We start from the raw sequence: 224,472 nt of genomic DNA, 5'->3' as shown, positions 1-224,472 counted from the left end.
GAGCGGGCGGCACCAGGACGGTCTCGGCGAACTCACCCCGGTGCCAGTCGTAGCGACGGTAGGAGCCGGCCGCGCCCTCGACCAGAGGAGTCAGGATCGTCTCGAACTGGGCGATGCCCTCGGCGATGCCGTCCCAGCCCGCGTAGAGGTCGTCCATGTGGATCACCGGCGAGCCGGAGAGGCCGGCGACGGCATCGGCCACAGTGGTCTTGCCCGACCCGGCGGGGCCGTCGACGCAGATCACCCGCCCCGGGCCGAGGCTCGCGGGTCGGCTCATCGTGATGGTCAGCAGGTCCGCGGCGGCGTTGCCGATGCGGTCGGGCCGATCAGCGCGGGGTTGATCAGGCTGGGGCACGTCAGGAGATGCCGTACTTCTTCAAGATGTCGTTGACGTCGGCCATGTCGTCATCGTCCTCCTCGACCGCAGCGCCCTTGGACTTCTTCGAGGCACCGACCGAGGCCGGACCAGCGGCGCCGGTCACGCCGGCCTGGCCGCCACTCTCGACGCCGGGTTCCTTCCGGGCCGCTGCCCTGCTCGCCCGGGTCGACCTCTCCTTGGAAGGCAGCACGCGGGAGAGGAAGATCAGCACGATCGCGAGCGCGGCGACCGCGAAGCCGATCCAGACCGTCGGGCTGAAGACCAGACGGCCGGCCCAGTCGGCGATCGCATCGACGATCCGTCCGCCGGCGCGCAGCAGGCCGGTCAGGTAGGCGGCCGGCGCCAGCAGCGTCCACCCCAGAGCCCGTACGCCGAAGCCCAGGCCGCGCCGTCGGAACGCGACCCATGTCCAGATCGCGCCCAGCACGGTGAGCGCGGCGGCTAGTGCGAGGTAGGCGCCTTGGTCCATGCCTCCAGACTCCCACAGTGGCGGTGAGCCGCCACCCGGATATCCCCTGAGACCACCCCGAGATCAGGCTCGGGCGCGGTTCTGGCCGGGCCGGGGGCGCCGACGTGGAGTTCGGCGGTGGCGCCGCGGTGAGGTTGAATGTCCGAGATGAACGACAAGCGACTCCTCGGCACCGCGTTTCCCGGCGACACCGGCGAGACCAGTCCTGAGGTTGCGGCCGTGCTGCAGTCCTACGCAGCGGGCGAGTCCACGCACGGCGACGTGCTCAGCGCGCTGGCCGCGGCACGGGTGCTCGTGCCGGTGGTCGCGGTGCTGGGCGAGGTCGAGGTCGACGAGGCCGGTCTGGCTCACGACAAGACCTCCGACATGGCCACCGTGCTGCTCACCGGCGCCGACGGTCGTCAGGCGCTGCTGGGGTTCACCGGCACCGCTGCGCTGCGGGCCTGGCAGGCCGATGCCCGTCCGGTGCCGGTCTCGCTGCTCGACGCCGCCCAGGCCGCGGTGCACGACGGCGCCGACGCGCTCGTGCTCGACCTCGCCGGGCCGGTGCCGTTCGCGATCGAGGGTGACGACCTGCGCAAGGTGGCCGAGGGCTGGCAGCTGGCGACGGTCGGGCAGCGTACGGCGTGGGTGCGGCCCTGAAAGTCGGGGCCCTGGATTGAGACCGCAGGACTGAGGCCCAGGATTGGGCACAGCGCGGAATGTTGCAGTAACGTTCCGTGTTGACCGATCAGCCGGCGTACTTCGTCGGTTCGATCTGACAAGCGGAGATCACGAAAGCGTTCTCCCACCCGCATCGACCGCCCTGAAACACAGGTCGTCGGGTCCGGTCCCGAAGACAACGCCCTCGGGCGATGGAATCGGTGGTGCGAGCCCTGCTCGGGTGAGCGTCCTGACTGGCTTCCGCTTGGTAACTATCAGCGGAAGCCCTTTTTCATTTCCCGGACCGCCCGTGCACGCGGCCCGGGTCGCAAGGACCAAGAGCCTCCGCATCCACGACAACTGGAGGACACATCAGCACTGAGCTTCGTATCAACGACCGGATCCGGGTTCCCGAGGTCCGCCTCGTTGGTCCCAACGGAGAGACGGTCGGCATCGTGCCGACCCCTGACGCGCTGCGCCTGGCGCAGGAGGCCGACCTCGACCTCGTCGAGATCGCCCCGCAGGGCAAGCCGCCGGTCTGCAAGCTCATGGACTACGGGAAGTTCAAGTACGAGAACGCCCAGAAGGCCCGTGAAGCCCGTCGAAACCAGACGAACGTGATCATCAAGGAGATGAAGCTTCGTCCGAAGATCGACAAGCACGACTACGAGACCAAGAAGGGTCACGTCGTGCGGTTCCTCAACGCGGGGGACAAGGTCAAGATCACGATCATGTTCCGCGGTCGTGAGCAGCACCGCCCCGAGCTCGGCTTCCGCCTGCTGCAGCAGCTGGCCGACGATGTCCAGGAGCTGGGCTTCGTCGAGTCCTCGCCGAAGCAGGACGGCCGCAACATGATCATGGTGCTCGGCCCGCACAAGAAGAAGGCCGAGGCCAAGGTCGAGGCGAAGAACGCCAAGGAGGAGAAGGCCGCCGAGCGCGAGGCCGACGAGGCCGCCGAGAAGGCGGAGCGCACCGCGGCCAACGCGGGGCGTACGGCCACCAAGAAGGTCAAGCGCCGCTCGGAGAACCTCGACCCCGACATCGACGTCTGAGCGTCGACCCACTGACTTCCGCCGCCGCGGCGCCCCGTGACCGGCCGGACGACGAGAGAGAGAAGAACAATGCCGAAGAACAAGACCCACTCCGGTTCCAAGAAGCGCTTCAAGGTGACCGGTTCCGGGAAGATCCAGCGCCTGCAGGCCGGCCGTAAGTCCGGGGCTGCGTTCGCCTCCGCCCCGACCACCGGCTCGCGCAAGAAGCACCGTCGCAACGCTGGTCTGGTGGAGCTCGCCCCCGCCGACGTCAAGCGCGCGAAGAAGCTGCTCGGTCGCTGAGCGCTCGATCACCCGAACTTTCCCTAGCATTCAAGGAGCACTGAAATGGCACGCGTCAAGCGCGCAGTGAACGCTGCGAAGAAGCGTCGCACCACCCTCGAGCGGGCCTCCGGTTACCGTGGCCAGCGCTCGCGCCTCTACCGCAAGGCGAAGGAGCAGGTCACCCACTCGCTGGTCTACTCCTACAACGACCGCCGCAAGAACAAGGGCAACTTCCGCAAGCTGTGGATCCAGCGGATCAACGCCGCGGCGCGCGCCGAGGGCATGACCTACAACCGCTTCATCCAGGGGCTCAACCTGGCCGGCATCGAGGTCGACCGCAAGATCCTCGCCGACCTCGCCGTCAACGACGTGGCCGCGTTCAACGCGATCGTCGCCCAGGCCAAGGCCGCCCTCCCGGAGGACGTCAACGCCCCGGCGAGCGCCTGAGCCTGACTCTGATCGTGGGAGTCTTGGTGTCACCTGGTGGCACCGGGACTCCCACGTTTCATTTGTCCACCGACTCGATCATGGGGTGAGTGTGCTTCTCTCTGCTGCCAACGCGCGTCTCAAGGAGATCCGTAAGCTCGCCCGCCGCTCCGTGCGCGCGGAGCGAGGTCTCTTCCTGGCCGACGGCCCGAAAGCGGTCGAAGGCGCCCTCGGGGTCGATGGCTGCGTGCAGGAGATCTTCGCCACCGAGGCGGGAGCCGAGACGTACGCCTCGCTGCTCGCCGATCAGCGGGTGACCCTCGTCGAGGACCGAGCGATGGCCGGGCTCTCCGACTCGGTCACCCCGGCGGGCGTGGTCGCGCTGTGCCGGTTCCTCGACGTGCGACTGAACGACATCGCAGGGCCGCTCGTGGTGATCTGTGCGGACGTACGCGATCCCGGCAACGCCGGCACCGTCATCCGCTGCGCCGACGCGGCCGGCGCGAGCGGGGTGATCCTCGCCGGTGACTCGGTCGACCTCTACAACCCCAAGACCATCCGCGCCTCCGTCGGCTCCGCGTTCCACCTCCCGGTCGCCGTCGAGCGCGACCCGCTGGTCGCGGTCAAGGCCGCCAAGGCCGCCGGGCTCACCGTCCTGGCCGCCGACATGCACGGCACTGCCGACCTGTTCACCGCCGACGCCCTCCTGGCCCGGCCCACGGCCTGGCTCATGGGCAACGAGGCCTGGGGGCTCCCGCCCGAGCTCGCCGCCGAGGCCGACGAGATCGTGAGCATCCCGATCTTCGGTAGGGCCGAGTCGCTCAACCTGTCCACCGCGGCCGCGCTCTGCGTCTACGCCAGTGCGAAGGCCCACCACGCCGAATAGTCACTCCTGCAGGTTGAGAGGTCACCATGGAGACCTCTCAACCTGCAGGAGTGACTTCTCGACTGCGTCTTGACCTTCATCTGACCTGAAGGACGATGGTTGCGGGCATGGACGAGCCACTGTTGACGATCGGGGCGTTCGCGCGGGCCGTGGGCCTGACCGCGAGCGCACTGCGTCACTACGACGAGTGCGGGTTGCTGGTGCCGGCGGAGGTCGATTCCGGCACCGGATATCGGTATTACACCCCTGAGCTGGCCGAGCGGGCCCGACTGATCGTGGGCATGCGCGAGGCCGGGGTGCCGATCGAGACGATGCGGGTCGTGCTCGACTCGCCCGCCGGGGAGGCCCGCGATGCGTTGGCAGGCTTCCTCGAGGTCCAGAGCGCCCGCTCGGCGCGGGCCGAGGAGGCCGTACGCGGGGTGCTGGCCGCCGTCGACGCCGGCCCGGCCGCCCGGCCGGCGCTCGTCGAGCTGGCCGGTCCCGTGCTGGCCGCGGCGATCCGGCAGGTGCGGCACGCGGCCGAGTCCGACCCGGCCTCCGAGCTCGCCTCTGTGCTCATCGACGTCGGCGGCGATGCTGCCGGGGTGGACGTGGTGGCGACCAACCGCTACTGGATGGCGGTGCGGACCCTGGCGGCAGCCGCCGAGGGCGACGGCGGCCGGGCTGTGCTGTCGTTGCCCGACGCGGCCGCGCTGGCCGACCGGCTCGACGCGATCACCACCGCCGAGCTGCGGATCGCCGACGGCACCCTGACACTCGCCGGCCAGGACCTCGGCCGCGACACAACCTACCCGGCCCACCGGCTGGTGCTGGCGGGTCTCGAGCCGACCGTCACCCACGCGGTCCTGGCGAGGGCCGACCTGATCGCCGGCCTCGACGCGGCCGGCTACGCCGAGGTCGATCTCTTCCTCGGTGACCAGACGCGGCTGCGCTCACCGCACACCGCCGAGCAGAGCGACGTACGCGGCGTGGTGACCGGCCCGCCGATGCGGCTGCGCCTCGGCACCGCTCTGTTCGGTCGCGCGCTGGCGACGTGCCTGGGCGGCGAGGTGCAGCTGGCGGTGACCGCGCCCGACCGACCGGTCGTGGTCACCTCGCCCTACCAGCCCGGGTTCACCGCGCTGGTCATGCCGGTTCGCCACGACCCGGCGAGCTGAGGATGAGCCTGATCGAAGGCCAGGGGTTCCGCCCCTGGCTGGCAGCGTCGACCGCATCGGTCTTCGGTGACTCGGTGACCTTCTTCGCGCTCGGCTGGGCGGCGGCCGGCTTCGGGGCCGACGCGGCCAGCCTGGTGCTGACCGTCGAGAGCATCCCGCTCGCGGTGCTCGTGCTCGCCGGGGGAGTGCTCGCCGACCGGATCGGGATCCGTCGCACCATGGCGGCCTGCGATGCCGCGATGGTGCTGGTCATGGCCGCGTTCGCGGTCGGCGCGATCGGTGGCGCCGGCCTGTGGATGCTGATCGTGGTCGGCGCCCTCTCGGGCACCATCCAGGCGTTGCGCAGACCGGCCGAGGGCGTCTTCCCGCGGCTGTTCGGCGTGGACGACCTCGACCGACGGATGGCGCTGGTCGGCTCGGCCCACCAGATCGCGCGCACCGCCGGCCCCGCGGCCGGCGGATTCCTGCTCGGCCAGGGTGGGTTGCCGCTGACCGCGGGGCTCGACGCGGCGACCTACGTCCTCGTGCTCGCCGCGCTCCTCCTGGTGCGACCACCGCACGAGCCGGCTCCCGAGCCCGGCCACGTCTCGGTCTGGCGCAGCCTGGTCGACGGCGCGCGGGCCGCGCGCCGCACCCCGGGGGTCGTGCCGGTGCTCGTGGCCATCACCGGTCTCGCCGCGTCGGTGCTGCCGCTGGTCATGCTCGCGCTGCCGCTCGCCGGCCGCGAACGCGGCTGGAGCGCGGCGGAGACCGGCCTCGTCTCCGGCGCCTGGGTGGCCGGGGGACTGGTGATGACGCTCGTCGTCGCCCGGCGCGGCGCACCGTCCGGGCGGGTCGCGGTCGCCGGCCCCCTGGTCGCCGTCGCCGGCGTGGTGCTGCTGGGGGTGCGTACGGAGATCTGGGCGGGAGTGTTCGCGATCGGCCTCGTCGGCGTCGGCGCCACCACGCTGACCACCTACCTCTTCCCGGCCTACGTCGCGCGCACCCCGCCGGAGATGCTCGCCCGGTTCTCGAGCCTGACCCAGCTCGCGCAGACCGGCCCGGTGCTGGTCGCGACCCCGCTGCTCGGTCTCGCCGCCGGAGTCGACGTGCGTCTCGCTCTCGTCATCGTCGGCGCACTCCTCCTGGTCACCGTCCCGCCGGCCGTCCGCGTCGTCCGACTACCTGAACCGATACCCCGGGGGGTCTGATACAAGGGAAGCAAATCTGTTTCACTCGAGTGGGAGGAGTTCTCGACGGCGAAGCAGAGGAGCACGGCATGACGAACCTGAGCAGACGACGGTTGCTGGCCTCGGGAGGAGCGGCGGCCGCGGCCGGCGCGACCTTTCCGCTGTGGACGTGGGCGCCCAGCGCGTCGATCGCCGGCGTGGGAGACGGGCTCGATCCCGACTACGTCTGGGACGTGCGCGCCGACCCCGTCATCGAGCGGCTCTACGGCGAAGGCATCGACAAGGTCGCCGAGATCAACGAGATCCTCGAACCCTGGACGACCAACGACCAGCCGGTGCCCGACGGCCTGCCGGGCTATCTCGCAGACTTCATCGAGGAGGCGCGCCAGCTCCCGACCTGGGCCGACCAGGGCAAGCTGAAGCTGGCCGGCACGTTCAACGAGGAGAGGTACGGCTTCTTCCTCGCTCTCCTCTACACCCTCGGCAGCGGCCTGATCAGCTGCGCGATCAAACGAGAGGCATGGTCGGTCTACTACTCCTACGGCGGCTCCGACATGCGTGACCGGATCGCGAAGACCACAGCGCTGGGCTACGACGTGATGGACGCCCAGGGCTGGACCGCCTCGGGTCGGCTGATGGTCGACTCGGTCAAGACCCGGATGGTCCACGCCGCCGTGCGCCACCTGCTGCCGCAGTCACCGCACTGGAGAGGAGTCGGCGCGGGCCAGGAGATCCCGATCAGCCAGGCCGACATCCTGGTCACCTTCCACAGCCTCGGCACCTGGGTGATGAAGAAGTTCACCGAGTGGGACATCGCGCCGAGCCAGGAGCTGGCCGACGCGTTCCTGCACGCGTGGAACGTCGACCTCTACCTGCTGGGCGTGCAGGAGCAGTATCTGCCGAAGGACTGGGATGCGGCGTACGCGCAGTACGACCAGGTGATGGGTCCGGCCACCGGGGCGACCCGCGAAGGCGCCGAGCTGGCCCAGTCGCTGCTCGACGCGGTGATCGGCGAGGGCAACCCGGTGCTGCGCCACGAGCTGGAGTCGTTGGGCCGCTACGTGATCGGCGATGCGTACGCAGACATGATCGACTTCGACGACGACCCGGTGCTCGCTCCGATCTGGGCCTCCGCGGTGCCGCTGGTGGTGACCTCCTACAACAGCAGCGTGCCGCACATCCCGATCGTCTCCAACCTCCTTCCCGAGGCTGTGCACACGTTCATCAAGATCTACTTCTCGCCGGGCAGGTCCGCGCCGATCACGCTGCCGCTGAGCAACCGGCCCGAGTAAGGCTGAGTCAGGGCTGGGCCGGGTAGGTCGGGCTAGGGTGTCGGCGTGGACGCCCGTGATCTCGTCGATGCCCTTCCCGACGGTGTGGTCGTCGCTGACGGCGCAGGCAGCGTCGTGCTCGTCTCCGCGGTGGCCGGGCGCATGCTCGGCGTCGACCCGTGCGCGAGCCTGGGCCGGCCGCTGGGTGAGGTGCTCGCGCTGCGCAACACGGAGGGCCAGACCTGGATCGAGGCCAACCGGCCCTACACGAGCCTGCGCACGGTCATCGGCACCCCGGAGCAGACCTGGCTGCTGCCCGACGGCACCGAGGCGCTCGTCGTCTCGACCATCCGGCGACCGAGCCTCGCCGAGGATGTCGACCAGGTCTCCATCTCGCTGCGCTCCGGCCGTGGTCGCGAACGTCTCGACCGGGAGCGGTCCGATCTGGTCGCCACCGTCGCCCACGAGCTCCGTTCGCCGCTGACCGGGGTCAAGGGCTTCGTGCAGGCGCTCCTGAACCGGTGGGACAAGCTCAACGACGACCAGAAGAAGCTGATGCTCACGACGGTCGCCTCCGACTCCGACCGGCTCTCCCGGCTGATCGCCGAGCTCCTCGACGTCGCCCGGATCGACACCGGACGGCTCCAGCTCTACCCGCGCGCCAGCGACGCGCCCGTGCTGGTCACGCGCGTGGTCGAGTCGGTGCGGTCGGCGACCGCGCGCCCGGTGGCGCTCGACATCGAGGCCGGCGGCGACGACGATCTGGAGATCCACGCCGACCCCGACAAGTTCACCCAGGTCGTCACCAACCTCGTCGAGAATGCCGTACGCCACGGCGACGGCGTCGTCACCGTGAGGCTCGGCGTCTCCGCGGACGACCCCGCCCAGGTGCAGCTCGTCGTCGAGGACGAGGGCGAGGGCATCCCGAACGAGCTGCGGCAGCGGGTGTTCACGAAGTTCTGGAAGCACGGCGCCCGCGGCGGCTCGGGGCTGGGCCTCTACATCGTCGGCGGCCTGACCGGCGCCCACGGCGGCTCGGTCACGATCGCCGACGCCGACGGCGGCGGTGCCCGCATCGTGGTCGGCTGGCCCCGCACCCCGCCGTCGGCCTGACGCTCGCAGCCGATTCGGGAGGTGGGCCGTCAGGGGCGGGAGCGGGCGAGGAGGAAGATGAAGTACGGCGCGCCGATGAGGGCCACGACGAGGCCGGCGGGGACCTGGGCGGGACTGATGGCGGTGCGGCCGATGGCGTCGGCGACGACGAGGAGGACGGCGCCGACCAGTATGGCGACCGGTACGACGCGGATGGCGCGTCCGCCGACCAGCGCCCGCGCGATGTGCGGGGCGACCAGACCGACGAAGCCGACGACACCGACCGCCGAGACCGCCATCGCGGTGAGGACGGCGGCGGTCAGCAGGATCAGCATCCGGACCCGCTCCTTGGAGACCCCGACCAGTCGCGGCGTGTCCTCGTCGAGGGTGAGCAGGTCGAGCTCGCGGCGCACCATGAACGCGACCGGGACGGCGACGGCCAGGGCGACGGCGACCGGGACGACCTGCTCCCAGCTGCGACCGTAGGTCGATCCGGACAGCCAGGTGTAGATCCGCGGCGTGTCCCACGGGTTGGAGCGCACCAGCAGGAAGGTGCTGAGGGAGACCGAGCCGTACCAGACACCGATGCCGATGAGCACGAGCCGGTCGGTGTCGATCCCGTGCCGCCAGGCCAGGCCGTAGACGAGACCGAAGGCGACCAGCGATCCGATCGTCGCGGCGACGAGCATGCTGGGCGTCGAAGCCGCGGCCGAGGTGCCGCCGCTCCAGCCGGAGGACAGCCCGGTCACCACGACGACCGCTCCGACGCCGGCTCCGCCGGTGATGCCGAGGATCCCGGGCTCGGCCAGCGGGTTGCGACAGGTGGCCTGGACGAAGGTGCCCGCCAGGGCGAGCGCACCACCGGCAAGGACGGCGGCGCCGACCCGCGGCGCGCGTTCGTCGAGGGCGAACCGCACGAGCGGGATGCCCTCGCCCTGCAGCCAGGCGAGGATGTCGCCGGTGTAGAGCCATTGGTGACCGGCGAGCAGACCGACGACGGTCGACCCGACGGTGAGGGCGAGCAGCACCACGAGCACCACCAGGAACCGGACCCGGCTACGGATGGTGACGGTGGCGCCGGGTGGGCGCCGGGTCGGGCCGGAGTCACGTCCGCCGCGGGCGAGGATCACCATCACGACCGCACCGGCGATCGTCGTCGTGACGCCGGTGGGCACCGACATGGCCTCGTCCGCACCGATCACGCCTCGCACCACGACGTCGGCGACGACCACGACCAGGGCACCCACGAGACCGGCGGCCGGCAGCAGCGCGGCGTGCCGGTTCAGCGTCGGGACGACCCGGCCGAGCAGCCGGACGAGGACCGGGGCGCAGAGCCCGACGAAGCCGATCGGCCCCGCCAGCGTCACCGATGCCGAGGTGAGCAGCACCGCGAGGACGGTGCCGACCGCCCGGGTGGAGCGGACCGGGACGCCGAGCACCGAGGCGGCGTCGTCGCCGGCGGAGAGCAGGTCGAGGCGGCGGGCGAGCAGCAGACCGCAGACGGTCGCCACCACGACGACCGGTGCCACCTGCCAGAAGGCCTGCAGCCCGAGCTGGCTCAGCGACCCGCTGCCCCAGGCGAACAGGCTCGTGGTCTCCTCGGCGTAGAGGATGAGCAGCGTCGAGGTGCCGGCCTGGAGCGCGAGCGCCACAGCCGAGCCGGCCAGGATCAGCCGGGTCGTCGAGGTGCCCGCGCCGCCGGCGAGCGCGAGGACGATGCCGGCGGCCACCAGGCCGCCGAGGAATGCCGTGATGCCGGAGGCCCACAACGGGACCGACAGGCCGAAGGCGGCGACCAGGGTGACGGCGAAGTAGGCCCCGCCGGTCACCGCGAGGGTGTCGGGAGCCGCCATCGCGTTGCGCGCGAGCGACTGCAGGAGCGCCCCGGCGACGCCGAGGGCGAAACCGACCGCGATGCCCGCGGCGAGCCGGGGGATCCGCGAGCCGGTGATGATCTCCATCGTCGACGCGGTCGCGCCGTGGGACTGGTCACGACCGAGCAGCGCGTCGAGGACATCGGCGGGCCCTACGCCCGATGTGCCCTGGGTGAGATGCCAGGAGGCGGTGAGCAGCAGCCCGGCGAGCAGGCACAGGAGAACGATGGAAGCGCCTCCGGCACCTGCTCGCGAGACCTTGACGACATCGGTCACTTGAGCAGGTCGACGTACGCGTCCAGGACCTGCTCGGCCGACCTGGGACCACCGAAGGTCCAGATGCGCTCGGGGAAGGCGTGGGTGCGGTCCTCGCTGACGGCGGGGATCGACTTCCAGGCCTTGTTCTTGGCCAGCTCGGCGTTGATGTCGCCGGCGGGGTCGACGGTGCCGGTGTGGAAGAAGGTGGCGTCGCCGACGGTGGTCATGCCCTCGATGTCGGTCTGGCCGAGGCCGTACGCCGGGTCGACCTCGCCGGTCCAGGCGTTCTTCAGGCCGATCTCCTCGCCGAGCTCACCGATCAGCGAGCCCTGGCCGAAGGGCCGGATCGCCACGTTGGCGCCGTCGATCGAGCCGTCGTAGTAGACGAACTCGGTGCCGGCGGCGTCGGCGTCGGCGACCGCCTTCTTGGACGCGGCGAGCTTGTCCTCGAAGTCGCCGACGACGTCCTCGGCCCGCGCCTCCCGGCCGGTGGCCTCGGCGATCATCTCGAAGGTGGTGACCATGTTGCCGACCGGGTCCTTGGCATCGGCGCCCTTGGTCGCGAGCACCGGGACGTCGTACTTGGCGAGCTGCTTGAGGATCTCGTCGTCGGGGGTGTAGGCCTCGACGATGATCAGGTCGGGGTCGGTGCCGAAGAGCGTCTCCAGGTTGGGCTCACCCCGGAGGCCGACGTCGGTGGCGTCCTTGCCGAGCTCCTCGGCGGAGTCCCATGTGCGGTAGCCCTTCGCGTCGGCGACGGCCACCGGGTCCATGCACAGGCTGAGCAGGTCCTCGGTCTGCTGCCACTCGAGCACCGCGACCCGGGAGGCGGGCTTGTCGAGCTCGACCTTGTTGCCGTAGGCGTCGGTCAGGCTGACCGGGCCGGTCGAGGTCTTGACCCCCTCGCAGCCGGCGGAGGCCGACTTCGGGGACTTGTCGGTCTCGGTGGCGGTGGTCGTCTGGCCGCAGGCGGTGAGCAGCAGGGCCGCACACGCCGTCGTCAGGGCAGCAGTGGTCGTACGTCGAATCATGTCTTCCTCTTCGTGTCCGCCGGCGTCAGCGCCGGACGTGATGCCTGCCGCGTGGCTCGACCCGGACGCGCCCGGTCTCCAGATCGGAGGTCACCTCGATCGGGAGTCTGTACACCTGCGAGAGGTGTTCGGCGGTGAGCACGTCAGCGGGTTCGCCGGCGGCGTGCACAACGCCGTGGTGCAGCAGTACGACCTGGTCCGCCACGGCGGCGGTCTGGTTCAGGTCGTGCAGGACGACGCCGATGGCCGTCCCGTGGTGGTCCGCAAGGTCGCGGACCAGGTCCAAGATCTCGACCTGGTAGCGCAGGTCGAGGTGGTTGGTTGGCTCGTCGAGCAGCAGTACGCCGGTGTCCTGGGCCAGGCAGCTGGCCAGCCACACGCGTTGCAGCTCGCCACCGGAGAGCTGGTCGACCGGCCGGTCCGCCATCCGCGCGGTGCCGGTCAGGTCCAGCGCCCGGTCGATGCTCGCCAGGTCATCCTCGGTGAGGGCGGCGAAGCGCCGGCGGTGGGGATGACGGCCGAAGCCGACGATGTCGCGCACGGTCAGGCCCGAGGGGTGCGGGCGCGACTGGGACAGCAGGGTCACCCTGCGCGCGAACTCGCGCGCGCCCAGCGGGGCGCTGTCGTCGCCGTCCAGCGAGACCGATCCGGAGGTCATCCGGTGCAGCCGGGCGAGGGAGCGGAGCACCGTGGACTTTCCCGACCCGTTCGGCCCGATGAGTGCGGTGACCCGCCCCGACTCGAGACCGATGGAGACCCCATGGACGACGGTGGCACGGGCATAGCCGAGCACCAGGTCGTCACCGGAGAGCGCAGGAAGCATGAGGTGAGGCTATCCTAAGTAGATCCCGCGTGTTCAGGGGGTCCACGGGACGTGCAGGAGGCGTTCTGCGCGAGCCTCGACCCCGGGACCGACCGCGTGTCGGCAACCGGTTCGCCCGGGGGCGTACCGGCTTCCTAGACTGTCGTCCCAACGTCTTGTTCAGCGACGTCATATCCAGCGACGAAAGCCAGTGATGTCCGGTCCCAACACCGACTACGACCCGGTAGAGGTCACCCCCTTGAAGGCTGAGGAAGTCGAGGCCGCGCGCGACGCCGCGCTGAAGGCCATCGACGCCGCCAGCAGCCTCGAGGAGCTCAAGCAGACACGGCTCGACCATGCCGGCGACCGCTCGCCGCTGGCTCTGGCCAACCGTGAGATCGGCGCGCTGCCGCCGGCGGCGCGCAAGGAGGCCGGCCAGCGGGTCGGCAAGGCGCGAGGCGCGGTCAACCAGGCCTTCGCCAAGCGGCAGGCGGTGCTCGAGGAGGAGCACGAGGCGCGGATGCTGGTCGAGGAGACCGTCGACGTGACGCTCCCGACCGACCGCTTCCCGGTCGGTGGACGGCACCCGCTGACCACCGGTGCCGAGATGATCGCCGACATCTTCGTCGCGATGGGGTGGGAGGTCGCCGAGGGTCCGCTCATCGAGGCCGAGTGGCTCAACTTCGACGCGCTCAACCTGGGCCCGGACCACCCGGCGCGCACCACGCAGGACACGATCTGGACCGATCCCGTCGAGAACCACCTGGTGCTGCGCACCCAGACCTCGCCGGTCCAGGCCCGCACGATGCTCACCCAGGAGCCGCCGATCTACGTGGTGGCGCCGGGGCGGGTCTTCCGTGCCGACGAGTACGACGCGACCCACTCGCCGATGTTCCACCAGGTCGAGGGCCTCGCCATCGACGAGGGCATCTCGATGGCCCACCTCAAGGGCACGCTGGACCACTTCGCCACCCAGATGTTCGGCGAGGGCATCGTGACCCGGTTCCGGCCGTCCTACTTCCCCTTCACCGAGCCGTCGGCCGAGGTCGACCTGACCTGCTTCGTCTGCCGTGGCGCGCAGGTGATCGACGGGGTCGTCTGCCGCACCTGCAAGGGCGAGGGCTGGATCGAGTGGGGCGGCTGCGGGATCGTGAACCCGCGCGTCCTGGTCGCCTGCGGCGTCGACCCGGAGCGCTACTCCGGCTTCGCCTTCGGGATGGGCATCGACCGCACGCTGATGTTCCGCACCGGCCTGTCCGACCTGCGCACCCTCTTCGAGGGTGACGTCCGGCTCACCACTGCATTCGGGAGTGAACTGTGAAAGCCCCCCTCTCCTGGATCAAGGAGTACGTCTCGCTGCCCGAGGATCTCGGCATCGAGGAGATCACCGACCGGCTGACCGCGCTCGGCCTCAAGCTGGAGGCGATCGAGACCTCCGGCGCCGGCATCGAGGGCCCGCTCGTGGTGGGCAAGGTGCTCACCCAGGAGCCCGAGCCGCAGAAGAACGGCAAGGTCATCAACTGGTGCTCGGTCGACGTCGGCGACGCCAACGGCACCGGTGAGCCGCAGGGCATCGTCTGCGGCGCGCGCAACTTCAAGCCCGGCGACAACGTCGTGGTGATCCTGCCCGGCGGTGTGCTGCCCGGCAACTTCGAGATCTCGGCGCGCAAGACCTACGGCCACATGAGCGCCGGCATGATCTGCTCCGCCCGCGAGCTCGGGCTGGGGGAGGAGGCCGACGGCATCATCGTGCTCCCGGCCGATGCTCCGGCTCCTGGCACCGACGCCCGCGAGGTGCTCGGTCTCGGTGAGGAGATCATCGAGTTCGAGATCAACCCCGACCGGGCCTACGCCCTCTCGCTGCGCGGGATCGCGCGCGAGGCCGCGCTCGGGTTCGACGTGCCCTTCGCCGACCCGGCTCAGGTCGAGGCACCGATCGCCGACGGCTCGGGCTACCCGGTGCGTCTGGCCGACGATGCCTGCGACTACTTCGTCACCCGGGGGATCACCGGGTTCGACCCGGCCGCGCCGACGCCCGACTTCATCAAGAAGCGGCTCGAGGCCACCGGCGTACGTTCGATCTCGCTGGCCGTCGACGTCTCCAACTACGTGATGATGGAGCTCGGCCAGCCGACGCACTGCTACGACCGGGCCAAGCTGTCCGGCGACATCGTGGTGCGACGGGCGAGCGAGGGCGAGAAGATCACCACGCTCGACGACGTCGCCCGGGTGCTCTCGGCCGAAGACCTGCTGATCACCGACGACTCCGGCCCGATCGGTATCGCCGGTGTGATGGGCGGTGCGTCGACGGAGATCTCCGAGACGACGACCGACATCGTGGTCGAGGCGGCTCACTTCGACCCGACCACCGTCTTCCGCTCGCAGAAGCGCCACAAGCTGCCCTCGGAGGCGTCCAAGCGCTTCGAGCGCGGTGTCGACCCGTTGCTGCCGCCGGCCGCCGCCCAGCGTGTGGTCGAGCTGCTGCTCGAGCACGGCGGCGGCACCGCCGACGGCGTCTCCGAGGTGGGCCCGATGTCGTCGCCGGAGACACGGGCGCCGCTGAAGACGATCACGATCCCGGTCTCGCTCCCGAAGCGGATCACCGGGCTCGACGTCGACGAGGCGACCGTCGTGAAGTCTCTCGAGCTGATCGGCGCGAGGGTCGTCGCCGCCGGTGACTCCCTGACCGTCACCGTGCCGACCTACCGTGTCGACCTCAACGACCCCTACGACCTGGTCGAGGAGGTCGCCAGGATCGTCGGCTACGACAAGGTGCCCTCGGTGCTGCCGCGCCGCGCGACCGGTGGCGGGCTGACCCGTGCCCAGCAGCTGCGCCGTCGCATCGGGCGTGTCCTGGCCGGGGCCGGGCTCGTCGAGGTCGTCGACTTCCCGTTCGTCGGCGACGCCGACTTCGACCGGCTCGGGCTGCCGGCTGACGACGCGCTGCGTCACACCGTGAAGCTGGCCAACCCGTTGAGCAACGAGGAGCCGGCCTACACCACGACGCTCCTGCCGGGGCTCCTGAAGGTCGCGGCCCGTAACATCTCCCGAGGTCAGGACGGGGTCTCTCTCTTCGAGACCGCGACCGTCGCCTTCCCGGCCGACCAGGCCGCGCCGATCTACGGCGTCGACCGACGCCCGTCGGAGGAGGAGCTCGAGAAGCTCCTCGCTGCGATCCCGCACCAGCCGCTGCACCTCGCCACGGTGCTCGCCGGGGAGCGTACGCGGGGTGGCTGGTGGGGTTCGGCCGAGACAGCGGGCTGGGCCGACGCCATCGAGGTCGTACGCCGCCTGGGCGCCGATCTCGGTCTCGCGGTCGAGGTGGCCTCGGCGTCGCGGGCGCCCTGGCACCCGGGTCGCTGCGCGGTGATCCGCGTCGACGGTGTCGAGCTCGGCCACGCCGGCGAGCTGCACCCCAAGGTGTGCAAGGCGTTCGGGCTGCCCGCTCGCGCGGCGGCGGTCGAGATCGACCTCGACCTGCTGACCTCGAAGGTGTCCGGCACCGCGGCCGGCCCGAGCTTCTCGACCATGCCGGTGGCGAAGGAGGACGTCGCGCTGATCGTCTCCTCCGACGTCACCGTCGCGGCCGTCGAGGCGGCGCTGCGTGAGGGGGCCGGCGAGCTGCTCGAGACGGTGCGGCTCTTCGACGTCTACGAAGGCGACCAGGTCGGTGAGGGCAAGAAGTCGCTCACGTTCGCCCTGCGCTTCCGTGCCGTCGACCGCACCCTGAAGGCGGAGGAGACCGCAGCCGCACGTGAGGCAGCCGTGGCTCGGGCCGCCGAGGTCACCGGAGCCAGCCAGCGCTCCTGACCCGTTCGGCCGACATCGACGACGCCCTCCTGCTGCGGCAGGAGGGCGTCGTTGCGTACGGGTCTGGATGGGGGTGTGCGGGGCGGTGGGCTCCACTATCCCGCCATGGCGGGAAGTCTCCTCAGCCCAGCGCCGACCGCACCGCCGCCAGCGCAGTCGCGATGTCGTCTGCCGAGGTCTGCCACGAGGTGACGAACCGGGCCAGACCATCGAGGCGGTAGAAGAGCACGCCCGCAGCCTCGAGGGCATCGGCGAGGAGTGGGTCGAGGCGTACGAAGACCATGTTGACCGCCGGCCGCGCCACGAGCTCGATGCCGAGCGACTCCAGCCCTGCGGCGAGCTCGCCCATCCGCTCGTTGGCGTTGCGGGCGTTGCGCAGCCAGAGGTCGTCGGTGAGGTAGGCGATCAGCTGGGCCGACTGGTAGCGCATCTTCGAGGTGACGTGGCCGCTGCGCTTGGTGCGGTAGACGAGCTCGTCGGCGGGCCCGTCGGTGAAACAGACGATCGCCTCGGCCGAGAGCGCACCGTTCTTGGTCGCGCCCAGGGAGAGCACGTCGACGCCGGCCCGCCAGGTGAGGTCGGCCGGCGCCGACCCCGTGGCCACGACGGCGTTGGCGAAGCGGGCGCCGTCCAGGTGCACCCGCAACCCACGCTCCCGCGCGATCGCGGCGAGCTCGGAGATCTCCGCGGCCGAGTAGACGGTGCCGTGGTCCGACGGGGAGGTCAGCGACAGGACGGACGGCTGGGAGTGGTGCGGGTCGCCCCAGCGTACGCCGTCCAGGTGGGTGCGAAGCGCCGGCGCGGCCACCTTGTAGCCCTCGCCGGCGACCCCGGTCATGACCGCTCCGGCGCTGAGCAGGGAGGTCGCGCCGCCCTCGCTGGTCAGGATGTGTGCGCTCTCGTGGCATACGACCGCGCCCCACGGCGGCGTCAGTGCGGAGAGCGAGAGGGCGTTGGCAGCAGTGCCGCTCAGCACGGGGAAGACCCGGGCCGTCGGATGCTCGAAGACCTCCCGCACATGCTCCTCGAGCCTCGCGGTCACCTCGTCGCCGCCGTAGGCGAGCGCGGACCCGGAGTTGGCGGCGGCCATCGCCTCCAGGATCGAGGGGGAGACGGAGGCGGCGTTGTCAGAGCGAAGTTCGATGGTCACGGGCCCATTCTGGCGTGCCGTCGTGCGCGCGCCTCGGCGGCCAGCGGTGGAGTAACACGTTGTTCGGAGCACTACCCGCCCTATCTAATGGGGCGAGTAGCCCTACGAACGACGTGTTACTCGCCGTGAGCGGGCTATCTCGAACGTACGCGATATATCGCTATGACAGAATGGTGGCTGTGACGACGCTGAGTGTGCTCGACGAGGTCACCTGGGGCGGTGCGCCGGTAGCCGGCGAACGCACCCGGGCACTGCTGCGCGCGCTGGTCGAGGCCGGTCCGCGAGGTGCGTCGGAGGCCGCTCTGGTCGAGGATGTCTGGGGCGTCGACGCGGTGCCGGCGCATCCGTCGAAGGCGCTCCAGGTCGTGGTCTCGCGCGCGCGGACGGCGACCGACGCGGCAGCGATCGAGCGTACGCCGCGGGGCTATCGGCTCAGCCTGGCCGCCGCCGAGGTCGACGCCTGGTCGCTGCGCCCGGAGGCGCTCCGGCTCGCCGCGGAGAAGCGGTATGCCGAGGCGCTTCCGCTGCTCGAACGGCTCGAGCGCACCGACTCCGACGAGGAGGTCACCGAAGCGGTGCTGCGAGCGGTCGCCGCGGTGCACGGTGCGCCGGCGGCGCTCGAGCGGTTCGAGGCCTACCGCACCGCGCTGGCCGACGGCCTGGGCGTCGACCCGAGCCCGCGGCTGCGCGCACTCCATGCCGAGCTGCTCGCGCGCGACCGACCGGTGCGCTCGGGGCTGCGCCATGACGCCGACGTGCTGATCGGCCGCGAACAGGACAGCGCCGAGATCGCCGCGCTGCTCAAGAGCTCGCGGGTCGTCACGATCCTCGGGCCCGGCGGGCTGGGCAAGACCAGCCTGGCACAGGTGCTCGCGCACCGCGCCGAGCAGCCGGTCGTGCACTTCGTCGAGCTGGTCGGCGTGACCTCGCCCGACGACCTCACCGGCGAGGTGGGCTCCGCCCTCGGCGTACGTGACTCCGTGGCCGGACGCGACCGGCTCACGCCCGAGCAGCGTGCCGACGTACGCTCGCGGATCGCCCAGCAGCTCGACGGACCACCCACGCTGCTCGTGCTCGACAACTGCGAGCACATCGTGGCCGCCGTCGCCGACCTGGTCGCCTTCCTGGTCGCGACGATGCGTGACCTGACCGTGCTGACCACCTCCCGCAGCCCGCTCGCCGTTGGGGCGGAGCGGGTCTACCCGCTCGGCCGGCTCGGGACGTACGACGGCAGCGAGCTGTTCCGGCGTCGCGCCGTCGCCGCGCGGCCCGGGGTGCATCTGGCCGAGCCGCGGGTCGATGAGATCGTGACCCGGCTCGACGGCCTGCCCCTGGCGATCGAGCTGGCCGCGGTCAAGGTGCGCGCGATGTCGGTCGACGACATCGCCCGGCGGCTCTCCGACCGGTTCGTCCTGCTGCGCGGAGGCGACCGCAACGCGCCCGACCGCCACCAGACGCTCGTGGCCGTCATCGACTGGTCCTGGAACCTCCTCACCGAGCGGGAGCGGCGCGCGATGCGCTGGCTCTCGCTCTTCCACGACGGGTTCACGCTCGAAGCCGCCGAGGCGATGCTCGGCAGCGACGCGCTGGAGGCGATCGAGGAGCTCGTCGACCAGTCGCTGCTGACCGTCGTCGACGCGCAGCTCGGCGTCCGCTACCGCATGCTCGAGACCGTGCGCGAGTTCGGCCGGATGCGTCTGGCCGACGCGGACGAAGACGTGGCCGCCCGCGCGGCACAGCGGTCCTGGGCGCGGGGCTTCGCAGACATCAACGTGGCGCGGATCTACTCCCCGGATCAGTTCGAGGCGATGGACGCGCTGCGGGCCGAGGAGAGCAACCTGGCCGACGTCCTGCGCCAGGTGCTGGTCGAGGACGAGCCCGAGTCGGTGGTGCGCCTCTTCTGTGCGCTGGGCGTGTTCTGGACCGTCGCCGGCGAGCACCACCGGGTGATCATGCTGGCGGGGCCGGTCGCCGACCTGGTCGACGAGTGGGAACCACCGGCCGAGCTGCTGGAGAAGACCCGGCTCGTCCTGGCGCTGCTCCTCTTCGGCGCTGCGGTCACCGGCGGGTCGGGACTGGCGCGGCTGGTGGGCATCCTCGACCGGATCGGCTCCGACTCCGGCGACCGTCAGCTCGAGACCATGCTCACGGTCATGCGGGCGATGGCGGAGAGCGTCGTGCACTCTGGCCCCGGCGGCCAGCTGGAGGAAGCGCTGGCCGGGGTCATCGCCGACCCCGACCCCGAGGTGCGCGCACGCGCGTTCACCTTCCTCAGCCACGAGCGGGAGAACCTCGGTGACCCCGAGGGCGCGATCGCCGCGGGCAAGGAGGCACTGCGCCTGACCGGCACCGCGGGCGGGCCCTGGTCGCGGGCGATGCTCCACGCCCAGCTCAGCGGTCTCTACGCCCAGCTCGGTCGTCTCGATGAGGCGGCCGCTCATGCCGGCGAGGCCATCCCGGTCCTGCGCCGGCTCGGCGCCGACGACGACCTAGTCCAGACCCACACGATCTTGGTGACGTACGCCGTGGAGCAGGGCCGGCTCGACGAGGCCGCCGAGATCCTGGAGGCCATCATCGCCGAGCAGCCCCGCAGCGGCCTCGGGTCCCGAGGATCGGTCCACGCCGCCCGGGCTCAGCTGCTGCTGGCCGAGGGCCGGGTCGCCGAGGGCCTGGCGTTGACCCGCGAGGTGGCGGTGACGATGAGCGAGATGCCGTTCCCAGGATTCGAGGACGACGCCGACCTGCTGCCGTGGCGGATCGCGTCCGAGGCGGTCGCCGTCGCCAGCCATGCCCGCCACGACGAGGGGCTGCAGGCCACCGACCTGTTCGAGGATCTCGTCGCGAAGGCACCACGGATCATGGCCCAGGACCGCAGGTCGCAGGACTGCCCGGTGACCGGCATGCTGCTCCTCGCCGTCGGGCTGTGGGGGCTGCTGCGCGATGCGCTGGCGCGGGAGGACGCGGTGCGACTGCTCGTGCTCGCCGACCGGTTCGGCTACTCCCGATCCTCGCTCGAGATGCGCTGGGAGCTCGCGACCGCCGATGCCGAGCGGCTCGCGCCCGGCATGCTCGAAAAGGTGTCGCAGGAGTACGGAGAACGCCGCGGCCTCGCCCTCATGGACGAGGCCCGCGGCGTCATCTCGCGGCTGAGCTGAGGCGGTCAGAGCTTCTTGCTGTAGCTCCACACCGAGATCGGCGCGAAGATCGCGACGACGACCGCGCAGCCGACCACGGCCCACACGACGCTCAGGGTGAGGTCGCCGGCGTTCATCAGGTCGCGGGTCGCGTTGATGACCAAGGTGACCGGGTTGACGTCGACGAAGTGCTGCAGCCAGGTCGGCATCGTCTCCTTCGGCACGAACGCGGGGGAGAGGAAGGTCAACGGGAACATGATCATCATGCCCAGGCCCTGCACCCCGCCCGCGGTCTTCAGCACCGTGCCGAGCCAGGTGAAGATCCAGCTCAGCGACCAGCCCGCGAAGATGGTCAGCGCCCAGCCGGCGAGCACGCCGCCGACGCCGCCACCGGGGCGGTAGCCCATCAGCAGCCCGGTCAGGATCGTGAGGGTCGCGGCGATCCCGTAGCGCAGCAGGTCGGCGACCGCGGGGCCGGCCAGCGGCGCGATCCGGGCGATCGGGAGCGCCTTGAAGCGGTCGAAGACGCCCTTGTCCATGTCCTCGCGTAGCTGGGTGCCGCGGGCCATCGACGCGGTCAGTGCGGTCTGGGCCAGGATGCCGGTGATGATGGTCGGCAGGTAGGCCTTCACGTCGCCGGAGATCGCCCCGCCGAAGATGTAGGCGAACATCGCGGTGAACAGCAACGGCTGGATCGTGACGTCGAAGAACTGCTCGGGGTTGCGCATCATCTTGATCAGCGCGCGCCGGGCCATGGTGAAGGTCTGGGCGACCGTCTCGCCCACGCCGGGGTGGGTCTTGAGCGGGCGGTCGGCGACGGCGTACGTGGAGATCAGTGCAGCCATCTCAGGCCACCTCCTCGGTGTGGATGTCGGTGTGGATCTCGGTGTGGTCGCCGGTCGGCTCCTCGGAACTCTCGGTGCCGTGACCGGTCAGGGCGAGGAAGACCTCGTCGAGTGTCGGCTGCTGCACGTTGGCGGTGGTGATGGAGATGTCGGCATGACGCAGACCGATGAGTACGTCGGCGGCCCGGTCGGCATCGGCGAGCGGCACATTGACGCCGCCGGCCTCGGGGGTGAGCACCGGCACGTCGCCGGTGACCTTCTCGACGACCGCGGCGGCGGTGGCCACCTGCGTCTTCTCGCTCAGCCGAAGGTGCAGGGTGGAGCTGCCGACGGAGGTTTTGAGCTGCTCCGAGGTGCCCTCGGCGACCTTGACGCCGCGGTCGATGACCGCGATCCGGTCGGCGAGCTGGTCGGCCTCGTCGAGGTACTGCGTGGTCAGCAGCACGGTGGATCCGCCGGCGACCAAGGTGCGGATCGTGTCCCACATCTGGCCGCGGGTGCGCGGGTCCAGGCCGGTTGTCGGCTCGTCGAGGAAGATCAGCGGGGGACGGGACAGGAGCGAGGCGGCCAGGTCGAGACGGCGGCGCATGCCGCCGGAGAATTTCGAGATCTGACGCTTGGCTGCCTCCTGGAGACCGAAGGACTCCAACAGCTCCTCCGAGGCCGCTCGGGCGGCCTTGCCGGACATGCCCAGCAGGCGGCCGAAGAGCACGAGGTTCTCGGTGGCGGTGAGGTTCTCGTCGACCGAGGCGTACTGCCCCGTGACGCCGACGAGCTGACGGATCTGATGCGGGTTGGCCTTCACGTCGACCCCGAAGATCTCCGCCTCGCCGGCGTCGATCGGAAGCAGGGTGGCGAGCATCTTGAGGGTCGTGGTCTTGCCGGCGCCGTTGGGGCCGAGCACGCCGAAGACCTCGCCGCGGCGGATCTCGAGGTCGATCCCGTCGACAGCGGTGAAGTCTCCGAAGGTCTTGACCAGACCTGAGGCCGATACGGCCAGTTCGGTGGTGGTTGTCATGCTCCCACGGTGAGGGGCAGCGGTTTCAGACCGCCTTCACCGCGGTTTCATCGCTCCGGGCCCGGTTTCAGCGGGCCGCGTCGAGACGGGCGAGCACGTCGTCGAGCTCGTCGCCGATCACGACGTTGTCCTTCGCCGCACCGTGCATGAAGCCGGCCTCGCCGATGCGGTCCATCATCTCGACGAGCGGATCCCAGAAGCCGTCGATGTTGAAGAGGCCGACCGGTTTGCCGTGGAGCGAGAGGGTCTGCCAGGTCCAGACCTCGAAGAGCTCCTCGAGGGTGCCGATGCCGCCGGGGAGCGCGAGAAATGCGTCGGCACGCTCGGCCATCATCGCCTTGCGCTCGTGCATGGAGTCGACCACGATCGTCTGCATCCCCGGCGCGCCTTCGAGGCGGCCCCACTCCCGCTCGACCATGAACCTCGGGATCACTCCGAAGATCTTGCCGCCGCCGTCGATGGCGCCCTGGGAGATCTGCCCCATCAGGCCGCCACCGCCCGCCCCGTAGACCAGCTCGACCCCGCGCTCGGCCAGCCCCTTGCCCACCTCGTAGGCCTGTCGGGAGAGCGCGGGATCGTTGCCGTCGCGGGACCCGAGAAATACCGCTAGGTGCTTGATCATGGGCCGAGGCTAGTCGTCGTTGATCGGCTGGTTGGTCAACGCGCGGAAGCGGTCGTAGATGTCCTTCTCGCCGGTGACCTGGATGTCCTTGTCGTCGCGCCGGCGCCACAGCCACGCGTCGAGGTCTGCGGCGGTGCCTTCGATGACGACGTCGGGCTCGGTGCCGGGCTTGATCTGGTCGTGCGGCACCACATCGATGTCGGGCTCGTTCTCGACGCGCTCGCCCTCGGGGCGGGTGCCGGAGACGACGCCGAGCTGCACCCAGGTTTGGGTGTCGGTGTCGACGGCGTCCACGCGCACGAAGTGGTCGCCGCCGGTGAAGCTCGCCCAGGAGGGCTTGCCGCCGATGAAGATGTCGAGGAACTCCTCGATGCCGTCGGCGGCGAGTGCCGGGTCGACCGGCGTCAGGGCGCCAGCGGTGAGCTCGGCGTCGAGGCGGTGGATGAGGATCTCCTGCGCCTGGCGACGATAGGTGAAACCGGCGGTCTGGTCGGCGGACCACGACCAGGCGGGCTCCTCAGGGGCGGCCTGCTCGAGGGTGGTGACGAACTTCGCGTTGATCTCGTCGAAGTGGCCGAGCAGCTGCTGGTAGGTCGCCTCGGCGGGCCGCTCAGGCTCGTCGTAGGTCTCCTCGGTCGGCGCGGCGGGGCGGGTCTCCAAGACGTACGTCCAGAAGTGCTGCACCTCGCCGGCGACGTGCCACAGCAGGTCGGCGGCGGTCCAGCCCGGGGCGGTCGGGACGGGCGTGGCGGGATCGGTGTCGGCGAGCGCGGCGCGGAAGAGAGCCGACTCCGACCTGATGTGGTCGAGGTATGCGGCAGGGGAGAGGCGGGTCATGAACCGAAGACTAGAGGCGAGCGCCGACAGTCTCCTCCGGTTTATCCCGACCCCGCTTGCGGGTGGCATGCAGAGCACCGTATGATCATGCATATGACGAAGAAGCGTGTCGCCGTCGCCGGCGCCAGTGGATATGCCGGAGGTGAGCTGCTCAGGCTGCTGCTGGCCCACCCCGAGGTGGAGATCGGCGCCCTGACCGCGGCCTCCAGCGCGGGCAAGACCCTGGGGAGCCTGCAGCCCCACCTGCTTCCGCTGGCCGACCGAGTGGTCGAGCCGACCACCACGGAGACCCTGTCCGGCCACGACGTGGTCTTCCTGGCTCTCCCGCACGGTGAGTCCGGTCCGATCGCGGCCGCTCTTCCCGACGACGTGGTCGTGATCGACTGCGGCGCCGACTACCGGCTCGCCGACCCGGAGGTGTGGGCCAAGTTCTACGGCACCGACCATGCCGGCACCTGGCCCTACGGTCTGCCCGAGCTGCCCGAGCAGCGCGCGAAGCTGGCCGCCGCCAGCAGGATCGCGGTGCCGGGCTGCTTCCCGACGGTCTCCACGCTCGCCCTGGCTCCTGCCGTCGCGGCCGGCATCGTCGAGCCCGAGGTCGTCGTGGTCGCCGCGACGGGCAGCAGCGGCGCGGGCAAGTCGTCCAAGCCGCACCTGATCGGCGCGGAGATCATGGGCAACGTCAGCGCCTACGGCGTCGGCGGTGTGCACCGGCACGCCCCGGAGATCGTCCAGAACCTCTCCGGCCTGGTCGACGGCGAGGTGTCGGTCTCCTTCACCCCGGTGCTGGTTCCGATGCCGCGCGGCATCCTGGCCACCTGCTCGGCCAAGCTGGCCGACGGCGTGAGCGCGGCCGACGCCCGAGCGGTCTACGAGAAGGCCTACGGCGAGGAGCCGTTCGTCCACCTGCTCCCCGAGGGGCAGTGGCCCCAGACCCAGGCGGTGCTGGGCTCCAACGCGGTCCACCTCCAGGTGACCATCGACGAGGCCGCCGGCCGTCTGGTGGCCGTCGGCGCGGAGGACAACCTCGCCAAGGGCACCGCCGGGGGAGCGATCCAGTGCATGAACCTCGCGCTCGGCCTCGACGAGACCGCCGGGTTGTCTACCGTGGGGATGGCCCCGTGAGCGAGCGCCAGCGAGTGAACATCGAGATCATCATGTCGCCGCGTCCGTACATTGGCGCTTGCGCTACGGAGGCGGCGGCGTGAACCTGGATCTCGAGACCGTGGCGCACGAGCCCGGCAGACCCGACCCCGCCAAGGCCCGCACGCTCGCCGGTGCGCTGCCGTGGCTGAAGGAATACCACGGCAAGATCGTCGTGGTGAAGTACGGCGGCAACGCCATGACCGACGACAAGCTCAAGCGTGCCTTCGCCGAAGACATCGCGTTCATGCGGTTCGCCGGCTTCAAGCCGGTGGTCGTGCACGGCGGTGGCCCGCAGATCTCGAGCATGCTCGACCGGCTCGGCATCGAGTCGGAGTTCCGGGGTGGCCTGCGGGTGACCACGCCCGAGGCGATGGAGGTCGTCCGCATGGTGCTGGTCGGCCAGGTGCAGCGCGAGCTCGTCGGCCTGATCAACGAGCACGGACCGCTGGCCGTGGGTTGCTCCGGCGAGGATGCCGGACTCTTCACCGCCGAGCCGGCGAGCACGATCGTCGATGGTGAGGAGGTCGACCTCGGGCAGGTCGGCGAGGTCGTCGACGTGCGGCCCTCCTCGGTCCTCGACCTGATCGAGGCCGGCCGGATCCCGGTCGTCTCCAGCATCGCCCCCGATGCCGACGGTGCGATCTACAACGTCAATGCCGACATGGCCGCCTCATCGCTCGCGGTCGCGCTGAAGGCCGAGAAGCTGCTGGTGCTCACCGATGTCGAGGGGCTCTACCTCGACTGGCCCGACCCGGAGGAGGTCATCGGCGAGATCAGCCCGGAGGCCCTCGAGAGCATCCTGCCCGAGCTGGCCAGCGGCATGATCCCGAAGATGGGCTCCTGCCTGGCTGCGGTCAAGGGCGGGGTGCCCCGCGCGACCGTCGTCGACGGGCGCAACCCGCACGCTGTGCTGCTCGAGCTGTTCACCGCCGAGGGAGTCGGCACCCAGGTGCTCCCCGGCGTCACCACCAAGACCCGCAAAGCAAGGGAGCTGGGCCAATGACCACCGTCGCAGCGCGCTACGCCGCCTCGCTGATGAACACCTTCGGCGCCCCCAAGCTGGTGCTCACCCGAGGCGAAGGCGCCCACGTATGGGACGAGAACGGCAAGGAGTACGTCGACCTCCTCGCCGGGATCGCCGTCAACTCTCTCGGCCACGCCCACCCGGCGCTGGTCTCGGCGGTGACCTCCCAGCTGGAGTCGCTGGGCCACATCTCCAACTTCTTCACCTCCCAGCCGCAGGTCGAGCTCGCCGAGGCGCTGCTCGCCCGGGTGCCCGGCGGTGAGACCGGCAAGGTCTTCTTCGCCAACTCCGGCACCGAGGCCAACGAGGCCGCGATCAAGCTCACCCGCCGCACCGGGCGCACGCAGATCGTCGCCGTCGAGGGCGCCTTCCACGGCCGCTCGATGGGCGCGCTGGCGCTGACCGCCAAGGAGGCCTACCGGGCGCCCTTCGAACCGCTCCCGGGAGACGTCACCTGGGTGCCCTACGGTGACGCGGACGCGCTGGCGGCCGCGGTGAGCGACCAGACGGCCGCCATCGTGATGGAGCCGATCCAAGGTGAGGCCGGCGTCATCGTCCCGCCGGCCGGCTACCTGGCCGCCGCGCGCGGCATCGCCGACGAGCACGGCGCGCTGTTGTGGCTCGACGAGGTGCAGTCCGGCATCGGGCGGACCGGTCGTTGGTTCGCCCACGAGACCGCCGGGATCACCGCCGACATCGTCACCCTCGCCAAGGGGCTGGGCGGCGGCTTCCCGATCGGCGCCTGCATCGGCATCGGGCGGGCGGCGACGCTCTTCGAGCCCGGCAACCACGGCACCACCTTCGGTGGCAACCCGGTGGCCTGTGCCGCCGGTCTCGCGGTGGTCGACACCATCGAGTCCGAGGGGCTCCTCGAGCACGCGACCGTGCTCGGCCAGAAGCTGCGCGACGGCCTCGCCGCCGACCCGCGAGTGACCGGTGTCGACGGCGAAGGCTTCTTCCTCGGCGTCGTCCTCGACGGCATCGACTCCGCCAAGGTCGCCGCCGCGGCGCTCGAGGCGGGCTTCATCCTCAACAACCCGACCCCCGAGAGGATCCGGATCGTGCCGCCGCTCGTGCTCACCGAGGCCGACGCCGAGCAGCTCCTGGCTGCCTGGCCGGCCATTCTCGACGCAGCAGAGGAGGCGACGACGTGACCCGGCACTTCCTCCGCGACGACGACCTCACCCCGGCCGAGCAGGCCGAGGTGCTCGCCCTCGCGGCATCGATGAAGCAGGACCCGTTCGCAGCCAAGCCGCTGGCCGGCCCGGTGACCGTCGCGACGATCTACGACAAGCCGACGCTGCGCACGCAGTCGTCGTTCTCCTCCGGCATCGCCGAGCTCGGCGGGCACTCGATGCTCGTCGACGGGCGCCTGGCCGGGATCGGCGAGCGCGAGTCCGTCGCCGATGTCGCGCGGGTGCTCGGTCGCCAGGCGGGCGAGATCGTGTGGCGTACGTTCGCGCACGCCGACATCGAAGAGATGGCCGCCCACTCCGGGGTCCCGGTCGTCAACGCGCTCACCGACGACTTCCACCCCTGCCAGCTGCTCGCCGACCTGCAGACCCTGCGTGAGCACAAGGGATCGCTGGGCGGGCTGACGGCGACCTTCCTGGGCGATGCCGCGTGCAACATGGGCAACTCCTGGGCCCTTGCCGGCGCCACTGCCGGGATGCACGTCCGGTTCGGTGCTCCGGAGGGCTATGCGCCCGACGCGGAGGTGCTGGTGCGGGCCAAGGAGATCGCTCAAGACACCGGCGGCTCGGTCTCGGTCACCCCTGACCCGATCAAGGCGGCCGACGGGGCCGACGTGCTCATCACCGACACCTGGGTCTCGATGGGCAAGGAGAGCGAGGCGGCGGCGCGCGCCGCGGTGTTCTCTCCCTACGCGCTGACCACCGACCTGCTCGGTCACGCCGACGCCGACGCCGTCGTGCTGCACTGCCTGCCCGCCTACCGGGGCAAGGAGATCTCCGCCGAGGTGCTCGACGGACCCAGGAGCCTGGTGTGGGACGAAGCGGAGAACCGGCGTCACGCCCAGAAGGCGATCCTGGCGTTCTTGTGGGAGCGGCGATGAGCGAGCGTCAGCGAGTGACCATCAGATTCAGCGCGCGGCGTCCGTATTCTGGCGCTTGCGCTACGGAGGCGGCGCGATGACGACACATGAGGCCCAGCGGCCGGCGACCAAGGGCTCGCGCCAGTCGTTGATCATGGACATCGTCTGGGGCACGGAGATCCACTCCCAGACCGAGCTGTCCGAGGCGCTGCTCTCCCACGGGGTCAACGTCACCCAGGCCACGCTCTCGCGCGACCTCGACGAGCTCGACGCGGTGAAGGTGCGGGCGGCCTCCGGGGCGCTGGTCTACGCGGTCCCCGGCGAAGGCGGCGACCGTACGGCGGTGGCCCCGGCCGAGTCGGCCAGCGGACGCAGCAAGCTCGGCCGGCTCGCCCGCGAGCTGTTGGTCAGCGCTGACGGCAGCGCCAACCTGGTGGTGCTGCGTACGCCTGCTGGAGGGGCTCAATACTTCGCCTCCGCGATCGACCGGGCCGAATATCCCGACATCCTCGGCACTATCGCCGGCGACGACACCGTGCTCGTCATCAGCCGAGAACCACGGGGAAGCGCGGCTCTCGTCAACCGCTTCCTCGACCTCGCCGGCAAGACCACCGACATTCAGCAGTAGTCCCAGAAACAAGGAGCATCATCTCGTGAGCAAGGTCCTGACCTCCCTTCCCAAGGGCGAGCGCGTTGGCATCGCCTTCTCCGGAGGCCTCGACACCTCCGTGGCTGTCGCCTGGATGCGCGACAAGGGCGCGGTGCCGTGCACGTATACCGCCGACATCGGGCAGTACGACGAGCCCGACATCTCCGGGGTACCGGACCGCGCGATGTCCTACGGGGCCGAGATCGCGCGCGCCATCGACATCAAGCCGCAGCTGGTCGAGGAGGGCCTCGCGGCCCTGGCCTGCGGTGCCTTCCACATCCGTTCGGGCGGCCGCGCCTACTTCAACACCACGCCGCTGGGCCGCGCCGTCACCGGCACGATGCTGGTGCGCGCGATGCACGCCGACGACGTCAACATCTGGGGTGACGGGTCGACCTTCAAGGGCAACGACATCGAGCGGTTCTACCGCTACGGCCTGATGGCCAACCCCGAGCTGCGCATCTACAAGCCGTGGCTCGACGCCGACTTCGTCCACGAGCTCGGCGGACGTCACGAGATGTCGGAGTGGCTGGTGGCGCACCAGCTGCCCTACCGCGACTCGACCGAGAAGGCCTACTCCACCGACGCCAACATCTGGGGCGCCACCCACGAGGCCAAGACCCTCGAGCATCTCGATGTCTCCCTGGAGACCGTCGAACCGATCATGGGCGTGAAGTTCTGGGACCCCTCGGTCGCCATCGAGACCGAGGACGTCTCGATCTCCTTCGACGAGGGTCGCCCGGTGGCGATCAACGGCAAGCGCTACACCGACGCCGTCGAGCTGGTCTACGAGGCCAACGCGATCGGCGGCCGCCACGGTCTGGGCATGTCCGACCAGATCGAGAACCGGATCATCGAGGCCAAGTCGCGCGGCATCTACGAGGCGCCGGGCATGGCGCTGCTGTGGATCGCCTACGAGCGCCTGCTCAACGCGGTGCACAACGAGGACACCATGGCCAACTACTACACCGAGGGTCGCAAGCTCGGCCGGCTGATGTACGAGGGTCGCTGGCTCGACCCGCAGGCGCTGATGGTGCGCGAGTCGATCCAGCGCTGGATCGCCTCCCTCGTCTCCGGCACCGTCACCCTGCGCCTGCGTCGCGGTGAGGACTACACGATCCTCAACACCGAGGGATCGCACTTCTCCTACCACCCCGAGAAGCTGTCGATGGAGCGCGTCGAGAACGCCGCCTTCGGCCCCGTCGACCGCATCGGCCAGCTCACCATGCGCAACCTCGACATCGCCGACTCCCGCTCCAAGCTCGAGGTCTACGCGGGCCACCCCCTCGACCAGGGCACCGTCCTCGTCGAGCACGGCACCCTCTTCGGCGAGCTCCCCGCCGGCGGCTTCGACCGCATCGCCGCCACCGAGGGCAAGCCCGCCTCCGACCTGGACGACACGGTCCTCGACGAGGCCGCCTTCGAGGCCGGGAACGACTGATGTCGAACACGCCCGCCCACACCACCAACGAAGGCAAGCTCTGGGGTGGCCGGTTCGCCGGCGGCCCGTCGCCGGAGCTCGAGGCGATCTCGCGCTCGACGCAGTTCGACTGGCGCCTGGCGCTCTACGACATCGCCGGGTCGCATGCCCATGCCAAGGCGCTGGGGGCGGCCGGTCTGCTCACGGGTGAGGAGGAGAACGAGATCCACCAGGGCCTCGACGTCCTCGCCGACAGGTTCACCAGCGGGCGGCTGCTGCCGGCGGCCTCCGACGAAGACGTGCACGGCGCGATGGAGCGTCTCCTGATCGAGGAGATCGGGCCCGAGGTCGGCGGCAAGCTGCGGGCTGGTCGTTCGCGCAACGACCAGATCGCGACGTTGTTCCGCAACTATCTGCTCGACCACGAGCGGGTGCTGCGCGGGCAGGTGCTCGACCTGATCGAGGCGCTCGGCACGCAGGCGGAGACTCATCTGGGCGCGATCATGCCGGGGCGTACGCACCTCCAGCATGCGCAGCCTGTGCTGCTCTCGCATCACCTGATGGCCCACGCCTGGTCGCTGCTGCGTGACGTCGACCGGCTCGACGACTGGCGCGAGCGGGTCGTGTGCGACTCGCCCTACGGGTCGGGTGCGCTGGCGGGTCAGTCTCTCGGACTCGACCCCGAGCTGGTCGCCGCCGAGCTCGGTTTCACCGGCTCGAGCGCCAACTCGATCGACGGCACCGCCTCGCGCGACTTCGTCGCCGAGTTCGCCTACGTGTGCGCTCAGATCGGTGTCGACATCAGCCGGATCGCCGAGGAGATCATCCTGTGGGCGACCAGGGAGTTCGACTTCATCACGCTGCACGACTCCTGGTCGACGGGGTCGAGCATCATGCCGCAGAAGAAGAACCCCGACATCTCCGAGCTCGCCCGAGGTAAGGCCGGACGCCTGGTCGGCAACCTGACCGGGCTGCTGACGACGCTGAAGGCGCTGCCGCTGGCCTACAACCGCGACCTCCAGGAGGACAAGGAGCCGGTCTTCGACTCACTCGACACCCTCGAGGTGCTGCTGCCGGCCTTTACCGGCCAGGTGGCGACGCTGGTCTACAACACCGAGCGGATGGCCGAGCTCGCCCCTCAGGGCTTCTCGCTGGCCACCGACATCGCGGAGTGGCTGGTGCGACAGGGCACCCCGTTCCGGATCGCCCACGAGGTCGCCGGAGCCTGCGTCCAGGCGGCGGAGAAGCGCGGCGTCGAGCTCGACGAGCTCACCGACGAGGAGTTCGCGTCGATCTCGTCGGCGCTGACCCCCGACGTACGCCTCGTGCTGACCGCCGAGGGGTCGGTCGCCTCGCGCAACGGCCGCGGTGGCACGGCGCCCGAGCGGGTCGCCGAGCAGCTCGACGAGCTGCGGTCGAAGGTTGCGGGGTTCCGTCCCGCCTAGTCTGGGCGACATGAGTCTCGGCCTTCCTGACCTCACGTGTCCCGTCACCGAGGTGGCTCCTGGCCTGTTGGGATGCCTCCTCGGTGTGCGGGCGGAGGACGGTTGGGCGGTGCTGCGGATCACCGAGGTCGAGGCCTACGGCGGCGACGGCGACCCCGCCTCGCACGCCTACAAGGGAGTCACCCCGCGCAACCAGGTGATGTTCGGGCCGGCCGGGCACCTCTACGTCTACCGATCGCACGGCATCCACTGGTGCGCCAACGTCGTGACCGGGCGTGAGGGCGAGGCTTCCGCGGTGCTGCTGCGCGCGGGCGAGGTGGTCGAGGGCTCCGATGTCGCCAGGCAGCGGAGAGGGGAGCGGCCGAAGCCTCGCGACCTCGCGCGTGGTCCTGGCAACCTCGCCCGGGCGCTCGGGATCAACGCCGATCATGACGGCGCCGACCTGCTCGGACAGGGTGCCGTACGTCTCGAGCCGCCGGCGACCGCTGTCGGTGGCATCGAGCGTGGTCCGCGGGTGGGCATCAGTCGCGCCGCGGACCGACCCTGGCGATGGTGGCTCGGCGGTGAGCCGTCGGTCTCCGCCTATCGCAAGGCCGTGCGACGCGTACGGACCGCGACATGAATCGGCTCGGTCTCGCTTCTCCGCGGCGGGCTTCGTCTCTGGCGCGAACAGGAAAGGGATCCGCTCCGCACCGGGAGTAGCGGGCCATCTGCTCTCCACAGGCCCGGTTCGGACAGGGGTTGTCCACAGGCTCTGCTGCGCCGGGCTGAACTGTCGGTGCGCCCGACCAAGATGTTGGGCGGAGGTGATCGAGATGACGGTCGCAAGAGTGGAGAAGGACCCATCACCAGACGATGGCGAGCGGGCAGGGCAGGCGACAGGGCTTGCCACGGTCAACGAGGTTCGGCTGATCGGGCGGCTCTCGTTGGCCGCGGAGGAGAAGGAGCTGCCGAGCGGTGACCAGCTCACCGCGTTCAGGGTCGTGGTCAACCGTCCGCGCGACAAGCGCCGGGGGAGCAGGGTGCAGATCGACGCGCTGGAGTGCCACACCTGGGTCGCCCGGGTCCGGCGCGCGGCGATGACCTGGCAGGTCGGCGACGTGGTCGAGGTCAACGGCTCGCTGCGCCGCCGGTTCTTCAAGACGGGCGGGCGGCTGCAGTCGATGACCGAGGTGGAGGTGATCTCGGCCAGACGCGTGAGCAGAGCTGCGGCGGCTGCCAGGCAGGCGAGCTAGTGGCGCGACTTCTCCAGCTGCGCGGCATCGAGAAGCCGGATGAGCACGCCGGGATGAGGCTTCGGCTGGAAGGAGGTCGCCTTCTCCGGGAGCAGCCGGCCGACCGAGGCTGAGGAGAGGATCGAGTCGAAGGCCGGTGCGGCGAGCAGCACGGCGACGTCGCGGCCCGGGCGGGCGCGCTTGAGCGCGGCATCGACCTGGTGCGCGTGCAGGACCCTCGACGGCTCTCGACGCAGCGCCGGAAGCACCCGGTCGTGGAGATAGCCGACGTCGCCGGTGACGGTGTCGGCCGAGGTGTCGACGCCGAGCGTGGCCCAGCCGCGCCCGTCGCTGACCGCCATCGCGCCCGGACCGAGCTGCCCCAGGGCAGCGTCGCGACTGCTCGGGGACCATGTTGCGCCCACCGACTCCGCGGCCGCCCGCAGGTCGCGCAGGCTCACCCCGGCCAGCACCCGGTGGATCGCGCCGAGCTGCAGGGGCGTGTCGTCCTGGTCGATGAGCATCGCCAGACCGAAGTCCGTCGCGGGCGCGCCGCCGGCTCCGGGGTCGCTCAGGCCTTGGATCTGCGCATAGGCCGCGTAGCGATGGTGGCCGTCGGCGATCAGTGCCTGCTGGTCCGCCCATGCCTCTCGGAGCTGCTCGATCATCGACTCCTCGGTGATCGTCCAGACACGGTGGTGCTGGCCGCCGTGATCGTCGTACTGCTCCTCCGGCCTGCCGGACTGCACACGATCGAGCAGCGCGGAGACGCCCTCAGGGGCGCGGTAGGTGAGCAGGATCGGAGCCGGGTGCACCCGCATCTGCCGCATCCGAGAAGCGAGCTGCTCGGCCTGCGCGGTGCGTACGCCCTCATGAGGAAGCACGGCCGACTCGCCGGGGTCGTCGGTGCGATGTGAGACATCGAGGATCCCGACGACGCCGCGCACGGTGATCCCGGCGGCGGTGTACTCGTGCAGATACAGCGCGAGCTCACGGTGCTCGCGGAGGTCTCCGCGCGCCAGCCACGAGCTGATCCGAGAGGCGACGCCGCGGTAGGGCCGTGAGTAGAGACGCGCGGAAGTGGGGTCCCCGATCCGTGAAGGGGTCAGCGAGAGCGCCCGAAATGGCTCCAGCCGAAGCGGACGCCCCAGATAAGGCGCCCTGACCACACCCGTATCGTCCATCCGCACATCGTAGGGTCACACTGGTGCTATTCGCCGAACCCCCGAGCCAGACGAGGAACTCGATGTGATGACCGGCCGCTTGTTGAAGGGTTCACCTCAGGAGCTCACCGACGGCTACGACGTGGCGATGCTCGACCTCGACGGCGTGGTCTACGTCGGGGGAGAGGCGGTGCCGCGCGCCCCCGAGTCGCTCGCCGCGGCCCGGGAGAAGGGCATGCGGTTGGCGTTCATCACCAACAACGCATCGCGTACGGCGACGAAGGTCGCCGCCAACATTCGCAAGCTGGGGATCGAGGCGGAGGCCGACGACGTCGTCACCTCCGCTCAGGCCGCGGCGCGCGTCCTCGCCGAGCGTCTCGATCCGGGTGCGAAGGTGGTCAACCTCGGCGCCGGCGGGCTGAGCGAGCCGCTCGAGGCGGCAGGCCTCGTTCCGGTCGACGTCGCCGAGGACGCCGACGCGATCGTCACCGGCTACAACCCCGATCTGCTGTGGAAGGACATCCTGCGTGCCGCCGTACGCATCAAGGAAGGCCTCCTCTGGGTCGCCAGCAACACCGACATGACCTTCCCCGCGGCCTACGGCCTGGCCCCCGGCCATGGCGTGCTGGTCGACACGCTGCGCCGCTTCGCCGAGGTCGAGCCGGTCGTGGCGGGCAAGCCGTCGCGACCGCTGCTCGAGGAGACGATCCGCCGCACCGGGGCGTCGACCCCGTTGATGGTCGGCGACCGGCTCGACACCGACATCGAGGGCGGCCACAACGTCGGCATCGACACGCTCTTGGTGCTCACCGGCGTGACCGGCCTCGCGGAGCTGGTCGCGGCCGAGCCACAGCTGCGTCCGACCTACATCTCCACCGACCTGCGTGGGTTGCTCGAGCCTCATCCCGTGCCCGACGTCGACGGAACCACCGCTCGGCTGGAGGGATGGACGGCACAGGTGCGCGACGGCGAGCTCAGCGTCGAGGGCGAAGGAAGCGCGGACGACTGGTGGCGGGTTGCCGCGACCAGCGCGTGGTCCCACCTGGACGCCACGGACACAGCAGCCGCTGTCGGAGCACAGGCCGTGCCACCTCGACCGGATGAGGACTCCGGGGCGGTAGTCTCGCCCACATGAGCGAGCAGCACTTCGACGAGGTCCCGGCACCGGCCGCAACCTCGTCGCACACCGGCGTCGCCCGCGTGGATGCGGTCCTGGAGACGCTCGACCGCCTCGACGAGCTGCCGCTGGAGGAGCACGTCGGCGTCTTCGAGACGGCCCACACCGAGCTCCGCCGGGCCCTCGACCCCGAGACCCAGGCCCACGATGCGATGGCTCGGGTCGCCGGTGCGGCGTCCCAGCAGGCACCGTCCCAGCACGCGCAGCCCCAGCAGGCGCAGTCCCAGCCCACCGACCAGTCCTGAGAGACGAGCAGATGCCTCCTCGCCGCCTGCGACTCGACGCCGAGCTGGTCCGACGCAAGCTGGCCCGATCCCGTGAGCACGCCAGCGAGCTGATCGCCGCCGGGCGGGTCACGGTCTCGGGCAACCGCGCGACCAAACCGGCCACCGGGGTCACCACCGACGTAGCCATCGTCGTGACCGACGATCCCGACCGACCCGACTTCGTCTCCCGCGGAGGCCACAAGCTCGCCGGGGCTCTGGCGGCCTTCGCGCCGCTGGGCCTTTCCGTCGACGGCCGCCGCTGCCTCGACGCGGGCGCGTCCACGGGCGGGTTCACCGACGTGCTTCTGCGCAACGGCGCCGACCAGGTGGTCGCCGTCGACGTCGGCTACGGCCAGCTCGCCTGGCGCCTGCAGCAGCACGAACGCGTCACCGTCCACGACCGCACCAACATCCGCGACCTGTCCCTCGACCTGGTCGGCGAGCCGGTCGAGGTCGTGGTCGGCGACCTCTCCTTCATCTCCCTCGAGCTCGTCCTCGACGCGCTGATCTCGGTCACCAGGCCCGACGGCGACCTCGCGCTGATGGTCAAGCCGCAGTTCGAGGTCGGCAAGGACCGCGTCGGCAAGGGCGGCGTCGTACGCGACCATGCGCTGCGCGCCGAGGCGGTCAATGCCGTCGCCGAGGCCGCTGCCAGGCGCGGGTGGGGTGCACGTGCCGTGACCACGAGCCCGCTTCCGGGGCCGTCGGGCAACGTCGAGTTCTTCCTGTGGCTGCGCCGCGGCGAGGCCACGATCGACGACGCCGAGATCGAGCAGGCCGTGCGTGAGCAGCGTGGCCTGGAGAACCCCGCCACCGATGAAGTGTCGGTGGCGTCTGGGAAGGTTGATCCGTGATCGACCGTCAGCGAGTGAACCGTCTGAACAACACGCGAGCGCCTTCGTACTCCGGCGCTTGCGCTACGGAGGTGCTCGCGTGAGCGAAGCCGACGCCCCCGTGGACCCGGCCGAGGTTCGGCGTGTCCTCATGCTCATCCACACGGGTCGCGAAGAGGCCCGTGAGGTGGCGTTCGCGTGCGCGAAGTCGCTCGCGGTCCACGGCATCGTGGTCAGGATGCTGGCTCCCGAGGCCGAGGATCTGGGCATCGACCCGGGTGCGTACCAGCCGGCGATCGAGCTCGTGGCCGACGAGGACGGCGCCAGCCACGACTGCGAGCTGGCGCTGGTCATCGGCGGTGACGGCACCATCCTGCGTGCCGCCGAGATCGTCCAGCCCGATCGCACTCCGGTGCTCGGGGTCAACCTCGGACATGTCGGCTTTCTCGCGGAGGCAGAGCACGACGACGTCGAGTCGACGATCGAGGCGATCGTGCACCGCCGCTACACCTCCGAGGACAGGCTGGCGCTCGAGGTCAGCGTCTTCGAGGACGGAAAGAAGGTCTTCCGCACCTTCGCGGTCAACGAGGCCAGCGTCGAGAAGGCAGCGCGCGAGCGGATGCTCGAGGTGGTCGTCGAGATCGATGGCCGTCCGCTGTCGCGATGGGGCTGCGACGGTGTTGTCTGCGCGACGCCGACCGGCTCGACCGCCTACAACTTCTCCGCCGGTGGCCCGGTCGTGTGGCCCGGCGTCGAGGCCCTGCTGCTGACCCCGATCAGCGCCCACGCCCTGTTCGCGCGGCCGATGGTGGTCGCGCCGACCTCGGTGCTCGCCGTCGAGGTCATCTCCAGGGCCGACGGTGTCGGCGTGCTCTGGTGTGACGGCCGCCGCTCCCACGAGCTCGGCCCGGGCGCCCGGATCGAGGTCACCAGGGGGGTGGAGCCAGTCAGACTCGTCCGCCTGCACCAGGCACCCTTCACGGATCGTCTGGTGCGGAAGTTCGGACTGTCGGTGGAGGGATGGCGAGGCGCCGCGGAACGGCGTCCGTTCAGGATGAACGGAGGCGAGAATGCTTGAGGAGATCAGGATCTCCGGGCTCGGGATCATCGAGTCCTCGACCTTGGAGCTCGGCCCAGGACTGACCGTGGTGACCGGTGAGACCGGTGCCGGAAAGACGATGATCGTGACCGCGCTCGGGCTGCTTCTGGGCGGCCGCGGCGACGCCGGATCGGTCCGCACAGGCAAGAAGTCGGCCCGGGTCGAGGGCGTCATCGACGCTCGTACGCTGCCCGGCGTCGTCGATGCGACCGAGGAGGCTGGTGGCGAGGTCGAGGAGGGCCGCGTCCTGGTGGCCCGCACCGTCGCCGCCGAGGGCCGTGCTCGGGCCTACGTCGGCGGGGCGACGGTGCCGGTGGCCACCCTCGGATCGGTGACCTCACCTCTGGTGGCCGTCCACGGCCAGTCCGACCAGCACCGCCTGCTGCAGCCGCGCGCGCAGCGCGACTCGCTCGACCGTTTCGGAGGCGACGCGGTCGCGAAGCTGCTCGCTGCGTACACCGACCTCCACGCCGAGCTCGGCAAGGTCGAGCGCGAGCTCGACGACGTCACCACCCACGCCCGCGAACGGGCGCAGGAGGCTGACCTGCTGCGCTTCGGGCTCGGCGAGATCGAGGCGGTCTCCCCGGAGCCCGGTGAAGACGCGACGCTTGCTCAGGAGGAGGGCAGGCTCGGCTACGCCGACACGCTGCGCACCGCCGCGGAGCAGGCCCGCGAGGCGCTCTCCACCGAAGACCCCGACGCTCCTGACGCCCTCGGTGCGGTCTCGGCCGCGCGCCGTGCGCTCGACAGCGTGCGCGACCACGATCCCGACGCCGCCGCGCTCGCCGAGCGTCTCGCCGAGGTCAACTACCTGCTCTCCGACGCAGCCACCGACGTCGCCTCCTACGCGGCCGCGGTCGAGACCGATCCCGCCCGGCTGGCCGTCGTCTCCGAGCGCCGCGCGGCCCTGACCGCGCTGACCCGGAAGTACGGCGAGACCATCGACGAGGTGCTCGCCTGGTCCGAGACCAGCGCCAAGCGCCTCCTCGAGCTCGACTCCGACGACTCCCGGATCGAAGAGCTCAAGGCAGAACGTACGCGCCTTCGAGCCGAGCTCGCCGACGCCGGCGTGGCGCTCTCGACCGCGCGCACCGACGCCGCGGGCGCGCTGGCCGAGGCTGTCAGCGACGAGCTGACCGGGCTGGCGATGCCCCACGCCCGACTCGTGGTCGACGTACGCCAGAAGGAGACCGACGCCCCCGGCTCGGAGGACGAGCCGCACGCTCCGCTGCTGGTCGGATCGGGGAAGAGCAAGCGCTGGCTGCGCTACGGGTCCAACGGTCTCGACGAGGTCGAGCTGCTGCTGGCCGCCAACACCGGCTCGGAACCGCGCCCGCTCCACAAGGGCGCCTCCGGCGGTGAGCTCTCCCGGGTGATGCTGGCCATCGAGGTGGTGCTCGCCGCCACCAGCCCGGTCCCGACCTTCGTCTTCGACGAGGTCGACGCCGGCGTCGGCGGCACCGCCGCGGTCGAGATCGGCCGCCGCCTCGCTCAGCTGGCCCGCACCGCCCAGGTGCTCGTCGTCACCCACCTGCCCCAGGTCGCCGCCTTCGCCGACCATCACGTCGCGGTCGAGAAGACCAGCGACGGGGTGGTCACCAGCTCCGGCCTGAGCGTCCTCGACGACGACTCCCGCGAACGTGAGCTCTCCCGGATGCTCGCCGGCCTCACCGCCTCCGACACCGCCATCGCCCACGCCCGAGAGCTCCTCGACGTCGCCCGCTCCGCCAAACCCTGACCCGCCCAGAAGTCACTCCTGCAGGTCGAAGGGTCACTCGTACGGGGCGAGACGTCACTTGTGCAGGTCGATTGGGCACCTCGGTGACTTCTCGGTCTGCGGGAGCGACTCTTCGCCCTGCAGGGGTGACTCATCGGCGTACGGGGGTGACGACTCGGTCTGCAGGGGTGACTCCTGGACCTGCAGGAGTGACTTCTCGCCGGGAGGAGGACTCGCCGGGATGAGTTCCAGGGACATCGAGCGGCGGCAGGGGAGGATTGGCGGGCCATGAGACTGCCTACTCGCCAGATTCCTTCCGTACTTCCAGGGATCCGCGGCACGCTCCGAAGCGGGCGGCCGACGCGCACCCTGATCCCGAGGCTCAAAGAGGGCGACATCGCGGTCATCGACCATGTCGATCTCGACCGGGCGACCGCGCTGGCGATCGTGGCCAAGGGGGTCGTGGCGGTCGTCAACGCCCAGCCGATGGTCTCGGGGCGCTATCCCAACCGGGGCCCGGAGACGTTGGCCGAGGCCGGCATCGAGCTCATCGACAAGGTGGGCGAGTCCGGGCTCGAGACGCTGGTCGACGGCCGCAAGGCGCGCATCCTCGAGGGCGAGATCTTCGACGGCGAGCAGCGGCTGACGTCGGGTCGTGCGCTCGACGCCGAGACGCTCGAGAGTGATCTCGAAGACGCCAAACAGGGCCTCGGCTCCCACCTGGAGCTCTTCACCCACAACAGCAGCCAGCTGCTGCGGCGCGAGGAGGACGTGCTGCTGCACGGCACCGGCGTGCCTCTTCTGGATACGCCGATGGAGGGCCGTCCGGTCGTGGTCGTCGCCGACCATCCCGATCTCGACAGGCTTCTGCACGGCCTGAAGACCTTCCTGCACGAGCAGCAGCCCGTCATCATCGCCGTCGGGGCGGCAGCGACGAGGCTGACCAGGAAGCAGCTGCGCGGCGCCGTGGTCCTGCTCGGTGCCGATCCCGATGTCTACCCCGACTCGAAGGTGCTCACCGGCGCGGCCGAGGTCGTGCTCGCACCCGGAGGCGCTGCGAGCGACCAGGCCGGCGAGCACCTCGACCGGGTCGGTGTCGAGGCGAAGCGCTTCGTGTCGTCGCTGGCGCCGGAAGACGCGAGCCTGTTGGTCGCCTACGCGCAGCATCCTTCGCTGATCGTCGGCGCAGGGCTCAGCACGACGCTGACCGACTTCCTCGAAGACCAGCGCCCTGGGCTCGCCGGCACCTACCTGACCCGACTGGCGCTCGGGCCGAGCCTGGTCGACGCCTCTGCGGTGCCGGCCCTCAGTGATCGCCGGCCGCGCTCCGGCAGGTTCTTCGCGCCGGTCGTGGCCGCGGCCGCCGCGCTGCTCGTCGGCATCCCGGCTGGCATCTGGGTCGCCGACCACGACCTCACCCCCGAGGGCACGGGCTCCGCCTCCGGCGCCACCCGGGCCGGCAGCGCGGAGGAGAAGTCGTCGGACCGAGACGACGCCGAGGCCCAGTTCGTCGCCGACTCGGGGGAGACCCTGCTCGCCGGCAAGCTCGAGGGCAGCAAGGTCGCCGTCATCACGATGCCGGGGGCCGACCCGAAGAGCGTCGACGCGCTCACCGGCAACATCAAGGCAGCCGGCGGCACGACCACAGGGGTGCTCAACGTACGTCCCAAGCTCCTCGACCCCGACCGCAAGCAGTACGTCGACACGCTGGGCACCCAGCTGGTCAAGCAGCTCGGTCGCGGTGACGCCGACCAGGCCACCTACCAGCGGATGGGGCAGGTGATCGGGGAGACCTACGCCGGCGCCCGCCCGGCGTCCTCGTTCGACCAGCCGGCCAAGACCGCGGCTGTGGCATTGCTCACCGGTGACCTGGTCACGGCCAAGGGGCGGCCTTCGGGTCCTGCCGATCTCGTGCTGGTCGTCCTCGGCAAGGACCACGACGACACCACGGCGGTCGAAGGGCTCACCGAAGGCCTCGGCGCGAGTGCGAAAGGCCTGCTCGTGGCGGCGAAGAGCGACTCGAAGGATCTCCAGAGCCTGCGCGACCACGACTGGCCCGGCTGGTTCGGGTCGGTCGACGGGATCGAGACCACGACCGGACAGATCGCAGCGCCGCTCGCCTTGGCGCGCCAGAAGAGCCAGCAAGGTGGCGACTTCGGTGCGTCAGGTTTCGGCGGCCTGCTCAAGGATTGATAGGATCGAGGCCCATGAAGTCGGCGAGCTTGACCAAGCACATTTTTGTCACCGGGGGCGTCGCCTCCTCCTTGGGAAAGGGTCTGAGCGCCTCGAGCCTCGGCCGCCTTCTCCGCTCGCGTGGTCTGAGCGTGACCATGCAGAAGCTGGATCCGTATCTCAACGTGGATCCCGGCACGATGAATCCGTTCCAGCACGGTGAGGTCTTCGTGACCAACGACGGTGCCGAGACCGATCTCGACATCGGCCACTACGAACGGTTCCTCGACACCAACCTCGTCGGCCACGCCAACGTGACCACCGGTCAGGTCTACTCCAACGTCATCGCCAAGGAGCGCCGCGGCGACTACCTCGGCGAGACCGTCCAGGTGATCCCGCACATCACCGACGAGATCTCCGAGCGCATCCTGGCCATGCACGGCCCCGACATCGACGTGGTGATCACCGAGATCGGTGGCACCGTCGGCGACATCGAGTCGCAGCCGTTCCTCGAGGCCGCGCGCCAGGTGCGTCAGCGGCTGGGCCGCGACAACGTGTTCTTCGTGCACGTCTCCCTGGTGCCCTACATCGGCCCCTCCAAGGAACTGAAGACCAAGCCGACCCAGCACTCGGTGATGGCGCTGCGCCAGATCGGCATCCAGCCCGACGCGATCGTGTGCCGCGCAGACCGCGAGCTTCCGGAGGGCATCAAGCGCAAGATCGCGCTCATGTGCGACGTCGACGAGGACGCGGTCGTGACCGCCGCCGACGCGCCGAGCATCTACGACATCCCGAAGGTGCTCCACCGTGAGGGCCTCGACGCCTACGTCGTACGCAAGCTCAACCTGCCCTTCCGCGACGTCGACTGGTCGCTGTGGGACGACCTGCTCCGCCGGGTGCACCACCCCAAGGAGGAGCTCACGATCGGTCTGGTCGGCAAGTACATCGATCTCCCCGACGCCTACCTGAGCGTCGGCGAGGCCCTGCGCGCCGGTGGGTTCGGCAACGAGGCCAAGGTCAATATCCGCTGGATCCCCTCCGACGAGTGCGAGACCCCCGAGGGCGCGGCCAAGAACCTCCACGACCTCGACGCCGTCTGCGTGCCCGGCGGCTTCGGCATCCGCGGACTGGAGGGCAAGCTCGGCGCGCTGACCTACACCCGCACCCACCAGATCCCCACGCTCGGCCTGTGCCTGGGGCTGCAGTGCATGGTCATCGAGTACGCCCGCAACGTGCTCGGCCTGGAGAAGGCCGACTCCACCGAGTTCGACGCCGAGACCCCCGAGCCCGTCATCGCCACGATGGAGGAGCAGAAGGCGTACGTCGAGGGCGCGGGCGACCTGGGCGGCACCATGCGTCTGGGCCTCTACCCGGCCGAGCTCAAGAAGGGCTCGATCGCCGCAGAGGTCTACGGCGAGGCCTCCATCGAGGAGCGCCACCGGCACCGCTACGAGGTCAACAACTCCTACCGTGACCAGCTCGAGGAGGCCGGTCTGGTGTTCTCCGGCCTCTCGCCCGACAACCAGCTCGTCGAGTTTGTCGAGCTGCCCCGAGACGTCCACCCCTACTACGTCTCCACCCAGGCCCACCCCGAGCTGCGCTCGCGGCCGACTCGCCCGCACCCGCTCTTCGTCGGGCTCGTGAAGGCGGCCCTCGACCGGCAGAAGGAGCAGCGGTTCCCGATCGACGAGTCCAAGCTGCGCCGCGACGTCGACGACGTCGAGCTGCCGGAGCCGGCCGAGGCCTGAGCCCGGTCCGGCCGTGCGGCCCGGCCGCCCGGGCTCATCGAGCCCGGGCGGCCAGCTGGCGTCTGTGGGTGTCGAGCCGGGCGACGAGGCTGCGGTGCACGAACGGCACCAGCGCCCCACCTGCCAGCGACGCCTCGACGGCCCCGATCACCTCCTCGCCTGCGGTGGCGGGGTAGAAGCGGGTCTGCAGACCGTAGTTGAGCAGGCCGCCGCCCTGGATGGCCGCGATCGACTCCAGATAACGCCCGGCGTACGGGGCAAGAACGTCCTGCTGGCCCGGACGCCAGAACGCGTTGGGCAGCTGATAGCCGGCATCGCTGTGCGGCAGCCGGCGCTCGACCATGGCGACCTGCCAGGCCTCCTCCTTCGCGGCGGGCTCGGGGCCCGCGGCCCGCGCCAGGAGTGCCCACACCCACGCCTCCGGGTCGGGGTCACGCTCCATCAGCGCCTCGGCGGCGGCCGCGTCGTAGCTGCCCAGCTCGGCGCCACGAGCCAGCAGCAGCCAGTCGAGCACGATGTCGTCGGCCGCGGCCTCACGTACGAGCGCGAACTGGTCCTCGCTGGTCGCATGGCGGGCGAGCACGCGCAGCGCCTCGGCGCGGTTGTCGGTGTCGCTGGTGAAGCCGACCGCCGCGGCGGCGACCGCAGAGCGCATCAGCTCGACGTGCTCGGGCGCGGTCCACAGCTCGGCAGCCCGCTCGGCCAACGTCAGGAACGGCGCGACCACCTGGGGGCTGCGCTCGCGCACCAGGATCTGCAGCACGTGACCGACCAGGTCGGGGCCGCCGATCTCACCACGGAGCAGCGAGAGCCAGGCGTTGTCGACCGAGACCGCGCGCGCCGTCGTGGTCGGCAGGAGCCCGGAACGGTCGCGCAGCCACGCCTCGCTGGCCGCGTCGGACCGGGTCGCGGCGAACGTGACGTCGGTGGCGTTGACCAGGTGTGCCGCGGCGTCGGGGAGGTCGACCTTCGCCGAGCCGCCTTCGATCGTGACCGGGGTCGAGGCGAGCAACGCGCCGTCGGCGGCGTACGAGGCGATCTCGAGCTGGTGGGGCCGCACGGTGCCGTCGGGGCTGGTCACGGTGAGGGTGTCGCCGACGAGCGTGATCAGGTCGGTGCCCTCGTGGTCGAGCCAGGCGGTGGTCCAACCGGAGAGGTCCTTGCCGGCGGCCGCGCCGAAGGCACCCATCAGGTCGGAGAGCGTGGTGTTGCCGTAGGCGTGCTCGGCGAAGTAGGCCTGCAGCCCGGCGAGATAGGCGTCCTCACCGATGTAGGCGCACAGCTGCTGCAGCACGCTCTGGCCCTTGGCGTAGGTGATCGCGTCGAAGTTGGCCATCGCGACGTCGACGCTGGGCACCACGCCGCGGATCGGGTGGGTGGCGGGGGAGATGTCGGTGTTGTACGCCGCGATCTTCTCGGTCACCGCGATGCCGGCCCACGCCTCGGAATACTCCTCCAGCGCCGCGCTGGACCACACCGCCGCCCACGAGGCGAACGCCTCGTTGAGCCACAGATCGTCCCACCAGCGCATCGTGACCAGGTCGCCGAACCACATGTGGGCCATCTCGTGGAGCACCACGTTGGCGCGCTCGGCCCGCTCGGGGTGGGTCGGGGCGGTGCGGTAGAGGAAGGCGTCGGAGTGCGTCACCGCGCCCCAGTTCTCCATCGCCCCGCCCATGTCGGGCACGAAGATCTGGTCGTAGCGCCGCTGGGGAAACGGCAGCCCGAACCTGGTGCCGTACCAGGCCAGCCCGTGCTCGGTCACCCGCAGGATGTCGTCGGTGTCGCGCTCGAGCTGCGTGCGCAGCGACTGGCGGGCGTAAAGCCCGAGGTCGTAGCCACCCCGCTCGGCGCGGACCTCGACGAACGGTCCGGCATTGACCACCACGACGTACGTCGAGAGCGGGGGAGTGTCCTCGAAGGCCCAGACCCGGGCGCCTTTCGCCGCGTCGGTGACTCCCGCGGGTGCGGAGTTGGAGAGCACGGTCCACTGCTCCGGCGCCGTCACGGTGAAGGCGTGGACCGCCTTGAGGTCGGGCTGGTCGAAGCAGGCCCAGAGCCGCCGGGCGTCGTCGGGCTCGAAGGAGGTCCAGACATAGACGTTGTCGTCGGTCGGGTCGACGGTGCGGAGCACCCCCTCGGAGGAGGAGGTGTCGGACTGCGACGCGGTCACGACGAGCGTGTTGGTCGCGGCCAGGTCCGGGAGCGGGATGCGGTCGGCGTCGAGGGTGCTCAGATCGAGGGCGGTGCCGTTGAGGGTGGCCGCCGAGACCTCGGCGACGCAGTCCACGAACGTGCTCGTGCCGGGAGCCGCGGAGAAGGTGATCGTCGAGATGCTGGTCAGCGTCTCCCCGCCCAGCAGACCGGTCAGATCGAGGGCGATGTCGTAGCGGTCGACGGAGATCGCGGCGGCCCTGGCGGCCGCCTCCTCCTGGGTGAGCGAGGCGGGGGCGGCGGGGGAAGTCTCTGACATGAGCCGAGAGTAGCCTCGGCCCATGACTTCGGACGCAGGTTTTTCCGACTCGATCCCGCACGACGACGAGCACGCCTCCGCGGAGCACGACCACGGTCCGCTGACCGAGTGGGACACGCCTGAGAGCTGGCCGGTCGTCTCGAGCGAGGACATCCACCGCGACGGCTGGGTGGTCGCGTTGCGGTCGGACCGGATCAACCGCCCCGGGCACGAGGAGGAGGAGCCGTTTCGCCGTCTCGTGGTCGAGCACCCCGGTGCTGCGGTGGTGCTGGCGCTCGACGACGACGAGCGGGCGCTGGTCATCACCCAGTACCGTCACCCCGCCAAGCGCCGCTTCGTCGAGCTCCCGGCCGGGCTGATCGACTACCCCGGCGAGGACCCGCTCGACGTGGCCGTGCGTGAGCTGCGCGAAGAGGTCGCCCACGAGGCAGCCGAGTGGACGCCCCTGCTCTCCACCTACACCTCCCCAGGCCTGAGCGAGGAGATCCATCACTTCTTCCTCGCGCGCGGACTCACCGCGAGCGACCGCGACGGGTTCGAGCTCGAGCACGAGGAGGCGGAGATGAGCATCCACTGGGTGCCCTTCGAGGAGCTCCTCGACGCCGTGCTCGACGGCCGCGCGACCGACTCGCCCGTGGTGCAGGCCGTTTTGGCGTACGCCGCGCTCAGGTCTCGTGGCAAAGTCTGATCAGGGCCTGCGAGAGACCACATTCATGGGAAGACCAACGCTCAGGGGATGACAATGAAGATCGGCGTACCCAAGGAAGTCAAGAACCACGAGTACCGGGTGGCGATCACCCCCTCAGGCGTCCATGAGCTGGTGGCCAACGGCCATGAGGTCTTCGTGGAGGCCGGCGCCGGTGCCGGCTCCTCGATCTCCGACGACGACTACGCCGCGGTCGGTGCCAAGCTCGTCGGCGATGCCGACGAGACCTGGGGCAACGCCGACCTGGTGCTCAAGGTCAAGGAGCCGGTGGCGGAGGAGTACCACCGCCTGCGCGAGGGCCTGACCCTGTTCACCTACCTCCACCTGGCCGCCGACAAGCCGCTGACCCAGGAGCTGCTGGCCAAGAAGGTCACCGCGATCGCGTACGAGACCGTCGAGCTGCCCAACCGCGCCCTGCCGCTCCTCTACCCGATGAGCGAGGTCGCCGGCTGTCTGGCGCCGCAGGTCGGGGCCTACAACCTGCTCAAGGCCCAAGGTGGCCGCGGCACGCTGATGGGCGGCGTCGGTGGCGTCGCCAACGCGAAGGTCGTGATCATCGGGGCCGGCGTCTCGGGTCAGAACGCCGCCAACATTGCGCTCGGGATGGGCGCCGACGTGACCCTGCTCGACACCGACCTGGAGAAGCTGCGGATGTCGTTCTGGCGCTACTCCAACCAGGTGCACGGCCTGGCCTCCAACAAGCTCGCGCTCGAGGAGCAGGTGCTCGCGGCCGACCTGGTCATCGGTGCCGTGCTGATCCCCGGCGCCGCCGCTCCGAAGCTCGTCACCAACGAGCTGGTCTCGCGGATGAAGCCCGGCTCGGTGCTCGTCGACATCGCCATCGACCAGGGCGGCTGCTTCGAGGACTCCCACGCCACCACCCACGACGACCCGACCTATCAGGTGCACGGCTCGACGTTCTACTGCGTGGCCAACATGCCCGGTGCGGTGCCCAACACCTCCACCTACGCCCTCACCAACGCGACGCTTCCCTACGTCGTCGCCCTGGCCAGCCACGGCTGGCAGCAGGCCATGCGCAGCGACGCCGCCCTGGCCAAGGGCCTCAACACCCACGCCGGCGCCCTGACCAACGCCCCCGTCGGCGCCGCCGTCGGCATCGACGCGGTCGACCTCGACACCGTTCTCGCATGAGCCCCCGCCGAGTCGGCTCGTCCTGACAGAGATCGGCGTCGAGTCGGCTCGTCAGAACGAGCCGACTCGACCTGGAAATTGGTCAGAACGAGCCGACTCGGCGGGGGATTTGGTCAGGACGGGCCGACTGGGCTGCTTGGATGGACATGTGACAGCGGCATCGAGTGCTCCGGGCACCGCTTCGGCGGTGGAGCGCGCGATGCGCACCTATCTCGATCACCTGAGCGTCGAGCGCGGGCTCGCGGCCAACACGCTCTCGTCCTACCGGCGCGATCTGCGCAGGTACGCCGAGTTCCTCGCCGGCCGCGATGTCGGTGACCTCACCGGCGTCTCGGAGGCGACGGTCTCGGCCTTCCTGGCCCATCTGCGTGAGGGTAGCGAGGAGCATCCGGCGCTGAGCGCCACCTCGGCGGCGCGGACGGTGGTCGCGGTGCGCGGGTTCCACAAGTTCGCGGTCGCCGACGGGATGGCCGAAGCCAACCCGGCCGGCCACGTGAAGCCGCCGCGTGCGGAGAAGCGGCTGCCGAAGGCGCTCCCGCTCTCCGACATCGAGGCGATCCTGGAGACCGCCGGTGCTCCGGGCACGACTCTCGCGCTGCGCGACCGCGCCCTCCTCGAGGTGCTCTACGGCACCGGCGCGCGCATCTCGGAGGCGGTCGGTCTCGACGTCGACGACCTCGACCGTGTCGACAACGTCGCCCTGCTGCGCGGCAAGGGTGGCAAGGAGCGCCTCGTGCCGGTCGGCTCCTACGCGGTCGAGGCCGTCGAGGCCTATCTGACCCGGGCCCGCCCCGACCTCGCCGCCGCCGGATCGAGCGGCAACGGGGGAGCGCTCTTCCTCAACGCCCGCGGTGGTCGCCTCTCGCGACAGTCGGCCTGGACGGTGCTGACCCGAGCAGCCGAGCGCGCCGGGATCGACAAGGACGTATCGCCCCACACCCTGCGTCACTCCTTCGCCACCCATCTGCTCGACGGGGGTGCCGACGTACGCGTCGTGCAGGAGCTGCTGGGCCATGCGTCGGTGACCACGACGCAGATCTACACTCTTGTCACCGTGGACAATCTTCGAGAGGTCTTCGCGACCGCGCACCCGAGGGCCCTGTGACCCAACCCGTGACCCAATCTGTGACCCAACCTGTGACACAGCCCGTGAAGCCAGCCGACTGGATCCCCAAGGTCGGCACCAGTCCGGACGACGTCTACGAGGCGGTCGTGGGCTGGGTCGAGGCCGGCGGCCGCACCCTCTACCCCCACCAGGACGAGGCGATCATGTCGGTGCTGGCCGGTGACAACGTCATCCTGGCCACGCCGACGGGCTCGGGCAAGTCGCTGGTGGCCGCCGCAGCCCATGCCGGCGCGCTGGCCGAAGACAAGGTCTCCTTCTACACCGCGCCGATCAAGGCCCTGGTCAGCGAGAAGTTCTTCGACCTCGTCGAGACCTTCGGCGCCGACAACGTCGGCATGCTCACCGGCGATGCCAGCGTGAACGCCGACGCCCCGATCATCTGCTGCACCGCAGAGGTGCTCGCCAACCTCGCGCTGCGCGAGGGCAAGCACGCCGACGTCGGCCTCGTCATCATGGACGAGTTCCACTACTACGGCGAGCCCGACCGTGGCTGGGCCTGGCAGGTGCCGCTGCTCGAGCTGCCGCAGGCCCAGTTCCTGCTGCTCTCCGCGACCCTCGGCGACACGACCGCGCTCGGCGACGACCTGACCAGGCGAAACGGCCGCGACACGGTGCTGGTCGACCAGGCGGAGCGACCGGTGCCGCTCAGCTTCGACTGGCGGTTGACGCCGCTGCAGGAGACCCTCGAGGAGCTCGTCACCACCGGCCAGGCGCCCGCCTACGTGGTGCACTTCACCCAGAAGGACGCCGTCACCCACGGCACCTCGCTGCTCAACGCCGGCTGGCTGAAGCTGACCAAGGAGGAGTCGGCGGCCATCGCCGAGCGTCTCGAGCCCGTACGCTTCGCCGCGGGCTTCGGCAAGACCCTCTCCAAGCTGCTGCGCAAGGGCATCGGCGTCCACCACGCGGGCATGCTGCCGCGCTACCGCAGACTGGTCGAGCAGCTGGCTCAGGCGGGCCTGCTCAAGGTGATCGCCGGCACCGACACCCTCGGGGTCGGTATCAACGTCCCGATCCGCACGGTGCTCTTCACCGGCCTGGCGAAGTTCGATGGCCGCCGTCAGCGCATCCTGCGCACCCGCGAGTTCCTCCAGATCGCCGGGCGCGCCGGCCGCGCCGGCTTCGACACCCAGGGCTACGTCGTGGTGCAGGCGCCCGAGCACATCATCGAGAACGAGAAGGCGAAGGCGAAGGCCGAGGAGCGTCGCAAGTCGGGCAAGAAGAACTCCAAGGCCCAGCTCAAGAAGCCGCCCGAGGGCACGGTCGTGTGGACCGAGGCGACCTTCACCAAGCTCGTCGACGGCGCCCCGGAGCCGCTGCAGAGCCGGATGAAGGTCGACAACTCGATGATCCTCAACGTCGTCGCCCGCGACGAGGACGCCTTCGCGGTGATGCGACGCATCACGATGGACAACCACGAGGAGCGGCGTACGCAGCTCAAGCTCGCCCGGCGAGCGCTGCGGCTGACGCGCTCGCTGGTGCACAGCGGGGTGCTCACCAGGCTCCAGGCGCCCGATGCGTACGGGCGCCGCTATGTGCTCACCGAGGATCTTCCGGCCGACTTCGCGCTCAACCAGCCGCTGGCCCACTTCGCGCTCGCCGCCCTCGACACCCTCGACCCCGAGTCGCCTGAGCACACCCTCGAGATCGTCTCGGTGATCGAGGCCGTGCTGGAGCCGCCGCGGCAGATCCTCTTCGCCCAGCAGCACGAGGCGCGCGGGAAGGCGATCGAGGAGATGAAGGCCGACGGCGTCGACTACGACGAGCGGATGGCGCTCATCGAGGAGATCACCTGGCCCAAGCCGATGGCCGACCTGCTCGAGGCGCTCTTCGAGGTCTATCGCGGCACCCACCCGTGGCTGCCCGAGGATGCGCTCGACCCGAAGTCGATCCTGCGCGAGATGTACGAGCAGGGGATGACCTTCACCGATGTCGTGGGGCGCTATCAGCTGGCGCGCTCGGAGGGCTTGGTGCTGCGCTACCTCACCGACGCCTACCGCACCTTCCGGCACACGGTGCCCGAGACCTACAAGACGCCCGAGGTCGAGGACCTGATCGAGTGGCTGGGGGAGACGATCCGCCAGACCGACTCGAGCCTGCTCGACGAGTGGGAGGCGCTCTCCGACCCCGACCACATCCCCTCGGCGGTCGCCCACCACGAGGCCCCGCCGCCTCCGCGCTCGCTGTCGCAGCAGACCCGTGCCTTCGAGATCATGGTGCGCAACGCGATGTGGGCTCGCGTGGACGCGGTCTCGCGCGACGACCTCGACACGCTGATGCGCCTCGAGCGCGCCGCCGCCGACCGGTTCGAGCCGGCCCGCGACGTCGTGATGACGAGATCGCGCTGGGACGACGCCCTGGAGGCCTACTTCGGCGAGCACGACGACGTGGGCATCTCCGCCGACTCGCGCTCGCCCAAGCTCCTCACCTGGACCGCCGAGGCCGGCGCGCCGGCGGGGGTGGACGAAGACGACGAGTCCTTCGACTCCACCCGCATCTGGCGCATCACCCAGACCATCGACGACCCGGCCGGCGACCACGACTGGGTCATCGAGGCGATCGCCGATCTCGACGCGAGCGACGAGGCGGGCGAGCTCGTCCTGGCGAGCGTTGCGATGCGCCGACTGTGAGGCTTCGGCACCGGTCCGATAGCGTTGCGGTGTGGGAAAGCTACTGAAGTCGACCGTGGTCGCCTCGATCGTCTCCAAGATCGCTGCCGAGGCGCGCAAGCCGGAGAACCAGCGCAAGGCCAAAGAGGCCGCGAGCAAGGCCTACGACCAGTTCCAGAAGCGCCGCCGTACGCGCTGACCTCTCCACAGATCTGTCCACAGCGCCGACGGTGGCTGTGGAGGTTACGGGCGGCGAAGTGCACAGGCGGTCAACAGATTCGCACCGCCTAGCAGAAACAGTCGGATTTGCCTTGTGACACGCCCGGCGCGGCTCCTACAGTCGCGCAGATCCGGGTCTTAGAGTCGCCGTGTCGACATATAGACCCGCTAGCCGTGTTCGCCCAGGGCCGCGGCAACTGAACCGGGGGTGGAGGAATGGAAGACAGCTATTTCGGAGCAGGTGGCGCGACAGCGCCCCAGATGCCTCCGCAGGCCACGGCGAACCCGCCGGCCTACCCGCCCTCGGCCCGTCAGCGCGCCAATGCGCCGGAGCCGGACGCCTCGCCGTTCGAGGCCGCGGGCTCCAACAAGATCGGGCCCACCGGACGTCCCTGGCCCAAGCTTCCCGAGCCCGGGCCCGCCACCGGCGGCCCGGCCAGGACCGTCGCGATGGTCAACCAGAAGGGCGGCGTCGGCAAGACCACGACGACGATCAACCTCGGTGCCGCGCTGGCCGAGCACGGCCGCAAGGTGCTCATGGTCGACTTCGACCCGCAGGGGTCGCTCTCGGTCGGTCTCGGGCTGCAACCCAACGAGATCGAGCTGACGATCTACAACCTGTTGATGGAGCGTGAGATCACGCTCGAGGACGTCGTCGTCCCCTCGGGCATCGACGGTGTCGACCTGCTGCCGGCCAACATCGACCTCTCCGCCGCCGAGGTGCAGCTCGTCCAGGAGGTCGCCCGCGAGCAGACCCTCGCCCGGGCCCTGGAGCCCGCGGTCGCCAACTACGACGTCATCCTCATCGACTGCCAGCCCTCGCTCGGTCTGCTGACCGTCAACGCGCTGACCGCCGCCGACTCGGTGGTCGTGCCGCTGGAGTGTGAATACTTCGCCCTGCGCGGCGTCGCCCTGCTCAAGGACACCATCGACAAGGTTCAGGAGCGGCTCAACCCGCGCCTGAAGATCGACGGAATACTGGGCACGATGTACGACAGCCGCACCATGCACAGCCGGGAGGTCATGGAGACCCTCGTCAACGGCTGGGGCGACCGTGTCTTCCACAGCGTCATCCGGCGCACCGTGAAGTTCGCCGACTCCACCGTGGTCGGCGAGCCCATCACCGAGTACGCCTCCACCTCCACCGGGGCCGACTCCTACCGCAAGCTCGCCAAGGAGGTGCTGGCCCGATGGCAACTCGGCGTGTGAGGGTGCCTGCCGCCGACGACCTCTTCCGGCGTACGTCCGACGGGGCTGCGCCTGCGGCGTCCGCCGGCGAGGCGAAGGCTCGCCCGGTCCATGCCGTGCCCGAGCCCGACGACGCGCAGACCGGCAAGAAGCGGTCCAGCGGCCGCGTACGTCACGACGAGAAGATGACGGTCTACATCACCTCCGGTGAGCTCCTCGACCTCGAGCACGCGCGACTGAGCCTGCGGGCCAAGCACGGCATCGCGGTCGATCGCGGCCGACTGGTGCGCGAGGCGCTCGCGATCGTGCTGGCCGACCTCGAGGAGTACGAAGGCGACAGCGCCCTCGTGCACCGGCTCGGCGAATGACGGCGACGGTCACCGAGATGACGCAGACCTCCGCCGAGGCGGGGGAGCAGGAGCCCAGCGGCACCGGCGCGTTCGCGGTGCGGCTGGAGAACTTCGAGGGTCCTTTCGACCTGCTGCTGAGCCTGATCGCCAAGCACAAGCTCGACATCACCGAGGTCTCGCTGGCCACGGTCACCGACGAGTTCATCGCCTACGTCAAGAAGGGCGCCGCCGACAGCGGTGAAGGCGCCTGGGACCTCGAGCAGACCTCCAACTTCCTGCTCGTGGCCAGCACGCTGCTCGACCTGAAGGCCGCGCGCCTGCTGCCGCAGGGCGACGTCGAGGACGAAGAGGATCTCGCGCTGCTCGAGGCGCGTGACCTGCTCTTCGCCCGGCTGCTGCAGTACAAGGCGTTCAAGCAGGTGGCTGCGGTGTTCGGCGAGCGGCTCGCCAAGGAGTCCAAGCGCCACCCGCGCTCGGTGCAGCTCGAACCGCGCTACGCCGGCCTGTTGCCCGAGGTGCTCATCGGCATCGGGCTCGAGCAGTTCGCGCAGTTGGCCGCGACGGCGATGGCGCCGAAGCCCGCCCCGCCCGAGATCGGGCTCGCCCACATCCACGGCTCCAAGGTCTCGGTCAAGGAGCAGGCGGCGCTGGTCATCGAGCGGCTGCGCTCGGGTGGTCAGGTGACGTTCCGGGGGCTGTGCGCCGACTCGCCCGACACCCTGACGACCGTCGCTCGGTTCCTCTCGCTCCTGGAGCTCTTCCGTGAGGGGGCCGTCGCCTTCGACCAGGTCACCGCGCTCGGCGAGCTGACCGTACGGTGGACCGGCGAGGAGGCTCTCGATGTCGACGACCTGATCCAGGACGAGTTCGAGGGGCAGCCGCCGGCGCAGGACGCCGCCGCGCCCGAGGTTGCTGACGACGCTGACGACGCTGACGACGAGGAGAAGAGCGAAGATGACTGAGGTCTCGACGGATTCGACCACCGCCGAGGAGACCCTGGCGATCCCGTTCACCGACCTGCGCCCGGCGCTCGAAGCGGTGCTGATGGTCGCCGACGAGCCCCTGGCGGCGGAGTCGCTGGCTTCGGCCGTCGGCTACCCCACCGCCGAGGTGATCGCGGCGCTCGAGGGCCTGGCAGCCGACTACACCGAGCAGGGCCGCGGCTTCGACCTGCGCAACGTCGCCGGCGGTTGGCGCTTCTACACCCGTGAGGAGTACGCCAGCGTGGTCGAGGGCTTCGTGCTCGAGGGCCAGCAGGCCAGGCTGACCCAGGCCGCGCTGGAGACCCTCGCGGTGGTCGCCTACAAGCAGCCCGTCTCGCGGGCGCGCGTCTCCGCGATCCGCGGCGTCAACGTCGACGGCGTGATGCGCACCCTGCTGACCCGCGGACTGGTCGAGGAGGCGGGCCAAGACCACGAGACCGGCGCCAACCTCTACCGCACCACCGGCTACTTCCTCGAGCGGATCGGCATCACCGACCTGGGAGAGCTGCCCGACCTGGCGCCCTACCTCCCCGATCTGGCCGACATGGAGGAAGAGCTGACCGAGCAGGTCAGCGAGAAGGCTCTGGCCGCCCAGCCGGAGGAGCCTGCCTCGAATGGGGATGCCTCCGCGGATGGGGGAGAATCGCTGTCGTGAGCGAGGTTCCCGAAGAAGACGCACAGCGTGCCGACCTGCCGTTGGACGACGAGGGCCTGATCCGGCTGCAGAAGCTGCTGGCCCTGGCCGGCCTCGCCTCCCGACGGGGGAGCGAGGTGCTGATGCTCAACGGGCAGGTCGAGGTCAACGGCGAGGTCATCACCCGCTTGGGCACCAAGGTCGACCCCACCAAGGATGTCGTACGCGTCGAGGGCAAGCGGCTCCCGCCGATCTCGGGCAAGGTCTACCTGGCCCTCAACAAGCCGCGCGGCGTCGTCTCCACGATGAGCGACCCCGAGGGTCGCCGCAACCTCTCCGACCTGGTCGCCGACCGGCCGGAGCGCCTCTTCCACGTCGGCCGGCTCGACACCGACACCGAGGGCCTGATCATCCTCACCAACGACGGCGACTTCGCACACCGTCTGGCTCATCCCAGCTACGAGGTCGACAAGACCTACGTCGCCGAGGTCGAGGGCCAGGTCTTCCCCAACGTGCGCAAGCGGCTCCTCGCCGGGGTCACCCTCGAAGACGGTCCGGTCACGGTCACGAAGGCCAAGATCATGGAGACTCGCAAGGACAAGTCGATCGTCGAGCTGGTCATCCACGAAGGACGCAACCGCATCGTGCGCCGTCTGCTGGATCACGTCGGTCACCCTGTCACTCGCCTGACTCGCACGCGGATCGGGCCGGTGCGCCTCGGCGCCATGCGGCCCGGGGACATCCGCGACCTCTCGCGCGTCGAGCTCGGCGAGCTGTTGGACAACACCGAGCTCTGAGACTGCGCTCGGTCAGGACTCAGCCGGCGTGTACGGCTGCTCAGGGTCGCCGTAGGCGGGATCGGCGATGAGCTGCCAGCGATGCCCGTCGGGGTCGGCGACGACTGCTCGGAATCCCCACGAGGCCTCCTCGGCCGCGACGATGATCGTGCCACCTGCCTGGGCGGCGCGCTCGGCCTTGGACCGGACCGCGTCGGGGTCGGGCAGCGTGATGCTCAGCAGACACTCGCCACGGCCCTGGTCGGCCTCGTCGACCCCGGAGACCCAGCCGAAACCGCCTGCCGGGATGAACATGACCTCCGCGCCGCCCGGAGCGGTGACGACGAGCGGCTCTGGCACGCCGTCGTGGTAGGGCTCTCCCGGGGTCGGTAAGTCGAGTCCGTCGCGGTAGAACGCGTGGGCGCGTTTTCGGTCCGCGGTCGGAAGGGCGATCGAGATGGTGGTCATGGGGGAAGGGTAGTTGCGGGGCTGGTGGGCGGGTTGGCTTCTGTTGCTTCGTTGGGGGTGTGGGGCCGCCGACCCTTTCCTGAAGGGTCTTCTCGATCTGGCCCGGCGTCAAGGACGGCCTGCGGCCGCCGGCTTCGCCGGCCACCTTCGGTGGTCCTGGACTCCGGGCCAGATCGAGAAAAGATTTGGCTGATTATCGGGGCGGCGGCCAGGGTGTGGCCGGGAGGAGCGAGTGCTGCTTCGCTGCCGCAAAAAAGCAGTTTGACCTGCGGAAATTGGTGGATCTACTGGTCGGTAAAGAGTAAAATCAGGGTATACGACGGGCACCTTGAGAGGGGGTCAGCGATGAGCGTCGAGAACCACGTCGACCACTGGGGCACCAGCCCTCGTGAGCCTGTTGCGGCTGCTCTTGCTGGCATCGAAACTGCTCTGGGCGAGCTGCTTGCGATGGACCCCGCGTACTGGCGAACCAGCCAGAAGAAAGACGTCCTCGCACGGCTCGAGACCCTCAAGGCACAGCAGGCTGCGCTCGAGCTTCGGGTGCTCGCCACCGCTGGTGACATCGCCGAGGAGACCGGTGCGAAGGATGCCTCGGGTTGGATCCGTACCGAGCTTCTGGTTGATCGGGGTGTGGGTCGGGCGCGGGTGAAGCTGGCCGGCGCGGTCGCGAAGTACGACCTCGTGGCCGCCGGGCTGGCCGATGGCGTGGTGTCCCAGGACAAAGCCCGGGTGATCACCAATGCGCTCGATGCGATCGAGACCGACCCTGCCGCGAGCGCCGAAGATCTGGTGCTCGCGGAGAAGTTGTTGGTCGATCACGCGTCCCGGTTGACTGCGAACGAGCTGCGGATCGTCGGGAAGCGGATCCTGGCTGAGATCGACCCGGAACGTTTCGAGGCCGCCGAGGCGAAGGCGTTGCAGCGGGAGGAGGAGCACGCTCAGCGGCGTACGTTCTACTCCTCACGAGACAACGGCGACGGCACTGTCGACATCCATGCCCGTGTCTCGCGTGCGGTCGGGGTGCGTCTACGCACGATGCTGGACTCGTTGGCGCAGCCGAGGAAGTGGTCGGCCGAGGACAAGGGCCGCAAGGTCTCCTACGAGCGGCTGCTAGGCCAGGCTTTCGCCCGCGTGGTCGAGACCTACGACGTCGACCTGCTTCCCAGGCACGGCGGGCACGCGACCACGGTGTTCGTCACGATGAGCCTTGAGGACCTCCGTAAGGACCTCGGCACCGCTGCACTCGGTTTCGATGGTAACCAGGTCAGCGCTGCGGAGGCTCGTCGGATGGCGTGCAATGCGGACCTGGTTCCGGTGGTGTTGGGCACCGACTCCGAGGTCCTCGACCTCGGTCGAACGGCCAGGTTGGCGCACCCGATCCAACACAAAGCGCTACGGCTTCGAGACAAGTGCTGCCAGGCCGAAGGCTGCGACGCCCCAGCCGCGTGGACCGAGGCCCATCACCTCAAACCTTGGTCCGAAGGCGGAAAGACCGACCTGGCCAACATGGTCCTGTTGTGCCCGAGCGACCATCGACGGATCCATGACCCCGGCTATGGGCATGAGCGGCTCCTGGATGGACAGATCAGGTTCACTCGTAGAACCTGATGCCGACCTGGCACCGCCTCGACCCTTGTGAATCCTTCACAAGGTCAGACCCTCTGTCACAGTCCCCGCCAACCAAACCCAGCAGGCTAGGGGCCTCGCCCCGGCTCTCAACCCCGTACCCAACCCAAAAATCTCGCGCCACACCCCTGCCGCCGCCCCGATAACCAGCCAAATCTTTTCTCGATCTGGTCCGGAGTCCAGGACCGCGATAGCGGCCGGCGTAGCCGGCGCCCGGAGGGCGTCCTTGACGCCGGACCAGATCGAGAAGACCGTGAAGAACGGGTCGGCGGCCATCAACCACCCGCGATCGACCAGCCGCGAACCAACACCCCAAGAGCACCAAACCCCACAACACCACAACGCGCTATCGCACACCTTCCTCGCGAAAGGCGATAGTGCATGCACAACCCGCACCGCTCATGGCACGATCGAAGACATGACCGTGCCGGCTGTGCTGCGGCCCTATGTCACGTCCCTGGTCGCCTACGACGTGGACTTCGGCGCGCCCGGAGTCCACCGGGGGATGCCGTCGACCGGGACCACGTTCGTGCTGCCGGTCGACGAGCCGTTGACGACGTCGTGGGGGAGCGGCACCGAACCGGTGTCGGCGTGGTCGCTGGTCTCCGGGTTGCACACCCGACCGGCGAGGATCCATCACAGCGGAAGCCAGCGCGGTGTCCAGCTGGCGCTGACGGCTGCCGGGGTCCGGGCGCTGTTCGCGATGCCGGCTGCGGCCTGGCAGGGGGAGCTTCTGGCGCTCGACGAGGTCACGCCACCAGGCGGCGTACGGCATCTTCCGGAGCGGCTTGCCGAGACCGATCCGCGGCAGTGGGCCGACCTTGTCGCCACGACGCTGATCGGTGCGCTGGCGCGCCACGGTGAACCGTCTCCACGAGCGGAGGTAGGCCGGGCGCTGGCGCTGCTGACCGGGGGAGCGGGGGTGCAGCAGGTCGCCGACGAGGTGGGCTACAGCCGGCGGCGGATCAGCGACCTGGTGCGGGCCGAGACCGGGGTGGCGCCGAAGCAGTTCCAGCGGCTGGCGCGCTTCGACCGGTCTCGAGGCATGGTGGGAAGGATGCCGTTGGCGCAGGCGGCGACAGCGTGCGGCTACGCCGATCAGGCGCACCTGACCCGCGAGTGGCAGGAGTTCGCCGGTTGTGCGCCGACGACGTGGCTGCGGGAGGAGTTCCCATTCGTTCAAGACCTCGCCGACCGATGAGCGGTCTACTCGGGGCATGGATGAAGCAGGGAAGATCAAGTACTGGCAGTCGATGGCGTTCCGCGACGCCGAGGCGATGATGACGTGGCTGAGCGCGATCGGGTTCGTCGAGCATGCCACCTACCGTGACGCCGGCGTCGTGGTGCACGCCGAGTGGCTCTGGCCGGCGGGTGGAGGGCTGATGTTCGGCCAGGCGCGCGAGGGCGGCGGCATCAAGTCCACGGGCGGCTCCTCCGCCTATCTCGTCGCCGAGGACCCTGATGCCGTCTTCGACAAGGCGGTCGCCGCCGGCGCGCGCGTCGAGCGGGCGATGGTCGACCAGGACTACGGCGGCCGGGGCGGCACCGTGACCGACCCGGAGGGCAACTCCTGGTCGTTCGGGAGCTACCAGCCGTCCTGAGCGAGCGGCAGGGTGTGCGACCGTACGCCGCCGCCTGATGATGCGGCGCACTATCGCACACCCTTCTCGCCGACCGCACCAGTGCACAGACCAGCCCCGACCCGGGGCTCAAAGCCCGGTCTCAGCGGTGACCTGCCTGACCCGGGAGGGGCCCGGGCACCGTTAGCCTTGGCCGTATGACGGAAACCGGGGGAGAACTGGTCGGACCGGTCGAGATCGTCGGGGTCGGACTGCTCGGGACATCGGTGGCTCTGGCCTGTGCCAGGGCCGGGATCGAGGTGCTCCTCAGCGACTCGGTCGCCAGCCACGTACGCACGGCGACGGGGCTCGGCGCAGGTCGTCGCCGTGCGCCTGAGGACGCCCCGCAGCTGGTCGTGGTGGCGGTGCCGCCGGCCCATCTGGGTGAGGTGATCACTCGCGCCCTCGCCGAGAACCCCGCTGCGTTCGTGACCGACGTGGGCAGCGTGAAGGCGTCGCCGCTGGCCTACGTGCGCGAGCACGGTCCCGACGACGTCGGCCGCTACGTCGGCGGCCACCCGATGGCGGGGAGCGAGCGCTCCGGGCCGCTGGCGGCGACCGCCACGCTGTTCGAGGGTCGCCCCTGGGCGCTCACGCCGCACGCCGACGCCGACCCGACGGCCGCCTCGCTCGTGGGCGAGCTCGCCAGCCTGTGCGGCGCCCTTCCGCTCGTGCTCACGCCCGAGGACCATGACCAAGCGGTCGCGCGCACCTCACATGTGCCGCACCTGATGGCCGCGCTGGTCGCGGGCCGGCTCGCGGTCGCACCCGAGGGCCATCTGCGGCTCAGTGGTCAGGGGGTGCGTGACGTGACCCGTGTCGCCGCCGGCGATCCTGGTCTCTACGGACAGATCGTGGCCGGCAACGCGCGGGCCGTCACCGACCTGCTCGGCCAGATGCGTGCCCAGTTCGACGACATGATCGAGGCCGTCGGCAACGGCGACGCGGCCGCCCTCGACGTGCTCCTCAAGGAGGGACAGGCGGGCACCCGCGCGATCCCGGGCAAGCACGGCGGCCCGCAGACGGCGCAGGCCAGCGTCTACGTCACCGTGCCCGACGAGCCGGGCAACCTGGCCAGGCTCTTCGCCGACGCGGGGGAGAGCGGCGTCAACATCGAGGACGTACGCATCGACCACGACCCCGGCCGTCCGGTGGGTCTCATGGAGCTGATCGTGGCCAGCGACGCCGCCGAGCAGATGAAGACGGTTCTGGAGTCCCGGGGTTGGCTCGCTCACCGGTAGGCTCCCGCCCGTGAGCAGCAACAATTCCACCCTTGACCCCGCAAGCATCGTCATCGCCGTCGACGGCACCTCCGGCTCCGGAAAGTCGAGCACATCACGTGGGGTCGCCGACCGCCTCGGGATGCGCTACCTCGACACCGGCGCGATGTATCGGGCGATGTCGTGGTGGATGCTCAGCAACGGCGTCGACGTGCACGACACCGACGCGGTCGCGGCCGCGGCCGGCAAGCCGGTGATCACCTCCGGCACCGACCCGCTCGGTCCCACGATCGCGCTGGACGGAGCCGACGTCTCCGTCGAGATCCGTAGCGACAAGGTCAACGGCGCGGTCTCGCCGGTCGCCACCGTCCCCGAGGTGCGCGCTCGGCTCGTCTCCCTCCAGCAGGAGGAGATCGCCCGGGCTCTGGCCGCGGGCACCGGCATCGTGGTCGAGGGCCGCGACATCGGCACCGCGGTCTGGCCCCAGGCCGCCGTGAAGCTCTACGTCACCGCCGACCCGGCAGCCCGTGCCGCACGCCGCGCGGCCGAGGAGGGCGGCACCGACGCCGACGCCGTCCGCGTATCCCTGGAGAGCCGTGACAAGATCGACTCCACGAAGGGCGGCGCGGCGGTGCCGGAGGGGGCGACCCACCTCGACACGACGCCCTACACGCTCGAGGAGGTCATCGCGCAGGTGATCGAGATCGTCCAGACCGCTGCGGGAGCCACGCCTGACAAGGCGGGGGAGTGAGCGAGGGTACGCAGGCGGGCAGATCACCCCGCACAGACCTGCCGCGCCTGGAGGAGATCGAGCACCCCGCTCGATGGGCGTTGAACCACATCAACGGTTTCGCGCGCTGGGTGATCAGGCGTCGGTACGACGTCCAGCTGCACAACACCGGCAACATCCCGGATTCGGGTCCGATCGTCTTCGCGTCCAACCACGTCGGCATCATCGACGGCCCGCTGCTGGCGATCTTCACGCCCCGGCCGGTGCACGCGCTGACGAAGTCGGAGATGTTCGACCACTGGTTCCTCGGCCCGTTCCTGCACTGGGCCGGCCAGATCCCGCTCTATCGGCTCGCCAGCGACCCGGCGGCGGTGAAGCTGGCGCTGCGGGTGCTGCGTGGCGGCAATGCCATGGGCATCTATCCAGAGGGTCGTCGCGGTGACGGCGACCTGGTGCGGTTCAACCGTGGTGCCGCCTACTTCGCGCTGGCCTCCGGCGCGCCGGTCGTGCCGGTGACGATGATCGGCAGTCGCGACCCGGGTGGTGACCTGTCCTCGCTGCCGCACGCGGGGGCGCGTATCGACATCGTCTATGGCGAACCTTTCCGGGTCGACCGCGTAGGCTGGCCGCGTACGAAGGAACAAGTCGGGCACGTCTCGGGTTTGCTCCATCAGCACATGCAGGTCCAACAGGACCATGCCCTGGCGTTGACCGGTCGCCAACTGCCCGGTCCGCTCTCTAGCAAGGAGAACAATGACTGACCCCGACGTCTCGTATGAGGACGTACGAGACCCCAGCGACCCGGATGAGCCCACCGGACCGTTGCCGGTGCTCGCCGTCGTCGGCCGGCCCAACGTCGGGAAGTCGACTCTGGTCAACCGGATGATCGGCCGCCGGGAGGCGGTCGTCCAAGACGTTCCCGGCGTGACCCGTGACCGCGTCTCCTACGACGCCAACTGGAACGGCAAGGCGTTCACGCTCGTCGACACCGGCGGCTGGGACCCTGACGCCCAGGGTCTGGCCGAGCGGATCGCGACCCAGGCGGAGATCGCGGTCTCCCTGGCCGACGCCGTCCTGTTCGTCGTCGACGCGACCGTCGGCATCACCGACGCCGACGAGGCGGTCGTACGCGTGCTGCGCAAGTCCGGCAAGCCCGTCATCCTGGCCGCCAACAAGGTCGACGATCTCCGCACCGAGGCCGAGGCGGCCGCGCTGTGGAACCTCGGGCTCGGCGAGCCCTGGCCGGTCTCGGGGCTGCACGGGCGTGGCTCCGGCGACATGCTCGACGCGATCCTCGAGGTGCTTCCCGACCCGCCGCCGATGCCCGAGGGCGTCGAGATCGGCGGCCCGCGGCGTATCGCCCTGGTCGGCAAGCCCAACGTCGGCAAGTCGTCGCTGCTCAACAAGCTGGCCAAGGAGGAGCGGGCGGTCGTCGACAACGTCGCCGGCACCACCGTCGACCCGGTCGACGAGCTGATCTCGCTCGGCGGCCGCGACTGGCGCTTCATCGACACCGCGGGCATCCGCAAGCGGGTCAAGGAGGCCTCCGGTCACGAGTACTACGCGTCGCTGCGCACCACGACGGCGATCGACCGTGCCGAGGTGGCCGTGCTGGTCATCGACGGCGGCGAGAAGATGTCCGAGCAGGACATCCGCATCCTGCAGACCGTCCGCGAGGCCGGGCGTGCGCTGGTGATCGCGTTCAACAAGTGGGACCTCGTCGACGAGGACCGCCGCTGGCAGCTCGACCGCGAGATCGAGCGCGAGCTCGTGCAGGTGCAGTGGGCGCCGCGGATCAACATCACCGCCCGCACCGGCTGGCACGTCGACCGGCTCGTGCCGGCGCTCGACAAGGCGCTCGAAGGCTGGGAGACGCGCGTCGGCACCGGTGCGCTCAACTCGTTCCTCGGTCGTCTGGTCGCCGAGCACCCGCACCCGGTGCGCAGCGGCAAGCAGCCGAAGATCCTCTTCGGCACGCAGCCGTCGACCGCCCCGCCTACCTTCGTGCTGTTCACCAGCGGCAAGCTGGAGGCATCCTACGAGCGCTTCATCGAGCGTCGGCTGCGTGAGGAGTTCGGCTTCGTCGGTACGCCGATCGTGCTCCAGCAGCGGGTGCGGGAGAAGCGCAAGCGCTGAGCGCCGGCGGGGTCAGGCAGCTGACCCGTCGGCGGCGTCCTCGTCGCCAGGCTTGGCGGCGAGGCGCTCCAGCACACCTTCGTAGAGCTTGGTCAGGGCCGCGACCTCGTCGGGGGTCCACGCGTCGAAGAGCATCTGGCGGATCATGGTGACGTGCTCGGGCGCTGCGGCTTCGATCGCCTCGAGCCCTGCGGGGGTGAGGTCGACGAAGGCGCCACGGCGGTCATCGAGGCACTCGCGCCGCTCGACCAGCCCGCGGGCGGCCATCCGCATCACCTGGCGCGAGAGCCGGCTCTTCTCCCACTGGAGCTTGTCGCCGAGCTCGAACATGCGCAGGCTGCGGTCAGGGACGTCGGTGAGGTTCACCAAGACGTCGTAGTCGGCCAAGGAGAGCCCGTTGTTGACCTGAAGGTCGCGGTTCATGCGCGCGGTGAGCTGGGCATTGACGGCGAGCCAGGCGCGCCACGCGACTTGTTCGTCGTTGCTGAGCCACTTGACCTCATCCATGAGGTACACCTTACCGATGACGTTCTGTTGCTTTCGACAGCCCGGCCCAAGAACGCAGGTCGTCGGCCTCCCAGTGTGACGCATTCCGCACCGGAGCGCATCGGGAGCGGCCGGTCGCGTGCGACGGTTGACGAAGAAACTAGACTGCCCGTAGAGGCGCAAGGAGCCGCACGGGCGGCCGGGAAAGGCATCATGAGCATCGACACGGACTTCATCACCAAGGATCGGGAGCGGATCAAGGAGGAATACCTTCTCGACGCCTCCGAGCGTCCGGCGAGCTCCGCCGGCGGCATCCATCACACCGCGCTGCTCTCCTCCGACGTACGCCGGACGATCGACTTCTACCAGGGGCTGCTCGAGTTCCCGCTGACCGAGATCTTCGAGAACCGTGACTACGCCGGCTCGGACCACTTCTTCTTCGACGTCGGCGCGGGCAACCTGCTCGCCTTCTTCACCCTTCCCGGCCTCGACCTGGGGGAGTACGCCGAGGTGCTGGGCGGCCTGCACCACATCGCGATCTCGGTGACCGCCGAGAAGTGGGACTACCTGCGCGCCAAGCTCGACGTCGCCGGGATGGACTACGTCGTCGAGTCGAAGTCGTCGATCTACTTCACGGGCCCCGACGGTGAGCGGCTCGAGCTGCTGGCCGACCCTCTGGGCGAGATGTACGGCACGAAGGTTCTCTGATTCTGCTCCATCGGGTCCGCAGGTCGACTTAGATGGGAGCACCGCCGGGACGGGTCGTCTTCACCCGTCCCGGCCGTCGTTTTCCAGGGTTGTCTTCCCTGGCACGCGTGGTGTCTCCCGCGGAGACGGTCACGGACGGTCGAAGGGGTCTTCAGGCACCTCGAGCTCGAGCTGCTCCTCGTAGACCTGCTCCTCGGCGCCCCGGTCGGCGAGCCAGGCCGTCAGCGCCACCACGACCAGCTGCGAGCGCGACTCGGCAGCCATCTCGTGCACCATGGCGTCGACCACGTCGACGTTGGTCGCCAGCATGCGCAGCGGCATCGTGACGTACGGATCCTCGAGGCGCTTTGGCTGCGGCACGTTGCGCATGAACGTGCCGTCGGAGACCGGCCGGGTCTTCTCCCGCAGCGCCGCCTGATGAGCGCGGAGCAGCACCGTGAGCCGAGGGCGGGTCGCTGCGACGGCGTCGAGCATGACGTCGACGAGCGAGCGCGGGACGCTCTGGCTGTAGGTCTTCCACTGCGCGGCGAGGGATGCCGGCACCGAGAGGCTGATCGCCTGTACCGGCATCCCTTGACGTCGCCCGGCGCCTTCGCGCCGCGACTTGGTGCGGTGCGCCGGGGTGCCCTTGCGCGAGATCGGGTCGAGCTTGGGTGTGGTCTCTGACGGGGCGGTCTTTGACTGGGCTGTGCTTGACGGGGCTGTGTTGGATGGGGAAGGGGAATCCGACACGGTGAGCTCCTGTGGTGGGTGTGATCCATGTGTCAGGAGTGATTCTGTCGTAGAGCACCGACAGTTTCGTGACGGGTCGTCACCGACCCTGTCGGCCCCGGGGCCAGCCCGGGGCCAGATCAGCCTGGTCAGATCACCAGGCTGATCGCGACCACGAAGACCAGACCGCTGACCGAGAGCACCGTCTCCATCAGCGACCACGACTTGATCGTCTGCACGACATCGAGGCCGAAGTACTCCTTGACCAGCCAGAACCCGGCGTCGTTGACGTGGGAGAAGAATACCGAGCCCGCACCGACGGCGAGCACCACGAGGGAGACCTCGGCCGCCGACATGTTGGCCACCAGGTCGACCACGAGGGAGGACGCGGTGATCGTGGCGACCGTCGCCGAGCCGGTGGCCAGGCGGATGACGACCGCGAGGATCCAGGCCAGCACGATCGCCGAGACGCCGGTGCCCTGCGCCCACTCGGCGAGCTGGGTGCCGATGCCGGTGTCGATGAGCGACTGCTTGAACCCGCCGCCGGCGGCGACGATCAGCACGATGCCGGCGATCGGGGGCAGCGACTGCTCGACCGTCTTGGAGATCTCGCGGCGGTCCATCCCGGAGCCGCGCCCGAGCGTGAACATGGCCACGACGACCGCGACCGTCAGCGCGACCAGCGGGAAGCCGATCACGTCGAAGACCTGCTGGATCCGGTTGGCCGGGTCGTTGATGACGATGTCGACGATCGCCTTGGCGAGCATCAGCACGAGCGGGAGCAGCACGCTGAAGAGGGTGATCGCGAACGACGGGCGGCGCGTGGCGGCCGACTCGCCGTAGCCAGACCCGGAGCCCGAGCCCGAGCCGGCGTCGAAGGTGCTCGGGGCGTCGACGACGACCCACCGGCCGGCCAGCCGGCCGAAGAGCGGTCCGCTGACGATGATGACCGGGATGGCGACCAGCACGCCGAGCGCGAGCGTCGTGCCGAGGTCTGCCTTGAGCGCGCCGATAGCAGCCAGCGGGCCCGGGTGCGGAGGCACGAGCCCGTGCATCGCGGAGAGGCCGGCGAGCGTGGGGATGCCGACGGTGACCAGGGAGACCTGGGCGCGACGAGCGACCAGGTAGATGACCGGCATGAGCAGCACCAGGCCGATCTCGAAGAACATCGGCAGGCCGATGATCGCGCCGACCAGGGCCATCGCCCACGGCAGCGTACGGACCGAGGATCTGCCGACGATCGTGTCGACGATCTGGCCGGCGCCGCCGGAGTCGGCGAGGAGCTTGGCGAACATGGCTCCCAGCGCGATCAGCAGGCCGACGCTGGTCGCGGTCGATCCGAATCCGTCGCCGAACGAGGTGATCACGTCCATCACGTTGCGCCCGGAGACCACGCCGACCGTGATGCCGCCGATGAGGAGCGCCAGGAACGGGTGCAGCTTCGCGTAGGTGATGAGCACGACGATGAGTGCGATCGCGGCCAGCGCCGCGAAGAGGAGTACGCCGCCGGAGGCGACCGGGGCGACCGGAGGATCGGTCGCGGCCAAGAGAGTCATGCTGATTCCTCGGGGGTGGTGGGGGACAGGGTGGAGAGATAGCGGTCGACGATCGCGTCGATGTCCTGCGCGATGTCGATGGTGGTGCCGAGCTCGTCGTCGGCGAGCGGCTCGAGGGTCGCGAACTGCGATCGCAGCAGCGAGGTCGGCATGAAGTGCCCCGGACGGGAGGCGAGGCGTGCCTCGACCACCTCCTGGCTCCCCGCGAGATGCAGGAACCGGAGCCGAGGGGCGTGGCTGCGCAGGAGGTCGCGATAGCTGCGCTTGAGCGCCGAGCAGCCCATCACCGCGCCGGTGGAGTCTCGCTCCGCGAGCCAGTCACCGAGCGTCTCGAGCCAGGGACGCCGGTCGTCGTCGTCGAGCGGATGACCGGAGCTCATCTTCGCGATGTTCTCCGGTGGGTGGAAGTCGTCGGCGTCGGCGAACGGGACTCGCAGGCGCTGGGCGATCGCGGCACCGACGGTCGTCTTGCCGGAGCCGGAGACTCCCATGACGACGAGGAGGGGCTTCTGTGTCACGTGTCACAGGGTGCCTCAATAAGCATCCGTTTCGCAAGACGGTCCAATGTTAAGGATTCTCATTGCTCGGGCGAGGGAATGTGCGACGATGCCGCGGTGACGACTTCGAGCGGTGATGCCGTGCACCGGCTGCATCAGAGCGTGCGCGATGCGCTCGGGCGCAGGATTGTCGCTGCCCAGCTGCCCGCCGGGGCGGTGCTCACCCTGGAGGGGATCCAGGCGACGTACGCCGTCTCGCGGCCGGTCGCTCGAGAAGCCGTGCGTGTGCTCCAGTCGATGGGCCTGGTCACGACCAGGCGACGAGTCGGCATCACGGTGCTTCCGCGGACCGAGTGGAACGTCTTCGACCCGATGGTCATCCGCTGGCGTCTCGATGGTGAGGGTCGGCGCGACCAGCTGGTCTCGCTCTCAGAGCTGCGCCAGGGTTTCGAGCCGATCGCCGCCCGTCTCGCCGCCGAACGAGCCGAGCCGCGACATCACGGCGAGCTGGCCCGTGCCGTCGCCGACATGGTCGTCCATGCCGCCTCCGGCGACCTCGAGGCCTATCTCGAAGCCGACACCACCTTCCACCGGGTGCTCCTGCAGGCCGGCGGCAACGAGATGCTCGCCGCCTTCGGCGACGTCGTCGCCGAGCTGCTGGCCGGACGTACCCACCATCACCTGATGCCGGCCACGCCCAACCCCGCCGCCATCGAGCTCCACGAGAAGGTGGCGATCGCGGTGCGTACCGGTGATCCCGCGGGCGCCGAGGAGGCCATGCGCGCCATCATCGACGAGGCCGCCGAGGCAGTCTCGTCCGCGCCCGACTGAGCCGCAATTCTTCTGTGCGCGCGACCGGCGAGCCCGATTGGTGGGTGCGCGAGACCGTACGGTAATGTTCGGATCGCTTCAGCAGAGAGATCTGCGGGAAGTTTCGGGCTGTGGCGCAGCTTGGTAGCGCACTTGACTGGGGGTCAAGGGGCCGCAGGTTCAAATCCTGTCAGCCCGACAGATTCGCCCCTGATCTGCTTATGCAGGTCAGGGGCGTTCTTGCGCCTGTCTGCGAGGTTTACGACCTTGCCCGAAGGGGTGGTCGTGGGCCCGTTCTGGGCCCATCAGGTGGAAAAGGCGTCTTCGACTGCGGCCAGTGCCTGGTGATCTGGGTGTAGGTAGCGGTGGGTGACGGCGGGTACGACCTACAACACGCAGCAACACGTGGAGGGGCTTCGCTGTCCGCCATTCAAGACCGGACTGGTCAAGCCACCTCTGCCGTGGAGCGGGCTCGACGACCTTGAGATCGCCACCGCAGAGTGGATCGACTGGTTCAACCGCCGCCGGCAGTACGAGTACTGCGATGACCTCACGCCGGTCGAGGCAGAGGCCGCTCACTACGGTCAGCACCAGACACCAGCGACCGCCGGAGTCTCAAACTAGAAAGTCTCCGGAACTCCGGGTCGGTTCACCCAGTCTCCGTTGTGTGGTGGCGAGTCGTTCGAGGGCATGCAGGAGGGGGTGGAGGATGCTAGCGGCGGCGAGGGGCGAAAAGATCACGATCGCGGCGAGCCCGAGGAGTTGGAGGGCGCCGCTGGTGGCGCCGCCTCCGATGAGCGCGGCGGCTTCCTCTTGGTCGGCGGTGGGGGACGTACCCGTTCTATAGCGCGAGGACCAGGACCGGCGGGATCAATGGGATCCAGCCGATGACGAAGGCGTTGGAGACGGTCGCGGCCAGCGCGTCGATCCGTGCCTCGCCGGCTGCGGTGGAGGAGCGGTGGCCGAAGCCGAGGATCACGAAGACCACGAGGGTGGTCACGATCGCAGGGATATTGGTCCAGGCCGTGGGTCGGATGTGGCGTACGGGTGGGCTTCCGAGAGTCCGGTGGCGAGGACCGTGGTACCTGAGGCGGGCGCCATCTTGTCGTCGAAGATGGCTCAGGAGACGATCGCGCCGGCAGCAAGGCCGGCTGGGATGTCGAGGGCGGGGGCCCTGAACGCGTCGAACGGTGCCGAAGTTGGTGCCGCTGACGAACGAGGTGATCGCGCAGAGCACCAGGGCGGTCGATAGGGAGAAGGCGGGTTCGATGAGCTTGACGCCGAGGTAGATCATCGTCGGCACCCTCCCGGGAAGGGTCCAGGCTGCGATGAGTGCGCCGACTGCGGTGAGGATCAAGACGGGCTGTAGGCCGCGGCGGACCATGTCGAAGGCAGCGGCCTCGACGGCGTATGGAACTTTATGGACCGCCGCGGCGATGAGAGCGAGGCGGAACCTGACGCCCATGACGAGGGAAGCAGGGCGTCGAGGCCGACGCCGAGTATCGCGATGGTGACCATGAGGGTCACCAATGCGAACCCGAGGCTGGCAGGACTCTGTGGAGACTGAACCATGGGTACGCCGGGGAGGTCTGGTCCGGACAGAGGCGTGGTCTCGACGTTCATCAGCGCTACAGGCAGTGATATGGGGACAAGCGGCCAGGAAAGTCTAGTGAGCGAAAGAGTTGATGGGCGGGAGTCCGCGGGCTGCTCCCGGTGTGGATGTTGCCTACTTCGCCTGGTGCGCGCTGATGTGCCTGCGCAGGTAGGTCAGGTGGTGAACGATCGCCGCCTCGGCAGCGGCGGGGTCCTGGGTGTCGATCGCGCGCACGATGGCCTGGTGCTGCTTGACGGTCTCGCGGCCGACCTCGGGGGAGAGGTCGAGGTAGTGGACGGGTTCGGTGGCGTGGTGAAGCGCGGCGACGAACGAGGCGAGTACGCGGTTGCCTGACGCCTGGGCGATCAGGGTGTGGAAGTCGCGGTCGAGGTCGGGGATGGACGGGTCGTCGACGGTAGCTTCCTTCTGGCGCGTGACGATCTCTTCGATGTTCTTGAGGTCCTCCTCGGTGCGGTTGGTAGCTGCGAGGCGTACCGAGGGGACTTCGAGCTGTTGGCGCACGTCTGCGACCTCGTCGAAGTCGATGCCTCCGAGGGCGAGCAGGTTGTCGACGGACTCGATGACCACGTTGCCCAGTGAGCGGTAGTCGACCGACTGCACAAAGTTGCCGCCGCGGGCGCCGGGAACCTTGATGATGAGGTTTTGGGTGGACAGTGAACGGAGCGCTTCGCGGAGAGTGGAACGGCTCACGTTGAACTGGCGGGCGAGCTCGGCCTCGGGTGGCAGCATCTCGCCGGACCTGAGCTCGCCGGCGAGGATCGCGGCCTTGATCGTCTCCTCGACCTGCTGCCGCGGTCGTACGACCGTGCGGCCGATGATCTTGGGGCTCGACCCGCTCTCGTTTTGCGTCGATGTGGTCACGGCGGCTGCCTTTCGTTGCTCCCAGTGGCTCCGAGGTGCCCCCTGGCTAATGTCCAATATTTACCACGAGTCCCATGTTCGCGCTTTGGTGGGCGGAACTAGAGCGGACAGGCGACTGGCCTTCGCCGTGAATCTAAATGTCGGACCTTGCACAGTTGGACAGTAGTGGTTACTGTGGCTGCCGTCACAGCGCATGTGGCCCGCACTACACCGTCGGTGTCGCCAGCAGTGCGGTTCGCCCTTCAGGAGGAACCCCGTGGCCACGACTGAGAAATCCGGCCTCTCGATCGCCAGGGTTGCTGGTGCCAGCCTCATCGGCACGACGATCGAGTTCTTTGACTTCTTCATCTTCGGTACGGCTGCCGCGCTCGTGTTCGGCACGCTGTTCTTTCCCGACCTCAACCCGCTCGCCGGCACGCTGGCGTCGTTCGCGACCTTCGGGGTGGCGTTCGCTGCCCGGCCGCTCGGTGCGCTGATCTTCGGTCACTTCGGTGACCGTCTCGGTCGCAAGCGGATGCTGGTGACCAGCCTGATGATGATGGGCCTGGGCACCTTCGCGATCGGGTTGCTCCCGACGTACGGGCAGGTCGGGCTCCTCGCGCCCATCCTGCTGGTGCTGTGCCGCCTCCTTCAGGGGCTCGCGCTGGGCGGGGAGTGGAGCGGCGCGGTGCTGATGGCGGTGGAGCACGCCCCTCGCGACAAGCGCGCGTTCTACGGCAGCTGGCCCCAGATCGGGGTTCCGGCGGGGCTGGTACTCGGCACCGGCATGTTCTGGCTCGTGCAGCGCTTGCCCGCCGACCAGGTCGAGACGTGGGGCTGGCGGGTGCCGTTCCTGGTCAGCTCGGTGCTGGTCGCCGTCGGTCTCTACATCCGGCTGCGCATCGAGGACTCGCCGGCGTTCAAGGCGGTCAAGAGTGACAGCAAGGAGGAGCGGTTCCCGGCGGCGACGGTGTTCCGGAAGGCGGGTGGCCGTGTCTTTCTCGGGGCGCTGGCTGTGGCTGCCGCCAACATCCCGTTCTACATGGCGACCGTGTTCGCCTTGACGTACGGAACCGACGACGGGGTCAGCCGCAACACGATGCTGGGCGCGGTCTGTCTCGCCTCGGTGGTGCAGATGGCCACGATCCCGCTGATGGCGACCTTCTGCGACCGGTACGGACGTCGACCGGTCGTGCTCATCGGCTGCGTCGCGACGGTGCTGATGGCGTTCCCGTTCTTCTGGCTGATCGACACCCGCAGCACCGCTGCGATCATCCTCGCGATGCTCATCGCGCTGCCGATCTGTCACGCCTTGACCTACGGTCCGCAGGCGAGCCTGCTCTCGGAGATGTTCCCGACGCAGCTGCGTTACAGCGGCGCAGGGATCGCCTACACCCTCGGTGGTCTGCTCTTCAGCGCGCCGGTGCCGTTCATCGCCACGGCGCTGTTCGATGAGTTCGGCGGATCCTGGCCGCTCTCGATCTACATCGTCATCGGTGGCCTGCTGACCTTCGTCGCGGTCGCGGTGTCCCGCGAGACCCGGGAGGACGAGATCGACTGGGTAGACGAGCCAGCGAGCCAGGCGGTGATCCCCCCAGCCCGCAGCGCCGGCGCCGCCCACGTCGAGACCAGCATCTGAAAGCCCCGTGGGCTGCCTGTTGCTGGCGCGAGGGCAGCCCACGGTCCACCCCGATCCCAACGTCGATCGTTCTCAGAGGAGCGAAACCGGATGTCTGCAGCTCTCGGACCACTCGAAGGCGTTCGCGTCGTCGACATGACGACGTCGTACGCCGGGCCTACCGCCTCGATGTATCTCGCCGATCTCGGCGCGACGGTCATCAAGGTCGAGCGGCCGGGAAGAGGCGACGACGCCCGTGCCTGGGGGCCGCCGTTCGTGGGTGGTGTCTCGGCGTGGTTCGCCTCGGCCAACCGGAACAAGAAGTCGGTCGTGCTGAACCTGCGTCATCCTGACGGGCGGGAGGCGCTGCTGCGGCTGCTCGACGACGCCGACGTCTTCCTCCAGAACATGAACCCGTCCAAGCTCGTACGTCTGGGCATCGACGGTGAGAGCCTGTCCCGACGCAACCCCCGACTGGTCTACTGCGCGATGTCGGGGTTCGGGCAGGACGGCCCGGACAGTGATCTTCCTGGGTACGACCTCGTGGCCCAGGCACGCTCGGGTCTGATGTCGGTCACCGGCGCCAAGGGCGGAGCGCCCCAACGGGTCTCCACCGCGCTCTCGGACGTCGTCACCGGGATGTCAGCAGCGATCGCGGTGAACGCCGCGTTGGTGCGACAGCGAGAGAGCGGCCGAGGCGAGCTTATCGACGTGTCTCTCCTCGACACCGACCTTGCTCTGATGGCGCCGAGGATCGCTGCGTACGCAGCGGGCGAGCCGGAGCCACAGCCGAGCGGTGGCACCGACTCGGTCCTCTCGGTCTACCAGCCGTTCGAGACCGCCGACCGTACGATCGTGATTGCTATCGGGAACGACGGTCTGTGGCAGCGCTTCTGCGAGGTCGTCGACGTGCCCGACCTCGCCGCGGACCCGGCGCTGTGCGACAACGCCGGCCGGCGGGCGCAGCGGGAACGCATCACCACGTCGGTTGCGCCGTTGCTGCAGAGACGGCCTGCGCACGAGTGGCTGGCTCGGTTCAACGACGCGAAGATCCCCTGCGCGCTGGTGCAGTCGCTCTCCGAGGTCACCAAAGACCCGCAGGTGGAAGCACGGGGTGCTCTGCTCCCGGTCCCGGGGTCGGCCGAGGAGCTCGTCTCGGTGCACAGTCCGTTCCGACTGGCGTCGGTCCCGACTCGCAACGAGAGGTTTCCCGACCTAGGGGCCGACACCCGCGCCGTTCTGGCCGAGGCCGGTTACAGCGAGGTGGAGATCGACGCCCTGGTCGCTGCCGATGCGGCGTCCGAAGCGAGCGCGGAGGTGTCCGCGTGAGTCTTCGGCGTGAGCGCGACGGCGCGGTGCTGTTCATGACGATCGACCGTTCAGAGGCGATGAACGCCCTCGACCACGCGGTCCTGAGCGGCATCCGGGAGGGGATGGACGAGGCAGCCAACGACCCGAGCATCAGGGTCGTGATCCTCGCAGCAGCGGGGGAGAAGGCGTTCTGCGCCGGTGCGGATCTGAAGGAGCTCGCGGTGATGGGGGCTGAGGAGGCGCACCGGACGATGGCGTACGGCCAGGAGGTGATGCGCCACCTGGAACGTACGCCGGTGCCGGTGATCGCTGCCGTCAACGGGCTGGCCCTGGGAGGCGGGTTCGAGCTCGCCCTCGCTGCCACCATCCCGGTGCTTGCCGACCATGCACAGCTCGGGCTTCCGGAGTCCGGCCTGGGACTCATTCCCGGATACGGCGGGACCCAACGCCTTCCTCGCGCTGTCGGGTCGCGAGTCGCGGCGCACCTGATGCTGACCGGCACCCGGCTGAGCGCCGAGCGAGCGTACGAACTAGGGCTGACCCCGATCCGGCCCGTGCCCCAGGCAGATCTGCCGAGCACCGTCACGTCGATGGCCGAGACCATCGCTAGCCAGGGGCCGGAGGCGGTGAGGTCGATCCTGCAGGCGATGGACCTCGGCCGCGACGCCCCGCTCGACAGCGGTCTGCGGGCGGAGACCGGGCTCGCTGTGCTCGCGGTCGCGGGGGAGGAGTCGTCCGAAGGAATCAGCGCGTTCCTGGAACACAGAGCAGCTCAGTTCACCGACCGGGAGGAGACCCGATGAACCTCGACGCACCGTCACTCGAGGACGATCCCAAGGCGTACCTGGCGTTGCATGAGCTTCTCGACGAGCCCGTTGCAGACCAGTTCCTCACCGAGCGCGAGCGTGAGGTCCGCACGCACACGCGAGAGGTCGTCGCGCATGAAGTTGCCCCTCGTGCCGCAGGCCTGGACGAGCATCACACCTTCGCCCACGACAGCGTCCAGGCGCTTGCGCGGGCAGGGCTGTGCGGTCTGATCTTCCCCGAGGACCTCGGCGGGACGGGCGACAGCAATGTCGCCTACGCCATCGCGATGGAGGAGATCACTGCAGGGTGCGCGGCGACGAGCCTCGTGTTCATGACCCAGATGCACGCTGCGTACCCGATCATGATCGCGGGCTCTGATGAGCTCCAGCGCCGTTACGTCCCCGGACTGCTCGACGGGTCCGCGTATGGGTCGCTCGGGATCACTGAGCCGGGGGCGGGGTCGGACGTCTCGGGGGTGACCACGACCGCGAGGCCCACCGGCGAGGGGTGGTCGCTGAGCGGCCAGAAGACCTTCATCACCAGCGGTGACCGTGCCGACGTGATCATCTGCTTCGCCACGGTCGATCGGTCGCTGGGCCGGCGCGGCATCACCGCCTTCGTCCTCGACGGTGCCTGGGACGGCATCGGTAGGGGTGTGCCGTTCGACAAGATGGGGATGCACGGCTCCAGCACCGCCGAGCTCTTCTTCGACCATGTCCCTATACCGCGTACGCACCTGCTCGGTGAAGAAGGTGGCGGCTGGTCGGTGGTGATGAGGTCGGTGGTGAAGTCACGAATCAGCGCGGCTGCTCAAGGAGTCGGCCTCGCCAAGGCAGCCTACGCCCGCACCCTGGCCGCGCTGAGATCGCACCACGGCAGCCGGATCCCTGACGAGGCGACCTTCGCGCTCGCCGAGCTCCGAGGCCGGATCCTGCAGGGACGACTGCTCCTCCACGGCGTGGCCCGACGGGTCGACACCGACCCAGATATCACCCCAGGGCAGATCGGGATGATGAAGCAGACGTGCACCGACCTCGGTTTCTCCGCCTCAGTCGAGGCCGCGCGCATCCTCGGGCCGCACGGTGACCTGGCGGCACTGGGGGTCGAGCGCTGCCTGCGCGACGCCAAGGTCACCCAGATCTACGACGGGACCAACGAGATCCAGCGGCTGCTCATCGGCCGCGAGACCAACCGCGCGATCAAGGAGCTTGCATGACCACTGACACACAGTCCACCGGAGAGCTCGGCGGAAAGGTGGCGATTGTGACCGGTGCAGGTCGCGGCCTCGGCCGCTCCATGGCCTGTGCCCTCGCCGGGGCAGGCGCATCGGTCACGGTGGCGTCACGTACCGGCGCCGAGCTGGACAGCGTCGTGAACGAGATCGAGGATGCCGGGGGACGGGCGCTCGCGTGCCCCACCGACATCACCGACGAGGCCTCGGTCGAGCGCATGGTCCAGGCGACCGTCGAGACGTACGGCCACGTCGACGTCCTGGTCAACAACTCCGGCATCGTGGCGACCACACCGCTCGTCGACCAGTCGGCCGACGAGTGGGACCACGTCATCGGCACCAACCTGAGAGGCACCTACCTGGCCACCCGCGCTGTGGGCCGACACCTGGTAGCCCAAGGGACGGGCAAGGTCGTCAACATCGCCTCCAACTTCGCGCTCCAGGGCGTGGCGAACCATGCCGCCTACTCCGCGTCGAAGGCGGGAGTCATCGCGTTCACGCGGTCGATGGCCGTGGAGTGGGCACGTCACGGCATCCAGGTCAACGCCATCGCGCCCGGCTACTTCGCGACCCCGCTCAACGCCGATCTCCGGGCCGACGAGGACGCGATGGCGAAGGTCGTCCGCGCGATCCCGGCCCGCCGGATGGGGGAGGCCGATGAGCTCAAGCCTTGGCTCCTCCTGCTGGCAAGCGCCGCCTCCGACTTCATGACCGGCGAGGTCGTCGTCATCGACGGCGGCCAGAGCGTCCGATGATCCCGACCATCGACGGACCCCGAAAACGAGCAGGAGACAACCAGTGAACGACCGACACAAGACTGTGGCCGTCCTCGGCGCAGGCACCATGGGTTCCGGAATCGCGACCGTGATGGCTCGGGCCGGGCACCGTACGTTCCTCTACGACGTCGTCGAGGACAACCTGCAGCGCGGCATCGACACCGTGCACGGATTCTTCGACAACAGCGTCAGCAAGGGCAAGCTCACCGACGACCAGGCAGGAGCAGCCAAGGCCTCCCTGGAGGGCACCACCGATCTCCAGGATCTGCGTGACTGCGACGTGGTGGTCGAGGCCGTCTTCGAGGACCTTGACCTCAAGAAGGACCTTTTCGGACAGCTCGACGAGATCGTCGCCGAATCCACCCTGTTCCACACCAACACCTCGACGCTCTCGGTGACCGGCATCGCCTCGGGGTCACGGCACCCGGAACGAGTCGTCGGCACGCACTACTGCAACCCCGCCCCGTTGATGAAGCTCGTCGAGGTGGCCGACGGCCGCCACACCGCCGAGGGGGCGCACAAGGCGACCGAGGAGTTCCTCACCTCGCTGGGCAAGACCAGCGTGGTGACCAAGGACCGCCCGGGATTCATCGTCAACCGGTTTCTGATCCCCTGGGAGAACTCCTGCATCGGCGCCCTCGAGGCAGGACTGGGCACCAAGGAGTCCATCGACGCCGCGGTACTCGGCTCTCTCGGGCACCCGATGGGTCCCTTCCGGCTGCTCGACATCGTCGGGATGGACATCCACCAGCAGGTCGCGACCCGACTCTACGAACAGCTCCGCGACCCGCGGTTCTTCCCGCCGCCCATGGTCGAGCGCATGGTCGCCGCCGGCGACCTCGGTCGCAAGACCGGCCGCGGTTTCTACGAGTACGACGACACCCGCCTGTTCGGTTCCTGAGGCGCAGAGGAGATGACTGACATGAGCACGACCATCGAGTTCCCGGACGTCGCGGTGCTGGGTATGGGCACCATGGGAAGCGGTATCGCCCAGGTCCTGGCGGCGTCCGGACGTCGCGTCACGGTCCTGGAGGCCGACGAGGCAAGGCTCGCCGCCGGCCGTACGCGGATCGCCGACTTCCTCGACGCCCGCATCGCTCGCGGCAAGGTGACCGAGGAGGAGAAGACCGATGTCCTGGACAGGATCACCGGCACCACCAACGTCGCTGACCTGAACGAAGCCACCCTTGTCGTCGAGTCGGTCACCGAGCAGGCCGAGGCCAAGAAGGGCCTGCTGGCCGAGATCGCCGACACGGTTGGTGGTGACGTACCGATCCTGACCAACACCTCTGCGCTGTCGGTCACCGACCTCGCCGCAGGCCTCCCGAACCCCGGCCGGATCGCCGGTCTCCACTTCTTCAACCCGGCCCAGCTGCAGCGGACCGTAGAGGTAGTCCGTGCGCTCCAGACCGAGGGGACGTTGATCGAGCGCCTCGTCGCGCTCGTCGAGGACCTGCCCGGCAAGACTCCCGTCGTGGTCAAGGACCGGCCGGGCTTCCTGGTCAACGCCCTGCTCCTGCCGTACCTCAACGACGTGATCCAGGAGTACGACGACGAGCTGGCCACCGCCGAGGACGTCGACGTCGCGCTGCAGCTCGGGCTCGGCTACAAGACCGGGCCCCTCGCCATGCTCGATCTCATCGGCCTCGACGTGCACCTCCATGCCACCGAGGCCGCCTACGCGGCCACCCACGACCCCAGGTATGCACCGCCACCGCTACTGCGTCAGATGGTGGCCGCCGGCCACCTCGGCGAGAAGAACGGGCGCGGGTTCCGCGTCGGCACCACTCCCACCGCGAGCTGAGAGGCACCCACCATGACGACCTACGACGACATCATCACGACCACCGACGGCCCGGTCCTCACCATCATGCTCAATCGCCCCGACGCCGGCAACAAGTTCCGTCGCCAGACCTGCCTGGAGCTCTTCGACGCTCTGCAACGATTCCGGCTCGACCCCGAGCTGCGGGCTGCAGTGCTTACCGGAGCCGGGGAGAAGTTCTTCTGCATCGGCGGCGAGCACGAACCCGTGACCTCGCTCGACCAGTCCCAGGTCTTGCCGATCATCGATGTCTACCAGGCCATCGACACCATCCCGAAGCCTGTCGTCGCCGCGGTCAATGGGTTCGCCGTCGGCGGCGGCAACGTCCTCCACACCGTCTGCGACCTCACCATTGCAGCCGAGAACGCCGTCTTCCGCCAGGTCGGTCCGATGGTCGGCAGCTTCGACGCCGGCTACGGATCCTGGTACCTAGAGGACACCATCGGCAGGAAGCGTGCCAAGGAGATGTGGTACCTCAACAAGAAGTACGCCGCAGCCCAGGCCCTCGAGATGGGCCTCGTCAACGAGGTCGTACCGCTCGAACAGCTCCAGGAACGTGTCACCGAGGTCGCCCGCGAGATCTCGACCCGGAGCCCGCTCGCCATCGGCGCGATGAAGGGCGCCTTCTCCGCCCGCCACAACGGCGTCTCCGGCCAGGCGCGCATGGCGCACGACCAGCAGCTCTCGCTCTACCTCCAGAGTGAGGAGGCCCACGAGATGAGCGAGGCCTTCGGCGAACGCCGGGCGCCCAAGACCGAGAGGTTCTGGTCGTGACCTGGCGGGCGGCACGCCTCGGGGAGGAACAGGACGATCTCCGAGCCATGCTCGACACCCTGGCCGCAGACCGGGAGTCGGAGATCTCCGACGACGACCCGGCTGAGGTGGCCCGGCTGAGGCAACAGCTCGCCGAGCTCGGTGTGTGGACGATGGGTGTTCGCGAGGAGCACGGCGGTGGCGGAGCGGACGTCGCCACTCTCGGTGTCGCGTGGGAACGCCTCGGACGGCACTGGCCGTCGCTCGGTTGGGCCAGCGCGCAGGCACATGCCGCGCTCGACCTGATCGGTGGTGAGGAAGACGCTGAGGGCGTCGAGCTGTGCGCGGGCCTGCACGCGGGCACGGCCACGATCGCCGTCGTCGACGCTGCGGCTGCCCACGTCGATCTCGAGCAGCGTGACCGCCGGCTCATCGGCACCGTCGACAGGGTCGACACCACCGCTGCAGACCCTGCGCTGCTCGTCCTCGACGGCTCTGACAGGGCGCTGCTCATCCCCGTCTCGGGGACGACCACCACCGCCATACGCCGCACCGGGCTCGCCGGCGCACAGACCCGGACCGTCATCGTCGACGTCGCGATCGACGACGTGCTCCAGATCGATGCTGCACCGGTGGCCTCGGCTCGCTGCCGACTCATGCACGGGGCAGCCGCGGTCGCGGCCGGCATCGCAGGGAGGGCGACCGACGACGCAGCTGACTATGCGGGCACCCGCGTCCAGTTCGGGGGACCGCTGACTGCCATCCCGACAGTCCGTGGATCCCTCTTCGATCAGGCAGCAGGCGCGAGCGTCCTCGACACGCTCGCCGTCGCAGCGACCGACGACGTCGTCACCGCGACCGGTGCTGCCCGCCACGCCTGCGCGCAGGCGATCGAGGTCGCCACGGCCGCGCTGCAGTCGCACGGCGGCTACGGCTACCTCACCGAGTACCCCGTCGAGCACCACCTCCGCGACGCCATCTCCTTGCGCGCTGCCACCAACGTCGACGGCGCTGCAACCCGAGCAGCCGGCGTGCTCGTCGGACGCCCCAGCAACCCCACCCTCGTGAAGGAGGCGTCATGACCACGAGATCAGCAAGACCGGTCGACCGGACGCTCGCCGATGCGTTGGACGGCCAGCTCACCCCCTTGGACGACGTGACCGCAGCCCGCTGGCGGGCTGAGGGCTGGTGGGAGGACCGCTCGATCCGGTCCGTCCTCACCGACGCAGCACGGCAGCACCCCGACCGTACGGCTCTGGTCGGGCGCCGCTCGGACGGCGGCCGGACGACCCGTACCTATGCCGAGTTCGACCGCAACGCGCACCGAGCTGCCGAGATCCTCGCCGACCTCGGCGTCGGCCAGGGCGACGCCGTCGTGCTGATGCTGCCCAACTGGCTCGAGTACGCCGAGCTGGTCTTCGCGATCAACGAGGTCGGCGGCATCTACGCCGGCATCCCCGTCGCCTACGGCGAACGCCAAGCAGCAGCCGTGCTGCGCCGGAGCAAGGCGAAGGTCCTTGTCATCCCGCGAGGCTGGCGCAGCAACCAGCACCTAGAGATGTCGAGACGTCTACGAGCCGAGCTACCTGCGCTCGAGCACGTCGTCGTCCTCGACGATGACGACACCGGCCTCCAGGAAGGCGAGACCCTGTGGCGGCAGCATGCCGATGCGTCGGAGCGTACGTTCCCCGACCCTGACCCCAACCGGGTCTGTTACCTCGGGTTCACCTCCGGCACGACCGGCGAGCCCAAGGGGGCGATGCACAGCCACAACTCGCTCCTCTATGCAGCCCGGATGCAGGCACGCCACGTCGGGCCGAAGGTCTACGGCGATCCGCTGGTGCAGCTGGTCGCGTCTCCTGCCGGCCACCACACCGGGTTCATCTGGGGGATCGTCTTCACAGTGGTCTTCGGGGGCACCGGCGTCCACGTCGACCGATGGGATCCGGCGTGGGGCGTCGACGTCATCCGGGAGGAGGGTGTCACTACGTTCTTCGGTGCCCCGACCTTCCTTCAGGACATGATGCGTACGGACCTGGCCGGCGACCCCGAGGGCCCGCTGGCGTGCCTGATCATCGCCGGCGCCCCGGTCCCGCGGAACCTGCCGTCCAAAGCTGGCGAAGCTCTCGGGGCATACGTAGCGCCGGCGTGGGGGATGACCGAGTGCAGCATCATCCTCAGCTGCACGCCCGAGGAACCCTCCGCCATCCAGCAGACCGACGGATCAGTGTTCGCCGGATCAGAGGTGAAGGTGGTCGGCGACACCGGCGCAGAGGTCGCGCCCGGCGAGGTCGGGGAGCTCCTCATCCGAGGCCCAGCCCTCTGCTACGGATACTTCGACCGTCCAGACGCCACCGAGCAGGCCTTCGGGCCCGGTCTCTGGTTCCGCACCGGTGACCGTGCGAGCGTTGACGCGAACGGCTGGGTGTCCCTTGCCGGGCGAAGCAAGGACATCATCATCCGCGGCGGGGAGAACATCCCCGTCACCGATGTCGAGTCGGCGATCTTCGATCATCCCGACGTCCTCAACGTGGCGGTGGTCGGTATCCCGGACGAGCGCCTCGGCGAGCGGATCTGCGCAGTGATCGCGGTCAGGGACGGACGCCCGGAGATGAGCGTGGCCTCGCTTGCCGACTATCTCGTCTCCCACGGCCTATCGAAGCACTACCTGCCGGAGCGAGTCATCTGCCTGCCCGAGCTGCCGATGACACCCAGCGGCAAGATCCAGAAGTTCAAGTTGAGGGAGATGGTCCGATGAGCCCGGCGAACCTGCCGCTGTCCGGGGTCAACGTGCTCGATCTCTCCACGCTCCTGCCCGGGCCGCTGGCGACACTGATGCTGGCGGAGGCCGGAGCTGATGTGGTGAAGCTGGAGCGCCCGGGGCGAGGCGACGAGATGCGCTCGTACGAGCCTCGCCTCGGGAAGGCGAGCGCCAACTACGCGATCCTCAACCGCGGCAAGCGAGCTTACGCCGTCGACTTCAAGGACCCTGTCGAGCGTGACCGGGTGCTCGACATCGCGGCCGAGGCCGATGTCGTCGTCGAGCAGTTCCGACCTGGCGTCGCCGACCGTCTCGGGCTGGGGTACGCCGCGATGAGCGAGCGTAATCCCCGCGTGGTGTACTGCTCGATCAACGGCTACGGCTCATCGGGGCCAGCCGTCTCCAAGGCCGGTCACGACCTCAACTACCTCGCCGAGTCCGGCCTCCTGGGCACCGTCCTGGACCGCACCGGCACTCCGGCTCTGCCCGTGACCACCATCGCCGACATCGCCGGCGGCACCTACCCGGCGCTGGTCAATATCCTGTTGGCGCTGCGGCAGGCGGAGGCGACCGGCCGCGGCTGCCACGTCGAGGTGTCGATGGCACAGAATCTGCAGACCATGGCGTACGGCTACGTCGCGACCCACCAAGCCGGCGGCGGATGGCCGCGACCCGGGCGCGAACTGCTGACCGGTGGCAGTCCGCGCTACCACGTCTACCCGACATCCGACGGTCGCCACATCGCCTGCGCTGCGCTCGAGGAGAAGTTCTGGACGCGCCTGGTCGAGCTGATCGGATTGGACGAGAAGTTCCATGACGACACCGGTCAGGAGGACGCGGTGATCGCTGCTCTCGAGGAGACGTTCGCTGCCCGTCCTGCGGAGCACTGGCAGCGCCTGCTCGAAGGCGAGGACGTCTGCACGGTCGTCGTCGCCACCTGGGAGGAAGCCATGGCGTCCGGGCTGGTGGAGACCAGCGACAGCGATCTCGTCGCTCCTCCCGAGTCGCCGGATGCCGGTGCGCCGACCCTCCGCAGCCCGGTGAACCCGCACCTCAGACGTGACCCAGGCACAGCGGTCTATCCCGACCTGCAGCCGATGACCGAAGCCACCGTTTGGCGGGAAGGAAAACACTGATGCGAGCAGCTCTGGTCAAGGAGTTCGGTCAGCCGTCGGTGCTTTCTGTCGACGAGGTCCCCGATCCGGAGCCGGGGCCTGGAGAGGTCGTCATCGCGGTCGGCGCAGCGAGCGTCAACTTTCCCGACCTCCTGGTCGTCGACGGTAGCTACCAGAACCTGCCGGCCCGACCGTTCACCCCTGGGAAGGAAGCAGCCGGACGGGTCGTCGCCGTCGGCCACGGTGTCGAGCGGATCAGCGTCGGACAGCGAGTGATGACGCTGGTCGAGCACGGCGCGTACGCCGAACGGCTCGTCGTCCCCGAGGACCTGGTCATCGAGCTCCCTGACGGCATCAGCTTCGAAGCGGCCGCAGCACTCGGACTCGTCTACTCGACAGCGCACTTCGGTCTGCGCCGCCGGGGCCGGCTCCAGCCGGGGGAGACCGTGCTCGTCACCGGTGCCGGGGGCGGGATGGGCTCGGCCGGCATCCAGCTCGCCAAGGCCTGGGGAGCGCGCGTCATCGCTCTCGCTCATCGCCCCGAGAAGGCCACGGTCGCTCGTGATCAGGGCGCTGACGTCGTACTGACCTCTGCTCCGGAGACACTCCGCGATGATCTTCTCGACACCACCGACGGGCACGGCGTGGATCTGACGCTGGAGATGCTGGGCGGCGACTACCTCACCCAGATCATCCGCGCCACTGCCTGGGAAGGACGGGTCGTGATCGTCGGGTTCGCTGCCGGTGGTCAGAACCCGGTCAAGCCCGGCCACCTCCTGGTCAAGAACATCAGTCTCGTCGGGCTTCAGAGCAGCGACTATCGCGACCGGGAACCCGAGGAGATGCGTACGACCATGGCCGAGGTCCTCGAGCTGGTGGACGCCGGCAAGATCGACCCCGCGATCGACCTCACCTTTCCCCTCGAGAAGGCCGGGGACGCGCTGCAGTACGTCAAGGACGGACGGGTCCGCGGCAAGGTCGTACTCACCACAGGAATCACCTGATGGGCGCCACCGAGACCCTCTGGCTCGAGGACCTCGAGCCGGGACGCAATTGGCGTGGCCCGTCGCGCACCGTGACCGAGGCCGACGTGGTCGCCTTCGCGGGACTCACCGGCGACCAGTTCCCGCTGCACACGAGCGAGGAGTACGCCCGCGGCACCCCGTACGGCACGCGCATCGCCCACGGGCTGCTCGGCCTCGCGTACGCCCACGGCCTGATGTGGGCGCGCACCGGCGAGATGGACCACTCGGTCATCGCCTTCCTGGGCATCAAGGAGTGGTCCTTCACCGCGCCCATCCACTTCGGCGACACCATCCACGTCGACTACCAGGTCGCCTCCAACCGCCGCAGCACCTCGCAACCGGACCGAGGCGTCGTCGACTTCGACGTCGCCGTGCTCAACCAACGCGACGAGATCGTGCAGGGCGGGATCAAGACCTTGATGGTCGCCGCCCGTCCCGTCGAGTTCGCCCCACCAACGAGATCGGAGAAACGTCCATGAGTCTTCCCGCACGAATCGGGGTCTACGGAGGCGGTCGCATGGGGGCCGGCATCGCCCATGCCTTCCTCGCTGCTGGCGCATCGGTGGTCGTCATCGAGTCAGCGGACGACACAGCCGCGGCAGCGGGCGAGCGGGTCGATCGCACGTTGGCCAAAGCAGCGGAGAGAGGTGCACTGACTGGAACGGTCGACGAGGTCCGGGCCAGGCTTCGGCTCGCCACGACAGCCGAGGCACTCGACGGGTGTGGTCTTGTCGTCGAGGCGGTCCCGGAGGCGGTGGACCTCAAGACGGAGGTGCTCGCTGCCGTCGAGAAGGTCGTTCCCGACGCGGTGCTGGCCACCAACACCAGCTCGTTGTCGGTTGATGGCCTCGCCGCCGCGCTCGCGAACCCGCAACGCTTTCTTGGCCTGCATTTCTTCAACCCTGTGCCGGCGAGTGCTCTGGTCGAGATCGTCGTGGGCGATCAGACCGCCTCGCCGGTGGTGGAGGATGCCACCGCGTGGGTTGAGGCGCTCGGGAAGACCGCTATTACGGTGGCTGATTCGCCAGGGTTCGCTTCCTCGCGCCTCGGCGTTGCGCTCGCCCTCGAGGCGATGAGGATGCTCGAGGAGGGTGTGGCGAGTGCGGAGGACATCGATGCGGCGATGACGTTGGGTTACAAGCATCCGATGGGGCCGTTGCGTACAACCGACGTCGTCGGTCTCGACGTGCGTCTCTCGATCGCCGAGCACCTCGCCAAGGAGGTCGGGCCGAGGTTCGACCCGCCAGCAATCCTGCGCGACAAGGTCGCTGCCGGAGAGCTGGGGCGGAAGGGCGGGAAAGGTTTCTACGTCTGGTGAGAGGCTCGGTATCGAGCCGCAATCTTGTCCGTTGGACTAATGAGTGGCGCCGCCTGAGTTCTCCAAGGCAGACCCGCCTTCGCTGCTTGCGCGACGCCTGGTTCGAATCGGGCACCACGAGCCCACCAGATTGAGGCTGCACCCGTCAGTACCAGTGGGCTACGATCGGTGAGGACAGGGCGCGCCGAGTGCGCGCTGACCAGCACGAACACTGTTGGACCCGGCCTACCGAGCACCACTCGGCAGGATCCCGAATGCGCCAAGGGGCCGCAGGTTCAGATCCTGTCAGCCCGACGTATAAGTCCAGGTGGAGAACCGTTTCTCACCTGGACTTCGTCGTTTCGGGCCCGCGTGACGCGATCCGTCGGCTCGATTCCTTTACCTATGCTGAGGCTATGACTTCTGCTTCGCTTGCTGTTGCAGCGAATGGGTGCACGCTCACGGGGACGAGCTACGGCCCTGTTGACGGGCGCCCGGTTCTGTATCTCGCCGGAGCTGCGACCGGTCGGGAGATGAGCTTTGGCGAAGATCTGCTCGACGCCCGCGGCGTACGCCTGATCACGATGGATCGTCCGGGCATGGGCGGATCCACGCCCGACCCCGATCGCACCGTGGCGTCCACAGCCGACGACTACCGCACCTTCCTCGCCGGCGTGCTCGGTGAGGAGAGTCTCCCGGTGCCAGTTGTCGCGAACTCTCAAGGTGGCCTCTTCGGTCTGGCGGCCGCCGAGCGGGGGTGGGCGAGTGTGCTCGTGCTGGTCTCCGCGGCCGACGAGGTCGCCCATCCCGCTGTGCGCGCGCTGCTGCCCGCGAGTGCGCGGATGCTGCCCGATCTCGTCGCGCAGCATCCGATGCGGGCGCGCGAGCTGCTGGGTTCCTTCACTGCGGACTCGCTGCGCGCGATGATCCTGGACGGCTCGGATCCCAGCGACCGCGCGGTCTACTCCGAGCCGGACTTCGCCCGCCGATTCACCGCTGCCCTCGAGCAGGGCTTCGCGAACGAGGGGGCGGGCTATGTCGTGGACACCATGGCAGCCATGGCGGCCTGGCCGATCGACCTGTCCCGGATCTCCTGTCCGGTCACCGTGCTCTACGGAGCGCTCGATGGCACCCATTCACCGGATCAAGGCGTGACCCTCGCCTCGAGGATCCCGGGAGCGCGACGGACCCTGATCCCGGACGCCGGCGGGGCGCTGCTGTGGACGCACCCAGACGTCGTGCTCGACGCCACGCAGCCCAGCACCTCGGCGCCTGACGCGCGAGATGCGCGAGCGGAAAATACTTTTCCCTTGCGCTAAGTAAATTCCCGCGAGCATACTTTCCCTCATGGCTAACCAAAGCAGTGTGGGGGATGTGTTCGCCGCCTTGGCGGACCCGACCAGACGTGCTGTGATCAGGCAGCTCGGGGCGGGGCCGGCGAGCGTGGGGTCCCTGGCCGAGCCGTTCGCCATCACGCTGCCGTCGTTCATGAAGCACGTGCGGGTCCTCGAGTCCAGCGGGCTGATCCACACGCGCAAGTCAGGCCGCGTACGCACGTGCACGCTCGATCGCGACCGGCTCTCGCTCGTCGACGACTGGCTCGCCGAGCAGCGCGAGGTCTGGGAGCAGCGGACCGACCGCCTCGAACGGTTCGTCACCGACCCGCAGCACCAGGAGGACCGATGACAGAGTTCGACCCCGCCCGCGACCTCGCCATCGAGCGGGTGATCCGTGCTCCTCGCTCGGCGATCTGGCGCGCATGGACGGAGCCGGCCCGGATGCAGAAGTGGTGGGTGCCGGCGCCGACCATCGCCCGCGTGGACCGCCTCGAGCCGCGGCCCGGTGGTGCGTTCGTGACCAGCATGAGCGAGGACGGACGTTCGTTCGTCCCGCACACCGACTCGATCTTCCTGTTCGCCGAGCACGAGAGCCGGCTGGTCTTCACCAACGCCGTCGACAGCACATGGCGGCCGGCCGCGCCGGCGCCCGTACGCATGACTGCGGAGATCACCCTCGCCGAGCACCCCGAAGGCACCGCCTATCGCGCGCTCGTCAGGCACGGCGAACCCGCCGATCGTGATCGTCACGAGGAGCTCGGATTCTTCGACGGCTGGGGCTCGGTCACCGGAGCCCTCGCCGCGCTCGTAGAGGGTGAAACGTCATGAAGATCGCCGTCACCCAGTTCGTCACCCTCGACGGTGTCTCCCAGGGGCCCGGCTCGGCCGAAGAGGACCCGAGCGACGGGTTCACTCGCGGCGGCTGGTTCGTGCCCTATCTCGAGGAGAGCTTCGTACGACAGACCTCGCAGTGGCTCGACCTCGCCGACGGGCTCCTCCTGGGGCGCCGCACGTATGAGGCGTTCGCCCGCGACTGGCCGCAGATCGCCGAGCCGGATCCGTTCACAGCACGGATGAACGCACTGCCGAAGTATGTCGTCACCGACACCCTCGAGCACGGCACCTGGTCACCCACCACCGTCCTGCGAGGCGACCTCGCCGCCACGGTCGGAGCGCTGAAGAAGGAACCCGGCGGCGAGCTCCAGGTGCACGGCAGCGCACGTCTGGCCGCATCCCTCCTCGACGCCGGCCTCGTCGACGGGCTCCGCCTGGCCGTCGCGCCCGTCATCGCCGGGCAGGGCCGTCGACTGCTCTCCGGGCAGGTCGACCGCGGCCTTCGGCTGCTCGACCAGCGCACCACACCCGCAGGGCTCGTCGTGCTCGAGTACGAGGTCACCGGGCCTGCTCCGTATGCCGACTACGACGGCGTCGAGCCGCTCGGGGAGGGGGCCGGAACCCGCTGACTCCACCGTGCGCGGTCGGCGTCAGCGCGGCGAAGCGCTCGCGGTGCTACTGCGTCGGTGACCGAGGTGTCCGGATGCCACTGACGAGCACGTCGAGCAGCCGGGGGACGCGCTCGTCCCATTCCTCGGGCTTGACGTGGGCGAGGAACCACGACAGCAGGATCACGTCTCGGGCGTCGACGTCCTCGCGAAGCACTCCGTCACGGCTGCCGGCGCCCAAGAGGGTGTCGATCGCCTCGGTGAGCTTGCGGTGCGTGTGTGCGGAGATCTCGGCCCAGGCAGTTGAGTCGACGGCGTCCATGACGCCCCGCTTGACCTGTGCGTACGCCGCGAGCCGGTCGAACCACAGTGTCAGCGCCTCCGTGGGTGGGTGCTGGTCGACCAGCTCGTGGGCGCTGGTGACGAGCTCGTCGATCTCTCCGGTGTAGAGGGCGGCGACGAGCTTTTCGCGGGTGGCGAAGTGCCGGTAGAGCGTGCCCTGGCCGACCCCGGCGTGCTTCGCGACAGCGCTCAGCTTGAGCTCTCCGGGCTCGGCGATGAGCTCACGAGCGGAGTCGAGGATCGTCGAACGGTTGCGGGACGCGTCACGGCGCACGAGAAATTCTCCTTGCAAGCGGACAAAGTGTCCGGTTAAATGAAGCGGACAAGGTGTCCGATTCATTGTCTCAGGAGGGTATCCATGGGTTCGATCGATGACAAGGTGGTGGCGATCACCGGAGCCAGCAGCGGCATCGGTGCCGCGACGGCCCGCCGCCTGGCGGCGGCCGGAGCGGCAGTCGTGCTCGGTGCGCGACGGCTCGACCGGCTCGACGCGCTGGTCGAGGAGATCCGTCAGGCCGGCGGGAGGGCCGAGGCGGTGGCGGTCGACGTGACCGATCCCGAGGACGTACGCGGCCTGGCGGACGCAGCGGTATCGGCGTTCGGCAGCCTCGACGTGTTCGTCGCCAGTGCGGGCATCGGCCCGATCTCGCCGATGAGGTCGCGGCGTACGAGCGACTGGACGGCGATGATCGACGTCAACCTCCGCGGGGTGCTGCACGGGATCGACGCGGCGCTGCCGATCTTCGAGGAGCAGGGGCGTGGCCACTTCGTCACGATCGTGTCGACGGCGGGGATCAAGATCGTGCCGACCATGGCGGTCTACGCGGGCAGCAAGAACGCGGTCCGCACGGTGCTGGAAGGTCTGCGTCAGGAGTCGACCGACGGCACCGTCAAGACCACCGCGATCTCGCCCGGCTATGTGCGGACCGAGTTCGGCGACTCGGTCACCGACCCCGAGATCCGCGCGCAGATCGGCGCGGGGATGGATGCTTTCGCGCTCGACCCGGACGCGGTGGCGCGCGCGGTGGAGTTCGTCGTCGACCAGCCCTGGGAGGTCGAGATCGGCGAGCTCTCGATCCGCCCGACCGTCCAGGGGTGACCGGGTTCAGGCCTCGGCCCTGTCGCGAACCTCCTGTGCTGACCGCACCGGTCGGTGCACACTTGGCTCGTGCCCGCTCGCTACGTCTTCACCGAGACCTGGGACATCCCGGCCGACCCCGAGACTGTGCGCGATCTGCTGGTCGACGTCGAGCACTATCCGCAGTGGTGGCCGCAGGTGCGGGCGGTGGCGAAGCTGTCGGACGACGGCGCGCTGCTGGTGTGCCGATCAACGCTTCCCTACGACCTCGAGATCGTGCTCCATGCGGTCACTCGTGACCTGCCGACCCTGGAGGTGGGCCTCGGTGGTGACCTCGACGGGTTCGCGCGCTGGACGCTGACACCGGCGCCGCGGGGGAGTCGGACGGTGTTCGAGCAGGAGGTCGTCGTAGGTGGTCTGCTCGGTCTGGCCTCGATCGCCCTGCGGCCGGTGCTGAGCTGGAACCACCACCAGATGATGCTCGGCTGCCGCAACGGTCTGAGCTCACGCGCAGCCGAGCCTCGGTGACGCGCGGCGGGGACGGGGGAACACCCGAGCGCGACGCCACCGAGGCGGTCGGCGACGAGGTCAGCGGGGAGCTGCGACGACCCCGTCGCGTCGTCGGAGGTGGCGGCTGAGCATGATCAGCGCCGCGACCTCCAAGCCGATGGTGATCAGGCCCAGGAATACGCTCAGGAGCGAGGCCGGGATCATGAACGCCGTGTGGGAGACGAGGATGCCCCCGGCCAGCCAGATGCGATGAGAGTCGTTCCAGTTCGCCGTTCGGCGCCAGATCACGATCAGCCAGCCGGCCATGATCGCGGTGGCCGCGCCGGCGAAGAGCCGGAACCCGGGCGCCATCGCGTCACCGAACAGCAGGACCGGTCCGAGCCCGAGCGGCAGCAGCGTGGTCAGGAACGCCATGGTCAGGTATCCCGACACGATCCCGACGATGACCGGGCGAGGCGCCGACTTCGTGCTCGGAGCCGGATCGGGCCCGAACCGCCGCGGCAGCACCCGCAGGCCGACCCAGGCGAACACCGCGATGAGCGCGACGTACGCCACGGTCCAGCCCCACGCGAGCTGGTAGTCCGGGTTCTCGGTGCCGGCGATGACGAACCGCAGTCCGAACACACCGAGGACGGCGAGGACGCCGGCGACGACCAGCCCGGGCGTACGCAGGTAGGGCTTTCCCCGGAACTGCGGGAAGAGCATGTTGAGGATCATCACCGGCAGGAGCACGCTGAGCACGACGTGGATGCCGATCTGGGAGTCCCAGTAGGTCCAGTTGATGCCGAGCGCGCGCATGCCCCAGTCGGCGGCGCCGTACATGTCGGGGCTGTTCAGGGCCTGCAGCCCCAGCCCGTCCTCGGCCAGCTCGTAGGCCACGCCGAGGGCGACCAGGCTCGGCCACCCGCCACCGACACGGACGGTGAGCTCTCGGATCAGGAGCACACCGGCGCCGTACATCAGCATCAGCAGCGGCAGCAGGATCCAGGTGACGGGCACGGCGACCGCGGTGAAGGTCAGCTCGGCGCACAGCGTCGTCATCAGCGCCAGCGTCCAGGCGGCGCGCACCCGGCCGCGTGCGGGTGTGGCCGCGGTGGTCGCGGCGGCGGAGTAGGCGCTCATCTCAGGCCCCTCCGTTCGCGACGGGCTGGGCAGCAGGCCGCCCAGCCTTCGGGGCGACGTGGTCGGCCAGCGAGACGGTGTCGGCCACCGTCTCCAGGCCACGGCTGACGAAGCTCCTCGGCATGAACCGCATGGTGCGGATCGACAGGTTGCGCATCACCATCTGCGCCTGCGTGTCAGGCATCAGGCCGCCGTCGCCGGCGGTGCGGGCGAAGTGCTGCGCCGCGTCGACGAACCCGCGCATCCCGGCCTCGTAGGCCGCCAGCGCGACCCGATGGTCTCCGTCGGCCTTGGCCAGCTCGGCGGCGAGCACGTAGGCACCGACGAGTGCGAGGCTGGTGCCGATGCCCGACATCGGCGAGGCACAGTACGCCGCGTCACCCACGAGCGCGATCCGCCCGGTCGACCAGGAGTCCATCTGCACCTGCTCGACCCGGTCGAAGTAGAAGTCGGGGGTGTCCCAGATCTGCGGGAGCACCTCGGGCACGGCCCAGCCGTCGCCCAGGAAGGTCTGCGCGACCATCTTCTTCTGAGCCAGGACGTCGCGCCGGTCGAAGCCGAACGCGGGCGCCCGGAAGAAGAACGCGGCCAGCGCGCGGTCCATCCCCGGCAGCGGCCGCAGGCCGGCGGTGCGGCCGTGGCGGCCACGACCGCCCGGCATCGTGTACATCAGCTGCCAGTCGTCGTGAGCCATCTCGGTGTCGACCGAGTAGATGCAGAGGTAGGAGCCGAGGTCGCGTATGAACCGCTCCTCGGGGCCGAAGGCCATCCGGCGCAGGTCGGAGTGCACCCCGTCGGCACCGAGCACCAGGTCGAAGCGTCGGGCCTCGCTCTTCTCGAAGGAGACGGTGACGCCGTTGTCGTCCTGGTCGAGCGCGGTGATCGCGTCGTCGAAGAGGAACTCGACGTCGTCCTTGGTCGCCTCGTAGAGGATGCGAGCCAGGTCGGTGCGCAGCAGCGCCCACTCGGCCGCCGGCCCGCCCGAGGGGCCGAACACGTCAGGATCGAAGCTGGCCTGTCGTCGCCCCTGCTCGTCGATGAAGGCCATGCCGCGTGCGGCGAGCAGCGACTCGCGCAGCTGAGGCACCAGGCCCAGGTCTTCGATCACCTCGCGTGCGGTGCCGCGGATGTCGATCGCGTGGCCACCCGTTCGCGGCCCTGGCGAGCGCTCGACCACCGTCGGCGTGAAACCGTATCGGCGCAGCAGGTGTGCGAGCGCCGTCCCGGCGATCCCGCCACCCGTCACGAGAACGTCCCGGTTCTTCATCGTGTTGATCCCTTCACTTCGTTGATACGCCGCTGCGTACTGTGCGTACACCGTATTCAGTCGATACCCCCCTTTGGAAAGGCCTAAAGCGACGAAGTGAACTAGTGCATGATCCAAAGTGAACTAGTACGCTCACGACAGCAAGCCACAACCCGAGACTCGGATCGGAGACCCAGGTGACCTCCCAGCCGCGCCCCGAGGCGCCCTATCGCGTGATCGTCGCGGAGATCCGCTCCCGTATCGAGGCCGGTGAGCTGCGAGCCGGTGAGCGGGTGCCGTCGATCCGGGCGATCGCGCAGCGGTGGGGCGTCGCGGTCGCGACCGCGACCAAGGTGATCGCCACGTTGCGTGAGGAGGGCCTGGTCGAGGCCCGGGTCGGCTCGGGCACGGTGGTCAGCTCACCCGATACCCGTCCGGCCGCTCGCAGCGCCCACCGCGACGCGTCGGCCGCGCCCCGCGACGGGGCCGGGGAGCAGGATGCGGTGCGCACCCGGATCCTGCGGGCGGCGATCGACCTGGCCGACACCGAGGGTCTCCAGGCGCTCTCGATGCGCCGGCTGGCCAGCAGCCTCGACCTCGGCCCGATGTCGCTGTATCGCCACGTCAGCGGGAAGGACGACCTGCTCGCGCAGATGGCCGACCTCGCCTTCGGCGACCTCGACCTGCCCGAGCGCGGCCCCCGGGGCTGGCGGGCCAAGCTCGAGCTCGTCGCCCGTCAGCACTGGCGGCTGTGCCGGCGCCACCAGTGGCTGCCGCACGTCGTCTCGTTCACCCGCCCGGTCATGGTGCCCAACATGCTCGAGCACACCGAGTGGGTCCTGCGCGCGCTCGAGGAGCTCGACCTCCCGATGGACGTGCGCCTGCAGGAGGCGATGACGCTGCACGGCCTGGTGATGACGATCGGGCTGTCCAGGACGCGCGAGGCCGAGGCCGAGCGCCGCACCGGGATGACCCTGGACCGGTGGTCGGCGCACCAGCGTCCGCGACACCGTGACGTCCTCGCCCGCGAGCGGTTCCCGCTGCTGGCGACGATGTCGGAAGACCCCGCCCCCGAGCTGGACGCTCTCTTCGAATACGGGTTGGCCCGTCACCTCGACGGGTTCGCGGTCATGACCGGGTCGTGAGGTCTGCGGCCGGAGACGGTGCTCAGTGCAGGGCTGAGCCTGATCGGTAGTCGGCCCACGACAGGTTCCAGTCGCCGAAGCCGTTGTCCCACTCCATCTTCCGGTCGGTGCCGGTGGTCTCGACGACGTCGCCGACCCGGGCCAGGCCGTAGAGCCAGGCGGCGTTGGCGGTGGAGATGCCGGTGCAGCCGTGGGAGACGTTGGCATATCCCTGGGAGCCGGTCGACCAGGGAGCAGCGTGGATGAACTCGCCGGAGTTGGTCACCCGCATGGCGTACTCGACGTCGTCGAGGTCGTAGTAGTCGCTCGAGCCCTGGTCGGAGATGCCGATCGTCTCCGACCTCATCTCCTTGACCCGGTGCTTCTCGGAGATGATCTTGATGCCGGAGCGAGTCGTGAAGCCGGGCTTTCCGGTGGTGGTCGGGATGGTGCGCAGCAGCTTGCCGTTGCTGAACACCTTCATCTGGTGGGTGGCGGCGTTGACCTTGATGACATGTGCGTCGCCGACCTTGTAGGTCGCGGCTCGGTCGTGCTGGCCGTAGATACCCGCACCGGCCGGGGCGCCGTTGAGGTCGAGGTCGACCTTGATGGTGGTGCCGGGCTTCCAGTAGTGCTGCGGGCGGTAGCGGACCTCCTTGTCGGAGACCCAGTGCCACGAGCCGGTCTGGGCCGGGGTGGACTTCACGTGCATGCGCTTCTCGAAGGCGGCATGGTCCTTGACGGGCACATCGAAGGTGACCGCGACCGGCATCCCGACGCCCACCTGGGTGCCGTCGGCGGGCACGATGGTGGCGAAGGTCTGCTGCGCCAGGCTCAGCGCCTGGGTGGTGAAGGTGCTGGTCACGGTGCCGGTCTTGCCGGTCGCGGTGACGGTGTAGCGCAGGCCGGGGTCGAGCAGGTCGTTGGCCTTCCACGACTTGTTGTCGGCCGACATCGAGCCCGGCACAGTGTGGCCGTCGGGCTTGGCGACCTTGACGCCGGTGAACTCACCGGAGGTGGAGGTGACCGTGACCGTGCTGTCGACCGGCACGCCGGTGGCCTTGTCCGCGGGGGAGATGTCGGCGCTGAGCGGCTTCGCCGAGGGCTTGGCCGACGGGCTCCCCGAGGCCGAGTCGGGCCGCTCGGTGACCTCGGAGCAGCCGGAGAGCGCGCTGAGCGCCATCAGGAGGATGGACGCGACCGCGACAGGAAAAGGACGAACCCGCATGGGATAACTATGCGTCAGGTGCGCAAGCGAATACTTGCGTGTCCATGAGGTTGGTGTGCGTGTCGTGGCGTGCGGTCCGAATGGCTCGGGGTCGAGGTCCGGATGTCGGCGCCGGCGCATAGGGTGTCTGCCGATGAGTGACACTCGCGTCGAGGCGGCGTACGCCGGGGCTCTGGCCGCCTTCAAGAACCCGATGCTCGACCTGCTCCACGGTCGGTTCGCCCCCTTCGTGGTGGCAGTGCTGTCGGTGACGTTCACCTCCGAGCGGGCCGCGGTGCCGGTCGCCGACGCCCACGCGGAGATCGGCGACATGCTCGACCAGCTCCGCGGCACCGGCTATGCCGAGGGCGAGTCGGGTGAGGTGCTCCTGCCGGTCGGGTCGGCCCGTGACCTGTGTCGGCAGTGGGTGCGCGCCGGATGGCTGCTGCGCCAGATCGAGGGTGACGACGAGGTCTACCGGCTCTCCGCACACGCGGTGGGTGCCCTGGAGGTCGCCGGCCGCGCGAGCGGATCTCGCTCACGTGTCTCCGAGTCGCGGGTGCGTACGCTGCTGGAGGCGGTCGAGCGGCTGGCCCAGGATGCCGACCCCGACGTGCTGACCAGGGTCGCCCGGCTGACCGAGGAGATCTCGCAGCGGCGCGCCGAGATCGCTCGCCTGGACCGCACCGGAGTGGTCGACACGGTCGATGACGACACGATGCTGGAGCAGGCCGAGAACGTGCTGCACCTGACCCGCGAGCTGCCCGCCGACTTCGCCCGGGTCGTCGAGTCGATCCGCGCGATGCAGCGTGACGTGGTGACCGATCTGCGCCAGGACGTACGCCCGGCGGGGGAGGTGCTGCGCGAGTATCTGCAGCGGGGCAAGGACGTGATGGCCTCCACGCCCGAGGGCAAGGCGTTCGCCGGTGCGCTGCGGATGATCGGCGACCCGCGCCGCCTCGACGACCTCGCCACCAACCTGCGTACGGTGCTGCGCCACCGGTTCACGAGGGCGATGGGCCCGCCCGAGCGCGCCGAGCTGGCCGCGGTCGGCCGACGGATCGAGTCGGGTGTCAAGGAGGTGCTGGCCGCCCAGCAGACCGCCTCCCACGTGATCACCACGCAGGTGCGTACGCACGACCCGGCCCGCGACCGGCAGGTCGATGACCTGCTGCGCGACGTGATGGCCGGCTTCCAGGCGTGGATGCCCGACTCGCGCGCGTCCGACGTGGTCGATCCGCTGCGGCGGCTGCCCAACGCCGCGCTGGCGCACCTGAGGCAGTCGGTCAGCGAGCTGCGGCCACCGGAGCCTCCCGAGCCGCTGGCCCAGCGCGGCGACGTGACCAGCGCGGTCGACGACACTCGTGCCTGGGGCGGGCCGCGCTATCGCGAGCTCGAGGCTCACCTGGAGGCCTACACGGCGGCTCGGGGCAGCGAGGACACCTTCGACGTGGCCGATGTCTTCGCGACCGCGCCCGAGGAGATCCGGCGACCGGTCGACCTGCTGGGTCTGCTCGAGATCGTGCACCGGCTGGGGATGGACGAGACCGGCGAGATCTCGACGGTGGAGGCGGTGCGGGCCGACGGCGTACGTCGCAGGTTCGCCTTCGGCGCCGTGACGGCCTCGATGAGAGACGATGAGGACCACGATGACTGAGACCACGACCGAACCGACGGCGGAGACCGGCTTCATCGAGCCGGTCTCGATGGAGGACGATCCGACCGAGCTCTTCGCCGGCGACCGCGGGGCCCTCGACGCCGACGTACGCCGCGTGCTGGTGCGCCTGCTGCGCGGCCGTTTCCTCTCCGCCGAGCGCAACCCGGCCGAGTGGCGCACCCTGCTCGAGCACCAGCAGAGCCTGGAGTCGAGGCTGCACGACCTGTTCATCAGGCTGGTCGTCGACCACGAGCGCGGGATCGCGTTCAAGCGGCAGGTGCGCTCCGAGGAGCTCAACGTGCCGATCCTGCTCAAGGACGAGGCCTACTCCCGGGCTGAGACGCTCGTGCTGATCTACCTGCGCACGATCTTCCAGCGCGAGCGGGTCGCGGGCGGCAGCTCGGTGCGGGTCGACGTCGAGGAGCTCGAGCAGAACGTGCTCACCTACTTCGACCTCACCGCAGGCAACGCCGCCGCTCTCAAGGAGGTGCAGCGCGCGATCACCCGCCTCGACAAGGAGGGGCTGATCGAGCTGGAGTCCGAGGGCCGCTACCGGGTGACGCCGCTGGTCGAGATCGTGCTGAGCGCTGAGAAGCTCGGCGAGCTCAAGACGTGGCTCCAGGAGCAGCAGGCGCGCGGCGAGAGCGTGCCGGCGGCCACCGAAGACCCGGGCGAGACCCGTGAGCAGGATGTGGCCGACGAGGCTGACGAGGAGCCCGCGCAGTGAGCATGATCGACACCCTCTTCGGGCTGGTCCCGACCGGCTCGCGCGGCCAGCAGTGGGTCGCCCGCGAGCTGCAGCTGGTCAACTGGGGCGGCTACGACGGACGCCACCGGGTGCGTTTCTCGCCCAACGCGACGCTGCTCACCGGAGGCTCCGGGTCGGGCAAGTCGACGTTGATGGATGCCTACATCGCGCTGATCATGCCCCACACGACACCGTTCAACGGCGCCTCCAACGGCGGTGTCGTCGGTCGGCCGCGCGGTCAGGACCAGCGCAACATCCTCTCCTACGCGCGCGGCAAGGTCGATGAGGCCAAGACCGCCCAGGGCACCAAGATCCGGGTGCTGCGCGGCGACGGCCGAGACACCTGGTCGGCGATCGCGGTGACCTGGGAGGACCAGACCGGTGCCCGTTACACCGCGCTGCGGGCCTGGTACGTGCCGGCGGCCGCCCGCAACCTCGACGACGTGGCCAAGGTGCGAGCCGTGGGGGAGGGCTCCTTCGACCTGCGAGACCTGGAGCCCGCCGCGGCGCACCGGTTCACCAAGGCCTCGCTCGTCGAGACCGGCCTGACTCCGATCGACACCGACCGCGACTTCACCGCGAGGCTCCACGCGGCGCTCGGGATCGGCGCTGCCGGCGACGGTGAGAAGGCGGTCAACCTGCTCGGCCGGATCCAGGCCGGCCAGCAGATCACCACCGTCGACGACCTCTACAAGAAGATGGTGCTCGAGGAGCCCGAGACCCTCGCCACCGCCGACGGCGTGGTCGCCCACTTCGACGAGCTCTCCGCCACCCGCGAGCGGATGATCACCGCCGAGCAGCAGGTGCGCGCGCTGACCCCGATCCGGGAGCACCGGGCAGCGATCGAGGCAGCGCTCGAACGGCTCTCGGTCATCGACAGCGTCGGCCGCTTCGAGGACGCCGCGACTCCCGCGGGCCTGTGGAAGGCCGACCAGCGGGTCGAGCTGCTGAGCACGGTCGAGGGCGACCTGAGCTCCCAGAAGAGCAGGGCCGAGCAGGTCGTCGACGAGCACGAGGCGCTGGTCGAGGCCGCGGTGGGCGAGTGGGAGGGCCTCGAGCAGGTGCTCCGCTCCTCGGGCGGCGACCGTCTCGACACCGCCGAGCGCGAGATCAAGACGAGCGAGGCGAGGCTGAGCCAGGCGAGCGCCGCACGGGCGCGTCTCGACGCCGAGCTCGCCGTGCTGGAGACGGAGGTCGCCGGCGAGGCCGACTTCAAGGCGCTCGTCGCGCGCGCTGACGAGGTCTTGGCCGACCGCGACGGTCGCAACACCGCGTTGAACGCCTACGCCGATGCCCGCTCGACCCGCGACCTGGCCACGAAGCGTGTCGCCGACCTCGAGCATGAGGTGCGCGACGCCGGGCGCGCGAAGAACAACATCCCCGAGCACCTGCGGGCGGCTCGCGAGGCGCTGGCCGAGGCGGCCGGGCTGAAGGCCGAGGAGATGCCGTTCGTCGGCGAGCTCGTCGAGGTGCGCACCGAGCACGAGGCGTGGCGCGAGGCGTTCAACCTGGCGCTGGGCGGCTTCTCGACCACGATGCTCATCGACGCCGCCCATGTCGGCTCCTTCCGGGCAGCGATCGACGCGGTGCGCCTGCCGACCCGCATCCGGTTCGAGGCCGTGCCCACCGCACGCTCGGAGTCCACCGACCCCGACGACCGTACGCTGCCCGGACGGCTCGACTACCGGCGCAGCGTCTTCACGGGCTGGCTCAAGGAGCGGCTGGTCGCCCAGCACGGCTACGTCTGCGTGCAGACCTCGGCGCTGCTCGCCCAGCACGACCGCGCCCTCACGATCACCGGCCAGGTCTCGCAGCGGTCTCGCGGCGCCCACGGTGGTCATGGCGTACGCAACGTGCTGGGGTTCAGCAACACCAGGCTCCTTGCCGACCTGGACGACCAGCTTGCCCGGGCCCGCGAGGAGGCCGCGAGCGCCGAGGAAGCGCTGGCGGCCGCGGAGCAGGCGGTCGACGCGTTCAACGCCCGCCAGGGTGCTTACAAGGCCATCACGGGCTTCACCTGGGACCAGGTCGACGTCGCCTCCGCCGAGGCCGAGCGCGACCGCTGGGCCTCGGTGATCGACGACGTCACCGGCGACAACCCCGAGATCGCCGACCTCAAGAAGCGGGTCGTCCGGGCCCGCCAGAAGGCAGACTCCCTGCGCGAGGCGCTGGGCAGCGCGAAGGCCCGGCACGACACGGTCTATCAGCGCTGGAGCGAGATCGTGGAGCAGGTCGACGAGGCCAAGGACGCGTTGGAAGCAGCCTCCGGCGGCCAGGTCGACGCCGAGCAGCGGGCCTATCTCGACGAGCTGTTCAAGGTCGCCGGCGGCGACTCGGCGGCCGCGCGCGACGATGCCCTGGCCGAGCTCGATGCGGTCTTCGTCCGTGCCGCGGAGCGCCTCGAGACCGAACGGATCCTGGCGCAGGAGACGGTCGGCGAGCGCCGCGACCAGCTGCGGGCCATCTTCGAGTCCTTCCTCGAGCGCTGGGGGCCCAACCCCAACCTCGACACCGACCCGGAGATGTCCTACGCCGACTACGACCGGCTGCTCACCGACCTCGAGACCAACGGGCTCCACGAGCTGAAGGTCGAGTGGCGCGACTCGCTGCTCAACCTCTCCGGCAACGACCTGACCAACCTCGACAGCACTCTGTCCCGGGCGGTGCGCGAGATCCGCGACCGGATCGACCCGATCAACCAGATCCTCGCCGGCCTGCCGTTCAACGACGACGACCACCGGCTGCGTATCGACACCCAGGAGAGCCACTCGGCCGTACGCGCCCGGTTCCGCAAGGAGCTGCGTGCGGTGCGCGACCTCATCGAGAAGGTCGCCGGTGACAGGTCGAGCACCGAGGCCGCCCGCGAGCAGGCCCACGAGCGGATGGCTCGGCTGATCGACCGGATGCGGCGCACCGGCCCCGACTTCGCCGACCTCATCGACGTACGCAACCACGTGCGGGTCAGCGCCGAGAAGGTCTCCGCGCTCACCGGTGAACACGTCGCCCTCTACGACCACATCGGCGAGAAGTCGGGCGGCGAGTCACAGGAGCTGGTGGCCTTCATCGTCGGTGCGGCGCTGCGCTACCAGCTCGGCGACGCCGGTGCCGAGCGCCCACGCTATGCGCCGGTCTTCCTCGACGAGGCGCTGATCAAGGCCGACGCCCGCTTCACCGGCCGCGCGATCGGCGCCTGGCGGGGCCTCGGCTTCCAGCTCATCATCGGCGCGCCCAACGACAAGCACAGCGCCATCGAGCCCCACGTCGACGTCCAGTACACGGTGCTCAAGGACGCCGAGGGCTACTCGTTCCCCAAGCTCGAGGTCGGGCTCGACGAGGTGCGTACGTAGCCGGCGGCTACGGCTGCATCGAGAGGAACAGGAACGACGCCAGCAGGACGAGGTGGACGAAACCCTGCAGCGCGTAGGCCCGGCCCTGGACGACGGTGAGCCCGGTGACGAAGACGGTGATCACCAGCAGCACGATCTGGGTCGGCTCGAGGCCGAGCTCGAGGGGGCCGCTGAGCCAGATCATCGCGACGGCGATCGTGGGGATGGTGAGCCCGATCGAGGCCATGGCGGAGCCGTAGGCGAGGTTGAGGCTGGTCTGCACCCGGTCGCGGCGGGCGTTGCGCACCGCGGCGATCGACTCCGGCGCCAGGACCAGGATGGCGATCACGACACCGACGACGGCGTAGGGGAACCCCAGGCTCTTCACGGTGCTCTCGATGGTGGGGGAGAGCACCTTCGCCAGACCGACCACGCTGATCAGCGAGACCAGGAGCAGGCCGAGGCTCAGCCCCGCCTCGCGGCCCGAGGGCGGGTCGGCGTGGCCGTCCTCGTCGAGGTCGACGATGCCGGTCATCCGGCCGTGCTCGTCGCTGGTGACGGGGAGGAAGAAGTCGCGGTGGCGGATCGTCTGGGTGAACAGGAAGGCGACGTAGAGGGCGAGCGAGGCGACCGCTGCGAAGCCCAGCTGCGTAGGGGAGTACTGAGGGCCGTGGGCGGAGGTGGTGAACCTCGGCACCACCAGGGTGAGACCGGCCAGCGCGATCACGGTCGCGACGGCGGAGCCGGTGCCGGCCGCGTTGAAGCTGACCAGCCGGTGCTTGAGCGACCCGATCAGGAGCGAGAGACCGACGATGCCGTTGAGCGTGATCATCACGGCCGCGAAGACGGTGTCGCGAGCATAGGTGCTGGTGTTGTCGCCGCCGCTGATCATCAGCATCACGATCAGACCCACCTCGATCACCGTGACGGCCACGGCGAGGATCAGCGACCCGAAGGGCTCACCCACCTTGTGGGCGACGACCTCGGCGTGGTGGACCGCGCTCAGGACCGCCCCGATGAGCACGGCGGCGACGACGGCGAGGATCGTCCAGTGAGAGTGCTGCAGCCAGGAGACGACCAGCACGGCCACCGCGAGGATCGGTACGGCTACGGACCACTGCAGGCGGCCACGTACCGCAGATGCACTCATGGAAGTGACCCTAACGTGGCGTTCGGCGACCCGTGATCGACACGCGGCTCGTAGCCTGTGAGGCGTGCCTGCCGACGATCCCGCACCCGTGACCACCTACACCCCTCCGGCCGACTTCAAGACCCGTCCCGACCTGCTCGGCCGGTTCGGCATGGTGGGCTCGACCCACTGGCTGGCCAGCGCGAGCGCCCAGGCGGTGCTCGAACGTGGCGGGAACGCCTTCGACGCCGCCGTCGCGGGCGGATTCGTGCTCCATGTGGTCGAGCCGCACCTCAACGGGCCGGGAGGTGACCTGGTCGGCATCTTCGCCCCGGTCGGCGGTGAGGCGACGGTGCTCATGGGGCAGGGTCCGGCGCCTGCTGGGGCTTCGGTCGAGCACATGCGTGGCGAGGGTCTCGAACTCGTGCCCGGCGCCGGTGCGCTCGCGGCCGCCGTGCCGGGTGCGGTCGAGGCGTGGCTGATGCTGCTGCGCGACCACGGCACCTGGGAGCTCGCGGACGTGCTCGCCTACGCCGCCGACTACGCGCGCAACGGTCACCCGATCCTGGGCAGAGCCGTCAGCACGATCGCTGCCGTGGCCGACCTCTTCCGCGACCACTGGCCCACCTCGGCAGCCCACTGGCTGCCCGACGGCGAGCTGCCCGAGCCCGACTCGATGGTGCGCAACGAGGCCTACGCCGACGTCCTGGACCGTCTCGTCGCCGCCGGTGACGGCGCCGCGACCCGCGAGGACCGGATCGACGCCGCTCGCGCCGCCTGGGGGAGCGGGTTCGTCGCGGAGGCGGTCGAGAGGTTCGTACGCACCCCGCACCGTCACGCGTCCGGCACCGACCACGCCGGCGTGATCACGCTCGCCGACATGGCGGGCTTCTCGGCCGCGTACGAGGCACCGGTGACAACCGAGTTCCGCGGCCACACGATCGCGAAGGCCGGCGCGTGGACGCAGGGGCCGGTGCTGCTGCAGACCCTCAACCTGCTCGAGCCGCTGGCGGACGCGCTGCTCGACCCGTGCACCGAGGCGGGCGCACACACGATCCTCGAGGCCTCCAAGCTCGCCTTCGCCGACCGCGACGCCCACTACGGTGACGGCGCCGACCCCGAGACGATCCAGACCCTCCTCTCCCAGGAGTACGCCGCCACCCGCCGCCCCCTGATCGCCGATGTCGCCTCACGCGAGGTGCGGCCAGGGCTGGGAGCGGTGACGTTCCCGCCGTTGCGGGAGAGCTATGATCCGGCCGCTGCCGCGTCCGGTGTGGGTGAACCGACCGTCTCGCGTGACGGGGAGAGCCGCGGCGACACCTGTCACATCGACGTCGCCGACCGGTGGGGCAATATGATCGCGGTGACGCCGTCGGGTGGATGGCTGCAGTCGTCACCGACGATCCCCGAGCTGGGTTTCTGCCTGGGCACGCGTCTGCAGATGACCTGGCTGGAGCCGGGGCTGCCGTCGACGCTGCGACCGGGGAGGCGTCCGCGCACCACTCTCACCCCGACGCTGGTGCTGCGCGATGGCCGTCCGGTGGCCGCGGTCGGCTCTCCGGGCGGCGACCAGCAGGACCAGTGGCAGTTGCTCTACCTGCTCCGCACGATTGTCGGCGGCTACACGCCGCAGCAGGCGATCGACGCCCCGGCGCTGCACTCGACCTCGTTCCCCGGCTCGTTCTGGCCGCGCACGTGGACACCGGCCGGCGCCGTGCTCGAGGACCGGGTCGGCGCCGACGTCGTCGACGGGCTGCGCCGCCGCGGCCACGCCGTCGAGCTCAGCGGCGACTGGTCGCTCGGCCGGCTCTCCGCGGTCACCCGCGATCCGGAGACCGGAACCCTCTCGGCCGCAGCCAACCCTCGCGGCGCCCAGGGATATGCGGTCGGCCGCTGAGGCGCACAGGCAGCCTTCGAAAACGTAAGAGCCCCGCTGGCGTCTCGGGTCACCAGCGGGGCAAGAACAATGTTGCCGCATCACCTAAGGCGTTGTCACCCCTTTCCGCAGATTTCTGCAGAATTTTGCATTGCAGGTTCTCGCTCCCGCGGGGTGGCGTGGAGACAGCACGCTCAGATGAGCGTGCCGACGTCGTCGGTGACGATGTTGTCCATCGCCCGTTCGGCCACGGCGGCGATGGTCATCGACGGGTTGCAGGCGCCGGTGGTGCCCGGGATGAGAGCTCCGTCGAGCACGTAGAGGCCGTCCTGGCCCTGGACTCGGCCGTCGAGGTCGCAGACGGTGCCCATGTTGGCGCCGCCGAGGGGGTGCCAGGTGCTGTTGACGATGGCGTTGGTGTCGATCAGGGCACCGATCCCGCCGCTGATCTTCGAGACCCGCTCGTGGATGGCGCGGTAGCTGGCGCCGTCGCCCCCGAACGGGAACCGCAGGCTCACCGAGTCGGTCGACGAGCTGTAGCCGAAGCTGCCGCGGGAGGCGCTGACGCCGAAGCCGACCAGCATCGTGCCGCCGATGTCGAGACCGAGGGGGAGCGGCGGCAGGGACGCCTGGATGACGGTGTTGGCCGTGGTGGGGTCGGCCCAGTCCTGGCTCTGGTAGACCACGGGGCCGCCCTGGGCGCCGGTGAGGTCCTCGTCGAAGGGGCGCCACATGTAGATCCGGTCGCCGTTGGTGCCCCAGCCCTGGCCGAGCTGCTCGGGCAGGTCGGGCACGGTGCCGGTGGCGGCGGCGCGCACCAGCAGCCTGGAGGTGTTGAGCGAGCCGGCCGCCATCACCAGCGCGCGGGTCGTCAGGATCTTCTGCTCGATCACGTCGCCGGCGTCGTTGGTGCGATCGACGTGCACCTCCCATCGGCCGTCGGCTGCCCGGGCGATCGAGGTGACGTTGTGGCGGGTGGCGACGTGCACCAGCCCGGTGGCCTCGGCCTGCTTGATGTAGGTGACGTCGACGGAGTGCTTGCCGCCGTTGTTGACGCCGAGGCCGCAGTCGCCGTTGGTGTAGGACGGCGCCATCTCGCCGCGGAGCTCGGCGAGCGCGTAGGACCAGTCGATCGGCATCGGGATCTTGCTCAGGTCGTAGCCGGCGGCGCGGACGCGCTCGCCGAACGTACGTGAGACTCGATAGTTCTCGGAGGCGATCAGCTCGTCGGGTGCGGTCGCGGCGCCGAGCATCTTGGCGACCCGTGGGTAGTGCACCCTGTCCATGAGGTCGTAGTCGAGCTGTTCGGGCAGCCAGGTGTTGAAGACCTCCGCGGAGGGCTGCAGTGTCATGCCCTGGTAGACCAGCGAGCCGCCGCCGACCCCGGCCGCGCACATCGCGAGCATGTTCTGCCCGAGCACGGGCTCGATCAGGCCGACGTACGGCCCGAAGTCGAGCGGGGTGCCGATCAGCTTCTGCAACGGCTTGACCGCGTCGGGGGCGGTGGTGTGGAACAGCGCCCGCTTGTCGAGCGTCTTGATGGTGGGGAAGGTCTGCGCGTCCGGGCCGGTCGGCCAGCGGCGTCCGCGCTCGAGCACGGTGACCGGCACACCCGCCTGGGCCAGCCGGAGGGCCGCGACGCCGCCACCGAACCCGGAGCCGATCACCACCGCGCGGTGCTCCTCCCGCACCAGCCGTACGCGGCGCGCCGACGTGGCCGAGGCCCGAGTGCCGCCCAGCCCGCTCGCCGCGACGGCCGCACCGCCGATGCCGGCGGCGCCGGTGAGAAACGTACGCCTGGATGTGGTCACGAAGACTCCCTCGACTCGAGATTCGGCTGCTGACCGGAAAGGGTCGAGGTGGTCCGTCGAGTGAGTCAAGCCACACAGCCGTATCGTGGACGGTGCGTCTCGGTAATGCTCCGACGGGGACGTCGGACGACTAGGCCGCGGAGACGCCGTCGCGGCGGGGCGTCGCGCCGCAGGCCGCGCTGTGAGCGCCATGTAGGCTGGCCCAACCTCTAACAGCGAAGGACGAACTGAACCCCGATGGACGGACCGCAACCCGGCCAATATCCATGCTCGCTGTGTGATTCGAGGCTGCTGCGATGACGGAGGTGCTGTTCATCGCGCTCGCGCTGCTGCTCGTCGCGGCCTGCGGCCTGTTCGTCGCCGCCGAGTTCTCGCTCGTCACCGTCGACCATGCCAACGTCGAGGCCGCCGCAGCCCAGGGCGACAAGCGCGCCGAAGGTGTGCTGAGGGCCATGAAGGAGCTCTCCAGCAACCTCTCCGGCGCCCAGGTCGGCATCACCGTGACCAACCTCGGCATCGGCTGGATGTCGGAGCCGGCCATCGCCGAGCTCATCGACGCCCCGCTGCTCTCGGCCGGGCTCCCGGAGGGCATGGTCGCTCCGGTCGCCGTGACCGTGGCCCTGATCCTCTCCACCATCGTGACGATGCTCTTCGGTGAGCTCGTCCCCAAGAACCTCGCCCTGGCGCTGCCGCTGGAGACCGCGCGCGTCACCCAGGGGCCGATGCGCGCCTTCACCCGGATCATGCGCGGCCCGATCAAGGTGCTCAACGGCACCGCCAACGCGATCGTGCGTCGCCTGGGAATGGAGCCGCAGGAGGAGCTGCGCTCGGCGCGTAGCTCGGCCGAGCTCTCCTCGCTGATCCAGCGCAGCGCCCACGAGGGCACTCTCGACGCAGACACCGCCGAGCTGATGGAGCGCTCGGTGGAGTTCGGCACCCGCACCGCGGGCGAGATCATGACCCCGCGCGTACGCGTGCACAGCCTCGACCACAACGACCGTGCCGAGACGCTGATCGAGCTGACCCGGCGTACGGGCAACTCCCGGTTCCCGGTGCTCGACGAGCGCGAGGCCGTGGTCGGCACCGTGCACGTCAAGGCGGCCGTGGCGCTGCCGGTGCACGAGCGCGCCACGGCGAAGGTCAAGCACCTGATGGTGCCGCCCGTCGTGGTGCCCGACTCGCTGCGCCTGGACCCGCTGATGGCGCTGCTGCGCACCGAGGGCTTCCAGATGGCCATCGTGCTCGACGAGTACGGCGACCAGGCCGGCATCGTGACCCTCGAGGACGTCATCGAGGAGATCGTCGGAGACATCTCCGACGAGCACGACCCGCTCGGTGCCCGTGCGCGGCTGCGTCGCGACGGCGGTTGGTCGCTCTCGGGCCTGCTGCGCCCCGACGAGGTCGAGGACATCACCGGCGTCGCCCTCCCCGAGGGGGAGGACTACGACACCGTCGCCGGGCTCCTGCTGAGCCTGCTGGGTCGCATCCCGGAGCGGGGCGCCAACGCCGAGCTGACCGTGCCCGGCAACCCGCCCCCCGACTCCGATGACGACGACGTCTACGCCCGCTACGTGAAGCTGACGGTGGAAGCCATGGAAGGTCGCCGGATCGACCGGATCTCGATGAAGGTCGTGGGCTGATGAGCACGACGATGGGTCTGGTGCTCGGCCTGGTGCTGCTGCTCGGCAACGGCTTCTTCGTGGGTTCCGAGTTCGCACTGGTCTCGGCCCGACGCAGCCAGATCGAGCCGGCCGCACAGTCCGGGTCGCAGCTGGCGAAGATCACCCTGCGGGCGATGGAGAACATCAGCCTGATGATGGCCGGTGCCCAGCTGGGCATCACGGTGTGCTCGGTGCTGCTGCTGGCGATCACCGAGCCGGCGCTCGCGCACCTGCTCGAGCCCGGGTTCGACGTGGTCGGCCTGCCCGAGGCGTTCCATCACCCGGTCGCGTTCGTGATCGCCATGCTCGTGGTCACCTTCCTGCACGTGGTGATCGGTGAGATGGTGCCGAAGAACATCGCTCTGGCCGGCCCCGACAAGGCCGCCCTGGTGCTGGGCCCGGCGATCTACGCGGTCGTCTACGTGCTGCGCCCGCTGATCGTCGCATTCAACTACGTCGCCAACGTGTGCGTGCGTGCGCTCGGGATCGAGCCGAAGGACGAGGTGAGCTCCGCGTTCACCCGCGCCGAGGTGGCGGCGATGGTCGAGGAGTCACGCGGCGAGGGCCTGCTCGAGGAGGACGAGTACGGCCGCCTGGCCGGCGCGCTCGGCTTCACCGAGAAGACGGTCGCCAAGGTGACCATCCCGATCGACAGCTGGACGATCGTGCCGCGGGGCGCCTCCAGCGCCGACATCGAGGCGGTCTGCGCCACCACGGGCTACAGCCGCTTCCCGGTCGCCGACGAGGGCGGTGAGGTGGTCGGATACCTGCACATCAAGGACGTGCTCGAGCCCGACGACGTACGCCGCAGGCAGCCGGTGCAGAACAAGTGGATCCGGCCGTTCGCGACGGTCACGCCCGACGACGCCCTCCACGAGGCGCTCGAGACGCTGCAGCGTCGCGGAGCGCATCTGGCCAGGGTGGTCGACCACGACGGCAGCACCATCGGGCTGGCAACCTTGGAGGATGTCATCGAGGAGCTGGTCGGCGAGATCCGCGACGCAGCCCACGCCGACGACGTCCAGACTACCGAGTGACAGGTTTAGTGACTCCCGTCCACTAGGGTTTGGTCCGTGCCGCGTCTGGTGACCGAGGAGAGCCTGCAGATGCCCAACCGTCGATCCGGTGATCCCCGCCTGCAACAGGGCCGGGGATCGTCGCAGCGACCGCTGGGTTCGGCGGGCCGAACCCAGCCGGTGCTCGGCAAGCTGCTGAGCATCCTGCGCCTCCTCTACGCGCCGGTCGTGCTGTGGGCGGTGATGATCGCCGAGGACGACGTGATCGCGCTGGCGGCGTTCGGGCTGGCGGTGGTCACCGACCTGCTCGACAGCTGGCTGAGGCGCAAGCAGCTGGACCGATCTCGCTCGGCAGAGATCCTCGACGTCGCCGCCAACAACGTCTTGATCCTGGCGGCGACGTTCGCGCTGTGGCAGGTCGAGGTGATCCCGTGGCTGATCGCGCTGCTGGTGCCGTTGCGGCTCGTCGCCCTGCTCGGGCTCGTGCCGCTGCTGCGCAGCCGCGGGGTGCGTACGCTGCCGGTGCATCTGCTGGGCAAGGTGGGTGCCTTCTTCCTGCTGGCCTCGTTCCCGCTGCTCTACATCAGCCATGACATCCCGGCGGTCCTCGACCTGGGTCTGGAGCCGAGCGTGAAGCTCCAGCTGGCGCAGGCGTTCGGCTGGGCGCTCGCTCTGTGGGGGATCGTGCTGCTGTGGTGGAGCCTCGTGCTCTATGCCCAGGAGGTGCGCCGTCTGATGGCCACGACACCGCCGCTGGAGAAGAAGGGTGGCTCGACACGTGCCTGACCGGCTCCCTGCCTCTGACGACCTGCGCGCCTACGTCACCAAGCCGCTCCTGGACCGCATCACCGACCAGTCGATCGACTCCGACTACAAGGCCGCTGCGCATCGCCGCGACCCTGCCGGCGAGGAGCCCGTCCGCCGGCGTCGCCCCGGCTTTCGCGCGATGGTGGTCGTGGGCCTGTTCGCGCTGCTCGCCACGACCGCGGCCGTGCAGACCTCGCGCAACGAGGACGTACGCCAGACGAGCCGGCAGGTGCTGATCGACCGCATCGAGCAGCGCCAGGCCGGCATCGCCGATCTCCACCGGGAGATCTCCGAGCTCCGCGACGACACCCAGAAGCGTGAGGCGGCGCTGAGCTCGCTCGACGAGCGGGCAGAGCGCACCTCGGCCAACGCCGCCGCGACCGGCGAGCGCACCGGGTTCGCCCCGGTGACCGGATCGGGCATCAGGATCACGATCGACAACGCCTCCGACGGCAGCGAAGGCGGCACCGTGCGTGACTACGACCTCGCCGTGATCGTCAACGGTCTGTGGGAGGCCGGCGCCAGCGCGGTCTCCGTCGACGGGCAGCGGGTGACCCCGCGAAGCGGTGTGATCACCTCCGGGTCGACGCTGCGGATGAACGACGTCTCGCTCTCGCCGCCCTACGAGGTGTCGGCGATCGGCGACACGCGTACGCTGTCGGCACGCTTCGCGGAGACGATCTCCGGCGTGATGATCCACACCACCACGCAGGAGTACGGGATGCCCTACGACGTGGAGAACATCGACCGGCTCACCCTCCCTGCCGCACCACCTGATCTGCTGGAGCTGACCTACCTCGACGCCAAGGGCGACGAGCGCTCCAAGAAGCCCACTGACAACACCGAAGGGGACCGCGAAGAATGATCGCCGTCATCGGCCTAGTGATCGGCATCGTGCTGGGACTGTTCTTCCAGCCCGAGGTGCCCGTCGGCCTCGCGCCTTATCTCCCGATCGCCGTCGTTGCGGCGCTGGACGCGGTCTTCGGAGCGTTGCGCGCGTTCATGGACGGCATCTTCGACGACAAGGTCTTCGTCGTCTCCTTCATCAGCAACGTCTTCATCGCCGCCGGCATCGTCTACCTCGGTGACCGTCTCGGCGTCGGCGGCCAGCTCTCGACCGGCGTCATCGTCGTGCTCGGCATCCGTATCTTCACCAACGTCGCAGCCATCCGGAGGCACATCTTCCATGCGTGAGCGGAAGAAGAAGGCAGCCGAGGTCGACGAAGAGATCGTCGCCGAGGAGCCGGAAGCAACAGCGCCCGACGACGCAGACGAGCCCGAGGTCGCTACGTCCTCGGCTGGTGCGGCTGACGGCGAGGAGCTCGCGGCCGAGGCGGATGCAGGCCACGAGGCCGACGAGGATGCCGCCGAGACGGTCGACGCCGCCGATGTGGACGAAGACGACTCCGAGGACGCGGGGGAGAGCGACGTCTCCGAGACGGAGGCTGCTGACGTGCCCGCTGAGGAGGGCCCGGACGAGGCTGCGGACGAGCCGTCGGTCGACGCCGGCGACGAGGCTGATCCCGAGGTCGCGGAGGCCGCGGATGAACCCGAGCAGGTCGAGGCCGACGAGGCTGCGGTGGAGCCGTCGGACGACGCCGGCGACGAGGCTGATCCAGAGCTGGCGGAGGCCACGGACGAACCCGAGCCGGTCGAGGCCGAAGAGCCTCACGAGGTCGACGAGGAGCCGGAGAGCTCTGCCGCCGCGACCGAGGCCGACGACTCGGACGAGGACGCGGCCACCGATGCGGACGAGCCCGACGAAGGTCCGGGGGAGTCGGCAGAGGCCGAGGTCACCCCGGATGACGAGCCTGACGACGAGCCGAACGAGTCCGCTTCGTCGGCTGCGACAACCCCCGATCCCGTATCCACCGAAGCCGAACCGACCGACGCTGAGGCGACCGACGCTGAGGCAACCGACGCAATCGACACCGAGCCGACCGACGAGGCCGGGCTCGTGGACGAGGCCGAGCCCACCGAGGAAGCCAAGCCGGCAGAAGAGGCAGAAGCAGCCCAGCCGTCGGAGCCTGAGGACGACGACGAGCCGTTGGTCGGCCGTGCTCGCCTCTTCGACGCCCTATCGCACTTCCGGCGCGGACAGGTGGCCGTGGCGGTGCTGCTGTGCGTGCTCGGGTACGCCGCGGTCGTGCAGGTCCAGACGAACACCGAGGACTCGACGTACGCAGGTCTGCGCGAGCAGGAGCTGATCGACATCCTCTCCGGCCTCGCCGGCACGACCCAGAAGGCCCAGGAGCAGATCGAGGATCTGGAGAGCACGCGCGACGAGCTCGAGGACCAGACCCTGCAGCAGCAGACCGCTCTCCAGCGCGCCGAGGAGCAGGTCGACACCCTCAAGGTGATCGCAGGGACGGTCCCGGTCAGCGGCCCGGGCATCACGATCGAGATCGAGCCCGGCAGCGACCCGCTGCGCCTGACCGCACTGCTCGACCTCATCGAGGAGCTGCGTACGAGCGGTGCCGAGGCGATGGAGATCGAGGGTGCCGACGGCGAGGCCGTCCGCCTGGTCGCCTCGTCCTCGATCGAGGTGAGCCAGCCCGACCCCGGTCTCGACGTCGGTGGCGAGCTGGTCAGTCCGCCGTACCGCCTCCATGTCATCGGGCCGCCCGACACGCTGTCCGGTGCCATCGACTTCTACCAGGGCCCGCGGGACCAGCTCGAGGACCAGGGAGCCGACGTCAAGGTGAAGTCGCGCGAGAAGATCGACATCGAGTCGACCCACACCGTGTCCCACTGAGCGATCTGTCGGTGCGGCGCAGTAGGGTTTCGTCAACCGGATCGAGGGTGGATCCTCGGTCCCGACCAGCACGCCTGAAGAGGAGATGCACGTGTATCCCGAGGACCTGAAGTACACCAGCGAGCACGAGTGGCTTCGCAACCCCGGCGAGACCGACGGCTCCGTGCGAGTCGGCATCACCAGCTTCGCCCAGGACGCTCTGGGCGACATCGTCTACGTCTCCCTGCCCGCCGTCGGTGACACGATCAAGGCCGGCGAGAGCTGTGGTGAGCTGGAATCGACCAAGTCGGTCAGTGACATCTACGCGCCGATCTCCGGCGAGGTCGTCGCCGCCAACGGATCGCTCGACGCGACCCCGGAGCTCGTCAACGACGACCCCTACGGCGGCGGCTGGCTCTTCGAGGTCGTCCCGGCCGACAGTGGTGAGGTCGACGGCCTCCTCGACGCCGCTGCCTACGAGGCCTCGCTCGACGCGTAGACGCCTGCTCAGCCACCACCCACAACATGGGCCGGGACGTACCGAGTCGGCAACCGCGCGAACCGCGGACCTGATAGGTTTCAGACACCATCCCTCAACGTTCACTTGAGGGTGTATGCCCGGCCCTCGATCAACCTGGAGCTTGAAATGTCCGTGTGCCCCGCCTGCGGCAGCCAGAACCCCGACGAAGCACGGTTCTGCTCGCAGTGTGGCGTAAGCCTGACCGGGACCGAGCAGACCTCGACGATCCAGCTCGGGGCCGACGCCGACACCTCTGACCGGCTGCTCAGCCCTGTCGAGGCTGCCACCGTCGAGGCGTTGCCGCGGGGCAACGGCATGCTTGTCGTGCAGCGTGGTCCCGGCTCCGGCAGCCGGTTCCTGCTCGACAAGGACACCGTGGTCGCCGGCCGTCACCCGGACAGCGACATCTTCCTCGACGACGTCACCGTCTCTCGCCGCCACGCCTCGTTCGCGCGCACCGGTGACACCTTCGAGGTCTCCGACGGAGGCAGCCTCAACGGCACCTACGTCAACCGCGACCGCATCGAGAAGGTCGTCCTCAAGGACGGCGACGAGGTGCAGGTCGGCAAGTTCCGTCTCGTCTTCTACGCCGGACACGAAAGCGCCTAGACATGGCCGCCGCCGCGATGCCCGACCCTCAACGGCCGGCCAGCGACTCGGGGGAGCGGCTCAACATCGGCCAGGTCCTTGACCAGCTGCGTCCCGACTTTCCGACGGTCACCATCCCGAAGATCCGGTTCCTCGAGGACAAGGGCCTGATCAAGCCGGAGCGCACCCCTGCGGGCTACCGCAAGTTCTCCCTGCGTGACGTGGAACGACTGCGCTACGTCCTGCGGATGCAGCGCGACCACTATCTGCCGTTGAAGGTCATCGGCGAGCACCTCGATGCGATCGACCGTGGCCTCGAGCCGCCGGAGATCGAGGCGACGGTGCCCACCGTCCCGACGGTCGCGCTGACCCCCGACGGCGCTCCCGGAGCTGAGTCGTTTCGGCGTACGGACAACATGCGGATCTCGCGGCGCGAGCTCCTCAAGGTGGCCGAGGTCGACGACGACCTGCTCACCGAGCTCGAGCGGATGGCCCTCGTCGTGCCGCTGCGCAGCGGTCATTACGACACCGACGCGCTGGCGATCGCGCGCACGGCAAAAGAGCTGGCCGAATTCGGCATCGAGCCCCGTCATCTGCGTGGCGTGAAGGCCGCGGCAGACCGTGAGGTCGGGCTCATCGAGCAGATCGTGGCGCCGCTGCGCCGCCCGGGAAATGCGGGCGCGCAGGGCAGAGCCGAGGAGATCGGCAGCGAGATCGCGTCTCTCGCGGTGCGCCTGCACGCCACCTTGGTGAAGTCGGGTCTGCGGGAGCGCTGAGCCACACGATCTCGATCGGTCCGCCGGGCTGCTTCTGCCACCCGGAGGCGGGTAGGGTGGATGACATGCGCGAGGTCGATGTGCTCGGAGTCCGGGTGGAGATGCCCTCCAATCAGCCGATCGTGCTCCTGCGCGAGGTGGCGGGGGAGCGATACCTGCCCATCTGGATCGGTGCGGTCGAGGCGACTGCGATCGCCTTCGCCCAGCAGGGCGTGGTGCCGCCGAGGCCGCTGACCCATGACCTGCTCAAGGATGTGGTCGAGGCGACCGGCAACGAGCTGAGCGAGGTGCAGATCACGACGGTCGAGGACCGCGTCTTCTTCGCCAACCTCGTCTTCGCCTCCGGCATCGAGGTGAGTGCGCGGCCGTCCGACTCGATCGCGCTGGCACTGCGTACGGGCACGAAGATCGTCGTCTCCGACGAGGTGCTCGACGAGGCCGGCCTCTCGGTGCCCGCCGAGCAGGAGGACGAGATCGAGAAGTTCCGTGAGTTCCTCGACGAGATCACCCCGGAGGACTTCGAGTCACACTGAGACTCGGACCCTCAAGTTCTACCTGAGGGTTAGGGCCAGCGACACGCCGGAGGGGGTTCTTTGACCGGGGCCCTTGCGACGCTTACCTTGTAGTTGTCTCTGTTGTAACTCCAGCGATGTGGTCCCCCCGCCTCACCGTTCATTCCCCGAGCGGAGTTACGCACAACGGAGTAGACGATGGAGGACATCGTGTTCGACCACGAGCAGAAGCCCGGCCACGGCGCCGACGACGCGCATCGCGCGGCGGAGCAGGCCGACGAGCAGGGCCTTCTCTTCACCGACGATGTCTCGCCCCTGCCGAGCGACACCGGCTATCGCGGCCCGACGGCCTGCAACGCAGCCGGCATCAGCTACCGCCAGCTCGACTACTGGGCCCGCACCGGCCTGGTCGAGCCGAGCGTGCGCGGCGCGACCGGCTCCGGCACCCAGCGGCTCTACTCATTCCGCGACATCTTGATCCTCAAGGTCATCAAGCGTCTCCTCGACGCCGGGATCTCGCTGCAGCAGATCCGTGCGGCCGTCCATCACCTGCGTGAGCGCGGCACCGACGACCTCACCCGCGTCACCCTGATGAGCGACGGTGCCTCGGTCTACGAGTGCACCAGCAACGACGAGGTGATCGATCTCCTCCAGGGTGGGCAGGGAGTCTTCGGCATCGCCATCGGCGGAGTGTGGCGCGAGATCGAGGGCACCCTCTCCGCGCTGCCGAGCGAGCGTACGGACGAAGACGGCGAGCAGGTCGCGAGCATGTCCGACGAGCTGGCCGCCAGGCGAGCCGCCCGCAACGCGGGCTGAACCGAGCTGAGACTGGGCCCTGGGGCCACGCAGACGCGTGGTCTCAGGGCCCAGTCGTTTATGCTGGTGGTGCTGACGATCCCGCATGGGAGAGCTCCACGCGTTGGAGCGCCGAAGGGGCAATTCCTCCCCGGAAACTCTCAGGCATCCACGACTGTGCGGACCAGGCAGCTCTGAAGCAGCGCATCGGCGCGTGACAGAGGGGGAGGGCGTACGAGTTTGTCTTAGATGCCCTCAGGAGCCACTGTGTCCGACACGCCCACTCTGTCCGAGCTCGACGCCGCCTCCCCGTTCGTGGAGCGCCACGTCGGGCTCTCCTCCGCCGACGAGGCGACGATGCTGCAACGCCTCGGCTACGAGTCGGTGGCGGCGATGATGGACGCGGCGGTGCCGGCCGGGATCCGCTCCGTCGAATCGCTCGACCTTCCGGGCCCGCTGTCCGAGTCGCAGGTCGCGTCGCTGGCGCGGGAGATCGCCGCGTCCAACAAGCCGGGCGAGGCCATGATCGGGCTGGGCTACCACGCCACCGTGACCCCGCCGGTGATCCGGCGCAACGTGCTCGAGGACCCGAGCTGGTACACCGCCTACACGCCCTACCAGCCCGAGATCTCTCAGGGCCGCCTGGAGGCGCTGCTCAACTTCCAGACGATGGTGGGCGACCTGGCCGGGCTCCCGGTCGCCAACTCGTCCCTCCTCGACGAGGGCACGGCAGCCGCCGAGGCGCTGGCGCTCGTGCACAGGGCCAACCGCAAGGGGTCTGGTCCGTTCGTCATCGACGCCGACGCGCTGCCGCAGTCGATCGAGGTCGTGAAGGTGCGTGCCGAGGCGATGGGCCTCGAGGTCGTCGTCGCCGACCTCTCCGAGGGCCTGCCCGAGGGTGACCTGATCGGCGTGCTGGTGCAGTACCCCGGCACCTCCGGCCGCGTGCCCGACCTGAAGCCGGTCATCGACGCCGCCCACGAGCGGGGCGCGCTCGCCGTGGTCGCCGCCGACCTGCTCTCGCTGACCCTGCTCGAGGCGCCCGGCACTCTCGGCGCCGACGTGGTCGTCGGATCCACCCAGCGTTTCGGCATCCCGCTCTTCTACGGCGGCCCCCACGCCGGCTACATGGCCGTCCACCAGGGCATCGAGCGACACCTGCCCGGCCGCCTGGTCGGCGTCTCCGTCGACGCGGAGGGGCGGCCCGCCTACCGGTTGGCCCTGCAGACCCGGGAGCAGCACATCCGCCGTGAGAAGGCGACCTCCAACATCTGCACCGCTCAAGTGCTGCTGGCCGTGGGCGCCTCGATGTACGCCGTCTATCACGGTCCTGCCGGGCTGCGCTCGATCGCGACCCGGACCCACCGGTACGCCGCCGTCCTGGCCGCAGCGCTGCGCTCCGCCGGCCTCCCGCTGGTATCGGAGACCTTCTTCGACACGATCGGCGTCACCGTGCCCGGCCGAGCGGCCGACGTGGTCGCCTCGGCTCGTCGCTTCGGCGTTCACCTGCGTCAGGTGGACGCCGACACCGTCGGTGTCTCGACCTCGGAGGCGACCACGCGCTCGACGCTGTCTGCCGTGCTGAGCGCGTTCGGCGTCACCGGGGTGGACCTCGAGGAGGTCGACCGCACCACACCCAGCGCGCTGCCCGAGGGCCTGCTGCGTACGACTGACTATCTCACTCATGAGGTGTTCAACGCCCACCACAGCGAGACCCAGATGCTGCGCTACCTGCACCGTCTCGCCGCGCGCGACTACGCGCTCGACAAGGGCATGATCCCGCTCGGCTCCTGCACGATGAAGCTCAACGCGACCACCGAGATGGAGCCGATCTCGCTGCCCGGTTTCGCAGACCTGCACCCGTTCGTGCCCGCCGAGGACGCCGCCGGATACACCCGGCTCGTGGGCGAGCTGGAGGGGTGGCTGGCCGCTGTCACCGGTTACGACGAGGTCTCGATCCAGCCGAACGCCGGCTCGCAGGGCGAGTTCGCCGGCCTGATGGCGATCCGTGGTTATCTCGAGGCGCAGGGTCAGGGCGAGCGCAACATCTGCCTGATGCCGTCCTCGGCGCACGGCACCAACGCCGCCTCCGCGGTCATGGCCGGGATGAAGGTGCAGGTGGTGAAGTCTGCTGAGGACGGCACCGTCGACCTCGACGACCTGCGCGCGAAGCTGGCCGACCACGGCGAGAAGGTCGCCGCGATCATGGTGACCTACCCCTCGACCCACGGCGTCTACGAAGAGGGCATCACCGAGGTCTGCTCGCTGGTGCACGAGGTCGGCGGCCAGGTCTACATCGACGGCGCCAACTTCAACGCGCTCCTGGGCTACGCCAAGCCCGGCGAGTTCGGCGGCGACGTCTCCCACCTCAACCTGCACAAGACCTTCTGCATCCCGCACGGCGGCGGTGGTCCCGGCGTCGGCCCGGTCGCGGTCCGCTCCCACCTGGCTCCCTACCTGCCCTCGCACTCGCTGCACCCCGACGCCGCGAAGCGCTCGGGCATCGGCGCCATCTCGGCGGCTCCGTACGGCTCGGCCGGCATCCTGCCGATCTCCTGGGCCTACGTACGTCTGATGGGCGCCGAGGGCCTGACCCGGGCCACCGGGGCTGCGGTGCTGTCGGCCAACTACGTGGCAGCCCGTCTCGGCGAGCACTTCCCGGTGCTCTACCGCGGCGAGACCGGGCTGGTCGCGCACGAGTGCATCCTCGACCTGCGGGCGATGACCAAGGAGACCGGCGTGAGCGTCGACGACGTCGCCAAGCGCCTCATCGACTACGGCTTCCACGCCCCGACGATGTCGTTCCCCGTCGCGGGCACGCTCATGGTCGAGCCCACCGAGTCGGAGGACCTCGCCGAGCTCGACCGGTTCATCGACGCCATGATCGCGATCAAGGGCGAGATCGACCAGGTCGCGTCGGGCGAGTGGACCCCGGAGAGCTCGATCCTGCGTGGCGCCCCGCACACCTCGCGTGCGCTCGTCGGTGACTGGGACCGCCCCTACTCGCGCGAAGAGGCCGTCTTCCCGCAGGGCATGACCGGACCCAACGGCTCGGGCGACAAGTACTGGCCGCCGGTGGCTCGCATCGACAACACCTACGGCGACCGCAACCTGGTCTGCTCCTGCCCGCCGGTCGAGTCCTTCGCCGACTGATCTCCCGCCGAGTCGGCTCGTTCTGACCGAGAACCAGGTCGAGTCGGCGCGTTGGAACGCGCCGACTCGGCGAGGGGTGTGGTCAGGACGCGCCGACTCGGCGAGGGGTGTGGTCAGGACGGGCCGACTCGGCGAGCTGGTGAGTCAGATGCCGAGGATCTGGAGGGTCGAACCCTCGCGGCCCTTGGTGACGGCCAGCTGGGTGGGGATGCGTTCGCGCATCTCGGTGACGTGACTGACCACGCCGATGATGCGGCCGCCTTCACGGAGGGTGTCGAGCACGTCGAGCACGTCGTCGAGGGTGTCGGCGTCGAGGGAGCCGAAGCCTTCGTCGACGAACAGCGTGTCGAGCATCTGCCCGCCGGCCTCGTTCATGATGACGTCGGCCAGGCCGAGGGCGAGGGCGAGGGAGACGACGAAGGTCTCACCGCCCGAGAGAGTGGCCGGGTCGCGGGACTCGCCCGACCAGTCGTCGCGCACCAACAGCGCCAAACCGCCGCGGCGGTCGCCGGCACCCTTCGCGGCGGAGTGCTCCAGCGCATAGCGCTGATCGCTCATCTTCGCCAGCCGCTCGTTGGCGGCTGCGACCACCTGGGTGAGGCGGTAGGCGACGACGTAGGCCGAGAGGCTCATCTGTAGCTGGTTGTCGCTGCTCTTCCCCTCGGCGAAGGAGGCGATGCGGGTGACGACCTCGAGGTCGTTGCGCACGGGTGTCCAGGCGGAGAGAGCCTGCCCGAGGTCGCGGAGGAGCGCGTCGAGGCGAGCGGCACGGTTGGCGGCGGTGTCGGCTGCTGAGCGGGCCGCGTCGGCGGACTCGGCCGCCCGACGGTGCGCCATGGACAGCGCGGGGAGGTCGGGCGCGTCGGTCGCCAGGATCTCGGTGGCCTCGGGAGAGTCGAGCGCGGCACGAGCGGTGGCCAGCCGGTCTGCGTACGTCTTGATCTGATCGCTCAGTGCCGTGATCTGCGCCGGGGGGAGAGCCGCCGAGAGCGCGCTCTCGGGGGTCTCGAAGCCGGCCCGAGCCGCGGTGGCGGCCAAGGTGTTCTCCGCCGTGGCGAGCGCCTCGGCGGCACGGGCGGCATGCTCGAGCCGTTCGCGGGTCGTGGTCGCAGTCCGGTGCTCGCGGTCGAGGGCGGCCAGCAGGGCATCGAGGTCGGGATGGTCGCCACGTAGGTCGCGCAGCTGCCGCTCGAGCCGCTCGCGCTCGTCGGTGAGGTGGAGCCAGGTGGTCTCGAGCGCGGCGGTGCGGGCCTCCAGGTCGGCGCGGAGCTCGGCCGAGCGGGCTCGACTCTCCTCGGCCTCAGCGAGCTCGGCCCGCAGCCGCTCCTCACCCGCGGCCGTACGCTCCATGCCGGCGAGACGTTCGGTGAGCGAGCCGGTCGACTCCTCGCCCTCACCGGCACCCTCCTGGGCGAGCTGGAGCCGGGTGGCGAGGTCACGCACGTGCTGGTCGCGGGCGTGCTCCTCGGCGCTGGCGTTGTCGTACGTCGCCTGGGCGGCCTTCTCGGCGGCCGCGTCGGGAGCACCTTCGGCGGGTGAGGCCTTGTGAGGGTGGTCGTGCGATCCGCAGACCGGGCAGTCGGCGCCGACCGCCAGGGCGCCGGCGAGCTCGGCGGCGATGCCGTCGAGTCGTGCCTGGCGTACGTCGAGATAGCGCGTGCGCGCCTCCATCGCGGCTGCCCTGGCCGACCCGTGTCGGGTGCGAGCCTCGGCGATCTCTCGCTCGAGCCGGGCGACCTCGTCGACCGCGGCGACGCGGGCGCGCAGCGCCGGGAGCGCGGCGGCGGCCTCGGTGGCCGCCTTCAGGCTCGCCGTCAGCGTCTGCACCTTCCGGGGCAGGTCGTCAGCGAGCCGCGCCTGCTCGCGTGCCTGACCGCGCAGCCGGTCGCGCTGCGCACCGGTGGACTCGAGCTCGCGGTCGACGTCGCTGAGGCGGGTCTGCACCGGCACCAGGGCACGAGCCTGGGAGAGCTGGGAGGCGATGCGGTCGACAGCGGCACCGGCCTCGGTCAGGGTCATGTCGCGCGAGGCGAGAGCGGCCGCCCGCTCGTGGTCGCGGCGGGCCTTGTCGGCGAGCTCGGCGACCCCGGTGACGGCCTCGGCCCGGCGGGCGGCGTCGACGCGGCGTACCCGCTCTTCCTGCGCCTCGGCACCGGCGACCAGGCGGCTCTCCTCCTCGGCGGCCGCCCGCAGACCGCGCTGCTTCTCAGCGACCACCCTGCCTGCGTCGAGGGCGGCGAGGGTCTCCGACTCGGCTGCCAGGGCCTCCATCGCCGCACCGGAGGTGACGGCCTGGGCCTCGGTGGCGCTCTCGGTCAGCTCGCGCGCCCAGGTCGCGACGGCGCCGTCACCGGCCGGGAGGCTGAGGTCGTGCACGTCCCAGTCGTCGGGGAGGGTGACGGCCGCGGTCTCGCTGATGCGGCTGACCACCTCGGCGACGTCGGCGTTGAGCGACTCCGAGCTGCGCCGCAGCTCGACGCGACGCTCGCGCAGCCACCGCTCCACGTCGGCGAAGCGCTCGGTGCGGAAGAGGCGCTCGAGCAGGCGCTTGCGCTCCTCGGCGCTGGAGCGGAGGAAGGCCTGGAAGCGGCCCTGCGGCAGCATCGCGACCTGCACGAACTGGGTCAGCGTCATGCCGAGGAGGTCTGAGACCAGGTATCCGGCCTCGTCGAGTCGGGTGGTGAGGGTGCGCCACTCCTCGCCGACCTGCTCCATCAGCACCACGGAGGCCTGCTGCGTCGTGGTGCCGGTGCCGCGACGCTTGGCCCGCTCCCACGACGGCGACCGGGTGATGCGGAAGCGTCGCTGCGCGAGGGTCGCCTCCAAGACCACGCGGGTGGGCACGTCGGCGGGCGCACGGTCGCTGCGCAGCCGCTTCGCGACCGCGCGGTCGCCGGGCACGTCGCCGTAGAGCGCGAAGCAGACCGCGTCGAGCACGCTCGTCTTGCCGGCTCCGGTCGCCCCCGAGAGCAGGAACAGCCCCGCGCCGGAGAGCTGGTCGAAGTCGACGGCGACGGAGCCGGTGAACGGGCCGAACGCGGTCACCTCCAGGTGGTGAAGGCGCATCAGAAGAGCACCTCGAGCCACTCGTCGTCATCGGACCTGCTCGCGGAGGTGTCGAGCGCGTCGACCTCGGGGTCTTCGCAGCAGGCGTCGACCGCGGTCTGCAACAGCGCCAGCTCGGCCTTGGCAGCCGGCTCACCGCGCAGCTCGGCCACGAACTCGCTCACCAGGTCGATGTCACGTCTCGGCGTGGCCGGGTCGGGGCGGGAGAGGGCTCCCAGCACCGGTGCGGTCGACTCGAAGCCCAGCACCAGCGTGTGCGGGAAACGGCGACGCAGGCGCTCCATCGCCTGCCCCGGGCGGATCCGGTCGGTCAGCGTGATCTGCAGCCACGAGTCTTCGTACGCCTGGTGGCTGGGGTCGCTGAGAAGCTCGTCGAGCGTGCCCCGCAGCCGAGCGAGCCGCCGCGGCACCGGCGCCTCGACGAACTCGCTCGCGACCAGGCCGGACTCGTCGAGATCGATGAGCCACGAGCCCTTGAGATGGTCGGCCTCGGAGAAGGAGTAGGCCAGCGGCGACCCGCTGTAGCGCACCGTCTCGGTGATCCGCTGGCGGCCGTGGAGGTGGCCCAGGGCGGCGTAGGAGATGGTCTCGAACAGGCTGGCGGGCACCATCGAGACACCGCCGACCGAGATGTCGCGCTCGGAGTCGGACGGCTCGGCACCGGTCACGAAGGCATGGGCCATCACCACGCTGCGGGTGTGGCGAGCGTCGAGATCGGCGCGCACCCGGCGCATCGCCTCGCCGAGAGCCGCCTGGTGGGAGCGGGACTCGAGACCCCAGGAGGCCCGGGTGGTGTCGGGTTCGAGGTAGGGGAGGCCGTAGAAAGCCACCTCGCCGTGCTCGTCGGGGAGCATCACCGGACGCCCGACAGCGGCGAGGTCGGTGCGGATGAAGATGCCGGCAGCGTCGATCAGGTCGGAGCCGAAGCCGAGCCGCTGCGCGGAGTCGTGGTTGCCGCTGGTGATGACGACCTTCGCGCGTGAGGCGGCCAGCCGCGCAAGCGTCTCCGAGGCCAGCCGCACCGCGTCGACCTGCGGAAGCGCACGGTCGTAGACGTCGCCGGAGACGCACACCACGTCGACCCGCTCCTGCTCCACGACGGAGAGGAGATGATCGACGTACGCCGCCTGGTGACCGAGCATGCCCTCCCGGTGGAAGGACCGGCCCAGATGCCAGTCGGAGGTGTGCAGGATCCGCATATCCGAAAACTATCGGTGAGCGCCGACACTCTTGCCGCCGACGCACCGCGTCAGCCGGAGTGCTACCCCCTCGGGTAGGTGATCTTCACCGCGAGGTGGCGCTGCAGGTTGTCGGCGGCGTCAGCCACGCGGCGGCGTACGCCTGGATCGAGGTCGTGCTCGATGACGGCGCGGGCCGCGCCGAGGGTGGCCTCGGTGACCGAGTGTGCGGGGAAGAACGCCTCGGCGGCCTCGGCGAGGCTCCAGCCGGACCGCTTCGCGGCGGTGGCGGGAAGCTCGTCGAAGTAGCGCTCCACATAGGCCTCGGTCAGCTCGGCGGGTCCGCGCCAGAGCCCGTGGCCGACAGCGAGGATGTCGTAGTTGGGCAGGTCGGTCTCACCGGTGAACACCGACCAGGCGAAGGCCTTGGCCTCGGCGTCGGGGAGGCTCGCCAAGGCGCCGTTGAGGTGGATACGGGCCTCGTTGGCCGGCTCCGCGGCGTAGGCGGCCCGCAGCTCCTCACGGGTCGTGAACCCGTGCTCGGCCAGCTTGGTCAGCACCCGCCAGCGCAGGTCGAGGTCGGTCTCGATGCCGTCGGGAGGAGTCACCAGCCAGCGCCGCAGCAGGGTCTGCGACGACGCCGACCGGATCGCGGCCCGGTAGGCCGAGAGCTGCAGCTCGGAGCCCGGCGCGACCTCGTCGAGCTTGCGGATCGCGGCGTCGTGGAGCCGCTCGCGAGCACCCTCGGGCGCCAGCGGCACCACCGAGCCGAAGAGCCAGGGCATGGTGCGCCGGTGGGTGTCCTCGAGGTCTTCGACCGGCAGCGAAGCCTCGGCGATGTCGACGATGTCGGCGGGGTCGACCGCGGCGTTGAACCAGGCGCTGCGCAGGTTGTTCCACACTCCCGCGCGCAGGCGGCCGTCGGTGACCGACGGCAGCGCGCCCTTGAGGGCCTGCACCGTCTCCCAGTCGGGGATCGCCGCGGCCCAGGTGTCGTCGTAGGGGTCGAGCACGACCGCGTTGGCGGCGACCTGGAGCGGCGTACGGTCGCCGGTGACCGTGATCTCCTCGGTGGTCCAGCGGGTGCCGTTGAGGATGGCGGCGCGGAAGGTGTGGGAGCGGTCGGCGGGGTGCAGCGCGGGGGCCGTGCGGTTGATGACCATCTTCGACGGGTCCCAGGAGAGCGTGTCGGGGCCGGCGGTGAGGAGCCACTGGGAGGTGAAGGTGTCGAGGTCGAACTCGACACCGGCCGCCTCCGCCGCCTTCGCCCAGGAGGCGAAGAGGTCGTGCATCGTCGCGTTGCCGAACCGGTGGGTGGTGAAGTGGTCGATCGCACCGGCGAAGAAGACGTCGTCCCCCAGCGCGGCGGCCAGCTGGCGCAGGATCGCGGAGCCCTTGGAGTAGGAGATGCCGTCGAAGTTCTGCAGCGCCGAGACGGCGTCCTCGGCGCCGTTGCCTGCGACCGAGTGGGTCGAGCCACGCTGGTCGGCGGTCAGACCCCACTGGCGCCGGGCGTAGGAGACGTCGGCCCAGGCGTCGTCGTACTCGGTGACCTCGGCGGTCACCCGGTTGCCCATGTATTCGGCGAACGACTCGTTGAGCCACAGGTCGTCCCACCACTGCGGGGTGACCAGGTCGCCGAACCACTGGTGCGCCATCTCGTGGGCGACCGTGGTGGCGCGCTGGATCCGCATCCCGCGGGTCACGCGCGAGGTGAAGATCATCGGGTCGCGGAAGGTCACGCAGCCCGGGTTCTCCATCGCGCCCGCGTTGAACTCCGGCACGAACGCCTGGTGGTAGTTGCCGAAGGGGTAGCGGATGCCGAAGAGGCGGTGGAACTCGTCGAAGCACTGCTTGGTGAGCGTGAAGAGCTCCTCGGCGTCCTTGTCGAGGTCGGCCGCGATGCTCTGCCGCGAGCTCAGCGACAGCGGGATCCCGTCGTGCTCGTCGTGGATCATGTGCCACGGCCCGGCGACGAGCGTGACGAAGTACGTCGAGAGCGGCTGGCTCCGCTCCAGCTCCCACACCCCGGGCTCGGTCTGAGCGCCTGGGGCGTTGCCGATGACCGTCCAGTCGTGCGGCGCGGTGACGTGGAAGGTGTAGGGCGCCTTGAGGTCGGGCTGGTCGAAGCACGCGAAGATCGTCGGTGCGGCGTCCATGAAGCACATCCCGTAGACGTAGGCCTTCCCGTCGGCGGGATCGACGCTGCGGTGCAGCCCCTCGCCGTCGTTGCGGAACGGCATGGTCGCCTCGACGACCAGCTCGTTGGCGCCCTCCTGCGTGGTGATCGGGAGGCGGCCGTGCGCGAGCTCGCTCGGGGCGACGGGCCGGCCGTTGAGCCGGATCGCCTCGACCGAGACGGGCTTGAGGTCGACGAACGTCGGGCCGCCCTGCGAGGTGAACCGGATCGTCGTCACGGAGCCGAAGGTCTCCTCGCTGGAGGCGAGATCGAGACGTACGTCGTAGTCGTCGATGCTCAGCAGAGTGGCTCGGGAGGCGGCCTCGTCGCGGCGGAGGGGAAGGCTCTGGATGGTCACGTCGCACAGGCTAGCCCTCGGGTGGCACTCTTTCCCCATGACTGACTCTGCTGCAGAACTGCGCTCGGTTTCCCTGGAGAAGATCGGCGAACACCGCTTTCGGGCGATCAACTCGCGAGGGGGCACCCTGTCGATCGGCCACGGCGAGGACCCCGACTTCACGCCCGTCGAGCTGCTCCTGGCGGCGCTGGCCGGATGCAGCGCACTCGACGTCGACTTCATCACCGGCAAGCGGTCGCCGATGGAGGCCTTCGAAGCGCTCGCCGCCGGGCGCAAGATCCGTGACGAGCACGGCAACCGCCTCGTCGACCTCTCCGTCACCTTCGACATCACCTTCCCCGAGGGGGAGGAGGGCGACGCGGCCCGCAAGGTGCTCCCCGACGCCATCGAGAAGTCGGAGACCCGACTGTGCACCGTCGGTCGCACCGTCGCCGTCGAGACCCCGGTGGCCTACGCCGAAGGTGACCTCTGAGGCACCGAGGCGTCACTCCCGCAGGCTGAGGAGTCACGTGTGCAGGTCGAGTGGGCACCCAGGTGCCCGCTCGACCTGCGGGAGTGACCTCTCGGCCTACGTGACTTCTCGGCGGGTCAGGGGAGCAGGAGAGCGGAGTCGCCGAACTCGTGCCACAGGTAGCCCTCGGCGACCGCCGCGTCGTAGGCCGACTGGGTGAGCTCGGTGCCCGCGACCGCTTCCACGAGGAGCAGGTGGCTCGCCTGCGGGTCGTGCCAACCGGTGATGAGCCCGTTGACGACGTAGGGCGGGTTGGCGGGCGTGACCACGCGGTCGGTCCAGCCGCTGGCGGCGCGTACGACCCCGGTGGCCTCGACGACCGCGGACTCCAGAGCCCGGGTGACGGTCGTGCCGGCCGCGACCACGCGTCCGCCTGCGAGCCTGGTCTGCTCCACCACCCGTGCGGTGGTCTCCGAGACCTCGAACCACTCCGCGCCCGGTGCCTCGCCGGCCTCCTGGGAGGAGACGCCGGTGTGGAGCGTGATCGGCGCGATCTGGATGCCGCGCGAGACGAGGTCGGTGACCAGCGACTGCGTGAACGGCCGGGCGGCCGACGGCATCTCGGCGCTGCCGGGACGACGACCGAACACCGTCTGGTAGGCCGAGAGCGGGTAGCGCCGGTCGAGGTAGCCGTAGGCGATCGGGCGGCCGGCCCCCTCGAGCTCAGCGGCCACGTCGCCGGTGATCTCGGCGCGCCAGAGCCGATTTCCCTCGCCCGTCGGCGACGACGTACGGCCGTCGGGATAGGGCTCGAGCAGCGTCGCTCGCAGCCCGCCGGTGACGACCACGTCACCCTCGGAGGCGTCGAGCACGGCGCGCGAGGCGTCGGGCGCCGAGCGGATCTCGAGCGCCCAGCCGGAGTCGAGACGCTGCGCGAGGTGGACCACGACCCGGCCGCGCCCGACCATGTCGGCGTCGAGCTGACGTGCCTCGGTCGCGGAGTCGTTGACCACGACCAGATCGCCGGGGGAGAGGTGGTCGGCCAGGTCACCGAACCGGGCATGGCTCACGCCGTCCGGGCGGGCGACGAGCATCCGCACCTCGTCGCGGCCGCGACCTCGCCACTCCGCCGGGGCGGGAGCGGTGGTGTCGTCGGGGGCGGGGAAGGTGGTGGTGGGGTGTTCGACGAGGAGTGTCATCGGGTTGCTCCTTCGAGGGAGAGGTCGGCGGCGCGATAGCGACCCGACGCGGTGTCGCTCGCGAACAGGGCGAGCAGGTGCGGCACGACCGACTCCGGAAGCGGGCGGTCGGAGATGTCCTCGCCGGGGAAGGCGGCCTGGTGCATGGCGGTGCGCATGTCGCCCGGGTCGAGCGCGAAGGCGCGGATGCCGTTCTCCTCGCCCAGCGTCAGGATCAGGTGATCGAGCGCGGCCTTGCTCGCGGCGTACGTTCCCCAGGTCGGGTAGTGCTCGACCGCCGCGTCGCTGGAGATGCCGACGAGGGTGCCCCGCGAGGCGATCAGGTAGGGGAGGAGGCGCTGCGAGAGCGTGAGCGGAGCGATGAGGTTCGTCTCGAGCACGGTGGAGAGATGGTTGGCAGTGGCCTCGGCCAGCGGAAGCATCGGGCCGAGTTCGCTGGCGTTGTGCACGACCAGGTCGAGGCGGCCGTGGCGCGCGACGGCGGCCGCGATCGCGTCCTGATGGTCTGGATCGCGTACGTCGCCGGCAAGGCTGGTGATGCGAGAGCTGCTCGGCAGCGCGGTGTGGAGGCGCCCGGCGTCGCGGGCGTCGGTGATGACGCTCCATCCGCTGCCGGCCAGCGCCGCGACGAGGGCGAGCCCGAGTCCTGCCGACCCGCCCGTGACGACTGCTACTTCGTTGTGTGATCTGTTCATGCTCGCTAGCATTCAACCTAAAGTGAACTTGAGATCAAGGGTTGATTTGAAGATGAGCGAGATGAACACCCATGACCTGCTCACGATGGGGGAGGTGACCCGGCGCAGCGGCTATGCGGCCTCGGCGGTGCGCTACTACGAGAGCCAGGGGTTGATCAGGGCCGAGCGCTCGGGCGGAGGGCAGCGTACGTTCGAGCGCAGCGTGCTGCGCCGGCTCGCCTTCATCCGGGCCGCTGCCAACGTCGGCCTGAGCCTGGAGGAGATCAGGGCCGAGCTCGACTGCCTGCCGGGGGACCGCACGCCGACGAAGGCCGACTGGGCGCGGATGTCGAAGCACTGGCGCCATCGCCTCGAGGAGCAGATCAACGCCCTCGAACGCCTGCGCGACAATCTCGACTCCTGCATCGGGTGCGGCTGCCTCTCCCTGCAGCGCTGCCGCATCTCCAACCCCGGCGACACCGCGGCGGCCCAGGGGAGTGGTGCGGCCTACCTCCCCAAGGCCCTACGTCGGGAGCCACCCCGCCGCCGAGCCTGAGACCCAGGTCGAAGCGTCAGGTCTGCAGGTCGAGTGGGCACTCAGGTGCCCACTCGACCTGCAGGAGTGACTTCTCGGCGGGGGTTTGTCAGTCGACAGAGATGGTTTCGAAGTCCACCGGCGTCTTCGGCGTGCCGGTGCCGTCGGGGCCGGCCTCGGCGACGCCGGCCTGCCCGACCTTCTCGAGAGCCTTGACGGCGGCCGGGTCGAGGGTGCCGAAGACGGTGTAGGACGGCGGCAGCTCGGTGTCGCCGAAGACCATGAAGAACTGGCTGCCGCCGGAGTCGGGCCGGCCGGTGTTGGCCATCGCCAGGGTGCCGGCCGGGAAGGTGTCGGTGTCCTTGAACTCGTCAGGGATCGTGTAGCCCGGCCCACCGGTGCCCTGGCCGGTCGGGTCGCCGCACTGCAGCAGCTCGAAGCCGGGGTTGGCGCCGAGGCGGTGGCAGGAGGTGCCGTCGTAGTAGTCCTGGGAGGCCAGGGAGAGGAAAGAGTTGACCGTGCACGGCGCCTTGTCGGCGTCGAGGGTGATCGCGAGCTCGCCGACAGAGGTGTTGATCGTGGCGGGCACCTTGCCGGTGTACTGCGCGGTCTTCTCCGGCGCGTCGACCTCCTTCGAGGCGCCCATCGGGTCCTCGGGGTAGTCACAGCTCGCCTTGCCCGGCGAGACGATCGACTTCCAGTCGCTCGTCCCGCTCGACTTCGGCCCCTTGCTCTCCTCCGTGGCACCGGAGTCCTCGGAGCCCGAGCCTGAGCCGCAGGCGGAGAGTGTCAGGAGCAGGGCAGCGGCGGCAGTGGCCGAGAGCGTACGAGTCAGCATGCGCAGATGCTAGGGGAGCCGGCCCGAGTTCGGCCCGACCGGCCCGGTCTGGCGCGCCGCTCGACCTGACGTCCAGACGTTAGTCCGGCGCACTATCGCACACCCTTGTCGTCGGCCGCGATACTGCACCAGCCTCGCCACACCCACAACCGCCGCGAAAGGGAGGGGCCGGTTAGCCTCGCCGACGTGCCAGCACACTTCGAGCTCGACGACCTGACCCGGCCAGAGGTGATCCGACTCCTGGAGGAGCACCTCGAGGACATGTACGCCGCGAGCCCGGCCGAATCGGTGCACGCACTCGACCTCGAGGCTCTGCGAGCGCCAGGGATCAGCTTCTGGTCGGCCTGGGAGGAGACGGAGCTCGTCGCCTGCGGTGCGTTGAAGTCGCTCGGCGACGGCGACTACGAGCTCAAGTCGATGCGCACCACCGCGGCCGCCCGTGGCCGTGGCATCGCGACCGCGCTGCTTCGTCACCTCGTCGAGCAGGCGAGGTCACGAGGTGCCGGCCGGTTGCTCCTGGAGACCGGCACGGAAGATCTCTACGAGCCTGCCCGGCGGCTCTACCGAGGCAACGGATTCACCGAACGGCCGCCGTTCGGCAGTTACGTGCTCGACCCTAGCTCGGTCTTCTTCGAGCTCTCGCTGTAGCCCTCGAGCGCCACCGGATCACGCCGGAACAGCAGGTCGTCCAGCGCGAGCTTGGTGCGGCGCAGGAGGATCAGGAAGACCGCGATCGCGAGCCAACCGAGGTCGCGGAACGTGTCGGCGAGGTAGGCAGGATCTGCCGACGCGCCGCCCCCACCGAAGCAGCCGCAGTCGATGTCGAGCCCGCGCACCCACGCCGAGGTGATCCCGAGGAGGAACGAGCACAGCCCGAGCGCGACCGCGACCGCCGCTGTGCGGGTGAACAGTCCGAGGACCAGCATCGCCCCGAGGATGATCTCGGCGATCGGCATCGCGATGGCGTACGTCGCAGCGAGCTGCCACGGCAGGAGCTGGTAGCCACGCACCGCCTGCTCGGTGATCGTCGGCTCGGGAAGCTTGGCGATGCCCGCGGCCAGGAACACGAAGCCGAGGTAGAGGCGCCCGGCCAGACCGACCCACCCGAAAATGTCGGCGCGCGTCCTCATGAGAGCACCACCCAGGAGGTGCGCAGGGCGCCGAGCACGACGAACGCCGCGACGACCGCATAGCCGGCCCACAGCACCGGTGCCGGCGAGATCCCGTCCCGGATCTCACGCCGCACGAACCACAACCCAAGCGCGAGCACGACCGCGGAGACCGCGACCAGCCCGACGACGTACCAGACCTCGTTCACCTCGCCAGCGTGCCACAGCCTGCACCCGCGTTCACCGCTGCGACCCCCACCCTCAGCCCATCTTCAGCCTCGGCGGGTGACTTCTCAGGAAATGGGTACGGCGGGGAGCTCCGCACGGGTCACTGACACGTGACCACAGCAGAACTCCCCGCCGTATCGCGGGAGTTCGAGCTCAGCCCTGGAGGGAGATCCCGAACTGTACGTTTCCGGTGTCGTCCATACCGGCGTCGAGCACCTTGTCGTCGAGCTCAGCGGCGGCGCCCTGGTCGAGGAAGACTCGCGCGCCCTCCTGCTCGATGACCTGGTCGTCGGCCTCTGCGGTCGGGACAAGAGCAGCGCTCAATGCACCGTCGGATTCTCCACCCGAGGCGAGCCGGAGACCGGCGCCCTCGGACTGCTCCGCGATGGAGCGGACGATCGTGGTGGCGTTCTCGGTCAGCTGAAGCATGTCGAGATCTTCCATGTTGGGTACGGCGTACTCGCTCCACCATTCCTCACCATCCAGGCTCGTTCAAGCCTGCGGGGCTCCGGCATGGCGCCGGATCAGGCCTCCCAGCCCTGCGGACGAAGCTTCTTCGGGAGCTTCGAGACGATCGTGGCGTACGACTCGTCGACCGCTTCCAGGATCTCCTCGTCGGGGATCGCGCCACCCCATGCGAGGTCGTTCCACCCCGATCGTCCGATGTAGCCGGTCACCCGCACATCGTCGGGATAGCGCAGCAGCCACTCGTCGGCGACCTCCCGGCTCGCTCCGCACTTCAACCCGACCGCGGCGGCGCCGAGGAAGGCGAAGATCTTCCCGCGCTCGCCGGGCCCGACCTTGATCACCGGATGCTCGTGCTCCCACGGGTTGTCCGGCCAGGCGCCGGGCTTGGCGAGACAGTAGGTCTCCAGCGACTTCACGTCCATGGGCGGCTCATCCTGCCACCGACTGACGCTGCCGTGCCTCAGCCCAGGTCGGCGCCGTAGACCTTGGTGACGGCGATGGTGATGAGCACACGCCGGTCGCTGACCATGACCTCGCGATACTCGTCCCAGTCGGGGTGCTCGCCGGTGCCACGACGGTAGTAGTCGACGAGCGCGTCGACCTCGGGGCTGTCGGGGGAGGCGCCAGGACCGGTGAGCGTGACGGTCCCCTCGGCGGTTGCCCAGGATCGCCCGCCCGGACCATCGACCTCGATCGCCGCTCGCGGGTCGCGACGGAGGTTGTTGGTCTTCACGAGCCCTTCACGCGTGGAGATCAGGATCTCGCTGCGCTCACGGTCGTAGTGCTGCCACACCGGCGAGAGCTGTGGCACTCCGCTGCTCTTGATCGTGGCCAGGATCCCGTGGCGGGTGGTGGCGAGCAGGTCGTGCGGATCGAACCTCATGTGAAGCCTCCTCAGTGATCGTTGTCATCTAGAAGGCGTCAGGACGCGACTTCGTTCCCGTACACGGAATTCAGAGGTGCGAGGAGCGCGGGTCGGCTAGGTTGCCGAGAACCTGCCTTCGAAGGAGACCCCCATGCGTGCACTGATCGGGCGGATTCTGGTGACGATGGGGCTGATGTCCCTGCTCGTCGCCGCCCCCGCCATCCCCGCGAGCGCGGCCGAGGACGACATCCTCGACCGCCTCCTGGCCATCGACGGCGTCAGCCTGATCGAGGAGAAGCCCGTCGAGGGCTATCGCTACTTCGTGCTCAACTTCACCCAGGCGGTCGACCACCGCAAGCCCCACGGCGCCACCTTCCAGCAGCGCTTCACCGTGCTGCACAAGGACACCGCCCGCCCGACGGTCTTCCACACCAGCGGCTACGGCGTCTCCACCAACCCCGGCCGCAGCGAGCCGACCCGGATCATCGACGGCAACCAGGTCTCGATGGAATACCGGTTCTTCACCCCGTCTCGTCCCGACCCGGCCGACTGGGACGACCTCGACATCTGGCAGGGCGCCAGCGACCAGCACGCGATCTACGAGGCACTGAAGCCGATCTACGGTGCCAACTGGCTCTCCACGGGTGGCTCCAAGGGCGGCATGACCGCGACGTACTTCGAGCGGTTCTACCCGCGCGACATGGACGGCGTCGTCGCCTACGTGGCCCCGAACGACGTGGTCAACGGTGAGGACTCCGCCTACGACGAGTTCTTCGAGACGGTCGGCACCGAGGACTGCCGCGACCGCCTCAACGGCGTGCAGCGCGAGGCGCTCGTGCGTCGGGAGGCCTTGAAGGCGAAGTACGCCGACCTGGCCGCCGCCGAGGACTACACCTTCACCACCGTCGGCAGCCTCGACTCCGCCTACGAGATGGTCGTGCTCGACTTCGTCTGGGCCTTCTGGCAGTACGCCGGCACGGGGGAGTGCGGCAACATCCCTGCTGACGCGCCGGCCGCCAGCGACCAGGAGATCTGGGACGCGATCGACTACTACTCCGGCTTCAGCTTCTACACCGACCAGGGCCTGAGCCCCTACACGCCCTACTACTACCAGGCAGGCACCGAGATGGGCGCCCCGACGATCGGCTTCCCGCACATCGAGGACTCCCTGATCCGCTACGGCTACCAGTCGCCGCGCAGCTTCGTGCCGCGCGACATCGAGATGCGCTTCGACCCCTCCGCGATGCGCGACGTGGACTCCTGGGTGCGCAAGCACGCCGACCAGATGCTCTTCGTCTACGGCGAGGCCGACCCGTGGGGTGCCGAGCGCTTCCGTCCGGGCAAGACGACCCATGACTCCCACGTCTTCACCGCCCCGGGCATGAACCATGGCGCCAACGTGGCCGGGCTCGTCGCCGACGAGCGTGACCTCGCCACCGCCCGCATCCTGGAGTGGGCCGGGGTCGCGAGCAACGCGGTCGAGGCCGACGAGGCGAAGGCCGAGCCGCTCGCGGCGTACGACGCGAAGCTCGACAAGCGCGACCTCAAGCGCGAGCCGACGTTGCGCTGACTCTGATCGAGACCGGTTCTGATCCAAGCCGACGGCGCTGCGTCCCTGGAGCTCCAGGGGCACAGCGCCGTCGGTGTCTCTGCGATCAGAGCGAGAGCACCCGCAGGACGAGCGCCGCGACGGAGACGACGGTGAGGGCGATCGTGGGCACCGCACCCTTGGCGTCGCCGGCACGCACATGGGTGATGATGGCGCCGACGAAGTAGAGCGCGAGCGCGCCCGCGGCGGCGATGCCGAGAGCTCCGATCCAGTTGCCGACGACCAGGCCGACGGCGCCGAGCAGGAGCAGCGAGCCGAGGACCGGGACGTACTTGGCTGCCACGCCGAGCCCGCCCAGCTGCTCGACCATGGCTGGCTGCCTGGCCACCTTGGCCGCCCCCGAGGCCATGCAGGCGAGCGCGAGCAGGGACGAGACGACGATGTACGCGATGAACACGCGTGGACTCCTTAGGACAGGCCCGCACCAGCGGGCGATCACGAGGGGCCGGCCGATCGGCCGCCACGCCCAGAGTCTGTGGGCCGGAAGACAGAGTTGCAACTGGCACCGTAGCAACTTACTCTGAGTAAGTGACGATCCCTGACATGCAGGTCGACGAGAGCTCCTGTGCCGCCTTCCAGCGCACGCTCGAGCGCGTCGGACAACGATGGTCAGGGGCGATCCTCTTCGCCGCCGTGGGCGGCGCCCGTCGTTTCGGGGAATACCGTCGCGCGGTCGAGGGCATCTCCGACCGGATGCTCGCCCTGCGCCTCAAGGAGCTCGAGCGCGACGGATTCATCGTGCGCGAGGTGATCCCCTCGACGCCGGTGCAGGTCCTCTACCGCCCGACCCCCGCCGGCGCCGAGCTGATCGCCGCCCTCCAACCGCTGGAGGAGTGGGGGAACACCCACCTGCCGGAGCTGGTCGAGCGGGAGACGAACGCCGGGCGATGACCGGCTCGTCCGGAGGATCCTCACTAGAGTGAGCCCCCGTGAGCGACGAGGCGATGCGGATCCCCGCGTTCATCCGATACTGGACGGCCTCCGCGACAGGCTCGTTGGGTACGGCCCTCTCGACCGTCGCGATCCAGGTGCTCGTCGTCGAGGTGCTCGTCGCGACGCCCGCGGAGGTGGGTGTCGTCAACGCCGCCAGAGTGCTGCCGTATGCGCTCTTCGGGGTCTTCGCCGGAGTCCTGATCGACCGGGTGCGACGTAAGCCGCTGCTGGTCTGGTCGAACGCGGCCCAGGCAGTGGTGCTGCTCGCCATCCCGACGCTGTGGCTGACAGACATGCTCTCGCTGCTCATGGTCGCCGGCGTGCTCTTCGTGGTCGGGGCGCTCTCGGTGCTCGAGGTCGCCGCTCGCCAGTCGTTCATTCCTCGCCTGGTGCCACGGAGCGCACTCCTCTCGGCCAACGCCCGCATCGACCAGGGCGACACCGTCGCACTCACCTCCGGGCCGGCTCTGGGTGGCGGTCTGGTCGCGCTCGTCGGAGCACCGCTCACCGTCCTCGTCGATGCGGTCACATGTGTGCTCGGCGCGGTGATGAACGCGCGCGTACGCGTCGACGAGCCCGCACTGCCGCGTCGGCCGAGCGCACCGTCCGACGTGGTGCGCGACATCGCCGACGGCGTCGCCTTCGTCTACCGCCATCGCACCGTCGCCCCGCACGCGGTCTCCACCCATGTCTGGTTCGCGGGCAATGCCGTTGCGGTGACGGCGTTCGCGCCGTTCGCACTGCGCGAGATGGGGCTCGGTGCGGTGGCGTACGGCATCCTGCTGGCGTTCACGGGCGTGGGCGGGTTGATCGGGTCGCTGCTCGCGGTGAGAGCCGGGCGTCGCCTCGGCGCGGGCGGCGCGATGGTGCTCGGTGTCGTCGTGGCGCCGGTGGCGTGGGGCGCCACGGCGCTGTCGCCGCCGACGATGCTCGGCGTCATCGCGCTCGGCGCGGCTCAGCTGGTGGCGGGCTTCGGGATGGGCGTCGAGAACGCCAACTCGCTGGGATATCGACAGGCCGTGACCCCGGACGAGATGCAGGGCAGGATGAACGCAACCATCCGGTCCGTGAATCGCACCTGTGCTGTGGTCGGCGCCTTGACCGGTGGACTGGTCGCCCAGCTGCTGGGACTCCGGTCGGCGCTGTGGGTGGCGGTGGCGCTGTTCGTCGTGGCTACCGCGGTGGTTCTCTGCTCACCGTTGCGCTCGGCACGTCACCATGCCGGGACCGATTAACCCCTTGTCTTCGAGCGCACTCGAAGCCATAACCTCACAGATATGGACCTTGGACTCCACTACTTCACCTTCACCCACCCCGAGTGGGAGACCACGCTCGCCGACAAGCTGACCGAGACCGCGCGGATCGCTGACCAGGGTGGGGTCAGCCTGCTCACCGTGATGGACCACTGGTTTCAGATGGAGCAGGCGGGCGGGCCGTTCGAGCCGATGCTCGAGGGCTACACGACGCTGGGATACCTGGCCGGGATCACCGACAACGTACGCCTGAGCCTGCTCGTCACGGGCGTGACCTACCGGCACCCCGGGCTGCTCGCCAAGACCGTCACCACCCTCGACCGGCTCTCGGGTGGCCGGGCGCTGCTGGGGATCGGTGCGGCGTGGTACGAGCGTGAGCACCAGGGCCTCGGCGTGCCCTACCCGCCGACCGCTGAGCGGTTCGAGCGCCTCGAGGAGACCCTCGAGGTCTGCCGTCAGATGTGGTCGGACAACGACGGCGCCTACGACGGCAAGAACTACCAGCTCGCCGAGACGATCTCGCTGCCGCAGCCCGTCAACGGGTCGGTGCCCGTGCTGATCGGCGGGGGAGGGGAGAAGAAGACGCTGCGCCTGGTCGCGAAGTATGGCCAGGGCTGCAACCTCTTCGGCGCCCCTGGCGAGGAAGGCGTCGCGACCGTCAAGCACAAGCTCGAGGTGCTGCGCGGCCACTGCGACGACCTCGGCACCGACTACGACGCGATCGAGAAGACGATGCTCTACCAGGGCCCCGCCGTCGAGGATCCCGACGCCTTCTTCAAGGACATGGAGCAGTACGCAGCCCTCGGCATCAGCCTCGTCGGGCTGATGCCCACGCCCTACGTCGACCCGGTCCCGTGGGCCACGTCGGCCGTCGACCTGGTGCCGCGGTTGAAGGAGATCTGAGGTTCGCGAAGGCCATGCCTCGGAGGGACCTCAGAGCGTGAGCAGCCGCAGGACGAAGGCCGCGGCGGCAACGGCGATGAGCACCGTTGCAGGTGAGGCGTTCTTGAAGTCGCCCAGACGCGTGTGGGCCAAGGTCGCACCGACGAAGTAGATCGTCAGTGCGATCCCCGCCGCGACGCCGACCGGACCGACCCAGTTGCCGACGACGAGCCCGATCGCGCCGAGGATGAGCAGGGCTCCGAGGACGGGGAGCTGCCTGCGGGAGACGCCCAGGCGCCCCATCTGCTCGACCATGCCCGGCTGAGCGGTCACCTTGTAGCCACCGAAGACCAGACAGACGAGGGCCAGGAGGGATGAGACGACGACGTACGCGTTGAACACTCGGACTCCTTCGAGCTGCCCGCGCGACGGGCTGGGGGTTGCCGGCCACGACGACCGGCAACCGTGGAGTCTGTCGTTGTTGTGCCCGGCAGCCAAGCCTGACGCGCGCAGGAGATGCGTCGCGGTCTCGTGACGACGCCCACGTCAGCACGCCAGGAGGTGCCGGATCCGGTCGAGTCGAGCGGCCCGTTCGCGTCGGGCGTCCAGTGCCTCCTCCACAGTGACGTCGACGAAGCGTACGCCGGCGTTGGGCTGCATCTGACCGATCCGGTCCATGTCGGCGCTGATCACCGTGCCGACCATCATGTAGCCACCGCCCGAGACCGCGTCGCGGTGCAGCACGATCGGCTCCTTCCCGGACGGAACCTGGACAGAGCCGATGGGATAGCAGGCGTCGACGATGTTCGAGGGGTCGTCGCCGGCCCCGAAGGGCGGGGTGCGTGGCACGAACTCGAGCGGGGTGCCGCCCTTGAGGCGATAGCCGATCCGGTCCGCCTCGGATCCGACGGTCCAGGTCTCGCCGAGGAAGGTCTCCATCGAGTCAGGGGTGACGCGGTGATCGTAGAGTCCGCGCACCATCCGCAGCTCGTGCTCCTTGCTCAGCGGCATCCGCAGCTCGTCGGGCAGCTGCCTGTCCGTAGGCGGCACGGAAGCGGCACGCCCGACGGGCAGCACGTCGCCGGCCTGCAAGGGTCGACCATCGAGCCCGCCGAGCGCGCCCAGCGCGTAGGTTGACCGGCTGCCGAGCGCCTCGGGCACGTCGATGCCACCGGCGACGGCGAGGTAGGCGCGGGCACCGCCCTGGGCGAACCCGAACGTAAGCGTCTGTCCTGCTCCGACTGCGATGACAGCGTTGGTCGGCTGTGCCTCGCCGTCGATCGAGGGCATCATCTCGGCCCCCGTGACCGCGATGTGGGTCGCGTCGCTGAACGTCAGCTCCGGGCCCATCAGGGCGCACTCGAGCACTGCGCCGCCCTCGTCGTTGCCGACCAGGAGGTTCGCCGCTCGGGACGACAGCTGGTCCATCGCCCCCGACGGCGGGATGCCCAGGTGGTAGTAGCCCGACCGTCCCCGGTCCTGCACGGTGGTGAGCAGACCGGGTTTCTTGACGTCAATCTTCATCGAGAGCCTCCAGCATCCGTGCGGGGTAGCCCGCGGGGTCGGCCTCGAACTCGGCCAGGGAGAACGTCACCGGGGCGGTTCGGAGGGTGTAGTCGTTGCGCTCGACCGCGGCGAGGATCTCGTCGTACTCGGCACGGTCGATGGGCCGGTAGGTGACGATGTCGCCGGGCTTGAAGAAGATCGCGAACTCTGAGAGGTGATCGCTCTTGTGCTCGGGGTCGTAGATCGGCACCGGTGTGACCCCGAACATCTGATAGCCGCCGGCGCCTCGTACGGAGTAGATGCAGCTGAAGCTGCCGCCGTATCCGACCGTCTGCTTCGGGGTGTCGGTGCGCGGGGTCAGATACTTCGGCACCTGGATCTGCTTGTCCCGCTCGACCATCTGATACATGAACGGCAGACCCGCGACGAAGCCGACCATGGAGACGAACCACGGGGTCCCGGAGTGCGCCTCTATGAAGGAGTCGACGTCGGCGTATCCGTTGATCCGGGCCGCGTACTCGATGTCGGTCGAGCTGGGGTCCTGGTGTCGTTCCCGGAACCGCATCAGGGTCTCGTGGGTCCATGGGTCCTGGTAGTAGACGGGGATCTCGACGATCCTTGTGTCCAGGGTGCTCTCGCGGTCGCCGATCCGGCTCTCGATCTCTTCGAGCACCGCCTGGAGCCGTCGTACGTCGAGTACGTCCGGGTCGAAGCGCACCTGGAAGGACGCGTTCGCCGGGCAGATCTCGGTGACGCCGGCAAGACTCCGGGCGGAGAGCTCGTTGGTGATGAGCAGGCCACGGAAGAACGCGTCGAGAGACATGCTCTCGGAGAGCTCGACGAACAGGTGTTCGTCTCCGCCGAGGGTGTAGCGGGTCGATGTCGTCGTGGTCATGACTGGGACTCCATCCACTGCTCGATCCACGTCGTGTGGAGGTGGTTGTCGAGGACGTCGCTCTGGTCCAGCAGGCGCCCGAAGAAAGGCAGTGTCGTCGCGGGGCCGGAGAGCTCGATCTCGTCCAGCGCGCGTCGCAGTCGGGCCAGGGCGAGGTCGCGCGTCTCGGCCCGCACGATCAGCTTGCCGATCAGCGAGTCGTAGTAGGGCGGGATCGTGTATCCCGGGTAGGCCATCGAGTCGATGCGTACGCCAGGACCCAGCGGCCACACCAGCGACTCGATCCTGCCCGGCGCCGGCATGAAGTCGCGGTCAGGATCCTCGGCGTTGATCCTGATCTCGATCGCGTGGCCCCCGACACGGATGTCCTCCTGACGGTAGGGGAGCCGATGGCCGCCTGCCACCAGGAGCATCGCCTGGATCAGGTCGACGCCGCAGACTTCCTCGGTGATCGGGTGCTCGACCTGGATCCGGGTGTTCATCTCGATGAAGAAGAAGTCGTCCGTCGCCTGGTCGTAGAGGTATTCGACGGTGCCGGCGCCGGAATAGCCCACGGCCTCGGCGAGCGCCACCGCCGAGGCGCAGATCCGCTCTCGCACCTCGGGGCTGAGTGCCGCGGCCGGGGCCTCTTCCCAGACCTTCTGCCGGCGCCGTTGCAGCGAGCAGTCCCGCTCGTAGAAGTGCACGGCGCGGGTGCCGTCACCGAGGATCTGCACCTCGATGTGGCGTGCCTTGTCGATGAAGCGTTCGAGGTAGACGCCACCGTCGCCGAAGGCTGCCTCCGCCTCCTGCTGGGCGCTGGCCATGCCGGCCACCAGCTCGGCATCGTCATGGGCGACCCGGATGCCCCGGCCACCGCCACCGGCGGCCGCCTTGATGAGCACGGGGTAGCCGACCTCGGCAGCCGCTGCCACGCCTTCCTCGGGGCTGCGGAGGAGGCCGGCGCTGCCTGGCACGACCGGCACCCCGGCCGATCGGGCCGTGGCGATGGCCGCTGCCTTGTGGCCCATCCGCGCGATCGTCTCGCTGCTGGGCCCGACCCAGATCAGACCGGCGTCGGTGACGGCCTGGGCGAAGGCCGAGTTCTCCGCGAGAAAGCCGTACCCGGGATGAACGGCGTCAGCGCTCACCTCCTTGGCGGCCGCGAGCAGCGCCTCCCGGTTGAGATAGCTCTTCCGGGCATGAGCGCCGCCGACGTTGACGGCCTCGTCCGCCAGCCGTACGGCCAACGAGTCGGTGTCCGCGTCGCTGTGAGCCGCGATGACCGTGATGCCGAGCTCCTTGGCCGCCCGGATCGTACGCACCGCGATCTCGCCACGGTTGGCGACCAGGAGGCGTGAGATGCCGCTCATCACGCCTCCTCGACACGGATCAGGACCTGCCCGACGTCGACGGGATCGTCGGTCTCGACGCAGATATCGACGACGGTGCCGGACACCTCCGCAGTGACGGGGCTGAACATCTTCATGACCTCGACCAGGCCGATCGTGTCGTCGGCTGCGACGTTCGCGCCGACAGTGACGAACGGCGGATGCGAGGGCGACTCGGTGGCGTAGAAGGTGCCGGGGATAGGAGAGATGACTTCGTGGATCGTGCTCATACTGATCGTCCTTCTGTCCTGCTGGCTGCGCTGGCTGATCCGGTGGGGGAGCGAGGTCTGTCGGTCACGGTCGTCAGGTGGCGAAGGAGATCACCTCGATACCGGCGTCATCGAGTGCGTGGCGGGTGCGCGTCATCAGCTCGACGGCGCCGCGGGTGTCGCTGTGGAGGCAGACCGACTCGAACTCGATGCCGACCGTCGACCCGTCCACGGCGCCGACCGTGCGCTGCTGGCACGCCTGCAGCACCTTGGCCGCCACCCGGTCTGGGTCGAGCATGCCGACGTCGCGGGTGAACACGATCGTCCCGTCGGGTCCGTAGTCGCGGTCGGCGTAGAACTCACGGACGACCGGCTGGTCACGCTCCTGCGCCGCCCGATGGATGACGGTGCCGTCCATGACCAGGATCGGCAGCTCGGCGTCGACCGTCTGCAAGCCGTCGACCAGCGCTGTGGCGAACTCCTCGTCGCGGGCGGCGTGCATGTAGAGCGCGCCGTGCAGCTTGAAGTGCTGCAGAGGGGTGCCGTTGAGCCTGGCGAACTCGCGTACGGCGCCCAGCTGGTAGAGGCAGTCGGCGACGAGCTCGGTGGACGTCGCGTCGATGTGCCGGCGCCCGAAGCCGACCAGGTCTCGGAACCCGGGGTGCACGCCGACACCCACGCCCTGCTCCTTGGCGAGGCGTACGGACCGGGCGATGGTGCTCGGATCGCCGGCGTGGAAGCCCGCTGCGACGTTGATCGAGCTGACGAACCTCATCATCTTGGCGTCGGTGTCGTCACCGAACATCCACGCTCCGAAGCCTTCGCTCATGTCGCAGTTGATGTCCACCCGAGTCTTCACGGCCGCGTCCTCTCGCTCATTGCGACGACCCTAGGAAAGGACGGGTGCATCAACAAGATCAATGATTCGATACCGTTGTATCGAAAAATCAGAACCATGTCCGTGCCGATGCGAGCACGGGGTCAAGGCAGGGGAGCGATGTCCTTCTCGATCAGGCAGCTGCGCTACTTCGTGGCTGTCGCGGAGGTCGGTCAGGTGAGTGCCGCGGCGAAGGAGCTCTTCATCTCGCAGTCCGCCGTCACCTCGGCGATCCAGGACATCGAGAAGCAGCTGGACCAGCCCGTCTTCGTGCGTACGTCACGAGGCGTCCGCCTCACCGACACCGGCACGACCCTGCTGCCGAAGGCGCGCGAGATCCTCCGGATGGTCGAGGAGGCGGCCGAGGTGGCGAGCGCCGACACGACCCGGCACGGGGTCCTGAGGGTCGGGGTGAGCTACACCGTCATGGCCTACTTCCTGCCGCAGCACATCCAGCGACTCACCGCGCGCTACCCGAACCTCGAGGTGTCCTGGTTGGAGATGGACCGCGTCGACGCGGAGCGCAGGCTCGCCGACGGGGAGCTCGACTTCGCACTGCTGCTCACCTCCAACCTCCGCAGTCCCGAGCTCATGCACGAGACCTTCGTCCACTCCGTGCGGCGTCTGTGGATGGCGCCCGGGCACCCGCTCGCCGACCTCCCGCAGATCCGCCTCGCCGACGTCGCACAGCATCCCTATGCGCTGCTGTCGGTGGACGAGGCCGACCGTACGACGCGCTCCTACTGGGGCTCGCTGTCGCCCAAGGTCTTCGTCAAGACCACGTCGATCGAGGCCGTACGCAGCATCGTCGCCAACGGCAACGGCGTGACGATCCTGTCCGACATGGTCTACCGGCCCTGGTCGCTGGAGGGGAAGCGGATCGAGACGGCCATCGTCAGCGAAGCCGTGCCGGACATGCAGATCGGGCTCGCCTGGCCCAAGGGTGCTCGGTTCACGCCGGGCATGACGACGCTCTACGACTACTTCCACGGACAGTTCAACACGCCCGGCCTGCCCGGCTGACACGTCGGAGGGTCGCGGCGATGGTCCCACGGGTCTCGGCGGGGTCGATGACGTCGTCGATCTCGAACATACGTGCGGCATTGAGCGCGCTGGCCTGCTTGCGGTAGTCCTCGGTGAGCGCGGCGACCCGTGCCTCGCGCTCGTCCTGGGGGAGTGCGGCGAGCTCGGCGGCCATCGCGAGGCGTACGGCGCCCTCGAGGCCCATCGGACCCAGATGCGCGTCGGGCCAGGCGACGGTGAGCAGCGGACGGTGGGTGCTGCCACCGAGCATCGCCTGCGCGCCCAGCCCGTAGCCGCGGCGCAGGACCACGCCGACCAGGGGAGTGGTGAGCCTGGCACCGGCAGTGACCATCCGCGACGCGTGGCGGACCAGGCCGCCGCGCTCGGCCTCGGGGCCGACCATGAAGCCCGGGGTGTCGACGAGCGACATCACCGGGAGGTCCCAGCGCTCGCAGAGCGCGAGGAACTCGGCGCCCTTGACCGAGGCGTCGCTGGTCAACGCACCGGCCAGGTGCGTCGACTGGTTGGCGATGACGCCGACCGCGATCCCGTCGACGCGGGCGAACGCGGTGACGAGCTCGGGCGCGAAGGCCTCGCGGAGCCAGACGACCGATTCGAGGTCGGCGAGCGCCTCGACGACCGGGCGTACGTCGAAGGCCTCACGGTCGTTGTGGGGGAGAAGCGTGCGCAGGTCGGTCTGGTCACCGGCTTCGCCTCCCTCGTCGTTCGGCTCGAGCAAGGAGAGGATGGTGCGCGCGGTCTCGACCGCTGCCGCCTCGTCCTCGACGAGCACGTCGACGACCCCGTTGGCGCTCTGCTCCTGCATCGGGCCGATCTCCTCCGGCGTGAAGCTGCCGAGGCCGCCACCGGCGATCATCGCCGGGCCGGCCATGCCGAGGTTGGCGTCGGGGGTGGCGATACGCAGGTCGGCGCAGCCGGCCAGGACCGCGTTGCCGGCGAAACAGCGTCCGGAGACGACGGCGATCCGCGGCACCACACCCTCGAGCTCGCCCCAGAGCGCGAACGACCCGACGTCCAGCGCGGAGACCAGCGGGATGTCCGTGTCGCCAGGGCGCCCGCCGCCGCCCTCGGTGAAGAAGACAGTCGGCAGCCGCATCCGAGCGATGATCTCGATGAGCCGGTCCGACTTGCGATGGCCACGCATGCCCTGTGTCCCCGCCATCACCAGGTAGTCGTAGGACAGCACGGCGATCGGCTTCCCGCCGACGGTCGCGGTGCCGCCGACGATCCCGTCGGCGGGCGTCTCGACCACGAGATCCGCCAGGTCGCGTCGCTGTTCCTGGGCCGCGGTGATGAACCGTCCGTACTCCACGAACGACCCGGGGTCGACCAGGTCGGCGATGTTCTCCCGAGCCGTACGCCGCCCCTTGGCATGCCAGCGGGCGACCTTCTCGGGTCGCGCCGCGTCCGTGGTCAGGAAACGCCGTGCGTAGAGCTCGCTCAGACCTGTAGCGGGGGAGTCATCAGTCACGGGCACATGCTGCCACGTGCCTGACCACGCACGTCACGACCTGGCGGTCACCACATCCGCAGCAGAGCGGTGAAGCCGACCGCCACCCCGACACACAGCACCAGTGGCAGCCGGCGCCAGAGCATCACGCCGGCGACGGCCACCCCGACGGTGTGCGCCCCGACCGACCACGTACGTTCGTGGGCCAGGACCGCGGTGAGCACCAGGGCGCTGAGCAGGGCGGGCGCCATCAGTGCGATCACCCTGTTGAACCAGCCCGGAAGGCCGCGGCCGCCGAGCAGCACGGGCCCGAACCCCTTGATCACGGCGGTCAGCACCGCACACGCGATGATGAGCACCCAGATCTGGTTGTGCGACAGCGTCATGCCGGCTCCCGTGTCATCTCCGGCCTCCTGAAGAGACCGACCAGTGCCACCGCACTCGCGGCCAGGACAGGTACGCCGGGCGGTGCGAGAGGCACGAGCGCGAGCGCGACGACCCCGCCGCCGATCGCGACCCACCGGGTGGCGCGGTCACGCAGCTCGGCGATCAGCAACGCGAGGAAGAACGTCGGATAGATCGCGTCGAGCCCGAGCCGGTCCGGGGATCCGAGGGCATCGCCGAACACGGCACCGACCACGGATCCGAGCGTCCAGGTGAGGTATTGCGGCGCCGTCGTGCCGAACAGCAACCACCTGTCGAAGGTGCCGTCGCCGCGGTTGGCCAGCGCCCAGGAGGCGTCGACCACGGCCTGCCCCTGAGCGGCCCGCTTGACCGGGCCGCCCGGCAGCGAGGGCGCGAGCGCGATGCCCATCGCCAAGAAGCGCGAGTTCATCAGGCTGGCTGCGGCGAGCGCAGCGGGCACGCCGCCACCGCCGGTGACCACCGAGAGCATCGCGAACTGGGCTGAGCCGGCGAACACGATCACCGAGGTGACGATCGCCTGCGCCGTGCTGAATCCGGCCTGTCGGGCGAGCACGGCGAAGGAGAGGCTCAGCACGAACCCCACGAGGGCGAACGGCACCCCCAGCCGCAGACCCCACAGGAACGACCTCCGCTGATCGGTCACAGGGGAGCAGAGCTCGGCGTGGGGCGTACGTGGTCACCGGACGTGACCCGCGGGCCACCCATCAGCACGTTCTCAGTCACGCTCGGAGCCTAGGGGAGCGGGCGTGGTCTTGCTGACGGTTGTCCATCGGGCTCCTTCGACCGGTGGGACACACTGGGTCCATGGACCCTGAGAGTGCGCGGCGCTCGGCCGCCGTCGTCGGAATGGCCACACTGCCGATCGGGGCGGCGATCCTCCTCGCGCCGGACAGGGTGGGGAGAGCCTTGATGCTCGGCGACCACCCTGTGGCGCTGCGCGTGATCGGCGCCGCCGACCTGGCGCTGGTGCCCGGCCTGCTGGCGGGGCGGCGCAGGCTCCCGTGGATGGCGGCCCGCGCCGGGCTCAACGTCGCGATCGCGGCGTACTGCCTGCATCTCGCGCGGCGCGAGGGCAACCTCGGGCCCAAGGTCGTGGTGCCGGCCCTGGCGATCGCAACAGCTGCGGATGTACGGACGATCCAGGCTCTACGCCGCACCGCCGTCGGGACGTAGCACCCAGCTCGAGCTCGCCGCCCGTGGTAACTTTCCGCGATGCGAAAGGTGCTGGCGTTCTCGGTGGTGTACCTGCTGGCGGGCAGCGTCTGGTTCCTGCGCACCGGCAACAGTGAGTTCGTCATCTACGTGCTCGTCATCGCCGTCTTGCTGGCCGGCCTCGTGTGGCTGCAGCGTACGGCCCGCTTCCCGACCTGGATGTTGTGGGGCTTCTCGCTCTGGGGCTTGATGCACGTCCTCGGCGGAGGCGTGGTGATGGGGGAGCACGTGCTCTTCGCCCAGCGCATCTTCCCGCTCGTCGACCAGGGTGGCGACTTCTACATCCTCAAGTACGACCAGGTGGTGCACGCCTACCTGTACGGGCTGGTGGCCGTGATGGCTCTCCACGTCCTGCGCCAGGTGTTCGGAGCCCGAGGCCCCGCGGCGGCGCTCGCCGTCACGGCGGTGCTGGTCTCACTGGGGGTCAGCTCGCTCAACGAGCTGATGGAGTTCCTCATCTCGCTCAACATGGACAACGGCGTCGGGGGCTACGACAACACGATGCTCGACTTCGTCTCCAACTTCACAGGCGCAGTCGTCGCCACCACGGTCTGCACGATCATCCGCTCACGCCGGTCGGGGGAGGTCCTCGAACCCGTGGGGTGACGACCACGGTGCGACGGCGCCGTGGTCGTAGAAAAACGAGTTGTGTCACCGCGCGAGTCGACGATCATGTGCGGGGTGAGCCAACTTTCCTCAGCCTCGCTCGATGGTGTCCCAGGCCCGCAGGTAGTGACCCGGCTGCTTCGCGAGCAAGCTCCACATCTGGCCGACCTGCCCGTCCGATCGATCCACTCATCCGGGAGCAGCAACTGGGTCTTCCGCATCGGAGACACCCTGGCCATCCGGTTGCCTCGGTCGGACGACTACGTCGCGGACCTTGCGAGCGAGGTGCGCTGGCTGCCCCGCCTCGCGCCCGATCTGTCAGTTGCGGTCCCCGACATCGTCGTCGTTGGCCGGCCCAGCGAGACCTTCCCACGGCCGTGGGCGGTGGTCTCCTGGGTGCCAGGCGACCTCCCGCTCGAGCTGGATGACTCGCAGCAGGCTCTCCTGGCAGGGTCCTTGGGTGCCTTCCTCCAGAGCCTCCACGAGATCGGCACCACCGACGTTCCGGCCGGCCCCGAGCACTGGGGCTACCGCAGCGGTGAGCCGGTGACCGACACCATCGACCGATGGGCCGATCATGCGGCTGAAGAGCTGGCGGACCTGTTCGACCCCGTCAGCGTTCGTGAGGCGTGGCGGCGTTTGCGAGACGTCCCGTCCGCCACCGAATCCGCCTGCTGGGTGCACGCCGACCTGTCCGAGGAGAACCTCCTGGTTCACCATGACGGGCGGTTGGCCGGAGTGATCGACTTCGGGGGCATCGGCGTCGGTGACAGGTCCGTGGACATGCTCTACGCGTGGAGCATCTTCGAAGCTCCTGCTCGCGAGCTGCTCCGGATCGCGTCCGGGGTCGACGACGAGACCTGGACCCGAGCCCGCTCGTGGGGCTTTGTCGGCCCAGGCCTGCTCACCATCGCCGGCTATCGGCACACGATGCCTGCCCGGGTCGAGCGCCTCACCTCGATGGTCGAGGCGATCGCGGCCGAGGTCGACATCCAGCTCCGGTGAAGACCTGGCGATGGCTAGCTGTGCACAGTCCAGCCTCGCCGCGGGAGATCAGCGTGGCGGGCCCGCCAGGTAGTAGGTCTTGAGGGGGAGTCCGGTGAACCCGACCGCCTCATAGAGCGCTCGGGCCGGCGCATGCCCTGGGTCTCCACCGGTGGCTACGTTGACGAGGTCCAGACCCTGACCATGAAAACGGTCGATGGCGAGCTCCATGAGCCGTCGGGCGTGACCGTGCCGCTGGTGGTCGGGGTGCACGGCGATCATGTCGACGACACCTACAGACTCTGCCTGGTCCTGCAGGAGAACTGCGAAGCCAACAGGCTGGTCGTGCTCCGTGACCACGACATAGGTCTCAGTGTCTTCGTTCAGGCAGTTGGCCCGCACTGCGGTGGCTTGGGCGGTTTGCCAGTCGGGCCGGTACATGTGGTCGAAGATGATCGTGCCGAGGACGTTCTCGAACGAGACGAACACGGGCTCCCACGCCAGGAGCGAAAGCTCGACGACGGCGTCAAGGTCACGGTCCTGGAAAGCGCGGATCCGAGGGAAGTCAGTGCTGGGGTGCTTGGGCATACGAATGCTCCGTTCCGGGTCGAAGAAGATCGACGCGTTCGCGTCGAGCCTGGGACGAGGGAGCGGCGGAGCGGTCAGGTGAGACGGTGCTCGCCGCTCAGGAGCGGCGGGTGCGCCCGGCAGCGAAGCAGCAGAAAGAGTTCATGGGCGCGATGCTAGACCGTGTCGTTGCGCCGGGCCACTTGTTTCGGCTGGCTCGGGTTCGCCGTGGCAGACGGGGTAGTGGATCGGTCGCAAACCCGTGATTGCATCTGATGCGATACGCGGAACCTGACATAATGTGCATTATCGGCGCTATCTCAAGGTGTAGGTATGGCCGTCTCTCGCAGCACTTCACGCGCTGGTGAGAGCAGCACGGCGTCGCGGGTGTCGGCGGCAGTCGCCTTCACGTAGATGCCGGTCGTCTTGAGATCTTCGTGGCCGAGCAGGCCCTGAACGGCCGGCACGGGTACGCCGGATCGGATCAGTCCTTTGGCGGCGCTGTGACGAAATGCGTGCGCAGCTTCGCCAGGTTGCTTCGGGGCGGCAGCGAGCCGGATCCAGGTCTCCACCAGATGGTTGAGCGCCCCAGGGAGCAACGGCTTGGCCGAGGTGAGCAGAAACAGGACATCGCTGGGCGCTGCGGCCCCGAAACGGGCCTCACGCTCTGCCAGATAGGCGTCGACCGCATCCACGGCCTCTGGCGGCAGGGGCAGGTTGCGCTGCTTGTCGCCCTTGCCGATCACCTGCACGAGCGTCTCTCCGTCGGGTTCGCGCCTGATGGATCCGACGCAGAGACCGCACAGCTCCGCAGCACGTACGCCGGTGGTGACCAGCACCGCGAAGATCGCTCGATCACGAGCCGGCCAGCGACGCCGGTCGGTGCCGTCGCGGGGCGTCGAAGCGGCACGCGCCAGGCGGCGCAGCTCGTCGACGCTCCATCCGGCAGGCAGCCGGCTCGGCCGCTCGGGAGCCTCGATGCGCAGCGTGGGATCCCCCAGCAGGTGACCTTCGAGCTGCAGCCACTGGGTGAACAGCCGAAGCGTGCCGACACGACGCTGACAGGTCGCCGCGGCGGAGCTTTCCCGCAACGACCGGTAGGCGATGCGTACGTTCTGATCGGTCAGTGCGGAGATCGGAACGCGTTTCAGCGCGTCGGCCTCGGCGTCGCCGCCCGCGTCGACATGCAGCTGTCGCGCCCATGCGGTGAGGTCCTGACGGTAGGCGTCACGCGACCTGTCGTTGAGACCGCGCCGGGTCAGCGTCGCTCGATCGGTGAGGAATGCCTCGACGACATCGCGGAACACCACCTCGTCAGCTACGCTCACAGTCCCCTACTTTACAGCCTATTCGAACATTTCTGCGATAGGGGGTACTATCGCGGAAATCGATGGTCACCGCGATCGGGACGCGCTTTGATGGGGTCATGCTCGACGACATCCGCACGCTCGCGCTGCTCGCCGCGACCATGACCACCGGTCTGATGGCGGGCTACTTCGGCCTCTACGCCCACACCATCATGCCGGGCCTGAAGTCGGCCGGCGACCACGTCTTCATCGCGTCGTTCCAAGCGCTCGACCGGGCGATCATCAACCCGTGGTTCATGGTGAGCGGCTTCCTGGGCTCGCTCGTCTTCACCGCGGCGGCGACCGCGCTGAGCCTCGGCTCCGAGCAACGCAGTCTGCTGCCGTGGGCGGCGGGAGCGCTCGTGCTCTACCTGGTCGCGTTCGTGACCACCATCGCCGTGCATCTCCCCCTCAACGACGCGCTGAAGGCGGCCGGTCCCCCGGACCGCATCACCGACCTCGCCGGCGTGCGCGCGGCGTTCGACGAGACGAGGTGGGTCCGCTGGAACGTCCTGCGCACGCTCACGACATCGGTCGCATTCGTCTGTCTCGCGTGGAGCCTGGTGCTCCAGGGGCGCCTCGCCGGCTGACTCCCCCGCGCGCCGGTCAGATCGCTACGCCGAGGATCAGCGCGAGCACGGCGAGCAGGGGCACGACTCCCTGCTTGAGCGCGGCGCTGCGCTTGTCGGGCGAAGCGACGAACAGCACGGCGGCGGCTGCTGCCATGGATCCGACACCGGCGAGCATCAGCGCCGTGCCGGCTTCTGTGGCGTCGAGGGCGAACAGGATCATCCCCACCGCGGTGACGATCGCCAGGAACAGGTTGTAGAACCCCTGGTTGAACGCGAGCTCCCTGGTGGCCTCGGCCTCGGCGGCACTGGTGCCGAACACCGCCCGCGTCTTCTCGCTCGTCCAGGTCAACGACTCCATCACGAAGATGTAGACGTGCAGCAGCGCGGCCACCGCCGCGAGGACCAACCCGACAACGACCATGAGACGAGACTAGCCGAGCCGCACGGGGAACAGCTCGGTGCGAGCGACAGCGGCGTCGCGCTCAGCCGTGAGGGACGTACGTCGGTTGTCGCCCAGGTAGGCGTCGAGGGCACTCCGGCCGGGGAAGCGGAAGAGCTGGACCTCGTCGGGCTGCCCGGGTGAGCCGGTGGTCAGCGCTCGCTGCACGACCTCTCCCCCGTGCTCCTCGACCAGTCGGAGCACCGTGTCCTCATAGGCGTGCAGCGCTTCGGTGCGGCCGTCGTGGGCCCACAGCAGACAGCACAGCTCGATCGACTCCTCGCTCATGGCTCGACGCTAGCGTGCCGCACAGGAGATGCAGGTGCGCGCCGTCGGCCGTGCCTCGAGGCGACCGTCTCCGACTGGTCCCCCACAGACTTCGCAGACGCCGTAGGTGCCCGCGTCGAGCCGCTCGAGCGCGGTGGAGACCTCCTCGAGACGGCGACGCGCATCGCGCACCAGCGCCTGCACCTGGGAGCGTTCGAAGGCGATCGTGGCGCCCTCGGGATCGTGCTCGTCATCGGCGTTGGTGTCACGCGAGGCGGCCACGACGGCGTCGAAGTCGCTGGTCAGCCCTGCGAGCCGGGCGACCGCGTGGCGGCGTTCGGCCTCGAGACGCTCGCTCGCCCGGTCGATGTCATCGGAGTCGTCGATGGTGAACCCCCTCCTCAGTCGAAGACCGACCAGCAGATCTCGTTGCGGATGCGCTGGTCGTCGAGCACGAGCTCACGCACCTGCTCGGGCAGCTTCTCACGCTGCCAGCGGCACTCTCGCCGACCTGATTCGTCGGCCTCCCCTGGAGACGCCGCGCCGCGCACCGCCTTGATGGCGTACGCCGCCGCACCCAGGTCATGAGCAGCGACATGGGCGACGACGCCGGCCTGGCCGGCAGCGTACGCGGCGTTCCTGGCTGCTCCGGTCAACGGCCGTGCCGCCCCCATGGCGTGCCCGCCGAACGCGCGAGCTTCCATCATCGTGAGCTCGCCACGGGTCCAGGCGCGAGCCGCCTCGATCGCCTGCCGTGGCCTCGGGTCATCCGGGGCGACCGCCTCGAAGAGGGGCAGCACGTGCTCTGCGCAGGTCGCAGCCCACAGCGCGAGCAGCCGGTGGTCGTCGTCGCTGAGCGTGCCGCCGCGGCGGATCGTCACCAGGCGTGGGTCGCGCTCCTTCGACAGGATCATGCGTCTCCTTCACCAGGCTCGGGCCGGTCGGGGCCGGGGCCGCCCGGGTGCAGGAGATCGTAGGCGGCCGACACCTTCTTCGGCACGCACAGGCGCCAGGCGTCGACGACGAGCTCGCACGCCTCGACCGGGTCGAGGGTGGCCAACGACGACTCCACCCAGTTGAACCGCATCTCCGACTCGCGAGGCTGGTGGAATCTCTCCGGTTCGCTCGCGACCAGGGCGGCGCGCTCCTCCTTCGGGAACCCGAACCCCATCTCGGTCTCGTCCAGCGAGAAGGCGACGTAGACGATCGAGCCGACACGGAACTTCAACCGGTTGCGCACGAAGACCTCGTAGGACCGCTCCAGGCTCGAGCCGAGCCAGCGGACGTCCTCGACGGTTGCCATGCTTGGAGCGTAGGCGCGTCGGCGCGCGACGGCACCCGAGTTTCGGGCGGCTGCACCGGGCGCGTGGGGGATCATGGCGCCATGGCAGAGAAGGCGGACCTGAAGAAGACCCTGGACTGCTTCCGGGCGCGCCGGGGCGAGTTCCGGGTGCTCGAGGTGCCACCACTCCCCTACCTGATGATCGACGGACACGGTGACCCGAACGCGGGCGGCGAGTACGCGGACGCGTTGGCGACGCTCTACCCGGTGGCGTACAAGCTCAAGTTCGCCAGCAAGAGCGCGGGTCGCGACTATGTGGTGCCGCCGCTGGAAGCGCTGTGGTGGGCCGAGGACATGGACACGTTCACAACCTCGCGTGACAAGTCGCAGTGGAGCTGGACCGCTCTGCTGATGACGCCGGACTGGATCACCGCACAGATGTTCGAGGAGGCGGTCTCGGCGGCGGGCGCGAAGGAGCCGCCCGCGAGCCTCGACAAGATCCGCTGGGACACCCTCGAGGAAGGCACCTGCGTGCAGACCCTGCACGTCGGTCCGTACGACGACGAGGGCCCGGTGCTCGCCGAGCTGCACGATCGGTTCGTGCCGGAGCACGGGCTGCGGATGACCGGCAGGCATCACGAGATCTATCTCAGCGATCCACGCCGCGTCGAGCCCGCCAAGCTGCGCACGATCCTGCGCCAGCCGGTCGCGCCGGTGTAGGTCCGGAAAAATCTCGGTGTACAAGTGTGGACTGAAACCCTTGTCAGCGTGAGTGCAGTCACATTACTCTGCAGTAACTCGGGACGAGGTGGTCCCCGCTAACGAGGAGAAATCCCCCATGCCGCACGGTGCAGCTCGGATGTTCGTCAATCGCCCCCGCAGGAAGGCCACCCGAATTCTGGCCCTGACGCTGGCCGTCGCCGCGGTCACGCCGGCCTCCCTCTACGCCCCCGCGCGAGCTGCCGACAGCGAGACCAGCGCCGTCTCGCGCGGCGTCGAGATCCCCGAGTTCTACAACCCTCCGGCAGAGCTTCCCGGCGCCAACGGTGAGCTCGTACGCAGCGAGCCCCTCCCCCTCGGCGCGGGTCTGTCGATCCCGGGTGTCGGCTCGCTCCCGGGCACCGCCACGCGTGTCATGTACAAGACGACCGACAACAGCGGCGGGCCCGCCGCGGTGACCGGTGCCTATATCGAGCCGTTCGCGGAGTGGAAGGGTGACGGCGACCGGCCCCTGGTGGTCGTTGCGCCCGGCACGATGGGGCAGGGCGACCAGTGCTCGGCCTCCCTCGGGCTGGAGCACCCGATCTTCTTCAACGGCAAGACCGTCTCGGTGGGCTATGAGGACATCGGCGTCTACCGCCTGCTCGCGCGCGGCGTGGCCGTGATGGTGACCGACTACGTCGGCCTGGGCGCCACCGACCGGCTGCACACCTACGTCGACCGTGTCGACGAGGGGCACGCCGTGCTCGATGCGGCACGTGCCGCGGTGAAGGTGCCCGAGGCCTCGGTGACGGAAGGGTCTCGGGTGGGGCTCTTCGGTTACAGCCAGGGTGGCGGCGCGACGGGGTCGGCCTCCGAGCTGCGCGAGGCGTACGCTCCGGAGGTCAACCTCGTCGGTGCCTACGTCGGTGCGCCGCCCGCCGACCTGCGGGCGACCGCTGCCGGCATCGACGGGTCGGCGCTGGCGGGTGCGTTGGGCTGGACGATCAACGGCCTGGCCCAGTCCTACCCCGAGCTGCAGCCGATCCTCGACGAGAACCTGAACGAAGGCGGCGGCGGCGCGCTCGAAGACCTCTCGACGGCCTGCGTCGGCGACGCTATCGCCAGCTACCCGTTCCAGCGGAGCACCAGCTGGACCAAGACCGGCGAGAGCCTCGACCAGATCATCGAGCGCGAGCCCGCGGTGCAGGAGATCATGGCCGAGCAGAAGCTCGGCAACCGCACGCCGGAGGTGCCGGTGCGCGTGGCCACCGGCATCCAGGACGACATCGTGCCGCACGAGCAGGCTCGTCAGCTCGCCGTCGACTGGTGCGGTCAGGGCGCCGCGGTGACCTACCAGCCCATCGTCCTGCCCAACCTGGGCGACAAGCTGATCACCAACCACATCGCCCCGCTGCTGGCTGACCAGACCGCGGCGATCGACTGGCTCACCGGGCTGGTCGGTGGCGATGCTCCGGCTGCCTCCAACTGCGCGACGCTGCCCAACCAGCTGTAGGTCTCAGGCGTCGCGCAGCCGCACCGACAGACAGGTCACGCATCCTTCGAGCTTCTCGAACTCGGAGATGTCGACCGCGACGACGCGATAGCCGCGCTCCTCGATCAGGCGCCGCGAGCGCGGCGCCGAGGCAGCCATCAGCACCGTGCGGTCGTCGAGCACGACGACGTGGGAGCCCGGTTCCTCCGGAACGGGCAGGAACCGGGCTCCCCACACCTCCGGGTCGTCGACCAGCGGCTCGTGGCCGATCACCGTGCCGTCGGGCAGCGCGGTGACGGCCGACTTGAGGTGGAGCACCTTCGAGGTCGGCACGCCGACGACCTCTGCGCCCAGCGGGGCGAGCAGCTCTCGCAGCTGGGAAATGCCTGCGGCGTTGGTGCGGCCGCCCTCCCCCACCCACACCGTGTTGCCGTGCTTGAGCACGTCTCCGCCGTCGAGCGTGCCGGGCGCCTCGATGTGCGCGATCCGGTATCCCCGCGCACCCACGGCGGCCTCGGCCGCGAGGGTCTCCGGCCGCCGCTCGGGCGCTCCCGGACGGCTGATCACGGCCAGCGGCCCGAAGACCACCATCGTGTCCTCGACGAAGACCGAGTCGGGGCAGTCGTCGGCGGGATCGACCTCGTGGGTCGTCCAGCCGGCGGAGCGCATCGCCTCGACGTACGCCTCCCACTGGGCGGCCGCGAGATCGACGTCGACGTGCTTGCGCTCGAGATGGGTCAGGAGACCCTCGGCGAGGCGGGGCGAGGGGCGGCGTACGAGAGCGTGCATGGGCCGAACCTACTGGCCCGCGATCCAGAAGCGGAGCTCCGTGCCGAGCTGTTCGTCGGGCACGCCGCCGTTCTTCTCGATCACCCGGCGCGAGGGGTCGTTGGACGGCTCGCAGGTGAGCAGGGCTCGGGAGACGCCGTGCTCGCGGGCCTTCTCGAGACCGAGCTCGAGCATGCGCGTGGCGTGGCCCTGACGCCGCCAGGGCGCGACGACGTGATAGCCGATGTGGCCGCCGTCGACGTGCAGCTCGGGGGTCAGCGTGTGGCGCACCACGAGGGTGCCGAGGTAGTGCTCGGCGGAGACATACCAGTAGACCGTCGCCGTCACTCCCCACAGCTCCTTGTCGTGGTCGCGGGCGGCGACGAAGGCATCGAAGTCGTCGCTGGCCGGCCCGAGCCATTCGGTGGCGGCGCCGCGCAGCAGGCAGTCGGCCTGCTCGCCGGTGAGATAAGACGTGCGTACGGCGGTGGTCGGTCGGATCAGGCGGGGCGGTTCGCTCAGGGTGATCATCGCGGGTCAGGCAACCACATGGCGTGCCGGGACGCACCAGGTTTAACCGCGGGCCGCGGCTAGATTGGGGTCATGAGCGAAGGCGCGGCACAGCACCAGCACGGGCACGGACACCAGATGAGCGAGGACGAGGCGCGAAGGATGTTCGAGCCGGAAGCGTGGGAGGAGCGCTATGCCGGCGAGGCGAAGATGTGGAGCGGAAACCCTAACCCTCAGCTAGTGGCTGAGGCCTCTGGGATGGTGCCTGGCACCGCGCTCGACGTCGGTTGCGGCGAAGGTGGCGACGTCGTCTGGCTCGCTCAGCAGGGCTGGACCGTCACCGGCGCCGACTTCTCCGCGACCGGCCTCGAGAGCGCTCGACGCCATGCGGAGGACGCCGGGGTGGCCGAGCGTACGACCTGGTGGCAGGTCGACGCCCGCACGTTCGACGCCGAGGGGCGTCAGTTCGATCTGGTCACGAGCCACTTCTTGCACACGCCCGACGGGAGCATGGTCGACGTCGCGGGCCGCCTGGCCACCGCGGTCGCCCCGGGCGGTCACCTCCTGATCGTCGGGCATGCCCCCTCGGAGGTCTTCACCCAGCTGAGCCAGAGTCACCGCAACGCGATGTTCCTCGCCGAGGAGCTGCTCCCCGGCCTACCCGAAGGGTTCGAGGCGCTCGTCGTCGAGCAGCGCCCTCGCTCGACCGTTCGCGACGGCGTCCAGGTCGACATCGACGACTCGACCCTGCTCGCCCGCCGGCTGCGCTGATCGACAGACCGGCGCCCCGGGCGAATGAAAGTTCTTTCGCCCGAGCCGCGGCATCAGGTCCGGACCATCCGGCGCTCGGTGCCGACCGGATCGGTCTTCGTATGGCCATCGAACCGGAAGCCCTGGCGCGCGTAGAACGCTGTCGCTCGCTCGTTGCCGTCGAGCACCCAGAGGTATGCCGCGGCTCTTCCGATCGCGGCCTCGAGAAGTGCGTAGCCGAGCCCGGCTCCGTACGTCTCCGCGCGCACGTAGAGCGCCGAGAGCTCCAGCGGCGGTAGCTCCGAGTCATCGTCGCGGGCCGGCCCGGCGCTCGCGAACCCGATGAGGCGACCCGGCTGATCTGCCTCGAGCACCGTGTTCGAGATCGGACCGGTCTCGATGTTCGTACGCCACCGCTCGATCCTCGTCCGCCGCTGGGCACGGCGCTCCACGAAGATCCTGTCCGGCATCAGGCCCGCGTACGCCTCCTCCCACACATCCAGATGGAGGTCGGTCAACGCTTCGGCGTCATCGGGAACAGCAGCCCTGATCAACATCCGTCGAGGATAGAGAAGCGCTCAGTCCAGGCACCACTCGTTTCCCTCGGGGTCGTGCATGACGATGAAGCCGTGGCTCATCGGCGGCTCGGGCTCGAACCGTTGGACCCGGGTGGCGCCGAGAGCCACGGCGCGATCGCACTCCGCCTCCAGCGCCGCCATCCGCTCCTCCCCTGTCAGGCCGGGAGCCGCCCGGACGTCGAGATGGACCTTGTTCTTCGCCGTCTTGGGTTCGGGCACGCGCTGGAAGAAGACGCGCGGCCCGACTCCGACGGGATCCTCGATCGCCGAGGCGTCGTTGCGCTTCTCGGGAGGCACTCCGGCCTTCTCGAGAAAGATCTCCCACGCGTCCAACGGCTCGGTGCCCTCGGGCACCTCGATGCCTGGCGGCGCCGGGTGTACGTAGCCGAGCACGTCACGCCAGAACGTGGAGAGCGCGCGTGGGTCGCGGGCGTCGAAGGTGACCTGGATCGTTCTCGTCTCGAGTGCCATGGAACGAGCCTGGCACCGAATCAGGACGGTCGGCGTCCTCTATCGCACGTGCTGGCCGCGCGGCTCGAGGTCGAGCCCGCGGCGCTCGACCATCCGCACCGAGATCATCGGCACCACGATCGCGGCCGCGACGACGTGGGTCAGGCACAGCACGGCGACGAAGGTGAGGTCGAACTCGAAGACGGGCAGCACCACCGGGACCAGAGACAGCCCGGTGAGCACGATGGTGGTGATCTGGAAGCTCGAGCGGGGAAGGGTCGTGACCCGGATCATCACCTCCGCGATGATCACGCCGACCAGCGAGCAGTAGACGGTGAACATCGGGAACGCCGAGATCGGCACGTCACCGGCGCTGCTCGCGAAGTCGACGCCCGCGGTCTTCGCGACCACGGCGACGACGGTGGTGGCCACCGCGGCGATCGCGGTGGCCACCAGGCCACGAGGCCACACCGGCTCGGGGCGCTCCTCGGCGGTGACCTGCTCCACGGCGGCGGGGGCCGGCCGGCGGGTCCACGAGGTGTAGGTGGACGCGGGCACCTGCCTGTGCTGGGGAACGTGGAGGGACATGTGGGGGTTTCCTTCTGACGTTGATGCGGCAACCAATCCACACTAGGTTGCCGATCCGCGCCGCTCCGCATCCAGATGCCCGCAAACCCACGTGATCCCCACCACCATGGGTCGTTCAGCCGCCCACGTACGCCGCCAGGTGCTCGCCGGTCAGCGTCGACTTCTTCGCGACCAGCTCCGCCGGGGTGCCTTCGAAGACCACCTGGCCACCGTCGTGACCGGCCCCGGGGCCGAGGTCGATGATCCAGTCGGCGTGAGCCATCACCGCCTGGTGGTGCTCGATGACGATGACCGACTTGCCGGCGTCGACCAGCTTGTCGAGCAGCGCGAGCAGGTTGTCGACGTCGGCGAGGTGCAAGCCGGTGGTCGGCTCGTCGAGGACGTACGTCCCGCCCTTCTCCCCCAGGTGCATGGCCAGCTTGATGCGCTGCCGCTCTCCGCCGGAGAGGGTGTTGAGCGGCTGACCGAGCTTGAGGTAGCCGAGGCCGACGTCGGCCATCCGGCCGAGGATCTTGGCGGCGGCGGGCACCTTCGAGTCGCCCTCGGAGAAGAACTCGTGCGCCTTGGCCACCGAGAGGTCGAGCACCTCGGCGATGTTGAGGCCACCGAGAAGATACTCGAGCACGAGCGCCTGGAACCGCTTGCCGCCGCAGTCCTCGCAGGGCGAGGAGACGGTCTCCATGAAGCCGAGCTCGGTGTAGATCATCCCGTTGCCCTTGCAGGTCGGGCAGGCGCCCTCGGAGTTGGCCGAGAAGAGCGCCGGCTTGACCCCGTTGGCCTTCGCGAACGCCTTGCGGATCGGCTCGAGGAGCCCGGTGTAGGTCGCCGGGTTGCTGCGCCGCGACCCCTTGATCGCGCTCTGGTCGACGAACTCGACGTCGTGCCCGTCGGCTCCGAGCGAGCCATGGATCAGCGACGACTTGCCGGACCCGGCGACACCGGTGACCACGGTCAGCACACCCAGGGGCACGTCGACATCGACGTCTCGGAGGTTGTGGGAGCTCGCGCCCTGGATCTTCAGGTGGTCGCTCGGTGTGCGCACCGACTCCTTCAGCGCGGCACGGTGACCCAGATGGCGACCGGTGAGCGTGTCGGCCTTGGCAAGCTCGCCGAAGGTGCCCTCGAAGCAGATCGTGCCGCCGTCGCTGCCGGCGGCCGGACCGAGGTCGACGACGTGGTCGGCGATCGCGATCGTCTCCGGCTTGTGCTCGACGACCAGCACCGTGTTGCCCTTGTCGCGCAGGTCGAGCAGCAGCTTGTTCATCCGCTCGATGTCGTGCGGGTGCAGCCCGACGGTCGGCTCGTCGAAGACATAGGTGACGTCGGTCAGTGCGGAGCCGAGGTGTCGCACCATCTTCGTACGCTGCGCCTCACCGCCGCTCAGGGTGCCGGACGGCCGGTCGAGGGAGAGATAGCCGAGGCCGATCTCGGTCATCTTGTCGCACAGGTGCAGCAGCGAGCCGATCAGCGGTGCGACGCCCGGCTCCTCGATCTTCCGCAGCCAGGTGGCGAGGTCGGTGATCTGCATCGCCGCGACCTCGCCGATGTCGAGGCCGTCGATCTTCGAGGAGCGCGCCGACTCGTTGAGCCTGGTGCCGCCGCAGGTCTCGCAAGGGGCGAACGCGGCCGCACGTTCCACGAACGCCTTGATGTGCGGCTGGAGCTGCTCGGGGTCCTTGCTGAACATCGCCTCGCGCAGCTTCGGGAGGAGACCCTGGTAGGTCATGTTCATCCCGAGCGCCTTGATCTTCGTCTTCTCCTTGTGGAGGAAGTCGTGGCGCTCGGTCTCGGTGTAGTCCTTGATCGGCTTGTCGCCGTCGAGCAGCCCGCTCTCGGAGAAGCCCTTGACCATCCAGCCGTCGGCCTTGTAGCCGGGCACCAGGATCGCGCCGTCTCGCAGCGACTTCGACTCGTCGACGATGGCGCGCAGGTTCAGGTCGGAGACGACACCGCGACCCTCGCAGGCCGGGCACATCCCACCCAGGTAGATCTCCTGCTTGATGACGTTCTTCTTGCCCGACTCGGTGACCGAGACGCCGCCGACCTTCGTGGTCGGGATGTTGAAGGAGAACGCGGTCGGTCCACCGATGTGGGGAGCGCCCAGACGCGAGAAGAGCTGTCGCAGCATCGCGTGACCATCGGTCACCGTGCCCAGGGTGGAGCGCGGGTTCGCACCGAGCCGCTCCTGGTCGACGAGGATGGCCGTCGTCAGGCCTTCGATCACGTCGACCTCGGGTCGGGGCAGGTTCGGCATGAACCCCTGGAGGAACGTGGAGTAGGTCTCGTCGATCAGGCGTCGTGACTCGGCGGCGATCGTGCCGAAGACCAGCGATGACTTTCCCGAACCGGAGACGCCGGTGAACACGGAGAGCCGACGCTTGGGGATCTCGACCGAGACGTCCTTGAGGTTGTTCTGCCGGGCCCCTTGGACGCGGATCAGGTCATGGGTGTCAGCACTGTGCTCGCTCATGGCATGAAGGCTAGATCGTGACCCCGTGGATGCGCCTGCGGATTCGTCATGTCCCACCGGTCTCACCGCGCCGAGAGACGGATCAGCGGGTAGACCCGGTCGGACTTGGCCTGATACTTCGCGATCTGCGGCGAGGCCTTCGCCACGACCTGCCAGACCCGTTCACGCTCCTCACCCTCGAGGCGCTCGGGGGTGGCGGCGATCGGCTCCTCCCCCGGAAGCTCGTACGCAGCCTCCGCAGCATTCGCGAACAGGTTGGCGTGCCAGTCGGGGTGATGGCTGCCGCCGCCCGAGGCGACCACGACCCGGCTGCCCGACCCGTCGTCGAACCACGCCAGCGGCGTCTCCCGCTGCTGACCGCTGCGGCGTCCGACGGTGTGCAGCACCAGGACGTCCATGCCCCAGAAGGTGCCCTTCCCGTCACGAACCTTGCGGATCAGCCGCGCGTTCGCGCGGTGCTGCATCCAGCGGGACAGTCTCCCGGGCGTACCGGGCTTCTTCTTCGTCTCTGTTGTCATCGATCTTCTCCTGGTCGCGGACGTCCGCCGGCGGCATGAATCCGACGCGGCACATGGCTCGGCTACTTGACCTGCTGCATGCGGACGGTGTTGCCGGCCGGGTCGCGGAAGGCGCAGTCGCGCTGGCCCCAGTCCTGGTCGGTGGGCTCCTGCATCACCTCGGCCCCGCTCGCCTCGAGCGATCCCTGGATCTGCGCGAAGGTGGCGTCGACGTCCGGTGTGGCGAGCATGATCGAGGCGAAGGTGCCCTTCGCCATCATCTCGAGCACGACCTTGCCCTCCTCGTCGCTGACGCCGGGGTCGGCGTTCGGCGGGTAGAGCACGATGTTGGAGTCGGGCCGGTCGGCGGGGCCGAGGGTGAGCCAGCGCATGTTCTCGTAGCCGACGTCCTTGCGGAGCTCGAAGCCGAGCGTGTCGCGGTAGAAGGCCAGCGAGGCCTCGGGGTCGGTGTGCGGAAGGAAGGTGACGTGAATGCTGATGTCCATGACCCTCACGTTAGGCAGGGTCGGGGGCCGTCGCTTCTCGATTCCTGATCGACGTCCGTCGGATCGGTCTGGTGACCTGTTTGGAGACGCACGGCGGGAGCCCGGCCTCACCGGCGATCGCCCCCTGGCGATAGCGGCTCGGTGACATCCCGACGAGCTCGGTGAACCGGGTCGAGAACGTGCCCAGCGAGGAGAACCCGACCTCGAAGCAGATATCGGTGACGCTGAGGTCGCCACGTCGAAGCAGCGTCATCGCCCGCTCCACGCGACGGGTCATCAGATAGGAGTACGGCGGCTCGCCGTAGGCCTTCTTGAACTCCCGGCTCAGGTGTCCGGCCGACATGTGCGCCCCGCGCGCGAGCGCCTCCACGTCGAGCGGCTGGGCGTACTCACGATCGATGCGGTCCTTGACCTGCCGCAGCAGCTTGAGATCACGCAGCCGTTGCTCCTGGCCCTGCTTCTCACCGGGCCCACCGCCGGCTTGCGTCGTCACCTGGTGATCATCCCATTTCGATGAATCTGCCGCGTGTCGACGAAGAAGTGTCGAAATCGTGCGCGCAGACTCGTTGAGTAGGTGAAGGCACGACACGGACAGGAGAACGTCATGTGGGACACAGCTCAGCACCCCGAGAACACGGCAGCACGCACCATCACGATGTCGCACTTCCTGCAGTGCCAGCGGTGTGGCCACGAGGTGCACACCTACCTCGCCTGCAGCGACACCTGCGCCTGCGCACCGGTCGTGATGCCGGGCAGCGTCCCGCTCGCCGCCTAGGTCGTCGGGAAGGTCGCCGGGTCCCTTAGACCTTCAGGCCGGACTCGATCGCGAAGACGACCAGCTGAGCACGGTCGCGAGCATGCAGCTTCACCATCGCCCGCGAGACGTGGGTGCGTACGGTGTCGGGGCTGACCACGAGCTCGGCGGCGATCTCGGTGTTGGAGCGTCCGGTCGCGACCCAGGCGACCATCTCCCGCTCGCGTTCGGTGAGGTCGCCCAGCCGTGGGTGCGGGTTGGCCGCCCGTCGTGAGGACCCAAACTCCTCGATGACCCGCTTGGTCACGGTCGGCGCCAGCAGCGAGCCGCCCTCCGCGACGACCCGGATCGCGTCGAGCAGCGCGGTCGGCTCGGCGTCCTTGAGCAGGAACCCGCTCGCCCCCAGCCGGAGAGCCTCGAAGACGTACTCGTCGAGCTCGAAGGTCGTCAACATCACCACGCGTACGTCGGCCAGGGCGGCGTCGCGAGTGACCTGCTCGAGCATGCCGAGCCCGTCGAGGACCGGCATCCGGATGTCGCACAGCACCACGTCGGGGCGCGTGCGCCGCAGCATCGGCAGCGCGGCGCTGCCGTCGGAGGCCTCGCCGACGATGTCCAGGTCGGGCTCGGCGCCGATCATCGTGGCCAGGCCCATGCGCACCAGCGGCTGGTCGTCGACGAGGGCGACGCTGATCGGCCGACCGGCCCCGCCTGCGGTCGAGGGGTGGGTTGCGCTCATGCCGGCTCCTGTGGTGTTCCTGTCGAGGATCCTGCCAACGGGATCGAGGCCCGCAGCCGGAAGCCTCGCGGCCTCGGGCTCGCCTCCAGCGTGCCGCCGAGCGCTTCGACGCGCGACCTCATTCCCGCGAGCCCCATACCGGCGCCGTCTCCCGTGGACGACCCGCGGCCGTCGTCGCCCACGGTGACGACGAGATCGGCGCCGGACACCTGCACGACCACCTCGGCGCGTGTCGCCTCGGCATGTCGGAGCACGTTGGTGAGGCCCTCCTGGATGACGGCATAGACGGCCCGTTCGGCGTCCGGCGTCACCTCTGGAGCGTCGATGCGCAGCGAGACCTCGAGCCCGCCGGTGCGCACCCGCTCGACCAGAGCGCGTACGTCCGCTAGGCCGTGCTCGGGTGCGCGCGGCCCGGCGGTCGTGGCGGCGTCGGTCATCCGGGCCAGCTGGCGGCGCAACAGGTCGAGAGACTCCTTGCTCTCCGCACGGATCGCCTCCAGGTTGCGCCGAGCGGCCTCCGGGTCGCGGTCGAGCACGTGGAGCGCGGCACCCGCCTGCATCGCGATCACCGCCAGCCCGTGCCCGACGCCGTCGTGCAGGTCTGCCGCCATGCGCACCCGCTCCTCGCTCACCACCCGGCGCTGCCGCTGGGCGCGCGCCTCGTTGCGGGAGCGGAGCGCGCTGGCGACCGCGCCGCAGGCGGCGATCAGCGCCACCTGGCCGAAGGCCTGCCACACGGTGAGGTCGCCCGCCGGGCCGGCGCCCGGCCCCCACGGCCCCGGACCACCGCCGAGATGTGGTCCGTTGGGACGCAGCATGACCCCGGCCGCGACCAGGGCGGCACCCGCGGCGGCCCAGACGATCCAGAGACGCGTGCGCAGCGAGAGCCCGACCGCGAACGTGACCGCGGGCACCGCGATGAAGATCGGCCCCTCGGCGTAGCCGGCCACGAAGTAGGTCGCGGCGAACGCCGCGGAGGCGGCAGGCATCCAGGCAGGCGGGCGCTGGAGCACGACCGGCAGCACCGCGAGGAGAGCCAGCAGAGCTCCGAGCACGGCGGGCCCGCGCGTGTCGGCCTGGCTGTTGCTGCCCAGAGAGCCGACCACCTCCGCCACGACGACCAGCCACGGCAGCCAGTGACGACGGATGCGGGACATGGAGATGACCTTAGTTCGCGCGCTCGCCCGAGGCGTACGACATCGGTGGCCAACGGCCTACGCAGATCTGCGTAACCCGGAGCAGCATCCACGCCGACGCCGACCACGGTCCTCCCGGGAGAGCGTGGGTGACATGAATGAACTCGTGGTTGAGACCGACGGGCTGACCAAGCGGTACGGCGACAGGCTTGCCGTCGACCGGGTCAGCATGACCGTCATGCGCGGCGAGGTGTACGGCTTCCTCGGCCCCAACGGGGCGGGCAAGACCACCACCTTGCGGATGATGCTCGGCCTGATCCGGCCCACCGCCGGATCGGCCAGCGTCCTGGGTCTGCCCGCCGGGCGGCCCGAGGTCACCGAGAGGATCGGCGCCCTGATCGAGGGCCCCGGCTTCTATCCCTACCTGAACGGCCGCGACAACCTGCGCACGATGGCGCGCTACCAGGGGCTGCCCGCTACCGAGGTCGACCGGGTGCTCGAGATGGTCGACCTGACCGACCGGGCCAAGGACGCCCTCAAGGGCTACTCGCTCGGCATGAAGCAGCGCCTCGGCGTCGCCGCCGCGATGCTCGGGTCGCCCGACCTGCTCGTGCTCGACGAACCCACCAACGGGCTCGACCCGGCCGGCATGGCCGACATGCGGTCGTTGGTCGTCTCGCTGGCGGCCGCGGGCCAGACGGTCATCCTCTCGAGCCACATCCTCGCCGAGGTGCAGGAGATCTGTGACCGCGTCGGGGTGATCAACGACGGTCGCCTGCTGCGGGAGTCCACCGTGGCCGAGCTGCGAGGCGGGGCGACCCTGCGCGTGCGGGCCACGCCCGAGGACGCCGCCCTGGCGGCCCTCATGCGGATCGCCGGCGACGAAGGCGTACGCCGCATCGGCAACGAGACGCTCGAGGTCGACCTGCCCGCCACCGATGCCCCAGAGATCGTGCGTCATCTGGTGGCCCACTCGATCGATGTCCACGAGGTCACCGTCGCGGAGCGTTCCCTGGAGGACGTGTTCTTCGAGATGACCGGCACCACCACTCCGGGAGAGGAGCTCGTGTCATGAACGCCCTGAAAGCATTGGCGAACAGCACCGCAGCCGAGCTGCTGCGGGTGCGCAAGTGGTCGGCAGTCTGGGTGATCGTCGGCGCCTGGCTGGCGCTGTCGCTCTCCTTCGGCTACGCCTTCAACTACGTCGCCTACAAGACCGGCGACGACAACTTCGCCGGCGACGGCGCCTCGAAGGCCCAGCTGCTCGGCGAGCTGATGCCGGCCTCGATCCCCGACGTCATCGTGAGCGGCCTGCCGATGTTCGGCGGTGCTCTGGCGATGGTGGTCGGCGCTCTGGTCGCCGGGAACGGCTTCGGCTGGGGCACCTGGAAGACGGTCTTCACCCAGGGGCCGAGCAGGTTCGCCTCGGTCGGCGGCTCGCTGGTCGCGGTGACCGTGTTCATCTTCGCGATGATGGCGGCGACCCTGGCGTTGTGTGCCGGTGTCTCGATCCTGATCGCGGTGACCGAGGGCGAGGCCATCACGATGCCGGGGCTGGTCGAGCTGGCGCAGTCGTTCGGTGCCGGCTTCCTGGTGCTGGAGATGTGGGCCCTGATCGGCGTGCTGGTCGGCGTGCTCGCCAAGGGCCCGGCGCTCGCCGTCGGCCTGGGGCTGGTGTGGTCGCTGGTGGTGGAGAACCTGCTGCGCGGCGTCGGCAACCTGCTCTCCGGCATCGAGGCAGTGACCAACGCGCTTCCCGGCACCGCCGGCGGGTCGCTGGCCGGTGCGATCATCGGCGGGCCGAACGGCACCCCGGGCGTGCTCGATGCGATCTCCGGCGAGCGGGCGCTGCTCACCGTCGCGGCGTACGTCGTCGTGGCAGCCGCTGGGGCAGTCGTGGTCATGCGGCGACGGGACCTTGCCTGATCGGGCCTGACCTCGAACAACACCGCACTAACACACGCCGGGACGGGTTCGTGACTCGTCTCGGCGTGTGGCGCATCATGCGAGTGTGACGCGGGTTAAGTCTACTGTTTTTATGGACAACAACCACGCTGTCCACTCTCACCGTTGAGACTCACCCGTCTAGAAGAGGTTCCCTCTCGTGTCGACCAACACGCCTGAGCCCACCCCGCTCATCGAGGCTCCCAAGTCCAAGCTCCCGCTGATCATCGGGATCGTCGTGGCCGCCGCCGTCGTCATCGGCGGCCTGGCCTTCTTCCTGACCCGCGACGACAGTGCCGGCGGCGGCGACCTGAAGAAGGTCACCCTCGGCGTCGTCGGCGCCGACGACCCCTACTGGAAGACCTACCAGAAGGCGGCCCGCGAGGAGGGCATCGACCTGGAGGTCAAGAACTTCGGCGACTACAACCAGCCCAACCCGGCGGTGTCGGAGGGCGAGCTCGACCTCAACCAGTTCCAGCACATCATCTTCCTGGCCGACTACAACGTGCAGAACGACGATGACCTCATCGCCCTCGGATCCACGGCGACCTACCCGCTGGGGCTCTACTCCTCCAAGCACAAGAGCCTCGACGAGATCGGGGCCGGCGACACCGTGATCGTCCCCGACGACGAGACCAACCAGGCTCGCGGCCTGGTCCTGCTGCAGAAGGAGGGGCTGATCAAGCTCACCGACGGCGGCACGCCGTTCAGCACCGTCAAGCAGGTCGACCCCTCATCGAAGGTCGAGGTCAAGGCCGTCCAGGCCTCGATCACCGCCTCCTCGCTCCCCGACGTCGACGCGGCGATCATCAACAACGACTTCGTCGAGGACGCCGGACTCAAGTTCGAGGACGCGCTCGCGACCGACGACCCCTCGGACCCGAAGGCACTCCCCTACGTCAACATCTTCGCCGCCCGTGCCGACGACGCCGACAACGCGACGTACAAGAAGCTCGTCAAGATCTTCCAGAGCGACAAGGACGTCCAGAGGGGTGTCGACGAGGCCTCCGGCAACACCGCCGAGCTGGTCAAGATCCCGGTCGAGGACCTGCAGAAGTCGCTCGAGGACACCGAGAAGCAGGTCCGCGATGCGCGATAGCTCCCTCACCCGGCTCGAGGAGCGTCAGTGACGCAGGAGGCCACCGTTGCGGAGCCGCTCGTGCGGCTCCGCAACGTCACCAAGACATATCCCGCGGCGCGCGGACGCGACACGGTCCACGCGGTCGACGACGTCGACCTCGACGTGGCCGCCGGCGACGTCCAGGCGATCGTCGGCTACTCCGGCGCCGGCAAGTCCACCCTGGTACGCCTCCTCAACGGTCTCGAGCCAGCCACCTCGGGCTCGATCCAGGTCGGCGGCACCGAGCTGGTCGGCCTGAGTGAGCGCAAGCTGCGCGAGATCCGTCGAGACATCGGGATGATCTTCCAGCAGTTCAACCTCTTCGAGTCACGCACGGTCTGGGGCAACCTCGCCTATCCGCTGCAGGTCGCCGGTGTCGGCAAGGCCGAGCAGCAGCGCCGCATCTCCGAGCTGCTCCACTTCGTCGGCCTGCCCGACAAGGCCCACACCTACCCGCGCAACCTCTCCGGCGGGCAGAAGCAGCGGGTCGGCATCGCGCGGGCGTTGACCACGAAACCCTCGCTGCTGCTGGCCGACGAGGCCACCAGCGCGCTCGACCCGGAGACCACCCACGAGGTGCTGCGCCTCCTGAAGCGGGTCAACGAGGAGTTCGGCACCACCATCGTGGCGATCACCCATGAGATGGAGGTCGTGCGCGAGCTCGCCGACCACGTCGCGGTGATGGAGAACGGCCGGGTCGTCGAGTCCGGAGCCGTCTACGACGTCTTCTCGGCTCCTCGCAAGGCCGTCACCAGGCGCTTCGTCGGCACCGTCGTCGACGACGAGCCCGACGCCGAAGCGCTCGCCGCGCTCCGGTCGCGCCATCCGGGGCGGTTCGTGAAGCTCGAGCTGCGCGAGGGCGGTCCACGCCAGACCGACATCTTCGCCGTGCTGCACCAGCGCGGGGTCGCCTTCGAGCTCGTCTTCGGCGGCATCGAGGAGATCCAGGGCGCCACCTTCGGCAATCTCACCCTGGCGCTCGACGGCCCCGCGGCAGAGGTCACCGATGCCGTACGCGAGCTGGCCGCCCTCGTCACCACCAAGGAGCTGTGATGCTGACCGCTCTCCACACCGACACCCGCCTCGGCGAGCTGTGGCCGGACATCTGGCAGGCCACCGGCGAGACGCTGCTCATGGTCGCGCTCACCATCGCCATCGGCGGCCTCCTCGGGCTCGTCCTCGGCCTGGGCCTCTACCTGACCCGCAGGGGCGGTCTGTATCAGAACGTCGCCGTCTCGGCCGTGCTCAACCTGCTCGTCAACTTCTTCCGGCCGATCCCGTTCATCATCTTCATCGCCGCCGTCCAGCCGGCCGCCCGCCTGGTCGTCGGCACCGGCATCGGCACACCGGCCGTGGTGTTCTCGCTGATCCTGGCCTCGATGTTCGGCATCGCCCGGATCGTCGAGCAGAACCTCGTGACCGTACCGCCGGGCGTGGTCGAGGCGGCCCGAGCGATGGGAGCCTCGCGGGCTCGCATCGCGGCGACGGTGGTCGTGCCGGAGGCCTTGGCCCCGATCATCCTGGGTTACACCTTCGCCTTCGTCGCGGTGGTCGACATGTCGGCCGTCGCCGGCCTGATCTCCGGTGGCGGGCTGGGCAGCTTCGCTCAGACCTTCGGCTACCGTCAGTACGACCCGACGGTGACCTGGGTGTGCGTGGTCATCCTGGTCGCTCTGGTGCAGGTCGTCCAGCTGCTCGGCAACACGCTCTCGGCGAGGATCCTGCGCCGCTAGCTGTGATGCCCAGGCACGTTGGTCGAGTTCCTGTGACGACACGGTCTGAGGTGTAGATGGACGAAGGCCTCCCCGGTGTGGAGTGGAGCTGTCTAGGAACCAGTTCCGCCACCAGGAGAGGCCTTCGTGTCCCACGCTACCCATGCCAACGCTGCCCTGACCCCTCGCGCCCGGCTCAGGCTTGCGCGTCTCGTCGTTGAACACGGCTGGCCGCCGGCCCGCGCTGCTGAGCGTTATGACGTCTCGTGGCGTACCGCGAAGAAGTGGGCCGAGCGTTACCGCTACGAAGGTCCGGCTGGGATGCTCGACCGGTCCTCAGCGCCGCACCATCAACCCAACCTGACCCCGGCTCCGGTCGTGCGCAAGATCGTGCATCTGCGGTGGAAACAACGCCTCGGGCCGGTCCAGATCGCCGACAGGCTCAACATGGCTTCCTCGACCGTGCACGCCGTGCTCGTGCGGTGTCGGATCAACCGTCTCGCCCACATCGACCGGGCCACCGGTGAGCCGATCCGCCGCTACGAACACGACAAGCCCGGCGACCTGATCCACGTCGACGTCAAGAAGCTCGGCAAGATCCCCGACGGCGGCGGCTGGCGCTACCTCGGCAAACAGCAGGGCGACAAGAACCGCTCCACAACAGCCAAACGCACCGGTGGACCCAAGAACAAACACCGTCAACCACTGATCGGAACCTGCTACCTACACACCGTGATCGACGACCACTCCCGCGTGGCCTACGTCGAAGCCCACGACGACGAGACCAGCCAAACCGCTGTCGCGGTCCTCAAGAACGCGGTCGCCTGGTTCGCCGCCCGCGGCGTCACCGTCCAGCGTGTCATCAGCGACAACGGCAGCTGCTACAAGTCCCACCTATGGCGCGAAACCTGCGCAGATCTAGGCATCACGCCGAAGAAGACCAGGCCCTACCGGCCACAGACCAACGGGAAGATCGAACGCTTCCACCGCACCCTGGCCGAGGGATGGGCATTCAAGAAGTTCTACAACTCCGAATCCGCCCGACTCGCCGCCCTGCCAGGATGGGTCCACCAGTACAACCACCACCGGCCCCACTCAGCAATCGGGAAAGCCGCACCCATCACCAGATTGAACAACCTGGCTGGGCATCACAGCTAGCCCGGCCCTCAGGCGCGAGCGATGATCTCGCCGTGGAGCACGGAGAACCAGCCGTCCTCCGCATCGGCCCACGACCGCCACCCGTCCGCGACCCGGGCGAGGTCGGCGGTCGTGGCATCTCCGGAGTCGACCAGCTGGCGAGCGATCGCCGAGTCGGTGAACCGGTCGGCCCAGAGCCCGCCCCACCAGGCCCGGTCGTGGGCGTCGGCAAAGCACCACGTGCTCGAGGTCGACTCGACCTCGGTGAAGCCGGCCGCGCGCGCCCAGGAGTGCAGCCGCCGACCGGCATCGGGCTCGCCACCGTTGGCTCGAGCCGTCTGCTGATAGAGCCGCAGCCACTCGGTGAGCTCGGCCGACTCCGGCCACCAGACGAAGCCGGCGTAGTCGCTCTCCCGGACGGCCACGACGCCGCCAGGCTTCGTCACCCGCCGCATCTCGCGCAGCGCCTGCACCGGGTCTGCCACGTGCTGGAGCACCTGATGGGCGTGGACGACGTCGTACGCATCGTCGTCGATGCTCAGCGCATGCACGTCCTCGACCCGGAAATCGATGTTGGTGACTCCCCTGCTCCGGGCGGCCTCGCGGGAGAGGTCGAGCTCGGTCTCGCCGATCTCGGTGGCGGTCACCGATGCGACCCGGTCGGCCAGGTCGAGCGTGATCGTGCCCGGACCGGCACCCACGTCGAGGAGTCGCTGCTCAGTGTTCAGGTGTGGCAGCAGGTAGGCAGCGGAGTTCTCCGCCGTGCGCCACCTGTGCGAGCGCAGCACCGACTCGTGGTGTCCGTGGGTGTAGGTCTCCATGTGCCGAGACTAGAGCGGCTCCGCGGCACCGGCCGCGGATGTTGTCATGCGGACAGGCTCATACCTACCGGCTCATACGGACAGGTGTGGCAGGCGAGCGTCGGCGCAGCCGAGCCGACGGCGGCCCCAGATGACGCCACCGACGAGCGCCCCGAGCAGCAGCGTGTTGAGGGCGATCACGACGCCGGTCTGGAACGGGGCGGCGCCGCCGCCCGGGCGGGCGTGCTCGGGGTCGACCTGCCTGTTGTCGAGCACGACCTGTGCGTGCTCGGAGGACCCGGGTGCCTCGGCAGACGCGGGCGTGGCCAACGCGGAGGAGGCGAAGACGACGGCGACCATCCCGGCGAGCAGAATTCGCAACGTACGACTCATCATGCTCACGAGCGTGCGCGCCGGCGCCGACAGCAGCGCGACGCGCGCCGTCCCTGACGGCAACATCCGGGTGAACACTCGGATGGCCCCGGACCTGCGAGAACGCGCCGAGACGACCGGGTCAGGCGCGGGCGGGACTGGTGCTGGTGTCGAAGAACCAGACGGTGGAGTCGGTGCAGACGATGCGGTCGAGCTTGCCCACGGCGACCTGTGAACGAGGGGTCTTGCCGGAGGCCATCACGACGTCGTAGGCGTCGCTGGTGCGCAGCACCGACCACGGCTCGGCCTCGGTGCCCTCACCGGTGCTGATGATGCTGTCGAGCGCGGCCTGGGCCAAGGTGGCCTCGCGCTGGGCCTGCTCGAAGTTGCCGAGGCCTCGCTGGGCGTCGGAGAGCGCCGCGTGGGCCGAGGGGCTGAAGATCGCGCCGGGCATCAGCCCGTGCACAGCGCTGACCGCTGCCGCATAGTCACCGGCGGCCATCGGGGGTCCGACCAGCTCGGTGATCTCGAGGTCGGGACGGAAGTTGGGAGCCTCCAGGATCGCCTCACGCAGGGCACGCAGTGACTCCGGGCCCGGGTCGTGAAGATAGACGTCAAGCAGCTCGGCGTACGTTGCCAACAGAGTCCCCTTTGAGTAGCGGTCGACTGCACGCTAACCAATTGCGAGGGCGTGCGCGGCGATTAACCTCGATTATGCGCTCTTTTGTGCCCGAGAGGCGAAGATCCTACCGCCAGCCGAGGCCGGGTGCCACGTGGGTCAGGATGCTCTCCAGAACGTGGGCGTTGTAGTCGACGCCGAGCTGGTTCGGAACAGTCAGCAGCAACGTGTCGGCGGCCTGGATCGCCTCGTCCCCGGCCAGCTCGTCGATGAGCACGTCGGGCTCGGCAGCGTAGGAGCGACCGAAGATCGCCCGGGTCTGCTCGTCGATGTTGCCGATCTGGTCGCTGGCCTGCCGGTCGAGGCCGAAGTAGCGCCGGTCCTCGTCGTTGACGAGCGCGAAGATCGACCGGGAGACGGAGACACGCGGCTCGCGCTCGTGGCCGGCCTCCTTCCACGCCTCTCGGTAGGCCTCGATCTGCTCGCGCTGCTGCACGTGGAACGGCTTTCCGTTCTCGTCGTTCTTCAGGGTCGAGCTCTGCAGATGCATCCCCAGGCCGGCGGCCCAGCGGGCGGTCGCGAGCGAGCTCGATCCCCACCAGATCCGATCACGCAGGGTTGCGGAGTAGGGCTCGACCCGGAGCTTGCCCGGCGGGTTGGGGAACATCGGACGGGGATTGGGCTCGGCGAACTGCGAGCCCTCGATGATCTTGAGGTAGGTCTCGGTGTGAGCGCGCGCCATGTCGGCATCGGTGGCGCCCTCCCCCGGCTCGTAGCCGAAGTAGCGCCATCCCTCGATCACCTGCTCGGGTGAGCCCCGGCTGATCCCGAGCTGTAGCCGTTCCCCGGCGATGAGGTCGGCCGCGCCGGAGTCCTCGGCCATGTAGAGAGGGTTCTCGTAGCGCATGTCGATCACGCCGGTGCCGATCTCGATCCTGGAGGTGCGCGCACCGATCGCGGCCAGCAGCGGGAACGGCGAGGCGTACTGCCGGGCGAAGTGGTGGACCCGGAAGTAGGCGCCGTCGGCACCGAGCTCCTCCGCCGCGACCGCGAGGTCGATCCCCTGGGTCAGCGCGTCGCCGGCCGTGCGGGTCTGCGAGTAGGGCGACGGCGTCCAGTGGCCGAACGACAAGAATCCGATCTTCTTCACGGCTGCTCCAACGTCTCGCACGGGCTCGGGATTCCTGAGCCGCTGATTCTGCAGCGAGGAACTGTGGCCGGGGTCACAGGGCCCCTCCGGACAAGTGGCGCGGGTGGACGTTCTGCCCTCCATTCGGCACGACGTCGTCAAGGCGCGGTATCCGTCGAAAGTCGGGTGCCCGAATATGCCTGGCAGGAGCCCGTTATGAGTTTATCTATCGGTCGACCGAATAAACATATCGGTCGACTGACCAGGGAAAACATTGTCTCGGCGTGTTGTCCAGGCCCTTCCGAAGACGAGGATTATCGTGTTACATATCAGGCAGATTCCTGATAAACACCGATCACCATCTCTGGGGGATGATTCAATAATGTGGGACACCGTTGAGGTGCAGAGCTTCACGCTTTCTCACGACATGCCGTGCCGCGACTGCGGGCACGCACGTCACCGCTTCTTTCCGTGTGACGTGAGCTGCGACTGTCGCGCCCACGAGGTCGCGGAGCTTCTGGAGGTCGCAGGGGCCCGCTGACTCGACACTCGGCGCCGACCGTCCCGGCGTCCAGACGAGGGTGACCACCGCATCGCGGTGGTCACCCTCGCTTTTGCCCCAGCCCTTTTGTTCCAGCCTTCTCGCGGTGCCGGAAGCAGATCGTCCGCAACCAGGCAGATGATCGCTCCATGGACATCGTTCTCGTACCCGGCCTCTGGCTGGACGCATCCTCGTGGGACCTCGTCGTCCCCCACCTGACCGACGCCGGCCACAGTGTTCGGGCGCTCACCCTGCCGGGCCTGGAGTCGGCCGAGGCAGACCGGTCGGCGGTGCACGTCGCCGATCAGGTCGCGGCGGTCGTAGCCGCCATCGACGAGGCGTCGGGCCCGGTGACGCTCGTCGGGCACTCGATGGGCTGCGCGGTGGCCGGTGCCGCCGTCGATGCCCGCGTCGACGCAGTCGCGAACGTGATCTATGTCGGCGGCTGGCCCGCCGAGCCGGGCATGATCCCTGCCAAGAACTTCCCGACCGACGGTGCCGACCTGCCGCCGGTGCCGTGGGAGGAGTTCGACGAGGCAGACGTACGCGACCTCGACCGCGTCACCTTCGAGGCACTGCTGCGCCCCTCCCCTGCCAGCCTCACCAGCGAGCCGTTCGAGCTCGACGACGAGCGGCGCTATGACGTGCCGACGCTGCTCGTCTGTCCCGAATACACCGCCGCCGATCTGCAGGGGTGGGTCGCCGACGACGCCGAGCCGGTCGCCGCGATCCCGCGACACACCAACCTCAGCTACGTCGACCTGCCCACCGGCCACTGGCCGCAGCTGACCAAGCCCGCCGAGCTCGCGGCCATCATCGATCGGAGCACCGGCAGGTAGCCCGCGCGTCGGGTAGCGTCAAGGGCATGCGAACTCCGCTCGCTGCCCTGGCTTCTCTCGCGGCCGCGGCCGCTCTTCTCGGCGGCTGCGGCGCGGAGCCGTCCGCTGACTCCGATGCCGGCAGCTCGCCGTCGGGCTCAGCGAGCGGGACGAGCTCTGCGGCTCCGGCGAAGCCCTCGGCCTCCGCATCCGCTCAGGCGCTCGATGACGCCTCGGTGCCGCTGGCCGAGCGCCTGAGCGTCGCGATGAAGACCGTCGCCGACGGCACCCCAGGATCCACCGAGGTGCGCGAGGCGGCGCTGTTCGAGCAGACCTCCGCTCGCGATCTCGCCAAGGCCCCGAGGTCGGAGGCGGATCAGGTGTGCAGCGAGCTGAGCGCGGCGGACCGCACCCAGCTCGATGCCGACCTCGACGCGGCGCGCGAGCTATCGGCGATGACCGACCCGCAGCCGAAGCTCCCCGACTGGCGGATCCTGACGCCGCCGAAGCCGGACGCGCTGCGTCCGCTCTACCGCAAGGCGCAGCAGGAGACCGGCACGCCGTGGCAATATCTCGCCGCCGTCCACCTGGTCGAGACCCGGATGGGTCGCATCCGCGGCACGAGCACCGCCGGCGCCCAGGGCCCGATGCAGTTCCTGCCCTCGACGTTCGCGCAGTACGGAGCCGGCGGAGACATCAACGATCCCGCCGACGCGATCATGGCGGCCGGGCGGATGCTCGCGAGCAACGGCGCCCCCGGCGACATGAGCTCCGCGCTGTGGTCCTACAACCACTCCGACCGCTACGTCGCAGCGGTCAGCGCCTACGCCGAGCAGATGAAGCGGTCGGCCGCTGCGTACGACCTCTACTGGCACTGGCAGGTGCTCTACCGCCACCAGGACGGCACCATGCTGCTTCCGGAGGGTTACCCCGGCAAGAAGGCCGTACGCATCTCCGACTGAGGCTGGGTGCGATCGACGGTCAGACCGTCATCGAGGAGTGCGGCCGCTCGACGGCGTACTGGACGAGGCTGACGTCCTCGCCGCGGTAGGAGTCGGTGCCGTGGCGTCCGGTCTCGATGAACCCGGTCGCGCAGAAGAGCTTCTTGGCGCGGGCGTTGGTGTCGTGAGCCTCAGCCCAGATGCGGTTGAGGTCGAGCACGGAGAAGCCGTAGGTGAGGGCGGTCTTGATGGCCCGCTGGCCGAGACCCTGCCCCCAGCGCGAGCTCGGGCCGATCGCGATCCCCAGCTCGCGGGTGTCGGGGGCCAGGCCATGGAGATCGGCGTAGCCGACGACCTCCTCGTCGAGCTCGACCGCCAACCGGATGAGCTCGGGCGGCGGCGCTTCGATCAGACGGCGCCAATGACGCAGGTGACCCTCGCGATCGCGCTCCGGCCAGCCGGTGGCTGCGCGGAACTCGTCATCGAGTGCCCAGTCGGCGTAGACGTATTCGTCGCCCGCTGACAGCGGGCGCAGGCGCATGGTGTCGGTGCGGGGCATCGTTCAAGTCTCTCAGACATCTGCAGCAACCGATGCCCCGCCCGGGGTCAGTACGTGAGCTGCACCTTGGTGGCGAGCCGCTCGTCCATGAGCCGGTAGCCCTCGGCAGCCTCGGTGAACGGCAACGACCTGTCGAAGACCAGGCCAGGGTTGATCGCGCCGTCGAGAGTGAGCTGCAGCAGGTCGGGGAGGTAGCGACGCACCGGCGCCATCCCGCCCTTGAGCCCGACGTTGGTGCGGAAGAGCGCGTTGACCGGGAGGTTGACGTCGTGCGGGATCCCGACGAACCCGACGGTGGCGCCTGGCCGCGCCACCTTGGAGGCCGTCTTGAACGACTGGTCGGTGCCCACGCACTCCAGGACGTAATCGGCACCGACACCGCCGGTGATCTCGCGCACCGCCGCCTCACCCTCCTTGCCCCGAGCGGCGACGATGTCGGTGGCGCCGAACCTCGTCGCGATCTCCTGACGAGACGCGTGCCGCGACATCGCGACGACCCGCTCGGCACCGAGCTGGGCGGCCGCGAGCACGCCACAGAGCCCGACGGCGCCGTCGCCGACCACCACCGCGGTGCCGCCCTTCGTGTCGGCCCCGAGGCCCGACATGACCGCGGCGTGCCAGCCGGTGGCCATCACGTCGGTGAGTGCGAGCAGGTCGGGATGCATCGCCGGGTCGGGAGTGGCGTCGAGCTTGACCAGCGAGCCGTCAGCCTGGTTGACCAGCGCGTACTCGCTCTGACCGCTGACCGTGAAGCCGAGGTTCTCGCAGACCGACTGCACCCCGGCGACGCAGTGCGGGCAGGTGTTGTCGCAGTGATCGAAGGGCACGATCACGAAGTCGCCCGGCTTGAATCCGCGTACGTCGGCTCCGACCTCCTCGACTACGCCGATGCACTCGTGACCGATGGTGCGCGGCTCGTCGATGTCGCCGTTGGCGCCGCGGTAGTTCCACAGGTCGGAGCCGCAGATGCAGGAGGCGGTGACCTTGATGATCGCGTCGGTCGGCTTCGTCAGGGTCGGGTCGGGAGTCTCGGTGAGACGGATGTCGCCCACCCCGTGGATCGTTGTCGCTCTCATGGTGGCATCCTGTCACCCGGCGTACGTGACCTTGCACACGGTGACCCTGGTGGGACCGGGCAACAGTCCAGAGACGAAACGCCGACAGTTCGCGGGGAATCCAGGCTTATCTCATATATGAGTTACGGTAAGGAACCATGACCGACGGATACAAAGGTCGCATCGGCAATCTGATTCGCGATGCGCGCAAGCACAAGGGTCTCACCCAGGCCCAGCTCGCCGACCTCCTCAACACCAGCCAGAGTGCGATCAACCGCATCGAGCAGGGTCAGCAGAACCTCTCGCTGGAGATGATCGCCCGTGTCGGCGCGGCCCTCGACTCCTCCCTCGTCGACATCGGCGCCGGTCCGACGCACCTCCGCGTCACCGGCCCGACGACGCTCTCGGGCGAGATCACGGTCAAGACCTCGAAGAACGCCGGTGTCGCCCTCCTGGTCGGCTCGCTGCTCAACCGGGGCCGTACGACGCTGCGCAAGGTGGCGCGGATCGAAGAGGTCAACCGCATCATCGAGGTGCTCAACTCGATCGGTGTCCAGACCCGCTGGCTCAACGACGACAACGACCTCGAGATCGTGCCGCCCAAGGAGCTCCGCCTCGACGCCGTCGACGAGGCCGCCGCGCGGCGTACGCGCTCGGTCATCATGTTCCTCGGCCCGCTGATGCACCGCCTCGACGACTTCGAGCTCCCCTATGCCGGTGGCTGCAACCTCGGCACCCGCACCGTCGAGCCGCACATGTCGGCCCTGCGCCCCTTCGGCCTCGAGGTCAAGGCGACCGACGGCGCCTACCACGCCACCGTCAACCGGTCGATCACACCCGGGCGCGCCATCGTGCTCACCGAGCGCGGCGACACCGTCACCGAGAACGCCCTGATGGCCGCCGCGCTGCACCCGGGCACCACGATGATCCGCAACGCCTCGTCGAACTACATGGTCCAGGACCTCTGCTTCTACCTGCAGAAGCTGGGCGTCGAGGTCGAGGGCATCGGCACCACCACGCTGCGCGTCACCGGTCGCGAGGTCATCGACGTCGACGTCGACTACGCGCCGAGCGAGGACCCGATCGAGGCGATGTCGCTGCTGACCGCGGCGATCGTCACCGACTCCGAGATCACCATCAAGCGCGCGCCGATCGAGTTCCTCGAGATCGAGCTGGCGACCCTGGAGGAGATGGGTTTCAACTACACCCTCTCCGAGGAGTATCTGGCGCTCAACGGCAAGACCCGCTTGGTCGACATCAACACCAAGCACTCGATCCTGCACGCCCCGCTGGACAAGATCCACCCCCTCCCCTTCCCGGGCCTCAACATCGACAACCTGCCGTTCTTCGCCGCGATCGCGGCGGTGGCGCAGGGCCAGACGCTGCTGCACGACTGGGTCTACGAGAACCGCGCGATCTACCTGACCGAGCTCAACAAGCTCGGCGGCAACGTCACGCTCATGGACCCGCACCGGGTGATGATCGAGGGCCCGACCCACTTCTCCGGCACCGAGATCGTCTGCCCGCCGGCGCTGCGTCCGGCCGTCGTGGTGCTGCTCGCGATGCTCGCCTCGAAGGGCACCTCGGTGCTGCGCTCGACCTACGTCATCGCCCGCGGCTACGAGGATCTCGCCGAGCGGCTCAACCAGCTCGGCGCGAACATCACCGCCTTCCGCGACATCTGAGCAACCATCGGGCCGAGTCGGCTCGTTCTGACCGGATCCACGCTCGAGTCGGCGCGTTATAACGCGCCGACTCGAGCTGATTTCTGGTCAGCACGAGCCGACTCGGCGCGTTTTCGGGTCAGGATGAGCCGACTCGGCCGGGGTGGGGTTCAATGCTCCTGTGACCGAGCATCCCAGGCGCGTACGCGCCTATGCGCACCGTGGCGGTGCGCTCCACCCCGACCTGATCGGGATGGAGAACACCTTGGAGGCCTTCCGACATGCGGTGAGCCTCGGCTACACCCATCTCGAGACCGACGTGCACGTCACCCGTGACGGTGTGTTGCTCGCCTTCCACGACGAGGCGCTGGATCGGGTGACCGACGTGCGCGGGCTGATCGCGGAGATGACGTACGCCGAGGTGCAAAGCGCCAGGATCGGCGGCCTGCACGGGGTGCCGACCCTGGCAGAGCTCTTCGAGGCGTTCCCGGAGGCCACGTTCAACATCGATCTCAAGTCCGACGGGGCCGGTGCCGCGCTGGCGGCGCTCCTGGTCGCGACCGACCGCGAGGACAAGGTCATCGTGGGCTCGTTCTCGGGGCGCCGGCTCGAGGCGTTCCGCCGACTGACCCAGGGCCGGGTGCGCACGTCGGCGCACCCGCGAGAGGTGCTGGCCTATCTGCTCTCCCCCACCGCCGGCATCGCCCGGCGGCTCGCCGGCGAGCGGTTCGACGCCTTCCAGATCCCGCATCGTCAGCGTCTTCGTGGACCGCTCTCGGTGCGAGTGGCATCGCGCGGTCTCGTACGCCGCGCGCACCAGGCCGGCAAGGAGGTCCATGTCTGGACCATCGACGACCCGGCCGAGATGGAGCAGCTCGTCGAGCGCGACGTCGACGGGTTGATGACCGACCGCACCGACCTGCTGAAGGCGTTCCTGGTGGAGCGCGGCCTGTGGGAGTCCGATGACGAGCGTGGCGAGGAGCCTGCGAAGTGAGCACACCAACCGGCATCGGCGACTTCAGACCGCTCGAGCGAGCCCGGGAGCAGAAGGGCTGGTTCTTCGCCGACTGGGCCGTCTCCGCGTTCCAGACGACGGTTGCCGGGGTGCTGTTCGCGCCCTACCTGATCGAGGTCGCGAAAGCCGCCGCGGTCGACAACCGGGTCGACGTGCTCGGACTCTCGGTCGCGCCGGGCGCGCTGCCGTCCTACATCATCACCTTCTCGACGCTGCTCTCGGCGCTCGTCTACCCGCTCGTCGGTGCGATCGCCGACCGCACCTCGCGCAAGCCCGACCTGATGGCCGGCTTCGGCTGGGCGGGTGCACTGTGCGCGGCCCTGTTGTTCTTCATGACCGGGGACAACTGGTGGTTCGGGTCGATCATGTTCATCGTCGCCAACCTGTGCGCCGGGGCGGCAGTGGTGGTCAGCGACTCGATCCTCCCGCTCATCTCCACCGAGGCCGAGCGCGACCGGGTCTCCTCGGTCGGCTGGGCCTACGGCTACGCCGGCGGCGGGCTGCTGCTCGCGGTCAACTTCCTCGTGGTGACCTTCGCCGACCCCCTGGGGCTCGGCACCGCCCTGGCGGTGCGGCTCTCGATGCTCTCGGCGGCCCTGTGGTGGGCCGGGTTCATCATCATCCCGTGGCTCCGGATCCGGCGACGCGAACCGGCCGACGTCGAAGACGTCTCCGGCGGCGTGGTGGCGCGCTCGTTCGGCCAGCTCTTCGTGACGCTCAAGGAGCTGCCGCGCTATCCGGTCGCGCTGACCTTCCTGCTCGCCTACCTCTTCTTCAACGACGGCATCCAGACGGTCATCAGCTCGGCCTCGACCTACGGCGTGGAGGAGCTCGGCTTCGAGACCGGCACGATGCTCGGCATCTATCTGCTGGTGCAGTTCGTCGCGGTCGGCGGCGCTGTCTTCTTCGGCCGTCTCGCCAACCGGTTCGGTGCGAAACGGGTCATCCTCGGCGGGCTCGTCGGCTGGATGGTGATCGTGGTGATCGCCTACTTCGTGCCGGAGCGTACGCTGCTGCCGCTGGTCATCGTGGCGATCGGCATCGGGCTGGTCATGGGCGGCACCCAGGCGCTGGCCCGGTCCTACTTCTCGCTGTTCATCCCTGCGGGCAAGGAGGCGGAGTACTTCAGCCTCTACCACGCCATGGACCGCGGCACCTCGTGGCTCGGCACGCTGGTCTTCGGCCTCGTCTACCAGCTCACCGACTCCTACCGTCCGGCGATCTTGGCGTTGATCGCCTTCTTCGTGATCGGCGGCGCGCTCCTCGCACTGGTCAACACCGCCAAGGGCATCGAGCAGGCGGGCAACCGGAGCCCGGCGCAGGCCTGATGCCCGCACCTGCCGGCTAGCGGGTTCAGGACGCACGCTCTCAGGTTCTTCTCAGAAAAGATCGCAGGTCAGGCGAGGCCTGTATCGAACAACACAGCGAGACGGTCCACAATTCACGGAATCATCACCTCCTCTGTACCGTTGTTGGTGTGAAGAGGCCTGACCGGCCTGCGTTATGAGTCCGCAGACCGCGTCGCTCTTCAGCACATTCAACGGGGGACGATCGACTCAGGAGGTGCCTTATGGCCGAGCGTACGTTGCGCGGTGCCCGACTGGGCGGACAGAGTTTTGAAGACGAGCGCGGCATCGAGTTCGCGGGTCGCCAGCAGGTGGCCTACCGCTGCCCGCAGGCCCACGACTTCGAGATCACGATGTCGGACGAGGCCGAGGTGCCGGCCGTGTGGGAGTGCCCGCGCTGCGGCATGGAGGCTCTCAACCTCTCCGGCGCCAAGCCCGAGGAGAAGGCCGAGAAGCCGGCCCGCACCCACTGGGACATGCTCCTCGAGCGTCGCTCGGAGAAGGAGCTCGAGGACATCTTGAAGGAGCGCCTCGACCTGCTCCGCGGTGGCGAGATCGGCCCGGCTCACCTGCACCGCAAGGGACCGGGAAAGAAGAAGGCCAACGCCTGACTTCTCAGATACGCCGAAGGCGGCCTTCCAGCATCGGAAGGCCGCCTTCGGCGTATCTCAGGCCTGATCAGGCCCGGACTCAGGCCGGGTCGTCGTTGTCGATGACCTCGCCGGTGACGATGTCGTCGCTGCGCTGTCGGCCACCAGCACCGGAGCCGCCGGCGGCACCCGCACCGAACATCGTGGGCATCGCGGCGCTCACCAGCCGCTTCTGCACCAGCACGGCCAAGATGCGTCGGAAGACCGGCCGGGTGAACGGCAGGATCAGCACGATGCCGAAGATGTCGGTCACGAAACCGGGGCTCAGCATCAGCGCGCCGCCGAGGAGGATCAACGCCCCGTCGGCGATCTCGCTGGAGGGCAGCTTGCCCGTGGAGAGCGCCGTCGACAGGGCAGACCAGGCTCGGGCACCCTCGCGGCGCATCAGCCATGCGCCGAAGATCGAGTCGGCCACGAGCAGCAGGATCGTCCACCACACGCCGATGACCTGACCGACCTGGATGAGCACGAAGAGCTCGGCCAGCGGCACCACCAGAAGCAGCACGACGAGCACCAAGGAGATGCGGCGCCGCGTGGTGCCGCCCGAGCGCATGTTGGTCGTGGCGCTCATCGGCGCTCACCCACGAGACGGCCGGCAAGACGGCTCAGCCCGATCCGGTGCAGCAGCCGACGGAGCTGGTCGCGCCGCTCCGCCAGACCCCAGCGGGTCACCCGGCGCATCGACTCGGCAGCGACCCCCGGGCTCATCTTCGACTCGCCGCGGACCCGTTCGATGAACTGGATCGGCACCTCCTTGACCGTGAGGCCGGCCCGCAGGGTGCGGGTGACCATCTCCGTCTGGAAGACATAGCCGGTGGACTCGACGCTGTTGAGCTGCAGCTTCTCCAGCGTCGTACGCCGGAAGAGGCGGTAGCCGGCGGTGGCGTCGTGAACGCCGATCCCGAGCAGCGCCCGGACATAGAGGTTGCCGCCGACCGAGAGCAGGCGTCGCGACAGCGGCCAGTTGACTACCGAGCCGCCCCGGATCCAGCGGGCACCGATCACCAGATCGGCGGAGGTGAGCGCGTCGAGCAGGCGGTGGAGCTCCTCGGGCTGGTGGGAGCCGTCGGCGTCCATCTCCCCCACGACGTCGTAGCCCTGGTCGAGCGCCCAGCCGAACCCGTGCAGGTAGGCCGCGCCCAGGCCGGCCTTCTCCGTGCGATGGAGCACGTGGATCTGGTCGTCGTTGTCGGCCAGCTCGCTGGCGATCATGCCGGTGCCGTCGGGCGACCCGTCGTCGACGACCAGCACGTCGAGACGTGGCTGAGCCTTGCGGAGCCGGCCGACGATCCAGGTGAGGTTGTCCGCCTCGTTGTAGGTCGGGATCACCATCACCGCCCGGCCGATCTCGGTCCAGGGAGGAAGCTGCTCGTTCGTCACGTACGTCGGCCTTGTCGAGGAATGGGGTGGAGATCACAGGATATCCGGCCGTTGGTCACTTGATCGAATGCCAGGACTGTCGGCCCAGAAGTCGGCCCGGAAAGTCGGCGGAGGGCGATGGCCCTGCGACGCCAGCAGAGGCGCGGGAGCACCAAGACGATCTTCGGGCCGTTCCGATCCCTGCTGGAGGCAAGGGGACGATCGTTGTCTAAGGGCGCCTTGGCCCTCCCGCGTTGCCCTCGCGGAGGTTGACCGAACCCGTTAGAACGCATCGAGAGAAATGTCTGGCGCGACACCCCCCGACCCGAACCGTCGGGCGCCGGTCCGCCTGCCACAACTCTGCATGGGCGAACCACGCCACCTTCACCCGTTCGATCGACGTAAGTCAACAAGCCCCTGACCTGCGAGAACGAGAGTTTTCGCAGGTCAGCAACAGCCTGCGTACGGCAAAAAAGCCTCGAAAACTCGACCGTCCGCGGCGTGTCGACCGCAGGTATGCGTTACGTCGATTCCGGAACGACCACGGTACCCCGCGCGGAGGTGGCGAGGATCGGCTCGTCCAGCAGCTGAGCAGCTCCCGGCTGCGCCTCGGTGGCCGCCCCTCGGGCCACGACGCGTACCGCGAATTCCATCACCCGCGAGCGCCTGCCGGCCCTGACCAGCTCGCAGGTGATCTCCAGGACGTCGCCGGCACGCACCGGCGCCTTGAACTGCACGTCGTCGTAGGAGGCGAACAGCCCCTCGTCGCCGTCGGTGAGGATGCACATCTCGGTCGCGACGTCGCCGAAGAGCCCCAGGCTGTAGGCCCCGTCGACGAGGTTGCCGGCGTAGTGGGCGTGCGAGTAGGGGACGTAACGGCGGTGGACGACCGTGGTGCCGATCTCCGGGGTGCTCATGCGGCGGGCTCCTTCGACGCGGTGCGGTGGACGAGGTAGGAGGCGACGTCGGCCGGGGTGGTGCCACGGCCGAAGATGCGGTCGACGCCGAGCTCGGCGGTCTTGGCCTCGTCGAAGCGCGGCCCTCCTGCGATCAGCAGCGGCCGCTCCCCCGCCGGATAGGCCTCGCGGAACGCCGCCGACATCTCCCGGGTGTTGAGGATGTGAGCGTCGCGCTGGGTGACGACCTGGGAGACGAGCACGGCATCGGCGCCTCGCGTCACGGCTGCCTCCACGAGGGCCGGCACGGAGACCTGGGCGCCGAGGTTCACGACCTCGATCTCCTTGTAGTACTCCAGCCCCTTCTCCCCCGCGAACCCTTTGATGTTGAGGATCGCGTCGATCCCCACGGTGTGGGCGTCGGTGCCGATGCAGGCGCCCACGACGACCATCGGCCGTCGCAGCGTCTCCTTGATCACCGCGTTGGCCTCCTTGGGCGTCAGCAGCGGGAAGTCGCGCTCGACGACCACCACCTTGTCGGTGTCGACGAGATGGTTGACCTGGCCGTAGACGACGAAGAAGGAGAAGTTGGGGCCCATCGGCTTGGAGTGCACGACCATCGCCGGGTCCATGCCCATCTTGTTGGCCAGCTGCAGCGCGGCCCCGTCGGCGACCTTGCCGTGCGCGATCGGCAACGTGAAGGAGATCTGCACCATCCCGTCACCGGTGGTGTCGCCGTACGGCCTGATCAGGTGCCTATTTTCCGTGGTCACTTGTCGCCCTCCAAGATGTCAGTGGCCGGGTTGTAGTACGCCTCGGACTTCTCGGCCACGCCGTCGAGGCCCTTGCCCGCGTCGGCCGGGCGCTTCATCAGCCCGAAGGTGCCGTCGGCGATCGCGTCGAGCAGACCGTTGGGCTCCTCGATGATCTTGCCGAGCAGGTCGAGCGAGTCGCCCAGGACCTCGCGGGCCCGGTTGGCGATGAACCCGTCGGGAGCGGGGTGGAAGTCTTCACCGAGCTTGCCGGCCGCGTCCATGACGTAGCGGACGTTCTGCAGCGCCAGGTCGCGATCGGAGATCCACGGCGTCACGACCGCCTCGGTCATCATCCCGACCAGCAGGATGCCCTGGTCGGTCATCGCACCGGCGAGGTTGAAGAAGCCGTCGAGCAGGTAGCCCTTGAAGATGTCACCGGTCATGTGCCGCGTCGGCGGCATCCACTTCAGCGGGGCGTCGGGGAAGATCGTCTTGGCCAGCAGCGCGTGCGCGAGCTCGAGGCGGAACGAGTCGGGCACGTCCGGGTTGATCTCGAAGGCATGGCCCAGACCCAGCTGCCAGTCCTCGAGGCCGGCCTCCTTGGCGAAGTACTCGTTGAGCAGCTGGGAGGTCGTCACCGTGTGCGCCGCCTCGACCGCGTCGGCGGTGGTGAGGTAGTTGTCCTCGCCGGTGTTGATGATGATCCCCGCCCGCGCGTGGATCTGGCGCGAGAGCCGCTGGTCGACGAACGTACGCACCGGGTTGATGTCGCGGAACAGGATCCCGTACATCGAGTCGTTGAGCATCATGTCGAGCCGCTCCATGCCCGCCAGAGCGGCGATCTCGGGCATGCACAGCCCGCTCGCGTAGTTGGTGAGGCGCACGTAGCGACCGAGCTCGCGACTGGTCTCGTCGAGCGCTGCCCGCATCAGCCGGAAGTTCTCCTGCGTCGCGTACGTTCCGGCGAAACCCTCCCGGGTGGCACCCTCGGGCACGTAGTCGAGCAGCGACTGACCGGTCGAGCGGATCACCGCGATGATGTCGGCGCCCTCGCGGGCAGCCGCCTGCGCCTGCGGGATGTCCTCGTAGATGTCGCCGGTGGCGACGATGAGGTAGATCCACGGTTTGCGCGGAGCGTCACCGATCTCGCTGATCATCCGGTCGCGGTCGAGACGGCTGGCGTCGAGCTTGGCGATGCCGACACCGACCGACTCCCGGGCGCGCTTGGCAGCCAGATCGGCCTCCGAGCCCTCCGGAAGCCGGAAGCTCACCTGCCCGGCTGCGGCCTCCTCGGCGAGGCGGGGCAGGTCGTTGCCGTAGGCCGGCAGTGCGTGCCACACCGGCAGCGAGACGCCGTTCTCGAGTCCGACGTCGGCGCGCACCGCGTCGACGAGATGGTTCACCCAGGGGGTGCCGTCGGGGTCGGCGCCGCCGAGACCGGCCAGTCGCAGCGTGGCTCGCTCGACGGCGACCGTGGTGTGCTTCTTGGCCATCTCGACGATCGGGTCGCCGACCTTCGCCGCCAGCGCACGGGCCTGGGCGATCGTGCGTGGGTCCAGATCGAGTCTCACTGGGCCAGTCTCCTCTCGAACAGCGCCCGGACACCGGTATCGGCACGCAGGAGGTCGAGGGCGTAGCCGGCGTGCCCGGGGACGTAGCCGTTGCCGACGAGCATCGTGACGTCGGCCGCGAGGCCTTCGGCACCGAGCGCGGCGGCCGAGAAGGAGGTGGCCATCGAGAAGAAGACCACCGTGCCCTGGTCGGCGGTCGAGAGGATCGCCCCGCCCTCGCAGCCGGGCACGTCGACGCAGACGACCGTGACGTCCGCCGGCCCACCCTCCGAGGCCGAGCCGGAGGCAGCCGACGCAGCCTTGGCCACCGCGTCGCGCAGCGCCACCGGGTTGCGGGCGTCGGCGACCACGACCTCGTCGGCGAGCGCGGCCTCGCGAAGAAGGTCCGCCTCGGTCTCGGTCGGGACGACGCCGATGAGATGTCCGGCGCCGGCGTCACGGGCAGCGGCCAGCGAGAGCGAGCCGGACTTGCCGCCGCCACCGATCACCGCGACGACTCCCCCGGCATAGCGCTCCGAGACGACCCGGCGGGTGAGTGCCGGAGCGCCGCACACGTCCATCACCGAGAGCGCGAGCTCAGGGGTGAGGTCGTCGGGAAGCACCGCGGCGATCGAGCGGCCGAAGAGGATCGCGTAGCCGTCGCACGGCACCTGCTCGTCCGTGCCCGCCCATCGATCGAGCCCGTCCTCGATCACGAGCGGCGTCAGGGTCAGCGACACCAGGGTCGCGACGCGGTCGCCCACCTTCAGCCCCAACGGGGACTCCGGTCCGACCTCGTCGACCACACCGACGAGCATCCCGCCCGACCCGGTCACCGGATTCTGCATCTTGCCGCGTTCGGCGACGATGTCGAGCACCGCGCGGCGTACGGCATCGCCGTCTCCGTCGTAGGTGGCCTCCAGCTGCCGGAACGAGGCCGCATCGAGGTTCAGCCGCTCGACGCGGATGCGCACCTCGTCGGGCCACAGCGTCGCTCGGGTGTCGAGCCTGTGGGCCGCCTGGGGCAGCGGCAGGGAGCCGGCCATCGGCTCATCGAGCACGCGGTGCAGGCCGGTGGGGTCGGAAGATGTCATCGTCGTACGCCTCCTTGCGTCCATCTCACGGCGGACCCTACCAGCGGTCGCTGGAAGAATTGCGGTGAAGTCTTGCGATAACCGCAGGATCTCCCGCTATGGTGGTGAGCATGACGGCAACCATCGAGCCCAACCGCCGAGGCGAAGCCCGAGGCGATCAGCACAGTCGCGACGGACAGCCCTACGCCTACGAGCGCGTCGAGCTGGTCGAACCCGACTGGACCCGGTTCCCCGGCTGGGCCGACGTCACCGCAGAGCAGTGGCGCGACCCGCAGTGGCAGCGCGTCAACTGCGTGAAGAACATCCGGCAGATGCGCGCCCTGATGGGCGATCTTCTCGACGAGCGGTTCTACGCCGACCTCGAGCGCGACCAGGCCGAGCGGGCGACGATGTCGATGCTGGTGCCGCCGCAGATGATCAACACGATGGTGCCCTCCGGTGCTGCGCCCGGTGAGGAGTTCACCGACGCCTTCTACGCAGACCCGCTGCGGCACTACATGATCCCGGTGCTCTCCGACCGTCGCACCGACTGGCCCTCACACCCGCAGGCCAGCCGCGACTCGCTGCACGAGCACGACATGTGGGTCGCCGAGGGGCTCACCCACCGCTATCCCACCAAGGTGCTCGCCGAGCTGCTCTCTACCTGCCCGCAGTACTGCGGGCACTGCACCCGGATGGACCTGGTCGGCAACTCCACCCCGGTCATCGACAAGCTCAAGCTCACCGGCAAGCCGGTCGACCGCCACGAGGCGATGCTCGACTACCTGCGCAACACCCCGCAGGTGCGCGACGTCGTCGTCTCCGGCGGCGACGTCGCCAACCTGCCCTGGCCGCGGCTGGAGGACTTCCTCACCAAGCTGATGGCGATCGACAACATCCGTGACATCCGGCTGGCCACCAAGGGCCTCGTCGGGCTCCCCCAGCACTGGCTCCAGGAGCCGCTGCTCGAGGGGATGAACCGGGTCACCACCATCGCCCGCGAGCGCGGCGTCTCACTGGCGATCCACACCCACGCCAACCACGCCAACTCGGTCACGCCGCTGGTCGCCGAGGCGACCAAGGCGCTGCTCGACGCAGGGGTTCGCGACGTACGCAACCAGGGAGTGCTGCTGGCCGGGGTCAACGCCGACAGCCACAGCCTGCTCGACCTGTGCTTCCGTCTGCTCGACGGCGCCCAGATCATGCCCTACTACTTCTACATGTGCGACATGATCCCGTTCAGCGAGCACTGGCGGGTCTCGGTCGCCGACGCGCAGCGGATGCAGCACGACCTGATGGGCTACCTGCCCGGGTTCGCGACGCCGCGCATCGTGTGCGACGTGCCGTTCGTCGGCAAGCGCTGGGTGCACCAGATCGCCGACTACGACACCGAGCGCGGCATCTCGTACTGGACGAAGAACTACCGCACCTCGATCGAGGCCAGCGACCCTGACGCCCTCACCCGGACATACGAGTACTACGACCCGATCCACACGCTGCCCGAGTCAGGTCAGCAGTGGTGGCGCGACCACTCCTGAGCCGTCAGGAGTGGCGCAGCGTGGGCCGGTTCTCGTAGTAGGTGTACATCGCGATCGTGGTGCGCGTGGAGACGTTGCCGGACGAACGGATCCGTCCCAGCAGCTCCTCGAGCGCCTCGGGGGTGGCCACCCGCACCTTGAGCATGTAGGAGTCGGCCCCTGCGATCGACCAGCAGGCCTCGACCTCGTGGAGGTTGGCGACACGCTCAGGGGTGTCGTCGGGCTGGGAGGGGTCCATCGGCTGCAGGGCGACGAACGCGGTCAGCGGTACGCCGATCGAGGCGTAGTTGACGGTCGCTCCGTAACCGGTGATCAGCTCACGCTGCTCGAGCCGCTTGACGCGCTGGTGAACCGCCGAGGTCGACAGGCCGGTCGCCTTGCCGAGGTCGGTGTAGGACATCCGGCCGTCCTCCGCCAGAAGCTGAAGGATCTTACGGTCGGTCGCCTCGATCTCAGGTGCAGTCACCGCGACAGCGTACCCATAACAGCAAGATCTTCGCCCCGTCGTCCGAAAACGCGGTCGACGCAGGAAGATCTCCGGGATACGCCGGCCTCGTGGCCGTGCCGGTCGTCGTGCCGGTCGTCGAGTCGGTCGTCCGGCAGATCCCGCAGCAGATACTGTGCACATCGTGGCCGAACCTCGCATGCTCCTGCTCGACACCGCTTCGCTCTACTTCCGCGCCTTCTTCGGCGTGCCCGACATCAAGGCGGACGACGGCACTCCGGTCAACGCCGTGCGGGGCCTGCTGGAGTTCATCAGCCGGCTGGTGAACGACTACTCCCCCACCGACCTCGTGTGCTGCTGGGACAACGACTGGCGGCCGCAGTGGCGCGTCGACCTGATCCCCACCTACAAGACCCACCGGGTGGTGGAGGAGGTCGAGACGGCTCCTGACGTGGAAGAGGTGCCCGACCCCCTGCAGGTGCAGGTGCCGATCATCCGCGAGGTGCTCGCGGCCGCCGGCATCTGTGTCATCGGCGTCGACGGCTACGAGGCCGACGACGTGATCGGCACGCTCGCGACGAACGCCGGGATGCCTGTCGACGTCGTCACCGGCGACCGTGACCTCTTCCAGCTCGTCGACGACGCTGCCGGCGTACGCATCCTCTATCCGACGCGCGGCGTGGGCGACCCCGACCTGGTCGACGAGAAGTGGCTGGTCGCCAAGTACGGAGTGCGTGCCGATCAGTACGCCGACTTCGCCACCATGCGCGGCGACACCTCCGACGGCCTGCCCGGCGTGAAGGGGGTCGGCGAGAAGACCGCCGCCAAGCTCCTCCAGCAGTTCGGTGACCTGGAGGGCATCATCGCCGCGGTCGCCGATCCCGCCACGTCGATCACGAAGGCGCAGCGGCAGAAGTTCGTCGACGCCGCCGACTACCTGGCGGTGGCACCGGAGGTCGTGGCGGTGGCCCGCAATCTTCCGCTGGATCGGAGTCGCACCGCGCTGCCCAGCACTCCGGCCGATCTCGACCGGCTGCGCGAGCTGGCCGCGACGTACAACCTCTCCTCTCAGGTGGCACGGCTCGAGGCGGCTCTCTCCGCCCGCTAGTCGCTGGTGATCCCGGTGTGATGGCACCCACTCCAGCTCGGGCAAGAAATTCTTCCGAAACCGCATCAGGGTTTCGATCCGGCTCCGTCTCCTTGGCAAGACCTCGGACAAGGGAGCGGACCAATGAGCGACATCAAGCACCCGACGGTGCAGCACGACATCACGATCACCTGCCTCGACCCGTGGGGCCGCACGGTGGAGGTGCCGACGACCCTGGGGTACCAGGAGCGTGACCCGTACGCCGTCAGCCTGACCTTCCACTCGGCCTCCGGTGACGTCGAGTGGGTCGTCTCCCGCACGCTGATGCTGCAGGGGCTCGCCGCTCCCGCGGGCGAGGGCGACGTGAAGATCTACCCGAGCATCGACGAGGACGCGAAGGCGGTCGCCGTGCTCGACTTCAGCTCCCCCGACGGCCGGCTGATCGCCACTGCCGACTCCGGTGAGGTGCACACGTTCCTCGGCAAGTCGTTCTCCGCCGTGCCGGTCGGCGCCGAGAGCCAGCACCTCGACGTCGACAGCCTGATCTCGGATCTGCTCGGCACCTCCTCCGACGCCGAGTAGCCGCTCGTCCCTCCGGTTCGCGTGGGCCCTTGCTCTCCCAGATCTCTGGGGAGCAAGGGCCCGTCGTTGTTTCGTGGCAGAGACGAGCCGTCGCCGACACCCACCCCGATGTGGTAGTGATGTGCGTCACCCCATACTCGGAGGTTCCCAGTGCTGCCAGCTTTCCTGTCCCGCGAGCGAACGGTGGCCGGCCCCGGCTTCAGTCGCTGGCTCATTCCCCCGGCGGCGCTCGCCGTCCACCTCTGCATCGGCCAGGTCTATGCGACCAGCGTCTACAAGACCGCTCTCGTCGAGCACTTCGACTCCAGCCAGACCGCGATCGGTGTGATCTTCTCGATCGCGATCGTGATGCTCGGGCTCTCCGCAGCCGTCATGGGCACCTGGGTCGACCGCAACGGCCCCCGTGCGGCGATGACGCTGGCCACGATCTTCTGGGTCTCCGGCTTCTTCGTCGGTGCCCTCGGCATCGGCACCGGCCAGCTGTGGCTGGTCTACCTCGGCTACGGTTTCATCGGCGGCATCGGGCTCGGCATCGGCTACATCTCGCCGGTCTCGACCCTGATCAAGTGGTTCCCCGACCGACCCGGGCTCGCCACCGGGATGGCGATCATGGGTTTCGGCGGCGGCGCGATGATCGCCAGCCCGCTGAGCGGCCGGCTGCTCTCGCTCTACGACTCGTCCTACACCGGCGACGCCACCACGGTCCCTGACGGTCACGCCGTGATGATGCTCTTCCTCACCCTCGGTGTGGTCTATCTCGTGCTGATGTCCTTCGGTGCCGCCACCGTCCGGGTGCCACCGGAAGGCTGGACGCCGGAGGGTTGGGACCCGTCGAGCGTGAAGCAGAAGAAGCTCGTCACCACCGCGAGCGTCTCGGCCAACAGCGCGATCAGGACTCGCTCGTTCTGGCTGGTGTGGATCGTGCTGTTCTGCAACGTGACCGCGGGCATCGGCATCCTCGAGCAGGCTGCGCCGATGATCCAGGACTTCTTCCGTGAGGACGGCGTCTCCGCGGTCAGCGCGGTCGCCGCCGGCGGCTTCGTCGGGCTGCTCTCGATCGCCAACATGGGCGGCCGGTTCGTCTGGTCCACGACCTCCGACATCATCGGTCGCAAGCCGATCTACATGATGTATCTCGGCGTCGGCGTCGTGGTCTATCTGCTGCTGGCGACCGCCGGCCATGTCTCGACGGCGCTGTTCGTGCTGTTCGCCGTCGTGATCCTGTCCTTCTACGGTGGCGGCTTCGCGACCGTCCCGGCCTACCTGCGCGACCTCTTCGGTACGTTCCAGGTCGGCGCCATCCACGGACGCCTGCTGACCGCGTGGTCGGCGGCCGGGATCGCCGGACCGCTCATCATCAACGCCTTCCTCGACGCACAGGGCGAGCCCGGCACACTGACCGCGGCCGCCTACCGGCCCGCGCTGCTGACCATGGTCGGCCTGCTGGCCATCGGGTTCGTCGCCAACCTCCTGGTCCGCCAGGTGCCGGAGCGATATCACGAGCCGGCGTCCGGCGGGCCGTCCGAGACCGAGAGGAGTGCGGCATGAGTGCCAAGGTCGCCGGCGCGTGGGCGCTGGTCGGGATCCCGTTGGCCTACGGCGTGATCGAGACGCTGCGCCGGGCGGTGCAGCTCTTCACCGGCTGAGGTCTCGGGGCCGTTCAGAGGCCGAGCAGACTCGCCTCGTTCGTACGCCACGCCTCCTGCGCCGCCCGGGTCACCGGGCCGTGCGGGAGGGTGCGCGTGCCCCACTGCGTGACAGCCTGCACGTCGCGCAGGCTGGAGGTGAGGAAGACCTCCGTGGCGTACTCCTCGACGTCGGCCAGCGGCTCGTCGGTCTCCTCCGCGCCGAACCACTCCAGCACCAGGGCACGGGTGATCCCGGCGAGCGGGCCGCTGGAGAGCGTTGGGGTCTTCAGCACCCCGTCGAGCACGTAGAAGATGTTGCTCCCGGTGCCCTCGCACAGGTCACCCACCGTGTTGGCGAAGATCGCCTCGGTCGCCCCCTGCTTGTGGGCCTCGGCGAGGGCGATGACGTTCTCGGCGTACGACGTGGTCTTCAGGCCGGTCGTCGCGCCGTGCTCGTTGCGGCGCCACGGCACGCTGACGATCTTGGTCTCGGCCGGGTTGGGGTCTGTGTCTTCGATCCCGACCACGATCGTCGGAGCGACCTCCGCGCGGCCGGAGCCGAACGGCGCCGGCCCGCCCGTCACGGTGATCCTCAGCCGTCCGTACGCAGTCGGGCCCGCCCCGAGCACGGCCTCGATCCCCTTGGTGACGAGAGCACGGTCAGGAGCGGCAAGCCCCAGGCCCGCAGCCGAGCGCTCGAGCCGGTCAAGGTGACGAGCGAGCGCGAACGGCTGGTCGTCGATCACCTTGAGGGTCTCGAAGACCCCGTCGCCCACGACGAGCCCATGGTCGGTGATGGAGACGGCCGGAGCCTTCGGGTCGTCGAGAAGCTGGCCATCGATCCATGCGCGCATGCGGCAACTCTATGACCTCCCTGGTCAGGGCCGGGAATGCCCGCTCAGAGGGTCGCCGAGGTGGCCGGCGAATGACACGCAGGTGACCCCCGATTTGTCCGGTGTGCACGGCTCCGATAATGTTCTTCTCGTCGCCAAGGGCACGGGAAACCGGTCCGAAGCACAAGCGGACGTAGCTCAGTTGGTAGAGCGCAACCTTGCCAAGGTTGAGGTCGCGAGTTCGAGCCTCGTCGTCCGCTCGGAGTAGGTCTCCACCGGAGGCATTGCCTCCAACGGTGGGTTGGCCGAGAGGCGAGGCAACGGACTGCAAATCCGTGTACACGGGTTCAAATCCCGTACCCACCTCGAAGCACCACCCTGATGTAAACTGCACAAACTGAATAACCACGGACGATTGGCGCAGCGGTAGCGCGCTTCCTTGACACGGAAGAGGTCACTGGTTCAAACCCAGTATCGTCCACCACCGAATCTGGCTCTGACCTCGAGATATAGGTCAGAGCCAGTACTCATTTCCGGCCCCGGTGCGACGTCGGCCGGGCTGCGGCGATAACGACTACCAGGCGAATCGCGAGTCGCTGAGCTCCGATCTGCAGTCCACCGTCAAGAGCGCCCCACGATCTGGTCGCGGCGCAGCAATCCCCCCAGGTCGTCGACAGCACAACTGTTCGGCCTTCGTTCGGCCTTGTGTGTTGCTTCCCATCGCCTCCGCAACACTGGTAAAAACGGGGAAGCCCTCCGGGAAGGCGACCAACCGTGTCTGACGTCGAGATCAACTATGCCGCGCTATCCGAAGTGAAAGCAGCCTTGGACGTGATCGTCAGCGAGTTGGACTCTGCACCGAATCGTGCAGCAGACCTCGAATCTGCGGTCGCTGACCCGTTCGGCGAGACCGGGCTGCGAGATCAGTCGACCGAGTTCGAGGTTCGGTGGGATGACAAGCGGGCCCGCCTGCGCGACAGCTTGGAACAGATCAGCGAGCATGTCCAGGCCGTCATCGACGCGTTCGACTCCCTCGACACAGCAGCAGCTCGGATGGTGGACCAATGAGCCTGGGTGACTCGATCGAAGCGATCGGCAATGCAGGCCTCTCTCCCCAGGGCAGACCGATCCGATCGATGAATGGCAACCCGGAGACGGTCGAGTCCAACGGTGACGAGATGGTTCAGGCGGGCCAGGACATGGTCAAGGCGGCAACGACACTGCTCCAGATCCAGGCCAACCAGCTCGGTGGCGGCGAGATGGCTGGTCACGCAGTCGACGCGCTGCGTGAGTCTGTCGGTTCAGCAGCCTACACGCTGACCCAGGCTGGCGAACTCTACGAGCCTGTGGGAACGGCGCTGAAACGCTACGGCAGCAGTGTCAGCGGCACGAAAACACGGGCCGACACGTTGGCGTCATCGTGTGAAGATCTGTGGCAGACCTACCTGTCGCTGCCCGGAGACAAGGACGGCGCGAGTAGTCCGGACGACGTCTCGGTGGGCCCCGTACCCCTGCCCGCCGATAGTCCGGTCGCCAAGGAGATCGCCGAGGACAACCAGGCCAAGGCAGATGCGTACGAGGCTTGGAAGCAGGAAGCTACCCAGTGGGATGCAGCCTACGACGAGTGGAAAGATGCCTACGATGCGGCTCTTGCCGAGGTTCATGACGGAACCGTCGATGCCATCGAAGACTATGTGTGGGAAAACTTCGACGACGATCTGACCGAGGACCGTTCCTCCGATCCGCTCTACCCCGACGGCGAACCGGAGATGGACGACATACACCAGGGCGCGTTCGGCGACTGCTGGCTGCTCTCGACCCTTGCCGGCCAAGCACAGGCTGACCCATCCAAGATCGAGGACATGATCACCGACAACGGAGACGGCACGTACACCGTGCGTTTCGCCGATGGTGAGGAGGTCACCGTTGATGACAACGCGCTGCTCGACCACGGTGACGTCGACCAGGCCAAGTGGATCAGCGTCATCGAATCTGCCTACGCGGCGCGGGAGGGATCGTACGGCGACATCGACGGTGGCAACGCTGAGAACGCCATGGAAGACCTCTTCGGTTACGACGTCGACAACTTCGACCCCGACAGCACGAAGGACTTCTTCTTCGGGAACAACGTCTCCCCCGAGGATTCCTACAACCGGATCGACGACGCGCTCGACGACAACAGGCCGGTCAGCGCGAGTGTGCGAGACGAGTTGGGTATCGAGGGTGGGCACTCGCTGACCGTGACCGACGTCTATGAGGTCGATGGCGTCAAGTACGTCGAACTCCGGAACCCATGGGCAAGCCACGGGCAGATGGAGGATCCGATCAACGAAGCAGGTGGAACCACTATGGGCGACGGAATCTTCCGGATGCCGCTCGACGAGTTCGCCGACAACTTCGCCGAAGTCCAAGTCGCCAAGTAGGAGACATCCATGCGTCGCGTACTACCTGTCGTCTGTGCCGTTGTGCTTGTCGCGACGGCCTGCTCCACCACCCAGAAGGAGCCAACCGTGCCCCAGACCACCGATTCTCACAGCGACCAAGCCACCAACAAGGCCGAGAGCATCGCCGATCTGGTTGCCGAGGCCGACCTCATCGTCCGCGGCACCGTTACGAAGGCAGCGCCAGCCATCGACGACAACGACGCCTCCACCTTCGAGGCGCAGTCGGCGACGATCGCCGTCGACAAGGTGTTGAAAGGCGATGCACGGCCCGGGAACCTGGAGATCAGCAAGCCGGACTCCGCCTACTACCTCACGTCCGAGGCCGATCCCGACGGCCCGGCCCGTGGGCGATTCGCCGGGACATTCGTCCTCAAGACCGAATCCGGCACTCCCACCCTGTTCGGCTACGTCGGCGTCCACGACGATGCGTACGCACCGCAGGCCTTCGCCCGTGTGCTCGCCCACCTACCTGAACGCAGGCCAGCGGCCACCACCAAACAACTCAGCGCGTGGGCCAAGGACGCCGACCTGATCGTCTACGGCTCCGCATTTGGCGACGCTGACCATGTCACCGATCGCACCCCGAGGCTCAATCTCTCTGACCACGCCAGCATCGAACCGATCGAGGTCCTCAAGGGTGATCTCGGCAGCAACATCGACGTCGCGCAAGGACCGCAGCCAAGCGAGCCGGGCGGGACATGGTCGTTCCCGATCGGCAAGGACGACTTCCTGGTCGGCGTCTACTTCATCGATACCTCCGGCGCGACGCCGACGGTGATCAACACCGCGACCCCCGTCGGCGTCAACCGTCGCCGGGTCGAGAAGCTTCTCTGAGCCAGGTCCGCCATGAGGGTGCGGGCCGACCTCCATGACGAGGACAAGAGCTCGACACCGTGAGGCCGTCCGCCATGGCTGTCATGGTTGGTTATCCGCAGGATTGAGGACCCCAGCCGCCGTGATGGCGGCCTCGAGGATCGCCTCCCATGGCAGTGCCTGGTCCGGTGGCAGCTGTCGGGGTGGGTGGAGGGGCCAGAGGTCGGGGCCCTCGATCAGGCGTACGCCGGCGGCGCGCAGGGCGGACATGTGGGAGGGCCAGGCGGGGTGAGCGGCGTGGGCGGCGTTGATGAGCGGAAAGATAACGACCGGGACGGTGCCCAGGCTCTCGGTCACGACGGTGAGGGCCTGGTTGTCGGCCAGGCCGAGGGCGATCTTGGCGGTCGTGTTGAACGTCGCTGGGGCGACGACGATGACGTCGAGCTGCGCGGGATGGGTGCGCGGCTCCCACGGGAGTCGGCTCGGGCCACGCACCGGGAAGCCGGTGGCGGTCTCGATGCGGGCGGCTTCGTCGTTCGCGGTCAGCCAGGTGTAGGCGGTGGGAGTCAGGGTCACCGGCACACGGTGGCCGGCGTGCAGCAGCGGCGTGATCAGCTTGTCGTGGAGATCCTCCACGCCGCCCGCGGCGCAGGCGATGACTCCGACGGTGGCCACTCCGCGAGCGTACGGGACGCGGATCAGTCGATCAGGCCGGCCTCGCGGGCGATCCGGACGGCGTGCACGCGGTTGTTGGCGCTGAGCTTGCGGGTTGCGCTCTTGAGGTAGGACTTGACGGTGCTCTCCACGATCCCGAGGGCCTCGGCGGCCTCGCGGTTGCTGTTGCCGAGGGCGACCTGGCGGAGCACGTCGACCTCGCGGGCGGCGAGGCGTACGGGTGGGGCGAGCTGAGATGGCTTCGCCTCCCCCGCCGCTCCGGTGAGCCGCAGGACCATGGCCTCGAGCCGGCTGCGTACGTCCGGATCGACCACCTGGCTCGCAAGGTCGGTCAGCTCGACGGCGATCTCCTGGCGTTCGGCACGGTCGCGCTTCGCGGCGGCATCCTGGGCAGGTGGGGCCGGTGCGGGGGTTGGGGCCAGGCGGGACAGCCTGGCCCGGACCGCGTCGTCGATCAGGATCTCCCGCTCGAGCGCACGGATCAGGGGCCGCAGGCTGTCGTACCAGACGGTGCCGAGGCCGAGGCGCGAACGAGAGGCGAGGTAGACAAGCATGCGCGGCGTACGGTCGACCAGGATCGGCAGGGCGGCGACGGTCTGCAGCTGCTCCTGGGCGACGGCGGTGTCGTAGAGGTGCGTGATTCCGCGAGCCGAGTAGTAGTGGTCGACCGCGCCGGGCTGGCGGGTCTGCAGCGTCTTCCCACCCAGGCCCTGCCCGTTGACGACCCGCAGGCCGCGGAGGGCGGTGCCCCGCGCACCGCAGGTCGCGGTGATGTCGATCACCGTGCCGTCGCTACGGACCGGACCACCGAAGGCGAGGTCCAGACCGGACGAGGTGCGGAACGACGCCAGTGTCTGGGCGATCCGGGCGCCGTCGTAGGGCGCCTCTGCTGCGATCGCGGTGCTGCTCATGATGCCGAGGGTAAGTGACGGCCATCACAAGCAACAAGAGGGACACCCCCTCTTTCGAGGGCACTCTTCTGGGGGTATCGGGGGATTCGATGCCGCCGCACACTCAGGTCACCCATCTGAGAGTAGGAGACAGCGTCATGTCACACATCACGGCTGAAAGACCCGAGGTGGACGCACGCACGATGCGCCGCGTCGCCACCGCGTCCCTGACCGGCACCACCATCGAGTTCTACGACTTCCTCATCTACGGCCTGGCGGCGGCGCTCGTGTTCAACGCCATCTTCTTCCCGTCCATGGGCGGGCCAGAGGGCACCTTGGCCTCGATAGCGACTTTCGGAGTCGCGTTCGTCTTCCGTCCTCTGGGCGCGATCCTGTTCGGGCACTACGGCGACCGGATCGGCCGCAAGGCCACGCTCATCACGACGCTGATGATCATGGGCACCTCGACGTTTGCGATCGGGCTGATCCCCAGTGTGGAGTCGATCGGGAAGAGCGCTGTGGTGATCCTGGTGCTGCTGCGAGCACTGCAGGGCATTGCGCTCGGTGGCGAGTGGGCCGGTGCCGCGCTCCTCACCACGGAGTACGCCGCCCACGGGAAGCGCGGCCGCTACAGCATGTTCCCCCAGCTCGGTCCCAGCCTGGGCCTGATCATCGCGGCGGCCGCCATGCTCACCACGTTCCGGCTGATGGCGCCCGAGGCCTTCGCTGCCTGGGGCTGGCGGATCCCGTTCCTGGCGAGCGCCGTGCTGGTCGCCGTCGGGCTCTGGGTGCGCCTGAAGGTCGCCGAGACGCCGTCGTTCAAGAAGGTGCAGTCGGCCGGCGCCCGCAGCGCGCTGCCGTTCCTCGGCTGCCTGCGTGACCAGTGGCGGCAGGTGCTGCTCGGTGGCGGCATCATGGCGATCGTCTTCGGCGCCTTCTACACCGGCGCCAGCTTCATGGTCGCCCACGCGGTCGGGAGCCTCGGCCTGAGCATGACGCAGGCCCTGCTCGGCGTCATCGTCGCCGCCTTCGCGATGAGCCTGACGGTGATCGCCTCGGCATGGCTCTCCGACGTGTTCGGCCGACGGATGGTCCTGCTCGTGGGTGCCGGCTTCGGTGTCATCGCCGGCCCGTTGGCGTTCGGGGTCATGGAGCCGGGCAGCTTCGCCGGCTTCGCCCTCGGCAACAGCCTGCTGCTCTGCGTGCTCGGCCTCAACTACGGCCCGATCGCGGCCTTCCTGCCCGAGATGTTCCATGCGAGGTACCGCTACACGGGCGCCGGCCTGGGCTACAACATCGCCGGCATCCTGGGCGGTGCCGTGCCGCTCGTGATCGCCGAGGACCTGCTGGCCCGTTGGGGCACGGACGGCATCGCCTACTTCCTCACCGCGCTGGCGCTGCTGAGCGTCGTGTGTCTCCTGGTCGCCAAGGAGACCAGCCGCGTGGCGCTCGACGCGGACCCCGCGATCGCCTGAGCCGACTGCTTTACCCTCTTTCGGGGGTGTGACGCGGGCCACGGTCTCGGTCATGCTGGCCGCATGACCGAGACCACATCCGCGCCCGAGTCGTCTGCCCGCGGCGACGTCGACATCCCGCTGCTCGAGGAGACGATCGGCGCCAACTTCGATCGAACCGTCGAGCACCACGGAGACCGCGAGGCACTCGTCGAGATCGCGACCGGGCGCCGCTGGACGTACGCCGAGCTGAACGCGGACATCGACGCGCTCGCCGTGGGGCTGCGCAAGGCCGGGATCGGCAAGGGCGACCGGGTCGGCATCTGGGCCCCGAACTGCGCGGAGTGGACGATGGTCCAGTTCGCCACCGCCAAGATCGGCGCGATCCTGGTCAACATCAATCCCGCCTACCGCACCCACGAGCTCTCCTACGCGCTGAACCAGTCCGGCGTCCGTCTGCTGATCAGCGCTACCTCGTTCAAGACGAGCGACTACACCGCCCTCGTCGGCGAGGTCGAGGCCGACTGCGGCGCCCTCGAGCGGACGATCTTCCTCGGCACGCCGGAGTGGGAGGCGCTGCTCGCCGACGGGCGTGGCGAGGCGATCGCCGACCACGTCGCGTACGAGCTCGATCCGAACGACCCGATCAACATCCAGTACACCTCGGGCACGACCGGCTTCCCGAAGGGCGCGACGCTCTCGCACCGCAACATCTTGAACAACGGCTTCTTCGTCACCGAGACGATCCACTTCACCGAGCAGGACCGGCTCTGCATCCCGGTGCCCTTTTACCACTGCTTCGGCATGGTGATGGCCAACCTCGGCTGCACCACCCACGGCGCGACCATGGTGATCCCGAGCCCCGGCTTCGACCCGCGTACGACGCTGCAGACCGTGCAGGAGGAGAAGTGCACGGCGCTGTACGGCGTACCGACGATGTTCATCGCGATGCAGGACGAACCGGAGTTCGCCTCCTTCGACCTCTCCACGCTGCGCACCGGGATCATGGCCGGCGCGCTGTGCCCGATCGAGGTGATGAAGCGGTGCGTCAGCGAGATGCACATGAGCGAGGTCGCGATCGCCTACGGGATGACCGAGACCTCCCCGGTCTCCTGCCAGACCCGCACCGACGACGATCTCGAGCGGCGCACCGAGACGATCGGGCGGGCCGCGCCGCACGTCGAGGTCAAGATCATCGACGCGGTCACCGGTGAGGTGGTCCCCCGCGGCACGGCCGGCGAGTTCTGCACCCGCGGCTACTCGGTGATGCTCGGCTACTGGGACGACGAGACGAAGACAGCCGACGCGATCGACGCCGACGGCTGGATGCACACCGGCGACCTCGCCGTGATGCGCGAGGACGGCTACTGCGTGGTCGTCGGCCGGATCAAGGACATGGTCATCCGCGGCGGGGAGAACATCTACCCGCGCGAGATCGAGGAGTTCCTCTTCACCCACCCCGACATCGCCGAGGCCCAGGTCGTGGGCGTGCCCGACGAGAGGTACGGCGAGGAGCTCTGCGCCTGGATCCGGATGCGCCCCGGCGCCGAGCCGCTGGACACCGAGGCCGTCCGCGCCTTCGCCAGCGGCAAGCTCGCCCACTTCAAGCTTCCCCGCTACGTGCTGCTCGTCGACGAGTTCCCTATGACGGTCACCGGCAAGGTCCGCAAGATCGACATGCGCAAGCGGAGCGTCGAGCTGCTCGGGCTCTGAGCGTCCGGACGAGGACGCCAGCGGGCCCCGGCAATGCCGGGGCCCGCTGGCGGCGTGCAGGTGGGTCAGCCCAGCGCGATCATGGCGGGGACGGTGAGCACCGCGGCGTAGTAGCCCATGAACTGCACTCCGGAGTGCATGCCGAACATTCGGTTGAGCAGGCCTCCGACCAAGCCGACGGTCACGGTGACCAGCACCGCCAGGATGCCACCTTCGTAGAGGCAGATGACGAGGATCAGGCCGGCGAATGCGCCGATGATCGCCTCGTGGGAGACATTGCGCATGACCCAGGACGCCGCACGGTGGGCATTGGTCATCGCGAACGGGTAGGCGACCAGGGTGGCGATCGTGACCGCGACCAGACCGAACGCCAGGAACTCCCACGTCGAGAGCAGGTTGTGGAGGTTGTTGGTCGCACCGGTCTCCGCGTTGACGGTGTAGACCGGCGGTGCGTTGAAGAGCGGCGCCGCCGGGCCTGCAGCCATCGGGGAGAGCGGCAGGCCGAGCGCGACCAGCGGGATCAGCGTCTCCGCGATGTAGGTCGACTCCGTCGTGCCGTTGCGTACGGCCATCTTGGTGGTGAGCTTGTGATAGCCGTTCTTGACGCGGGCACCCACTGCTTCACCCATCAGCACCGTCATCGCCACCGGCGAGAAGACGAAGGTTGCGCTCGAGACGACGGCCGCACCTGAGGTATAGGCCACCTGCTTACGGTCGAGGACCTTGAGCGGGTTGGGCATCCGGCCCGCCCAGGTCCGTACGTCCGGAGCGAGGGCGAACTCGCGGGGCCCGCTGCGCTCGAGGCTCTTTCGGCCTGCTGGGGACATCGCCAGGAAGAGGTCTGCGATGAGCGGACCGGTGGCGATGCCGAGGAAGAAGCTGATGCTCAGTGCGTGGCCGAGCTCTGCGGTGACGAACGAGTTGATCCCCACGATCAGCAGCACGAACGGGAACATCGCCGCCACCGCGGCCCAGCGGCCCTTCGAGGTGAGCGCGATGAGGATGGCCGCTCCCGCGAAGATCCACGGCGCTGCCTGACCGATCTCGTCAGCCACCGGCGAGAGCATCCAGGCGAAGAGGACTGCCAGCGGAACTGCGATGAATGCGGACAGTACGCCGCCCGAGATCGCCTTGCGCAGGGCGATGTGCGGCACGCCGAGCTCGCGTAGCTGTTGGGCGTCGGCCAGCATCGGCGCCGCCATCGTGTCGCCCGGGATTCCGAGCAAGGTGGTGGGGATGGCATGAGTGATGTGCTTGGAGATGACCGCGGCGAGGAAGAAGCTGAAGACACCGGCGGCAGGCACGCCGAGGAGCACCACGAGCAGAGTGATGGGTGCGACGACGGCGGTCTCGTCGGTGCCCGACACCAGCCCGATGGCGGCGAAGACGACAGCGCCGATCAGCCCCATACCGATGGCCCAGAGCAGTGGTTCCATCATGAGCGTGCCTCCTGTTGGTCGCCGGTGCCGGCGCCGGGCTCGGCGTCGAGGTGTGCCTGCACCAGCACGTCGTAGAGCCCGAGCTGGCGCAGCTCGTCCCGCGCCTCGACCGACAGATCCGCGGGATCGGTCCACTCCCCTCCGTCGGCCGCGATGGCCGCGAGCGCCTCTCGGCGGCTCTCGGCGGTTGCCGCGCTCTGAGTGACGATGCGCTTGGGTTTGAAGAGCCGGGCGGCGATGAACGCTGCGACCAGACAGGCGGCGAGCCCGAGCAGCAACGCATATGACTGGGCGAGCGTCTGGTCTTCCACGGTCGCTCTGAAGAACTTCCTGCCCAGCAGGAAGGTCGGGGTCGCGATGCCGGCACCGAGCGCGATCGACGCGCTCAGGTGCTTGGTGTCGACGGTGTCACCCCAGACTTCGATGAGTCGGGACATGGGACAGTTCTCCGATCAGTTCTTCAGGGCGAGCGCGTTGGCGGCTCGCGAGACGGTCGGCCTGCCCAGGTGTCCGGCAAGCCACGTGCTGGTCTCCACCAGCGCGGAGAGGTCGACGCCCGTGTCGATGCCGAGCCCGTCGAGCATCCAGACGAGGTCCTCGGTCGCCAGGTTGCCGGTGGCGCTCAGGGCGAACGGACAACCGCCGACGCCGCCGGCGGACGCGTCGAACTCTGTGACGCCCTCGAGCAGGGCCGCGTAGACGTTGGTGAGCGCCTGCCCGTAGGTGTCGTGCGCGTGCAGCGCCAGCCGGTCGACCGGGATCCCGGCAGCGACCAGGGCGCGGATCACGTTGCGTACGTGTCCGGGCGTCGCCACCCCGATGGTGTCGCCGAGCGAGATCGAGCCGACTCCGGTCTCGGCCATCGCCGTGGCGGCGGCCACGACCTCCTCCACCGCTACCGGACCTTCCCACGGGTCGCCGAAGACCATCGAGAGATAACCGCGTACGCCGACACCGGCAGCCAGCGCGTCTTTGGTCACCTGAGCCTGTGCTGCGGCGACGTCGAGGCGGGTCGCCCCGAGATTGGCCTGCGAGAACGACTCCGTCACGCTGCTGAACACCGCGACCTCGGAGACACCGGCCGCGAGCGCGTCGTCGAGCCCCCGGGCATTGGGCACCAGCACCGGATGACGAAGCCCGGCATCGAGGTCGACGATGCGCACCAGCTCGCGGGCGTCGGCGAGCTGGGGCACGCGCCGGGGGTTCACGAAGCTGGTCAGCTCGACGCTGGTCAGACCGGCCGCGATGAGACGGCGGACGAACTCGGCCTTGACCTCCACCGGAACCGCCGTCGGCTCGGCCTGGAGCCCGTCGCGTGGACCGACCTCGTAGATCCGCACTCGTGCGGGCAGATCAGGGTCGGCCACCCGCATCGGCAGCCCGAGGTCCGTGGTGAGGCTCATTTCCCGCTCCGCAGGTCAGCGAGCACGGCCTCGGCGCGGTCGTGGCGGAATGCCTTCTCGGCGATGAGCCGCTCGACGACCTGACCGATCTCGCCGGGACCGGCCCCCACGGCGATGGCGATGTTCTTCGCGTGCAGTGACATGTGGCCGCGCTGTACGCCTTCGCTGGCGAGCACCCGGAGCGCGGCGATGTTCTGCGCCAGCCCGACAGCGGTGATGAGCTCGGCGAGCTCGGCGGCAGAGGTCGCGCCGGTCAGCGCGACCGCGGCGCGAGCGCCCGGGTGGGTCTTGGTCGCGCCGCCGACGAGCCCGACCGGCATGGGAAGCTCGAGGGTCGCCACGATGTTGCCGTCAGCATCTTTCTCGAAGGTCGACAGCGAGGTGTAGCGGCCCTCGGCGCTGACGGCGTGGGAGTGCGCTCCGGCCTCGACGGCGCGGGTGTCGTTGCCGGTCGCGAGCACCACGGCGGAGATGCCGTTCATGATGCCCTTGTTATGGGTGGCCGCGCGATAGGGGTCACCGGCCGCGAGCTTGTAGGCGTGGACCATGTCGTCGACGACCTGATCCCCACCGAGCGTCTCGGCGTCGAGCACGGCGCGGGCACGCGCCAGGCGAAGGTCGGCCTTGTTGGTGAGGATCCTGAGGACGACACGCCCGCCGGCGAGCTCGGCTACCCGGTCGGCCACTGCCTCGGCCATGGTGTTGACCGCGTTGGCGCCCATCGCGTCGCGCACGTCGACGACCAGGTGAGCCACCACGTACGCCTCGTCCTCGAAGTCGACGACACGGACGGTGAGGTCGCGGACACCGCCACCGACCTCGGCGAGCTTGGGGTCTTGGGCTTCGGCGAGCTCGATCAGCTCATGGCGAGCCTCGAGAACACGGAGTCGCGCGGCGTGAGGGTCGACGACGTCGACCACCTGGATCTGTGCCTGCATGATCGGACCTGTGCTCGAGGTGTGGAAGCCACCCAGCGTTCTTGCCATCCGCGCGCCGTTGCTGGCGGCGGCGATCACCGACGCCTCTTCGGTGACCATCGGGACGAGCACGTCCCGCCCGTTGACCGTGTGGTTGGCCGCGATGCCGATCGGCAGGGAGAACGTGCCGATGACGTTCTCGCTCAGATGGTTGGCGGCATCGGCCCCGAAGCCGCCGTCGTCGAATGCAGCGAGCGCGGCGGCGTCGACGCCGGTCTGCTGGGTCACGACGGAGCGACGCTCCTCGACACTCAGGTTGCGGAAGCCTTGGATGCGGCTGGTGGTCACGAGCTGTCCTCTCAGTTGACTGACCCGCCAAGGACACCATTCGTTGTGACGTGCCGCACATGTCGAAACCAGACAGGATCGACGCTATGGAGTGTCCGATCTGGACAGGCTGTGGAGCTGCAGCGCGATCCCCAGTCGGAACCTGGCCTCCTGACGTCGCCACCCTGGGAGCAGCTGGTCGATACGCTCGAGGCGCTGCTTGACGGTGTTCGGGTGCACGAAGAGTGCCGCTGCGGCCCGGGTCACGCTGGCGTTGTGAGTCAGGAATGCGTCGAGCGTGCGAACCAGGTCGGAGCGGTGCGACGTGTCCCATGCCAGCAACGGGTCGAGAAGGCCGCGAGCGAACGCCAGCGCTCGATCGCCGTCCGGCCCGAACAGAGCCAGGTACGGCGCGTAGTCCTGTCCCATGACGGCGGCGTCGCTGACTCCGATCCCGGGGAGCATCCGCGAGAGCGTGGAGAGCTCGGCGACCTCGCCGGGGATGTCCTCGATCCGGGTCGTGCTGCCGATCAGGACCAAACCCGTGCCACCACCGAGGGCCAAGCGCGCGTGGACCCGATCGGCCAGCTGCCGCGAGTCGGGTGATCCCGGCACCAGCGCAACCACACCGGCGTCGTGCTGCGCGACCAGCCACCCGGAGTCGAGGCCTGACAGTGCACGCACCAGGCTCCACCGCTGTTGCTTCCATCCGGCCGTGACCACCGGCGTCCAGCTCCCGGCGAGATTCACGCCGCGCTGCGAGGCTCGGTGGCGCAAACCGTTCCAGCTCTGGCGCCCGGAGACGAGATCGCCGACCAGCTCACCGCGGACTCGCTCCTCGGCGTCGGCGATCGCATCTCGCTGCATGGTGACCAGGGCGTGGCTCTGCGCCCCGCGTTCGACCGTCCGACGCTGCACCTCGTCGAGTGGGTCTCCGCCCACCAGCAGCACGCCGAGCAACGTGCGCCCGGCCATCGCAGCGACCACGCCGAGGACGTCGGTGCCGACGTCGACCCATCTTGCAGTGCCCCGGCTCTTCTCGATCGCGCCGCTGACCTCGGGGCCGAGTCGCCCGGCGCTCCACCAGCCCGCCGCCCGATCGTCGCTCGTCGCCAACGGCGCGAGGTCTCGATCCGCGATCGCGACCGGACGCCCGAGCGACTCGGCCAGGATCCTCGCGATCGCGGACGATCCCTCACCCTCGAGCACCAGCCGGGTCAGACGCTCGTGGAGACTGGCGGATCCCTCCATCGCGGAGGCCCGCTGCTCTGCCTCCGCGCGGGCGGCGGCCGCGTTGGCCGCCGACTCACGCTCCGCGGCCAGCAGCCGAGCCGACTGCAGAATCACCGCCGCCTGGTCCGCGAACGCGGTGAGAAGGGAGATCTGCTCGCTGCTGAAGGTGTGGGCGGAACGGTCTGCGGCGAAGAGAACACCGAGCACCCGATCCGAGGAGATCAGCGGCACCCCGAGGATCGACTCCATGTGTTCGGCCTCGACCGCCGCGGTGACCTCGCTCTCGTGGGGGAACGCCGCGGCATCGTAGGCAGCGGTCCATTGGGGCGTACGTGTCTGCACGACCTTGCTGGCCAAGCCGATGCCGGCAGGGACCCGCAGGTCGCGCATGTTCGACGAGATCGTGCCCCGGTTTGCTCGCACGAGCAGCTCGTCGGTCGCTTCGTCGTACTCCGAGAGGTAGGTCAGGTCGGTGCCCATGAGCTCGTGCGCGCGGTCGACGAGCTTCTGCAGGAGCCTCTGGACGTCACGCACCTCCACGAGCTCACGAAGGCTGGCCATCAGCGAGGAGAGCTCACGGTCGCGAGCGCGCAGGCGGTCGAGCCGCGCACGTACGTCGAGGAGCGCTCGGACGGTCTCCTCTTCAAGGCCGACAGCGGCCTCCCGCAGCTCTTCGGGCGTGACCGACTGGTCGGCACGGACCAGCTCGGCCAGTGCTCGCACCTGCTCCGTCATGTTTTCGCGCCTCCTACCAGTGCCGTTGGTCCCACGCAGCTCCGGATCATCCAACCTGAACGGTCGGCTCGACCTCGACCGGAAAGTTCACGCTGTTGGCGATGAAACAGTCGAGGTGGGCCTGGTGGTGTGCGGTGGTCGCGGCCTCGATCATGGACGCGTCGGCGACGGTGACGACCGGGCGCAGCACCGCCCGGGTGAACCGCCCGCCGGTCCCCTGCGTCTCCATGGTGGCGATCGCGGCGTCGCGATAGCCGACCACGACGACGCCGACAGTCACGGCCTGGTGCAGGTAGGAGAGCATGTGGCACTGCGCCAGCGAGGTCAGCAGCAGCTGCTCGGGGTTGTGCCGGGTCGCGTCGCCGCGGAAGGTCGGGTCGGCGGAGCCGAGGATATCGGGCAGTCCCTCGATGCGTACGACGTGGTCTCGGGCGTAGTCGCGGTAGCCGCTGGTGCCGGTGCCGCGGTTGCCCGTCCACTCCACCGAGACCGTGTAGTCGTGGGTCAGTGCCATGTCCGCACCCTAGCGATGGGCGTGCAACCCCATCAGAGGTCGTGGTCGGCGGGGTGAAGCTGCGTGCCGGTGACGCCGCAGTGGGCGCACGTCTCGATGTGCACCCGGTGATCCTCGGGCGTGGGTTCGACGGCGAGCGGGCGGCGTACGAATGCGATCGCGAGGGCGGCGCCGATGATGAGGAGGCCGGCGTTCACGAGCATCGCGGTGCCGAAGCCGTCGTCGAAGGAGATCGGGTCGGTGTAGTCGTCGCCGGCGATCCCGACGGCCGCTGGGATCACGGCCACCGCGAGCAGGCCGGCGGTCCTGGCCACCGCGTTGTTGACGCCGGAGGCGATGCCCGCGTGCCGGTCGTCGGCGGCGTCGAGCACGGTGGCGGTCAGCGGCGAGACCAGCAGGGTGAGGCCCGAGGCGAAGAGCAGCACGGGCGCGAGCACGTCGAGGACGTACGACGCCTGCGGGCCGATCCGCCCCATCCAGAGCACGCCGCCCGCCGCGAGCAGCGGCCCCACCGTCATCGGCAGCCGCGGGCCGACTCGCTGCGCCAGCGCGCCCGCACGGGAGGAGAAGAGCAACATCACCACGGTCACCGGCAGCAGCGCCGAGCCGGCGGCGAGCGGCGACCAGCCGCTGACGACCTGGAGCTGCAGCACGAGCAGCACGAAGATCACCCCCAGCGCGGCGTAGACGAGCAGGGTGACCGCGTTGGCGGCGCTGAACTGCGGGTTGCGGAACAGGCTGAGCGGCACCAAGGGGTGAGCCGAGCGAGCCTCGACGACCACGAAGGCGACCAGGCACGCAACACCGGCGACAGCGGTCGTCGCGACCGAGCCCCCGAACCCCACCTCGCCCGCTCGGGTCAGCCCGAAGGTCAGGGCGCCCAGCCCGGCCGCGGCCAGCACGGTGCCGGTCAGGTCGAGCCGGCCACCGGCGTCGGGGTCACGGGTCTCGGGCACGTGGCGGGCCGCGACCACGACGATGAGCACAGCGACAGGGACGTTGACGAGGAAGACCAACCGCCAGTCGAGCTCGACCAGCCAGCCACCGACGAGCGGCCCGATCGCTGCCGCGATGCCGCTGAGCCCCGACCAGGCACCGACGGCGGCGGATCGGTCGTCGGGATGGAAGGAGGCGGCGATGATCGCCAGGCTCCCCGGGGTCAGCAGGGCTCCACCTATCCCCTGCAACCCTCGCGCCGCGATCAGGAGATCGATGTCTGGCGCCAGCCCGCACAGCAACGACGCGACGGCGAACCACACCACACCGATCAGGAACACCCGTCGTCGCCCGAATCGGTCGCCGAGGGAGCCACCGAGGAGGATCAGCGCGGCGAGGCTGAGCGTGTAGGCGTTGACGGTCCACTGCAGCCCGGAGAAGCCGGCGTCGAGATCCCCTCCGATCCGGCCGAGGGCGACGTTGACGACGGTCGAGTCGAGCATCGCGAGCCCGGAACCGAGCACGGTGGTCACGAGCACCCATCGCCCTCTGGCGGTGCCCAACCGGAGAAGGGTGCTGTCGGCCTCGGTCACCGCCACAGTCTAATGACGCGCCGACGACACGGCTACGACCCGCTCAGTCGTCCGCGACCCACGCCCGCAGGTCTCCCCCGTGCTCATCGAGGGTGGGAGGTGGTGCGTGGCCGACCGGGGTGACCTCACCGCGTTCGGAGAAGAACCGCAGCGGCGGGCCCGGAAGGGTCAGCGGCCCCAAGGTGGCATGGTCGACGTCGATGAGCAGCCCCTGGCTGGCGGTCTGCTCCCAGGCATAGACCTCGTCCAGCGAGCGCACCTTCCCCGCCGGCACACCGGCTTCGGCGAGCTTGACGAGCAGCTCCTCGGCCGGCCACGGCGCGAACACCGACTCGACGAGCTCGACGACTCGCTCCCTGTTGGCCGCGCGCTCGGGGTTGGTGGCCATCCCCTCGCGCTCGGGCGAGATGTCGAAGGCGGTGCAGAAGCGCCGCCACAGGCCCTCGCTGCCGACCGCGATCTGCACGGTGCCGTCGGCGCAGCGGAACAGGCCATAAGGCGAGATCGACGGGTGCTGGTTGCCCTGAGCGCGGCCGACCTCACCCGCCACCGTCCACCGGGTGCCCTGGAAGCCATGGACACCGACGACCGCGGAGAGCAGCGAGGTGCGTACGACGGTGCCGCGGCCGGTTCGCTCTCGCTCGTGGAGCGCGGCGAGCAGGCCGTAGGAGCCGTACATCCCGGCCAGCAGGTCGGCGATGGGGGTGCCGACCCGCTGGGGGTCTTCGGGGCCCGAGCCGGTGATCGACATCAGCCCGGCCTCGCCCTGGGCGATCTGGTCGTAGCCGGACCGTCCGCCCTCAGGGCCGTCGTGGCCGAACCCGGTGATGGAGAGCACGACCAGGCGCGGGTTGCGTGCCTGGAGCGACTCGATGCCGAGCCCGAGCCGGTCGAGGACACCGGTGCGGAAGTTCTCGATCAGCACGTCGGCGCGATCGACCAGGCGCAGCAGCACCTCGGTGTCGTCAGTGTTCTTGAGATCGAGGGTGATCGACTCCTTGTTGCGGTTGGCGGAGAGGAAGTACGTCGCCTCCCGCTGCCCCTCCTCCCCCACGAACGGCGGGCCCCAGCCCCGGGTGTCGTCGCCGTGACCGGGCGCCTCGACCTTGATCACCCGGGCGCCGAGGTCGCCCAGCATCATCGCGGCGTGAGGGCCGGCCAGGGCACGAGAGAGGTCGAGGACGACGATGTCGTCGAGCGGTCCACGCATATGCGTCACCAGCCCGGGAGGACCATGGTGGCCCAGACGAGGAGGGGTCCGACGAGCACCACGATGATGCTGTAGCCGAGGATCTGCTTGTAGTAGCGCTCCTCGGTGATGCTCTCGGGTCGGTTGGCCAGCATCAGCGCGCCGTTGGTGGAGAACGGGCTGACGTCGACGATCGTCGAGGAGATCGCCAGCGCGGCCACGAACATCGCGGCCGAGATGCCACCCTCGGCGATCAGGGGCACCGCGATCGGGATGATGATCGGCAGCAGCGCCGTCGAGGAGGCGAACGCGGAGACCACGCCGCCGACGTAACAGAGCACGAGCGCTCCGATGGCGGCCACACCCAGGCCCGCTGCCCAGCCACCCACGAACTCCGGCGATCCGGCGGTGTTCAGGATCGTGGCGTACGTCGAGACGCCGGCGACCAGCAGCACGGTCGGCCATGCGATCTGGCGGATGGCGTCCTTGTGCTGGCTCGGCGAGAGGGCCGCCAGCACGGTCGCCGCGGTGATCGAGGCGAAGCCGATGTTCTTGTCGAAGAACAGCGCGACGGCGGCGACGATCACGAAGGCGGCCAGCGTCAGGACCTGCTCGGTACGGATGCCGGGCTTGGTGCCGGTCGGGGCCACGGTGCCGTAGCCGCGAGCGGGGACGGTCGCACCGCCCTCGTTCAGGTCACCGGGTACGCCGGCGGCGGCGCTGGCCGCCTCGTCGGGGTCTAGCCGCATGCTCATCAGCGCACGACCACCGAGGGCGAAGAACAGGATCGTCGCCATGATCAGGTTGACGACCAGGCTGGTGAGGAAGACCGTCATCTCGCTGGCGGGCAGACCGTTGTCGACCATCACCGAGTTGGTGATCGTGCCGTAGATGCTGATCGGCGAGAAGCCGCCGCCCTGGGCGCCGTGCACGACGAACATGCCCATCATCAGGGCGTTGATCTTGTAGCGCGCGGCGAATCCGAGCGCCACCGGACCGATGATCGCGCAGGCCGCCGGGCTGGCGGCACCCATGGCGGTCAGCAGCGCGGTCACCGCGAACATCACCCATGGGATCAGGGCGACCCGACCGCCCACCGCGCGCACGGCGCTGCTCACGATCAGGTCGACGGTGCCGTTGTTGCGCGCGATCGCGAACAGATAGGTGACACCTATCAGCGTCAGGATCAGATCGGCGCTGACACCGGCCAAGATCTCCTTCTCGTCCAGATCCAGCGCGAACATGCCGACCAGCCACGCCGCGACGTAGGCCAGAGCTCCCATGTTGATCGGCAGCAGCGTGCCTGCCACGAACAAGGCGACCAACGCGATGATCGCCACCCATTCCGGTCCCATCGGACATCCCTTCTCATATGGCCCCCGCTGGCACCGTGGATGTGACCCGGATCACAGACGGCTCAGTGGCCTAGCCAATAGGACAATCGGCCGAACGTCAATACCCTGTAGCCATGAGTGAGTCGTCACGGTTTCCGCGCCCGCTGCAGCGAACCCGCCTCTACGAGCAGGTCGCCGAGCAGATCACGGCCTGGATCGCCGAGAACGACCTCAAGGCCGGCGACCGGCTGCCCCCGGAACGCAAGCTCGCCACCAGCCTCGGAGTCAGCCGGGCGACGCTCAGCCAGGCGCTGGTCGCCCTGGAGGTGATCGGGGTGGTCGCGGTGCGTCACGGCGACGGCACCGTGCTGACCGACACACCCAAGGTCGAGCGGATCACCGATGCGATCCGTGCGCACGCCGAGCGGATCCCCGACGTCATCGAGGCTCGCGACGCGCTGGAGACCAAGATCGCGGCGCTGGCCGCCGCCCGGCGTACGCAGGAGGACCTGGATCGGATCGACGAAGCCCTGCAGGCGATGACGACGGACATCGACAGCGGCGGCCGCGGAGTCAAGGGCGACGAGCTCTTCCACCGCGCGGTCACCGACGCGGCCCACTCCCCCCTCCTCGCCCAGATGATGTCGGAGATCAGCGAGCTGATCCGGGAGACCCGCATCGAGTCGCTCTCGCAGCCGGAGCGCCCGAAGACATCGCTCGCAGGCCATCAGCGCATCGCCGACGCGATCGCCCGCGGTGACGGGGCCGCCGCTGCTGCAGCCATGCACGGTCACGTCATGCTGGTCAGCGACGTCGCGCTGCTCCGCGAAGGATGAGCGAGCGCAAGCGAGCGACAGTGAACCTCAGGCTGCCGCTTCCGTACGCTCTGCTCTCCTCGACGGAGGCGGGAGCATGAGCTGGGCCGATCAGCTCGCGGTGCTCGCCGCGGGCCTGGGTGCGGGAGTGCTCACCTCCACGGTCGGGGTCGCGTCGCTGCTCAGCTTCCCCGTGCTGGTCGCGGTCGGCCTTCCGCCGGTCGTGGCGAACACCTCCAACACGGTCGGGATGACGCCGGCAGGGTTGAGCGGCTCCTTCGGCTACCGACGCGAGCTGGCCGAGCATCCGGCGGTGACGATCGCGGTGCTGCTCACCGCGGCCGGCGGCAGCATCGTCGGCTCGTTGTTGCTGCTGCGGCTGCCAGGATCCGTCTTCGAGGCGGTGATCCCCTGGCTGATCCTGGGCACCTGTGTGCTGGTGGGGGTGCAGCCTCGGCTCAGCAGGCTCCTGCGTCAGCACGCCACCGACGACGAGCCCCGCGTGCGGATGTCGGGGCTGACCGGGGTGTTCGCGACCCTGACCGGTGTCTACGGCGGCTACTTCGGCGCCGGGTCCGGGGTGATGATGATGGCCGTGCTCGGCCTCGGCACCGATCTGGAGTTCCGGACGATCAACGCCCTCAAGACCTTTGCCGTGATGGCGTCCAACGTAGTCGCGACCGTGATCTTCCTGGCCATCGCAGACCTCGACTGGCGCGCCGTGGGCCTGCTGGCCGGAGGATCGGTCGTCGGTGGCTACGTCGGGGCGCGCATCGGCCGCCTGCTACCGGCCACGGTGCTGCGTACGCTGATCGTGGTCGTCGGCATCAGCGCGGCGATCCTCATGCTCGTGCGCTGACCTCAGAACGGCGGCCTTCCGGTTCCGGCGACCCGGAACCGGCCCCAGGGATCGAGGTCGGAGAGCCGGCCCTCGGCGGCGCCGTGATCGGTGCGTACCGTGACGGTCTGCCCGTTGCGCACGCCCGCGAGGGTCGTGCCGATCCGGCCGTACCAGTGGAAGTGGCCGTCGATCGGCTGGAAGACGCCGCGCAGCGCGACGTCGGACTCCCAGACACCGGCCTCGGACTCGAGGCGGGCGGGGCCGTCGTAGAGGTGCTGGGGCTCGTGCTCGCTCATCGGGGACCCTCTCGCAGCGGGGTGACGATCTCGGGACGGTCGAGGGCGCTCAGGTCGACGCCGTACGCGGCCGTGGTGCCCTCCAGCGCGTGCCAGACGAACTCGCTGAGATAGCGGGTGAACGCAGCGCGCGACATGGTGCGCCGGTCGAGCCACCACTGCCCCGCGGACTCGCCGATCCCGACCAGGCCGTGGGCCCAGGGCTCAGCGCCGGCGGCGTCGACGCCGAGGCGGCCGAAGGTGTCTCCGAGCAGGCGAGCGAAGGTCGCCGCGATGAGCTGCTTGCCGTCGGCGAGCGGATCGGCACCGCCGCTGTGCTGGCGCACCAGGAGCAGGTAGACGTTGGGGTGCTGGGAGATGGTCTCGACGTACGCCGCGACACCGGACTCGACCCGCTCGCGTGTCGGCGCGGGCGTCAGCACGGCATCGACGATCGCGTCGAGGATCTGCTGCGCGGCCCACATCCCGACCGCGCCGTGCAGCTCGGCCTTGTCGGCGAAGTAGCGGTAGAGCACCGGCTTGCTGACCGCGGCCTCGGCGGCGATGTCGGCGATCGAGACCTCGGCGCCGCCGGAGTCGACGGCGCGTACGGCCGCCTCGACGAGCTCTGCCCGCCTCGTCTCACGGTGCGCGTCCCAGCGGGAGGAGCGACCGTCGTCCTTGACCTTCCGTGTCATGTCCTGCACTCTAACAACTATCCGTAACTCGCGGTAACACTTAGCTCAGCTTGGGAGAATCATGGCCATCACCGACGCGACCTCAGACCGGCTCCTGCGCTCGACCGCGCGCCAGTCGTACGACCCGGAGGTCGACCTCGACTGGGACGCTGCGCCGGTCGACGGACTGTGGTGGATGCAGCCCGAGCGCGTCTCCCTCTACGGCACTCCCCTGTGGCGCAGGCTCAGCCAGGAGCAGCAGATCGAGCTCTCCCGGCACGAGGTCGCCAGCATGATGAGCGTCGGAGTGTGGTTCGAGGTGCTGCTGATGCAGCTGCTGCTCCGCGAGGTCTACGGGGCCGACCCGCGCACCGCGCGGACGCAGTACGCGCTCACCGAGATCGGCGACGAGACCCGTCACTCGGTGATGTTCGGCCGGGCGATCGCGGCGATGGGCGCACCCGCGTACGGCCCGCGGCCGCCGGTGCTGCGCATCGGCAGGTTCGCTCCGGTGCTGCGCGGGGCCAGCGTCTTCTCCGCGACCCTCGTCGGCGAGGAGCCGCTCGACCGGTGGCAGCGAGAGCTGATGAAAGACGAGCGCTGTCAGCCGCTGACCCGGATGGCCTCCCGCATCCACGTCACCGAGGAGGCCCGCCACGTCACCTTCGCCCGGGAGGAGCTCGCTGTCGCGATGTCGCAGAAGATGGGCCGTACGCAGCTCCGGCTGCACCAGAACCTCACCGCCCGCTCGGCCTATGTGATGGCCCGCTCGCTGGTGCACCCCGACTGCTACGCGGCCGTCGGCCTCGACCCGACCGAAGCCCGTCACCAGGCGCTCGGCAACGAGCACTACCGCGAGAGCCTGGCCTGGATGGGCGAGAAGATGATGCCCTACCTCACCGAGCACGGCATGGTCTCGGAGAAGGACCGCAAGATCTGGCGGGCGTCTTTCCTGGTGCGTCGGAGCTGACTGGTACGGATTTTCGTTCGCCCGCCCGCCCGCACATGCACCATGCACCGACAAGACCCCGCAGGCGCGGAACGAAAGTTCGTTAGGCGCCCAGACGGAGAGCGGCGTCGACCTCGCGAAGCTTCGCCGACGACAGGGCGCCGGCTCGCTCGATCAGGTCGTCGCGGTCCACGGTGGTCAGCCACGTGCACGGGATCGAGCCCGGCCGCGGAAGTGCGACGCGGAGCACACCGTCGAAGGGCAGTCCCTCCCCTGGCGCCACCGCCACCTCCACGGCCAGACCGGTGAGGTCGACACCCGCGGGGGCGACGATCTGCATTGCCTGGAACCCGGACGCGTCGTCTCCCGACAGCACGACGACCGCCCGCCGCTCGTCGAACTCGACCCACCAGACGTCGCCACGTCGCACATGGGCACGTGGCGGCTGACGCCCGGTCACCGGAAGGCCGACTCCCCCGTGAGCGCCTGGCCGATGATGAGCTGGTGGACCTCGCTGGTGCCCTCGTAGGTCAGCACCGACTCGAGGTTGTTGGCGTGACGCATGATCGGGTATTCGAGGGTGACACCGGCGGCGGCGAGGATGGTGCGACACTCGCGGGCGATGGCGATCGCCTCGCGCACGTTGTTGAGCTTGCCGAGCGAGATCTGCTCCGAGCGCAGCGTGCCTTCGTCCTTGAGGCGGCCGAGGTGCAGCGCCAGCAACATGGACTTTCCGAGCTCGAGGCTCATGTCGGCGAGCTTGGTCTGGGTGATCTGGTAGCCGGCGAGGGGCTTGTCGTAGATCTCGCGGGAGGCGGCGTACGCGATCGCCGACTCGAGGCAGTCGCGGGCAGCGCCGACGGAGCCGAAGACGATGCCGAAACGCGCCTCGTTGAGGCACGACAGCGGGCCCTTCAAGCCTTTGACCTCGGGAAACGCGGCAGATTCCGGCAGCCTGACCGAGTCGAGCACGATCTCACCGGTGACCGAGGCCCGCAGCGAGAGCTTCTGCTTGATCACCGGCGCGGAGAACCCAGGGGTGTCGGTGGGCACGACGAAGCCGCGGATCCCCTTGCCGTTGTCGCCCTCGTCGGTCTGGGCCCAGACGACCGCGACGTCGGCGACCGGCGCGTTGGTGATCCACATCTTGGTGCCGTTGAGGATCCAGTCGCCGGAGCCGTCGCGCTGCGCCCGCGTGCGCATCCCGGCAGGATTGGAGCCGAAGTCGGGCTCGGTCAGCCCGAAGCAGCCGATCGCCTCGCCGGCCGCCATCGAGGGCAGCCACTGCTGCTTCTGCTCCTCGCTCCCCCACTTCCAGATGGCATACATCGCCAGCGAGCCCTGCACCGAGACCAGCGACCGGATCCCTGAGTCGGCGGCCTCGAGCTCCATGCAGGCCAGGCCGTACGCCGTGGCGCTGGTGCCCGCGCAGCCGTAGCCGTCCAGGTGCATCCCGAGCACACCGAGCTTGCCGAGCTCGGGGGCGAGCTCACGTACGGGCACCTCCCCGGCGTCGAACCAGTCGGCGAGGTGGGGCTTGATCTCCTTCTCCGCGAACGACCGCACGGTGTCGCGGATCGCGCGGTCCTCGGCGCCGATGAGGGCCTCGGTGCCGAAGAGCTCGAGGGGGGTCTGTGGCATGGGAAGTCTCCTTAGAGGAACGCCGAGACGCCGGTCTCGGCGCGGCCGATGAGCAGCTTCTGGATCTGGCTGGTGCCTTCGTACAACGTCATCACTCGCGCGTCACGCATCAGCTTCTGCACGGGATACTCATCGACATAGCCATATCCGCCGAAGGCCTGGATCGCCAAGTTGGCCGCCTTGACCGCGGCCTCGGAGGCGAACAGCTTCGCCTTGGAGGCCGCGGTTCCGTACGCCTCCCCCGACTCCAGCAGCGACGCCGCTCGCCAGGTCAGCAGCCGAGCGGCGTCGGCGTCGACGGAGATCTCCGCGATCATGTCCTGCACCATCTGGAAGCTCGCCAGCGGCTTGCCGAACTGGGTGCGCTCGGTGGAGTAGCCCACGACCGCCTCCAGGCAGGCCTGGACGATGCCGACGCAGCCGGCCGCGACCGAGATGCGGCCCTTGTCGAGCGACTCCATGGCGTAGGTGAAGCCTCTGCCCTCCTCGCCCACGAGAGCCGAGGCGGGCACGCGAACATCCTCGAGGCTCAGCGAGGCGGTCGCCTGGCCGCGCAGGCCGAGCTTGCCCTTGATCTCCGTGCGCTCGAAGCCGGGAGCATCCGAGGGGACGAGGAAGGCCGAGACGCCGCGCGGGCCGTCCTCGCCGGTGCGCGCGAACAGGAGGCAGACGTCGGCCCAGGTGCCATTGGTGATGAAGATCTTGGAGCCGTTGATCACCCAGTCGCCGCCGTCGCGTACGGCCCGGGTCTTGAGGTTGCCGGCGTCGGAGCCGGTGTCGGGCTCGGTCAGCCCGAAGCAGCCCAGCTTGGTGCCGCTGGTGATCCCCGGGAGCCACTCCTGCTTCTGCTCCTCGGAGCCGTGGGCGAGGATGATCTTGCCGCACAGCCCCATCGAGACGGTGACGATCCCGCGCACCGCCGAGTCGGCCCGGCCGAGCTCTTCCAGGGCGAGGCAGTAGGTGATGTAGTCGCCGCCCAGACCGCCGTAGGCCTCGGGGACGGTGAGTCCGAAGAAGCCGAGCTCGCCCATCTTCGCGATGATCGCGGTGTCGACGGACTCGCGGCGGTCCCACTCGGCGCGGTGAGGCACGACCTCCTTGTCGAGGAACTCGCGAGCCAGCTTCTGGAAGGCGACCTGCTCGTCGGTGAGAGAAAGATCGATCATGGGTCCTCTTGGTTCGTCGGGGGCGCCGCTGATTGTGTCACCCGCCACGTCCCGACAAGAGGAATCGTTCGACTTTGAACCATTCGACGCGGCGCTCCGTAGTAGGAGCAGAGGCGGCATCGGGTCGCCTCGCAGGCGAGAGGGTTCGACGTGCGTACACGGACGAAAGCAGCAATCGGGGTCGGTGCGGCAGTGGTGGTGCTCGGCGGCGTCGCCGTGATCTTCGGGCCGGGCTGGTACGCCGACCGGGCCGAGGAGGCTGCGGCCGACGAGCCCAGCCTCAGCGCCTCGGCTGCGCCGTCGGACACGACCGCCGCCGCGGGCACCTGGAGCGTCTCGGACGGATCCTTCGCGGGCTACCGGGTCGACGAGGTCCTGCGCGGCGAGGACGTCACCGTCACCGGCCGCACCGAGGACGTGACCGGCGAGGTGAGCATCGGCGAGGGCGAGGTCACCGAGGCGAAGATCGAAGTGAAGGTCGCGACGATCGCCACCGACTCCGACAACCGGGACGGCTACTTCCGCGAGAACGCGATCGAGGCCGAGCAGTTCCCCACCGCCACCTTCGAGCTGACCGAACCCGCCGCCCTCGCCGAGGGCGCCAGCAAGGTGGACCTGACCGGTGACCTCACCGTGCACGGCACGACCAAGAAGGTGACCGTCGCCGCGGAGGTCGGCGCCGACGGAGAAGACGGCATGCAGGTCGTCGGCAGCGTGCCGATCACCTTCGCCGACTTCGGCGTCGAGCCGCCCAACCTCGGGTTCGTCAGCGTCGAGGACAGCGGTAGCGTCGAGTTCTCGCTCGCACTCACCCCCGCGTGATCCGGGCTCGTCGACGCAGGGAGGTGACATGGGCGCCGAGGACGACCTCCTGGTAGCCGTGCACGACGCGCACGCCGACGCCCTCTACCGCTACGTGGCGCGTCGCACCGGCGACGGCGAGGAGGCGCGCGACGTGGTGCAGGAGACGCTGCTGCGGGCGTGGCGCCATCCGGAGGTGCTGCAGCGGTCCGACGACGGCGTACGCGCCTGGCTGTTCACCACGGCCCGCAACCTCGTGATCGACGACCTGCGCAGCGCCCGGCGCAGACGTGAGTACGCCGCGGAGTCCCCGCCCGAGCAGAGCCGGGCCGACGAGACCCAGGCGGTGCTCGACTCCTGGGTCGTCGCCGACGCACTGATGTCGCTCTCCCCCGACCACCGCGCGATGGTGGTCGGGGCCTACTACGGCGGCCGCTCGGTCACCGAGCTCGCCCACGAGCACGGTGTGCCGATCGGCACCGCGAAGTCTCGGCTGCACTACGGCCTGCGAGCCCTGCGCCTCGCGCTGCAAGAGAAGGGGGTCACCTCATGAGCGGGATGAACGACGATCTGGACGCCACCGCCCACGAGACGTTTGCCGACTGGGACGCGTCCTACGTGCTCGGTGCGCTGAGCCCGAGCGACCGGCGGGCCTATGAGCGCCACCTGAGCAGCTGTGGCATCTGCCGCGATGCCACGGCCGAGCTCGCCGGTATGCCCGGGCTGCTCGGCGTGCTCTCCCGCGAGGAGGCCCACGAGCTCGTCGAGGACGACCGCACCGCGGTCCCGGCGTCGTCTCTGGCGAGCCTCGCCGGTGTCGTACGCAGGTCGCGACGGAATCGCCGGGCGCTCGCCACGGCGGCCGCGGTCGTGCTTCTCGCCGGCGGCACGGCGCTCGGCGGCACGCTGCTGGATCGCGACGGCGCTCGGGAGCCAGCAGCCGGTCCGTCGGCGTCGACACCGGTCTCCCCCAACGGCCCGGCCGGAGCGAACGCCCGCACGCTCGACCTCCAGCCGGTCGGCAGCGTCGATCTGTGGGCGCAGCTCGTCGTCACCCCGACGAGCTGGGGCACCAGCCTGCGGTGGAGCTGTCACTATCCGCCCAAGCCCGGGCAGAGCGCCCCGCCGCAGACCGACTCACCACCTGAGCCGGTGACGTACGACCTGGTGCTGGTCGACCGCGACGGCGGTCGCACGATCGCGGGGTCGTGGACCTGGTCCGGCGGGGAGACGCTCGGGCTGGACGCCTCCTCCGCCGTGCCGATCAACGATGTCGAGCGGATCGAGATCACCCTCGACGGCGAGGAGACGGCGATCGCTGCTGCCTCGTTGACCTGAGCCCTGCCCGCCGGGCGCCGACGAGTTCGCGCGATAGGCCACCGGGCATACAGATCGTGGCCGCGCGACAGACGCGGCCACGGGCGCCCGAGCGTGAGGCTGGGCACATGTCCACCACACAGACGCTGCGCCGCACATCGACACCTACCCTCGAAGGTCGCTCCCGCGGTGCCCTGGCCGTTGCCTGCGCCGTCACCGCCGTCCTGGCGCTCATCGCCTCGGTGAGAGGCGAGTCGTTGCCGTATACCGCCGGCTTCGCGCCTCCGTGGGTGGCCATCGTTGCCTGTTCGCTCGGCCTGGCCGCGGTGGCGCTGCCGCCCAGGCACGCCGCCTCGGCGCCGATCTCCTGCACCGGCGTGACCCTGCTCAGCTGGTCGGCTGCCGGGCTGGTCTTCGACGCGTTCAGGGCTGCAGCGCTCCTCGGTGTCCCTGGGTTGCCGCCCCAGGTGGACTGGCTCGGGCTCTGCGTCCGGGCGGCGGCGCTCACGACAGGGGTCCTGCTGGCGGCAACGACCCTGCGAGGGGTCGACCGGCTACGCCGTCCCACGCGCGCCTGGGCCGTCTCCGCCTGGCTGTTCGCCGCGCCCTACCCGCTGCTCAAGGTCTACTGGTGGGCCGGCGGCGACCTGGCCGGGGAGGCCATCGGGCACACAGACTCCTTTCCCTACGGCGAGGTCATCGCCTTCGCCCTGGCCGCGGTGTGGGCCACCGTCCTCGATGCGCCGGTCTCGGCACCGCTTGCTCGTAAGATCCTCGTCGCCGGCGGCTGGTTCAGCGCAGCCGCGCTGCTCAACCTCGGGGCCCTCGCCGCATTCGGGACTCTCGCCGACGTCCTCGGGGTCGTCGATGGCCCGATCTCCTTCGACGACGGCCGGTGGATCGTGACTCCGGTGTACGCCTCGTGGCTGGCGCTGGGCATCGTCCTGGGACGCCTCAGCCTGGCCGGGCCGCTGACTGGCCACCGACGCTAGCCTGTCCCCATGCCGCTCATGGTGAGGAGCCTCGACCGTACGGCTCTGTTGCTCGGCATTCCGGTCCTCGCCCTGTCGGTGTTCATCGCCGCCGTCTCGTTGCCTGCCCGGGCGGCCCTCGTGGTGTGCGCTGCGTCGCTCGGAGCGCACCTGGCGCTTGCGCTCAGGCTGTCCCGGCCGCGTCTCGGCTTCGCCGTGGTGGCTGCCTGCACGGGCGTACTGGCCCTGACCAGCGGCCTGTTCATCGTCGTCCCGTCCGTGCTGACGTTCCCCGTCGCGCTGCACACAGCGGTGGCCCGCGGTAGCCGGCTGGACGGGATAGCCGCAGCGGGGACAGGAATCCTCGGCGCGGCCATCGGCACCTGGCGGTTCGTCACCGACGCGAGCGTCCGTGCGGAGGGACTCGAGCCGCACGCAGGCTTCGTACTGGTGACGCTGCTCGCCGTCGTCGCAGCAGCCTGGGCGCTGGGGCAGCGGGCCCGTGGCGACATCGCCCGGGCGAAGGCCGACCAGCTGCGGGCGGAGGAGCGGGTCGCCGCGGCGGCCCGGGACGAGCGGACCAGGATTGCGATCGAGATGCACGACGTGATTGCTCACTCGCTGGCCGTCATCGTGAGCCAGGCACGAGGCGCCCAGTACGCCGACCGCTCCGACCCACAGGTGCCGGTTGACGCTCTGACGACGATCGAGAAGACGGGCCGCGAGGCGCTCAGCGAGATGCGCGGCATCTTCGGCCTGCTGCGCGATCACCAGGACGGCGAGCTGGCGCCCGCGCCGGCCCTCGAGGATCTGCCGGACCTGGTCGCCCGATTCCCCTCCGCTCGTCTGAGCGTCGTCGGGACTCCGCAGCCGTTGTCGCCGTCGCGCGAGCTGGCGGTCTACCGCGCCGCCCAGGAGTCGCTCACCAACGTCGTCAAGCACGCAGGGCCGGAGGTGGACGCCGCCGTCACCCTCACCTGGTCGGCCGCACGGCTCGTTCTCCAGGTGACGGACCACGGGGGTCGGGCAGCAGCCGGCGGCGGCGCGGCCGGCCTCGGGCTCGCCGGGATGCGTTATCGGGTGGAGGCGCTCGGCGGGACGGCGACCGCCGGACCACAGCGGACAGGAGGCTTTGCCGTGACTGTGTCACTGCCGACCGAGGAGGAGGCCCGGTGACCATCAGGGTCTTCATCGTCGATGACCAAGAGCTGGTGCGTGCGGGCTGCGAGATGGTGATCGCCGCCCAGCCGGACATGGAGGTCGTGGGCTCCGCCGGTGACGGCGCGGCTGCCTTGGAGCGACTGGCCGTCACCCGTGCGGACGTCGTGCTCATGGACATCCGCATGCCATTGGTCGACGGTGTCGAAGCGACCCGGCGGCTGCGCGCGCGTGGAGCCCTGCCCCGAGTGCTTGTCCTCACCACGTTCGACCTCGACGAGTACGTCATCGCCGCTCTCGCGGCCGGCGCCAGCGGCTTCTTGGTCAAGGACGCTCCCGCCGGCGAGCTGCTCGGTGCGGTCCGAGCGGTGGCCGGCGGGGACGCCGCACTCTCGCCGTCGAGCACCCGGCGGCTCATCGAGCACGTCGCGAACGACCTGCTCCCACCTGCCGGTGACGGCCTCCCGCTCGGACCCGGTCAGGGTCCGGTCGACCGCTTGACCCCTCGTGAACGTGATGTGTTCTGGGCACTCGTCCGAGGCCGCTCGAACGGCGAGATCGCCGCCGAGCTGCACCTGGCCCAGGGCACCGTCAAGCTTCACGTCGGCAGGATCCTGACCAAGCTGGACCTGGCGGATCGCGTACAGGTCGTGATCTTCGCCTACGAGAACCGCCTCGTCCGCGCGGGGCGACCAATTGCAGGAGAGACCGACCAGCCGACCTGAGTCCGGCCGACCGCTACAGCTCTACAGACTGTCGCGGTGGAAGCCGGGGGCTCAGTCGCGTCGGATCAGCTCCGCGGCCCGCTCGCCGATCAGGATCGAAGGTGCGTTGGTGTGGCCACGCACGATCCTGGGCATGACGGAGGCGTCGGCCACGCGGAGGCCGTCGATGCCGCGCACGCGCAGGGTCGGATCGACCACGCTGGCCTCGTCGCTGCCCATCCGGCAGGTGCCGGTCGGGTGGTAGAGCGTGTGGGCGTGGCGCTCGAGGACGGCGGCAGCGACCTCCGCAGGCGGCGCGTCACCAGGCAGGTCGGGCCGCACCATCGTGCCGAGGGTGTCCTTGAGCGCAGGTTGGGAGGCGATGTCGAGGGCGACACCGACGCCGTGGACCATCGCGGCGCGATCGTGGCCGTCCGGATCGCTCAGGTAGCGCGGATCGATGATCGCCTTCGCCGTCGGGTCGGCCGACCGCAGCCGGATCTGCCCCCTGCTCGCGGGGTCGACCAGGATCGGGCCGAGGCCGACCGCGTGCCCCTCGTAGGGCACGAGGCCCTCCTCGAAGAAGCCGACCGGCGCGAAGATCATCTCGATGTCCGGACCGCTCAGGCCTGCGCGGGAGTGCAGGAACCCATAGGCCTCACCGACGTTGGAGGTGAGCATCCCGCGGCGTCGTAGCAGGTAGGAGGCCAGCTGGAGCGGGGTCTCGGCTCCGCCGAGCGAACCTCCCTCGACCTCCCAGCCGAGCACGCCGACCAGGTGGTCGGACAGGTTCTCGCCGACCTCGGGCACGTCACGGACGACGTCGATCCCGTGCTCTCGCAGGTGGGCTGCCGGGCCGATGCCGGAGAGCATCAACAGCTGAGGCGAGTTGATCGCGCCACCGGCGAGGATGACCTCGCGACGCGCGGTGAGGGTCGTCGTCCGGCCCGCGACCGTCGCCTCGACGCCGGTCGCCCGGGTGCCGTCCAGCAGCACACGGGTGGCCGGGGCGTCGGCGAGCACGGTCAGGTTGGACCGCTTGGCAGCCGGGGTGAGGTAGGCGTCCTTGGTGCTCCAGCGGGCGCCTCTGCGCTGCGTCACCATCGTCTCGACGTACGCCTCGGGGTTCGGGCCGTTCGCACGCCCACGTGGGTAGCCGGCCTCCTCCGCCGCCTGCAGGAACGAGTTGGTGTGGGGCCGGGGGCTGCGCTGGCGCTCGACCCGCACCGGCCCACCGACCCCGTCGAGCGCGGTGGCGTCCTCGACGTCCTCGAGCGCTGCGTACGCCTTCTTGACCGACTCCCAGCCCCACTCGGGTCCGGCGGCCTCGCCCCATTCCTCGTAGTCGGCCTGGAACCCTTTGACCCACATCATCGCGTTCATCGCCGAGCAGCCGCCGAGCATCCGGCCGCGCGGCCAGTAGATCTCGCGGTCGCCGAGGCTCGGCTGCGGGTCGGTCAGATAGTCCCAGTCGAGCTCGGAGCGGAACAGCTTGGAGAACGCCGCCGGCACCTGCACGTTGGTCTCCTTGCGGCCGGGGCCGGCCTCGAGGAGCACCACCTGGTTGCTCGGGTTCTCGCTGAGCCGAGCGGCGATCACCGCCCCCGCCGATCCCGCTCCCACCACGATGTAGTCGGTCGTCAGCTCCTGGCTCGTCTGGCTCATCCGAGGCTCCTCGATCAACGCTGATTGGGGTCCGTCGAATCTACTGCTCCTGAGCCGCTTTGTCCGTAGGTCGACGGTGATGATTCAGAGCGAACGATCGGTCGGGCGCCTCACGAGGCGCTCGACGTGATCGAGACCCGCACGATTCGGCCGGACGCCTCGGTGAGGAACACCTGACCGTCACGGTCGAACGCGCCGAAACCGACAGGGATTCGTACGCTCGTCGGCTGCCGTAGACCGCTGAGCAGCACGCACGCCTCGCCCGTGCTTCGGCTCTCACTCGCAGCAGCTCGCCGGTGGCGAATGCCGTGACCAACAGGTGGTCGCCGCTGACCTCCAGGTCGTCGAGGGCTTTGTAGACGTTGGGCACGGCGGAGAGCCGGGCCAGGGTCCGATGCTGGTCGGGCTCTCTCAGGGGCACCTCGGCGACCGGCGACGTGAGATCGGTCAAGGCTGTCGCGTAGAGCCGTCCGTCTGCGATCGTCACGCCGTTGGTGCCGAAGACGTCTGCGGCGGCGGTCCAGTCGTGGTCGATCGTCCCGTCCGGCGTGACCTTCAAGATGCCCCTGGACGCCTCACGGCCGAGATAGAAGCTGCCGTCGTCGTCGATCGCCAACCCGTTGATGCCGCTGAGCCCGTCGACGACGACCTCCGCCACCGGATGTGCCGACGTGGGGTCGAAGCGCATGATGCCGCTCTCGAGAGCGACCGGGACGCCGTAGTTCACATACATGTATCCATCCGGGCCGACTCGGATCCCACCCGGTGAGGCGACCTTCACCGTCTTCACCAGCTCGCCGTCGGGGTCGTAGGCCTCGACGATCCCCTTGGTGGAGTGGGACACCCACATCAGTCCGCGGCCGTCGAACTCGAGGTTCTCCCGCCAGTCCACGAGAGGGATCCCGCCCTGCCGGAAGACGGACACCGTCGCCGAGGCGTCGGTGCACCGCGGCTGCGTCAGCAGAGCGGTAATGGACTGAGGCTGCGACGCGCCGGCGACCGGCGCAGAGGCACCGACCGCGATGACGCTGACCAGCGCGACGATGATGGGACGGAACCGTGTTCTGAGCACGCAGCGAACCTAAGGGTCGGCGGGTCGATGGAGCGCGGAACCGAGCAGGCATCTCAGGGGCTGGATCGGCCCGGGCTAGTCGGCGAGGAACGCACCGAGGGCGTACGCAGGGTGGCGGTCGAGGTTGTGGCGGCCGCGGTCGTAGCGCCGGGTGGTGCGGGGGTCGGCGTGGCCGGCGGCGTCCTGGACGTCTTCGAGGGGGACGCCGGCCTCACGGGCGAGCGTGACGAAGGTGTGGCGC

229 protein-coding genes, 4 tRNA genes and 1 riboswitch (2 of these 234 only partly in view) are annotated in these 224,472 nt (G+C 69.3%); of the genes, 136 read left to right on the top strand and 97 right to left on the bottom strand.

All coding sequences use genetic code 11. From position 1 onward, the window contains the following. Together FB381_RS13260 and FB381_RS13255 are read right to left on the bottom strand one after the other, a co-directional pair. Window positions 1-355 carry the 5' portion of a nucleoside/nucleotide kinase family protein gene (locus FB381_RS13260; RefSeq protein WP_246088094.1) on the bottom strand. 230 nt of this gene lie to the left of the window's left edge, so the window shows 355 of its 585 coding nt (coding positions 1-355); the start codon lies at window positions 353-355; its stop codon lies beyond the left edge, outside the window. Window position 356: 1 nt separating this feature from the next. Further along, a complete protein-coding gene (locus FB381_RS13255) occupies window positions 357-848 on the bottom strand; it encodes a hypothetical protein (RefSeq protein WP_141780718.1) in 492 nt (163 codons plus the stop codon). Window positions 849-995: 147 nt separating this feature from the next. On the opposite strand from FB381_RS13255, the gene FB381_RS13250 reads away from it, so the two are divergent. From FB381_RS13250 to FB381_RS13210, 9 genes are all read left to right on the top strand, one after another. Continuing rightward, window positions 996-1,490 carry an SseB family protein gene (locus FB381_RS13250; protein ID WP_141780717.1) on the top strand — a complete coding sequence of 165 codons (495 nt, stop codon included), beginning with the start codon at window positions 996-998 and terminating at the stop codon, window positions 1,488-1,490. Window positions 1,491-1,861: 371 nt separating this feature from the next. After that, entirely contained in the window at window positions 1,862-2,542 is a 681-nt protein-coding gene (gene infC / locus FB381_RS13245) for a translation initiation factor IF-3 (RefSeq protein WP_141780716.1), read from the top strand. A 69-nt stretch (window positions 2,543-2,611) separates the two neighbouring features. Further along, window positions 2,612-2,824: a large ribosomal subunit protein bL35 gene (locus FB381_RS13240; RefSeq protein WP_008359371.1), complete on the top strand. Its 213-nt coding sequence runs from the start codon at window positions 2,612-2,614 to the stop codon at window positions 2,822-2,824. Window positions 2,825-2,869: 45 nt separating this feature from the next. Continuing rightward, window positions 2,870-3,253, top strand: coding sequence for a 50S ribosomal protein L20 (rplT, locus tag FB381_RS13235; protein WP_141780715.1), 384 nt, complete (start codon window positions 2,870-2,872; stop codon window positions 3,251-3,253). Window positions 3,254-3,338: 85 nt separating this feature from the next. Continuing rightward, window positions 3,339-4,118: a TrmH family RNA methyltransferase gene (locus tag FB381_RS13230; RefSeq protein ID WP_141780714.1), complete on the top strand. Its 780-nt coding sequence runs from the start codon at window positions 3,339-3,341 to the stop codon at window positions 4,116-4,118. A 107-nt stretch (window positions 4,119-4,225) separates the two neighbouring features. Further along, entirely contained in the window at window positions 4,226-5,275 is a 1,050-nt protein-coding gene (locus FB381_RS13225; RefSeq protein ID WP_170225148.1) for a MerR family transcriptional regulator, read from the top strand. Between the two features lie 2 nt (window positions 5,276-5,277). Further along, entirely contained in the window at window positions 5,278-6,465 is a 1,188-nt protein-coding gene (locus FB381_RS13220; RefSeq protein ID WP_141780712.1) for an MFS transporter, read from the top strand. 68 nt (window positions 6,466-6,533) lie between these two features. Beyond that, entirely contained in the window at window positions 6,534-7,736 is a 1,203-nt protein-coding gene (locus tag FB381_RS13215) for an oxygenase MpaB family protein (RefSeq protein WP_141780711.1), read from the top strand. A gap of 45 nt (window positions 7,737-7,781) precedes the next feature. Continuing rightward, the gene (locus tag FB381_RS13210; protein ID WP_141780710.1) at window positions 7,782-8,828 is read left to right on the top strand and encodes a sensor histidine kinase; all 1,047 of its coding nucleotides are present in this window, start codon (window positions 7,782-7,784) and stop codon (window positions 8,826-8,828) included. A 29-nt stretch (window positions 8,829-8,857) separates the two neighbouring features. On the opposite strand, the gene FB381_RS13205 is transcribed toward FB381_RS13210, so the two are convergent. The 3 genes from FB381_RS13205 to FB381_RS13195 are packed head-to-tail and all read right to left on the bottom strand — an operon-like array spanning window position 8,858 to window position 12,793. Continuing rightward, a complete protein-coding gene (locus FB381_RS13205) occupies window positions 8,858-10,957 on the bottom strand; it encodes an iron ABC transporter permease (protein WP_211352421.1) in 2,100 nt (699 codons plus the stop codon). Beyond that, the gene (locus FB381_RS13200; protein ID WP_141780708.1) at window positions 10,954-11,970 is read right to left on the bottom strand and encodes an iron-siderophore ABC transporter substrate-binding protein; all 1,017 of its coding nucleotides are present in this window, start codon (window positions 11,968-11,970) and stop codon (window positions 10,954-10,956) included. Before FB381_RS13200 ends, FB381_RS13205 begins: the two co-directional genes overlap by 4 nt. A gap of 25 nt (window positions 11,971-11,995) precedes the next feature. Continuing rightward, entirely contained in the window at window positions 11,996-12,793 is a 798-nt protein-coding gene (locus tag FB381_RS13195; protein ID WP_141780707.1) for an ABC transporter ATP-binding protein, read from the bottom strand. 193 nt (window positions 12,794-12,986) lie between these two features. On the opposite strand from FB381_RS13195, the gene pheS reads away from it, so the two are divergent. Together pheS and pheT are read left to right on the top strand one after the other, a co-directional pair. Next, window positions 12,987-14,093, top strand: coding sequence for a phenylalanine--tRNA ligase subunit alpha (gene pheS / locus FB381_RS13190; RefSeq protein ID WP_141780706.1), 1,107 nt, complete (start codon window positions 12,987-12,989; stop codon window positions 14,091-14,093). Continuing rightward, window positions 14,090-16,582 (top strand): phenylalanine--tRNA ligase subunit beta, encoded by a 2,493-nt coding sequence (gene pheT / locus FB381_RS13185; RefSeq protein ID WP_141780705.1) that lies wholly within the window; start codon window positions 14,090-14,092, stop codon window positions 16,580-16,582. The genes pheS and pheT overlap by 4 nt, the downstream gene beginning before the upstream one ends. A gap of 121 nt (window positions 16,583-16,703) precedes the next feature. Here the strand turns inward: pheT and FB381_RS13180 are convergent, their stop codons facing one another. Next, complete coding sequence (locus tag FB381_RS13180; RefSeq protein WP_211352420.1) at window positions 16,704-17,732, bottom strand: threonine aldolase family protein; 1,029 nt, start codon at window positions 17,730-17,732, stop codon at window positions 16,704-16,706. Between the two features lie 179 nt (window positions 17,733-17,911). Here FB381_RS13180 and FB381_RS13175 point away from each other — a divergent pair, with 179 nt between their 5' ends. Next, the gene (locus FB381_RS13175) at window positions 17,912-20,887 is read left to right on the top strand and encodes an ATP-binding protein (protein WP_211352419.1); all 2,976 of its coding nucleotides are present in this window, start codon (window positions 17,912-17,914) and stop codon (window positions 20,885-20,887) included. A gap of 5 nt (window positions 20,888-20,892) precedes the next feature. On the opposite strand, the gene FB381_RS13170 is transcribed toward FB381_RS13175, so the two are convergent. The 4 genes from FB381_RS13170 to FB381_RS13155 all read right to left on the bottom strand — a co-directional run bounded on the left by FB381_RS13170 (window position 20,893) and on the right by FB381_RS13155 (window position 24,188). Continuing rightward, complete coding sequence (locus FB381_RS13170) at window positions 20,893-21,711, bottom strand: ABC transporter permease (RefSeq protein WP_141780703.1); 819 nt, start codon at window positions 21,709-21,711, stop codon at window positions 20,893-20,895. Between the two features lies 1 nt (window position 21,712). Beyond that, the gene (locus FB381_RS13165) at window positions 21,713-22,729 is read right to left on the bottom strand and encodes an ATP-binding cassette domain-containing protein (RefSeq protein WP_141780702.1); all 1,017 of its coding nucleotides are present in this window, start codon (window positions 22,727-22,729) and stop codon (window positions 21,713-21,715) included. Between the two features lie 67 nt (window positions 22,730-22,796). Beyond that, entirely contained in the window at window positions 22,797-23,351 is a 555-nt protein-coding gene (locus tag FB381_RS13160) for an LOG family protein (RefSeq protein WP_141780701.1), read from the bottom strand. A 9-nt stretch (window positions 23,352-23,360) separates the two neighbouring features. Beyond that, complete coding sequence (locus tag FB381_RS13155) at window positions 23,361-24,188, bottom strand: maleylpyruvate isomerase family mycothiol-dependent enzyme (RefSeq protein WP_141780700.1); 828 nt, start codon at window positions 24,186-24,188, stop codon at window positions 23,361-23,363. An 87-nt stretch (window positions 24,189-24,275) separates the two neighbouring features. Here FB381_RS13155 and argC point away from each other — a divergent pair, with 87 nt between their 5' ends. The 9 genes from argC to FB381_RS13110 all read left to right on the top strand — a co-directional run bounded on the left by argC (window position 24,276) and on the right by FB381_RS13110 (window position 33,160). Further along, on the top strand, window positions 24,276-25,313 hold the full coding sequence (argC, locus tag FB381_RS13150) for an N-acetyl-gamma-glutamyl-phosphate reductase (RefSeq protein ID WP_246088093.1): 1,038 nt from the start codon (window positions 24,276-24,278) through the stop codon (window positions 25,311-25,313). Between the two features lie 85 nt (window positions 25,314-25,398). Continuing rightward, window positions 25,399-26,337 (top strand): acetylglutamate kinase, encoded by a 939-nt coding sequence (gene argB, locus FB381_RS13145; RefSeq protein ID WP_141782761.1) that lies wholly within the window; start codon window positions 25,399-25,401, stop codon window positions 26,335-26,337. Then, entirely contained in the window at window positions 26,334-27,512 is a 1,179-nt protein-coding gene (locus tag FB381_RS13140) for an acetylornithine transaminase (RefSeq protein ID WP_141780698.1), read from the top strand. The genes argB and FB381_RS13140 overlap by 4 nt, the downstream gene beginning before the upstream one ends. Further along, entirely contained in the window at window positions 27,509-28,432 is a 924-nt protein-coding gene (gene argF / locus FB381_RS13135) for an ornithine carbamoyltransferase (protein WP_141780697.1), read from the top strand. Before FB381_RS13140 ends, argF begins: the two co-directional genes overlap by 4 nt. A 76-nt stretch (window positions 28,433-28,508) precedes the next feature. Further along, entirely contained in the window at window positions 28,509-29,039 is a 531-nt protein-coding gene (locus FB381_RS13130; RefSeq protein ID WP_141780696.1) for an arginine repressor, read from the top strand. A gap of 25 nt (window positions 29,040-29,064) precedes the next feature. Further along, complete coding sequence (argG, locus tag FB381_RS13125) at window positions 29,065-30,501, top strand: argininosuccinate synthase (RefSeq protein WP_141780695.1); 1,437 nt, start codon at window positions 29,065-29,067, stop codon at window positions 30,499-30,501. Next, entirely contained in the window at window positions 30,501-31,925 is a 1,425-nt protein-coding gene (gene argH, locus FB381_RS13120; protein WP_141780694.1) for an argininosuccinate lyase, read from the top strand. The genes argG and argH overlap by 1 nt, the downstream gene beginning before the upstream one ends. A 10-nt stretch (window positions 31,926-31,935) precedes the next feature. Then, window positions 31,936-32,547, top strand: coding sequence for a DNA-3-methyladenine glycosylase (locus FB381_RS13115; protein WP_141780693.1), 612 nt, complete (start codon window positions 31,936-31,938; stop codon window positions 32,545-32,547). Window positions 32,548-32,740: 193 nt separating this feature from the next. After that, window positions 32,741-33,160 (top strand): single-stranded DNA-binding protein, encoded by a 420-nt coding sequence (locus tag FB381_RS13110; RefSeq protein ID WP_141780692.1) that lies wholly within the window; start codon window positions 32,741-32,743, stop codon window positions 33,158-33,160. Here FB381_RS13110 and FB381_RS13105 read toward each other — a convergent pair. Further along, window positions 33,157-34,323 (bottom strand): DUF1015 family protein, encoded by a 1,167-nt coding sequence (locus FB381_RS13105; protein ID WP_141780691.1) that lies wholly within the window; start codon window positions 34,321-34,323, stop codon window positions 33,157-33,159. The genes FB381_RS13110 and FB381_RS13105 overlap by 4 nt on opposite strands. Window positions 34,324-34,390: 67 nt before the next feature. On the opposite strand from FB381_RS13105, the gene FB381_RS13100 reads away from it, so the two are divergent. The 7 genes from FB381_RS13100 to FB381_RS13070 all read left to right on the top strand — a co-directional run bounded on the left by FB381_RS13100 (window position 34,391) and on the right by FB381_RS13070 (window position 43,314). After that, entirely contained in the window at window positions 34,391-35,437 is a 1,047-nt protein-coding gene (locus FB381_RS13100) for an HAD-IIA family hydrolase (RefSeq protein ID WP_141780690.1), read from the top strand. Then, the gene (locus FB381_RS13095) at window positions 35,434-35,724 is read left to right on the top strand and encodes a hypothetical protein (protein WP_141780689.1); all 291 of its coding nucleotides are present in this window, start codon (window positions 35,434-35,436) and stop codon (window positions 35,722-35,724) included. Before FB381_RS13100 ends, FB381_RS13095 begins: the two co-directional genes overlap by 4 nt. Window positions 35,725-35,735: 11 nt before the next feature. Next, complete coding sequence (locus FB381_RS13090; protein WP_141780688.1) at window positions 35,736-36,599, top strand: TlyA family RNA methyltransferase; 864 nt, start codon at window positions 35,736-35,738, stop codon at window positions 36,597-36,599. Between the two features lie 79 nt (window positions 36,600-36,678). After that, window positions 36,679-37,656: an NAD kinase gene (locus FB381_RS13085; RefSeq protein ID WP_425465447.1), complete on the top strand. Its 978-nt coding sequence runs from the start codon at window positions 36,679-36,681 to the stop codon at window positions 37,654-37,656. Then, complete coding sequence (recN, locus tag FB381_RS13080; RefSeq protein WP_141780686.1) at window positions 37,649-39,415, top strand: DNA repair protein RecN; 1,767 nt, start codon at window positions 37,649-37,651, stop codon at window positions 39,413-39,415. The genes FB381_RS13085 and recN overlap by 8 nt, the downstream gene beginning before the upstream one ends. A gap of 267 nt (window positions 39,416-39,682) precedes the next feature. Continuing rightward, complete coding sequence (gene steA / locus FB381_RS13075) at window positions 39,683-41,587, top strand: putative cytokinetic ring protein SteA (RefSeq protein WP_141780685.1); 1,905 nt, start codon at window positions 39,683-39,685, stop codon at window positions 41,585-41,587. Between the two features lie 14 nt (window positions 41,588-41,601). After that, window positions 41,602-43,314 carry a CTP synthase gene (locus tag FB381_RS13070; RefSeq protein ID WP_141780684.1) on the top strand — a complete coding sequence of 571 codons (1,713 nt, stop codon included), beginning with the start codon at window positions 41,602-41,604 and terminating at the stop codon, window positions 43,312-43,314. Window positions 43,315-43,348: 34 nt separating this feature from the next. Here FB381_RS13070 and pepN (FB381_RS13065) read toward each other — a convergent pair whose 3' ends face one another. Further along, window positions 43,349-45,787 (bottom strand): aminopeptidase N, encoded by a 2,439-nt coding sequence (gene pepN, locus FB381_RS13065; protein WP_141780683.1) that lies wholly within the window; start codon window positions 45,785-45,787, stop codon window positions 43,349-43,351. A gap of 22 nt (window positions 45,788-45,809) precedes the next feature. On the opposite strand from pepN (FB381_RS13065), the gene FB381_RS13060 reads away from it, so the two are divergent. From FB381_RS13060 to FB381_RS13020, 10 genes are all read left to right on the top strand, one after another. Then, a complete protein-coding gene (locus tag FB381_RS13060) occupies window positions 45,810-46,475 on the top strand; it encodes an NUDIX domain-containing protein (RefSeq protein ID WP_246088092.1) in 666 nt (221 codons plus the stop codon). Window positions 46,476-46,529: 54 nt separating this feature from the next. Then, window positions 46,530-47,645: an alanine dehydrogenase gene (gene ald / locus FB381_RS13055; protein WP_141782759.1), complete on the top strand. Its 1,116-nt coding sequence runs from the start codon at window positions 46,530-46,532 to the stop codon at window positions 47,643-47,645. A gap of 148 nt (window positions 47,646-47,793) precedes the next feature. Beyond that, on the top strand, window positions 47,794-48,750 hold the full coding sequence (gene xerD / locus FB381_RS13050; protein ID WP_281285045.1) for a site-specific tyrosine recombinase XerD: 957 nt from the start codon (window positions 47,794-47,796) through the stop codon (window positions 48,748-48,750). A 44-nt stretch (window positions 48,751-48,794) separates the two neighbouring features. Next, complete coding sequence (locus tag FB381_RS13045; RefSeq protein ID WP_246088091.1) at window positions 48,795-51,401, top strand: DEAD/DEAH box helicase; 2,607 nt, start codon at window positions 48,795-48,797, stop codon at window positions 51,399-51,401. Window positions 51,402-51,432: 31 nt separating this feature from the next. Then, complete coding sequence (locus tag FB381_RS23905) at window positions 51,433-51,579, top strand: hypothetical protein (RefSeq protein ID WP_170225146.1); 147 nt, start codon at window positions 51,433-51,435, stop codon at window positions 51,577-51,579. Between the two features lie 236 nt (window positions 51,580-51,815). After that, window positions 51,816-52,808, top strand: a complete 993-nt coding sequence (locus FB381_RS13040; protein WP_141780682.1) for a ParA family protein — start codon at window positions 51,816-51,818, stop codon at window positions 52,806-52,808. Then, on the top strand, window positions 52,790-53,155 hold the full coding sequence (locus FB381_RS13035; protein WP_141780681.1) for a hypothetical protein: 366 nt from the start codon (window positions 52,790-52,792) through the stop codon (window positions 53,153-53,155). The genes FB381_RS13040 and FB381_RS13035 overlap by 19 nt, the downstream gene beginning before the upstream one ends. 17 nt (window positions 53,156-53,172) lie before the next feature. Then, on the top strand, window positions 53,173-54,099 hold the full coding sequence (locus tag FB381_RS13030; protein ID WP_141780680.1) for a segregation and condensation protein A: 927 nt from the start codon (window positions 53,173-53,175) through the stop codon (window positions 54,097-54,099). After that, on the top strand, window positions 54,092-54,775 hold the full coding sequence (gene scpB / locus FB381_RS13025) for an SMC-Scp complex subunit ScpB (RefSeq protein ID WP_141780679.1): 684 nt from the start codon (window positions 54,092-54,094) through the stop codon (window positions 54,773-54,775). The genes FB381_RS13030 and scpB overlap by 8 nt, the downstream gene beginning before the upstream one ends. Beyond that, the gene (locus tag FB381_RS13020) at window positions 54,772-55,551 is read left to right on the top strand and encodes a pseudouridine synthase (RefSeq protein ID WP_141780678.1); all 780 of its coding nucleotides are present in this window, start codon (window positions 54,772-54,774) and stop codon (window positions 55,549-55,551) included. The genes scpB and FB381_RS13020 overlap by 4 nt, the downstream gene beginning before the upstream one ends. Window positions 55,552-55,563: 12 nt before the next feature. On the opposite strand, the gene FB381_RS13015 is transcribed toward FB381_RS13020, so the two are convergent. Next, window positions 55,564-55,998: a VOC family protein gene (locus FB381_RS13015; protein ID WP_141780677.1), complete on the bottom strand. Its 435-nt coding sequence runs from the start codon at window positions 55,996-55,998 to the stop codon at window positions 55,564-55,566. 213 nt (window positions 55,999-56,211) lie between these two features. On the opposite strand from FB381_RS13015, the gene FB381_RS13010 reads away from it, so the two are divergent. The 7 genes from FB381_RS13010 (at window position 56,212) to der (ending at window position 63,329) form a co-directional block, all read left to right on the top strand. Beyond that, a complete protein-coding gene (locus FB381_RS13010) occupies window positions 56,212-57,606 on the top strand; it encodes an HNH endonuclease signature motif containing protein (protein WP_246088090.1) in 1,395 nt (464 codons plus the stop codon). 436 nt (window positions 57,607-58,042) lie between these two features. Continuing rightward, a complete protein-coding gene (locus tag FB381_RS13005; protein ID WP_141780676.1) occupies window positions 58,043-58,825 on the top strand; it encodes a helix-turn-helix domain-containing protein in 783 nt (260 codons plus the stop codon). Window positions 58,826-58,841: 16 nt separating this feature from the next. Further along, window positions 58,842-59,225 (top strand): VOC family protein, encoded by a 384-nt coding sequence (locus FB381_RS13000; protein ID WP_141780675.1) that lies wholly within the window; start codon window positions 58,842-58,844, stop codon window positions 59,223-59,225. 176 nt (window positions 59,226-59,401) lie between these two features. Next, window positions 59,402-60,484, top strand: a complete 1,083-nt coding sequence (locus FB381_RS12995) for a prephenate dehydrogenase (RefSeq protein WP_141780674.1) — start codon at window positions 59,402-59,404, stop codon at window positions 60,482-60,484. Window positions 60,485-60,494: 10 nt separating this feature from the next. Beyond that, complete coding sequence (gene cmk / locus FB381_RS12990; RefSeq protein WP_141780673.1) at window positions 60,495-61,214, top strand: (d)CMP kinase; 720 nt, start codon at window positions 60,495-60,497, stop codon at window positions 61,212-61,214. After that, window positions 61,211-61,954: a lysophospholipid acyltransferase family protein gene (locus FB381_RS12985; protein WP_141780672.1), complete on the top strand. Its 744-nt coding sequence runs from the start codon at window positions 61,211-61,213 to the stop codon at window positions 61,952-61,954. The genes cmk and FB381_RS12985 overlap by 4 nt, the downstream gene beginning before the upstream one ends. Further along, entirely contained in the window at window positions 61,947-63,329 is a 1,383-nt protein-coding gene (gene der / locus FB381_RS12980) for a ribosome biogenesis GTPase Der (RefSeq protein WP_141780671.1), read from the top strand. The genes FB381_RS12985 and der overlap by 8 nt, the downstream gene beginning before the upstream one ends. Window positions 63,330-63,341: 12 nt before the next feature. On the opposite strand, the gene FB381_RS12975 is transcribed toward der, so the two are convergent. Further along, the gene (locus FB381_RS12975) at window positions 63,342-63,836 is read right to left on the bottom strand and encodes a MarR family winged helix-turn-helix transcriptional regulator (protein WP_141780670.1); all 495 of its coding nucleotides are present in this window, start codon (window positions 63,834-63,836) and stop codon (window positions 63,342-63,344) included. A 192-nt stretch (window positions 63,837-64,028) separates the two neighbouring features. Here FB381_RS12975 and FB381_RS12970 point away from each other — a divergent pair, with 192 nt between their 5' ends. Further along, a complete protein-coding gene (locus FB381_RS12970) occupies window positions 64,029-64,523 on the top strand; it encodes a VOC family protein (protein WP_141780669.1) in 495 nt (164 codons plus the stop codon). A 129-nt stretch (window positions 64,524-64,652) separates the two neighbouring features. Here FB381_RS12970 and FB381_RS12965 read toward each other — a convergent pair whose 3' ends face one another. The 3 genes from FB381_RS12965 to FB381_RS12955 all read right to left on the bottom strand — a co-directional run bounded on the left by FB381_RS12965 (window position 64,653) and on the right by FB381_RS12955 (window position 67,308). Next, the gene (locus tag FB381_RS12965; protein ID WP_141780668.1) at window positions 64,653-65,093 is read right to left on the bottom strand and encodes a hypothetical protein; all 441 of its coding nucleotides are present in this window, start codon (window positions 65,091-65,093) and stop codon (window positions 64,653-64,655) included. Between the two features lie 290 nt (window positions 65,094-65,383). Next, the gene (locus FB381_RS12960; RefSeq protein WP_141780667.1) at window positions 65,384-66,790 is read right to left on the bottom strand and encodes a GntT/GntP/DsdX family permease; all 1,407 of its coding nucleotides are present in this window, start codon (window positions 66,788-66,790) and stop codon (window positions 65,384-65,386) included. Beyond that, window positions 66,787-67,308: a gluconokinase gene (locus FB381_RS12955; RefSeq protein WP_425465446.1), complete on the bottom strand. Its 522-nt coding sequence runs from the start codon at window positions 67,306-67,308 to the stop codon at window positions 66,787-66,789. Before FB381_RS12955 ends, FB381_RS12960 begins: the two co-directional genes overlap by 4 nt. Window positions 67,309-67,404: 96 nt before the next feature. On the opposite strand from FB381_RS12955, the gene FB381_RS12950 reads away from it, so the two are divergent. The 3 genes from FB381_RS12950 (at window position 67,405) to FB381_RS12940 (ending at window position 68,721) form a co-directional block, all read left to right on the top strand. Then, window positions 67,405-68,118 carry a FadR/GntR family transcriptional regulator gene (locus tag FB381_RS12950; protein ID WP_246088089.1) on the top strand — a complete coding sequence of 238 codons (714 nt, stop codon included), beginning with the start codon at window positions 67,405-67,407 and terminating at the stop codon, window positions 68,116-68,118. A 104-nt stretch (window positions 68,119-68,222) separates the two neighbouring features. Next, window positions 68,223-68,296, top strand: a tRNA-Pro gene (locus FB381_RS12945). A gap of 170 nt (window positions 68,297-68,466) precedes the next feature. Beyond that, entirely contained in the window at window positions 68,467-68,721 is a 255-nt protein-coding gene (locus FB381_RS12940; protein ID WP_141780665.1) for a hypothetical protein, read from the top strand. A gap of 217 nt (window positions 68,722-68,938) precedes the next feature. On the opposite strand, the gene FB381_RS23900 is transcribed toward FB381_RS12940, so the two are convergent. Both FB381_RS23900 and FB381_RS12935 read right to left on the bottom strand, forming a co-directional pair. Continuing rightward, complete coding sequence (locus FB381_RS23900) at window positions 68,939-69,097, bottom strand: hypothetical protein (RefSeq protein ID WP_170225145.1); 159 nt, start codon at window positions 69,095-69,097, stop codon at window positions 68,939-68,941. Window positions 69,098-69,823: 726 nt separating this feature from the next. After that, entirely contained in the window at window positions 69,824-70,573 is a 750-nt protein-coding gene (locus tag FB381_RS12935) for a FadR/GntR family transcriptional regulator (protein WP_141780664.1), read from the bottom strand. Window positions 70,574-70,829: 256 nt separating this feature from the next. On the opposite strand from FB381_RS12935, the gene FB381_RS12930 reads away from it, so the two are divergent. From FB381_RS12930 to FB381_RS12845, 18 genes are all read left to right on the top strand, one after another. Next, window positions 70,830-72,191 carry an MFS transporter gene (locus FB381_RS12930; RefSeq protein ID WP_211352417.1) on the top strand — a complete coding sequence of 454 codons (1,362 nt, stop codon included), beginning with the start codon at window positions 70,830-70,832 and terminating at the stop codon, window positions 72,189-72,191. A 90-nt stretch (window positions 72,192-72,281) separates the two neighbouring features. Continuing rightward, complete coding sequence (locus FB381_RS12925; RefSeq protein ID WP_141780662.1) at window positions 72,282-73,499, top strand: CaiB/BaiF CoA transferase family protein; 1,218 nt, start codon at window positions 72,282-72,284, stop codon at window positions 73,497-73,499. Then, a complete protein-coding gene (locus FB381_RS12920) occupies window positions 73,496-74,284 on the top strand; it encodes an enoyl-CoA hydratase/isomerase family protein (protein ID WP_211352415.1) in 789 nt (262 codons plus the stop codon). The genes FB381_RS12925 and FB381_RS12920 overlap by 4 nt, the downstream gene beginning before the upstream one ends. Next, window positions 74,281-75,504: an acyl-CoA dehydrogenase family protein gene (locus FB381_RS12915; RefSeq protein WP_141780661.1), complete on the top strand. Its 1,224-nt coding sequence runs from the start codon at window positions 74,281-74,283 to the stop codon at window positions 75,502-75,504. Before FB381_RS12920 ends, FB381_RS12915 begins: the two co-directional genes overlap by 4 nt. Continuing rightward, window positions 75,501-76,274: an SDR family NAD(P)-dependent oxidoreductase gene (locus FB381_RS12910; protein ID WP_141780660.1), complete on the top strand. Its 774-nt coding sequence runs from the start codon at window positions 75,501-75,503 to the stop codon at window positions 76,272-76,274. Before FB381_RS12915 ends, FB381_RS12910 begins: the two co-directional genes overlap by 4 nt. A gap of 43 nt (window positions 76,275-76,317) precedes the next feature. After that, window positions 76,318-77,196 (top strand): 3-hydroxyacyl-CoA dehydrogenase family protein, encoded by an 879-nt coding sequence (locus tag FB381_RS12905; RefSeq protein WP_141780659.1) that lies wholly within the window; start codon window positions 76,318-76,320, stop codon window positions 77,194-77,196. A gap of 21 nt (window positions 77,197-77,217) precedes the next feature. Then, the gene (locus FB381_RS12900; RefSeq protein ID WP_141780658.1) at window positions 77,218-78,099 is read left to right on the top strand and encodes a 3-hydroxyacyl-CoA dehydrogenase family protein; all 882 of its coding nucleotides are present in this window, start codon (window positions 77,218-77,220) and stop codon (window positions 78,097-78,099) included. A 12-nt stretch (window positions 78,100-78,111) separates the two neighbouring features. Next, window positions 78,112-78,891, top strand: a complete 780-nt coding sequence (locus FB381_RS12895; protein WP_141780657.1) for an enoyl-CoA hydratase-related protein — start codon at window positions 78,112-78,114, stop codon at window positions 78,889-78,891. After that, a complete protein-coding gene (locus FB381_RS12890) occupies window positions 78,888-79,952 on the top strand; it encodes an acyl-CoA dehydrogenase family protein (protein WP_211352414.1) in 1,065 nt (354 codons plus the stop codon). Before FB381_RS12895 ends, FB381_RS12890 begins: the two co-directional genes overlap by 4 nt. Next, window positions 79,949-81,628, top strand: a complete 1,680-nt coding sequence (locus FB381_RS12885; RefSeq protein WP_141780656.1) for an AMP-binding protein — start codon at window positions 79,949-79,951, stop codon at window positions 81,626-81,628. The genes FB381_RS12890 and FB381_RS12885 overlap by 4 nt, the downstream gene beginning before the upstream one ends. Further along, window positions 81,625-82,767 carry a CaiB/BaiF CoA transferase family protein gene (locus tag FB381_RS12880; protein WP_141780655.1) on the top strand — a complete coding sequence of 381 codons (1,143 nt, stop codon included), beginning with the start codon at window positions 81,625-81,627 and terminating at the stop codon, window positions 82,765-82,767. Before FB381_RS12885 ends, FB381_RS12880 begins: the two co-directional genes overlap by 4 nt. Continuing rightward, window positions 82,767-83,750, top strand: a complete 984-nt coding sequence (locus tag FB381_RS12875) for an NADPH:quinone oxidoreductase family protein (RefSeq protein WP_141780654.1) — start codon at window positions 82,767-82,769, stop codon at window positions 83,748-83,750. The genes FB381_RS12880 and FB381_RS12875 overlap by 1 nt, the downstream gene beginning before the upstream one ends. Beyond that, window positions 83,750-84,250 (top strand): MaoC/PaaZ C-terminal domain-containing protein, encoded by a 501-nt coding sequence (locus FB381_RS12870; RefSeq protein ID WP_141780653.1) that lies wholly within the window; start codon window positions 83,750-83,752, stop codon window positions 84,248-84,250. The genes FB381_RS12875 and FB381_RS12870 overlap by 1 nt, the downstream gene beginning before the upstream one ends. Beyond that, on the top strand, window positions 84,247-85,089 hold the full coding sequence (locus tag FB381_RS12865) for a 3-hydroxyacyl-CoA dehydrogenase family protein (protein ID WP_141780652.1): 843 nt from the start codon (window positions 84,247-84,249) through the stop codon (window positions 85,087-85,089). Before FB381_RS12870 ends, FB381_RS12865 begins: the two co-directional genes overlap by 4 nt. A 254-nt stretch (window positions 85,090-85,343) precedes the next feature. Then, window positions 85,344-86,387: an alpha/beta fold hydrolase gene (locus FB381_RS12860; RefSeq protein WP_141780651.1), complete on the top strand. Its 1,044-nt coding sequence runs from the start codon at window positions 85,344-85,346 to the stop codon at window positions 86,385-86,387. Between the two features lie 28 nt (window positions 86,388-86,415). Continuing rightward, on the top strand, window positions 86,416-86,754 hold the full coding sequence (locus tag FB381_RS12855) for an ArsR/SmtB family transcription factor (RefSeq protein ID WP_141780650.1): 339 nt from the start codon (window positions 86,416-86,418) through the stop codon (window positions 86,752-86,754). Beyond that, window positions 86,751-87,233, top strand: a complete 483-nt coding sequence (locus FB381_RS12850) for an SRPBCC domain-containing protein (protein WP_141780649.1) — start codon at window positions 86,751-86,753, stop codon at window positions 87,231-87,233. The genes FB381_RS12855 and FB381_RS12850 overlap by 4 nt, the downstream gene beginning before the upstream one ends. Beyond that, complete coding sequence (locus FB381_RS12845) at window positions 87,230-87,868, top strand: dihydrofolate reductase family protein (RefSeq protein ID WP_141780648.1); 639 nt, start codon at window positions 87,230-87,232, stop codon at window positions 87,866-87,868. Before FB381_RS12850 ends, FB381_RS12845 begins: the two co-directional genes overlap by 4 nt. Window positions 87,869-87,914: 46 nt before the next feature. Here FB381_RS12845 and FB381_RS12840 read toward each other — a convergent pair whose 3' ends face one another. Beyond that, on the bottom strand, window positions 87,915-88,463 hold the full coding sequence (locus FB381_RS12840) for a TetR/AcrR family transcriptional regulator (RefSeq protein WP_246088088.1): 549 nt from the start codon (window positions 88,461-88,463) through the stop codon (window positions 87,915-87,917). A gap of 84 nt (window positions 88,464-88,547) precedes the next feature. On the opposite strand from FB381_RS12840, the gene FB381_RS12835 reads away from it, so the two are divergent. Continuing rightward, complete coding sequence (locus FB381_RS12835) at window positions 88,548-89,288, top strand: SDR family oxidoreductase (protein ID WP_141780646.1); 741 nt, start codon at window positions 88,548-88,550, stop codon at window positions 89,286-89,288. Window positions 89,289-89,357: 69 nt separating this feature from the next. After that, window positions 89,358-89,795 carry an SRPBCC family protein gene (locus FB381_RS12830; RefSeq protein ID WP_141780645.1) on the top strand — a complete coding sequence of 146 codons (438 nt, stop codon included), beginning with the start codon at window positions 89,358-89,360 and terminating at the stop codon, window positions 89,793-89,795. A 60-nt stretch (window positions 89,796-89,855) separates the two neighbouring features. Here the strand turns inward: FB381_RS12830 and FB381_RS12825 are convergent, their stop codons facing one another. Then, complete coding sequence (locus FB381_RS12825; protein WP_141780644.1) at window positions 89,856-90,899, bottom strand: hypothetical protein; 1,044 nt, start codon at window positions 90,897-90,899, stop codon at window positions 89,856-89,858. A gap of 1 nt (window position 90,900) precedes the next feature. Continuing rightward, window positions 90,901-92,166, bottom strand: coding sequence for an FAD-dependent monooxygenase (locus tag FB381_RS12820; protein WP_141780643.1), 1,266 nt, complete (start codon window positions 92,164-92,166; stop codon window positions 90,901-90,903). Between the two features lie 176 nt (window positions 92,167-92,342). Between FB381_RS12820 and FB381_RS12815 the strand changes: the two genes are divergently transcribed. Continuing rightward, on the top strand, window positions 92,343-93,290 hold the full coding sequence (locus FB381_RS12815; RefSeq protein ID WP_141780642.1) for a TetR/AcrR family transcriptional regulator C-terminal domain-containing protein: 948 nt from the start codon (window positions 92,343-92,345) through the stop codon (window positions 93,288-93,290). A 22-nt stretch (window positions 93,291-93,312) separates the two neighbouring features. On the opposite strand, the gene FB381_RS12810 is transcribed toward FB381_RS12815, so the two are convergent. Beyond that, window positions 93,313-94,497, bottom strand: a complete 1,185-nt coding sequence (locus FB381_RS12810) for a L,D-transpeptidase (protein WP_141780641.1) — start codon at window positions 94,495-94,497, stop codon at window positions 93,313-93,315. A 133-nt stretch (window positions 94,498-94,630) separates the two neighbouring features. Here FB381_RS12810 and FB381_RS12805 point away from each other — a divergent pair, with 133 nt between their 5' ends. Genes FB381_RS12805 through FB381_RS12795 form a run of 3 tightly spaced genes read left to right on the top strand, consistent with a single transcriptional unit; the run spans window position 94,631 to window position 100,228 of the window. Beyond that, complete coding sequence (locus FB381_RS12805; protein WP_141780640.1) at window positions 94,631-96,133, top strand: DUF3375 domain-containing protein; 1,503 nt, start codon at window positions 94,631-94,633, stop codon at window positions 96,131-96,133. Beyond that, window positions 96,126-96,860 carry a DUF4194 domain-containing protein gene (locus FB381_RS12800; protein ID WP_141780639.1) on the top strand — a complete coding sequence of 245 codons (735 nt, stop codon included), beginning with the start codon at window positions 96,126-96,128 and terminating at the stop codon, window positions 96,858-96,860. Before FB381_RS12805 ends, FB381_RS12800 begins: the two co-directional genes overlap by 8 nt. A 2-nt stretch (window positions 96,861-96,862) precedes the next feature. Then, window positions 96,863-100,228, top strand: a complete 3,366-nt coding sequence (locus FB381_RS12795) for an ATP-binding protein (RefSeq protein ID WP_246088317.1) — start codon at window positions 96,863-96,865, stop codon at window positions 100,226-100,228. A 7-nt stretch (window positions 100,229-100,235) separates the two neighbouring features. On the opposite strand, the gene FB381_RS12790 is transcribed toward FB381_RS12795, so the two are convergent. Further along, on the bottom strand, window positions 100,236-101,357 hold the full coding sequence (locus FB381_RS12790) for a calcium:cation antiporter (protein WP_141780637.1): 1,122 nt from the start codon (window positions 101,355-101,357) through the stop codon (window positions 100,236-100,238). 64 nt (window positions 101,358-101,421) lie between these two features. On the opposite strand from FB381_RS12790, the gene FB381_RS12785 reads away from it, so the two are divergent. Next, complete coding sequence (locus FB381_RS12785; protein ID WP_425465445.1) at window positions 101,422-103,233, top strand: gamma-glutamyltransferase family protein; 1,812 nt, start codon at window positions 101,422-101,424, stop codon at window positions 103,231-103,233. Between the two features lie 173 nt (window positions 103,234-103,406). Here FB381_RS12785 and FB381_RS12780 read toward each other — a convergent pair whose 3' ends face one another. Next, window positions 103,407-105,023 (bottom strand): GMC oxidoreductase, encoded by a 1,617-nt coding sequence (locus tag FB381_RS12780; RefSeq protein WP_211352412.1) that lies wholly within the window; start codon window positions 105,021-105,023, stop codon window positions 103,407-103,409. Window positions 105,024-105,319: 296 nt separating this feature from the next. On the opposite strand from FB381_RS12780, the gene FB381_RS12775 reads away from it, so the two are divergent. The 12 genes from FB381_RS12775 (at window position 105,320) to gcvP (ending at window position 117,585) form a co-directional block, all read left to right on the top strand. After that, the gene (locus FB381_RS12775; protein ID WP_141780635.1) at window positions 105,320-106,663 is read left to right on the top strand and encodes a hemolysin family protein; all 1,344 of its coding nucleotides are present in this window, start codon (window positions 105,320-105,322) and stop codon (window positions 106,661-106,663) included. Beyond that, window positions 106,663-107,721, top strand: coding sequence for a hemolysin family protein (locus tag FB381_RS12770; protein ID WP_141780634.1), 1,059 nt, complete (start codon window positions 106,663-106,665; stop codon window positions 107,719-107,721). Before FB381_RS12775 ends, FB381_RS12770 begins: the two co-directional genes overlap by 1 nt. Window positions 107,722-107,757: 36 nt before the next feature. After that, window positions 107,758-108,486 carry a CDP-alcohol phosphatidyltransferase family protein gene (locus FB381_RS12765; RefSeq protein ID WP_141780633.1) on the top strand — a complete coding sequence of 243 codons (729 nt, stop codon included), beginning with the start codon at window positions 107,758-107,760 and terminating at the stop codon, window positions 108,484-108,486. Then, window positions 108,479-109,372 (top strand): DUF881 domain-containing protein, encoded by an 894-nt coding sequence (locus tag FB381_RS12760; protein WP_141780632.1) that lies wholly within the window; start codon window positions 108,479-108,481, stop codon window positions 109,370-109,372. The genes FB381_RS12765 and FB381_RS12760 overlap by 8 nt, the downstream gene beginning before the upstream one ends. Beyond that, entirely contained in the window at window positions 109,369-109,701 is a 333-nt protein-coding gene (locus FB381_RS12755; RefSeq protein ID WP_141780631.1) for a small basic family protein, read from the top strand. Before FB381_RS12760 ends, FB381_RS12755 begins: the two co-directional genes overlap by 4 nt. Then, a complete protein-coding gene (locus tag FB381_RS12750; protein WP_141780630.1) occupies window positions 109,694-111,262 on the top strand; it encodes a DUF881 domain-containing protein in 1,569 nt (522 codons plus the stop codon). The genes FB381_RS12755 and FB381_RS12750 overlap by 8 nt, the downstream gene beginning before the upstream one ends. Before the next feature lie 91 nt (window positions 111,263-111,353). Next, window positions 111,354-111,740 carry a glycine cleavage system protein GcvH gene (gene gcvH / locus FB381_RS12745; RefSeq protein WP_342778411.1) on the top strand — a complete coding sequence of 129 codons (387 nt, stop codon included), beginning with the start codon at window positions 111,354-111,356 and terminating at the stop codon, window positions 111,738-111,740. A 147-nt stretch (window positions 111,741-111,887) separates the two neighbouring features. Then, a complete protein-coding gene (locus tag FB381_RS12740; RefSeq protein WP_141780628.1) occupies window positions 111,888-112,370 on the top strand; it encodes an FHA domain-containing protein in 483 nt (160 codons plus the stop codon). Between the two features lie 2 nt (window positions 112,371-112,372). After that, window positions 112,373-113,125 (top strand): transcriptional regulator FtsR, encoded by a 753-nt coding sequence (gene ftsR / locus FB381_RS12735; RefSeq protein ID WP_141780627.1) that lies wholly within the window; start codon window positions 112,373-112,375, stop codon window positions 113,123-113,125. 65 nt (window positions 113,126-113,190) lie between these two features. After that, complete coding sequence (locus FB381_RS12730) at window positions 113,191-113,658, top strand: bifunctional nuclease family protein (RefSeq protein WP_141780626.1); 468 nt, start codon at window positions 113,191-113,193, stop codon at window positions 113,656-113,658. A 177-nt stretch (window positions 113,659-113,835) separates the two neighbouring features. Further along, window positions 113,836-114,453 carry a MerR family transcriptional regulator gene (locus FB381_RS12725; RefSeq protein WP_141780625.1) on the top strand — a complete coding sequence of 206 codons (618 nt, stop codon included), beginning with the start codon at window positions 113,836-113,838 and terminating at the stop codon, window positions 114,451-114,453. Between the two features lie 76 nt (window positions 114,454-114,529). Next, a riboswitch (glycine riboswitch) is annotated at window positions 114,530-114,620 on the top strand. Between the two features lie 61 nt (window positions 114,621-114,681). Beyond that, window positions 114,682-117,585: an aminomethyl-transferring glycine dehydrogenase gene (gene gcvP, locus FB381_RS12720; protein ID WP_141780624.1), complete on the top strand. Its 2,904-nt coding sequence runs from the start codon at window positions 114,682-114,684 to the stop codon at window positions 117,583-117,585. A gap of 144 nt (window positions 117,586-117,729) precedes the next feature. Here gcvP and FB381_RS12715 read toward each other — a convergent pair whose 3' ends face one another. The 3 genes from FB381_RS12715 to pepN (FB381_RS12705) all read right to left on the bottom strand — a co-directional run bounded on the left by FB381_RS12715 (window position 117,730) and on the right by pepN (FB381_RS12705) (window position 124,366). Continuing rightward, window positions 117,730-120,651: an AAA family ATPase gene (locus FB381_RS12715; RefSeq protein ID WP_141780623.1), complete on the bottom strand. Its 2,922-nt coding sequence runs from the start codon at window positions 120,649-120,651 to the stop codon at window positions 117,730-117,732. Continuing rightward, window positions 120,651-121,850, bottom strand: coding sequence for an exonuclease SbcCD subunit D (locus FB381_RS12710; protein ID WP_141780622.1), 1,200 nt, complete (start codon window positions 121,848-121,850; stop codon window positions 120,651-120,653). The genes FB381_RS12715 and FB381_RS12710 overlap by 1 nt, the downstream gene beginning before the upstream one ends. Window positions 121,851-121,912: 62 nt before the next feature. Continuing rightward, the gene (pepN, locus tag FB381_RS12705; protein WP_141780621.1) at window positions 121,913-124,366 is read right to left on the bottom strand and encodes an aminopeptidase N; all 2,454 of its coding nucleotides are present in this window, start codon (window positions 124,364-124,366) and stop codon (window positions 121,913-121,915) included. Between the two features lie 37 nt (window positions 124,367-124,403). Between pepN (FB381_RS12705) and FB381_RS12700 the strand changes: the two genes are divergently transcribed. Then, entirely contained in the window at window positions 124,404-124,838 is a 435-nt protein-coding gene (locus FB381_RS12700) for an OsmC family protein (protein ID WP_141780620.1), read from the top strand. Window positions 124,839-124,954: 116 nt separating this feature from the next. Here FB381_RS12700 and FB381_RS12695 read toward each other — a convergent pair whose 3' ends face one another. Both FB381_RS12695 and FB381_RS12690 read right to left on the bottom strand, forming a co-directional pair. Beyond that, entirely contained in the window at window positions 124,955-126,016 is a 1,062-nt protein-coding gene (locus tag FB381_RS12695) for an S-adenosylmethionine:tRNA ribosyltransferase-isomerase (protein WP_141780619.1), read from the bottom strand. Beyond that, window positions 126,013-126,711 (bottom strand): SDR family NAD(P)-dependent oxidoreductase, encoded by a 699-nt coding sequence (locus FB381_RS12690; RefSeq protein WP_141780618.1) that lies wholly within the window; start codon window positions 126,709-126,711, stop codon window positions 126,013-126,015. Before FB381_RS12690 ends, FB381_RS12695 begins: the two co-directional genes overlap by 4 nt. A 52-nt stretch (window positions 126,712-126,763) precedes the next feature. Between FB381_RS12690 and soxR the strand changes: the two genes are divergently transcribed. Next, complete coding sequence (soxR, locus tag FB381_RS12685; RefSeq protein WP_246088086.1) at window positions 126,764-127,246, top strand: redox-sensitive transcriptional activator SoxR; 483 nt, start codon at window positions 126,764-126,766, stop codon at window positions 127,244-127,246. Between the two features lie 88 nt (window positions 127,247-127,334). Here the strand turns inward: soxR and FB381_RS12680 are convergent, their stop codons facing one another. Next, complete coding sequence (locus tag FB381_RS12680; protein WP_141780617.1) at window positions 127,335-128,063, bottom strand: peptidylprolyl isomerase; 729 nt, start codon at window positions 128,061-128,063, stop codon at window positions 127,335-127,337. A 186-nt stretch (window positions 128,064-128,249) separates the two neighbouring features. Between FB381_RS12680 and FB381_RS12675 the strand changes: the two genes are divergently transcribed. Further along, entirely contained in the window at window positions 128,250-128,711 is a 462-nt protein-coding gene (locus FB381_RS12675; RefSeq protein ID WP_211352411.1) for a GNAT family N-acetyltransferase, read from the top strand. Here FB381_RS12675 and FB381_RS12670 read toward each other — a convergent pair. The 5 genes from FB381_RS12670 to FB381_RS12650 all read right to left on the bottom strand — a co-directional run bounded on the left by FB381_RS12670 (window position 128,666) and on the right by FB381_RS12650 (window position 130,751). Next, on the bottom strand, window positions 128,666-129,193 hold the full coding sequence (locus FB381_RS12670) for a DoxX family protein (RefSeq protein ID WP_141780616.1): 528 nt from the start codon (window positions 129,191-129,193) through the stop codon (window positions 128,666-128,668). The two genes, FB381_RS12675 and FB381_RS12670, sit on opposite strands and share 46 nt — an antisense overlap. Beyond that, window positions 129,190-129,381, bottom strand: a complete 192-nt coding sequence (locus FB381_RS12665) for a hypothetical protein (protein ID WP_141780615.1) — start codon at window positions 129,379-129,381, stop codon at window positions 129,190-129,192. Before FB381_RS12665 ends, FB381_RS12670 begins: the two co-directional genes overlap by 4 nt. Before the next feature lie 172 nt (window positions 129,382-129,553). Beyond that, on the bottom strand, window positions 129,554-129,829 hold the full coding sequence (locus FB381_RS12660; protein WP_141780614.1) for a Fe-S cluster assembly protein HesB: 276 nt from the start codon (window positions 129,827-129,829) through the stop codon (window positions 129,554-129,556). A gap of 95 nt (window positions 129,830-129,924) precedes the next feature. Continuing rightward, window positions 129,925-130,290 carry an MmcQ/YjbR family DNA-binding protein gene (locus FB381_RS12655; RefSeq protein ID WP_141780613.1) on the bottom strand — a complete coding sequence of 122 codons (366 nt, stop codon included), beginning with the start codon at window positions 130,288-130,290 and terminating at the stop codon, window positions 129,925-129,927. Between the two features lie 38 nt (window positions 130,291-130,328). Next, window positions 130,329-130,751 carry a PPOX class F420-dependent oxidoreductase gene (locus FB381_RS12650; RefSeq protein WP_141780612.1) on the bottom strand — a complete coding sequence of 141 codons (423 nt, stop codon included), beginning with the start codon at window positions 130,749-130,751 and terminating at the stop codon, window positions 130,329-130,331. Window positions 130,752-130,884: 133 nt separating this feature from the next. Here FB381_RS12650 and FB381_RS12645 point away from each other — a divergent pair, with 133 nt between their 5' ends. After that, window positions 130,885-132,303, top strand: a complete 1,419-nt coding sequence (locus FB381_RS12645; protein ID WP_141780611.1) for an alpha/beta hydrolase family protein — start codon at window positions 130,885-130,887, stop codon at window positions 132,301-132,303. An 85-nt stretch (window positions 132,304-132,388) separates the two neighbouring features. Here the strand turns inward: FB381_RS12645 and FB381_RS12640 are convergent, their stop codons facing one another. Further along, window positions 132,389-132,739, bottom strand: a complete 351-nt coding sequence (locus FB381_RS12640; protein ID WP_141780610.1) for a DoxX family protein — start codon at window positions 132,737-132,739, stop codon at window positions 132,389-132,391. Between the two features lie 131 nt (window positions 132,740-132,870). Here FB381_RS12640 and FB381_RS12635 point away from each other — a divergent pair, with 131 nt between their 5' ends. The 3 genes from FB381_RS12635 to FB381_RS12625 are packed head-to-tail and all read left to right on the top strand — an operon-like array spanning window position 132,871 to window position 135,431. Next, window positions 132,871-133,233 carry a winged helix-turn-helix transcriptional regulator gene (locus tag FB381_RS12635; protein WP_211352410.1) on the top strand — a complete coding sequence of 121 codons (363 nt, stop codon included), beginning with the start codon at window positions 132,871-132,873 and terminating at the stop codon, window positions 133,231-133,233. A gap of 38 nt (window positions 133,234-133,271) precedes the next feature. Continuing rightward, window positions 133,272-134,510 (top strand): MFS transporter, encoded by a 1,239-nt coding sequence (locus FB381_RS12630; RefSeq protein ID WP_141780609.1) that lies wholly within the window; start codon window positions 133,272-133,274, stop codon window positions 134,508-134,510. A 42-nt stretch (window positions 134,511-134,552) separates the two neighbouring features. Beyond that, window positions 134,553-135,431: an LLM class F420-dependent oxidoreductase gene (locus FB381_RS12625; protein ID WP_141780608.1), complete on the top strand. Its 879-nt coding sequence runs from the start codon at window positions 134,553-134,555 to the stop codon at window positions 135,429-135,431. A gap of 30 nt (window positions 135,432-135,461) precedes the next feature. Here FB381_RS12625 and FB381_RS12620 read toward each other — a convergent pair whose 3' ends face one another. From FB381_RS12620 to FB381_RS12595, 6 genes are all read right to left on the bottom strand, one after another. Next, a complete protein-coding gene (locus tag FB381_RS12620) occupies window positions 135,462-135,812 on the bottom strand; it encodes a DoxX family protein (protein WP_170225143.1) in 351 nt (116 codons plus the stop codon). A gap of 144 nt (window positions 135,813-135,956) precedes the next feature. Further along, complete coding sequence (locus FB381_RS12615; protein ID WP_141780606.1) at window positions 135,957-136,934, bottom strand: 5-oxoprolinase subunit C family protein; 978 nt, start codon at window positions 136,932-136,934, stop codon at window positions 135,957-135,959. Next, a complete protein-coding gene (locus tag FB381_RS12610; protein ID WP_141780605.1) occupies window positions 136,924-137,811 on the bottom strand; it encodes a 5-oxoprolinase subunit B family protein in 888 nt (295 codons plus the stop codon). Before FB381_RS12610 ends, FB381_RS12615 begins: the two co-directional genes overlap by 11 nt. Then, window positions 137,808-139,163 (bottom strand): acetyl-CoA carboxylase biotin carboxylase subunit, encoded by a 1,356-nt coding sequence (locus FB381_RS12605; RefSeq protein ID WP_141780604.1) that lies wholly within the window; start codon window positions 139,161-139,163, stop codon window positions 137,808-137,810. The genes FB381_RS12610 and FB381_RS12605 overlap by 4 nt, the downstream gene beginning before the upstream one ends. Then, the gene (locus FB381_RS12600) at window positions 139,163-139,411 is read right to left on the bottom strand and encodes an acetyl-CoA carboxylase (protein ID WP_141780603.1); all 249 of its coding nucleotides are present in this window, start codon (window positions 139,409-139,411) and stop codon (window positions 139,163-139,165) included. Before FB381_RS12600 ends, FB381_RS12605 begins: the two co-directional genes overlap by 1 nt. Before the next feature lie 73 nt (window positions 139,412-139,484). Further along, entirely contained in the window at window positions 139,485-140,249 is a 765-nt protein-coding gene (locus FB381_RS12595; RefSeq protein ID WP_141780602.1) for a 5-oxoprolinase subunit PxpA, read from the bottom strand. 138 nt (window positions 140,250-140,387) lie between these two features. Here FB381_RS12595 and FB381_RS12590 point away from each other — a divergent pair, with 138 nt between their 5' ends. Further along, window positions 140,388-141,290 (top strand): LysR family transcriptional regulator, encoded by a 903-nt coding sequence (locus FB381_RS12590; protein ID WP_141780601.1) that lies wholly within the window; start codon window positions 140,388-140,390, stop codon window positions 141,288-141,290. Here the strand turns inward: FB381_RS12590 and FB381_RS12585 are convergent. Genes FB381_RS12585 through FB381_RS12575 form a run of 3 tightly spaced genes read right to left on the bottom strand, consistent with a single transcriptional unit; the run spans window position 141,265 to window position 143,830 of the window. Next, window positions 141,265-142,782 carry an acyl-CoA carboxylase subunit beta gene (locus FB381_RS12585; RefSeq protein WP_141780600.1) on the bottom strand — a complete coding sequence of 506 codons (1,518 nt, stop codon included), beginning with the start codon at window positions 142,780-142,782 and terminating at the stop codon, window positions 141,265-141,267. The two genes, FB381_RS12590 and FB381_RS12585, sit on opposite strands and share 26 nt — an antisense overlap. Window positions 142,783-142,829: 47 nt before the next feature. Further along, a complete protein-coding gene (locus FB381_RS12580) occupies window positions 142,830-143,147 on the bottom strand; it encodes an AzlD domain-containing protein (RefSeq protein ID WP_141780599.1) in 318 nt (105 codons plus the stop codon). Continuing rightward, the gene (locus FB381_RS12575; protein ID WP_141780598.1) at window positions 143,144-143,830 is read right to left on the bottom strand and encodes an AzlC family ABC transporter permease; all 687 of its coding nucleotides are present in this window, start codon (window positions 143,828-143,830) and stop codon (window positions 143,144-143,146) included. The genes FB381_RS12580 and FB381_RS12575 overlap by 4 nt, the downstream gene beginning before the upstream one ends. Before the next feature lie 161 nt (window positions 143,831-143,991). Here FB381_RS12575 and FB381_RS12570 point away from each other — a divergent pair, with 161 nt between their 5' ends. From FB381_RS12570 to FB381_RS12560, 3 genes are all read left to right on the top strand, one after another. Continuing rightward, on the top strand, window positions 143,992-144,360 hold the full coding sequence (locus tag FB381_RS12570) for a hypothetical protein (RefSeq protein WP_141780597.1): 369 nt from the start codon (window positions 143,992-143,994) through the stop codon (window positions 144,358-144,360). 39 nt (window positions 144,361-144,399) lie between these two features. Then, window positions 144,400-145,005: a DUF2238 domain-containing protein gene (locus FB381_RS12565; protein ID WP_141780596.1), complete on the top strand. Its 606-nt coding sequence runs from the start codon at window positions 144,400-144,402 to the stop codon at window positions 145,003-145,005. Window positions 145,006-145,131: 126 nt separating this feature from the next. Then, window positions 145,132-146,010 (top strand): aminoglycoside phosphotransferase family protein, encoded by an 879-nt coding sequence (locus FB381_RS12560; RefSeq protein WP_211352409.1) that lies wholly within the window; start codon window positions 145,132-145,134, stop codon window positions 146,008-146,010. Window positions 146,011-146,058: 48 nt separating this feature from the next. On the opposite strand, the gene FB381_RS12555 is transcribed toward FB381_RS12560, so the two are convergent. Together FB381_RS12555 and FB381_RS12550 are read right to left on the bottom strand one after the other, a co-directional pair. After that, window positions 146,059-146,577 carry a GNAT family N-acetyltransferase gene (locus tag FB381_RS12555; RefSeq protein ID WP_141780595.1) on the bottom strand — a complete coding sequence of 173 codons (519 nt, stop codon included), beginning with the start codon at window positions 146,575-146,577 and terminating at the stop codon, window positions 146,059-146,061. 299 nt (window positions 146,578-146,876) lie between these two features. Next, window positions 146,877-147,884 carry a tyrosine-type recombinase/integrase gene (locus FB381_RS12550; protein WP_246088085.1) on the bottom strand — a complete coding sequence of 336 codons (1,008 nt, stop codon included), beginning with the start codon at window positions 147,882-147,884 and terminating at the stop codon, window positions 146,877-146,879. A 98-nt stretch (window positions 147,885-147,982) separates the two neighbouring features. On the opposite strand from FB381_RS12550, the gene FB381_RS12545 reads away from it, so the two are divergent. Next, on the top strand, window positions 147,983-148,492 hold the full coding sequence (locus FB381_RS12545; protein WP_211352408.1) for an anthrone oxygenase family protein: 510 nt from the start codon (window positions 147,983-147,985) through the stop codon (window positions 148,490-148,492). A 16-nt stretch (window positions 148,493-148,508) separates the two neighbouring features. Here the strand turns inward: FB381_RS12545 and FB381_RS12540 are convergent, their stop codons facing one another. The 5 genes from FB381_RS12540 to FB381_RS12520 all read right to left on the bottom strand — a co-directional run bounded on the left by FB381_RS12540 (window position 148,509) and on the right by FB381_RS12520 (window position 150,483). Continuing rightward, complete coding sequence (locus FB381_RS12540) at window positions 148,509-148,895, bottom strand: DUF1304 domain-containing protein (RefSeq protein ID WP_141780594.1); 387 nt, start codon at window positions 148,893-148,895, stop codon at window positions 148,509-148,511. Between the two features lie 9 nt (window positions 148,896-148,904). Then, a complete protein-coding gene (locus FB381_RS12535; RefSeq protein ID WP_141780593.1) occupies window positions 148,905-149,201 on the bottom strand; it encodes a hypothetical protein in 297 nt (98 codons plus the stop codon). Window positions 149,202-149,210: 9 nt separating this feature from the next. After that, window positions 149,211-149,462: a TraR/DksA family transcriptional regulator gene (locus FB381_RS12530; RefSeq protein WP_246088084.1), complete on the bottom strand. Its 252-nt coding sequence runs from the start codon at window positions 149,460-149,462 to the stop codon at window positions 149,211-149,213. Window positions 149,463-149,581: 119 nt separating this feature from the next. Further along, window positions 149,582-150,094, bottom strand: coding sequence for a putative immunity protein (locus FB381_RS12525; protein ID WP_141780591.1), 513 nt, complete (start codon window positions 150,092-150,094; stop codon window positions 149,582-149,584). Further along, on the bottom strand, window positions 150,091-150,483 hold the full coding sequence (locus FB381_RS12520; RefSeq protein ID WP_141780590.1) for an MmcQ/YjbR family DNA-binding protein: 393 nt from the start codon (window positions 150,481-150,483) through the stop codon (window positions 150,091-150,093). Before FB381_RS12520 ends, FB381_RS12525 begins: the two co-directional genes overlap by 4 nt. Before the next feature lie 81 nt (window positions 150,484-150,564). On the opposite strand from FB381_RS12520, the gene FB381_RS12515 reads away from it, so the two are divergent. Both FB381_RS12515 and FB381_RS12510 read left to right on the top strand, forming a co-directional pair. Next, window positions 150,565-151,182 (top strand): GyrI-like domain-containing protein, encoded by a 618-nt coding sequence (locus tag FB381_RS12515; RefSeq protein WP_141780589.1) that lies wholly within the window; start codon window positions 150,565-150,567, stop codon window positions 151,180-151,182. 118 nt (window positions 151,183-151,300) lie between these two features. Continuing rightward, window positions 151,301-152,677 carry a lipase family protein gene (locus FB381_RS12510; protein WP_246088083.1) on the top strand — a complete coding sequence of 459 codons (1,377 nt, stop codon included), beginning with the start codon at window positions 151,301-151,303 and terminating at the stop codon, window positions 152,675-152,677. Window positions 152,678-152,680: 3 nt separating this feature from the next. On the opposite strand, the gene ddaH is transcribed toward FB381_RS12510, so the two are convergent. Together ddaH and FB381_RS12500 are read right to left on the bottom strand one after the other, a co-directional pair. Further along, window positions 152,681-153,445, bottom strand: a complete 765-nt coding sequence (gene ddaH / locus FB381_RS12505; RefSeq protein ID WP_141780588.1) for a dimethylargininase — start codon at window positions 153,443-153,445, stop codon at window positions 152,681-152,683. 9 nt (window positions 153,446-153,454) lie between these two features. Next, window positions 153,455-153,955 (bottom strand): GNAT family N-acetyltransferase, encoded by a 501-nt coding sequence (locus FB381_RS12500; RefSeq protein ID WP_141780587.1) that lies wholly within the window; start codon window positions 153,953-153,955, stop codon window positions 153,455-153,457. Window positions 153,956-154,027: 72 nt separating this feature from the next. Between FB381_RS12500 and FB381_RS12495 the strand changes: the two genes are divergently transcribed. Beyond that, window positions 154,028-154,705 carry a class I SAM-dependent methyltransferase gene (locus FB381_RS12495; RefSeq protein WP_246088082.1) on the top strand — a complete coding sequence of 226 codons (678 nt, stop codon included), beginning with the start codon at window positions 154,028-154,030 and terminating at the stop codon, window positions 154,703-154,705. 53 nt (window positions 154,706-154,758) lie between these two features. Here the strand turns inward: FB381_RS12495 and FB381_RS12490 are convergent, their stop codons facing one another. The 7 genes from FB381_RS12490 to FB381_RS12460 all read right to left on the bottom strand — a co-directional run bounded on the left by FB381_RS12490 (window position 154,759) and on the right by FB381_RS12460 (window position 160,266). After that, a complete protein-coding gene (locus FB381_RS12490; protein WP_141780586.1) occupies window positions 154,759-155,241 on the bottom strand; it encodes a GNAT family N-acetyltransferase in 483 nt (160 codons plus the stop codon). A gap of 21 nt (window positions 155,242-155,262) precedes the next feature. Beyond that, entirely contained in the window at window positions 155,263-155,733 is a 471-nt protein-coding gene (locus tag FB381_RS12485) for a VOC family protein (protein ID WP_141780585.1), read from the bottom strand. 39 nt (window positions 155,734-155,772) lie between these two features. Next, window positions 155,773-156,300 (bottom strand): DUF6069 family protein, encoded by a 528-nt coding sequence (locus tag FB381_RS12480; protein ID WP_211352407.1) that lies wholly within the window; start codon window positions 156,298-156,300, stop codon window positions 155,773-155,775. A gap of 115 nt (window positions 156,301-156,415) precedes the next feature. Next, window positions 156,416-158,770 carry an ATP-binding cassette domain-containing protein gene (locus FB381_RS12475; RefSeq protein ID WP_141780584.1) on the bottom strand — a complete coding sequence of 785 codons (2,355 nt, stop codon included), beginning with the start codon at window positions 158,768-158,770 and terminating at the stop codon, window positions 156,416-156,418. A gap of 62 nt (window positions 158,771-158,832) precedes the next feature. Beyond that, the gene (locus FB381_RS12470) at window positions 158,833-159,288 is read right to left on the bottom strand and encodes a nitroreductase family deazaflavin-dependent oxidoreductase (RefSeq protein ID WP_141780583.1); all 456 of its coding nucleotides are present in this window, start codon (window positions 159,286-159,288) and stop codon (window positions 158,833-158,835) included. Window positions 159,289-159,350: 62 nt separating this feature from the next. Further along, a complete protein-coding gene (locus FB381_RS12465) occupies window positions 159,351-159,773 on the bottom strand; it encodes a VOC family protein (protein WP_141780582.1) in 423 nt (140 codons plus the stop codon). Window positions 159,774-159,783: 10 nt separating this feature from the next. After that, entirely contained in the window at window positions 159,784-160,266 is a 483-nt protein-coding gene (locus tag FB381_RS12460) for a helix-turn-helix transcriptional regulator (protein WP_246088081.1), read from the bottom strand. Between the two features lie 111 nt (window positions 160,267-160,377). On the opposite strand from FB381_RS12460, the gene FB381_RS23895 reads away from it, so the two are divergent. Further along, a complete protein-coding gene (locus tag FB381_RS23895; RefSeq protein ID WP_170225142.1) occupies window positions 160,378-160,548 on the top strand; it encodes a hypothetical protein in 171 nt (56 codons plus the stop codon). 25 nt (window positions 160,549-160,573) lie between these two features. Here the strand turns inward: FB381_RS23895 and FB381_RS12455 are convergent, their stop codons facing one another. Both FB381_RS12455 and FB381_RS12450 read right to left on the bottom strand, forming a co-directional pair. Next, window positions 160,574-161,266 carry a response regulator gene (locus tag FB381_RS12455; RefSeq protein WP_141780581.1) on the bottom strand — a complete coding sequence of 231 codons (693 nt, stop codon included), beginning with the start codon at window positions 161,264-161,266 and terminating at the stop codon, window positions 160,574-160,576. Beyond that, window positions 161,263-162,423, bottom strand: coding sequence for a sensor histidine kinase (locus FB381_RS12450; RefSeq protein ID WP_141780580.1), 1,161 nt, complete (start codon window positions 162,421-162,423; stop codon window positions 161,263-161,265). The genes FB381_RS12455 and FB381_RS12450 overlap by 4 nt, the downstream gene beginning before the upstream one ends. 133 nt (window positions 162,424-162,556) lie before the next feature. On the opposite strand from FB381_RS12450, the gene FB381_RS12445 reads away from it, so the two are divergent. The 6 genes from FB381_RS12445 (at window position 162,557) to FB381_RS12420 (ending at window position 168,336) form a co-directional block, all read left to right on the top strand. After that, on the top strand, window positions 162,557-163,477 hold the full coding sequence (locus tag FB381_RS12445) for an ABC transporter ATP-binding protein (protein ID WP_141780579.1): 921 nt from the start codon (window positions 162,557-162,559) through the stop codon (window positions 163,475-163,477). Then, window positions 163,474-164,328, top strand: coding sequence for an ABC transporter permease (locus FB381_RS12440; RefSeq protein ID WP_141780578.1), 855 nt, complete (start codon window positions 163,474-163,476; stop codon window positions 164,326-164,328). The genes FB381_RS12445 and FB381_RS12440 overlap by 4 nt, the downstream gene beginning before the upstream one ends. Before the next feature lie 178 nt (window positions 164,329-164,506). Next, entirely contained in the window at window positions 164,507-165,445 is a 939-nt protein-coding gene (locus tag FB381_RS12435; protein WP_141780577.1) for a MetQ/NlpA family ABC transporter substrate-binding protein, read from the top strand. A gap of 27 nt (window positions 165,446-165,472) precedes the next feature. Next, window positions 165,473-166,519 carry a methionine ABC transporter ATP-binding protein gene (locus tag FB381_RS12430; protein WP_141780576.1) on the top strand — a complete coding sequence of 349 codons (1,047 nt, stop codon included), beginning with the start codon at window positions 165,473-165,475 and terminating at the stop codon, window positions 166,517-166,519. Then, entirely contained in the window at window positions 166,519-167,199 is a 681-nt protein-coding gene (locus FB381_RS12425) for a methionine ABC transporter permease (protein ID WP_141780575.1), read from the top strand. Before FB381_RS12430 ends, FB381_RS12425 begins: the two co-directional genes overlap by 1 nt. Before the next feature lie 126 nt (window positions 167,200-167,325). Continuing rightward, window positions 167,326-168,336: an IS481 family transposase gene (locus FB381_RS12420; protein WP_141778934.1), complete on the top strand. Its 1,011-nt coding sequence runs from the start codon at window positions 167,326-167,328 to the stop codon at window positions 168,334-168,336. A gap of 8 nt (window positions 168,337-168,344) precedes the next feature. Here FB381_RS12420 and FB381_RS12415 read toward each other — a convergent pair whose 3' ends face one another. The 4 genes from FB381_RS12415 to FB381_RS12400 form a co-directional block, all read right to left on the bottom strand. Then, window positions 168,345-169,136, bottom strand: a complete 792-nt coding sequence (locus FB381_RS12415; RefSeq protein WP_141780574.1) for a class I SAM-dependent methyltransferase — start codon at window positions 169,134-169,136, stop codon at window positions 168,345-168,347. A gap of 72 nt (window positions 169,137-169,208) precedes the next feature. Then, window positions 169,209-169,574, bottom strand: a complete 366-nt coding sequence (locus FB381_RS12410) for a hypothetical protein (protein ID WP_141780573.1) — start codon at window positions 169,572-169,574, stop codon at window positions 169,209-169,211. A gap of 55 nt (window positions 169,575-169,629) precedes the next feature. After that, window positions 169,630-170,127: a DUF4919 domain-containing protein gene (locus FB381_RS12405; RefSeq protein WP_141780572.1), complete on the bottom strand. Its 498-nt coding sequence runs from the start codon at window positions 170,125-170,127 to the stop codon at window positions 169,630-169,632. A 106-nt stretch (window positions 170,128-170,233) separates the two neighbouring features. After that, window positions 170,234-171,256 carry an LLM class flavin-dependent oxidoreductase gene (locus FB381_RS12400; RefSeq protein WP_141780571.1) on the bottom strand — a complete coding sequence of 341 codons (1,023 nt, stop codon included), beginning with the start codon at window positions 171,254-171,256 and terminating at the stop codon, window positions 170,234-170,236. Between the two features lie 669 nt (window positions 171,257-171,925). On the opposite strand from FB381_RS12400, the gene FB381_RS12395 reads away from it, so the two are divergent. Both FB381_RS12395 and FB381_RS12390 read left to right on the top strand, forming a co-directional pair. Then, window positions 171,926-172,615 carry an alpha/beta fold hydrolase gene (locus FB381_RS12395; protein WP_141780570.1) on the top strand — a complete coding sequence of 230 codons (690 nt, stop codon included), beginning with the start codon at window positions 171,926-171,928 and terminating at the stop codon, window positions 172,613-172,615. 26 nt (window positions 172,616-172,641) lie between these two features. After that, window positions 172,642-173,556, top strand: a complete 915-nt coding sequence (locus FB381_RS12390; RefSeq protein ID WP_141780569.1) for a lytic transglycosylase domain-containing protein — start codon at window positions 172,642-172,644, stop codon at window positions 173,554-173,556. 19 nt (window positions 173,557-173,575) lie between these two features. Here the strand turns inward: FB381_RS12390 and FB381_RS12385 are convergent, their stop codons facing one another. Both FB381_RS12385 and FB381_RS12380 read right to left on the bottom strand, forming a co-directional pair. After that, entirely contained in the window at window positions 173,576-174,094 is a 519-nt protein-coding gene (locus FB381_RS12385; RefSeq protein ID WP_141780568.1) for a GNAT family N-acetyltransferase, read from the bottom strand. A 47-nt stretch (window positions 174,095-174,141) separates the two neighbouring features. Then, entirely contained in the window at window positions 174,142-175,170 is a 1,029-nt protein-coding gene (locus FB381_RS12380; RefSeq protein WP_141780567.1) for a zinc-dependent alcohol dehydrogenase family protein, read from the bottom strand. Between the two features lie 137 nt (window positions 175,171-175,307). Between FB381_RS12380 and FB381_RS12375 the strand changes: the two genes are divergently transcribed. From FB381_RS12375 to FB381_RS12360, 4 genes are all read left to right on the top strand, one after another. Then, on the top strand, window positions 175,308-176,834 hold the full coding sequence (locus FB381_RS12375; protein ID WP_141780566.1) for a UDP-N-acetylglucosamine 1-carboxyvinyltransferase: 1,527 nt from the start codon (window positions 175,308-175,310) through the stop codon (window positions 176,832-176,834). 160 nt (window positions 176,835-176,994) lie between these two features. Continuing rightward, complete coding sequence (locus FB381_RS12370; protein ID WP_141780565.1) at window positions 176,995-177,807, top strand: glycerophosphodiester phosphodiesterase family protein; 813 nt, start codon at window positions 176,995-176,997, stop codon at window positions 177,805-177,807. After that, window positions 177,804-179,156, top strand: a complete 1,353-nt coding sequence (locus tag FB381_RS12365) for an MFS transporter (protein ID WP_141780564.1) — start codon at window positions 177,804-177,806, stop codon at window positions 179,154-179,156. Before FB381_RS12370 ends, FB381_RS12365 begins: the two co-directional genes overlap by 4 nt. 242 nt (window positions 179,157-179,398) lie before the next feature. After that, complete coding sequence (locus FB381_RS12360) at window positions 179,399-179,785, top strand: RNA polymerase-binding protein RbpA (RefSeq protein WP_141780563.1); 387 nt, start codon at window positions 179,399-179,401, stop codon at window positions 179,783-179,785. A 79-nt stretch (window positions 179,786-179,864) separates the two neighbouring features. On the opposite strand, the gene FB381_RS12355 is transcribed toward FB381_RS12360, so the two are convergent. From FB381_RS12355 to kdd, 6 genes are all read right to left on the bottom strand, one after another. Beyond that, window positions 179,865-180,395: an FxsA family protein gene (locus FB381_RS12355; protein WP_141780562.1), complete on the bottom strand. Its 531-nt coding sequence runs from the start codon at window positions 180,393-180,395 to the stop codon at window positions 179,865-179,867. Next, window positions 180,392-181,156: a polyprenol monophosphomannose synthase gene (locus FB381_RS12350; protein WP_170225336.1), complete on the bottom strand. Its 765-nt coding sequence runs from the start codon at window positions 181,154-181,156 to the stop codon at window positions 180,392-180,394. Before FB381_RS12350 ends, FB381_RS12355 begins: the two co-directional genes overlap by 4 nt. Window positions 181,157-181,704: 548 nt before the next feature. Then, window positions 181,705-182,100, bottom strand: a complete 396-nt coding sequence (kal, locus tag FB381_RS12345) for a 3-aminobutyryl-CoA ammonia lyase (protein WP_141780560.1) — start codon at window positions 182,098-182,100, stop codon at window positions 181,705-181,707. Next, window positions 182,097-182,852 carry a lysine 5,6-aminomutase subunit beta gene (gene kamE / locus FB381_RS12340; protein ID WP_141780559.1) on the bottom strand — a complete coding sequence of 252 codons (756 nt, stop codon included), beginning with the start codon at window positions 182,850-182,852 and terminating at the stop codon, window positions 182,097-182,099. The genes kal and kamE overlap by 4 nt, the downstream gene beginning before the upstream one ends. After that, entirely contained in the window at window positions 182,849-184,405 is a 1,557-nt protein-coding gene (gene kamD, locus FB381_RS12335) for a lysine 5,6-aminomutase subunit alpha (RefSeq protein ID WP_141780558.1), read from the bottom strand. The genes kamE and kamD overlap by 4 nt, the downstream gene beginning before the upstream one ends. After that, on the bottom strand, window positions 184,402-185,478 hold the full coding sequence (gene kdd / locus FB381_RS12330; protein ID WP_141780557.1) for an L-erythro-3,5-diaminohexanoate dehydrogenase: 1,077 nt from the start codon (window positions 185,476-185,478) through the stop codon (window positions 184,402-184,404). The genes kamD and kdd overlap by 4 nt, the downstream gene beginning before the upstream one ends. Before the next feature lie 110 nt (window positions 185,479-185,588). Between kdd and FB381_RS12325 the strand changes: the two genes are divergently transcribed. Continuing rightward, window positions 185,589-186,995 carry a KamA family radical SAM protein gene (locus FB381_RS12325; protein ID WP_141780556.1) on the top strand — a complete coding sequence of 469 codons (1,407 nt, stop codon included), beginning with the start codon at window positions 185,589-185,591 and terminating at the stop codon, window positions 186,993-186,995. 4 nt (window positions 186,996-186,999) lie between these two features. Here FB381_RS12325 and FB381_RS12320 read toward each other — a convergent pair whose 3' ends face one another. Then, entirely contained in the window at window positions 187,000-187,461 is a 462-nt protein-coding gene (locus tag FB381_RS12320; RefSeq protein WP_246088080.1) for an Lrp/AsnC family transcriptional regulator, read from the bottom strand. A gap of 178 nt (window positions 187,462-187,639) precedes the next feature. Between FB381_RS12320 and FB381_RS12315 the strand changes: the two genes are divergently transcribed. The 4 genes from FB381_RS12315 to FB381_RS24585 all read left to right on the top strand — a co-directional run bounded on the left by FB381_RS12315 (window position 187,640) and on the right by FB381_RS24585 (window position 190,755). Further along, the gene (locus tag FB381_RS12315) at window positions 187,640-188,548 is read left to right on the top strand and encodes a 5'-3' exonuclease (protein WP_141782740.1); all 909 of its coding nucleotides are present in this window, start codon (window positions 187,640-187,642) and stop codon (window positions 188,546-188,548) included. A gap of 123 nt (window positions 188,549-188,671) precedes the next feature. Further along, entirely contained in the window at window positions 188,672-189,109 is a 438-nt protein-coding gene (locus tag FB381_RS12310; RefSeq protein ID WP_141780555.1) for an SsgA family sporulation/cell division regulator, read from the top strand. Window positions 189,110-189,259: 150 nt separating this feature from the next. Continuing rightward, a complete protein-coding gene (locus tag FB381_RS12305; RefSeq protein WP_211352406.1) occupies window positions 189,260-190,657 on the top strand; it encodes an OFA family MFS transporter in 1,398 nt (465 codons plus the stop codon). Next, entirely contained in the window at window positions 190,654-190,755 is a 102-nt protein-coding gene (locus FB381_RS24585; RefSeq protein WP_425465444.1) for an MFS transporter small subunit, read from the top strand. Before FB381_RS12305 ends, FB381_RS24585 begins: the two co-directional genes overlap by 4 nt. Before the next feature lie 14 nt (window positions 190,756-190,769). Here the strand turns inward: FB381_RS24585 and FB381_RS12300 are convergent, their stop codons facing one another. Further along, entirely contained in the window at window positions 190,770-191,591 is an 822-nt protein-coding gene (locus FB381_RS12300) for an aminotransferase class IV (protein ID WP_141780554.1), read from the bottom strand. 166 nt (window positions 191,592-191,757) lie between these two features. Between FB381_RS12300 and FB381_RS12295 the strand changes: the two genes are divergently transcribed. The 6 genes from FB381_RS12295 (at window position 191,758) to FB381_RS12270 (ending at window position 194,848) form a co-directional block, all read left to right on the top strand. Then, window positions 191,758-191,830: transfer RNA gene (locus FB381_RS12295), tRNA-Gly, on the top strand. A gap of 35 nt (window positions 191,831-191,865) precedes the next feature. Next, window positions 191,866-191,936 (top strand) — tRNA-Cys (locus FB381_RS12290). 43 nt (window positions 191,937-191,979) lie between these two features. Further along, window positions 191,980-192,054 (top strand) — tRNA-Val (locus tag FB381_RS12285). Window positions 192,055-192,344: 290 nt separating this feature from the next. Beyond that, window positions 192,345-192,638: a flagellar protein FlgN gene (locus FB381_RS12280; RefSeq protein ID WP_141780553.1), complete on the top strand. Its 294-nt coding sequence runs from the start codon at window positions 192,345-192,347 to the stop codon at window positions 192,636-192,638. Then, on the top strand, window positions 192,635-193,993 hold the full coding sequence (locus FB381_RS12275) for a C2 family cysteine protease (protein ID WP_141780552.1): 1,359 nt from the start codon (window positions 192,635-192,637) through the stop codon (window positions 193,991-193,993). Before FB381_RS12280 ends, FB381_RS12275 begins: the two co-directional genes overlap by 4 nt. An 87-nt stretch (window positions 193,994-194,080) precedes the next feature. Then, a complete protein-coding gene (locus tag FB381_RS12270) occupies window positions 194,081-194,848 on the top strand; it encodes a hypothetical protein (RefSeq protein ID WP_141780551.1) in 768 nt (255 codons plus the stop codon). Between the two features lie 81 nt (window positions 194,849-194,929). On the opposite strand, the gene FB381_RS12265 is transcribed toward FB381_RS12270, so the two are convergent. Together FB381_RS12265 and FB381_RS12260 are read right to left on the bottom strand one after the other, a co-directional pair. Then, window positions 194,930-195,502 carry a flavoprotein gene (locus FB381_RS12265; protein WP_141780550.1) on the bottom strand — a complete coding sequence of 191 codons (573 nt, stop codon included), beginning with the start codon at window positions 195,500-195,502 and terminating at the stop codon, window positions 194,930-194,932. Between the two features lie 23 nt (window positions 195,503-195,525). After that, window positions 195,526-196,413, bottom strand: coding sequence for a helix-turn-helix transcriptional regulator (locus FB381_RS12260; protein WP_141780549.1), 888 nt, complete (start codon window positions 196,411-196,413; stop codon window positions 195,526-195,528). A 137-nt stretch (window positions 196,414-196,550) separates the two neighbouring features. Between FB381_RS12260 and FB381_RS12255 the strand changes: the two genes are divergently transcribed. Beyond that, window positions 196,551-197,867 carry an MFS transporter gene (locus FB381_RS12255; RefSeq protein WP_141780548.1) on the top strand — a complete coding sequence of 439 codons (1,317 nt, stop codon included), beginning with the start codon at window positions 196,551-196,553 and terminating at the stop codon, window positions 197,865-197,867. 63 nt (window positions 197,868-197,930) lie between these two features. Then, window positions 197,931-199,559: an AMP-binding protein gene (locus tag FB381_RS12250; protein ID WP_141780547.1), complete on the top strand. Its 1,629-nt coding sequence runs from the start codon at window positions 197,931-197,933 to the stop codon at window positions 199,557-199,559. A 65-nt stretch (window positions 199,560-199,624) separates the two neighbouring features. Here FB381_RS12250 and FB381_RS12245 read toward each other — a convergent pair whose 3' ends face one another. The 9 genes from FB381_RS12245 to FB381_RS12205 form a co-directional block, all read right to left on the bottom strand. Continuing rightward, window positions 199,625-200,995, bottom strand: coding sequence for a tripartite tricarboxylate transporter permease (locus FB381_RS12245; protein ID WP_211352405.1), 1,371 nt, complete (start codon window positions 200,993-200,995; stop codon window positions 199,625-199,627). After that, window positions 200,995-201,435, bottom strand: a complete 441-nt coding sequence (locus FB381_RS12240) for a hypothetical protein (protein WP_211352404.1) — start codon at window positions 201,433-201,435, stop codon at window positions 200,995-200,997. The genes FB381_RS12245 and FB381_RS12240 overlap by 1 nt, the downstream gene beginning before the upstream one ends. A 15-nt stretch (window positions 201,436-201,450) precedes the next feature. After that, window positions 201,451-202,401, bottom strand: a complete 951-nt coding sequence (locus FB381_RS12235) for a hydroxymethylglutaryl-CoA lyase (RefSeq protein ID WP_141780545.1) — start codon at window positions 202,399-202,401, stop codon at window positions 201,451-201,453. Continuing rightward, on the bottom strand, window positions 202,398-203,666 hold the full coding sequence (locus FB381_RS12230; RefSeq protein ID WP_211352403.1) for a hydroxymethylglutaryl-CoA reductase, degradative: 1,269 nt from the start codon (window positions 203,664-203,666) through the stop codon (window positions 202,398-202,400). Before FB381_RS12230 ends, FB381_RS12235 begins: the two co-directional genes overlap by 4 nt. Window positions 203,667-203,750: 84 nt before the next feature. Next, entirely contained in the window at window positions 203,751-205,613 is a 1,863-nt protein-coding gene (locus tag FB381_RS12225; protein WP_141780543.1) for a helix-turn-helix domain-containing protein, read from the bottom strand. Between the two features lie 46 nt (window positions 205,614-205,659). Further along, window positions 205,660-206,127, bottom strand: coding sequence for an OsmC family protein (locus FB381_RS12220; RefSeq protein WP_141780542.1), 468 nt, complete (start codon window positions 206,125-206,127; stop codon window positions 205,660-205,662). Between the two features lie 32 nt (window positions 206,128-206,159). Next, the gene (locus tag FB381_RS12215; protein ID WP_141780541.1) at window positions 206,160-207,656 is read right to left on the bottom strand and encodes an MFS transporter; all 1,497 of its coding nucleotides are present in this window, start codon (window positions 207,654-207,656) and stop codon (window positions 206,160-206,162) included. A 43-nt stretch (window positions 207,657-207,699) separates the two neighbouring features. After that, a complete protein-coding gene (locus FB381_RS12210) occupies window positions 207,700-208,866 on the bottom strand; it encodes a CaiB/BaiF CoA transferase family protein (protein WP_141780540.1) in 1,167 nt (388 codons plus the stop codon). 5 nt (window positions 208,867-208,871) lie between these two features. Then, entirely contained in the window at window positions 208,872-210,200 is a 1,329-nt protein-coding gene (locus FB381_RS12205) for an SLC13 family permease (protein WP_141780539.1), read from the bottom strand. A gap of 113 nt (window positions 210,201-210,313) precedes the next feature. Here FB381_RS12205 and FB381_RS12200 point away from each other — a divergent pair, with 113 nt between their 5' ends. Together FB381_RS12200 and FB381_RS12195 are read left to right on the top strand one after the other, a co-directional pair. Further along, a complete protein-coding gene (locus FB381_RS12200; protein ID WP_141780538.1) occupies window positions 210,314-211,015 on the top strand; it encodes a FadR/GntR family transcriptional regulator in 702 nt (233 codons plus the stop codon). Between the two features lie 76 nt (window positions 211,016-211,091). After that, on the top strand, window positions 211,092-211,853 hold the full coding sequence (locus FB381_RS12195) for a sulfite exporter TauE/SafE family protein (protein WP_141780537.1): 762 nt from the start codon (window positions 211,092-211,094) through the stop codon (window positions 211,851-211,853). A 2-nt stretch (window positions 211,854-211,855) separates the two neighbouring features. Here FB381_RS12195 and FB381_RS12190 read toward each other — a convergent pair whose 3' ends face one another. Then, a complete protein-coding gene (locus FB381_RS12190; RefSeq protein ID WP_141780536.1) occupies window positions 211,856-212,131 on the bottom strand; it encodes a DUF4873 domain-containing protein in 276 nt (91 codons plus the stop codon). Then, entirely contained in the window at window positions 212,128-212,808 is a 681-nt protein-coding gene (locus FB381_RS12185; RefSeq protein ID WP_141780535.1) for a TetR/AcrR family transcriptional regulator, read from the bottom strand. The genes FB381_RS12190 and FB381_RS12185 overlap by 4 nt, the downstream gene beginning before the upstream one ends. 61 nt (window positions 212,809-212,869) lie before the next feature. Here FB381_RS12185 and FB381_RS12180 point away from each other — a divergent pair, with 61 nt between their 5' ends. Then, complete coding sequence (locus FB381_RS12180) at window positions 212,870-213,757, top strand: AurF N-oxygenase family protein (protein WP_141780534.1); 888 nt, start codon at window positions 212,870-212,872, stop codon at window positions 213,755-213,757. Between the two features lie 82 nt (window positions 213,758-213,839). On the opposite strand, the gene FB381_RS12175 is transcribed toward FB381_RS12180, so the two are convergent. From FB381_RS12175 to FB381_RS12165, 3 genes are read right to left on the bottom strand one after another with little or no spacing between them, the layout of a single operon-like run. Beyond that, window positions 213,840-214,196 (bottom strand): type II toxin-antitoxin system PemK/MazF family toxin, encoded by a 357-nt coding sequence (locus FB381_RS12175; protein WP_246088079.1) that lies wholly within the window; start codon window positions 214,194-214,196, stop codon window positions 213,840-213,842. Further along, window positions 214,193-215,377 (bottom strand): acyl-CoA dehydrogenase family protein, encoded by a 1,185-nt coding sequence (locus FB381_RS12170; protein WP_141780533.1) that lies wholly within the window; start codon window positions 215,375-215,377, stop codon window positions 214,193-214,195. The genes FB381_RS12175 and FB381_RS12170 overlap by 4 nt, the downstream gene beginning before the upstream one ends. Window positions 215,378-215,388: 11 nt before the next feature. After that, a complete protein-coding gene (locus FB381_RS12165; RefSeq protein WP_170225141.1) occupies window positions 215,389-216,543 on the bottom strand; it encodes an acyl-CoA dehydrogenase family protein in 1,155 nt (384 codons plus the stop codon). 150 nt (window positions 216,544-216,693) lie between these two features. Here FB381_RS12165 and FB381_RS12160 point away from each other — a divergent pair, with 150 nt between their 5' ends. From FB381_RS12160 to FB381_RS12135, 6 genes are all read left to right on the top strand, one after another. Further along, window positions 216,694-217,365 carry a YceI family protein gene (locus tag FB381_RS12160; protein WP_141780532.1) on the top strand — a complete coding sequence of 224 codons (672 nt, stop codon included), beginning with the start codon at window positions 216,694-216,696 and terminating at the stop codon, window positions 217,363-217,365. A gap of 28 nt (window positions 217,366-217,393) precedes the next feature. Then, a complete protein-coding gene (locus FB381_RS12155) occupies window positions 217,394-217,897 on the top strand; it encodes a sigma-70 family RNA polymerase sigma factor (protein WP_141780531.1) in 504 nt (167 codons plus the stop codon). Beyond that, complete coding sequence (locus FB381_RS12150) at window positions 217,894-218,682, top strand: zf-HC2 domain-containing protein (RefSeq protein WP_141780530.1); 789 nt, start codon at window positions 217,894-217,896, stop codon at window positions 218,680-218,682. The genes FB381_RS12155 and FB381_RS12150 overlap by 4 nt, the downstream gene beginning before the upstream one ends. Window positions 218,683-218,789: 107 nt before the next feature. Continuing rightward, the gene (locus FB381_RS12145) at window positions 218,790-219,653 is read left to right on the top strand and encodes a hypothetical protein (RefSeq protein WP_141780529.1); all 864 of its coding nucleotides are present in this window, start codon (window positions 218,790-218,792) and stop codon (window positions 219,651-219,653) included. Window positions 219,654-219,662: 9 nt separating this feature from the next. Further along, complete coding sequence (locus FB381_RS12140) at window positions 219,663-220,808, top strand: sensor histidine kinase (RefSeq protein ID WP_141780528.1); 1,146 nt, start codon at window positions 219,663-219,665, stop codon at window positions 220,806-220,808. Next, window positions 220,805-221,515, top strand: coding sequence for a response regulator transcription factor (locus tag FB381_RS12135; protein WP_141780527.1), 711 nt, complete (start codon window positions 220,805-220,807; stop codon window positions 221,513-221,515). The genes FB381_RS12140 and FB381_RS12135 overlap by 4 nt, the downstream gene beginning before the upstream one ends. Window positions 221,516-221,566: 51 nt before the next feature. Here the strand turns inward: FB381_RS12135 and FB381_RS12130 are convergent, their stop codons facing one another. The 3 genes from FB381_RS12130 to FB381_RS12120 all read right to left on the bottom strand — a co-directional run. Beyond that, window positions 221,567-223,159, bottom strand: coding sequence for a GMC family oxidoreductase (locus tag FB381_RS12130; RefSeq protein ID WP_141780526.1), 1,593 nt, complete (start codon window positions 223,157-223,159; stop codon window positions 221,567-221,569). Window positions 223,160-223,199: 40 nt separating this feature from the next. Further along, entirely contained in the window at window positions 223,200-224,231 is a 1,032-nt protein-coding gene (locus FB381_RS12125; protein WP_141780525.1) for an SMP-30/gluconolactonase/LRE family protein, read from the bottom strand. Window positions 224,232-224,306: 75 nt separating this feature from the next. After that, window positions 224,307-224,472, bottom strand: the final stretch of a protein-coding gene (locus tag FB381_RS12120) for a tyrosine-type recombinase/integrase (protein WP_211352402.1). It continues 797 nt past the right edge of the window; the window shows 166 of its 963 coding nt (coding positions 798-963); its start codon lies off the right edge, out of view; it ends in the stop codon at window positions 224,307-224,309.

The sequence above is a fragment of the Nocardioides albertanoniae genome, assembly GCF_006716315.1.
Classification (GTDB): Bacteria; Actinomycetota; Actinomycetes; order Propionibacteriales; family Nocardioidaceae; genus Nocardioides; species Nocardioides albertanoniae.
This window is presented reverse-complemented; position numbering and strand designations above follow the sequence as displayed.

Excerpts from the sequence above, each read along its gene's own strand:
- FB381_RS13255 (WP_141780718.1), bottom strand. The coding sequence starts at position 848 with ATGGACCAAGGCGCCTACCTCGCACTAGCCGCCGCGCTCACCGTGCTG.
- FB381_RS13250 (WP_141780717.1), top strand. The coding sequence starts at position 996 with ATGAACGACAAGCGACTCCTCGGCACCGCGTTTCCCGGCGACACCGGC.
- FB381_RS13240 (WP_008359371.1), top strand. The coding sequence starts at position 2,612 with ATGCCGAAGAACAAGACCCACTCCGGTTCCAAGAAGCGCTTCAAGGTG.
- rplT (WP_141780715.1), top strand. The coding sequence starts at position 2,870 with ATGGCACGCGTCAAGCGCGCAGTGAACGCTGCGAAGAAGCGTCGCACC.
- FB381_RS13225 (WP_170225148.1), top strand. The coding sequence starts at position 4,226 with ATGGACGAGCCACTGTTGACGATCGGGGCGTTCGCGCGGGCCGTGGGC.
- FB381_RS13220 (WP_141780712.1), top strand. The coding sequence starts at position 5,278 with ATGAGCCTGATCGAAGGCCAGGGGTTCCGCCCCTGGCTGGCAGCGTCG.
- FB381_RS13215 (WP_141780711.1), top strand. The coding sequence starts at position 6,534 with ATGACGAACCTGAGCAGACGACGGTTGCTGGCCTCGGGAGGAGCGGCG.
- FB381_RS13200 (WP_141780708.1), bottom strand. The coding sequence starts at position 11,970 with ATGATTCGACGTACGACCACTGCTGCCCTGACGACGGCGTGTGCGGCC.
- FB381_RS13195 (WP_141780707.1), bottom strand. The coding sequence starts at position 12,793 with ATGCTTCCTGCGCTCTCCGGTGACGACCTGGTGCTCGGCTATGCCCGT.
- pheS (WP_141780706.1), top strand. The coding sequence starts at position 12,987 with ATGTCCGGTCCCAACACCGACTACGACCCGGTAGAGGTCACCCCCTTG.
- FB381_RS13170 (WP_141780703.1), bottom strand. The coding sequence starts at position 21,711 with ATGGCTGCACTGATCTCCACGTACGCCGTCGCCGACCGCCCGCTCAAG.
- FB381_RS13165 (WP_141780702.1), bottom strand. The coding sequence starts at position 22,729 with ATGACAACCACCACCGAACTGGCCGTATCGGCCTCAGGTCTGGTCAAG.
- FB381_RS13160 (WP_141780701.1), bottom strand. The coding sequence starts at position 23,351 with ATGATCAAGCACCTAGCGGTATTTCTCGGGTCCCGCGACGGCAACGAT.
- FB381_RS13155 (WP_141780700.1), bottom strand. The coding sequence starts at position 24,188 with ATGACCCGCCTCTCCCCTGCCGCATACCTCGACCACATCAGGTCGGAG.
- argC (WP_246088093.1), top strand. The coding sequence starts at position 24,276 with ATGCATATGACGAAGAAGCGTGTCGCCGTCGCCGGCGCCAGTGGATAT.
- FB381_RS13140 (WP_141780698.1), top strand. The coding sequence starts at position 26,334 with ATGACCACCGTCGCAGCGCGCTACGCCGCCTCGCTGATGAACACCTTC.
- FB381_RS13130 (WP_141780696.1), top strand. The coding sequence starts at position 28,509 with ATGACGACACATGAGGCCCAGCGGCCGGCGACCAAGGGCTCGCGCCAG.
- argH (WP_141780694.1), top strand. The coding sequence starts at position 30,501 with ATGTCGAACACGCCCGCCCACACCACCAACGAAGGCAAGCTCTGGGGT.
- FB381_RS13115 (WP_141780693.1), top strand. The coding sequence starts at position 31,936 with ATGAGTCTCGGCCTTCCTGACCTCACGTGTCCCGTCACCGAGGTGGCT.
- FB381_RS13110 (WP_141780692.1), top strand. The coding sequence starts at position 32,741 with ATGACGGTCGCAAGAGTGGAGAAGGACCCATCACCAGACGATGGCGAG.
- FB381_RS13105 (WP_141780691.1), bottom strand. The coding sequence starts at position 34,323 with ATGGACGATACGGGTGTGGTCAGGGCGCCTTATCTGGGGCGTCCGCTT.
- FB381_RS13100 (WP_141780690.1), top strand. The coding sequence starts at position 34,391 with ATGACCGGCCGCTTGTTGAAGGGTTCACCTCAGGAGCTCACCGACGGC.
- FB381_RS13095 (WP_141780689.1), top strand. The coding sequence starts at position 35,434 with ATGAGCGAGCAGCACTTCGACGAGGTCCCGGCACCGGCCGCAACCTCG.
- FB381_RS13090 (WP_141780688.1), top strand. The coding sequence starts at position 35,736 with ATGCCTCCTCGCCGCCTGCGACTCGACGCCGAGCTGGTCCGACGCAAG.
- recN (WP_141780686.1), top strand. The coding sequence starts at position 37,649 with ATGCTTGAGGAGATCAGGATCTCCGGGCTCGGGATCATCGAGTCCTCG.
- steA (WP_141780685.1), top strand. The coding sequence starts at position 39,683 with ATGAGACTGCCTACTCGCCAGATTCCTTCCGTACTTCCAGGGATCCGC.
- FB381_RS13070 (WP_141780684.1), top strand. The coding sequence starts at position 41,602 with ATGAAGTCGGCGAGCTTGACCAAGCACATTTTTGTCACCGGGGGCGTC.
- pepN (WP_141780683.1), bottom strand. The coding sequence starts at position 45,787 with ATGTCAGAGACTTCCCCCGCCGCCCCCGCCTCGCTCACCCAGGAGGAG.
- FB381_RS13060 (WP_246088092.1), top strand. The coding sequence starts at position 45,810 with ATGACTTCGGACGCAGGTTTTTCCGACTCGATCCCGCACGACGACGAG.
- ald (WP_141782759.1), top strand. The coding sequence starts at position 46,530 with ATGAAGATCGGCGTACCCAAGGAAGTCAAGAACCACGAGTACCGGGTG.
- FB381_RS13040 (WP_141780682.1), top strand. The coding sequence starts at position 51,816 with ATGGAAGACAGCTATTTCGGAGCAGGTGGCGCGACAGCGCCCCAGATG.
- FB381_RS13035 (WP_141780681.1), top strand. The coding sequence starts at position 52,790 with ATGGCAACTCGGCGTGTGAGGGTGCCTGCCGCCGACGACCTCTTCCGG.
- FB381_RS13030 (WP_141780680.1), top strand. The coding sequence starts at position 53,173 with ATGACGCAGACCTCCGCCGAGGCGGGGGAGCAGGAGCCCAGCGGCACC.
- scpB (WP_141780679.1), top strand. The coding sequence starts at position 54,092 with ATGACTGAGGTCTCGACGGATTCGACCACCGCCGAGGAGACCCTGGCG.
- FB381_RS13015 (WP_141780677.1), bottom strand. The coding sequence starts at position 55,998 with ATGACCACCATCTCGATCGCCCTTCCGACCGCGGACCGAAAACGCGCC.
- FB381_RS13005 (WP_141780676.1), top strand. The coding sequence starts at position 58,043 with ATGACCGTGCCGGCTGTGCTGCGGCCCTATGTCACGTCCCTGGTCGCC.
- FB381_RS13000 (WP_141780675.1), top strand. The coding sequence starts at position 58,842 with ATGGATGAAGCAGGGAAGATCAAGTACTGGCAGTCGATGGCGTTCCGC.
- FB381_RS12995 (WP_141780674.1), top strand. The coding sequence starts at position 59,402 with ATGACGGAAACCGGGGGAGAACTGGTCGGACCGGTCGAGATCGTCGGG.
- der (WP_141780671.1), top strand. The coding sequence starts at position 61,947 with ATGACTGACCCCGACGTCTCGTATGAGGACGTACGAGACCCCAGCGAC.
- FB381_RS12975 (WP_141780670.1), bottom strand. The coding sequence starts at position 63,836 with ATGGATGAGGTCAAGTGGCTCAGCAACGACGAACAAGTCGCGTGGCGC.
- FB381_RS12970 (WP_141780669.1), top strand. The coding sequence starts at position 64,029 with ATGAGCATCGACACGGACTTCATCACCAAGGATCGGGAGCGGATCAAG.
- FB381_RS12965 (WP_141780668.1), bottom strand. The coding sequence starts at position 65,093 with ATGCCGGTACAGGCGATCAGCCTCTCGGTGCCGGCATCCCTCGCCGCG.
- FB381_RS12960 (WP_141780667.1), bottom strand. The coding sequence starts at position 66,790 with ATGACTCTCTTGGCCGCGACCGATCCTCCGGTCGCCCCGGTCGCCTCC.
- FB381_RS12925 (WP_141780662.1), top strand. The coding sequence starts at position 72,282 with ATGTCTGCAGCTCTCGGACCACTCGAAGGCGTTCGCGTCGTCGACATG.
- FB381_RS12915 (WP_141780661.1), top strand. The coding sequence starts at position 74,281 with ATGAACCTCGACGCACCGTCACTCGAGGACGATCCCAAGGCGTACCTG.
- FB381_RS12910 (WP_141780660.1), top strand. The coding sequence starts at position 75,501 with ATGACCACTGACACACAGTCCACCGGAGAGCTCGGCGGAAAGGTGGCG.
- FB381_RS12900 (WP_141780658.1), top strand. The coding sequence starts at position 77,218 with ATGAGCACGACCATCGAGTTCCCGGACGTCGCGGTGCTGGGTATGGGC.
- FB381_RS12895 (WP_141780657.1), top strand. The coding sequence starts at position 78,112 with ATGACGACCTACGACGACATCATCACGACCACCGACGGCCCGGTCCTC.
- FB381_RS12885 (WP_141780656.1), top strand. The coding sequence starts at position 79,949 with ATGACCACGAGATCAGCAAGACCGGTCGACCGGACGCTCGCCGATGCG.
- FB381_RS12880 (WP_141780655.1), top strand. The coding sequence starts at position 81,625 with ATGAGCCCGGCGAACCTGCCGCTGTCCGGGGTCAACGTGCTCGATCTC.
- FB381_RS12875 (WP_141780654.1), top strand. The coding sequence starts at position 82,767 with ATGCGAGCAGCTCTGGTCAAGGAGTTCGGTCAGCCGTCGGTGCTTTCT.
- FB381_RS12870 (WP_141780653.1), top strand. The coding sequence starts at position 83,750 with ATGGGCGCCACCGAGACCCTCTGGCTCGAGGACCTCGAGCCGGGACGC.
- FB381_RS12865 (WP_141780652.1), top strand. The coding sequence starts at position 84,247 with ATGAGTCTTCCCGCACGAATCGGGGTCTACGGAGGCGGTCGCATGGGG.
- FB381_RS12860 (WP_141780651.1), top strand. The coding sequence starts at position 85,344 with ATGCGCCAAGGGGCCGCAGGTTCAGATCCTGTCAGCCCGACGTATAAG.
- FB381_RS12855 (WP_141780650.1), top strand. The coding sequence starts at position 86,416 with ATGGCTAACCAAAGCAGTGTGGGGGATGTGTTCGCCGCCTTGGCGGAC.
- FB381_RS12850 (WP_141780649.1), top strand. The coding sequence starts at position 86,751 with ATGACAGAGTTCGACCCCGCCCGCGACCTCGCCATCGAGCGGGTGATC.
- FB381_RS12845 (WP_141780648.1), top strand. The coding sequence starts at position 87,230 with ATGAAGATCGCCGTCACCCAGTTCGTCACCCTCGACGGTGTCTCCCAG.
- FB381_RS12835 (WP_141780646.1), top strand. The coding sequence starts at position 88,548 with ATGGGTTCGATCGATGACAAGGTGGTGGCGATCACCGGAGCCAGCAGC.
- FB381_RS12825 (WP_141780644.1), bottom strand. The coding sequence starts at position 90,899 with ATGAGCGCCTACTCCGCCGCCGCGACCACCGCGGCCACACCCGCACGC.
- FB381_RS12820 (WP_141780643.1), bottom strand. The coding sequence starts at position 92,166 with ATGAAGAACCGGGACGTTCTCGTGACGGGTGGCGGGATCGCCGGGACG.
- FB381_RS12810 (WP_141780641.1), bottom strand. The coding sequence starts at position 94,497 with ATGCGGGTTCGTCCTTTTCCTGTCGCGGTCGCGTCCATCCTCCTGATG.
- FB381_RS12805 (WP_141780640.1), top strand. The coding sequence starts at position 94,631 with ATGAGTGACACTCGCGTCGAGGCGGCGTACGCCGGGGCTCTGGCCGCC.
- FB381_RS12800 (WP_141780639.1), top strand. The coding sequence starts at position 96,126 with ATGACTGAGACCACGACCGAACCGACGGCGGAGACCGGCTTCATCGAG.
- FB381_RS12795 (WP_246088317.1), top strand. The coding sequence starts at position 96,863 with ATGATCGACACCCTCTTCGGGCTGGTCCCGACCGGCTCGCGCGGCCAG.
- FB381_RS12790 (WP_141780637.1), bottom strand. The coding sequence starts at position 101,357 with ATGAGTGCATCTGCGGTACGTGGCCGCCTGCAGTGGTCCGTAGCCGTA.
- FB381_RS12775 (WP_141780635.1), top strand. The coding sequence starts at position 105,320 with ATGACGGAGGTGCTGTTCATCGCGCTCGCGCTGCTGCTCGTCGCGGCC.
- FB381_RS12770 (WP_141780634.1), top strand. The coding sequence starts at position 106,663 with ATGAGCACGACGATGGGTCTGGTGCTCGGCCTGGTGCTGCTGCTCGGC.
- FB381_RS12755 (WP_141780631.1), top strand. The coding sequence starts at position 109,369 with ATGATCGCCGTCATCGGCCTAGTGATCGGCATCGTGCTGGGACTGTTC.
- FB381_RS12750 (WP_141780630.1), top strand. The coding sequence starts at position 109,694 with ATGCGTGAGCGGAAGAAGAAGGCAGCCGAGGTCGACGAAGAGATCGTC.
- FB381_RS12740 (WP_141780628.1), top strand. The coding sequence starts at position 111,888 with ATGTCCGTGTGCCCCGCCTGCGGCAGCCAGAACCCCGACGAAGCACGG.
- ftsR (WP_141780627.1), top strand. The coding sequence starts at position 112,373 with ATGGCCGCCGCCGCGATGCCCGACCCTCAACGGCCGGCCAGCGACTCG.
- FB381_RS12730 (WP_141780626.1), top strand. The coding sequence starts at position 113,191 with ATGCGCGAGGTCGATGTGCTCGGAGTCCGGGTGGAGATGCCCTCCAAT.
- FB381_RS12725 (WP_141780625.1), top strand. The coding sequence starts at position 113,836 with ATGGAGGACATCGTGTTCGACCACGAGCAGAAGCCCGGCCACGGCGCC.
- gcvP (WP_141780624.1), top strand. The coding sequence starts at position 114,682 with ATGCCCTCAGGAGCCACTGTGTCCGACACGCCCACTCTGTCCGAGCTC.
- FB381_RS12715 (WP_141780623.1), bottom strand. The coding sequence starts at position 120,651 with ATGCGCCTTCACCACCTGGAGGTGACCGCGTTCGGCCCGTTCACCGGC.
- FB381_RS12710 (WP_141780622.1), bottom strand. The coding sequence starts at position 121,850 with ATGCGGATCCTGCACACCTCCGACTGGCATCTGGGCCGGTCCTTCCAC.
- FB381_RS12700 (WP_141780620.1), top strand. The coding sequence starts at position 124,404 with ATGACTGACTCTGCTGCAGAACTGCGCTCGGTTTCCCTGGAGAAGATC.
- FB381_RS12695 (WP_141780619.1), bottom strand. The coding sequence starts at position 126,016 with ATGACACTCCTCGTCGAACACCCCACCACCACCTTCCCCGCCCCCGAC.
- FB381_RS12690 (WP_141780618.1), bottom strand. The coding sequence starts at position 126,711 with ATGAACAGATCACACAACGAAGTAGCAGTCGTCACGGGCGGGTCGGCA.
- soxR (WP_246088086.1), top strand. The coding sequence starts at position 126,764 with ATGAGCGAGATGAACACCCATGACCTGCTCACGATGGGGGAGGTGACC.
- FB381_RS12680 (WP_141780617.1), bottom strand. The coding sequence starts at position 128,063 with ATGCTGACTCGTACGCTCTCGGCCACTGCCGCCGCTGCCCTGCTCCTG.
- FB381_RS12670 (WP_141780616.1), bottom strand. The coding sequence starts at position 129,193 with ATGAGGACGCGCGCCGACATTTTCGGGTGGGTCGGTCTGGCCGGGCGC.
- FB381_RS12660 (WP_141780614.1), bottom strand. The coding sequence starts at position 129,829 with ATGCTTCAGCTGACCGAGAACGCCACCACGATCGTCCGCTCCATCGCG.
- FB381_RS12655 (WP_141780613.1), bottom strand. The coding sequence starts at position 130,290 with ATGGACGTGAAGTCGCTGGAGACCTACTGTCTCGCCAAGCCCGGCGCC.
- FB381_RS12650 (WP_141780612.1), bottom strand. The coding sequence starts at position 130,751 with ATGAGGTTCGATCCGCACGACCTGCTCGCCACCACCCGCCACGGGATC.
- FB381_RS12645 (WP_141780611.1), top strand. The coding sequence starts at position 130,885 with ATGCGTGCACTGATCGGGCGGATTCTGGTGACGATGGGGCTGATGTCC.
- FB381_RS12625 (WP_141780608.1), top strand. The coding sequence starts at position 134,553 with ATGGACCTTGGACTCCACTACTTCACCTTCACCCACCCCGAGTGGGAG.
- FB381_RS12615 (WP_141780606.1), bottom strand. The coding sequence starts at position 136,934 with ATGAAGATTGACGTCAAGAAACCCGGTCTGCTCACCACCGTGCAGGAC.
- FB381_RS12610 (WP_141780605.1), bottom strand. The coding sequence starts at position 137,811 with ATGACCACGACGACATCGACCCGCTACACCCTCGGCGGAGACGAACAC.
- FB381_RS12605 (WP_141780604.1), bottom strand. The coding sequence starts at position 139,163 with ATGAGCGGCATCTCACGCCTCCTGGTCGCCAACCGTGGCGAGATCGCG.
- FB381_RS12600 (WP_141780603.1), bottom strand. The coding sequence starts at position 139,411 with ATGAGCACGATCCACGAAGTCATCTCTCCTATCCCCGGCACCTTCTAC.
- FB381_RS12590 (WP_141780601.1), top strand. The coding sequence starts at position 140,388 with ATGTCCTTCTCGATCAGGCAGCTGCGCTACTTCGTGGCTGTCGCGGAG.
- FB381_RS12580 (WP_141780599.1), bottom strand. The coding sequence starts at position 143,147 with ATGACGCTGTCGCACAACCAGATCTGGGTGCTCATCATCGCGTGTGCG.
- FB381_RS12570 (WP_141780597.1), top strand. The coding sequence starts at position 143,992 with ATGGACCCTGAGAGTGCGCGGCGCTCGGCCGCCGTCGTCGGAATGGCC.
- FB381_RS12565 (WP_141780596.1), top strand. The coding sequence starts at position 144,400 with ATGCGAAAGGTGCTGGCGTTCTCGGTGGTGTACCTGCTGGCGGGCAGC.
- FB381_RS12555 (WP_141780595.1), bottom strand. The coding sequence starts at position 146,577 with ATGCCCAAGCACCCCAGCACTGACTTCCCTCGGATCCGCGCTTTCCAG.
- FB381_RS12545 (WP_211352408.1), top strand. The coding sequence starts at position 147,983 with ATGCTCGACGACATCCGCACGCTCGCGCTGCTCGCCGCGACCATGACC.
- FB381_RS12540 (WP_141780594.1), bottom strand. The coding sequence starts at position 148,895 with ATGGTCGTTGTCGGGTTGGTCCTCGCGGCGGTGGCCGCGCTGCTGCAC.
- FB381_RS12535 (WP_141780593.1), bottom strand. The coding sequence starts at position 149,201 with ATGAGCGAGGAGTCGATCGAGCTGTGCTGTCTGCTGTGGGCCCACGAC.
- FB381_RS12525 (WP_141780591.1), bottom strand. The coding sequence starts at position 150,094 with ATGATCCTGTCGAAGGAGCGCGACCCACGCCTGGTGACGATCCGCCGC.
- FB381_RS12520 (WP_141780590.1), bottom strand. The coding sequence starts at position 150,483 with ATGGCAACCGTCGAGGACGTCCGCTGGCTCGGCTCGAGCCTGGAGCGG.
- FB381_RS12515 (WP_141780589.1), top strand. The coding sequence starts at position 150,565 with ATGGCAGAGAAGGCGGACCTGAAGAAGACCCTGGACTGCTTCCGGGCG.
- FB381_RS12510 (WP_246088083.1), top strand. The coding sequence starts at position 151,301 with ATGCCGCACGGTGCAGCTCGGATGTTCGTCAATCGCCCCCGCAGGAAG.
- ddaH (WP_141780588.1), bottom strand. The coding sequence starts at position 153,445 with ATGCACGCTCTCGTACGCCGCCCCTCGCCCCGCCTCGCCGAGGGTCTC.
- FB381_RS12500 (WP_141780587.1), bottom strand. The coding sequence starts at position 153,955 with ATGATCACCCTGAGCGAACCGCCCCGCCTGATCCGACCGACCACCGCC.
- FB381_RS12495 (WP_246088082.1), top strand. The coding sequence starts at position 154,028 with ATGAGCGAAGGCGCGGCACAGCACCAGCACGGGCACGGACACCAGATG.
- FB381_RS12490 (WP_141780586.1), bottom strand. The coding sequence starts at position 155,241 with ATGTTGATCAGGGCTGCTGTTCCCGATGACGCCGAAGCGTTGACCGAC.
- FB381_RS12485 (WP_141780585.1), bottom strand. The coding sequence starts at position 155,733 with ATGGCACTCGAGACGAGAACGATCCAGGTCACCTTCGACGCCCGCGAC.
- FB381_RS12480 (WP_211352407.1), bottom strand. The coding sequence starts at position 156,300 with ATGTCCCTCCACGTTCCCCAGCACAGGCAGGTGCCCGCGTCCACCTAC.
- FB381_RS12475 (WP_141780584.1), bottom strand. The coding sequence starts at position 158,770 with ATGAGCGAGCACAGTGCTGACACCCATGACCTGATCCGCGTCCAAGGG.
- FB381_RS12470 (WP_141780583.1), bottom strand. The coding sequence starts at position 159,288 with ATGACAACAGAGACGAAGAAGAAGCCCGGTACGCCCGGGAGACTGTCC.
- FB381_RS12465 (WP_141780582.1), bottom strand. The coding sequence starts at position 159,773 with ATGGACATCAGCATTCACGTCACCTTCCTTCCGCACACCGACCCCGAG.
- FB381_RS23895 (WP_170225142.1), top strand. The coding sequence starts at position 160,378 with ATGTGGGACACAGCTCAGCACCCCGAGAACACGGCAGCACGCACCATC.
- FB381_RS12455 (WP_141780581.1), bottom strand. The coding sequence starts at position 161,266 with ATGAGCGCAACCCACCCCTCGACCGCAGGCGGGGCCGGTCGGCCGATC.
- FB381_RS12450 (WP_141780580.1), bottom strand. The coding sequence starts at position 162,423 with ATGTCCCGCATCCGTCGTCACTGGCTGCCGTGGCTGGTCGTCGTGGCG.
- FB381_RS12445 (WP_141780579.1), top strand. The coding sequence starts at position 162,557 with ATGAATGAACTCGTGGTTGAGACCGACGGGCTGACCAAGCGGTACGGC.
- FB381_RS12440 (WP_141780578.1), top strand. The coding sequence starts at position 163,474 with ATGAACGCCCTGAAAGCATTGGCGAACAGCACCGCAGCCGAGCTGCTG.
- FB381_RS12425 (WP_141780575.1), top strand. The coding sequence starts at position 166,519 with ATGCTGACCGCTCTCCACACCGACACCCGCCTCGGCGAGCTGTGGCCG.
- FB381_RS12415 (WP_141780574.1), bottom strand. The coding sequence starts at position 169,136 with ATGGAGACCTACACCCACGGACACCACGAGTCGGTGCTGCGCTCGCAC.
- FB381_RS12410 (WP_141780573.1), bottom strand. The coding sequence starts at position 169,574 with ATGTTGCCGTCAGGGACGGCGCGCGTCGCGCTGCTGTCGGCGCCGGCG.
- FB381_RS12395 (WP_141780570.1), top strand. The coding sequence starts at position 171,926 with ATGGACATCGTTCTCGTACCCGGCCTCTGGCTGGACGCATCCTCGTGG.
- FB381_RS12390 (WP_141780569.1), top strand. The coding sequence starts at position 172,642 with ATGCGAACTCCGCTCGCTGCCCTGGCTTCTCTCGCGGCCGCGGCCGCT.
- FB381_RS12385 (WP_141780568.1), bottom strand. The coding sequence starts at position 174,094 with ATGCCCCGCACCGACACCATGCGCCTGCGCCCGCTGTCAGCGGGCGAC.
- FB381_RS12380 (WP_141780567.1), bottom strand. The coding sequence starts at position 175,170 with ATGAGAGCGACAACGATCCACGGGGTGGGCGACATCCGTCTCACCGAG.
- FB381_RS12375 (WP_141780566.1), top strand. The coding sequence starts at position 175,308 with ATGACCGACGGATACAAAGGTCGCATCGGCAATCTGATTCGCGATGCG.
- FB381_RS12360 (WP_141780563.1), top strand. The coding sequence starts at position 179,399 with ATGGCCGAGCGTACGTTGCGCGGTGCCCGACTGGGCGGACAGAGTTTT.
- FB381_RS12355 (WP_141780562.1), bottom strand. The coding sequence starts at position 180,395 with ATGAGCGCCACGACCAACATGCGCTCGGGCGGCACCACGCGGCGCCGC.
- FB381_RS12350 (WP_170225336.1), bottom strand. The coding sequence starts at position 181,156 with ATGGTGATCCCGACCTACAACGAGGCGGACAACCTCACCTGGATCGTC.
- kal (WP_141780560.1), bottom strand. The coding sequence starts at position 182,100 with ATGAGCACCCCGGAGATCGGCACCACGGTCGTCCACCGCCGTTACGTC.
- kdd (WP_141780557.1), bottom strand. The coding sequence starts at position 185,478 with ATGACATCTTCCGACCCCACCGGCCTGCACCGCGTGCTCGATGAGCCG.
- FB381_RS12325 (WP_141780556.1), top strand. The coding sequence starts at position 185,589 with ATGACGGCAACCATCGAGCCCAACCGCCGAGGCGAAGCCCGAGGCGAT.
- FB381_RS12315 (WP_141782740.1), top strand. The coding sequence starts at position 187,640 with ATGCTCCTGCTCGACACCGCTTCGCTCTACTTCCGCGCCTTCTTCGGC.
- FB381_RS12310 (WP_141780555.1), top strand. The coding sequence starts at position 188,672 with ATGAGCGACATCAAGCACCCGACGGTGCAGCACGACATCACGATCACC.
- FB381_RS24585 (WP_425465444.1), top strand. The coding sequence starts at position 190,654 with ATGAGTGCCAAGGTCGCCGGCGCGTGGGCGCTGGTCGGGATCCCGTTG.
- FB381_RS12300 (WP_141780554.1), bottom strand. The coding sequence starts at position 191,591 with ATGCGCGCATGGATCGATGGCCAGCTTCTCGACGACCCGAAGGCTCCG.
- FB381_RS12275 (WP_141780552.1), top strand. The coding sequence starts at position 192,635 with ATGAGCCTGGGTGACTCGATCGAAGCGATCGGCAATGCAGGCCTCTCT.
- FB381_RS12260 (WP_141780549.1), bottom strand. The coding sequence starts at position 196,413 with ATGAGCAGCACCGCGATCGCAGCAGAGGCGCCCTACGACGGCGCCCGG.
- FB381_RS12255 (WP_141780548.1), top strand. The coding sequence starts at position 196,551 with ATGTCACACATCACGGCTGAAAGACCCGAGGTGGACGCACGCACGATG.
- FB381_RS12250 (WP_141780547.1), top strand. The coding sequence starts at position 197,931 with ATGACCGAGACCACATCCGCGCCCGAGTCGTCTGCCCGCGGCGACGTC.
- FB381_RS12245 (WP_211352405.1), bottom strand. The coding sequence starts at position 200,995 with ATGGAACCACTGCTCTGGGCCATCGGTATGGGGCTGATCGGCGCTGTC.
- FB381_RS12240 (WP_211352404.1), bottom strand. The coding sequence starts at position 201,435 with ATGTCCCGACTCATCGAAGTCTGGGGTGACACCGTCGACACCAAGCAC.
- FB381_RS12235 (WP_141780545.1), bottom strand. The coding sequence starts at position 202,401 with ATGAGCCTCACCACGGACCTCGGGCTGCCGATGCGGGTGGCCGACCCT.
- FB381_RS12225 (WP_141780543.1), bottom strand. The coding sequence starts at position 205,613 with ATGACGGAGCAGGTGCGAGCACTGGCCGAGCTGGTCCGTGCCGACCAG.
- FB381_RS12220 (WP_141780542.1), bottom strand. The coding sequence starts at position 206,127 with ATGGCACTGACCCACGACTACACGGTCTCGGTGGAGTGGACGGGCAAC.
- FB381_RS12210 (WP_141780540.1), bottom strand. The coding sequence starts at position 208,866 with ATGCGTGGACCGCTCGACGACATCGTCGTCCTCGACCTCTCTCGTGCC.
- FB381_RS12205 (WP_141780539.1), bottom strand. The coding sequence starts at position 210,200 with ATGGGACCGGAATGGGTGGCGATCATCGCGTTGGTCGCCTTGTTCGTG.
- FB381_RS12200 (WP_141780538.1), top strand. The coding sequence starts at position 210,314 with ATGAGTGAGTCGTCACGGTTTCCGCGCCCGCTGCAGCGAACCCGCCTC.
- FB381_RS12195 (WP_141780537.1), top strand. The coding sequence starts at position 211,092 with ATGAGCTGGGCCGATCAGCTCGCGGTGCTCGCCGCGGGCCTGGGTGCG.
- FB381_RS12190 (WP_141780536.1), bottom strand. The coding sequence starts at position 212,131 with ATGAGCGAGCACGAGCCCCAGCACCTCTACGACGGCCCCGCCCGCCTC.
- FB381_RS12185 (WP_141780535.1), bottom strand. The coding sequence starts at position 212,808 with ATGACACGGAAGGTCAAGGACGACGGTCGCTCCTCCCGCTGGGACGCG.
- FB381_RS12180 (WP_141780534.1), top strand. The coding sequence starts at position 212,870 with ATGGCCATCACCGACGCGACCTCAGACCGGCTCCTGCGCTCGACCGCG.
- FB381_RS12170 (WP_141780533.1), bottom strand. The coding sequence starts at position 215,377 with ATGCCACAGACCCCCCTCGAGCTCTTCGGCACCGAGGCCCTCATCGGC.
- FB381_RS12165 (WP_170225141.1), bottom strand. The coding sequence starts at position 216,543 with ATGATCGATCTTTCTCTCACCGACGAGCAGGTCGCCTTCCAGAAGCTG.
- FB381_RS12155 (WP_141780531.1), top strand. The coding sequence starts at position 217,394 with ATGGGCGCCGAGGACGACCTCCTGGTAGCCGTGCACGACGCGCACGCC.
- FB381_RS12150 (WP_141780530.1), top strand. The coding sequence starts at position 217,894 with ATGAGCGGGATGAACGACGATCTGGACGCCACCGCCCACGAGACGTTT.
- FB381_RS12145 (WP_141780529.1), top strand. The coding sequence starts at position 218,790 with ATGTCCACCACACAGACGCTGCGCCGCACATCGACACCTACCCTCGAA.
- FB381_RS12140 (WP_141780528.1), top strand. The coding sequence starts at position 219,663 with ATGCCGCTCATGGTGAGGAGCCTCGACCGTACGGCTCTGTTGCTCGGC.
- FB381_RS12130 (WP_141780526.1), bottom strand. The coding sequence starts at position 223,159 with ATGAGCCAGACGAGCCAGGAGCTGACGACCGACTACATCGTGGTGGGA.